General features: G+C 42.0%; 134 protein-coding genes, 28 tRNA genes, 2 rRNA genes and 2 pseudogenes. 90 read left to right on the forward strand and 76 right to left on the reverse strand.

What is annotated here, in order from left to right; all coding sequences use genetic code 11:
- A partial coding sequence (locus HWQ42_RS26155; RefSeq protein WP_292817117.1) for a DUF1802 family protein occupies positions 1-375 on the reverse strand: 375 nt, incomplete at its 3' end.
- Between the two features lie 79 nt (positions 376-454).
- Here HWQ42_RS26155 and HWQ42_RS26160 point away from each other — a divergent pair.
- Positions 455-1411, forward strand: a pseudogene (locus HWQ42_RS26160) (aldo/keto reductase).
- 718 nt (positions 1412-2129) lie between these two features.
- On the forward strand, positions 2130-2849 hold the full coding sequence (locus HWQ42_RS26165) for a hypothetical protein (protein ID WP_292817118.1): 720 nt from the start codon (positions 2130-2132) through the stop codon (positions 2847-2849).
- Positions 2850-3002: 153 nt separating this feature from the next.
- On the opposite strand, the gene HWQ42_RS26170 is transcribed toward HWQ42_RS26165, so the two are convergent.
- Entirely contained in the window at positions 3003-3929 is a 927-nt protein-coding gene (locus HWQ42_RS26170; protein ID WP_292817119.1) for an alpha/beta fold hydrolase, read from the reverse strand.
- A gap of 97 nt (positions 3930-4026) precedes the next feature.
- Between HWQ42_RS26170 and HWQ42_RS26175 the strand changes: the two genes are divergently transcribed.
- Entirely contained in the window at positions 4027-4908 is an 882-nt protein-coding gene (locus tag HWQ42_RS26175) for a shikimate dehydrogenase (protein ID WP_292817120.1), read from the forward strand.
- Positions 4909-5019: 111 nt separating this feature from the next.
- On the opposite strand, the gene HWQ42_RS26180 is transcribed toward HWQ42_RS26175, so the two are convergent.
- Together HWQ42_RS26180 and HWQ42_RS26185 are read right to left on the reverse strand one after the other, a co-directional pair.
- Positions 5020-6402 carry an aminopeptidase P family protein gene (locus HWQ42_RS26180; protein WP_292817121.1) on the reverse strand — a complete coding sequence of 461 codons (1383 nt, stop codon included), beginning with the start codon at positions 6400-6402 and terminating at the stop codon, positions 5020-5022.
- Between the two features lie 47 nt (positions 6403-6449).
- A complete protein-coding gene (locus HWQ42_RS26185) occupies positions 6450-6716 on the reverse strand; it encodes a hypothetical protein (RefSeq protein WP_292817122.1) in 267 nt (88 codons plus the stop codon).
- 145 nt (positions 6717-6861) lie between these two features.
- Between HWQ42_RS26185 and HWQ42_RS26190 the strand changes: the two genes are divergently transcribed.
- Positions 6862-7668: a PhzF family phenazine biosynthesis protein gene (locus HWQ42_RS26190; RefSeq protein ID WP_292817123.1), complete on the forward strand. Its 807-nt coding sequence runs from the start codon at positions 6862-6864 to the stop codon at positions 7666-7668.
- Positions 7669-7670: 2 nt separating this feature from the next.
- On the opposite strand, the gene HWQ42_RS26195 is transcribed toward HWQ42_RS26190, so the two are convergent.
- Positions 7671-8135 (reverse strand): DUF29 domain-containing protein, encoded by a 465-nt coding sequence (locus HWQ42_RS26195; protein WP_292817125.1) that lies wholly within the window; start codon positions 8133-8135, stop codon positions 7671-7673.
- Positions 8136-8227: 92 nt separating this feature from the next.
- On the opposite strand from HWQ42_RS26195, the gene HWQ42_RS26200 reads away from it, so the two are divergent.
- The gene (locus HWQ42_RS26200) at positions 8228-8971 is read left to right on the forward strand and encodes a class I SAM-dependent methyltransferase (RefSeq protein WP_292817127.1); all 744 of its coding nucleotides are present in this window, start codon (positions 8228-8230) and stop codon (positions 8969-8971) included.
- 47 nt (positions 8972-9018) lie between these two features.
- Here HWQ42_RS26200 and HWQ42_RS35630 read toward each other — a convergent pair whose 3' ends face one another.
- The gene (locus HWQ42_RS35630) at positions 9019-9276 is read right to left on the reverse strand and encodes a hypothetical protein (RefSeq protein WP_367119068.1); all 258 of its coding nucleotides are present in this window, start codon (positions 9274-9276) and stop codon (positions 9019-9021) included.
- A 75-nt stretch (positions 9277-9351) separates the two neighbouring features.
- Between HWQ42_RS35630 and HWQ42_RS26205 the strand changes: the two genes are divergently transcribed.
- On the forward strand, positions 9352-9792 hold the full coding sequence (locus tag HWQ42_RS26205; protein WP_292740807.1) for a DUF4332 domain-containing protein: 441 nt from the start codon (positions 9352-9354) through the stop codon (positions 9790-9792).
- A gap of 62 nt (positions 9793-9854) precedes the next feature.
- Here the strand turns inward: HWQ42_RS26205 and HWQ42_RS26210 are convergent, their stop codons facing one another.
- The gene (locus HWQ42_RS26210) at positions 9855-10469 is read right to left on the reverse strand and encodes a TetR/AcrR family transcriptional regulator (protein WP_292817129.1); all 615 of its coding nucleotides are present in this window, start codon (positions 10467-10469) and stop codon (positions 9855-9857) included.
- A 151-nt stretch (positions 10470-10620) separates the two neighbouring features.
- Here HWQ42_RS26210 and HWQ42_RS26215 point away from each other — a divergent pair, with 151 nt between their 5' ends.
- The 4 genes from HWQ42_RS26215 to HWQ42_RS26230 all read left to right on the forward strand — a co-directional run bounded on the left by HWQ42_RS26215 (position 10621) and on the right by HWQ42_RS26230 (position 16476).
- Entirely contained in the window at positions 10621-12264 is a 1644-nt protein-coding gene (locus HWQ42_RS26215) for a pitrilysin family protein (RefSeq protein WP_292817130.1), read from the forward strand.
- Between the two features lie 37 nt (positions 12265-12301).
- Complete coding sequence (locus tag HWQ42_RS26220) at positions 12302-13819, forward strand: pitrilysin family protein (RefSeq protein ID WP_292817131.1); 1518 nt, start codon at positions 12302-12304, stop codon at positions 13817-13819.
- Between the two features lie 562 nt (positions 13820-14381).
- Positions 14382-15029 (forward strand): Uma2 family endonuclease, encoded by a 648-nt coding sequence (locus HWQ42_RS26225; protein ID WP_292817300.1) that lies wholly within the window; start codon positions 14382-14384, stop codon positions 15027-15029.
- A gap of 247 nt (positions 15030-15276) precedes the next feature.
- Positions 15277-16476, forward strand: coding sequence for an alpha/beta hydrolase (locus tag HWQ42_RS26230; RefSeq protein ID WP_292817133.1), 1200 nt, complete (start codon positions 15277-15279; stop codon positions 16474-16476).
- 45 nt (positions 16477-16521) lie between these two features.
- Here HWQ42_RS26230 and HWQ42_RS26235 read toward each other — a convergent pair whose 3' ends face one another.
- Positions 16522-17136 carry a hypothetical protein gene (locus HWQ42_RS26235; protein WP_292740818.1) on the reverse strand — a complete coding sequence of 205 codons (615 nt, stop codon included), beginning with the start codon at positions 17134-17136 and terminating at the stop codon, positions 16522-16524.
- Positions 17137-17359: 223 nt separating this feature from the next.
- Here HWQ42_RS26235 and HWQ42_RS26240 point away from each other — a divergent pair, with 223 nt between their 5' ends.
- Together HWQ42_RS26240 and HWQ42_RS26245 are read left to right on the forward strand one after the other, a co-directional pair.
- On the forward strand, positions 17360-17944 hold the full coding sequence (locus HWQ42_RS26240; protein WP_292817135.1) for a Uma2 family endonuclease: 585 nt from the start codon (positions 17360-17362) through the stop codon (positions 17942-17944).
- An 87-nt stretch (positions 17945-18031) separates the two neighbouring features.
- The gene (locus HWQ42_RS26245) at positions 18032-18463 is read left to right on the forward strand and encodes a biotin carboxylase (RefSeq protein ID WP_292817137.1); all 432 of its coding nucleotides are present in this window, start codon (positions 18032-18034) and stop codon (positions 18461-18463) included.
- A 213-nt stretch (positions 18464-18676) separates the two neighbouring features.
- On the opposite strand, the gene HWQ42_RS26250 is transcribed toward HWQ42_RS26245, so the two are convergent.
- The 3 genes from HWQ42_RS26250 to upp all read right to left on the reverse strand — a co-directional run bounded on the left by HWQ42_RS26250 (position 18677) and on the right by upp (position 20155).
- A complete protein-coding gene (locus HWQ42_RS26250; protein ID WP_292740822.1) occupies positions 18677-18946 on the reverse strand; it encodes a YggT family protein in 270 nt (89 codons plus the stop codon).
- Between the two features lie 129 nt (positions 18947-19075).
- The gene (locus HWQ42_RS26255) at positions 19076-19429 is read right to left on the reverse strand and encodes a hypothetical protein (RefSeq protein WP_292817302.1); all 354 of its coding nucleotides are present in this window, start codon (positions 19427-19429) and stop codon (positions 19076-19078) included.
- A gap of 75 nt (positions 19430-19504) precedes the next feature.
- A complete protein-coding gene (gene upp / locus HWQ42_RS26260; RefSeq protein ID WP_292817139.1) occupies positions 19505-20155 on the reverse strand; it encodes a uracil phosphoribosyltransferase in 651 nt (216 codons plus the stop codon).
- 391 nt (positions 20156-20546) lie between these two features.
- On the opposite strand from upp, the gene crtH reads away from it, so the two are divergent.
- Positions 20547-22058, forward strand: a complete 1512-nt coding sequence (gene crtH, locus HWQ42_RS26265; protein ID WP_292817141.1) for a carotenoid isomerase — start codon at positions 20547-20549, stop codon at positions 22056-22058.
- A 471-nt stretch (positions 22059-22529) separates the two neighbouring features.
- Here crtH and HWQ42_RS26270 read toward each other — a convergent pair whose 3' ends face one another.
- Positions 22530-23162 (reverse strand): DUF1003 domain-containing protein, encoded by a 633-nt coding sequence (locus tag HWQ42_RS26270; RefSeq protein WP_292817143.1) that lies wholly within the window; start codon positions 23160-23162, stop codon positions 22530-22532.
- Positions 23163-23860: 698 nt separating this feature from the next.
- On the opposite strand from HWQ42_RS26270, the gene HWQ42_RS26275 reads away from it, so the two are divergent.
- Positions 23861-25264, forward strand: coding sequence for a serine hydrolase (locus HWQ42_RS26275; RefSeq protein ID WP_334955264.1), 1404 nt, complete (start codon positions 23861-23863; stop codon positions 25262-25264).
- Positions 25265-25508: 244 nt separating this feature from the next.
- Here HWQ42_RS26275 and purT read toward each other — a convergent pair whose 3' ends face one another.
- From purT to HWQ42_RS26320, 9 genes are all read right to left on the reverse strand, one after another.
- Positions 25509-26672: a formate-dependent phosphoribosylglycinamide formyltransferase gene (gene purT, locus HWQ42_RS26280; RefSeq protein ID WP_292817145.1), complete on the reverse strand. Its 1164-nt coding sequence runs from the start codon at positions 26670-26672 to the stop codon at positions 25509-25511.
- A 65-nt stretch (positions 26673-26737) separates the two neighbouring features.
- Positions 26738-27220 carry a pentapeptide repeat-containing protein gene (locus HWQ42_RS26285; RefSeq protein ID WP_292817147.1) on the reverse strand — a complete coding sequence of 161 codons (483 nt, stop codon included), beginning with the start codon at positions 27218-27220 and terminating at the stop codon, positions 26738-26740.
- Positions 27221-27323: 103 nt separating this feature from the next.
- A complete protein-coding gene (locus HWQ42_RS26290) occupies positions 27324-29078 on the reverse strand; it encodes an ABC transporter permease subunit (RefSeq protein ID WP_292817149.1) in 1755 nt (584 codons plus the stop codon).
- Positions 29079-29122: 44 nt separating this feature from the next.
- A complete protein-coding gene (locus tag HWQ42_RS26295) occupies positions 29123-30073 on the reverse strand; it encodes an ABC transporter ATP-binding protein (RefSeq protein WP_292817151.1) in 951 nt (316 codons plus the stop codon).
- A 297-nt stretch (positions 30074-30370) separates the two neighbouring features.
- Entirely contained in the window at positions 30371-31651 is a 1281-nt protein-coding gene (locus HWQ42_RS26300) for a HAMP domain-containing sensor histidine kinase (protein WP_292817153.1), read from the reverse strand.
- A gap of 150 nt (positions 31652-31801) precedes the next feature.
- Positions 31802-32482 (reverse strand): two-component system response regulator RppA, encoded by a 681-nt coding sequence (rppA, locus tag HWQ42_RS26305; protein ID WP_292723872.1) that lies wholly within the window; start codon positions 32480-32482, stop codon positions 31802-31804.
- Between the two features lie 150 nt (positions 32483-32632).
- Positions 32633-33292: a reverse transcriptase domain-containing protein gene (locus HWQ42_RS26310; protein WP_367119069.1), complete on the reverse strand. Its 660-nt coding sequence runs from the start codon at positions 33290-33292 to the stop codon at positions 32633-32635.
- Positions 33282-33746 (reverse strand): SRPBCC domain-containing protein, encoded by a 465-nt coding sequence (locus tag HWQ42_RS26315; RefSeq protein ID WP_292817155.1) that lies wholly within the window; start codon positions 33744-33746, stop codon positions 33282-33284. The genes HWQ42_RS26310 and HWQ42_RS26315 overlap by 11 nt, the downstream gene beginning before the upstream one ends.
- Before the next feature lie 811 nt (positions 33747-34557).
- A complete protein-coding gene (locus tag HWQ42_RS26320; protein ID WP_292817157.1) occupies positions 34558-34983 on the reverse strand; it encodes a universal stress protein in 426 nt (141 codons plus the stop codon).
- Between the two features lie 591 nt (positions 34984-35574).
- Here HWQ42_RS26320 and HWQ42_RS26325 point away from each other — a divergent pair.
- The 5 genes from HWQ42_RS26325 (at position 35575) to accD (ending at position 42405) form a co-directional block, all read left to right on the forward strand.
- Entirely contained in the window at positions 35575-38325 is a 2751-nt protein-coding gene (locus tag HWQ42_RS26325; RefSeq protein ID WP_292817159.1) for an HAD-IC family P-type ATPase, read from the forward strand.
- A gap of 141 nt (positions 38326-38466) precedes the next feature.
- A complete protein-coding gene (leuB, locus tag HWQ42_RS26330) occupies positions 38467-39555 on the forward strand; it encodes a 3-isopropylmalate dehydrogenase (protein WP_292817161.1) in 1089 nt (362 codons plus the stop codon).
- 90 nt (positions 39556-39645) lie between these two features.
- Positions 39646-39906, forward strand: coding sequence for a hypothetical protein (locus HWQ42_RS26335; RefSeq protein WP_104908437.1), 261 nt, complete (start codon positions 39646-39648; stop codon positions 39904-39906).
- 116 nt (positions 39907-40022) lie between these two features.
- Positions 40023-40850 carry an A24 family peptidase gene (locus HWQ42_RS26340; protein ID WP_292817163.1) on the forward strand — a complete coding sequence of 276 codons (828 nt, stop codon included), beginning with the start codon at positions 40023-40025 and terminating at the stop codon, positions 40848-40850.
- Between the two features lie 604 nt (positions 40851-41454).
- On the forward strand, positions 41455-42405 hold the full coding sequence (gene accD / locus HWQ42_RS26345; RefSeq protein ID WP_292817165.1) for an acetyl-CoA carboxylase, carboxyltransferase subunit beta: 951 nt from the start codon (positions 41455-41457) through the stop codon (positions 42403-42405).
- Between the two features lie 85 nt (positions 42406-42490).
- Here the strand turns inward: accD and HWQ42_RS26350 are convergent, their stop codons facing one another.
- Positions 42491-43930 carry an MFS transporter gene (locus HWQ42_RS26350; RefSeq protein WP_292817167.1) on the reverse strand — a complete coding sequence of 480 codons (1440 nt, stop codon included), beginning with the start codon at positions 43928-43930 and terminating at the stop codon, positions 42491-42493.
- Positions 43931-44157: 227 nt separating this feature from the next.
- Between HWQ42_RS26350 and HWQ42_RS26355 the strand changes: the two genes are divergently transcribed.
- Positions 44158-45378 carry an ABC transporter substrate-binding protein gene (locus HWQ42_RS26355; RefSeq protein ID WP_292817308.1) on the forward strand — a complete coding sequence of 407 codons (1221 nt, stop codon included), beginning with the start codon at positions 44158-44160 and terminating at the stop codon, positions 45376-45378.
- Positions 45379-45381: 3 nt separating this feature from the next.
- On the opposite strand, the gene HWQ42_RS26360 is transcribed toward HWQ42_RS26355, so the two are convergent.
- Together HWQ42_RS26360 and HWQ42_RS26365 are read right to left on the reverse strand one after the other, a co-directional pair.
- On the reverse strand, positions 45382-45663 hold the full coding sequence (locus HWQ42_RS26360) for a type II toxin-antitoxin system Phd/YefM family antitoxin (RefSeq protein WP_292817169.1): 282 nt from the start codon (positions 45661-45663) through the stop codon (positions 45382-45384).
- A gap of 56 nt (positions 45664-45719) precedes the next feature.
- Positions 45720-46652, reverse strand: a complete 933-nt coding sequence (locus HWQ42_RS26365) for a hypothetical protein (protein WP_292817171.1) — start codon at positions 46650-46652, stop codon at positions 45720-45722.
- A 162-nt stretch (positions 46653-46814) separates the two neighbouring features.
- Between HWQ42_RS26365 and HWQ42_RS26370 the strand changes: the two genes are divergently transcribed.
- The 6 genes from HWQ42_RS26370 (at position 46815) to petJ (ending at position 50836) form a co-directional block, all read left to right on the forward strand.
- Entirely contained in the window at positions 46815-47723 is a 909-nt protein-coding gene (locus tag HWQ42_RS26370; protein ID WP_292817173.1) for a carbohydrate ABC transporter permease, read from the forward strand.
- The gene (locus tag HWQ42_RS26375; RefSeq protein WP_292817175.1) at positions 47720-48556 is read left to right on the forward strand and encodes a carbohydrate ABC transporter permease; all 837 of its coding nucleotides are present in this window, start codon (positions 47720-47722) and stop codon (positions 48554-48556) included. Before HWQ42_RS26370 ends, HWQ42_RS26375 begins: the two co-directional genes overlap by 4 nt.
- Before the next feature lie 181 nt (positions 48557-48737).
- On the forward strand, positions 48738-48953 hold the full coding sequence (locus HWQ42_RS26380) for a hypothetical protein (RefSeq protein WP_099100724.1): 216 nt from the start codon (positions 48738-48740) through the stop codon (positions 48951-48953).
- Between the two features lie 133 nt (positions 48954-49086).
- Complete coding sequence (gene psbV / locus HWQ42_RS26385) at positions 49087-49578, forward strand: photosystem II cytochrome c-550 (protein WP_094347444.1); 492 nt, start codon at positions 49087-49089, stop codon at positions 49576-49578.
- A gap of 249 nt (positions 49579-49827) precedes the next feature.
- The gene (petE, locus tag HWQ42_RS26390; RefSeq protein ID WP_292817177.1) at positions 49828-50247 is read left to right on the forward strand and encodes a plastocyanin; all 420 of its coding nucleotides are present in this window, start codon (positions 49828-49830) and stop codon (positions 50245-50247) included.
- A gap of 244 nt (positions 50248-50491) precedes the next feature.
- Positions 50492-50836: a cytochrome c6 PetJ gene (petJ, locus tag HWQ42_RS26395; protein WP_099100729.1), complete on the forward strand. Its 345-nt coding sequence runs from the start codon at positions 50492-50494 to the stop codon at positions 50834-50836.
- A 464-nt stretch (positions 50837-51300) separates the two neighbouring features.
- Here petJ and HWQ42_RS26400 read toward each other — a convergent pair whose 3' ends face one another.
- Positions 51301-52776: a hypothetical protein gene (locus HWQ42_RS26400; protein ID WP_292817180.1), complete on the reverse strand. Its 1476-nt coding sequence runs from the start codon at positions 52774-52776 to the stop codon at positions 51301-51303.
- Between the two features lie 614 nt (positions 52777-53390).
- Between HWQ42_RS26400 and HWQ42_RS26405 the strand changes: the two genes are divergently transcribed.
- The gene (locus HWQ42_RS26405) at positions 53391-54086 is read left to right on the forward strand and encodes a lipase (RefSeq protein ID WP_292817182.1); all 696 of its coding nucleotides are present in this window, start codon (positions 53391-53393) and stop codon (positions 54084-54086) included.
- Positions 54087-54186: 100 nt separating this feature from the next.
- The gene (locus HWQ42_RS26410; protein WP_292817184.1) at positions 54187-54819 is read left to right on the forward strand and encodes a cytochrome b N-terminal domain-containing protein; all 633 of its coding nucleotides are present in this window, start codon (positions 54187-54189) and stop codon (positions 54817-54819) included.
- 274 nt (positions 54820-55093) lie between these two features.
- On the opposite strand, the gene HWQ42_RS26415 is transcribed toward HWQ42_RS26410, so the two are convergent.
- Entirely contained in the window at positions 55094-57013 is a 1920-nt protein-coding gene (locus HWQ42_RS26415) for a cation:proton antiporter (protein ID WP_292817186.1), read from the reverse strand.
- A gap of 326 nt (positions 57014-57339) precedes the next feature.
- Between HWQ42_RS26415 and HWQ42_RS26420 the strand changes: the two genes are divergently transcribed.
- Positions 57340-57412 (forward strand) — tRNA-Glu (locus HWQ42_RS26420).
- A 93-nt stretch (positions 57413-57505) separates the two neighbouring features.
- Here HWQ42_RS26420 and HWQ42_RS26425 read toward each other — a convergent pair.
- The 3 genes from HWQ42_RS26425 to HWQ42_RS26435 all read right to left on the reverse strand — a co-directional run bounded on the left by HWQ42_RS26425 (position 57506) and on the right by HWQ42_RS26435 (position 61137).
- Complete coding sequence (locus HWQ42_RS26425; RefSeq protein ID WP_292817188.1) at positions 57506-58093, reverse strand: SRPBCC family protein; 588 nt, start codon at positions 58091-58093, stop codon at positions 57506-57508.
- 8 nt (positions 58094-58101) lie between these two features.
- The gene (locus tag HWQ42_RS26430) at positions 58102-60150 is read right to left on the reverse strand and encodes a GAF domain-containing sensor histidine kinase (protein ID WP_292817310.1); all 2049 of its coding nucleotides are present in this window, start codon (positions 60148-60150) and stop codon (positions 58102-58104) included.
- Between the two features lie 651 nt (positions 60151-60801).
- Positions 60802-61137 (reverse strand): hypothetical protein, encoded by a 336-nt coding sequence (locus HWQ42_RS26435; RefSeq protein WP_094347436.1) that lies wholly within the window; start codon positions 61135-61137, stop codon positions 60802-60804.
- Between the two features lie 437 nt (positions 61138-61574).
- Here HWQ42_RS26435 and HWQ42_RS26445 point away from each other — a divergent pair, with 437 nt between their 5' ends.
- Positions 61575-62081, forward strand: a complete 507-nt coding sequence (locus tag HWQ42_RS26445; protein WP_292817312.1) for an HNH endonuclease — start codon at positions 61575-61577, stop codon at positions 62079-62081.
- A gap of 16 nt (positions 62082-62097) precedes the next feature.
- A complete protein-coding gene (locus HWQ42_RS26450) occupies positions 62098-62487 on the forward strand; it encodes an alr0857 family protein (RefSeq protein ID WP_292817192.1) in 390 nt (129 codons plus the stop codon).
- Between the two features lie 34 nt (positions 62488-62521).
- On the opposite strand, the gene HWQ42_RS26455 is transcribed toward HWQ42_RS26450, so the two are convergent.
- On the reverse strand, positions 62522-63367 hold the full coding sequence (locus HWQ42_RS26455) for a polysaccharide deacetylase family protein (RefSeq protein WP_292817194.1): 846 nt from the start codon (positions 63365-63367) through the stop codon (positions 62522-62524).
- 510 nt (positions 63368-63877) lie between these two features.
- Between HWQ42_RS26455 and HWQ42_RS26460 the strand changes: the two genes are divergently transcribed.
- The 26 genes from HWQ42_RS26460 to HWQ42_RS26585 all read left to right on the forward strand — a co-directional run bounded on the left by HWQ42_RS26460 (position 63878) and on the right by HWQ42_RS26585 (position 66588).
- Positions 63878-63951, forward strand: a tRNA-Asp gene (locus HWQ42_RS26460).
- 4 nt (positions 63952-63955) lie between these two features.
- A tRNA-Glu gene (locus HWQ42_RS26465) sits at positions 63956-64032 on the forward strand.
- A 3-nt stretch (positions 64033-64035) separates the two neighbouring features.
- Positions 64036-64108 (forward strand) — tRNA-Cys (locus HWQ42_RS26470).
- A 7-nt stretch (positions 64109-64115) separates the two neighbouring features.
- Positions 64116-64189 (forward strand) — tRNA-Ile (locus tag HWQ42_RS26475).
- A gap of 3 nt (positions 64190-64192) precedes the next feature.
- Positions 64193-64264: transfer RNA gene (locus tag HWQ42_RS26480), tRNA-Trp, on the forward strand.
- A gap of 63 nt (positions 64265-64327) precedes the next feature.
- Positions 64328-64400, forward strand: a tRNA-Glu gene (locus HWQ42_RS26485).
- A 7-nt stretch (positions 64401-64407) separates the two neighbouring features.
- Positions 64408-64509: transfer RNA gene (locus tag HWQ42_RS26490), tRNA-Tyr, on the forward strand.
- Positions 64510-64513: 4 nt separating this feature from the next.
- Positions 64514-64603: transfer RNA gene (locus HWQ42_RS26495), tRNA-Ser, on the forward strand.
- 4 nt (positions 64604-64607) lie between these two features.
- Positions 64608-64682 (forward strand) — tRNA-Arg (locus tag HWQ42_RS26500).
- 21 nt (positions 64683-64703) lie between these two features.
- A tRNA-Phe gene (locus HWQ42_RS26505) sits at positions 64704-64778 on the forward strand.
- A 6-nt stretch (positions 64779-64784) separates the two neighbouring features.
- A tRNA-Asn gene (locus HWQ42_RS26510) sits at positions 64785-64859 on the forward strand.
- 5 nt (positions 64860-64864) lie between these two features.
- Positions 64865-64937: transfer RNA gene (locus tag HWQ42_RS26515), tRNA-Gln, on the forward strand.
- A gap of 3 nt (positions 64938-64940) precedes the next feature.
- Positions 64941-65016 (forward strand) — tRNA-Gln (locus HWQ42_RS26520).
- 6 nt (positions 65017-65022) lie between these two features.
- A tRNA-Cys gene (locus tag HWQ42_RS26525) sits at positions 65023-65126 on the forward strand.
- A 6-nt stretch (positions 65127-65132) separates the two neighbouring features.
- Positions 65133-65207 (forward strand) — tRNA-Leu (locus HWQ42_RS26530).
- Positions 65208-65211: 4 nt separating this feature from the next.
- Positions 65212-65284: transfer RNA gene (locus HWQ42_RS26535), tRNA-Pro, on the forward strand.
- Positions 65285-65287: 3 nt separating this feature from the next.
- A tRNA-Leu gene (locus tag HWQ42_RS26540) sits at positions 65288-65361 on the forward strand.
- Between the two features lie 4 nt (positions 65362-65365).
- Positions 65366-65442 (forward strand) — tRNA-Leu (locus HWQ42_RS26545).
- A 79-nt stretch (positions 65443-65521) separates the two neighbouring features.
- Positions 65522-65594, forward strand: a tRNA-Leu gene (locus HWQ42_RS26550).
- A gap of 10 nt (positions 65595-65604) precedes the next feature.
- Positions 65605-65681, forward strand: a tRNA-Met gene (locus tag HWQ42_RS26555).
- A 7-nt stretch (positions 65682-65688) separates the two neighbouring features.
- Positions 65689-65761, forward strand: a tRNA-Thr gene (locus HWQ42_RS26560).
- An 81-nt stretch (positions 65762-65842) separates the two neighbouring features.
- A tRNA-Val gene (locus HWQ42_RS26565) sits at positions 65843-65918 on the forward strand.
- Between the two features lie 6 nt (positions 65919-65924).
- Positions 65925-65998 (forward strand) — tRNA-Arg (locus tag HWQ42_RS26570).
- Between the two features lie 98 nt (positions 65999-66096).
- Positions 66097-66170 (forward strand) — tRNA-Ala (locus tag HWQ42_RS26575).
- Positions 66171-66179: 9 nt separating this feature from the next.
- Positions 66180-66253, forward strand: a tRNA-His gene (locus HWQ42_RS26580).
- 264 nt (positions 66254-66517) lie between these two features.
- Positions 66518-66588: transfer RNA gene (locus HWQ42_RS26585), tRNA-Lys, on the forward strand.
- A 94-nt stretch (positions 66589-66682) separates the two neighbouring features.
- Here the strand turns inward: HWQ42_RS26585 and HWQ42_RS26590 are convergent.
- Positions 66683-67771: a glycoside hydrolase family 3 protein gene (locus HWQ42_RS26590; RefSeq protein ID WP_292817196.1), complete on the reverse strand. Its 1089-nt coding sequence runs from the start codon at positions 67769-67771 to the stop codon at positions 66683-66685.
- Positions 67772-68209: 438 nt separating this feature from the next.
- On the opposite strand from HWQ42_RS26590, the gene pds reads away from it, so the two are divergent.
- The 4 genes from pds to HWQ42_RS26610 all read left to right on the forward strand — a co-directional run bounded on the left by pds (position 68210) and on the right by HWQ42_RS26610 (position 72304).
- Positions 68210-69649, forward strand: a complete 1440-nt coding sequence (gene pds / locus HWQ42_RS26595) for a 15-cis-phytoene desaturase (protein ID WP_292740892.1) — start codon at positions 68210-68212, stop codon at positions 69647-69649.
- Positions 69633-70565 carry a 15-cis-phytoene synthase CrtB gene (crtB, locus tag HWQ42_RS26600; RefSeq protein ID WP_292817198.1) on the forward strand — a complete coding sequence of 311 codons (933 nt, stop codon included), beginning with the start codon at positions 69633-69635 and terminating at the stop codon, positions 70563-70565. Before pds ends, crtB begins: the two co-directional genes overlap by 17 nt.
- A gap of 132 nt (positions 70566-70697) precedes the next feature.
- Positions 70698-70789: transfer RNA gene (locus HWQ42_RS26605), tRNA-Ser, on the forward strand.
- 192 nt (positions 70790-70981) lie between these two features.
- A complete protein-coding gene (locus HWQ42_RS26610; RefSeq protein WP_292817200.1) occupies positions 70982-72304 on the forward strand; it encodes an ABC transporter substrate-binding protein in 1323 nt (440 codons plus the stop codon).
- An 82-nt stretch (positions 72305-72386) separates the two neighbouring features.
- On the opposite strand, the gene HWQ42_RS26615 is transcribed toward HWQ42_RS26610, so the two are convergent.
- Positions 72387-73217 carry a hypothetical protein gene (locus tag HWQ42_RS26615; protein WP_292817202.1) on the reverse strand — a complete coding sequence of 277 codons (831 nt, stop codon included), beginning with the start codon at positions 73215-73217 and terminating at the stop codon, positions 72387-72389.
- A 519-nt stretch (positions 73218-73736) separates the two neighbouring features.
- Between HWQ42_RS26615 and HWQ42_RS26620 the strand changes: the two genes are divergently transcribed.
- From HWQ42_RS26620 to HWQ42_RS26630, 3 genes are all read left to right on the forward strand, one after another.
- The gene (locus HWQ42_RS26620) at positions 73737-74054 is read left to right on the forward strand and encodes a hypothetical protein (RefSeq protein ID WP_099102821.1); all 318 of its coding nucleotides are present in this window, start codon (positions 73737-73739) and stop codon (positions 74052-74054) included.
- A 221-nt stretch (positions 74055-74275) separates the two neighbouring features.
- Positions 74276-76003, forward strand: a complete 1728-nt coding sequence (locus HWQ42_RS26625) for a succinate dehydrogenase/fumarate reductase flavoprotein subunit (RefSeq protein WP_292817204.1) — start codon at positions 74276-74278, stop codon at positions 76001-76003.
- A gap of 134 nt (positions 76004-76137) precedes the next feature.
- Complete coding sequence (locus HWQ42_RS26630) at positions 76138-76323, forward strand: DDE transposase family protein (protein ID WP_292817206.1); 186 nt, start codon at positions 76138-76140, stop codon at positions 76321-76323.
- Positions 76324-76401: 78 nt separating this feature from the next.
- On the opposite strand, the gene ctpC is transcribed toward HWQ42_RS26630, so the two are convergent.
- From ctpC to HWQ42_RS26650, 4 genes are all read right to left on the reverse strand, one after another.
- Positions 76402-77685, reverse strand: coding sequence for a carboxyl-terminal processing protease CtpC (gene ctpC, locus HWQ42_RS26635; protein WP_292817208.1), 1284 nt, complete (start codon positions 77683-77685; stop codon positions 76402-76404).
- A gap of 251 nt (positions 77686-77936) precedes the next feature.
- A complete protein-coding gene (ispG, locus tag HWQ42_RS26640) occupies positions 77937-79163 on the reverse strand; it encodes a (E)-4-hydroxy-3-methylbut-2-enyl-diphosphate synthase (RefSeq protein ID WP_292817209.1) in 1227 nt (408 codons plus the stop codon).
- A 247-nt stretch (positions 79164-79410) separates the two neighbouring features.
- On the reverse strand, positions 79411-79875 hold the full coding sequence (locus HWQ42_RS26645) for an SMI1/KNR4 family protein (RefSeq protein ID WP_367119070.1): 465 nt from the start codon (positions 79873-79875) through the stop codon (positions 79411-79413).
- 159 nt (positions 79876-80034) lie between these two features.
- Positions 80035-80235: a hypothetical protein gene (locus tag HWQ42_RS26650; protein WP_292817210.1), complete on the reverse strand. Its 201-nt coding sequence runs from the start codon at positions 80233-80235 to the stop codon at positions 80035-80037.
- 92 nt (positions 80236-80327) lie between these two features.
- Between HWQ42_RS26650 and HWQ42_RS26655 the strand changes: the two genes are divergently transcribed.
- A complete protein-coding gene (locus HWQ42_RS26655; protein WP_292817212.1) occupies positions 80328-81365 on the forward strand; it encodes an isochorismatase in 1038 nt (345 codons plus the stop codon).
- Between the two features lie 74 nt (positions 81366-81439).
- Here the strand turns inward: HWQ42_RS26655 and HWQ42_RS26660 are convergent, their stop codons facing one another.
- Complete coding sequence (locus tag HWQ42_RS26660) at positions 81440-82339, reverse strand: M23 family metallopeptidase (RefSeq protein ID WP_292817214.1); 900 nt, start codon at positions 82337-82339, stop codon at positions 81440-81442.
- 239 nt (positions 82340-82578) lie between these two features.
- Between HWQ42_RS26660 and HWQ42_RS26665 the strand changes: the two genes are divergently transcribed.
- The gene (locus HWQ42_RS26665; RefSeq protein ID WP_292817216.1) at positions 82579-83787 is read left to right on the forward strand and encodes an HhoA/HhoB/HtrA family serine endopeptidase; all 1209 of its coding nucleotides are present in this window, start codon (positions 82579-82581) and stop codon (positions 83785-83787) included.
- 97 nt (positions 83788-83884) lie between these two features.
- On the opposite strand, the gene HWQ42_RS26670 is transcribed toward HWQ42_RS26665, so the two are convergent.
- The 3 genes from HWQ42_RS26670 to ispD form a co-directional block, all read right to left on the reverse strand.
- A complete protein-coding gene (locus tag HWQ42_RS26670) occupies positions 83885-84232 on the reverse strand; it encodes a DUF760 domain-containing protein (RefSeq protein ID WP_094347414.1) in 348 nt (115 codons plus the stop codon).
- Positions 84233-84402: 170 nt separating this feature from the next.
- On the reverse strand, positions 84403-84945 hold the full coding sequence (gene scpB, locus HWQ42_RS26675; RefSeq protein ID WP_094347413.1) for an SMC-Scp complex subunit ScpB: 543 nt from the start codon (positions 84943-84945) through the stop codon (positions 84403-84405).
- A 207-nt stretch (positions 84946-85152) separates the two neighbouring features.
- Complete coding sequence (gene ispD / locus HWQ42_RS26680; protein ID WP_292817218.1) at positions 85153-85836, reverse strand: 2-C-methyl-D-erythritol 4-phosphate cytidylyltransferase; 684 nt, start codon at positions 85834-85836, stop codon at positions 85153-85155.
- 69 nt (positions 85837-85905) lie between these two features.
- Between ispD and HWQ42_RS26685 the strand changes: the two genes are divergently transcribed.
- Positions 85906-86865, forward strand: a complete 960-nt coding sequence (locus HWQ42_RS26685; protein ID WP_292817220.1) for a glycosyltransferase family 9 protein — start codon at positions 85906-85908, stop codon at positions 86863-86865.
- A 313-nt stretch (positions 86866-87178) separates the two neighbouring features.
- Here the strand turns inward: HWQ42_RS26685 and HWQ42_RS26690 are convergent, their stop codons facing one another.
- Positions 87179-87649 carry a CRR6 family NdhI maturation factor gene (locus HWQ42_RS26690; protein WP_292817316.1) on the reverse strand — a complete coding sequence of 157 codons (471 nt, stop codon included), beginning with the start codon at positions 87647-87649 and terminating at the stop codon, positions 87179-87181.
- Between the two features lie 673 nt (positions 87650-88322).
- Here HWQ42_RS26690 and HWQ42_RS26695 point away from each other — a divergent pair.
- On the forward strand, positions 88323-88769 hold the full coding sequence (locus HWQ42_RS26695; RefSeq protein WP_292739515.1) for a Fur family transcriptional regulator: 447 nt from the start codon (positions 88323-88325) through the stop codon (positions 88767-88769).
- 127 nt (positions 88770-88896) lie between these two features.
- Here HWQ42_RS26695 and HWQ42_RS26700 read toward each other — a convergent pair whose 3' ends face one another.
- Complete coding sequence (locus tag HWQ42_RS26700) at positions 88897-91896, reverse strand: pentapeptide repeat-containing protein (RefSeq protein WP_292817222.1); 3000 nt, start codon at positions 91894-91896, stop codon at positions 88897-88899.
- Between the two features lie 142 nt (positions 91897-92038).
- Between HWQ42_RS26700 and HWQ42_RS26705 the strand changes: the two genes are divergently transcribed.
- The 4 genes from HWQ42_RS26705 to HWQ42_RS26720 all read left to right on the forward strand — a co-directional run bounded on the left by HWQ42_RS26705 (position 92039) and on the right by HWQ42_RS26720 (position 96522).
- The gene (locus HWQ42_RS26705; RefSeq protein WP_292817318.1) at positions 92039-93790 is read left to right on the forward strand and encodes a DUF3685 domain-containing protein; all 1752 of its coding nucleotides are present in this window, start codon (positions 92039-92041) and stop codon (positions 93788-93790) included.
- Positions 93791-93853: 63 nt separating this feature from the next.
- Entirely contained in the window at positions 93854-94561 is a 708-nt protein-coding gene (locus tag HWQ42_RS26710) for a phosphatidate cytidylyltransferase (RefSeq protein WP_292817223.1), read from the forward strand.
- A gap of 687 nt (positions 94562-95248) precedes the next feature.
- Positions 95249-95842 (forward strand): DUF4360 domain-containing protein, encoded by a 594-nt coding sequence (locus tag HWQ42_RS26715; RefSeq protein ID WP_292739521.1) that lies wholly within the window; start codon positions 95249-95251, stop codon positions 95840-95842.
- 158 nt (positions 95843-96000) lie between these two features.
- Complete coding sequence (locus tag HWQ42_RS26720) at positions 96001-96522, forward strand: hypothetical protein (RefSeq protein ID WP_292817224.1); 522 nt, start codon at positions 96001-96003, stop codon at positions 96520-96522.
- A gap of 275 nt (positions 96523-96797) precedes the next feature.
- Here the strand turns inward: HWQ42_RS26720 and HWQ42_RS26725 are convergent, their stop codons facing one another.
- From HWQ42_RS26725 to pilM, 10 genes are all read right to left on the reverse strand, one after another.
- Positions 96798-98249, reverse strand: a complete 1452-nt coding sequence (locus HWQ42_RS26725; protein WP_292817226.1) for an NAD(P)/FAD-dependent oxidoreductase — start codon at positions 98247-98249, stop codon at positions 96798-96800.
- 88 nt (positions 98250-98337) lie between these two features.
- The gene (gene cobD, locus HWQ42_RS26730; protein ID WP_292817227.1) at positions 98338-99450 is read right to left on the reverse strand and encodes a threonine-phosphate decarboxylase CobD; all 1113 of its coding nucleotides are present in this window, start codon (positions 99448-99450) and stop codon (positions 98338-98340) included.
- A 26-nt stretch (positions 99451-99476) separates the two neighbouring features.
- Entirely contained in the window at positions 99477-99761 is a 285-nt protein-coding gene (locus HWQ42_RS26735) for an HU family DNA-binding protein (protein ID WP_010998076.1), read from the reverse strand.
- Positions 99762-100666: 905 nt separating this feature from the next.
- Entirely contained in the window at positions 100667-101308 is a 642-nt protein-coding gene (locus HWQ42_RS26740) for a Uma2 family endonuclease (protein WP_292817229.1), read from the reverse strand.
- Between the two features lie 246 nt (positions 101309-101554).
- Positions 101555-101959, reverse strand: coding sequence for a PIN domain-containing protein (locus HWQ42_RS26745; protein ID WP_292817230.1), 405 nt, complete (start codon positions 101957-101959; stop codon positions 101555-101557).
- Complete coding sequence (locus HWQ42_RS26750; protein WP_292739533.1) at positions 101956-102198, reverse strand: hypothetical protein; 243 nt, start codon at positions 102196-102198, stop codon at positions 101956-101958. Before HWQ42_RS26750 ends, HWQ42_RS26745 begins: the two co-directional genes overlap by 4 nt.
- A 163-nt stretch (positions 102199-102361) precedes the next feature.
- Complete coding sequence (locus HWQ42_RS26755; RefSeq protein WP_292817232.1) at positions 102362-104548, reverse strand: AMIN domain-containing protein; 2187 nt, start codon at positions 104546-104548, stop codon at positions 102362-102364.
- Between the two features lie 276 nt (positions 104549-104824).
- Complete coding sequence (locus HWQ42_RS26760) at positions 104825-105592, reverse strand: pilus assembly protein PilO (protein ID WP_292739537.1); 768 nt, start codon at positions 105590-105592, stop codon at positions 104825-104827.
- Positions 105589-106365 carry a PilN domain-containing protein gene (locus HWQ42_RS26765; protein ID WP_292817234.1) on the reverse strand — a complete coding sequence of 259 codons (777 nt, stop codon included), beginning with the start codon at positions 106363-106365 and terminating at the stop codon, positions 105589-105591. The genes HWQ42_RS26760 and HWQ42_RS26765 overlap by 4 nt, the downstream gene beginning before the upstream one ends.
- Before the next feature lie 4 nt (positions 106366-106369).
- On the reverse strand, positions 106370-107476 hold the full coding sequence (gene pilM, locus HWQ42_RS26770) for a type IV pilus assembly protein PilM (RefSeq protein WP_292739541.1): 1107 nt from the start codon (positions 107474-107476) through the stop codon (positions 106370-106372).
- Positions 107477-107628: 152 nt separating this feature from the next.
- Here pilM and HWQ42_RS26775 point away from each other — a divergent pair, with 152 nt between their 5' ends.
- The gene (locus tag HWQ42_RS26775) at positions 107629-108927 is read left to right on the forward strand and encodes a sugar ABC transporter substrate-binding protein (protein ID WP_292817236.1); all 1299 of its coding nucleotides are present in this window, start codon (positions 107629-107631) and stop codon (positions 108925-108927) included.
- Positions 108928-109040: 113 nt separating this feature from the next.
- On the opposite strand, the gene HWQ42_RS26780 is transcribed toward HWQ42_RS26775, so the two are convergent.
- The 3 genes from HWQ42_RS26780 to HWQ42_RS26790 form a co-directional block, all read right to left on the reverse strand.
- Positions 109041-110402 (reverse strand): folylpolyglutamate synthase/dihydrofolate synthase family protein, encoded by a 1362-nt coding sequence (locus tag HWQ42_RS26780; RefSeq protein ID WP_292817320.1) that lies wholly within the window; start codon positions 110400-110402, stop codon positions 109041-109043.
- A 154-nt stretch (positions 110403-110556) separates the two neighbouring features.
- Positions 110557-110682: a photosystem II protein Y gene (locus HWQ42_RS26785; RefSeq protein ID WP_099101230.1), complete on the reverse strand. Its 126-nt coding sequence runs from the start codon at positions 110680-110682 to the stop codon at positions 110557-110559.
- A 233-nt stretch (positions 110683-110915) separates the two neighbouring features.
- On the reverse strand, positions 110916-111443 hold the full coding sequence (locus HWQ42_RS26790) for a gamma carbonic anhydrase family protein (RefSeq protein WP_292817238.1): 528 nt from the start codon (positions 111441-111443) through the stop codon (positions 110916-110918).
- A gap of 239 nt (positions 111444-111682) precedes the next feature.
- Here HWQ42_RS26790 and HWQ42_RS26795 point away from each other — a divergent pair, with 239 nt between their 5' ends.
- The 5 genes from HWQ42_RS26795 to map all read left to right on the forward strand — a co-directional run bounded on the left by HWQ42_RS26795 (position 111683) and on the right by map (position 117395).
- Positions 111683-112195: a TIGR02652 family protein gene (locus tag HWQ42_RS26795; RefSeq protein ID WP_292817240.1), complete on the forward strand. Its 513-nt coding sequence runs from the start codon at positions 111683-111685 to the stop codon at positions 112193-112195.
- 78 nt (positions 112196-112273) lie between these two features.
- Positions 112274-112717 carry a VOC family protein gene (locus tag HWQ42_RS26800; RefSeq protein WP_292817242.1) on the forward strand — a complete coding sequence of 148 codons (444 nt, stop codon included), beginning with the start codon at positions 112274-112276 and terminating at the stop codon, positions 112715-112717.
- Positions 112718-112859: 142 nt separating this feature from the next.
- The gene (locus tag HWQ42_RS26805) at positions 112860-115721 is read left to right on the forward strand and encodes a pitrilysin family protein (RefSeq protein ID WP_292817244.1); all 2862 of its coding nucleotides are present in this window, start codon (positions 112860-112862) and stop codon (positions 115719-115721) included.
- Positions 115722-115825: 104 nt separating this feature from the next.
- Complete coding sequence (locus HWQ42_RS26810) at positions 115826-116350, forward strand: plastocyanin/azurin family copper-binding protein (RefSeq protein WP_292817246.1); 525 nt, start codon at positions 115826-115828, stop codon at positions 116348-116350.
- Between the two features lie 217 nt (positions 116351-116567).
- Entirely contained in the window at positions 116568-117395 is an 828-nt protein-coding gene (map, locus tag HWQ42_RS26815; RefSeq protein ID WP_292817248.1) for a type I methionyl aminopeptidase, read from the forward strand.
- A gap of 114 nt (positions 117396-117509) precedes the next feature.
- Here map and HWQ42_RS26820 read toward each other — a convergent pair whose 3' ends face one another.
- A complete protein-coding gene (locus HWQ42_RS26820; protein WP_292817250.1) occupies positions 117510-118964 on the reverse strand; it encodes a hypothetical protein in 1455 nt (484 codons plus the stop codon).
- A 208-nt stretch (positions 118965-119172) separates the two neighbouring features.
- Here HWQ42_RS26820 and HWQ42_RS26825 point away from each other — a divergent pair, with 208 nt between their 5' ends.
- Positions 119173-120576, forward strand: a complete 1404-nt coding sequence (locus HWQ42_RS26825) for an amidase (RefSeq protein ID WP_292817252.1) — start codon at positions 119173-119175, stop codon at positions 120574-120576.
- Positions 120577-120578: 2 nt separating this feature from the next.
- Positions 120579-121277, forward strand: coding sequence for a Crp/Fnr family transcriptional regulator (locus HWQ42_RS26830; RefSeq protein WP_292817254.1), 699 nt, complete (start codon positions 120579-120581; stop codon positions 121275-121277).
- Between the two features lie 44 nt (positions 121278-121321).
- Here HWQ42_RS26830 and HWQ42_RS26835 read toward each other — a convergent pair whose 3' ends face one another.
- The 7 genes from HWQ42_RS26835 to HWQ42_RS26865 form a co-directional block, all read right to left on the reverse strand.
- On the reverse strand, positions 121322-121813 hold the full coding sequence (locus HWQ42_RS26835) for a hypothetical protein (protein ID WP_292817256.1): 492 nt from the start codon (positions 121811-121813) through the stop codon (positions 121322-121324).
- 20 nt (positions 121814-121833) lie between these two features.
- Positions 121834-122181 carry a cupin domain-containing protein gene (locus HWQ42_RS26840; protein WP_292817258.1) on the reverse strand — a complete coding sequence of 116 codons (348 nt, stop codon included), beginning with the start codon at positions 122179-122181 and terminating at the stop codon, positions 121834-121836.
- Between the two features lie 92 nt (positions 122182-122273).
- Positions 122274-123050, reverse strand: coding sequence for a cyclopropane-fatty-acyl-phospholipid synthase family protein (locus tag HWQ42_RS26845; RefSeq protein ID WP_292817260.1), 777 nt, complete (start codon positions 123048-123050; stop codon positions 122274-122276).
- An 83-nt stretch (positions 123051-123133) separates the two neighbouring features.
- On the reverse strand, positions 123134-123673 hold the full coding sequence (locus HWQ42_RS26850; protein ID WP_292817262.1) for a GNAT family protein: 540 nt from the start codon (positions 123671-123673) through the stop codon (positions 123134-123136).
- A gap of 168 nt (positions 123674-123841) precedes the next feature.
- On the reverse strand, positions 123842-124243 hold the full coding sequence (locus tag HWQ42_RS26855; protein WP_292817264.1) for a hypothetical protein: 402 nt from the start codon (positions 124241-124243) through the stop codon (positions 123842-123844).
- Between the two features lie 297 nt (positions 124244-124540).
- Positions 124541-125407 carry an aldo/keto reductase gene (locus tag HWQ42_RS26860; RefSeq protein ID WP_292817266.1) on the reverse strand — a complete coding sequence of 289 codons (867 nt, stop codon included), beginning with the start codon at positions 125405-125407 and terminating at the stop codon, positions 124541-124543.
- Positions 125408-125681: 274 nt separating this feature from the next.
- Positions 125682-125882 carry a heavy-metal-associated domain-containing protein gene (locus tag HWQ42_RS26865; protein WP_099104264.1) on the reverse strand — a complete coding sequence of 67 codons (201 nt, stop codon included), beginning with the start codon at positions 125880-125882 and terminating at the stop codon, positions 125682-125684.
- An 880-nt stretch (positions 125883-126762) separates the two neighbouring features.
- Between HWQ42_RS26865 and HWQ42_RS26870 the strand changes: the two genes are divergently transcribed.
- Positions 126763-127026 (forward strand): DUF3146 family protein, encoded by a 264-nt coding sequence (locus tag HWQ42_RS26870; protein ID WP_118171445.1) that lies wholly within the window; start codon positions 126763-126765, stop codon positions 127024-127026.
- A 54-nt stretch (positions 127027-127080) separates the two neighbouring features.
- Here HWQ42_RS26870 and HWQ42_RS26875 read toward each other — a convergent pair whose 3' ends face one another.
- The 3 genes from HWQ42_RS26875 to ntcA form a co-directional block, all read right to left on the reverse strand.
- Positions 127081-127536, reverse strand: coding sequence for a Holliday junction resolvase RuvX (locus HWQ42_RS26875; RefSeq protein WP_292730828.1), 456 nt, complete (start codon positions 127534-127536; stop codon positions 127081-127083).
- 150 nt (positions 127537-127686) lie between these two features.
- Positions 127687-129177 (reverse strand): DUF3084 domain-containing protein, encoded by a 1491-nt coding sequence (locus HWQ42_RS26880; protein WP_292817268.1) that lies wholly within the window; start codon positions 129175-129177, stop codon positions 127687-127689.
- A 168-nt stretch (positions 129178-129345) separates the two neighbouring features.
- Positions 129346-130017, reverse strand: a complete 672-nt coding sequence (gene ntcA / locus HWQ42_RS26885) for a global nitrogen regulator NtcA (protein WP_094347373.1) — start codon at positions 130015-130017, stop codon at positions 129346-129348.
- A gap of 379 nt (positions 130018-130396) precedes the next feature.
- Between ntcA and fabI the strand changes: the two genes are divergently transcribed.
- The 6 genes from fabI to HWQ42_RS26915 all read left to right on the forward strand — a co-directional run bounded on the left by fabI (position 130397) and on the right by HWQ42_RS26915 (position 137575).
- Positions 130397-131173 carry an enoyl-ACP reductase FabI gene (gene fabI, locus HWQ42_RS26890; RefSeq protein WP_292817270.1) on the forward strand — a complete coding sequence of 259 codons (777 nt, stop codon included), beginning with the start codon at positions 130397-130399 and terminating at the stop codon, positions 131171-131173.
- Between the two features lie 95 nt (positions 131174-131268).
- A complete protein-coding gene (gene hisB / locus HWQ42_RS26895; RefSeq protein ID WP_292817272.1) occupies positions 131269-131910 on the forward strand; it encodes an imidazoleglycerol-phosphate dehydratase HisB in 642 nt (213 codons plus the stop codon).
- A gap of 259 nt (positions 131911-132169) precedes the next feature.
- Positions 132170-133153, forward strand: a complete 984-nt coding sequence (locus tag HWQ42_RS26900; RefSeq protein WP_292817274.1) for an ABC transporter ATP-binding protein — start codon at positions 132170-132172, stop codon at positions 133151-133153.
- Positions 133154-133652: 499 nt separating this feature from the next.
- Positions 133653-135107 (forward strand): SLBB domain-containing protein, encoded by a 1455-nt coding sequence (locus HWQ42_RS26905; RefSeq protein ID WP_292730818.1) that lies wholly within the window; start codon positions 133653-133655, stop codon positions 135105-135107.
- Between the two features lie 803 nt (positions 135108-135910).
- On the forward strand, positions 135911-137311 hold the full coding sequence (locus tag HWQ42_RS26910) for a right-handed parallel beta-helix repeat-containing protein (protein ID WP_292817276.1): 1401 nt from the start codon (positions 135911-135913) through the stop codon (positions 137309-137311).
- A gap of 60 nt (positions 137312-137371) precedes the next feature.
- A complete protein-coding gene (locus tag HWQ42_RS26915) occupies positions 137372-137575 on the forward strand; it encodes a hypothetical protein (RefSeq protein ID WP_292817278.1) in 204 nt (67 codons plus the stop codon).
- 241 nt (positions 137576-137816) lie between these two features.
- Here the strand turns inward: HWQ42_RS26915 and HWQ42_RS26920 are convergent, their stop codons facing one another.
- From HWQ42_RS26920 to HWQ42_RS26945, 6 genes are all read right to left on the reverse strand, one after another.
- Positions 137817-140045: a polysaccharide biosynthesis tyrosine autokinase gene (locus tag HWQ42_RS26920; RefSeq protein WP_292817280.1), complete on the reverse strand. Its 2229-nt coding sequence runs from the start codon at positions 140043-140045 to the stop codon at positions 137817-137819.
- Between the two features lie 657 nt (positions 140046-140702).
- Positions 140703-141899 carry a glycosyltransferase family 4 protein gene (locus HWQ42_RS26925; protein WP_292817282.1) on the reverse strand — a complete coding sequence of 399 codons (1197 nt, stop codon included), beginning with the start codon at positions 141897-141899 and terminating at the stop codon, positions 140703-140705.
- Between the two features lie 286 nt (positions 141900-142185).
- Positions 142186-143400 (reverse strand): O-antigen ligase, encoded by a 1215-nt coding sequence (locus HWQ42_RS26930; RefSeq protein ID WP_292817284.1) that lies wholly within the window; start codon positions 143398-143400, stop codon positions 142186-142188.
- A 10-nt stretch (positions 143401-143410) separates the two neighbouring features.
- A complete protein-coding gene (locus tag HWQ42_RS26935) occupies positions 143411-144514 on the reverse strand; it encodes a glycosyltransferase family 4 protein (RefSeq protein WP_292817286.1) in 1104 nt (367 codons plus the stop codon).
- Positions 144515-144580: 66 nt separating this feature from the next.
- Entirely contained in the window at positions 144581-146032 is a 1452-nt protein-coding gene (locus tag HWQ42_RS26940; RefSeq protein WP_292817288.1) for an oligosaccharide flippase family protein, read from the reverse strand.
- Positions 146033-146261: 229 nt separating this feature from the next.
- Complete coding sequence (locus HWQ42_RS26945) at positions 146262-147704, reverse strand: sugar transferase (protein WP_292817290.1); 1443 nt, start codon at positions 147702-147704, stop codon at positions 146262-146264.
- Positions 147705-149137: 1433 nt separating this feature from the next.
- Between HWQ42_RS26945 and HWQ42_RS26950 the strand changes: the two genes are divergently transcribed.
- Positions 149138-155089 carry a non-ribosomal peptide synthetase gene (locus tag HWQ42_RS26950; protein WP_292817292.1) on the forward strand — a complete coding sequence of 1984 codons (5952 nt, stop codon included), beginning with the start codon at positions 149138-149140 and terminating at the stop codon, positions 155087-155089.
- 281 nt (positions 155090-155370) lie between these two features.
- Positions 155371-156552, forward strand: a complete 1182-nt coding sequence (locus tag HWQ42_RS26955) for an aldo/keto reductase (protein WP_292817294.1) — start codon at positions 155371-155373, stop codon at positions 156550-156552.
- A 94-nt stretch (positions 156553-156646) separates the two neighbouring features.
- Here HWQ42_RS26955 and HWQ42_RS26960 read toward each other — a convergent pair whose 3' ends face one another.
- Positions 156647-157975 (reverse strand): hemolysin family protein, encoded by a 1329-nt coding sequence (locus tag HWQ42_RS26960; protein ID WP_292817296.1) that lies wholly within the window; start codon positions 157973-157975, stop codon positions 156647-156649.
- Between the two features lie 240 nt (positions 157976-158215).
- Here HWQ42_RS26960 and mfd point away from each other — a divergent pair, with 240 nt between their 5' ends.
- Entirely contained in the window at positions 158216-161797 is a 3582-nt protein-coding gene (gene mfd / locus HWQ42_RS26965; RefSeq protein ID WP_292817298.1) for a transcription-repair coupling factor, read from the forward strand.
- A 162-nt stretch (positions 161798-161959) separates the two neighbouring features.
- On the opposite strand, the pseudogene HWQ42_RS26970 reads toward mfd, so the two are convergent.
- The 3 genes and pseudogenes from HWQ42_RS26970 to HWQ42_RS26980 all read right to left on the reverse strand — a co-directional run.
- Positions 161960-162058, reverse strand: a pseudogene (locus tag HWQ42_RS26970) (ArsR family transcriptional regulator); the annotation flags it as partial.
- A 199-nt stretch (positions 162059-162257) separates the two neighbouring features.
- Positions 162258-162375: ribosomal RNA gene (gene rrf, locus HWQ42_RS26975) — 5S ribosomal RNA — on the reverse strand.
- 78 nt (positions 162376-162453) lie between these two features.
- A 23S ribosomal RNA gene (locus tag HWQ42_RS26980) occupies positions 162454-162893 on the reverse strand; the annotation flags it as partial.

The following is a 162893-nucleotide window of genomic DNA, read 5'->3' on the forward strand; positions in this document are numbered from 1 at the left end:
CACGCCCAGATTTAACTGAGAGGTGCGGGGAATAATATCCCCCATCGACTCAACCAAGCTGTTGACAATCGACTCGTCACTTACTGGCAAAATATCTGTAATTTCAGCCCAACTGCCAATGCGAACAGTTTCAGGATGCCAGCCTGATGTTACTGGATAGACATTATTGGCGTATTCAGCTTTCAGCATGAAAGCTTGTTGATGTTCATAAGTAGGGTAAAGCAAAATTTGCTTGTGGGCAACTTGGAAATGTCCATTTCGTTCGTGGATACCGCCTTTGCGGAGCAACATAATTGTTTTGCCACTTTCCAAGGCATTTATGGCAACTGCCCATTCTTTAAGAGCATGAAAAGTTGTAGTCAATTCCATCGGCATCTACTGTAACTCTGATTTAATTTGAAGCTAAGACTGATAAAGTATGTACCTGTCCAAGGTAATGAATTAGGAAGCAGTTATGGAAAAGCGATCGCTAGGTACAAGTGAAGTCAAAATCACACCCATCCTCATGGGAACTTGGCAAGCTGGTAAAAGAATGTGGGTAGGAATTGAGGATGCTGACTCGATTAAAACTATTCGAGCCGCTTATGAAGCTGGGATCACAACAATTGATACTGCTGAAGTTTATGGTGAAGGACACTCAGAGCGAATTGTCGCTGAAGCTTTATCTGATGTACGCGATCGCGTAGAGTATGCCACGAAAGTTTTTGCTAATCATCTCAAGTATGAACAAGTAATTGAAGCTTGCGATCGTTCCCTAAGCAATCTGAAAACTGATTACATTGACCTTTACCAAATACATTGGCCCTCCGGCGCTTTCAATAGTGAAATAGTACCTATTGAAGAAACTATGAGCGCTCTTAACTCGCTCAAAGAGCAAGGTAAAATTCGAGCAATCGGTGTTTCCAATTTTTCTAGCGTCCAGTTAGCAGAAGCAGCAAGTTATGGACGTATTGATAGTTTACAACCACCCTATTCTTTATTCTGGAGACAGGTAGAACAAGATGCGTTGCCCTATTGTATCGAAAACAATATTTCTATCCTTGCTTATTCGCCTTTAGCGCAGGGGTTGTTAACAGGAAAATTTGCTCTTGGTCATAAATTTGACCCAACAGATAACCGTGCTAAAAATAAACTGTTTCAAGGCGAAAACTTTGAACGTGCCCAACAAGCGCTAGAAAAACTGCGTCCTATAGCCCTTCTTCATAATTGTACCCTTGCTCAGTTAGCTTTAGCCTGGTTAATTGCTCAACCCTAAACAAATGCGATCGCCGGAGGACGTTATCCCGAACAAGCATTAGATAACGCATTAGCCGCCAAAATCAAGCTTTCTACCGCCGAATTGGCAGAAATTGATGCCATTGGACGTATTGTTACTGACCATCTAGATGACAATCAGATTATGTGGAATTGATGACAATGCAGTTGGGTTAGCCATCCCGATCCCTCCAAGATCCCTTCAACTTTCTTAAAAAGAGAGCTAGGGATCAAATTTATAGCTTGATATTGCAAAATCTAACAAAACGTCAACTTTAGTAAACCAATGGCTGCAACTCACAATTTAAGTGATAATTTAAATACTAGGACACCAAACAAAATAAAACCAAACAAAAAGGGTCAATGACTTAGTGTCCCCTTGTCATCAGCCCAAGCAAAGTTCAGCATATCAAATGTGATATAAGTGGCAAAAAGTCTAATGTAGAAGGCAAAGCCAAATCCTAAAGCGGAAAAACGCAAGAATGCTGAGTTTGTTAGTTTTTTAGTCCACCCTAGTCATTAACCTTCAGTTAGTTAATTAGTTTAAAATTTGAAAGCTGTAAACTCGATAAAACCTGGTCAACCTCGACCAGGTTTTTGGTATTTTATTGTAATAGAATTTTCTCTGTACGGCAGGGATTGCCAGAATTAATGCTTGAGGAGCTATTTGTGAGACTAGGATAAGATTAACAAAAGATAGTGAATCTGCCCAATCAACCTAAACCTTTTGCTTAAGGTACTTCAGTTATTTTGCCAAAAAAACAAACCTATACAAGTAGGCTTGTTTTGTACAATATAAACTCAAATTAAGACTGTGGCTAATTTTCCAGCAGTGAATAAAATAAGACAGCAACATATCCTGCTTGGAGAATTTGATGAGAAAATATAGATTTTTAAATAAAATTGCTACAGCTATTATTATAGCTACACTTTCTTTTTCATGTAAGTCTTCTGTTAGCAGAAATGCAGAGCAGGCAAAAGCAACTGATAAACCGAAGCCACAACCAAATCTTGTCTATGGCGATTTAATTATTAAAGAACAATCAGATTATCTGATGATTCCTGTTGCTATTCCAGAGCAGAATACAGATAAAGGAATTGATTTAAGCCTTTCACGTTCTTATGAAAATCAAAGAAATAACCCATTGTATAACATCATCTTTTCTCAAAAACAAGGTGGTGAAGCTCATCTTTTATTAAATAAAAAAGCCATTATTACCTCCTTCGATTTATTGGAGGTGAAAGCGGCAGACAAGCCAACTACAAGAGTTTGGTTGTATAAAATAATTGACCAAGACACAAATACAGATAAAAAACTCAACGGCGAAGATGCTACTATTGGCTATCTTTCTGATTTATCAGGTAAGAATCTCCAGCAAATTACCCCAAATAATACTCGAATCATCAGTTGGGTTGTTGTTCCCAGTCAAAATGCGATTTTTCTAAAAATTATTAAAGATTCAGATAATGATAAAAAGTTTACAGAAGAAGACAAAACAAATTTTGTGAGGGTTAACCTCGATAAAATCGGTATGGGAACTGAAATTATTAGTGACCAAATAGAGCAAGAAATTAAATCTTACGTTTTTAAATAAGTTTGTAGTAAGCGTCTGGAGGCGCTTACTACAAACCTTTAATCCAATACGCTTGGGTTAAGGGTTATTGGTGTAGATAATTGGTTTTTCAAGACGCGATAAATCGCGTCTCTACATGAGGGCTTTGTTGCTCATTCTGAACTGTATTAACCTTTACAAAACCCAATCGCGTAAAAGTTGGTTTACTTTATCGGGTACTTCATCATGGGGACAATGACCTGCTGTTAAGAAATGCTCTGTCAATTCAGGACAATATTGGCGAAACTTTGGAGAACGTTCTCTAATATTCATCCACGGGTCAGCTTCTCCCCACAACATCAATAAAGGACAAGTTAATTGCTTTAGTAGTACATCAACTTTTTCCCCTTGAGGAGTGCTAAAAACTGAAACAAACACATCCAACGCACCCGGATCAAAAGCAGGACGAGAAATTTCTTCTACCAATTGGTCTGTAACTGCACTTTTATCAAGATATACCTTTTCTAAAGTTTGGCGAATTACCCAACGTTGTCGCACGTATTGAAATAACACAAACTGAGCTAAAGGTTGTTGAAACATCCACTTAACCGAGTCACCCAGTAATTTCTCTAAAGAAGAGGGTTGTTTGGGTGGCTGAATTTCGCTTTGCAAAGCTTCAGGTTCAGATGTAGGTTGGCTTTCACTAAAAGGCCCGGCACTATTGAGCAACACTAATCCAGCCGCACTGTCAGGACATTGGGCTGCAACACATAAGCAAGCATAACCACCAAGGGAATTACCTGCTAATACTGCTTTTTGACCAATCACTTCGCTGATAAAATCATGGAGTTGGTCGCGCCACAAGTCGCCACCATACTGCAATTTTGGTTTTGCCGATCGCCCGAATCCCAAAAGGTCGATCGCAAATACTTCAAAATCTTGACATAATCCTGTGATATTCTTGCGCCAGTGGTCTGTGGAAGCACCAAATCCATGTACCAAAAGCAAGGGCGGACGTTGGCTTTGTTTCTCTCCCGCACGCACATAGTAAACGTTGTGCCCGCGCCACTGCCAATATTTACCAGGGATTGGAGTTGTAGAGGAGGCTGTAGTTACCTGCATGATTTAAAGAAATGTTAAGTAGCTTTTAATAATTGTAAACTAGGTGCGGGAAATGGGGGCTGAAGACTAGGGACTGGGAAATGGGGACAAATGACAAATGACTAAAAAAATTACAGGCAAAACTAAACTACTAGGAGTCATTGGACATCCGGTGGAACATTCGCTGTCGCCAGTGATGCATAATGCTGCGATTGCACAATTAGGATTAGATTATATTTATCTGCCTTTTCCGATTGAACCACAGAATTTAGAAGTGGCGATCGCAGGTTTTGCGGCTGTTGGGGTTGTCGGCTTTAATGTGACAATACCTCATAAACAAGCAATCATCCCCCTACTCTCGGAAATTACACCCCTGGCTCAAACTATCGGAGCCGTGAATACTGTTAGCCGCCAAAATAACAAATGGGTAGGCACAAATACAGATATAGAAGGATTTATCGCCCCTTTGCAGACAACATATAAACAAGATTGGAGTCAGAAAGTAGCGGTAATTTTAGGCAATGGTGGTGCAGCAATAGCTGTTGTAGCAGGTTGTATTCAGCTAGGTTTTGCCCAAATTCATGTTGTTGGGCGCAATATGCAGAGATTACAAGAATTCCGCAATAGTTGGAGCAATTCAACCCTAGCTGAAAAATTCCAGGTTCATCAATGGGAAGAATTACCAAAGCTCATTCCTCAAGCAAATCTGCTGGTAAATACAACTCCGATTGGGATGTATCCCAAAGTCGATGAATCGCCTTTGAGTGTAGAAGAAATAGCAAATTTACCAACGGGTGCGATCGCTTACGATTTAATATATATTCCTAAACCAACGCAATTTCTCCAGCAGGCTGAAAAACAAGGCGCAATTGCGATCGATGGATTAGAAATGCTAGTCCAACAAGGGGTAGCAGCATTAAAAATCTGGTTGCATCTGGAAACTTTGCCTGTAGAGGTGATGCGCCAAGCCTTACAAAATCACCTGGGTTTAGAGGAGTGATGAAACTTATTACCCCCCTTAATCCCCCCGATGCATTGGGGGGAAACAAGAAATCCGGTTCCCTCCCCTTTCCAAGGGGAGGGTTAGGGTGGGGTAAAATTTAGCGTAAACTCAACCATTAACTAGATTCTCTACACTATCAGCATCATTTGGCAATGCGGCCGTTAACACTTCGCTGCCTTCTGTAGTAACTAAAACATCATCTTCAATGCGAATTCCCCGGACATCGGCGAATTCAGATAAACGCTGCCAATTCACGACATTCTGATATTTTGAACGGACATTAGCATCATTTAAAATTGCTGGTACTTGATAAAAACCAGGTTCAATTGTGACTAACATTCCTGGACGCAGTGGACGATTTAAACGCAGATAGCTTAAGCCAAAGCGATCGCTCCTTTCACGCCCCTCTTCATACCCAGCTAAATCGCCCAAATCTTCCATATCATGCACATCTAAACCCAGTAGATGACCAATACCATGAGGGAAAAACAGCGCGTGGGCATCGATTTCTACTAAATCTTGGGGATTTCCTTGTAAAATGCCTAACTCTACTAAACCTTCAGCGATCGCTGTAGCCGCTAGCAGGTGAATATCCCCATACTCTACACCAGGCTGGATTTTGGCAATGCAAGCATCATGGGCTGCCAACACCACATTATAAATATCTCTTTGGGTAGATGAAAACTTGCCCGAAACTGGCCAAGTACGAGTCACATCACCTGCCCAACCCATCTCAGTTTCAGCACCAACATCGGCAAGCAGTAAATCACCTGGTTGCAAACTATGGTGATAATGCTCGTTATGCAAAACTTCACCGTGAACAGTGACAATACTGTTGTAAGAGGTGGTCATATTATGGGCAATAATTACCCCTTCCATCGCTGCCCGAACTTCTGCTTCTAATTTGGCTTGGGGTGTTGCTGCCATCCCCGCTTTGTGAGCTTTGACAGTGACAGCCGCAGCTTTTCGCAACTCGGTTAATGCACCATCATCGTGGGTAAGGCGGATTGAAACGATCGCCTTAGCTAACTCCAAGTCAATTCCTTGGGGAGGGCTTTGTGGTAAAATCCATCTATTTAATAGCTGCGATTGCTGCGTCCAAGTAGCTGCATCTTGGACAGCAAGTGTAGCGGCATCTTCCAGCCAAGACTCTAATTCTGCCATTGGTCGAGCCACATCCGCCCCAATCTTCTCAGCTATTTCCTCGCGCGTTGGCATTTCTCCATGCCAAAGAGCGCTACTGGGTGACGGATCGTCGATGAATAGTTCTAGCTTACCCGCTTCTAGACGAATTGCCGCCTTTGGTAATGGCAGTCCGGCAAAATAGAGGAAATGACTGTTAGCACGAAACGGAAAGGAATTTGCCGGAAAGTTGCGCGGATTATTGCTACCTGACCACAGAATTGCGGGAAAATCAATCAGCTTGGCTAGTTGTTGCCGTCGGTGGCGTAAAGTCTCGCCGAGGGAAGTAGAAGTTTGTGGGATAAGCATAAATGTAAACTCAAAGAAAAGGATAAAGGTGATGGTTTTGCCTTTATTTAGTCGTTATCGTCTTTATCGTCATCTTTTTTATCATTTTTGCGATCGCCATTTTTGTCGTCACCATCTTTATCGTCGTCATCTTTGTCGTTCTGCTGAGGCTGTTGGTTAGGTTGTAAGACTGGTTTTTGTTGCTCTGTTGGTGCAGGTGGCTGCGGTACTTCAACAACACAACTAACTAATCCTCCAGAAATTAGCGCTAAGTTGACAGCAGCAAAGATGCTTCTGAAGATTTTTATCCTCACGTTTTCGGTTTGCTTTAACATTGACTCTAGTTTTTGGAGATTGTATTCCTAATTTCTAAGGTACTGTATATAGTGGTTCTCATTAAACAAGTAGGGGCACACCGCGCTCTTACACCTTGCTACTGATAAATATATTGCTGTCTAACTTTCAAGGTGATTCTATCTAATGGGACAAATCATTACTCAGGTTGATGCTTTTACCAATACACCTTTTGCAGGTAATCCTGCTGCTGTCTGTGTTTTGCCTACTCCCCAAGATGAGCGCTGGATGCAAAACGTGGCGCAGGAGATGAATTTATCTGAAACAGCTTTTCTAGTTAGACAGGATGATGGCTTTAATCTGCGTTGGTTTACGCCCACGGTAGAAGTGCCGCTTTGTGGTCACGCAACTTTAGCTAGTGCCCATGTACTTTGGTCAGAGGGACATTTATCACCCGATGAAGTTGCACGTTTTTATACCAAGAGTGGAGTGCTGATTGCTAAATTGCAAGGTGAGTGGATTGAGTTAGATTTTCCCGTGAATCACTCACAAGAAGCGATCGCACCTCCAGAACTGGGCCAAGCTTTGGGTGTACCCTACAAATCTGTCTTGCAGAATTCACTAGGTTATCTAGTGGAATTGGAATCTGAAGAATTGGTGCGTCAAATACAGCCTAATTTTCAACTACTCAAAACGTTGCCTGTTTCTGATGTCATTGTCACCAGCCTCACTGACTCTGATTCTCAATATGATTTCGTCTCTCGCTTCTTTGCACCGGGATTAGGTATTAATGAAGACCCAGTTACAGGCGCGGCTCATTGCTGTCTCGCTTCCTTCTGGCGCGATCGCTTGCACAAAAATGAATTTTTGGCTTATCAAGCATCCAGTCGCGGTGGCGTGGTGAAGGTGTATTATGACGGAGGCGATCGCGTCTTTCTCGGTGGACAAGCGGTAACTGTATTGCGAGGTGAGTTATTTACCGCATCAACTTAATATTACAAATCAATAATATCTGGCAAAAACTCACCATCAAGAACTTGGGCAATGGAATAAGGACATTCCACTGGAAACGTATTTATTGGTAGTTCAGTTTCATTACTAGCAGCTTTCAATCCCCGATGATAGCACTGGGCTAAAACTTCTTCTGGATAAGACTTGAGGCTGGGACTCTCTTGCAGTAAATCTGCAATTTTGTAGCGCTGCTCATCAATCGTATTTCGCCAAGAGCCACTCCGCAAACTAGATTGATATTGCCACTTGAGCAAATGCTGTAATAATACTTCCAAACGGCTTTTCAACTCTCGTCGTTCTGACCGTCCTAAGCTTTCAATCTCCTCAATCACAGCATCCCAGTCTACTTGTCCAAATTGTCCAGCACGAATGAGTTGTACAGTTTTTTCTGTCCATGCTGCAAAGTCTGTTTCATACAACTGGGCTGCACTTTTCGGAATCTCGGTCATGAGCTTTTTGCAATCTACCGTATACTAGCTAAATTGGAGATACTGTACGCCCATTTTAACGTCAAGGAAGCTTTTGCAAGTGAGGTGAAAAAATGGCAACCGTGTTTGATAACATAGCTCTCCAGTTTCAAAAACTTAATAAATTGCCTTATCGCTTGTATGGTGAGGCATATACATACTTAAATTTAATCGGAGATGTTGCCGGGAAATCAATCCTCGATCTAGCTTGTGGAGAAGGATTTTTCACACGATTGCTCAAACAGAATGGCGCTGCACGTTTGGTTGGTGTAGATATTTCCTCAGAAATGATCAAATTGGCAAGACTTGAAGAAGCCTCTGTTCCACTTGAAATTGAATATATCATCGGTGATGTCATGGAAATTGGTTCTATTGGCAGCTTCGATCTTGTGGTAGTCTCCTACTTGCTGAATTGCGCTGCAACTAAAGAGCAACTACTCGAAATGTGTCAGGCTATAGCAATTCATCTGAAACCTGGTGGTCGATTCGTCAGTTTGAACAATAATTTAGAAATGCTTCCAGAGTTTTATCATAAACATGAGAAATATGGCATTGCTAGGAGATGTGCCCAGTCGCTCAAGGAAGGTACGCCCATAACCTTAACATTGAGCATTCCTGATGACGGTGAGTCTATCAGTATTGATAACTACTACCTCAGCAAAGCGACTTATGAATGGGCCTTGATGAGTGCTGGTTTTAAAGAGATCCACTGGCATCATCCAACAGTCTCTCCCAAAGGCATAGAGAAATTTGGCTCCGAGTTCTGGCAGGATTACATTGACTATCCCGATATGATAGGCATTACCTGCCTAAAATAGCTGTCAATGCAGTTGGTTAGAGGCTGTTAGGCAGTTTTGCAAGATATTTAATGTTTGTTAGGCGACACAATCGCATTGTTAGGTGACACAATCGCATTGTTAGGCGAAACAATCGCATTGTTAGGTGGCACAATCGTATTGTTAGGCGAAACAATCGTATTGTCAGGCGAAACAATCGTATTGTCAGGCGAAACAATCGTATTGTCAGGCGAAACAATTGCATTGTCAGGCGAAACAATCGCATTGTCAGGCGAAACAATCGTATTGCAGAAGATTGAGTTAAAATCGCGCGTCAATACAAACACTAAACCGCAAAAGCATAATTTTGCGAAGAAACAACTGTCACAATATTTAAACAAGCCTATATTTTTATTTCAACAATGTCTGCTAAACACAAAGATAGTAGAACTACTATCCAATCTCGTGATTGGCCAATTGAGGAATTACCTGGACTGAGCCACGAGGAACAATCTCAACTCCAAAATTGTGGGATTACTAGCACAGTAACCTTAGTTAAACAAGGGAAAACTCTAGAGTCAAGACTAGCGTTAGCAAATAAACTACAGATTCATCTTCAGTATGTAAATAAATGGATGGCTTTAGCTGACTTGGCGCGTATTCCCAGTGTCGGGACACAATATTGTGGTTTATTGCTTCATGCAGGTATTGGTTCTGTAGTGCAGTTAGCTCAAACTCCCACTCACAGATTGCACCAACAAATTATGCGCTTGCAGGTAGCAACAATGCAGCGCCGAGATTTGTGTCCAGCAATTGAGCTAGTACAACAATGGAGCCAGCAAGCGAAAACAATCATTAGTTAGGAGTTAGGAGTTAGGAGTGAGGAGTTAAAACTCATAATTCATAACTCATAACTCATAACTCCTCACTCTTTAACCAAGACACCATTAAGGAAGATATCAGCGAGTCCTTCCGCCATTTCCTGCATTTGTTGGGGAGAGGCATCAGGTTCGATGATAGTGTTATTGGAAAAACCTGCGATCGCAAACATTCCTAAGAAAACTTTTGCAACTAGCTTCGCGTCTCCTTGACGATAAATACCTTTATCCATCGCTGTTTGAAAGAATGCTTCGCCGACATCAGTCATTTTGGTAATGACTTCTAATTGAATGCGATCGCGCAAATCAGGGTGAAATTGCACCTCCATAAAACAAACACGCATCAAATCGGCATTTTTTTGAAAATTCCACATCCGACGGCGCATCACCTGAGCAACGGCTTTATAGCTGCCCATTTCACTTAATTCTGTGAGCAAATCTGTCAGAATCTCTACCCAGCCACTCGTGGCTACTTCCACTAAAATTGCTTTTTTATTCGGAAAATGACGAAATAGAGTACCTTCAGCTATACCTGCCGCTTGTGCTAAGTCGCGGGTGGTAGTACCGTCAAATCCCTGAGAGGCAAACAACCGTTGCGCTGCCTGTAAAATCCGGGTGCGCGTCTGAACCTCTGAGGGCGGGGAAGAATTAAAAACTCGCATAACAGTTATGGTTAGATATCCGTAACAAGACTTGTAGCATTATTGTCTAATGTCAAGTGCAAAGAGCCACTGAAAGCTTAATACAAGATTAACGCTCTTTTGCTAAGTATCCTGTTATTTAGGTAATGTAACTTTATCTTAATTTTCGCTTATGAACCAGAGCAGTCGATCAATTTTAGATTTTAGATTGGGGATTTTGGATTGGTCAGATCAAGTATCTGTGATATTGCGGCGGTTGTTTATCACTTTGTTGGCTTTTAGTATTCTCTGGTGGGGATTACTACCAGAAGTTGCTCTAGCTCAAACTCAGACGGCATCTCCTCCTCAAGAAGCCAAAACTCAAACTCCACCAGTTCAAAGTTCAATCCAACCTTATCTCGATCGAGTTATTAAGCAATTAACGGAGTTTCGCCTCGACAATGGTTTGAAATTCATTGTTTTGGAACGGCATCAAGCGCCCGTGGTTTCTTTTCTTACTTATGCGAATGTGGGTGGTGTGGATGAGCCAGATGGTAAAACTGGTGTAGCTCACTTTTTGGAACATTTGGCGTTTAAAGGCACAACGCGCATTGGTACACAAGATTACAAAAAAGAAAAACCGCTATTAGATACCTTAGAGCAGTTGAATGCTCAAATTAAAGCAGCGAAAGCCGATGGCAAAAAAGCTGAGGTTGCGCGGTTAGAAACTGAGTTTAAACAAGTGGAATTGCAAGCAGGAAAGCTAGTCAAGCAAAATGAATTGGGGCAAATTGTTGAACAAGCGGGAGGTGTGGGTTTAAATGCCAATACTTCTACTGAAGCCACTCGTTATTTTTACAGCTTTCCTGCCAATAAGCTAGAACTTTGGATGTCGTTGGAGTCGGAACGATTTCTCGATCCGGTAATTCGTCGTGAGTTTTATAAAGAGAAAGATGTAATTTTAGAAGAACGACGGATGCGGGTGGAAAATTCACCCATTGGACAGATGGTGGAAAAATTTGTTGATACTGCTTACAAAGCTCATCCCTACAGGCGTCCGGTGATTGGTTATGACCAAGATATTCGCAATCTGACACCAGAAGATGTCCAAAAGTTTTTTGATACTCACTACGTACCAAGTAATTTAGCGATCGCTATTGTCGGAGATGTCAATCCCACTCAGGTGAAAAAACTGGCGCAAACTTATTTTGGCCGCTTTCAAGCCAAAACCAAAGCTGTTGAAGAAATTCCGGTGGAACCGCCACAACAACAAACGCGGGAAGTTACTTTACAGCTATCTTCTCAACCTTGGTATTTAGAAGGTTATCATCGTCCGGCGATTACTCATCCAGATAATGCCATCTATGAAATCATTGGCAGTTTATTAAGTGATGGGCGCACGTCGCGGCTATATAAATCTTTGGTAGAAAAGCAGCGATTGGCGCTAAATGCTCAAGGTTACAGTGGATTTCCTGGAGATAAGTATCCAAACCTGATCTTTTTCTATGCTCTCACAGCTCCTGGTCATACAGTTGATGAGTTGGCGGTGGCTTTGCGTCAAGAAATTGACAAATTAAAAACTGAGCCTGTAGCGGCGGCTGATTTGCAACGGGTGAAAACTCAAGCACGGGCGGGTTTGTTACGTACTCTCGATTCCAATATGGGCATGGCTCAACAATTGTTGGAATATGAGGTGAAAACTGGCTCTTGGCGGAATTTGTTTAAGCAGTTGGATGATATTTCGGCGGTGACGACGGCTGATATTCAGCGAGTGGCAAAGGAGACTTTTACGCCAGGAAATCGCACGATTGGTAAGTTGTTGTCGAAAGAAGCTTAAGAGAAACGAACCGCAAAGGGCGCAAAGGAAGAGAGATATGCAGAGGTATAAGGTGAAGAGTAAAAGGCGGATGGCGTTGAAAATTCAAAATAGGAAGGGGCTGATTTATGCTTTGGTTGCTGTTTTTGCGTGTTTACTTTTAACTTGTAATTTTTCTTTAGCGGCGACGGCTGAGGCGAAACATTACACAGAATTACAGCTACCACCGCTACCTGAGATTAAGTTACCCAAGTATGAGCGGCTTGTGCTGCAAAATGGCTTGGTTGTGTATTTAATGGAAGATCATGAGTTACCGTTGGTGAATGGTACAGCGTTTGTACGGACAGGGAATCGCTTGGAACCAATGGAGAAAGTTGGGTTGGCTGGTTTTACAGGCGCGGTAATGCGAACTGGAGGAACTAAGAAGCATTCGCCTGATGAACTCAACGAGATATTGGAACAACGGGCAGCATCTGTGGAAGTTGGTATTAGTGAAGCTTCTGGTAGTGCTAGCTTTGACGCCCTCAGTGAAGATTTAGAAACAGTGTTTGGGCTGTTTGCGGAGGTACTGCGATCGCCTGTATTTGCTCAAGAAAAGCTAGACTTGGCTAAGACACAAGCCAAAGGTGGCATTGCCCGTCGTAATGATAATCCAGATGGGATTGCTAGTCGGGAATTTAAAAAATTGATCTACGGGAAAGATAGCCCTTATGCTCGCACGATAGAGTATGCAACGGTGGATAAGGTTGAGCGTGAGGATTTGATCAAGTTTTATCAGCAATATTTCCACCCCAATAATATGATTTTGGGGATTGTGGGTGATTTTGATGCTAAGAAAATGCGATCGCTCATTCAAGCTAAGTTTGGCGATTGGCAGCGTAACCCAGGTATTGCTAAACCCACATTACCAAAGGTTTTGCCAGCTAATACAGGTGGAGTCTTTTTTGTCAATCAGCCACAACTAACCCAAAGTAGTGTGCTTATCGGGCATTTAGGCGGACGTTTCGACAATCCCGATTACGCGGCGCTGGATGTATTGAATGGAGTGTTAAATGGATTTGGTGGACGCTTATTTAATGAAGTGCGATCGCGTCAAGGTTTAGCTTACTCTGTCTACGGCCAGTGGAGTCCCCGCTACGATTATCCTGGCATATTTATTGCAGGTGGACAAACGCGATCGGATGCTACCGTCCAGTTTGTCAAAGCCTTACAAGCTGAAATCAAGCGCACCCAAACTCAAAGAGTCACAGCAAAAGAACTGGCTTTTGCCAAAGAGTCTACACTCAACTCCTTTGTGTTCAACTTTGAAGATCCCAGCCAAACCTTATCACGGTTGATGCGATACGAATATTACGGCTATCCTGCTGATTTTCTCTTTCGCTATCAAAAAGCCGTCGCCGCCACTACAGCAGCCGATGTCCAACGGGTAGCACGAGAATACCTCAAGCCAGAAAAGATTGTGACTTTAGTAGTGGGGAATCAAACCGCCATTCAACCGCCATTGACACAGCTAGCTAAACAGGTGACACCAATAGATGTAACGATTCCTGGTTCGCAGCCACAGGCGAAGAATTAATAGCGTAGATAGGTAGATACTCAGTATCTAAATAAAATCGCAAGGCTCAGATCCCCGACTTCTCTAAGAATTCGGGGATCTTGTTGTTCAAATAATTTTCTTCATTATCGGGAAATGATAGAGAACAAATTGGAGTAACAAGTAGAAACTAAATCAGGAACCAAAACCTCTGGAGTTGCCAGAGGTTTTTTCTTTACTTTATTAATCTTTTTCGGAGCGATCGCTCCAGCATACACTTCTATAAAGCAATACGCTTGGGTTAAGCATTTTTTTCCTCTCTCTGTTCCCTCTGTGCCTCTGCGGTAGCCTGCGGCAAGCCGCTGACGCTCCTTCGTCGCTACCGCTTCGCTAATGCGTCTACGTTAAAAAAATTGATTTTGATAAAGAGTTTTAGCCTTAACTGAACCGTATTGTTCTATAAAGGGCTTCTTTAAGCAAGCTATGTCTAACGACAACCTGCGGTATATCTGAGAATCTAGCGATGAAGCAGCAAAAATTGTCGCAGCGAATTATTTAACTAGAGTAAGCTAAATTTAGGTTTTAGCTACTGGGAGCGAAGATGATGTTGTTGGAATTAAAGCGCATCCATGTTCCACCAGGACAAAGAGTGCTACTACGAGATGTAACCTGGCAGGAATTGGAAGCAATTCTAGAGGATTTAGGGGAACACCGAGCAGCACGAATTGCTTATGACAGGGGAATACTGGAGATTATGGCACCACTGCCAGAACATGAATATGACAAAGAAATTATTGGTGATTTAGTCAAAGCGCTTCTAGAAGAGTTGAGTACTGAATTCATCAGCCTTGGTTCTACCACTTTCAAAAACCAAGCAATGGCTCAAGGTATAGAACCCGATCAGTGTTTTTATATAAAAAATGAATCTAAGATTCGCGGCAAGAAGCGGCTAGATTTAGCAGTAGATCCTCCTCTAGATTTAGCTCTAGAAATTGATATTACTTCTCGGACTCATCCTAATATTTATGAAGCGCTAAAAGTGCCTGAGCTTTGGCGTTTTGATCGAGGGAAGCTCCAAATTAATGTTTTGCAAGACGGACATTATGTAGAATCTCAACAAAGCCTAAATTTTCCTAGATTCCCACTAATTGAAGCAATTCCCCAATATCTAGAGCAAAGTACAACAGCAGGTAGAAATGCAACGCTCAAGGCTTTTCGTCTTTGGGTACAAAAACAGATACAACAGCAATAACTTATGCTGTCACCAGAATTCACAACATACAGCGGATTTCAAGTTAGCGAAGTATATAACCTAGTCTACCGCAAAGCATAAATAAATACATTTGTATAACCCAAAACCCAGATGTAGAGACGCGATTTATCGCGTCTTTAAATCCTCTGAACTCTGACTCCTGAATTCTGCTATAGAACTATTGCCAAACTTAGCATTAGCAGATAAATTGTATTTCTTTGAAGCCATTATTACCGCATTTTAATCGATGTTTCTTAAACCCAAAATAGCTTTATCATGGCTGGTATTAGTACTCAGTTTTGCAACTCTATTTCTTAGTTCTTGGATTATTCTTCCGGCTCCAAATATGTTTTTACTCACGCTAGCAGTAGGAGCGCCAGAAGTCAGCCCTTGGTTATTTTTATTAAATTTGCTCTTTTTATTGCTGTCTTTATTCTATATCCGTCGCCGTAAATTACAGCGTTTAGTTGGCATTTTCAGTTTAATCGGATTGCTAACTTGTGGATGGGTGCTAGTGAATATTCCACCAACTCAAATGCAGATGGCTAAAGCGATGAAAGAAGGGTTGGGAGCAAATTATCTAGAGCAAATTCCAGTCAAAGTAAGGGCTAAAATGCAAACCCATCCCTTTGACTTAGTTAATTTATTCTGGGGTATTCCATTAGGGAAAACGCGTCATCAACAAGATATTCTCTTTGCTTCTCCTGGAGGAGTACCTTTAAAAATGGAAGTTTACCAACCCTCAGAGGTAGGGAAATATCCAGCAGTGGTAGTAATTTATGGTGGAGCTTGGCAATATGGTAATACTCATGCCAATTCCGAGTTTAATCAATATATTGCTAATCAGGGATATACGGTATTTGCGATCGACTATCGACACGCACCTCAATATCAGTTTCCCTCTCAGTTAGATGATGTGCGTACAGCCCTAAATTTTATTCGCAAACATGCAGCTGAATATGAAGCCGATTCAGAACGTATGGTACTTTTAGGACGTTCTGCTGGGGCACATCTAGCAATGCTAGCGGCTTATGAACCTGATGCACCACCCATTCGTGCTGTGGTGAACTATTACGGGCCTGTTAATTTAACTGAAGGATACAAAACACCACCAAATCCCGATCCTATAAATTCTCGCGCTGTTTTAAAAGCATTTCTTGGTGGTTCTTTAGAAGAATTGCCTAATCGGTATGAAATTGCTTCACCGATAAATTACCTAACGCACCTTTTACCGCCAACTTTATTAATTTACGGCAGTCGCGACCATTTGGTGCAAGCGCGATTTGGCAGACAGATGTATGAACGTTTACATGATGGCAACACTGCGGTTTTTATCGAAATTCCTTGGGCAGAACACGCTTTTGATGCTGTTTTCAACGGTGTGAGCAATCAATTAGCGTTGTATTATACTGAGAGGTTTTTGGCTTGGGCGTTGTTCAGGCAATGATTTTATTAACAGACTCATTCACAAGTATTAAAAACTCAGCACTCCTTACTCCTTTTGAGGCCAGCGCCAATTATAGCGATTCCATTCATACATACCTTGAATTTCATATTCAGCGCCGTTGAAGAAGCGGACGACGCAATTAGTAGAGGAATCATCGCTATCGCTAATTTCCTCGACCTTAATCACCATACAGGGAAACCATTCCCGCTTACAAGGCCCATCCTCCTGCACCCATTCCCATAGTGCATTGGAAACTTCAATGCGATCGCCTACTCTTAACTTCAGTGCATCCTCAAAATAAGAATACTTGTCAAAATGATATGACTCAACCCGATTCAGCCACTGCAAACCATAGCGTTGGCGAATAAATTGTACCGTTCCAGAGTCATTTTCCAGCAACCAGTCGTTGAGTAATTGCACTTTCCAAGTACGGTTGCGTTGTTCTTCATCCTTAACAAATTGTAAAAATACTTCTAACTCCTCTGGCGTAAGTTCGTCTAGAGGATTAGCAATATTTGACTTCCCAGAGGTAGAATTTCCCTGAATTTGCTCAATCACTTGCAGTAATATCTGTTTCTGCGTGTCAGTGAGAGGACAGCTTGCTGCATCACAATCATTAAAGGCTGCGAACATAGCTACTTCAATCTCATCTGGAGTCATAAGTTAATAGCAATTGAGGGGTTATTCCCCTAATTATTACAAATGTTAAATTCAAGTCTCCAATCACCCTGTAGTTAAATATAGACATAATTAAATGTAAGATGCCTAATATTCAAGGAAGTCAGGAGAAAAACTTGATTCTTTCTCCTGTCTCCTAAGTTCTTGGTATCGGTTTGGTATTTTCTAGTGTTGACCTATTTATCACCTAGTTAGGAAAACTGCGATGACTCAAACTCAGCATCCCACAAAACTCCTGACTTTTGAGGAATTTATGGCTTATGACGATCGCACTGATACCCGCTATGAATTAGTGGATGGAGAGCTAGTAGAAATGCCAACCGAGAGCCAGGAAAATTGTGATATTGCCAAATTTCTATTATTCGAGTTGGCAAAGCGTTTTCCTATTACCTTACTGGCTTACAAGGACATTGAAGTTGAAGTTAGTGGGCGGCGAGCAACCTGTCGCCTACCCGATCTGGTGTTGCATACGGAATCGAAAGTGGCTTTGATTGGCAGTCCTCGCAATCTGATTACCCGCGATATGCCTCCGCCTGCGCTGGTGGTTGAAGTCGTCAGCCCCGGAACTGAGAACCGCAGCCGCGATTACCGTTACAAGCGCACAGAATACGCAGCTAGAGGTATTACTGAGTACTGGATTGTCGATCCTGAGTTAAAACAAATCACCGTTTGCAAGTGGGTCGAGGGACAATATGAAGATACGGTCTTGAAGGGTACGGCAACCATTGCATCAGATATAGTACCTGATTGGGAATTGATGGTGGAGCAGGTATTTGCAGTAGCGAATTAATCAGGGAACTAGAGAATAGAGAGTAGGTGTATGTTGTAAGCTGAGGTTATCAGTTAATAATTATTGAATTAAATCACGGGGTATTTTATGCGGTTGCGTTCACTCACAGTCGTTTTTATTTCATGTCTCATTACCCTTCTATCGTGGGTGATTACTCCCCCAGCTGTAGCCCTGACACAGATTAAACTATTTGATGTCTCTTATAAAGATTGTCCACCAGAACTAGCACAAGGGGCTGTTATCAGTAGTGGTAGCGCGGCTGCCAATTGTTTTCTTGTCATTGGCAAGGCAGAAAATGGCACTAATAAAACAGTCTACGACGCAGATATTTTTGGACGCATTTATGATGCCAATAATGACTCGGTAATGCAAAACCGCACTCGCTTAGGCTCTATTACCGAGTTACCACCAGGTATTAGCGATTTTGAATTGAGAATTTCTGTACCGGCAAATCAGCCTACTCCGTTGAAGCTGAAGCAATTCAAGGCTGCGGGGTTTAGCGGTCAAGTGCGTAGGTAATTCGTAATTCGTAATTTTTAATGCGTAGTACTCGCCAAAGGCGAGAAACAGGCTAGGTAATTAACGTAAGTTGCTAGTTAGTTTTGCATAATGGTATTTTTTGATAACTAGCAACTTGGGTTAATTAGTAATTCGTAAAAAATCGTAGAGACGCTTGTATGCTTAACGTCTCTACACAATTTTTTACCAAGGTAGTAATCAAAATCTTTCTTTCTATAAGGGCAGGCTAGCTGGAATAGCACTCAGAAGCCCACTAAGTAGATTGAGTGCTAAGAAAGCTAAGATGGGCGAAAAATCCATACCGCCCAATGGGGGAATAATTGAGCGGAATAGATTCAGATAAGGATCGGTTATCTGGGCTAAAGCGGCAAATGGCTGGTTATACCAGTTAATTGTCGGGAACCAAGTTAGCAAAACCCGGATAATTAGCAAATAGCTATAAAAGCTGACAAAGGTAATTAGTGTGGTAATCAGTAAACTCATGGATAGTTTGGTTTCCTACTAGGTGTCAAACGCGGTCTTATCTTTTAATTTTAATTTAGTCCAAAGTCAAAAGTGTTTGCGGATTTCACGTTTACCACACTTGACACTTTTACCACGCCTGAACAAACTTCAGGAGTCTTTAGTGAGGGAGCGGTCATTAGTTGCTTGGGGTGAACTGCTATTAACATTTCCCAGTTGCTTCCGCACTTCATCAATTGTGGCATTTAGCTGGGCAATTTTATCTTCTAGCGATCGCCTGGCCGTTTCTATGCCGATGCTTTCACTTTCTGAGGCTTTCATCTGACGCCGCTTTGCTGCTATTTTCTTAGCTTCGGCTTGGCTATCTGTCAGTTCTGTCTCATCTTCTATTAGCAATTCTGGATCGCGTCGAGAAGCAATCAGCGCCCCGATAACACCGCCAAATACGCCACCAACAAACGCCCCTGCTACAAAACCACTGCCAAAACCATCTCGCTGACTCATATCTTTACCGCCTTCAACAAACCTTGCAACTTTTACAGTAGTTATGCTATTTTCCTGCCCTAGCTGCATACTAGCTTAAGTCCCAAAGATGCGATCGCCTGCATCTCCTAATCCCGGTACAATATATCCCTTGCTGTCCAGTTTTTCGTCAATAGTAGCGGTGTAAATTATTAAACCTGGATAAGCTTCACTCAATTTTTGTAAAGCTGGTGGAGCCGCTACTACACAAACAATCCGCGTCAAAGCTGGGTCAGCACCCCGTTGTGTCAATTCTGCCATTGCCGCCATAATTGACCCTCCAGTTGCCAACATTGGATCGGTAACTAACACTCGTGTTTGGGGGTCAAATTTTTCTGGTAACTTGTTCAGATAACAATGAGGTTGCAGAGTCTCCTCGTCTCGCGCCAAGCCAAGGTGGTAAATCGATGCTAAAGGCAGTAAAGTCTGCGCTCCCTCTAGTAATCCTAGCCCAGCCCGCAGAATCGGCACTACTGCCATAGGTACTTGCGGATCGATCACCGTTGCTGGACAGGTATCTAAGGGACTCTGTACTGCTATTTCTTGAGTCGGCAACCAGTCTCGTGCAGCTTCATAAGTCAGCCATCTTCCCAACTCAGTCATGGCACTGCGGAACAATACTGAAGGCGTGCCTGCATCACGGGCAACTGCTAGCCAGTGCTTGATCAGGGGATGGGGTGGAACATAAACGCGCAATTGTAGCGTCATAGCCAGAAATAGGCGCCTTTTTATTGTATAAGAACTGAAACACCATAATACTCTTTCCTGCATCCGGCTGACAGCTTAAAATTAACAATCCCAATTTTATTGATAAAAGTTTTCATTAGTAGTTGACATATATTCTCAATCAAGACTATATTCTTATAAAGTGTTCTCCTCTCTTTTAAGGATCGGCAGACGGGATTAGCCAGCAGTAGCAGGCTCGTCCCTCTTTTTTTTTAATTGGTCATTGGTCATTGGTCATTTGTCATTAGTTAAATTAAATATTGATTGACTCTGGACAAAGGACAAATACTTACTTCTCTACGTTCGCGCAGCGTGTCGCAGACAGACGCTACGCGTTAGCGGAGCTTTCGCTTTAGCGATACGCTCAGTACAAATGACAAAGGACAAAGGACAAATGACAAATGACGCGATCGTAATTGGGTCTGGGATTGGCGGATTAGTAACAGCGACCCAGTTAGCGGCGAAGGGAGCGAAAGTGCTGGTACTGGAACGTTATTTGATTCCCGGTGGTAGCGCTGGTTATTTTGAACGCCAAGGCTATCGATTTGATGTTGGTGCGTCAATGATTTTTGGGCTGGGACAGAACGGTACAACCAACTTACTCACCCGTGCATTATCAGCTGTAAATGTCAGCCAAGAAGCGATCGCAGATCCGGTGCAGATTCACTATCATCTACCCCAAGGTTTAGACCTGAAGGTTGATCGGGTTTATGAAAAATTTTTGCAAAATCTTATTGCTCATTTTCCTCATGAAGAACAAGGGATTCGTCGCTTTTATGACGAATGCCAAAAAGTCTTCAAGTGCCTTAACAGTATGGATTTGCTGTCGCTAGAAGAACCTCGGTATTTACTGCGGGTATTTTTCCAGCATCCTTTGGCGTGTCTCGGTTTAACCAAGTATTTGCCCCAAAATGCCGGGGATGTGGCGCGGCGTTACATCAAAGACCCGCAATTATTGAAATTTATCGATATGGAATGTTATTGCTGGTCGGTGGTTCCATCAGACATGACACCAATGATTAATGCTGGAATGGTCTTTTCTGACAGGCATTATGGCGGAGTTAACTATCCCAAAGGCGGAGTCGGACAAATTGCTCAAAAACTAGTGGAAGGTTTAGAGAAGGCTGGAGGTCAGATTCAGTACCAAGCTAGAGTCACCAAAATTCTCACAGAACAGGGAAAAGCGGTAGGTGTACAACTGGCTAATGGTAAAGTCTATCGGGGTAAACGCATAGTTTCTAATGCTACACGCTGGGATACATTTACACAATTACTACCAGTAGAAGCAATGCCAGATAATGAGAAAAAGTGGCAACAAAACTATCAAAAATCTCCAAGCTTCTTGAGTTTGCACATTGGGGTAAAGGAGTCAGTTTTACCTGCGGGGACAGAGTGCCACCATATTTTGCTGGAAGACTGGGAAAAGATGACAGCATCAGAAGGCACAGTGTTTGTTTCGATTCCCACATTGCTTGACCCAGATTTAGCACCAAATGGATATCACATCATTCATGCCTTCACGCCTCACTGGATTGATGATTGGCAAGAACTTTCTCCGAGTGAGTACGAAGCGAAGAAAGAAAAGGCAGCTTGGCGAATTATTGACCGCCTAGAGAAGCTTTTTCCCGGTTTAGATGCCGGATTGGATTATTTAGAAGTCGGAACACCGCGCACCCATCGCCGCTTTTTGGGTCGTGAGGATGGCACTTATGGGCCAATTCCTCGGCGTAAGTTGTGGGGATTATTGAATATGCCCTTTAATCGCACAGCTATTTCAGGACTTTATTGTGTAGGGGATAGTACCTTTCCGGGTCAAGGTTTGAATGCAGTCGCTTTTTCTGGGTTTGCTTGCGCCCACCGTATTGCCGTAGATTTAGGATTTTAATTACAGAAACAGCCTACGCAAAAAACCTAGTAAGCGGATAGCTTTACTAGTGAAGCTGATAGCTACCCTAACAATCTGAGTAACTATAGCAGTCCTAAATCATTCGTGAAAATTATATCTCTCTTTCTTCTTTCTTTCCTTTGCGTCCTTCTCTTCGAGACGCTGCGCGTTGGCAGAGCCTCTCGCAGAGAAGGCGTCCTTGGCGGTTCGTTTCCTAATCTATATTTTTCACAACTCAATTAGGATTGCTATATCAATACGGTTTGGTTAAAAAAGTTATCTGTTAAAGCGAGTTCTTTGAGCGAAGTAGAAGAAAGTGCTGGGGAAGCAATAGTATTTAAATTTAATCTCTTCACTTTAAGTGCCTCCAAACTACCTCTCCAAGTTATCTAAAACGTATTGAGATGGGCAGCAAATACAATCAAAAAGTTACTATTCTTAGTGCTTTTGCTAACATAATGATCAGCATTTTTACTCTTGATCTGGTATTTTTTGATTCTGAAAATTAGCTAACTCTGATGCTAAAGTCTCTTCTAATGCATCTAGAATCGCTTGGGGATCAACAGCTTCCTTCATTATTTGGGCCTGCGGATCAGAGCGATTTTTGACATTGGGAATATCTTGGCGTAATTCTTCAACTAAAGCAATAAGTTTTGCGATTTTCTGCTCAGAGAGCAGGTTAAGCTGAAGGCTAAGTTGCGCCCGTTGCTCTGCTAGTTTTTCCTGACGCTCTTGTTTTATCAACACCCCTGTTGTTACTAACAGGGAACCTGCGGTCAGTGAAAATTGTAGCCAAGAAAATGGCGGGGGATCGAATCTTGATATGCCTAAACGTCGTGGTAATACATTGGGTGTTACCCACAGAATAATTCCTAACAGGATGCTATACAGGAATACCGGACGACCAAAAAAGGCTGTTACCGTTTCTACAAACCGTTGATGTTGAGGTACGTCTTTTTCATAACGTCTGTGCAGGGCAATAATAGTCTCGATATTTTGACTAATCGCTTCCGGCAATGGGGCTGTAGGCAAAATGGTTTGGCAAGGCGCTGAAGATGATACTTGCGGTGAATCTTTTGGATTTGGTTTATCTTGGGAAAACATGGACAGTTTTCTTGTAGTACTGATTTCTCTAAATCAATAACTCAAGTTTTAGCTATATATGTATACTTTTAGGTAGAAAAATATATGAAAGTACCTATAGACAGATTCTGGCAGATTGCTATTGCTGTTGAATCAAGCAGAGATATTGAAACAGAATCATAGCATCAAATTTCTTGTTTCAATATTGTATTAAGACTAAACGCCTCAATGATATCTTGAGATTTTTGCTCTTGATACCTGACTTCAGTTGAGGTACAGAACGAAACAGGTTTCGCACATGGTTTATATGGTAATTTTGACAATGCTTTAGCTGCTGAAATATCATTGAAAAATTTTATAGCTTGTAACCAGCGCAGTTACTAAATATAAATTATGTTGATTTGTTAAAACTATAGTTTATTTTATACTTTTTAGATATGTCATTCTGATGTCAATGTTATGTCAGGATAACACTCATGTTTATGTGGTATTCCTATCGAATATCTACTGTAGATTTCGCAATAAAAGCCTTCAGTGACACAATTGTGGCATCGTGGCTCACGCCGGAGAAACAGTCATCAGCTGCGATACGCAAACGCATTCGTGCGTGGATGCAATAGATTACGCCACGCTCAAAATCGGTTCTGTTGCTTCTTACCGTGCCTTTTCACTGCAATTTACAAAACTTTTTATAATTGTGCTTTAATGGTGGGCGGCTTTTGTTGGTTCAAGAGTCTTCCTCACACACAAAGCGATCGCTGATGCTACTCACACACAAAGAAAATATTGTAAAATTTAGCTGGTTTCTACCCAGCCTCTTAAGCTTGCTCCTGTTTGGTTCCACTGTTAAAGCTAATGGTGCGATGCCTGCGGCGGGCGTAGCCATCGCAAATTGGCATTTTGATAGCAATCGCAACCATCTGGACTTCACCACAGATGAGAATGTTCAACCGAAGGTACAATTACTTAACAACCCGACTCGTCTGGTAATTGATTTGTCTGGAGTTACATTAGGATATCCACAGACTAGTCAAAGAGTGGGGCCAGTAATTAGAGACATTCGCATCGAGCAGTTTAATGCAGAGACTACCCGCATGGTAGTTACTTTAGCACCCGACTACACCTTTGATTTAGCACAGGTGCAACTGCAAGAGGAATCCCCCAATCATTGGTCTGTGCAGTTACCCAAGCCAATACGATTGACTGCAACCCAGCCGCAATATTTAGAGATAACTCCGAGTATTTCTCCAAGAGTGAATGATAGTAGCACTCTCTTTGCTGGTGTGGTTCCAATGCATTCACCGATGAAAGCGCTGGAACCTCAAATTAAAGCCTTGATGAGTCGCTACAGCTTTCTGAAAACAGGAATGTTTTTCTTGGATTTGGATACTGGAGATTATTTGGATATTGGAGGCGATCGCGTTTTCCCAGCTGCTAGTACAATCAAACTGCCAATACTCATTGCCTTTTTCCAGGATTTAGATGCTGGTAAAGTCACCCTTCAGGAAAACCTGACTATGCGGCGTGACTTAGTTACCAATGGTTCTGGAAGTATGCAATATGAGCGAGTTGGGAAGAAGTACACAGCTTTAGAAACCATCACTAAGATGATTACCATTAGTGATAATACCGCCACCAACATGATTATCGATCGCTTAGGTGGAGCGGCGAAACTAAATCAGCGCTTCCGTAGTTGGGGACTGAAAGACACAGTAATTCGCCATCTCTTAGCTGACTTGAGAGGAACCAACACCACAAGTTCTCAAGATATGGCGCGGGTGCTGGCTTTAATTGTGAATAACAAGTTAGTTTCGCCACAAAGTCGAGAACAAGCCTTAGATATTCTGCGTCACACCACAATTCACACACTGCTCCCCGCTGGTTTGGGGAAAGGTGCAGTTATCGCCAACAAAACCGGAGATATCGGCTTTCTCATCGGCGATGCAGGGTTTGTAACTATGCCCAATGGTAAGCGTTACCTGGCGGCTATCTTTGTCACTCGTCCTTATAAAGACACCAGAGGGAGAGACTTTATCCGTCAAGTTTCCCGATTAGTTTACGATTATCTGAATCAGACCAACCCGGTTGCTGCGGTTAATTCGCTTAATAGTGCTACAAGATAGGAGTAGGGCGCACAGAGCTAGCTGCGCATAGGTGTCAAGTTAACGTGAAAGCCCTATAATCACCTGATATTAAGTCCACTCGCTTACCATCACTATCCGCGTCACCCCACCCCGGTTTTGTCTAAAGCCAAAACCGCCCCTCCCCTTGGCAAGGGGAGGGGTTGGGGGTGGGGTAAAGTGTATGTGGGGATAAGCATTTGAGCTTAAGTTGACACCACTGCACAGATGTACACCCCTACAGTAATTAGATAATTGTGATTTTACTTGCGGCTTTAGTAGCCTTTTTCCTAGCCTCTTGGACATTAACACCCTTAGCCAAAGCTACTCCCATTCGCCGATATGGATGAGCATTAGGTTTACCGAATAATTTAATATCTACATCTTTTTCTGACAAAGCATCGGCGACACCACTAAAAGTAACAGAATCAGATTTTTCTGAGGCTAAAATTACTGCACTTGCTGAGGCTCCTAGCTGTTCTATATGAGGAATTGGCAAGTCTAAAATAGCTCGTAGATGTAGTTCAAATTCATTGAGATTTTGTGAGATTAATGTCACCATTCCCGTATCATGAGGTCTAGGAGAAAGCTCTGAAAAAATCACTTCATTTTTAGTAATGAAAAATTCAACGCCAAAAATTCCGGCTCCTCCTAAAGCATCAGTGACTTTTATCGCTATTTCTTGAGCTTTTAATATCTTATCTTCAGAAATATCTGCGGGTTGCCACGATTCTTGATAATCGCCTCTTTCTTGGCGATGACCAATAGGAGAGCAGAAAATTGTCGGTGAATTCCACTGTTTAATTGTCAGTAAAGTTATCTCAATTTCAAAGTTAATAAATTCTTCTACGATGACCTTTTGACTGTCTCCTCTAGAATTAGCGATCGCATAATTCCAAGCTTTCTCAACTTCACTCTTATCCTGCACTACAGATTGACCTTTCCCTGATGATGACATCACAGGTTTAAAAACATTGGGAAAGCCAATTTTATCCGAAATTACAATCAATTCTTCTAGAGTTGTTGCATAACCATATTTAGCCGTTCTGATGCCCAATTCTTGATGTGCTAGTTCGCGAATTCTGTCGCGGTTCATTGTATAGTTAGTAGCAGCCGCAGTCGGTATAACTGTAATCCCTCGCTGTTCAAATTCGATGAGTTTTTCTGTTCGGATTGCTTCAATTTCTGGTATAATAATATCTGGCTGATGTTTCGTCACCACAGCTTCTAAATCATCAGCACTGAGCATAGAAATAACTTCATAAGCATCAGCAACTTGCATCGCCGGAGCATTGGCGTAGCGGTCAACCGCAATCACATAATTACCAAGACGTTGAGCTGCGATCGCAAATTCCTTACCTAATTCTCCTGAACCCAACAGCATCAATTTTTGGGGCAACTTAATACTCATTAACTTATCCAGACCAATATCAATTCAATAATCTTATAATTTTTTGTGTTTTCATTACTAACTTCTCAAGAATTAAATATCGCTCCTCGTAGTTGTAAATCTTGACGTTGCAGATGATTTAAACCAGTACCTCTACCAAGCTGAGACTTATCTACTAGGGTCTCAAACCAGATAGTCTCATTCAAAGTTGCACCTCGTAAATCTGCATTTCTCAAATCGGCTTTCGTAAAATTTACAAACAAAAGGTCTGCATTGACTAAACTACTACCTTGTAGATTTGCTTCTAATAAATTTCCTCTAATCAAGTTTACTCCATCTAAAATTAAACCAGATAAATCTGCTCCCATAAGATTAGGAAACTTTAGCTGACTTGGATATTTAAAAAACCGCATCATACAGATGATATTTGGTTCATTTAGGCGTATCTGAGTTAGAAAATCATAACGAGCGATACCCAGTTGTTTAAGAATTTGTAGACGTTGTGGGGGACTTTGTTCTAAAAACTGAATGGCTGTATAGCGTAGGTCTTGAGTCGGCAGATTTAGCATGATTGTCAGATTGTCGTAATACCTGTGCTAATTAAAAGTTTAACCTTAATGCAAAAACCCCGAATTCTCAAAGAAATCGGGGTTCTAATGAATAACTACTTACTTAACGTCCTGCTAATAATGCTTTTGTAGCAGATTCGCCTGCTAATCTTACCTGCTTTGTTAACTGGAAATTCAACAACGCTAAAACACTCACCTGAGCTAGGAATGCCATAAAAATTGTTGTCGCCCCAGAGTATTGTATCGCGGCCCAAGGAAAAGTTGAAAACAGCCATATAGTAGGATGTTTCCACAAGGAGATGCCGAGAAATTCTAGAATTATCGGTGGTACGAATGTTACCACACCTATAGTACCTATTGCCCAGAAAGAACGTTTGGGAGTTTTCAACAAAAGTATCAATTGGGCAATGGTAGCGTAAATCATGATGATGCTAATAGACAAAGCTATAGCTAAAAGTACTTTCAACCTGTCAAAATTCTCACTATGCTCTGTATCAAAAACAGATGTAAGTGCAATCCAGACTAGCCAAGGTATAGCAACAATTGTCAAATTAATAGCGATCGCCAAAATTGCAGGGCTTTTTTCCGACCAAATTAGATCCTGCCAAACATTCTTGCGACTAGAAACTTCCTGATGTCGGTATCTTGCCCAATCTTGTACATCTTGACGATGAGGCGAAAGAACAGCAATCAAACTGAGAATTAATCCCAAATTGTATATCGCCAGGAAAATTAAGTTTTGTGCAACATATTCATTAAATCTTAAATTGTTTCGCCAAGATTGTAAGCTAAATCCCCACATCATCACCTGACAAAAACCTACCAATAAATAACTTTGTCTCTTGCTGATGATTGAGGCTTGAGGATTACGAAAGCAACGTTTTAGAGCTTGCAAAATTCCATAACTGCACAATCCCAAGTTCAATAAATAAAAGCCAACAAGACTAACAATATTTTTTCCTAACGGTAAATAGAAAAACTCCAAGTTGTTCAGGGGAGAATCATTATATACATTTAACCAGTTAGAAAACAGATAATTTATTGTATCCCAAGGGGCGAAAAGCCTTAACCAAGCAGTTGAATTATTTAAACTGTTGTTAGAAGACGATGCTATCAACATCGTTGTGAACAAGAAAAATAAAACTGCACCACTACCTAACCAAGGCTGAAAACCGCTAAACAAACGACTAACTAAACCAAAGAGGAGTGCAGCACTGTAGAAGAAAATACAGCTAGCAACAAGAATTGCATAGTAACTCAAAATGTAACTAAAGGCAATTTCGGCAGAACTTCCGGCAAACAAATGTAAAGGAACTGCAACTAAGATAACGAGATAAATTAAACTCGGAACTCCTAGCAACTTACCAGTCAATATACTTGTTTCTGATTGCGGGCTGAGACGGATGAAATTCAATGTGCCGCGACTTTCTTCTTTGGCTAGATCGTTGATTAGCAAATAAGTTCCTGCAACTAATAGTGTAAATATAAAAATTACACTAAACGTTAGGAATATATATTCAAAGTGATCTCGCCACCACAATTGCCAATCAATTTGGTCTTGTGGGCAAAAATTCTTGGATAGAAAATCATTGAAGTCAGCAAATTCTCTATGATTATTTGGTTGCTGGAAAACCTGGTTTTGTTGTGGTTCATATACTTTACGCAAACGACAATATGTACCCACTAGGGAGTACCTATCATCAGGAAATTCCCGTAACTGATATAAAAAAACTACCAATTGTAGAAGTAGGGATGTTGCGACTGCGATCACTACATTAAAGAATTTCAGCCGTCCTTTAAGTTCGCGGAATAATTGTGGATTCCAATCACCGATTTTGTCTATTAAATTGAGCATCATCGGAAAAAATTCTCCAAAAATGGGGAGTGATATTTATTGACGAATTAAGATGCTTGTTTGTGACCTAATTTTAAGAAAATAGTTTCTAAGTCTTCTTGGGTGCAGTGAAAATCAGTCAGGCGAATATCTGCTTTGATGAGCGATCGCAACAACTCAGCACTATCTTCATCTTTGCCCGAAAAATTCACCCGCACGCTATTTTTTCCTGATATTACCTCCCACTCATCTACTAAATGATGATGTTTCAATTCCTTTAAAAGTGCCTCTAGGTTCCCCAGAGTTGATATCACAATTTGCTGATGGGAAAGACGTTGGTAAAGTTGTTGTAAAGAGGTACTTTCTACCAAGAAACCAAGTTCCATAATTCCTACAGATGTACACAGTTCCGCTAAATCACTGAGAACATGGGAAGAAATAATTACAGTCATCCCAGCTTCTTGCAAAGCCTTAATGATTTCGCGAAAGTGCATCCTGGCAATGGGGTCAAGCCCAGAAACAGGCTCATCTAGTAGTAGTAAAATCGGTTCGTGGATAATGGTTCTCGCTAAACTTAAGCGCTGTTTCATCCCCCGCGACAGAGTAGAAATCTGACTGTGGCGTTTATTACCAAGTTGGATGAGTTCTAAAACTTCATGTAGGCGTTGAGTGCGGCGTGGTTCTCGCAAGCGATAGAGACGTGCAAAATAATCTAGGTAGTCCCAGACTGTCAAATCCTCATACAGTGGATAGTCATCGGGTAAGTAGCCTAGACGACGCTTAAGTTTGGGATTACTCTTGTCACGAAGTAAGCGATCGCCATTAATATAAATCTCACCCGTAGTTGGTTCCTCAGCAGTTGCCAACATTCGGATGAGAGTTGTTTTACCCGCGCCATTCGGCCCAATCAGTCCATATACTTCCCCCGCTTGAATCTCTAAATCAACATCATTGACAGCAACGTGCCGGTCAAATTGCTTAGTTAGTCCACGGGTGCAAATTGCTAATTCTTTTACCATCGCGGCTGGGGTGCGGCTTGTGATTAACAGTTAACCTAACTTTTTTTACAGCTTTTGTCAGGCTGGTTTCAGAAATTGAAACTAGCTTTCAGAAAAATAGCGACATGAAAAAGTAGGTGAAGTATATACCCTGCCTACTTTTACATACATTTATGAAGAGGCGTAAATACTTTTCTAGTTGAGACTTTAGTTCTACTACAAACTTATGAAAACGACCACTAGTGTCAAGTTATTTCTGATAGTAGTGGGATGATGTTATTAGGCAAATACAAATATAAATGTTTTCTTAAAGGTGATTTAGGAATGGCTCATCAGCGGTAACTTTATCTGGAACGTTGAGCCTTTACCCTCATTGCTCATCACATGAATGTTACCGCCGTGAGCCTGGACAATTTGTTGAGCGATCGCTAATCCCAACCCAAATCCGCCGCTTTCTCTGGCACGTTCTGTATCAACTCGGTAAAAGCGATCAAAAATGTAAGGTAAATCTGCCTCTGGAATTCCAATTCCAGTATCAATGACCTGAATTACTGCCCGATCTGGGTGAGATTCTAAGCGTAACCAGACAGTTCCACCAGACGGAGTGTAATTACAGGCGTTATTGAGCAAGTTTTCAACAGCTAGCCGCAGCAAATCGGGGTCAGCCCACAACTCAATGGGTTGTTCTGGTAAATGGCTGATCAACTTGATCGACGCTTTTGCAGCTTGAGTATTGTAATAAATAGCTAAATTATCTAACAAGCTATTAAGATTAACCTTTTTGAGAGATTCGGGAGTTAATTTTCCCTGATGCCGAGCTAACAGCAGTAGGTTATTGACCAAAGTACTCATCGACTTAGCGCTATCGATGATGTTCTCCACTGAGGGATGGATTTGAGGATGGTCTGCTGCCATTAGTAACCCAACTTGGGCATTAGTCAAAATCGCAGAAAGGGGCGATCGCAACTCATGAGAAGCATCTGATGTAAAGCGTTGTAGTTGATTATAGCCTAGCTGAACAGGCTGCATAGCTATGCCACTAAGTACCCAACCTGTAAGTCCAATTAACCCCAGTGCTACAGGCACAGCCAGCGTCAATATTAACTGAAATTCTCTGAGTTCGTTTTGAGTTTCTGTCAGAGGGATAGCAACTTGCAGATAACCGATAACCGAATTTCCTCCTTGAACAGGTAGCGTGACTTGACGCAGCCAAAGCGTCTCACTTGTAAACTGGTCAACGGACTTAATCGTGAGAAACTCAGATGCTATTTCTAACTTTTGTGGAGGTGGAGTACCAAAAAAACGATTGATTTTGCCATTTGGGTCATACCAACGAATATAAACTAGTTCAATATCAGCAGGGTGAGAACCACTACCCAATAGCGGTATATTGCTCAGATCGACTTCTTTTTGTCCTTGATCCAGCCGATATTGCGAACTGGCTGCCATTAGCTCTGCTCTTTTATAAAGCAGTTTGTCTAATGCTTTGAGCTTGTCTTTTACCTCAAGATTGTAAATGACTCCAGCAAAGAGAATCAGAATGCACCCCATTGAAAGGGTAAACCAACGAGCTAAATTACGACGACTGCGGTTAAACACAACTTATGCTAATTCGTAATTCATAATGACGCTCTCTACGAGACGCTGCGCGAACGCGGACTCGCTACCGCTACGCTAACGTAATTACAAGACTTTTCAAATAATTGAACCACACTACTCCCTACTCTCCATCTCAGCCACTATCAAGTTTCAAGATGGTTCTGGAGGGTTGAGGCGATAGCCCATACCGTAAACAGTTTCAATCCAATCGGCTGCTGCTAATGTTTGCAAACGTTGGCGAAGTTTACGAACTAGAACGGTGATTGCATTGCTTTCTGGCTCACTACCCCACTCCCATACAGCTTGCTCAATCTGGTTACGAGTCAGGACTTGCTTAGGATGACGCATGAAGTACTCTAGCAACTGAAATTCTTGGCTGGAAAGCGATACGATCGCCCCTTGTCGCTCCAAAATTAGTCTATCGAGATGAAGTTCGAGGTCTGCCAAGCAGAGGGTGTCTCCTTGCCAAAGGGGCGATCGCCTTCTCAATGCCCGCACCCGTGCCATGAACTCCACGATATCAATCGGTTTGACGAGGTAATCATCTGCTCCGGCATCTAATCCTATGACTTTATCGGGTGTGGTATCTTTTGCCGTAATCATTAATACGGGAGCTGTTTTTCCGGCCGCCCGATACTGTTGACACAAACTCACTCCACTAATCCGAGGTAACATCCAATCCAAAATCAGCAGATCGTATTCTTTTTCAGCCAAAAGCCATTGAGCAGTTTCACCATCCTTGACACCATCGACGCTGTGTCCCGCCTGAGAGAGAACCATTTGCAGCGGCATTAATTGCTTTGGATCATCCTCTACCAGTAAGATTTTCATCACCTTTATACACTTGTGCTTGTTTAGAATAATCTATTGAAGCAATCTCAACGTCTTTCATCAGTAAGATTTCAGAGGATTGTCTACCCCATTAGGATATAGATGAAGTGTGACCTAGCAAAATTAGAAGCAGGTGTAGTGTGTGGCGTATTAGTATAAGTATATTTGGTCGTCTTTACCTCTAACTGTGCCAACAAACTCAATCTTACTTTTAATAATAAATTGAAATGATTTTTGTTTTTTTTGATAGGAAGATTTATTATCAAATTGCTTCCAAAATTCAGCTTGAGCATTATCAAGCCCATATTTTTCCCAAGCATGAAGCATTGCACGAATTTGACGAATGTATTTACGTTTTACATTAAGTTTTTTATTAACTGTTATACCAGTAACTTCTTGATGTCTATATTTACTGTATAATCTCGATTTAGATTCATTAACAATAAAACCATTATCCTCAATTGTTTTTTTGAGGTCATCACTTATAATTAACTTTTCTGCTTCTTCTGAAAACCAAGCTAAATGTCCAGGAAATTTTGGTCTAGAAGTTGAAAATGTGATGTCATCAGCATACCTTGTATAAATACAGTGATACTTTTTTGCAAGACGTTGTAGCTGGGAATCCAACCTAGCTGAAATCATATTTGAGACAATTGGCGATGTCGGAGCACCCTGCGGTAGCTTATTTTCATGACAACATATTTGAGCTAATACTGTCGCAATTTCCTCTGTGCAATTATATGGAGATGCCATCAAAAGACCGCGAACTCTACCAAAATTGATTGAAGAGAAAAAATCTTTAATATCTATATTTAGAACATTCTGCCTTGGTTTTTAATGTTTGGTTCATGGCTTCAAACCCTTGGCGAACGTCAATATTTAATCGACGAGCCAGCAGAGGTACTAGTAAGCCCTGGAAAGATTCTTGCTGAATGAAGCGGACGCGCAGGCGTAGCCCGTCGTAGACATCGCTTGCTAACGGTTCAATGATAAAGCTATGTTCAACGTCAAATAACCCTGGTATCAAAAAGTGCCATAACCAGCGCAATTTGCGATTAGGTTCTACCGTAATCACCGTAGGTCGAAAGGTCACAATATGTCTACCCGGAGGCTGAAAGTGAACGGTTAGCTGTGCCCCTTCACTCAGCAAACCACTAATTTGACGAATAAACAGATTCCAATGTGGAAAACTGGCAAAATCAGTGAGTAGGTTCCAGACTTGCTCATCGGATGCCTGAATTTCAATTTCAGTGTAGATTTTCATGGGTATGAGTTGATAGGAAAACCAAAATTAAAACGGTTATTCCTGCTAAAAACAACCCCATGTATTCTAGTCCTAGTAATCGACTAACCCAAAAATTACGGGTGAAGGTAGGTAGATAAAGCAGGGGAAGCATGGGGAGAAAATAACTTGATTTTCCTACCATAAAATAAACCATATAAAGTTTCTTTGGTGGACTACGAGAAAACTAGATTGTTTCTTGTAAAACATAATGAATACTATTCGTAGAAAACTCACGTTTTAACAGCAAAATTCTGGTGGTTAGTAGACAGTTGTGAAGCATTGGTGTCAACTTAAGCTCAAATGCATGTCCCACAGGCGTTTTACCCCCCTTAATCCCCCCTTGTCAAGGGGGGAAACAGGAAATTTTTTCCCTCCTCTTGACAAGACTACCGTGTACACACAAGTCGAATTTCTTCTTAAATCCCAAACATTACCTACTTAATTGCACTGATGGTTAGGGTGGGGTAAAACTAAAGCTAAAACCTTAGTAAATCAGGTTTCAGGTAAGGTTTTGAGAATTTATGCAATAAATATATTGATTTCGGGTGGTCATTTATTGATTTCAGGTGGTCGTTTATTGATTTCAGGTGGTCGTTTATTGAATTCGGGTGGTTGTTTATTGAATTCGGGTGGTCGTTTATTGAATTCGGGTGGTCATTTATTGAATTGGAGGTATCGTTCATTGAATTCAAGCAGTGGTTTAGGGTGGGGTGATGCGAATGGTGATAGGAAGCCAGAGAATTGAATATCACGTCATTACGTTAAGTTGACAGGTATGGTTCTGAAGGAACTATTGACCTTGAACAACCAGGACGGAACATGGAGCGTGATGAACTACGTGATTGCTCACACTTCCTGCTAAAAGTTCGGCAAATCCTTTAAGTCCTCTACGACCAAGCACAATCAAATCTGCTCCCCAACTCCGGGCTAAATCACAGATGTTAGTCCCAGGATCTCCTGTTTGATAACTGGATTCTGCCATACTGCCTTGTATTTTCGCTTTTTGATAGTAGAACTGGAGTAAACTTTGTGCCTGTTGTGTTTCTATTTCCAGGTCTACTAAATTTACAGTGAGTTGACTAGAAGTTGCTAGCTCAATGCTGTGACAAATCATTAACTGAGCAGCATCTCTTTGGGCTAACTCTAGCGCTTTTGCAAACACTGTTGCAGTAGCAGATGAATCATCGACCGCCACCAAAATCTTCTTAAAGCTCATCTCCAACTCCAATAATCAATTACTTCATTCCAGAAATGTTGTCTCTTAGCTTAAGGGACAAATGTGATTTAAAAGTGAAATTAAGTAGGATAAACGATTTATTCACTTTTCATTCACATTCATCAGTAATCCTGGGAAATAAGCAGAGAAACGAAACTAACCCAATTGAGGTTTAAAACGAATATCCGAACTGATACGGTTCATGCTCATACTATAAAACTAAGGAACAGCAGATGAAATCTGGCAAGCGGAATCGACTTTCTGTAACTGGGGTGTGCGGAAATGGCATATTTATGAACTTAGCAAAAAATTATCGTAATAACACCAATTTGAAAAAAGAAAGATACAGATTCAAACAGAGAAATCCAGATTAAATCTGATGAGTCTTAGAGGTTGTTTGAAAAGTGGTTGGCTGTGATTTAAATCGAATTATTACCCACCTTAATCCCCCCTTATAAAGGGGGGAAACCGGAAAATTTGGTTCCCTCCCCTTTTCAAGGGGAGGGTTAGGGTGGGGTAAAAAATATTTCATACATCAATCATGACTTTTCAAACATCCTCTTAGTTACTAATTATTTTTTGGAGATGGAAATGACAGCAGATACGATCGCTACAAATACTTTTGCCCAGACAACAAAAGATTTACTCAACTATGAATGGCATACTCTAGGCGAACAAAAGGTTGTGCAAACGTTAGCCAGCCATCCCGAAGCAGGTTTGACCTATGAAGAAGCTACGAAACGACACCAGCAGATGGGTGCAAATCAACTGACTGGTAAAAGTGGAAAAAGTTCTTGGCTACGATTTTTAGAGCAATTTAATCAACCACTACTATATATTTTGTTGACGGCGGGAGTGGTGACGCTGCTGCTGCGAGATTGGCTAGATGCGGGAGTAATTTTTGGTGTCACCCTGATTAATGTCATCATTGGCTACATTCAAGAATCGAAAGCAGAAGGCGCGATCGCTGCTTTATCCAAAGCTGTCACTACCGAAGCAACTTTGATTCGCGATGGTCAAAAAACCCGTCTGGCTTCGACTGAACTTGTTCTAGGTGATTTAGTATTGCTGGCATCTGGGGATAAAGTACCCGCCGATCTGCGGTTATTAAGTGTGCGTGGGTTGCAAGTTGATGAGTCTGCCTTAACAGGCGAATCCGTTCCGGTTGAGAAAGCAACGGCATCGCTGGCTGTCGAAACACCGTTAGCCGAACGAAGCAATATGGTGTATACCGGAAGTTTCGTTAGTTTTGGACAGGCAGAAGGGATTGTAGTAGCGATCGCAGATGCCACTGAAACCGGTCGCATCTCGCAGTTAATTGAAAGCAGCACAAATCTGAAAACACCACTGACGCGAAATATTGACAAGTTTAGCAAAAGCTTGTTGTATGTCATTTTAGGTTTAGCTGCCCTGACATTTGCAGTCGGATTAGGACAGGGCGAATCTTGGATTGATGTTTTCAAAGCGAGTGTGGCTCTGATAGTCAGCGCGATTCCCGAAGGATTACCTGCAATTGTTACCGTCACTTTAGCGATCGGAGTTTCGCGGATGGCACGACGTAAGGCGATTATTCGCAAGCTACCGGCTGTGGAAACCTTGGGAAGTACCACTGTTATTTGTTCTGACAAAACTGGGACGTTAACTGAGAATCAGATGACGGTTCAAAAGATTTATGCAGGTGGACAACATTACACCGTTAGCGGTATTGGTTATGCCCCAGACGGTGAAATCCTGGTCAATCAACAGCCTGTTGATTTCAATGCAGATGGACATGTTGCCCTTTGGGAATCCCTGGAAGCAGGATTGCTGTGCAATGATTCTCATATCGAATGGGGAGACGGACAGTGGGACTTAGTAGGAACCGCAACTGAGGGAGCATTGATTGCGGCTGCCAATAAAGCGGGATTGACGCAAGGGAATCTAGAGCAAGAATTACCCAGAATAGACACCATTCCCTTTGAGTCTCAATTCCAGTACATGGCGACTTTGCATGAATTGGATGCAAAGCGATCGCTGAAGATGATTTATCTCAAAGGTTCTGTAGAGGCAATTCTCCAACGATGCGATCGCATGTTCGATTCTCAAGGACAACTCGCTCGTCTCAATCCTGCCGCAGTGGAACAGGAAGTTGCTGGTATGGCAAACCAAGGGTTGCGAGTGCTAGCTTTTGCCAGCAAAGAAGTTGCCACTAAGCGATCCTTTGATCGCAATGATATCGATCGAGGACTGGTGTTTCTGGGACTTCAGGGCATAATCGATCCGCCTCGTGAGGAAGCGAGCGCCGCAGTAAAAGCCTGTCAATCTGCTGGGATTCAGGTAAAAATGATTACAGGCGACCACGCCCTAACAGCAGCTGCGATCGCCCGGCAAATGGGAATTTGCTCGACTGAAGAACAGGTGTTCACCGGACAGCAATTAGCTCAAATGGATGAAAATGAATTTACCCAAGCGGCTGAACAAGGTATGGTATTTGCGCGAGTTGCTCCAGAACAAAAATTGCATCTGGTGAAAGCGTTGCAGTCTCAGGGTGAAATTGTTGCCATGACTGGAGATGGTGTCAACGATGCTCCCGCTCTCAAACAGGCGGATATTGGTGTAGCAATGGGTATAGCCGGGGCAGAGGTTGCCAAAGAATCGGCGGATATGCTTCTAACTGATGATAACTTTGCCTCAATAGAAGCTGCTGTGGAGGAAGGGCGTGGGGTTTATCGCAACTTACGAAAAGCGATCGCCTTCTTGCTGCCGATCAACGTGGGAGAATCCATGACAATTTTGATTGCCATTCTCCTGGCCACCGTGCTTCCCATCTTACCAATCCAAATTCTCTGGCTCAACATAGTCAGTTCAATAGCGTTAATTGCCCCCCTTGCCTTTGAGCCAAAATCTGGACAGGTGATGCAACAACCACCGCGCAACCCCAGAGAAAGACTTTTATCGGGTGGCTTACTCCAGCGCATCATCGCGATTTCCGTCTTCAATTGGCTGGTAATTTTTGGGGTGTTTCAATGGATATTTCAAACTACAGGCAATGAAGCCTTAGCTCGCACGATGGCGATTAATGGATTGGTGGCAGCAGAAGTCTTTTACCTGTTAAGCATTACCCAGTTTTTACCATCTCTAGTCGTGAGAATACAAGGTAAACGCACACCCGTAGCCTATGCACCTGCGATCGGAATTGTGGTTGTGGTGATTTTACAATGTCTGTTCAGTCAGTGGAGCATGATGAATCAAGTGTTTGACACCACACCTTTAACATTTATCCAAGCTCTTATTTGTATGGGTGTAGGTTTGCCAGTGGTGTTCATAGCTCTCATCTTGCAGCGTTTCGATCCGCTCAACTAGGGATATAGGACTTTTTTAGTAGTTTCATCCAATGCCAGATGATTACGTTAGAGCTACACCCAAATAAATTAAAAACTCCATCAGTACATTTTGCTAGGTATGATATTTGATCTGAAAGCATTTACCTAGTAATAACCAGCTATGACCCAGAACTACCGCATTACTCTACTCCCCGGCGATGGCATTGGCCCTGAAATTATGGCAGTGGCGGTAGATGTGCTGAAAGTCGTAGGGAAGCAATTTGATCTGAAGTTTGAATTCCAAGAAGCCCTGATCGGTGGTGCAGCAATTGATGCCACAGGGGAACCCCTACCATCTGCCACTCTAGAGGCTTGCCGTAACAGTGATGCTGTATTACTCGCAGCGATTGGTGGTTATAAGTGGGATTCCCTGCCATCCAATTTACGCCCAGAAGCAGGTTTGTTAGGACTGCGTGCAGGGTTAGGATTATTTGCCAATTTGCGCCCAGCGAAAATTTTGCCCCAGCTAATCGACGCCTCAACTTTGAAACGCGAAATTGTCGAAGGCGTGGATATTATGGTGGTGCGCGAACTCACTGGTGGGATTTACTTCGGTAAACCTAAAGGTATTTTTGCTACAGAAAACGGTGAGAAACGTGGTGTAAATACAATGGTTTACACTGAATCGGAAATTGAACGCATTGGGCGAGTGGCCTTTGAAGCAGCCCGGAAACGTGGTGGAAAACTTTGTTCAGTAGATAAAGCCAACGTATTAGAAGTATCTCAGTTGTGGCGCGATCGCATCATCCAACTTTCTCAAGAATATCCAGATATCGAACTCTCTCATTTATATGTAGATAATGCTGCGATGCAGTTGGTACGCGCTCCCAAGCAGTTCGATACCATCGTCACAGGCAACTTGTTTGGTGATATTCTCTCTGATGCTGCCGCCATGCTCACGGGTAGTATTGGAATGTTACCCTCAGCTAGTTTGGGTGCTTCTGGGCCCGGTGTGTTTGAACCAGTTCATGGTTCTGCCCCAGATATTGCCGGACAGGATAAGGCAAATCCTCTAGCACAGGTTTTGAGTGCGGCGATGATGTTACGCTACGGTTTAGACCAACCAGAAGCAGCAGATCGGATCGAACAAGCCGTATTGCAAGTTTTAGAGCAGGGCGATCGCACAGGAGATATAATTTCTCCAGGAAAAAATCTCCTCGGTTGCCGCGCTATGGGAGACTCACTCATCAAAGCTATCGAACAAAAATAATTTTGTAGAGCAACTTGGGCAATTTGGCAACCTTTGCCATAAGTTTCGGGTAGACTAAAGGGAAATCTAGCAATCAAATAACAGTCGATAGTGTACGCATTACGACAAGGACAAGTAAATTTTACCGCCCCAAAGAACCAATCGCCTTTGATTGATCCTGCTGTAATCAGAGCTGCTGGGCAGATATACTATACTCACTGTGAAGTCCATCCCGAAATAGCTGGGCAACCTTCCGGTGTAGCAATTAATCGTGTGACTCATCGAGGTAAGGTTATTTTTACTAACCAACCAGTTCTTTTACCTCAAGAGTGTTTTGTACCCTTAAGTCAAATTGAATCGCACATGTATTAGTCATTGGTCATTGGTCATTGGTCATTGGTCATTAGTTATTGGTCATTAGTTATTGACAAAGGACAAATGACAAAGCACAAATGACACAGGACAAATGACAAAGGACAAATGACTGTATGGACATTTTGTTCGCCATCCCGGCGAGTGTAATGGTCTTTGCTTTGGGTGCATCTATTGGTAGTTTTCTCAATGTTATTGTTTATCGCCTACCTGCCGGGTTGTCAATTCTTTGGCCGCCTTCTCGTTGTCCTAAATGCTTAAACCAGCTAAAAGCTTACGACAATGTACCAGTGTTCGGCTGGATTTCTTTAAGAGGGCGGTGTCGATATTGCAAAAGCAAAATTTCTGTCCGTTATCCCGTGGTAGAAGGGGTAACGGGCATAATTTTTTTACTAATTTTTTTGGTATTTCAAGTTTCGACTTTAACAATAGGCTATTGGGCTTTTTGTAGTTGGTTATTGGCGCTATCACTCATCGATTTAGATACAATGACCCTACCCAATCCACTTACTCAGTCGGGTTTAGTGGTGGGGATTTTGTTTCAAATGGTAGTTGGTTTTCTACCAGAAGGTAGTTTTGTAGCATTGGTAAATCACCTGATAATGGCTATAGTTGGCGCAGTATTAGGCTTATGGCTGTTTGATGCGATCGCCCTCTTGAGTTCAATTGCCTTTGGTAAAACTGCAATGGGTGCAGGTGACGCCAAGTTAGCAGCCATGATGGGAGCCTGGCTAGGCTGGAAACATTTGCTCTTGGCTAGTTTTATTGCCTGTGCGTTGGGAGCATTAATTGGCATCGGTGTTTTGATTATGCAGCGATCGCGACAAAAATTAGGACAAAAAATACCTTTTGGCCCTTTTCTGGCTTTAGGATCTGTGATTACCCTGTTTAGCGGCGAAGCTATTTTGTCTAGCTACCTGCGGTTATTTTTTCCAGCGTCTTGAATTGAAGTAGGGAGTGGGGGACAAGGGGACAAAGGGACAAGGGGGAATTATTGAACAAGCCTCTCCTCGGCTCCCCCCTCTACCTTGTCCATTCCCAATGCCCAATGCCCAATGCCCCATACCCATAACTAATGCCCTTTCATAAGAAATATTTATAATTCGTGACTGTAACCAACATTACCCCATCTACCTTTCACATTTTGATAATATTCAGCTTGTGACTTGTATTACCCTCTTAACGACGATTAACCGTTGGCAAGCGCAACTAGTACAACAGATGCTGATTGTTCAGAACCTAGCAATACGAATAATTGATTTAGGTGGGAGGGGGAGAGCATCTTATTTGGAGGTTGGTATTCTCATGGCTTTGTCACTACGTCCATATAATTAAGTCTGCTGAAAAAAAGAGCAAGAGACTTGTATTGGTATAAGTATTTTCGTTAAGCTGGCAACCAAAGATGAAAATTAAGGTCTGAATTGCTTAAAAGCGTAGTTTAACGATGTAGCCATTAGTCTTAATAAAGAAAAATGACTAATGACTCAGGACAACCCAATACGGTTTGACATGTTTTCGACCTCATACCCACTTAAAATAAAATAAAAAATGGCTAACAACGAAGAATCACGTGGTTTAAAGTCTTTATTTGATTGGTTTGCAAATCGGAGGAAGTCAGGATCTACCAGCCTCGAACGCCAAGAACGTGAAATTGCTGATGGATTGTGGCATAAATGTTCTAAATGCGGCGTATTAGCATATACAAAAGACCTGAAAGCCAATCAGATGGTTTGTGTCGAATGTGGTCATCACAATCGGGTAGACAGTGATGAGCGCATCCGTCAATTGATAGATAACAATACCTGGAAACCACTGGATGAGCATTTGCGTCCAACTGATCCGCTAGAATTTCGCGATCGCAAACTCTACAGCGATCGCTTGCGGGAAACACAAGATAAAATTGGCTTAATAGATGCAGTTAGAACTGGTTTAGGTCAAATCAATAGTTTGCCTATTGCCCTTGGGGTTATGGACTTCCGCTTCATGGGTGGTAGTATGGGTTCCGTCGTGGGAGAAAGACTCACCCGCATGATTGAGCAAGCCACTCAACGACGCTATCCTGTAGTTATCGTCTGTACCTCCGGTGGCGCGAGAATGCAAGAAGGTATGCTCTCTTTGATGCAGATGGCGAAAATCTCCGCAGCCTTACAGCGTCATAAAGACGCCCGATTATTATATATTCCAGTTTTGACCAATCCGACAACGGGCGGCGTTACCGCTAGTTTTGCAATGTTGGGCGATATAATTTTGGCAGAACCCAAGGCAACCATTGGTTTTGCTGGTCGGCGAGTGATTGAGCAAACCCTGCGGGAAAAACTACCCGAAAATTTCCAGACTGCTGAAGATTTGCTCCAGCATGGTTTTGTTGATGATATCGTACCCCGTACCCAATTAAAGAACACCCTAGCCCAGCTGATTGCTCTACACCAGCCTGTATTAACAACACCTCACATGGTGTTGTGGGAAACAATGTCCTTGACTTCTACCGCAGCAGAATAAAGCAGGGGGAGCAGGGGGAGCAGGGGAAGACAAGGGAGCAGGGGAAGACAAGGGAGAAAATACTACCTTGTCCTCCTCATCCCTCTTATCCTCTACCTGGCTCTTGGAGAAACATGAGCGGAACAAGGGCTACTAGTCGGAATAGAGCAGAGAGGACAAACAAGCTGAGTAAACCTCCAGACTGGGCAAATTGGGCGATGAAACTGCCTATAGTTGTGCCCAAAGCACCACTTACACCAGCAGCGGCAGCTGCGATCGCAAAATAGATAGACTGATTTTTAGTTGGTGCGATCGCTAATTGTATATTATTGCTGCACAAATCAATGGCCGCCCAAGTACCTCCAGCCAAAATGTGTAATAGAGGTAGCCACAACCAGATATCAAGGTGATTAGCACCAATTCCTAGCCAGAGAAGTGGGGTGACTCCAACCAAAATCCCAATACAGATGAGAATGGGACGATTGCCTATCTTGTCTGCTAATCTTCCCCACAGGATAAGCATTAGCAAAGTCGCCGCCGCCTGAAAGCTATTGTAGATAGTCACATAGCTCACATCCAAATCCAGCGTGTCGAGCATATAGAGGTTAAAAAAAGGACTACTGAGGTTAACAGCAAGCGCCCAAAAGCTGAAATACAGCAGAAAAATCAAAAAGTTAGAGTTTTTCCAGATGCTGTTGGTTGACTGTTCTTGTCGTGGATGAATTGATTGAGCGACTTCAGAAGATTCTTCTTTTACAACCTCTGATTGAATCTCACTTGGTTGAGTTAACTTGCCATAATAAGTGTTTTGCGTAGCTTGCAGCCCTAGGCATCGCGGATTCATATCCACCTGGAAATACTGGCACCCTAATCCCATAATCCCAAACACAACGCTTACCAGTAGAACTATCCCATAGCCTTGTAGAGATCCCCCATACCAATGTGATACAACTAGACCGGCCATTGGTACGCAAACCAAAGTCGTAAGGTTAGCAGCACTATTGCGTGTTCCAAAAAACCTGCCTCGTAATTGTCGGGGAACTATCATTGCTACCCAACTGAGCCACGATGCAGTTCCTAGCCCTCCTAAAAGATTACTCAATAAAACAATCAAGAGTGTCAATATGACTAACTGGTGAGCATCAACCACTCCCAAGCTAGCGCTGGCAATACCAATTACTAAAATCAGCCATAGCAGCCGACCAATTCCGTGTGTCCGAAGCGAATATTGAAAGCGGCTGGTGCTGCGTTCCGACAAATAAGCACCCAACGGCTGAATGAGATTGACCAACATGGGAATAGAAGACAGCATCCCAAATACCACTGGACTAGCACCCAATTCCACCAATAAATTGCTGAGTAAAATCCCGCCAGTTCCAAGAGAGTAAACCGATGCTAAGACAGAATCCGCAGTGGAAGCTTTTAAACTAGTGCGAATAGTATCTTTGGGTATTCGAGAGTTTGGAGAGATTGATGTTGGTGGTGAGGCAATCTGGGGAAATTCTAGAGTTAGTGGTGCAGTTGTTTCAATCTGAACAGAATCCATCAACATAAATTATGGGTGAAGTATCCTCGGACAAATCAGGTTGCAAAGGGACTCAGTATGCTTTAATTAGCATTGCTGATAATTTTTCGTTATTTTAGCTTGCAATTTTCAGCCAAAATTTCAAATAAGTAAAATATCATTCCTTAATAACACAAGGTATAAGCGAGGAAAGAGAATATTATTTGTTTGTGAACAATAAAGGATTATTTAATTTTTTGGCTTTGGTGATGGCGATCGCGATCGCTATTATTGCTTGTCAAAGCCTACAATTGCCAAGCAAACCGTTAGCATCTACCGCAGTCACCATCAAACTTAGTGGTTGGGGAGGCTCTCCCGTTGAGCAAAAACTCTTGAGACAAGTACTGCAAGACTTTGAAGCACAACATCCAACTATTAAGGTCAAATATGAGGTAATTTCCGACCAATACATGGATGTAATTAAAACTCGTTTAGTTGGGGAAGCTGCGCCCGATGTCTTTTATCTGGATGCGCTGGAAGCTCCTTTCTTAATGAGTCAGAATGTCCTCGAACCGTTAGAAAGTTACATTACCCCCGAATTTGACCTAACGGATTTTGAGGATGCCTTACTTGACAGTTTTAAATACCAAAATCAGATTTACGGTCTTCCCAAAGACTATTCAACCCTGGCTCTGTTTTATAACAAAAAAGCTTTCGCCGCCGCAGGCTTAAGTAATCCGCCAGCGACTTGGGATGAATTACGTAACTACTCGCAACAATTGACAGGCAAGCTTAACAAATACGGCTTTGGGGAAATTCCAGAATTAGCGCGTCAAGCTTATAAAATTAAAGCCTTTGGTGGACAACTTCTCGATGGAAATGGTTATGCTACTTTTGCCAGTGCAGCAGGTTTGCAGGGTTTAGAGTTGGTAGTAAACCAGTATCAAAAAGACCGCTCCTCTGCCCAAAAATCTGATGTGGGAACAAACTCAGGTAGTGAAATGTTTGGTCAGAGTAAAGTGGCAATGGTGATTGAAGGTAACTGGGCAATTCCCTATTTAACTGAAACCTTTCCGCAAGTAGAGTTTGCTACTGCACCAGTGCCTACTATTAATAACAAAAAAGGCACGATGGTATTTACAGTTGCCTATGTGATGAACAAGCAAGCACAACACAAAGCCGAAGCCTGGGAGTTGATTTCTTATCTCACAGGTAAAGAAGGAATGCAAAAGTGGACAGGAACAGGGTTTGCTTTGCCAACACGTAAATCAGTGGCAAAGAATTTGGGTTATGACCAAGACCCGTTGCGATCGCCATTAGTGGCAGGAGTTAATTATGCTACACCGTGGCAAGTAGGCCAGTATCCAGGTGCGATCGTGAATAATTTTGATAACCAGTTTGTCAGCGCCTTGTTGGGGCAACAGCCATTAAAGCAGGCGATGCTGAAGGCAGAGAATGAAGCAAATCAGCAAATTAAAGCCATGGAGTAATGCTTAGTTTAAGTAAGCAATCTTTCTTGCTTCTACCAAATCACTTCTTGTCCATTCCTCAGTGGTTGGTATAGTTAAATCCTCAAAGTACTTCACTTTACCGCGCATTTCCCCAAATAACTCCTCTGTTGAAAGTGCTTGTGCGTATTTGGAAATTTTCACGACTGGTTTACTGTGATCGGTAACTACAATTTCTTCTCCTTCGGACTCTACAAGTCGTAAGAACTCAAGAAGTTGAGATTTGAGTTTACTTTTGGAAATTGATTTCATAATAACCGTAGTCATGATTATAGTCATATTCTAATAGGACATAGCATGAACTATTGCTCAATACTTATCGGCTATGACCAAGACCTACTGCGATCGCCATTAGTAAAAAGTCTGGGGCTATACAAACTTTCGTCCGCCTGCGCGGACTCTATAAAACCCAAAGCAGGCTGGTTTAGTCTATATAGCCGCGATTTCCAATCGCCCAGTGTTTCTTCCACAAGTGGATGCTCCCGATTCTCTCGTTCTGATGCCGATGGACAATGAAATAAAATAAAAAATTGTTCGGAATTATATTTATTGGCATATAGGGATATCTGTTCAAACTGCCGATCGAATTTTTCGGAATCAAGCAACTCTAAACCAGTATTGCCAAGTATAATGCTAGTCATAGTTGAGCGATAAAATTGAAAAATACTAGCATCAGAGATAGGATTTTCTTGTTCGTCTTCACAATCCTTATCTTCTGAGACAATACTTGTAGGGATTTTCCTAGTAGCAGCTTTGGGTATACTATTGTAGCCTCCATATTGAGATTTTCTAATTAATTCATAATTAAAGATTTTGACAACAATATCGCAGAAGAAATCTTCTACTTGCGGAATCAAAAAAATCCCTACTGGCTGGTGAGAATCTAAACACGCTTGGAATCGTTCATATTCTTGTTCAGAGCCAAAATCAAACAAGTAGTAGAAAAAATCGTGTTTAACTGAAATTGCCTCTTTTAGTTTGGCTGAAATTGATTGAGATTCAGCAACTTCATTTGTTGGTTCTACACCTTTAATAGAAATAGCTATTTTAGTATTTAACGGAATATGCAAATCCAACTGAGGATTTGCACAAAGCCCCAATTCATCAAGAGCAGTATTAAAATCATCTATGAATGATTGACTTCTACGCTGGTAGCCAAACTGTTCTATGATAGTTTTGACTCGTAGGCTTTTTTGAGTTTTACCAGTTCTTTGAAGTTTACTTTTAATCGAGCGTAAGTAGGCTGTATATGACATTTTGTGAGCATCCCAAGGAAACTAAATATATAGTTCCCTAACTTACATATCCAGCTAACTCACACAAGCAATGTCTTTATTTTTGTCCGAGAGTAGGATAAATAATCATGTACGAACCATCGCTACAGTCGGGTGAGTGCGGGATTAAGTGGAGGTTCAGTAGTGTTTGAAATCAACAGGCGGCGCAGAAACCCCAGGTGGAATATCACAGAAGGCTTGGCTGGGTATATGTTTATAATGCCCACAATTCTAGTTTTGGGAACTTTTGTAGTCTTACCCATTCTCTACGCCGTTTTTCTTTCCTTGCAAAAAGTCCAACTTCTCGGCGGTATTGAATACGAGTTCATCGGTTTTCGCAACTTCACGCGATTGGCTGAAGATGAAAGAGTTTGGATTGCTTTGAGAAACACAGCCGAATATGTAGCCATTGTTGTGCCAACTCAAACAGTCTTAGCTTTAATTCTGGCGGTAACTCTGAACTCTGCAATTCGCGGTAAAAACTGGTGGCGCATCCTCTATTTTTTGCCGACAGTCACTTCTTCAGCAGTGCTGACACTCATCTTTATGTGGATTTATAACACTGATGGGCTACTAAACGATTTTCTCGCTTTTGTGGGGCTACCTACTTATAACTGGTTGGGCGATCCAGCAGTTGCGCTCAAAGGCATTATGATCATGAACATTTGGTCAACTGCACCGTTTTTCATGGTGATTTATCTGGCGGCGTTGCAAGATATACCCCAAACACTTTATGAGGCGGCGGAACTCGATGGTGCAAATGGGTGGCAGCAATTTATCTACATTACTCTTCCCCTGCTTAAGCCTGTAACCTTCTTTGTGGTAGCAGTGGGGGTGATTGGGACTTTTCAACTTTTTGACCAGTCTTACATCTTTTCTGGCGGTACTGGCGGGCCGAACAACGCTACCTTAACTGTGGTGCTGTTGATTTATCAGGCTGTGTTTGGGAATTTACAAATGGGATATGCAGCTGCGATCGCATTTTTATTAACAGCAGTGATCATTGCCATCACTTTGATTCAACGGCGACTTTTTGGAGGTGAACGGATTTGACTAACACCTCTGGCTTATCCTGGCTCAAAGCCCTGTTATACGTCTTACTGACACTTTATGCCATCATTACCCTAATCCCCTTTCTCTGGGCACTTTCAGCATCATTTAAGCCACTAACAGAGATTGTCAGTGGTGAACCCAACTTTCTCCCCAAGAATTTTACTCTTGACAACTACAAGCAAATCTTTCTCCAAGAACCGCTTTTTTGGCGCTGGTTGTTTAACAGTGTAGCGATCGCACTCAGCGTTACGCTTTTAAACTTGTTGTTAAATTCAATGGCTGGTTATGCCTTGGCAAGACTGCGCTTTGTGGGCAAACGCTTTTGGTTCTTTCTCATCCTGGCAGTACTAGCAGTACCGACGCAAATCACCCTGATTCCCACATTTTTGATTTTGAAAGCGATCGGCTGGCTGAATTCTTATCAAGGCATGATTGTTCCTAGCATGGTTAATGCCACTTTTATCTTCATGATGCGGCAGTTTTTCGTTAATTTTCCTAAAGAACTAGAAGAAGCAGGTCAACTCGATGGCTTAAATACTTTTGGAATTTTTCGACACATTGTTTTACCTTTGGCAAAACCAGCACTAGCAGCACAGGCAGTTTTTGTGTTTATGGGGAGTTGGAATAATTTTTTACTGCCTATAGTTATCCTATTTGACCCAGAAATGTTTACCCTTCCTTTGGGGCTGAACACCTTCAAAGGTCAATACATCAGCTATTGGAACTACATTATGGCGGCTTCTATGGTCTTTACCTTGCCAGCTTTAGGCATTTATGCCTTTTTTAATCGTTACTTTATTCAAAGTGTCACCTTTACCGGGGGAAAAGGTTAATAGGCATTGGGCATTGGGCATTGGGCATTAATTATTCTCCTTTGCTCTCTCTGTTCCCCATGCCCCATGCCCCATTCTCAATGCCCCATTCCCCAAACAGTATTTTGGGCAACAAATTGCACTCCTAACGTGATATTGGTATTACAGCGACTCAATCTCGATCTATCAGTAAACAAGCATTATGGGTTTTGCAGACCTATCGATCGCAGAGATAGCAGCCGACTACAGCATTCCTGTAGAACAAGTGTTTTCTCTGTGCAACCAACTGGGAATCGCCTACAAACACCAAAAGACCCGTTTGGCGTTAGAAGATGCAAAGGCAATTATTTCCCAAATATCCTCTGAAATACGCCCCAATGGTACTAACGACTTGGTGGGTGATCACGAAGTCACCTGAAGGGTTATCTCAGAACTTTGGCTAATAACTGATAGCTAATGATAAAAAACAATGAGTCATTAGCAATTAGCAGCTTGGAGATTGAGAATCGCGTTCTTAGCTGTGTTGAGCGTCAAAATCTTTAAGGGGAAACATGTTTATAAGACTAATTGGCGTTGTTGTGGCTACTGTTTTACTCTCGTTTCAGTTGATTGTCGGTAGCGCGACAGCAGTGGAACTAGACGAAGCTACCCGAACAGTGCCATTAAATACTCAGGGTGATACCGTTGTACTCAGCCTTAAACAAGTCAAAGAAGGCAAACGCTTATTTAATTACGCTTGCGCCCAATGTCATGCTGGGGGAGTTACCAAGACAAACCAAAACGTCGGACTCACTCCAGAGGACTTGGCGCTGGCAACACCTAACCGTAACAACATTGAAGGTTTAGTAGATTACCTGAAAAATCCCACTACTTACGACGGGGAAGAAGAGATTTCCGAAATACACCCCAGTCTCAAAAGCGCAGATATTTTCACAGCAGTGCGAAATCTGACGGATGATGACTTGGAGGCGATCGCCGGTCATATTCTCTTACAACCCAAAATCGTTGGTACTAAGTGGGGAGGCGGAAAAATCTATTACTAAATCCCGGAGTTGAGTCATTGGGAATAGGGCATTGGGCATTGGGAATAGGGCATAGGGAAGAATTTAGTCCCCATTCCCCATTCCTTATTCCCCATTACCTATTCCCCATTTACTGCTTATTGGATAGCTTTTCGCAATAAATTGCTCTCCATTCTTAAAAAAAATTGGATCTATGACAGATTGTCATACTTTGGTGTTGATTTTATTTAAAATGAGAAAGGGAAAAAAATTGTTTGTTAGGAGAGAGCTATGAAATTAATTTCGGCAGGCTTGCGACGCCTTAGTTTAGCTGTGTTGACAATCCTTTTAGTTGTTAGCAGCTTTGCTGTTTTTACTCCCAGCGCTTCGGCTGAAACCTACCAGGTGAAATTGGGTAGCGATAAAGGAATGCTGGCATTTGAACCTAAAAAGTTGACCATTAAAGCAGGCGACACTATTGAATGGGTGAACAATAAAGTTCCTCCCCATAATGTTGTGTTTGATGCTGCCAAAAACCCCACCAAGAGCGCCGATTTAGCTAAATCTCTGTCTCATAAGAAGTTGCTCATGAGTCCTGGCCAAAAGGAAACAACCACCTTTGCAGCAGACGCTCCTGCTGGTGACTACACCTTCTACTGTGAACCTCACCGTGGTGCTGGCATGGTTGGTACAATTACTGTCCAAGGCTAGAAACACCAGTGTTTGACACGAGATGATTACTCAGTGAAATTAGCTCATCGCCACACGCTACACTCCTAGAGTGACGCATAAAATGCAGAAATGGCGGTAACGAGTTCTATCCTTCCCTAAGACGCTAAACAATCTGTAGCGATCGAGGAGTGAACTTGTTACCGCCAATTTTGATCAAATTTGACTTAATCAGGGATTAATCACGTTTATACTCTTGCTGGAGGCTTGTTGCGAGGAAATACTGTTGAGAATACTTTTATTAATTCTACTGTCGGCGATCGCCCTATTCAAATTTACATTCATTAGTCCAGCACTAGCTGCCGAAACATCCAACGGTGCTAAAATTTTCGAGGCTAACTGCGCTTCTTGCCATATAGGTGGCGGTAACATCCTTATCAGCCAGAAAACCTTGAAAAAGGAAGCATTGTCAAAGTACCTAGAAAATTACAATCAAGACTCAATCCAGGCAATTATCCACCAAGTGCAAAATGGTAAAAATGCTATGCCTGCCTTTAAAGACAAGTTAAGTTCTGAGGAAATTCTGGAGGTGGCTGCTTACGTTTTTCAAAATGCAGAACAAGGTTGGTAAAGTAGCTATACCGTATAGTCTTTGTGGGGTGAGCGTTTGCCTATCTTTTGTTAATAGCCAGTTAGACGCTCACCCCAAAATATTGGAGAATTTATTTGTTGGAAATCCCTCAGTAGATTTCCTTCTTGGAACCTTTTAACGAACTTCTAAATTAAGTATTATGTATGACGAACTAGCGATCGCTAATTTGTCAACTATCAAAAACAATATTTTAAACCCAAAACCCTGATGTAGAGACGCGATTTATCGCGTCTTGAAACTACACCAATAACTCTTAACCCAAACGTATTGTATTTTAAACAGGATTTATGCAAAAAATAGTCGAAAAGAATTATCTTCAGGTAGGGAAAATACCCTGCGGTTACTCCAGTTGAGAACTCGTAGAGTAGCCGCTTCTTTATAAAACGCTGCAAACGCGTCTAGATAAATTATCCCTACCTGAATCTAAAATCATCAACGGGCGATTATTTTTCTGGATTAGACTTTTGTCTGTTTTCCTTAACTTCGCGCAACCGTTCTACTAATTTTTTATCCGATTCAGCAGCAGATGTAGACTGACCCTGATTGATTTTCGGCAACAATAAAGGTTCAGAAGTAGTAGCTGCCGATGAAGGCGTAGGCTGGTTATTTTTAATTTGCAGCTCAGATAATGGCTTGAGAGTAGCTGTTGGTGAGGACGTAGGCGGGTTATTTCGGATTTGTAAATTAGGTAATGGTTTAAAAGTCGCTGCTGGTGAGGGGGTAAGCTGATTGTTATTGATTCCCGGTGCAGATAATGACGAGGGATTTTGCTCTTGAGTAGTCCCAGTAATATTGCTCGTGCTGTTTTGGAAACGTAGGTTGAATGGATAAGAACTAATCTGTTTATCTCCCTTGGGGGATTGCTTGTTGAAGTATTGCCTTGCTTTTAATTGCAATTCTGGGGAAATTAACTTGTCTTGAAATTTGATATCTAAGACCTTACCATCAGGATCTACAATCAATACACCCAAAACAGCACCTTCAAGATTTGACTTATTCGTGGATAATGTTTGGCGAATGACTGGTTTTTGTTCAGCGTTGGGATATTGTTGCTGGACTTCCTTTCTCAGGTTGGCGTAGGAGTCTAGCTGTGCAATTGCCTGTTGAGTCCCCTTTGCCGATAAATCCGCTGTTTGTAGCGTGCTTCCCCTAGTTCCAATTAAAGTATCCCCATTCCTGGGAGCTTGTTTTAGAGAATTTATCAGCGGGTTTTGAGCAATTGTAGACGACGCATTAGGAATTGGTTGCGTCATGGGCTGCGAAGTCGGATTTACCTGTGCTGTTGCAAGCGGTGTAGTCTCAGATAAGATTGGAGGCTGGGCATTCCGCAGCATATCAGCAGGTATCTGCTGCGACTGCAATTCTGGCAACCTATTTACAGCTAGTGGCTTAGGTGACTCGTATTTGGCGACATTCTCATTCACATTTACACGAGGAACTGGTTGAGAGAATCTGGCGCTCGTATTAAATTTAGAACTATCAAATTTAGAAGCATCAAACCGCAAATTCTCACTCGGAATCATCCGCAAAGATTGCCTTGTAGGCAAGGAAGAGACTCGATAGTTATTTGATGATGCGGGTAGGGGAGGTAATACCATCTGGCTGGATGGTGATGGCGCTAATGGGGTTAATCCCGGTTGGAGGCTAAAGTTTGAAGCAGCAAGTGGGGCGACTGGAGGTAATTGTTGTAAACCAATTTGGGGGGTGCTTTGCGGCAAACGGTTTTGGTCAGCTTGGCTCAATTCCAAAAGTCCGACTGTTTTGGATGATGCTGTTTCTTTGGGCTTGTTAGACTCCATCGGCATCAATGGTACGATCATGGCGATCGCACCGTGGATACCAAGCGAGGCTATAGCTGCTATCCCAATTGGCTGGCTTAAGATTTCTGGTATATTTTTCAGCAGGGAGACGTAAGACATAGATGTTATGGTTCACTCACTCAGTTGCAGTTGACTAGCGATTTTCTCTTTTCGACATTGCAATATCTTGCAAGATATGCGTTCTTCATAAGGAAATAATAACTTCCCCAGTTGGCAATCAAAACGCCAAAATTGCCATTTATTCAAGTTTTTAATTAATCTAATGACGCTGTATCATATTTTCAAAATTTGAGTCTGCTAAAGAGATATTTGAAAAATTACTACTTTTGATTTTTATTGTTATGACACACACAATTAAAATTAATATCTGGAAGTTTTATAGAGTTTAAGTAAACGCACAAGTTTGAATACATCAAAACATCTGCCGAAGTTGTCTTGTTTTTTCAACTGTTTTTCAGTCAACAACACTTCTGTAACAGATGACACACGTGTTTTTCCGAGACTGGGCCCTATTTGAAAATATTACCACATCGGCAGCCCCTCAAACTGTTGCAAACTGTACAATTTTATTGACATTCTAGCCTTAAATTCCACCAAAGCTATTGGTTTTTTCTCTAAGGGGTGAGTCAGGCGATCGCAATTCTAGCTCTTGAATATGACTACTTTTTCGTCAAAAAAGTTCAAACCCTCAATCATTGCATCCAAAATTTCAAATGCCGTTACCGACAGTTATTTTACCTGGATATTTAGAAAGCGCGATCGCTTATCGCCAACTAGAACAATCCCTACAAAACTTAGATTTTCCCACAGTGACAGTCCCACTGCGACGGCGTGACTGGCTCCCCACTTTAGGAGTAAGACCAGTAACATTGATTCTGAAACAACTCGATTACACGATCAAGCATATATTACGTCAATGTAATGCTACTCAAATTAACTTAATTGGTCACTCAGCCGGAGGTTGGATATCCCGCATTTACATGGGAGAAAAGCCCTATTTAGCACGCGGTGATGTCAAACCATTTCTCTGCCAAGGGCATCCCTTGGTTGCTACTTTCGTCACCTTGGGTACACCCCATATTAGCCAAGAACGCTGGACACGCTCCAATCTAGATTTTGTCACCAATAACTACCCAGGAGCTTTTTACAAAAACGTTCGTTACGTTTGTGTAGCTGGCAAAACTATCTTTGGGAAAAGGCGGCCTGGTAGTTGGTTAGCTTACAGTAGTTACCAATTAACCTGTGGTAAGGGTAACACTTGGGGAGATGGCATTACGCCCATTGAAGCTGCTCATTTGGAGGGAGCGGAAAATCTGGTGATTGAAGGTGTCAAGCATTCTCCCAGAAGTCCTGGAATTTGGTATGGCTCACCAGAACCCTTAAAAGCTTGGGTGCAATATTTGATTTAAAAAACTTTATTTTTATATAAGAAAAGTAAAATTTATTAAAATTTCTTAGCTAAAATTGTAATAAGAATAAATACTTAGTTAAGAACAGGAGGGGTGAGCCATGCAAAGCACCCAGTTCGATAAGATTTTGCGACGAATAGCGACGATATTATCAGTCGTGATTTTGACTCTGTGTTTAATTTATATCTCTACCGGAATTTTGCTGTCTTTTTACTATGAACCGACAGCAGGCGGAGCTTATAACTCATTGAAGATGATTAATACACAACTGCCATACGGCTGGTTGTTTTGGAGAGCGCATGATCTTGCTGGTAACGGAGTAATTGCGATCGCTCTCATTCAAATTGTGGTGATGTTTTTAGGTCGGCAATTTCGCAAGAGTTGGCTGGCTGCTTGGATTAGTGTGATTTTGTTAACCCTAAGTGCGATCGGGCTGGATTGGACAGCAATGATTTTAGATTGGACTCAGGAAGGGTACTGGCGTTTTAGCATTGAGCTAGGAACCATCGAAGCCATTCCTTTGATTGGTAGGCAACTGCGCGAAATCCTGACTGGTGGTGGAGCCATTAACACAATTACCGTCGAACACCTTTACACAATCCACAGTTATCTGATTTCGGTAGCGACGCTAATTCTCGCCATAGTACATTTGTCTGCTTTACTCTGGCAGGAATGGCAAATGTATCAAGAAGCGCCAAAACTAGAAAGCGAATTTATTCCTTCCGAAGGCTAATCAAGAGTCAAAGAAGAGTAAAAGGGGCAGGGTGCAGGGTGCAGTGGGGAAAACACCATAAATAAATTTAGGCGCTTGATTTTAGATGCATTATTTCTTGTGTGATGCATCTCGAAATAAATAAATTTATTTGTTCTGGAACCCTCTATTGCTGGGAAACTACAGCATCTTGTACCTGCTCCCTCCTCCCTGCTCCCCTGCCCCTCTGCCCCTCTGCCCCTCTGCCCCTCTGCTCCCTGCCCCCTGCCCCTCTGCCCCTCTGCCCCTCTTCCCCTCATCCCCCAGAAGCCTCACTAGTAGAAAGTTGAGATAATTGGGCGAGGGATAAATCTTCAACCTCTGGTAACTTTTCTAGAGAGAGAGGAGTGGATTGGGTGGCACCAGATAAGCGTTTTAAAAGGCTAGGTCTAGGGTCATGCAATAGATAAATAATGCGATCGCCAATTTCCCAATCTTGGTTAGCTGGCATTACCTGTAAGCGTTCTGCTCGTTCTACCAATAGCGGTATCAACACCCCAGTCCGAATCTTTTCTTGGATGCGATCGCATTGAGTCGAAAACTCCAACTCATCTAGCGTGGTTGTTCCCAACTTCACTCGCCCATCATTCAAATACTCATTCCAAGTTTTAATTGCTAAGTCTGGGATAAAAGCTTGATTAACTTTATTATTAGCCGAGATACTCGCTTGCGGATCGCGGGGAAAAACAGCTAAGACGCGCGGGGGTTTAAACTCCTCAGCTGCTCGTTGAGCCAAAACAAAATTCACCTCCCCATTACTTGTCATAGCCAAAAAAGTACCTATAGAGCCAAGTCCTGCCTCTTCTAAAACAGCAGCATCCAGCGCACTGCTGGCAATAACCCGGAGATTTTGCGCCTCGGCTTGCACAAGACATTCAGGGTCAGTATCAATCATCACCACGTTTTCTCCGCGTTCTTGAAAGAAGCGGGCAATCACAAGACTCAAGGGATTACAACCCACAATCACTGCCCCAGTTACGTCCTTAGAGGTGATTTGCAGCCATTTGGCAACCCAGCCAGCTGTTAGCCCTTGGCAGACAACAGTCATGATAATTGTCAGGAAAACTAAAGCTTTGATGGAATCACCGCCGTTAATGCCTCGCTGTGTCAACGAAATCGCAAAAAAAGAAGCTACAGAGGCAGCAACAATTCCTCTCGGAGCAACCCAGCTTAAAAATAGTTTCTGTCGCCAGTTGAGATCACTATTCCAGGTACACAACAAGATATTAATTGGGCGAACGACAAACATTAGTACCAAAACAGTGAATAAACTACCCCAACCCAAAGCAAACACACTGGCAATGGATAGGTCAGCAGCTAATAAGATAAATAGCACCGAGACGCTGAGAATTGTCAGCTGACCTTTAAAGCTGCGTAACAGACGTTCTTCCGGGACTGAGGAGTTAGCAAAGACTGCTCCTGCAACTACTGTTGTCATTACTCCCGATTCACTGCGGATCATCTGCGATAAGGTAAACAAGCTCCAAAGTATCGCCAACACCACTAAGTTTTTTAGCTCAAATGACAGAAAACTGGCGCGTTTGAAAATCAAACTCATCAAATAACCGCCAGCACCACCAATTGCTGCGCCAACACCCAGGCGTATAAGTAAACCGATGATCGCATTGATGGGGTCAGCATCGCCGTTCAAAATCGTATCGAGAACAACGAAGGCGAGGATAGCCCCTACAGGGTCAATTAAAACCCCTTCTCCTTCCAAAAGTGTCGCCACTTGTCGATCTACATTGATTTGTTTGAGCAATGGTCCAACGACGGTTGGACCTGTCACCACGACTATGGAAGCATAGAGAAAAGCTATGTTCCAGGGAAATTCACCCAGCCAGTGAGCAGCCATACTCCCGCCAAGCAGGGTGATTAGCGTTCCTTGAGTGACAAGTAATTGTAGGCTGACTGAAACTCTACCTAACTCTCGCAGATCCAAGTTAAGTCCGCCTTCAAACAAAATGATTGCCGTTGCGAGGGCGACTATAACTTCCAGTCCAGTGCCTAGCACGTGGGGATGCAAAAGCCCTATACCATCAGAGCCAAACAAAATGCCCAACAGCAATAACAAGACGATGCTGGGTACACGAAGGTATGCAGCCAGCACTTGGGCGCTAATGCCTGCAAAGACAGCGATCGCCATCTGTATGGTGATTTCAAAAGATGCTTCCATGTTGTAGATTTTGAGCGATTTATTTCAAAATCTCTTGTAAAAAACCGTAGATATTAACTCTACAGGGTACAACATCATACCCTTTGTTCCTTGCTGTCTTCAGCGTTTGTTAGATATGTGTATACCCCGAAATTCCCCACACCCAACGCTGACGCACCCTGCGGCTGACCGCAGAAGTATCTACGGGCTTTTTTATCTGTCTCCATATCTTTGTATCCTCTTCAAGCTTTTGCTTCCACCCAGTTTAGCTGCCACAAACTTTTTTTGGCAAAACCTGTTGACAAGAGCAAGAAAATTGGTTAACTTATAAAAGGTCTGAGTCCGATGCCCCCATCGTCTAGAGGCCTAGGACACCTCCCTTTCACGGAGGTAACGGGGATTCGAATTCCCCTGGGGGTACTTAAAAACAATAAAAAGCAAAAGCTTTTTTGTCTGAAATCTAGCAATAAAAACCATCATCCAGGAATACCCTGAATGATGGTTTAATCGTTGTTATGCATACGGTTCTTTGCTGGCTAGCTCTTCTACACGTTGGTGAATAGCCAAAAGATTTAACCGCAAATCTTTGCTCAGACGATTTTCAATAATTCCCACTGGCATAGTGAGTTTAGGCCAAACTTGAATTGTGTAGGACAGATTTGTTCCTAGATACTCACCGAAAGAATAAGGCTCTAAGCACCAGCTACCAGAAAAGCCTTTAAAATCTCCCTCTACCATACGGAAATTAATTGCTTTAGGGAAGCATTCTTCCAAATCTAGAACTACCCGCGCACAAAAGTTGAAATTCAGTAAGCGTTGGGAGCCTACTTGCTCCAGTCGAATTCCACCATCGGGATGCTCGATTAGACAACTCTTGACGAGGTTGGGGAGGAAGTCTGGTAAGGCTTCATAATTTGTCAGAACCTTCCAGATTTGCTCCACTGGGTGGGGAATTTGGACTTTAGCGCTGATTTGCCGCTGTCGCTCTGCTATTTTCTCAATTTGAACTTCTACCTGAGCAAGCAAATCCCCTTCTAGTTTGGTGTCATCAGTGGAAGATTGCAAATCAGAGTTCTCTGTTGTGTTCTGTTTTTTAGTCACTTTCAGAATTATGGTTTGCTTTCGTCAGAAAATTGGGGCAGAGTCAAGGTGAAGCAAATTTCGCTCTGTTCAGAATCCGAAATTGGGAGACTTGCAACAGCGATCGCTCCATTCAGATGCTGCACTAAAGACTTGACTAGAGCAAGTCCCAAGCCAGTCCCTGGAGTCCAGCGCCCTTTTCCCCGACGGAACTTATCAAAGATATAGGTCGCTTCTTCTTCAGAGATGGCACGTCCTGTATTCGTCACCTTCATGATAACTTGATCGATTTGTTGATCGACTCGATGAACCGCTTCAAGGCGGACTATTGTATCAGGCTCTGAGTATTTACAGGCATTCGTTAACAATTCTTGCAGGATGCGGTCAAAACTCTCCAGTTCAGTTTGCAGTTTGAGCGATTCCTCCGGCAAATCTACAGAAATTTTTAATCCCTTTTCCGCAAGTTTTTTCTCAAAAGATGCTGCTATATCTTGAATTCTAGTATTTAAATCTATAGATTCTAATTGCGGGGCTTCGTGAGGCGAATCTAGCTTTTGGAGTGTCAACAAGTCATTAATCAAGTTGATTTCCTTTGAACATTCCTGCTCAAGAATATCTAGATATCTACCCTGACGTTCTGGTGCTATTCCTGGCAAACGCAAGTTTTTTATTGACATCAGCATATTTGTCAAGGGGTAGCGTAGGCGATCGCTCATGTTACTCAAAAATTCATCTTTGAGTTCATTGAGTTTCCTTAGCTGCTCAACATACTGCCGTGTTCTTTCATGCAATTTTGCCTGGAGTTCCAGACTACTCTGAAGTTTTGCCGTCCGTTCATCTACCAAGGTTTGCACTTGGCGCAATGTCTGTGACTGAATTATGGCGTTACTCACTTGAGCGCAAACCATTTCCACAAGATTTAATTCTTCTGGTTGCCAATTGCGAATCACAGCTTGCTGTAGCACCAAGAATCCTAAAATTTTACCTTGACTTTCCAATGGCACTAAAAGTACCGCAGGCAATTTCTCTATCGCAAATAATGGAGTAGCTGTCAAGGTATCGTTTTGATCTGTATAGTCATCGAAGATTACTGGTTTTCCAGAATCCATGAAGGCACGCTGGCATAAACCACAGTCTGAAATCAAGAAAGACTCAGCTAAGGTATCTAGTTTACTAGTGCCGGAATTTTGTGTTTCTCTAGCCCATTGGGCGATCACATTAGCTTTCGCTTTGGGGATTTGTTTTTTAGCTTGAGTTTTAAATAGTGGATCTGTATATTTTAGTAATATGAGCAGACCCCGATCTGCCTGTAGAGATTCGGCTGTCGAGGCGATAACTAACTGGAGCATTTGATTCAGCTCCAAGTTGCTACGACTCAATATGGTTAATTGCTTGATCAAGCTTTGATGTTGCTTACTTTTTTGCAGGGACTGGTCTTGATGAGTAATTTGTTGAGCTTGTGCCACTCCAGAAAAAGCGATCGCGCAAGCCGACTCCACTTCTTTGAGCAATTGTTTTTCTGATTCACTCCATTCATAAGGTTGGAATTTAATCAGATTAATCACTCCATTATTATTACCACCAAAGCGAGTGGGAATTGCCAAAACCGCTTTTATCGGTAGTGGTAAATATTGACACCCAATTACCAGACTGTTCTGAATGATCGAAATGTCTTCAATAGTCAATGGTTGGGCAGCGCATTGCAGCACTGGCGAGTGCATAAGCAACTGTTCCATCGAAAACATTTCTTCTGGGTGTGGCAACCCTAGAAACTCATCAGCACACCAATTAGTAGTAGTTGCTTCGTCAGATGTCTCATCCGCCACTGAAACCAAGCAGCAGCAATCTACTTGAAAAGCAACTCCTAGCAATTGGGCAATCTCTTGCAGCATCAAAGCCGTAGCAGAGCTATTAGCAATGATTTGGTTAATTTTTTGTACCAACTCGCGGGCAGGTTCTTCCTGATGCTGCATCAGCTTGACTTGGTAAGGTTGTAGTCGATCTATGTCATCTATGTAATGTGGCGGCGATGATAAAGGTTTTTTCATTTCTGGCCCGCCCTCCGATAATAACCCCATTGTTCTTGCACCCAACCTCTTGGCATATTCTTCACCGTTAGTTGTGTTGCTACACCCTGAATAATTGACAAATTTTGTGTGAATACTTTCTCTCACCTGTTATAGCCCTTTTCTATCTCAGATAGCCAAATTTCCATTGAATCAAGCAAATTGCTACACAAATTGCTACATTGGTACATAAGTAATAAAATTCTTAAGATATCCTATAAATGCTTAAGTTAGCTTATTTTTAACTACTCTATCTTGAAATAATTACTAACTCTATCCTGTCTGTAAGTATACATAAACCGTAATTTCTCTGGAATTACAGCAAAATTCCCCTTTTAAGCGCGTAAAATTACGCAACCTGTTTATAAATTTTTATTACATTTTTTGAAAAACTAGTAGGTTTAACAAGCTACTCCTTGATCTCCGTAACTCTCAGTAAAATATCAATAAAAGTAAAGGAGGCAGGAGGAGGTTGCAATTTTGGCTAAATTTTAAATGCAGCCCAGTAGTAAAAATAACTAGGCTGCATTCGTCTGAATATAAAACTAAACGACATCTATTTTCAGAACTATATTTTTTAAAGTAATAAGAGCATTTTGTACTCCCTGTTGGTGATGGCGGGCTAGATGCCCGCCCTACACCAGGTTTCAAAATGGACGAAGTTTATCCAGCCAAGCTCTCGACACTCAGAGGAACCATATCGCCATTCCTCGTTAGTCCTAACAACATCGGTTCTTGGGGTTGAATTAGTTGACCTGTAAGTACACAGCGTTCTTCTTGCTGAGCTGTGGCAGCTATGCTAGCTCGAATGTCGGATCGCGAAAATCGAGGCTTCCACTCACCTGATTTTTGCTGGACATAATTCCAAAGGATATCTCGGATCAGAGCTTGATATCCCTGATTCCCAGCTATTTCTTTGAGCTTATCTTTGAGTTCCCGTTCTAGGCGAATGCTGGTAACTTCCATATCGGTGGTTGGGGTGCGAGCGATCGTATGCATCAGTTTTTCTCCTTAAAGGTATAGACAGGATAGTAATACAAGTGTAGTATGTTTAAAGGAATGTTCAATAGGTGAAATTTTCTGTGAAATCCATTTACCCCATCTCTACTTCAATTTTGTGCCTTACCAATTGCCGAACCAATTGGGAATCAGCTGCTATGGAAGTGGAGTATTTATTTATGGGCGATGGTAGCCGAAATCATGGGCAAATCACAGAGAGGAATGATGATTATAAGTATGTAGGCTTTAGTGCACTAATTGCAAAACCACAACTAAATCAAAAAAGCGGGGGGTACAGGCGAAGGAATCCTGTACCGATATGAGACCAGAAAATTTTCCGGTCAATTCTAACCCCCGCTTCACCGAAAACTTGAAGCGGGGGTTTTTTTATAAGGAGTTAAGCTGTGACGATATCTTCCATGCGCGGCGCGAACGCAATGCAAGTGTTAGAGCAATCTGTGGTGGTGTTTTCTCAAAATTACTTGCCACTATGTCGGGTCAATATCAAACGGGCGATTGTGCTGTTAGTAACCAACAAGGCGCAACCGCTGGGTTTTACCAGAGAAAGCGGATGGCAAGTTCACTCACCCAGTTTGGTAATTGATGTGCCAAAACATATTCGCTTGACAATCACTTCTAATGAGCGGATGTGGAAAGTTCCGCCAGTGAATCGGCGGGAAGTATTGCGACGAGACCATCACAGTTGCCAATATTGCGGTAGCAGCAAACATCTAACGCTAGATCATGTGATGCCGCGTTCTAAAGGTGGTTCTCACACTTGGGATAACGTAGTCACAGCTTGTGAAAGATGTAACTCCCGTAAAGGCGATCGCACCCTGTTTGAAATTGGTATGCAACTGCGTACCAAACCAAAATCGCCAATCCACCCCGCGATTTCTTTTGCTGAACAGTTTTGGATAGATATGCAAGCAAACCTGGAATAACAGGAGAGCATAAGAAATGCTGAAATTAACTTACACTGAAAGCAGTTTTGATTTGGAATGTGTCACTTTGTCGCTAGAAGAATGGGTAGCGCAACGAGTGATTTTAGCCCTGCGAGTTGGGCAAGGTTTGTGCATTGAACCCACTACCGCTTCCTTTTTGCTTCCTGTTGATTTGCCAGGAGTAGAAGTACTGAGGTCTGAGGTAAAAAGAGATGACAGAGAAATCATTGTCCTCTGTGCGTGCGATGCCGAATATATGGAAGTCACCCTGCGGGGTTCTTGGCTATCAGCTAGTTCTAAGGATTCTGTCGGTGTGTTTGTCACTACTATGGGCGATCGCGCTGAGTTCTTTTTGCACAAACTTTGGCAGGAAGCTCAATCTTGTGCTTCTGTCATGAGTGAATAAACGAAATAGTCGGGTGAGAAATTGTCCTCACCCTCTATTGCGCCATTTTTAGCAGTTCAGGAATTGTCACAAATCGGTAGCCTTGCTGTTTGAGTCCGCTGATAATTTGTGGCAAAGCTTCTACAGTTCTGTGGCGATCGCCACCACCATCATGCATTAAAACAATAAAACCAGGTTTTGCACCTTTCAGGACATTATTTGTAAATGCCTGTGGTTTGGCGTGAGGATCGGTATCAGCTGAAGTTAGCGACCACATAATGACAGCATCTTTCTGGCTTTTGGCGTCAGCGGCTAGTCCGTTATTTAAAAAGCCTCCTGGAGGACGAAACAGAGACGTTTTGACTCCTGTAGTTTTGTATATCAAATCAGCTGTGCGATCGATTTCACTCTTGGCTGTGGCTTCATCCATTCGCCGATACCAATGATGCCAAGTGTGGTTGCCAATGGCGTGTCCCTCGGCTACTTCACGCTTGGCTAGGTCGGGATTTGCTTGTAAAGCTTGTCCTACCCAAAAGAATGTTGCTTTAACATCATTTTGCTTCAAGATATCCAGCATTTCTAGGGTTGTTTTTGGCCAGGGTCCATCATCAATGCTGAGAGCAATAACCTTTTCGTTGTTGCTGGGTTGTACCTTATAAACTGTTTTTCCCTGAAATTTCGTTGGGACTGTAAAGGTAGGGTTTTCTACTTTGGCTGATGGCGGTAGCTGGGCATTAATTTGGCCCTTTGCTGGATCTTGAAGTGCAGTATGAATTTTGCTTAGTGGCTGGTTCAACCCCGATTGTGGGGAGATAGCTGGGGCAATACTACAAGCTGTAATACTAGAGGCGATCGCGACAAAACTAATTATCTGTTGTCGCTTGAGGTAATTGTCTGTCACATCAGGCTTTTAAAGATTCACCCAATCATAAGCTGTAGTTTGACTTTTCAAAGGGTTTAGCAAGCTCAAATATAAGTGCAGAAGCTTTTATAGACAATTAAAAAAAAACTTTCTAAAACCCCTTGACACCTCTTGTAGTATTTTGTACTATATTTGTAGTGAGGCAAAAGACAAAGCTTCTCAAGAGTCAAAGTTATGTTCTACATACAACTAAAGGACAGGCGTTGGAATAAACCAGAGTCCCCAGCCAAGAAAGCTGCTTTTACTTGCAAACCATCGGCAGTAGAGGCAATAAATGAAAAAAGTTCTAATTTTGCACTCATCAAAACCACTGAATACATCCGTAATACAAAACAGTCTTACTACCTAGAATTTCGGTTGTTTTCTTAACAGTTTCTAACAGTAAAAAGTCAATTTTCTGAACCATGAAAACTAAATAAGAAATGGGCAAGTTCACCAACAAAATCTGTGCCTAAAAACCTCAAAGTTTAGGCACAGATTCCAAAAAATCGGGGTGTAGCTCAATTGGCTAGAGCGTTCCGTTGTCTGCGGAAATGTTGCGGGTTCAAGTCCCGTCACCCTGGTTGTAGTCCTGTAGGCGAATAGTTTAAGCCGTCAGTTTCTCAAACTGAAGATTGCGAGTGCGAATCTCGTCGGGACTCCCAAATGGCTGAGTAGCCAAGTGGTCGAAGGCATTGGTCTGCAAAACCGACATCGTGAGTTCAAATCTCACCTCAGCCTCTGGTGCTGCAGTGTAGCTTAACGTAAAGCCCCTGGCTCATAACCGGGTCGATGCGGGTTCAAGTCCCGCCACTGCTACCAAATGCAGGGATGGTGTAACGGCAACACCTCGTGACTCCAAATCCGATGTTCTAGGTTCAAATCCTAGCCCCTGCGTCAGACAATTTTGGATTTTTGAGATTAATAAATTTAATCCAAAATCTAAAATTCGGTCAATTATGCCCTCGTGGACGAATGGTTAAGTCAGTGTTCTTTCAAAGCACAGATGCGAGTTCAATTCTCGTCGGGGGAATGATTATGGGTCGGTGGCCGAGTCTGGTTGAAGGCGACAGTCTGTAAAACTGTTCTTTTTTGCGCGCAGGTACCCTTCGGGAAGCAAGCTACAAATCCTGCTCGACCCACTATGGAGAGGTGGCTGAGTGGCTAAAAGCGTCCTCCTGCTAAGAGGAAGCGGGTAATTAATACCCGTCGCAGGTTCAAATCCTGTTCTCTCCGTTTTGAGAGTGTGGTGTAACTGGATAACATCTCAGTCTACGAAACTGAAGACGTGAGGGTTCAAATCCCTCCACTCTCGTTACATAATCTCTTCTCCTATCCTCCGGTAGCTCAGTTGGTAGTTAGCGCCTGTTTGAAAAACAGGAGGTCGTCGGTTCGATTCCGACCTGGGGGGCTTCGTTGCCTCATAGCTCAATGGCAGAGCAAGCGGCTGTTAACCGCGCGGTTGTAGGTTCGAGTCCTACTGAGGCAGCCATTCATTGCCGGGTAGACGAATTGGTAAGTCGCATCGCTCTGAACGATGAGGTTGCAGGTTCAAACCCTGCCCTGGCAATAAAGCCCTGTGGTGTAATTGGCAACATAGCGCCCTTTGAAGGCGAAGATTCCAGGTTCGAGTCCTGGTGGGGCTGCCAAACTTTGCTCTTGTAGCCCAACTGGAAGAGGCTGCCGTCTACAAAAACGGTAAGTTGTGGGTACCCTGCGGGAAGCCGCTTTGCGTCTACGATTCCCACCAAGAGTACCAAAATTTGCTCCTGTAGCCCAATTGGAAGAGGTGGCAGACTTAAAATCTGTTTGGTTGTGGGTTCGACTCCCACCAGGAGTATCAACGGGATGTAATTCAGTGGCCAGAAGCCATGCTTTGGGAGCATGGAGTCGCAGGTTCAAATCCTGCCATCCCGATATGCCCCTGTGACGGAACTGGCATACGTGCTGGAGTCAGAGTCCAGATTTTACAGGTTCAAATCCTGTCAGGGGCACTAAGCTCTCGTGGCGGAACGGAAGACGCACTAGACCGAGGATCTAGTTTTTTGCAGGTTCAAATCCTGTCGAGAGTACCAAAATATCTGGGTGTGGCGCAGATGGGAGCGCGGGAGTTTCGGGAACTCCAGGTCGCAGGTTCGCTGCCACTAAGACTTTGCCCTTGTAGCCCAATGGAAGAGGCGCTTCGCTTAGAACGAAGAGGTTGCTGGTTCAAATCCAGTCAGGGGTATTGGTGAATATGCGGGGATAGAGCAACGGTGGCTCGTCAGGCTCATAACCTGAACATCGGCAGGTTCAACTCCTGCCCCCGTCACCAAAACAGTGCTGGTGTAGCTCAATTGGCAGAGCAACTGACTTGTAATCAGTAGGTTGCAGGTTCAATTCCTGTTACCAGCTTGATGCGGGTGTGATGTAATCGATAGCATCTGAGTGCGCCATACTCAGCGCGTGGGTTCAAGTCCCTCCACTCGCTTGCATAGTCCTGTAGCTTCAACGGTAGAGCAAGTGCCTTACAAGCAAGAGGTTGCAGGTTCAAATCCTGCCAGGACTACCAAATGTTGGGAGTGTAGCTCAATGGAATAGAGCTTCGAGCTTCTACCTCGAAAGTTGTGGGTTCGAGTCCTACCACTCCCGCATAAACAAGTCAAAAGTTAAAAGTTAAAAGTCAAAAGTCAGAAAGAATGAATTTAATTTCTTTTTGTTTTTACTTTGCTCTTTTTACTTAATTTGATGGGGTCATAGCTCAAATGGCTAGAGCGCCTGCCTTGCAAGCAGGAGGTTATGGGTTCAATTCCCATTGATTCCACTGATGATGGTGTCTGAAGCCAAAGTGGTCGAGGCGCTGGTTTGTGGAACCAGTCATAGCGGGTTCAAGCCCCGTCAGATACCCCTCAATGGAAGATGCTGCTGAATGGTCGGCAACCAAGCTTGAACCTTGGAGTACGGGCAACTGTAGGGGTACCCTACGGGAAGCAAGCTACGATTCCTCCATCTTCCTCTTTTTCCACCTGGAGCCGAAAAGCGAGGCGCTGTGCTGATAACACAGAAATAGGAGGGGCAGTACCTCCCTGGTGGATTTATATCTAGTGTTGGTGTTACAAGATTTGCGATGTAATACGATCGCACTTGCTCATTTCTTATTTAAATTAACTAGGGTGGTTGGCATATCGGCTGTGCAGCGGGCTTTTAACCCGCAGAAATAGGTTCGACCCCTATAGCACTCACTAAACAATTAAAAATTAAAAATTAAAAATTAAGAAATGCAATCTTAGTTAGCCTTTTGGCAATTGCTAATATGCAACTTGAATGCGCGTTGGGTTATGAGTAGCAGCTAGCGATCGCTAGTTGAGCATGTTGCAATAATACATCTTTATCCAAAGCATGTATGGGATATTGCGGTGTTACTGCCAGTAGTTTCTCAATTCTTTCTCTAGCTGCTTCTAGGACTGCTTCATCTAAGCTACCGTTACTGAGCGAATCAGCAAAATCTTCAGCAATCCGATAAGTTCTTTCAATAGATGATGAATTAATATTACGCGACACAATAAACAAATCGCAGCCTGCATTAAATGACCGCGCCACAGTACCAGCTTTCATAAACATATCTGAAATAGCTTTCATATCCAAATCATCAGATACAACTACTCCCTCAAAGCCAAGTTCCTCTCTAAGTATGGTTTTGAGGATAGCCTGAGAAAGCGTTCCTGGCACATCAGGATCTATCTTGGGAAATAAGATATGGACAGTCATAATCAAAGGAATCTGTACTTCGATTAAAGCTCTGAAGGGTATAATTTCTCGAAGTCGCAGGTCTTCTAGAGTTAAATTCAGTATTGGTAGCTCAATGTGAGAGTCCTTGCTCGTGTCTCCATGTCCGGGGAAGTGTTTAGCGCATCCCAAAATTCCTGAATCTCGAAGTCCAAGGTAGTAGTCACGGGCACCTTGAGTAGCAGTTTCGGGAGTGTTACCAAAGGCGCGAGGTCCAATCACGGGATTATCGGGATGGGAAAAAATATCGGCTACGGGTGCCCAAGATAAATTGATTCCCAGTGATTTTAGTTCTACCGCTGTGGCTTTTGCTACTTCATAAGCGTGCGATCGCAGTAAAAAAGCATGAGGAAAGCGGGTAATTGGCGGTGGTGTACGAATTACACGACCTCCTTCATGATCGAGAGTGAGGAACATGGAATCACGTTCACTATATTCTCGTATCTGTTTATTCAAATCCTTGAAGCTTTCCAACCAAACCTGATATGGAGTGCCATCCAAAAAGTTCTTAGCAAAAAATATCGCCCCAATCGGTTTTAATTCATTGAGTGCGCGTTTATCGTCATCGCTTAATGTAGTGCCGGAAATACCTAAAATTAAGTGATGTCCAAAGCGCTTTAGCTCCTGCGATACACCCATAATCTTTTACCTATTAAGTTGTGCGGTAAACAACTTGGTTGTTCAACCTAGAGGACATAAACATTTATCCTACACCCTTATAGGGAGAGGAAAGTTTTCTTTTAAGTAATGCCCCAGATATTTTTTCAGAGCAAGTACACAAATTAGCAAAGAAATCAACTACTTTAAGAAAACTTTTAAAATTAGCTATTTTCAGTCGAAGGAAATACTTTTGTTTCCCTAAATCACTTGCATGTAAATATAGATAAAGTGCATGGCGCAAAGCTATTGCCAACAATGGTATTGGCAATTTGCTTGTGCAAGTGCGCGTAGGTAAAATTCCCTTTGGCAAAAGTTTTTTGGGGAAGCGATCGCACAATCACTGCCAAATGTAACGGATTGCAACGTATAATGAGAACGATAAAACGGTTAAGAAATATTGAAGAGCAGTAGGGTTACATGCGAGTAGCGATCGCGGGAGCGGGACTAGCAGGACTTTCCTGCGCGAAATATCTTACAGACGCAGGTCACACACCCATTGTCTTGGAACGTCGAGACGTTCTAGGCGGTAAAGTGGCCGCATGGAAAGATGCTGATGGAGACTGGTACGAAACAGGTCTGCACATCTTTTTTGGCGCATATCCCAATATGTTGCAGTTATTCAAAGAACTGGATATTGAAGATCGGTTGCAGTGGAAAGAACACACAATGATCTTCAACCAACCAGATGCACCAGGTACTTACAGCCGCTTTGATTTCCCAGATTTGCCGGCACCAATTAATGGTATAGTGGCAATTCTGCGAAACAACGACATGCTGACATGGCCAGAAAAAATCCGCTTTGGCATCGGGTTATTGCCGGTCATGATTCAGGGGCAAAAGTACGTTGAAGAAATGGACAAATATTCCTGGACAGATTGGCTACGTAAACACAACATTCCAGAACGGGTCAATAAAGAAGTTTTTATTGCCATGGCCAAGTCGCTGAATTTCATCGACCCAGATGAAATTTCGGCAACCATTCTTTTAACTGCCCTCAATCGTTTCCTCCAGGAAAAAAATGGCTCGAAAATGGCCTTTCTGGATGGTTCGCCAACAGAACGATTGTGTCAGCCGATAGTGGATTACATCACCGAACGCGGTGGAGAAGTCCGCTTGAATGCCCCCTTAAAAGAGATTTTGCTAAACGCCGATGGTAGCGTCAAAGGATACTTGATTCGGGGGTTGAATGGAGAGGAAGATGAAGTTTTCACGGCGGATTTGTATGTATCTGCCATGCCGGTTGACCCTCTGAAGGTGATTTTGCCAGCACCTTGGAAAGAAATGGAGTTTTTCCAAAAGCTAGACGGGTTGGAAGGAGTGCCTGTGATTAACGTGCATTTGTGGTTTGATCGTAAACTTACGCAAATTGATCACTTGCTATTCTCGCGATCGCCCCTCCTAAGCGTTTATGCTGATATGAGCAATACCTGCCGTGAATACGCCAACCCCGAACGCTCGATGCTGGAATTAGTTCTAGCCCCGGCAAAAGATTGGATTGCCAAATCTGATGAGGAGATTGTGGCTGCAACTATTGCCGAGTTAGAAAAACTCTTCCCCGACCACTTTGGGGGAGACAATCCAGCAACATTGCTGAAATCTCATGTGGTGAAAACGCCCCGTTCAGTTTACAAAGCGACCCCTGGTCGTCAACAGTACCGTCCCTCGCAAACAACCCCCATTAGTAACTTCTATCTCTCAGGGGATTACACCATGCAACGCTACTTAGCCAGTATGGAAGGTGCCGTACTTTCTGGTAAGCTGACAGCGCAGGCGATTTCTGAGGCCCTCCCGGTAGCAAATTCCTCAAACCTGCAAACGCTCACCCGACCGCCCGCAACGAATGCTGCAACTGCCTGATTCCCCGCCGCGCATGAAAACGCTGGTCTCTGTAGACGAGTCATACAAACTTTGTCGGCATCTCACAGCAAAGTATGCCAAGACTTTTTACCTGGGTACTTTGCTTATGAGTCCGGTAAAACGTCAATCTATTTGGTCAATTTACGCTTGGTGTCGCCGTACAGATGAATTGGTGGATGGCCCCGCATCTGCTATTACCACGCCAGAAACCCTAGACCTATGGGAACAGCAGCTGGAATCGATTTTTGCGGGGCGTCCATTAGAAAATTACGATGTAGCTTTAGTTGATACCCTCCAGCGCTTTCCGATGGACATTCAGCCATTTCGGGATATGATTGCCGGTCAGCGCATGGACTTATATCGCAGTCGTTATGAAACCTTTGAGGATTTATACCTCTACTGTTACCGTGTTGCTGGCACTGTTGGCTTAATGTCAACATCAGTTATGGGTGTGGATAACACCATATATGCAGCACCGTGGCAACAGAACAAACAACCTTATGTTCCCATAGAACAAGCGATCGCTCTCGGAATTGCCAATCAACTCACCAACATCCTGCGGGATGTGGGAGAAGACGCCAAACGGGGACGGATTTACATTCCCCTGGAAGACTTGGCAAAATTCAACTATAGCGAGCAAGACTTCTTCAAAGGTGTGGTAGACGATCGTTGGCGAGCATTGATGCGCTTTCAAATTGACCGCGCTCGTCAATTTTACACCACATCCGACCAGGGAATTACTTATTTAGCATCCGATGCCCGTTGGCCTGTGTGGGCAGCATCAATGCTGTACGGTCAAATTTTGGAGGCGATTGAACGCAACGATTACGATGTATTCAGTCAGCGGGCTTACGTTCCCCAGTGGAAAAAGTTACGCACTTTGCCCGTAGCTTGGATGCGATCGCAAGTCCTTTAAAAAATTAGTCATTTGTCCCTAGTCCTTAGTCCTCGGTGTTTTATAAATAACCAATGACCATCACAAATGACCAATGACAAATGACTATTGACTCTTACTGGCAAGTCTGGTAACATTGATATTCGTGAGTCAGGAGAGGTGGCTGAGTGGTCGAAAGCGGCAGATTGCTAATCTGTTGTACGGCAGGCAACTCCGTACCGAGGGTTCGAATCCCTCCCTCTCCGTTTTTCAGCTTTTGATACACGGAGAATATTCTGTGTACAAAAAGAATTACTAAGATCGGCGTAAATATTTCTACTCCCAAAGATGGATGATATGATTTATCCTTTGGAGTCTTGATAAGATCCAGCTAAGTTACAAACCTAGTTTGGATCTTATTTTTAGGCTCCTAAATATCTGAGGAGTGAAAGTAATTTATGAGAAAAATTAGCGCCGCCTTAAGTTTAAGTATAGCTACCCTAGCAACTGGCTTCCTACTTGGGGCTTGTGGTGATAGCAGTACCCCCAACGGCACAGCTAACAACGGAAGTACCGCTACCCCAGCGGCAAACTCAACTACTACAAGCAGTGCTAAAGGGCTAAAAATTGGTTCCTTGCTACCGACAACAGGCGACTTGGCTTCTGTGGGACAGCAGATGTTAGGCTCTGTACCTTTACTAGTCGATACAGTCAACGCTTGCGGTGGAGTGAATGGCGAACCTGTTACCTTGGTGCAAGTAGACGACCAAACCGACCCGAAAGCTGGAGCTGCTGGTATGACTAAACTAGCAACTTTAGATAAAGTAGCAGGTGTAGTTGGTTCCTTTGCCAGTAGCGTTTCTAGTGCAGCAGTCTCCATTGCCACGCCGAATAAAGTCATGCTGGTTTCCCCTGGTAGTACCAGTCCCGTATTTACCGATAAGGCTCAAAAAGGTGACTATAAAGGCTTTTGGGCACGTACCGCTCCCCCCGATACATACCAAGCACTAGCTTTAGCCCAACTTGCCAGAAAAAAAGGTTTCAAGCGAGTTTCTACAGTCGTAATTAATAACGACTATGGCGTAGGGTTTGAAAAAGCATTCGTGCAAACCTTTGAAAAATTGGGTGGAACTATAGTTAATAAAGATAAGCCTGTCCGCTACGACCCAAAAGCTCAAACATTTGATACAGAGGCGGCTGCTGCATTTGCTGGTAAGCCAGATGCAGTTCTGGCTGTACTCTATGCAGAAACTGGTAGCCTCTTCCTGAAAGCCGCCTATCAGCAAGGTGTGGCGAAGGGAGTACAGATTCTGCTGACAGATGGGGTAAAGTCACCGACTTTTCCCGAACAAGTTGGCAAAGGCAGTGATGGTAAATATATTTTAACTGGAGCGATCGGTACAGTACCGGGTTCCGATGGTAAAGCATTAGAAGCATTCAACAAGCTGTGGAAGGATAAAAAGGGTGGTGCGCCAGGAGAATATGCTCCTCAAGCTTGGGATGCAGCAGCTTTATTGACATTGGCAGCGCAAGCTGCTAAAGAAAATACAGGCGTTGGTATAGCCAGCAAAATCCGGGAAGTTGCTGATGGGCCTGGCACAGAAGTTAGTGATGTCTGCGAGGGACTGAAGTTACTTAAAGATGGTAAAAAGATTAACTACCAAGGAGCCAGCGGCAACGTAGATGTTGATGCTAACGGCGATGTCATCGGTGTCTATGATGTTTGGACAGTAGGAGACGATGGCACAATCAAGGTGATTGACAAAGTTACCCCTAAGTAGAAACTTAGGAGTTAGGAGTGATGAGTTATGAATTTAATAATTTAATCTTAATAACTCCTAACTCCTAACTCCTAACTCCTAACTATTTAATCCCACTGAAGTTGTAACCAACTCCTAACAACAAGCCCACATCAGTTTCATCGAAAAATCCGGCATTGATAGCAGCTGTTGCCGTAAATTGAGAAGTTAGAGGCACATCAATGCCACCAGACACCAAAAAGGCAAATTTTGAATCATCACCAGTTTTGTAAGCTGCACCCACTCCGACGTAAGGTGCGATCGCTAATGGTTCGCTAAAAGCATCTGCTGATTTGAAGGTAAAATCGTAGGTGATTGGAAGTAGAACTGTGGTGTTGTCACCAAATACAGCTGAGGGTCGCACTGATATAGAATTTGTCAGTCCGATTTTACTGACTACTGCAAAGTTAGCGTCGCCCAAAGACGTGTCACCACCACTCAAACCAATGTTACCAGCGACGCCAAGATAGCTACTACCACCAGCCGTAGTTCTACCTAAATCAATATCTGATTGCGCCACTCTTGTCGCAGATGGTTGAACAGTAACAGTAGTTTGAGAAGTCGGTTGTACAGGTTCAGAAGTGAGCGTTGCAGATGAGGTCGCCACTGTGCCTGGAATGGGTATGGGTGTTACACTGGCGTTTTCTTGTATCGCATTGTTGGGTAACTGCTCTACCTTAGTTAAATTTGTGACTGTAAAAGTTTCAGTTGTTTCTGTAGAGAGGTTTTGGCTAAACTCTTTGGGAGACGCTACAGTTGCGGAAGGTTCGGTTAATGGCTGATTGCTCAACTTGTCTACTGTTTGGGCGCTTGCAGATAAACCGTTACTTAGGAATGCAAGAGCAGCTATACTTGGCAACCAAAAAACACCTTTACGAAGAAAAATAGTATTCACGTTCACTCCTAAAACAATGTTGCCGCGAAAAATAAAGATTTTTGTTGATTTAAATCAACAAATTCGGGCAATATTCAAAATTTAACATCAAAAAATCGGTTTTTGCATTCTGACTTTATTTGATTCTCTAGTTAATATTTACTAGCAAAAAATTAAATTTTATAGCAATCCTGAATCACTCATGAGAAACAAGATACCCAACAACTTTTACAAGGTCGGGGATTTGTGGGTTGCAATTTTCACAAATTAAATAGAATTGATATATATTTATTTTAAATATCCTGAATTTGATAGATGACAAATAGTCCCTTTTCTTAAAACCAAGATAGTGTTAGTTAAGGAGGCGATCTCAACCTCTCCTAATGCAGAGAAGAAGTTTTTTAGGATAGCTGTCTTACCGCCAAAGGCAGCTAAATTGTGAAGTGATATTACGAAGCTTGCAAAAATATTTAGAAATTGCCTAGAAGGCAAACATAGTTCTAACGTAGAACCTATTAGGAGAGACTGGAGGCAAATGTGATGAGCGAAAATAATATTCAAAAGTATCGGTTTGTCTGTACCCTGACTTTCGGTGATATCTACGGTCAAATAATTGTTTGGTTGATTACGATTACCCTAAGTTTGGCATCAGCTTTGGCGCTGATGGGTGCCAAGCGGCCCGTGTACGCTTTAGCAACAGCGGGTCTCGTCGTTCTGCTATCGCTACCTTTCTTGTTGTTTGCGTTTGTCACTACCTTGTTAAATCATATTGAAGTCAGTCCTGTAGGTCCGGGAACCAAAATGGAACCTATACCAGGTAATGTGTCTCAACAACAACCTGTACAAGCAACTAGCTAAAGAGTTAGGAGTTATGAGTTATGAGTTATGAGTTATGAGTCACTTTATCTGTGCCGTAACTCTTTGTTTTTAACTTTTCACTCCTAATTTCAAAATTTGTTATAACTTCCCTGTCTGTAGGCAGGGAATTTTTTTGTAGAGATGCTACTGTTACAACGCACTAGCTGATTAATCACCTCTCTACAATAGAACAGCAGTGGTTTGCAATCAGGGGGCTAATTATGCTGGAACACGATGTGATTATTGTCGGGGGTGGATTGGCGGGATGTCGCGCTGCTGTAGAAATTGCCCGCACTGACCCTAGTTTAAATATTGCTGTGGTTGCCAAAACCCACCCAATTCGTTCCCACTCGGTTGCGGCTCAAGGTGGTATGGCTGCATCGCTGAAAAATGTTGATTCAGAGGATAGTTGGGAAGCACATGCTTTTGATACTGTCAAGGGTTCTGATTACTTGGCAGACCAAGATGCCGTAGCAATTCTCACCCAAGAAGCGCCAGGTGTGGTGATTGACTTGGAACACATGGGCGTTTTGTTCTCTCGCTTATCCGATGGGCGCATTGCCCAACGCGCTTTTGGCGGACATTCTCACAACCGCACTTGCTACGCCGCTGACAAAACTGGTCACGCGATTTTGCACGAATTGGTTAACAATTTGCGGCGTTATGGGGTGCAAGTTTATGAAGAGTGGTACGTGATGCGTCTCATTTTGGAAGAAAATGAGGCGAAGGGTGTGGTCATGTTCCATCTTTTGGATGGACATATTGAGGTGGTGCGGGCTAAGGCAGTGATGTTTGCCACAGGGGGCTATGGTCGCGTTTATAACACTACCTCCAATGATTACGCTTCTTCAGGTGATGGTTTGGCAATGACTGCGATCGCAGGTTTACCCCTGGAAGATATGGAATTTGTCCAATTTCATCCGACTGGCTTATATCCGGTAGGGGTACTCATTTCAGAAGCGGTACGGGGTGAAGGGGCGTATCTAATTAATAGTGAAGGCGATCGCTTTATGGCGAATTATGCACCCAGTCGCATGGAACTAGCTCCTCGTGATATTACCTCACGAGCGATCGCTTACGAAATTCGCGCTGGACGTGGTATTCATCTCGATGGCAGTGCTGGTGGCCCCTTTGTCTATCTGGATCTGCGCCATCTGGGCAAAGAAAAAATTATGAGTCGCGTTCCTTTCTGTTGGGAAGAAGCCCATCGTCTAGTAGGCGTTGACGCAGTAACTCAACCGATGCCAGTCCGCCCGACAATTCATTATTGTATGGGTGGTATACCAGTTAACACCGATGGTCAAGTTCGCAGTAGTGGTGATGGTTTAGTTGATGCTTTCTTTGCTGCGGGTGAGACTTCTTGTGTTTCTGTACATGGTGCAAATCGTTTGGGGAGTAATTCTCTGCTGGAATGTGTCGTTTATGGCAAAAGAACTGGGGCTGCGATCGCCAAATTTGTGCAAAAACGTAAGTTACCCTCTGTAGATGAGCAACGGTATGTAACAGAAGCCCAGCAACAAATTCAAGCTTTGTTAGAACAACCAGGAAAGTACCGCATTAACCAAGTCCGTGAAGCTTTCCAGGATTGTATGACTGAATACTGCGGTGTTTTTCGCACTGAGTCATTAATGACTGAAGGGTTACACAAACTAGAAGAAATACAACAAAAATACCCTCAAATTTATTTAGATGACAAAGGTAGTTGCTGGAATACGGAACTCGTAGAAGCCTTAGAATTGCGAAGTTTGATGGTAGTAGGGCAGACCATTTTGGCATCAGCCCTAAATCGTCAAGAAAGTCGTGGCGCTCATTTTCGCGAAGATTATTCCCAGCGAGATGATACGAACTTTCTCAAACACACAATGGCTTACTATTCACCAGCGGGAATTGATATTCAATATCGGCCAGTGGCGATTACTATGTTTGAGCCAAAAGAGCGGAAGTATTAGTTAAAGGTAAATGTATGTCAGAAATCGAGGGGACTACAAAAATTTTGTCCACCTCGATTAATAACAGTAAGTGCGAAAATATTTTCTATGTGTCGTAAAATTCTGACTATAAAAACAAAATTTTTATTTAAAATATGAACGATTCACAAACTTGGTATATTGTCAAGCGTTCTGTTGGAAGCTGTGAAATTATCCCCAGGGACCAAGTTGGCAACGATAATCTAGAAATTATAGAACAATGGGGGCCTTTTAGTTCGCAAGAAGAAGCGATCGCTCGACGTGTCGGACTTATTAGGGCTGGAAAGTGCAAACCAGTTTAAGTTAGTAGTTAGAAGTTGACAGTGATGGACTTTATTCCTAACTCCTCACTATTCACTCCTAACTTTATTCCTAACTCTTCATTTTTCTGCTGTAGGTGTACCCTTAGCAGCAATTTTTTTACCTATCACTTCCACTGCTTTAGCGAATTGAGGATCTGCAAGAGTAGCGAGTTTGTCACGTTCATGGAGCCACAAATCTTCCATCTGCTTTTTGCTCAAATCCACCTTCACATCTGGCGAAATGCCTTTGTGATTGATATCTGTACCATTGGGAGTATAGTAATGAGCAATTGTCACCGCTAATCCTGAGCCATCTTCCAGGGGGCGCACCGATTGCACTAGTCCCTTACCAAAGGTTTGAGTACCGACCAAAGTAGCACGCTTATTATCTTGCAAAGCCCCTGAGAGGATTTCACTGGCACTAGCTGAACCTTTATCTACCAGCACCACCAATGGTTTAGTTGTCAAGGCTCGTCCGTTTGCCTCTTCCTTTTCTGCCTCTCCTTGGCGTTCAACAGTGGAGACAATCTTACCTTTATCTATCCACATCCGGGCAATATCGACACTGGAGAAAAGTAAGCCACCAGGATTACCACGCAAATCAAGGATATATCCAGCTACCTTTTTGCTTTCTAAATCTTTGATGGCAATTTGCATTTCTTTACCAGCATTGGCGCTGAACTGGTTCAAGCGGATGTAGCCAAGATTTCCGGCTGGGGTTTTCTTTTGAGAAAACTTAACTGGATGGATTTCAATGCGTGCCCGTTTGATGTCAAACTGTTTTGTCTTACCGTCACGCATAATTGTCAAGCTGACTTGAGATCCTGCTTCACCCCTAATCAAGGACACTGCCTGATTAGTATCCATCCCCTTAGTATCTTTGCCGTCAATTTTGAGAATGATATCTTTTGCTAAAACACCAGCTTTAAAGGCTGGTGTATCTTCGATTGGCGCAATTACAACCAATTGCTTGGTTTTTTCATCCTGACTAATGGTGATCCCAATCCCTGTCAATTCTCCAGAGGTATCAACTTGCATATTTTTGAATTCTTCTGGGTCCATAAACCGGGTGTAGGGGTCTTCTAGCTTTTTCAGCATTTCCCGAATGGACTTATACGCATCTTGCGGATTACTGTAGGACTTGCTCAAGTATTCCTTACGAACAGCCTGCCAATCTACCTGATTAAAAGTACCGTCGACATATTGGCGCTGAACAATTTGCCAAACTTCATCTACTAATTCTTTAGGACTTGCTTTAAATAAAGCCTGACCTCGCGAATGAATGCCAAGGCTAGTAACAGCGATCGTGGAGAGTGTAACTGCCGTAGCACCCAAAACAAGTCTACTTTTTGTAATCACCATAATGACAGCTGCGTCAGAGGGAAAATAATATAGTCAGTATGCTCAATCTAACACAGGCTACCACTGTACAGACCTAGTATGTATTCTTAATTTAAACAAAATACTTGACAATCAGGCGGCCTTGGTGGTTAAAAGATACAAAGTTTTTGGGTATGGGGCAGTGGGTACAAGAGGCAGAGGTACAAAGGGGCAGAGGGGAAAAACTTACTGCAACTTAAATTTTTCCCTGCTCCCCTGCTCCCCTGCCTCTTTTAAGGTTCTACCCAGCGTTCATCTGCCTTAATGAGGTTAATTAATTCCTCTACACCTTTATCTTCTGGGACTTTTTTAATTTCTTCTCGACCACGATACAAAGAAATATAACCAGGTGTTTTGCCAACGTAGCCATAGTCAGCATCTGCCATTTCTCCGGGACCATTGACAATACAACCCATAACTGCAATGTCAAGACCAGTTAAGTGTTTAGTGGCTTCCCGAACTTTGTGCAGCACTTCCTCTAGATTAAACAAAGTGCGTCCACAGGAAGGACAAGCGACGTATTCCACCATCGTTTTTCGCAATCCCAAAGCTTGGAGAATGCTGTAACAGACGGGAATTTCTTTTTCTGGTGCTTCTGTCAGTGAGACGCGGATTGTATCACCAATGCCATCAGCAAGTAATGTGGCAATGCCTGCTGTGGATTTAATTCGCCCGTATTCGCCATCACCGGCTTCCGTAACGCCTAAATGTAATGGGTAATCCATACCCAGTTCATTCATGCGCTTGGCAATGAGGCGATAGGCGGCTACCATCACTGGGACTCGTGAGGCTTTCATGGAAACTACCAAGTTGCGGAAATCCAAAGATTCACAAATGCGAATGAATTCTATGGCAGATTCCACCATTCCTTCGGGGGTGTCACCGTAAGTAAATAGCATTCTCTCAGCCAGAGAACCGTGATTTACCCCAATTCGCATTGATTTTCCTTGATCGCGCAAAGAAACTACCAGAGGTTCTAAGGTTTCGCGGATTTTCTCGCCAATTTCGTCAAATTCGCTTTTAGTATATTCAGTTCGATTGATATTTGGCTTTTCAAACACATACAAGCCCGGATTAATCCGCACTTTCTCTATGTGCTTGGCAACTTCCACAGCGATTTTCAGCCCATTGTGATGGACATCAGCCACAATTGGCACGTCTTGGTAAGTTTTAATTAATTTTTGTTTAATTTCTCCTAAAGCTTTAGCATGAGCCATACTTGGCACTGTGACGCGGACAATTTCGCAGCCAATTTCGTGCAGACGACGAATACCAGCTACGGAACCATCTATATCAAGAGTGTCTTCGTTAATCATTGACTGCACTACAACCGGGTAGCCACCGCCAATGGTGACATTTCCCACCTTTACAGCACGGGTTTTACGCCGCTTGATAGTTGTATCAAAGGTATCTTGAGTTGATGTGATGCTTGAAGTGTTTACTGTGGGCAGAGTTTGCATAACCTGATTAGGTAAATTTGCTGTTGCTCAAATATCAGATTTAATAAATCTCTGTTTCCCAGATTGCCACAGCTAGTGCCTCTTTTGGACGATTAGTATAGAAAAAAATGGAAAATAACACAGACAAAGAAATAAAGAGCAATTGAAGAGTTTTACTCATTTGTAAAGATATATTACTTAAAATATTTTTAAGTGAGTAGCTTGAGTGCGATCGCTTTAACCAGACTAAGTTGCGTTGCTCCTAAATTTACAGACACCAGATACTATCCGCTTTGACTATACCTCCGTATTCATGGGAGAAAACATATTGACCAGATTCTAAACCAGTGGCATATTCCTCTAGCCAGTTCTGAAAACTTGAAGCGACGAGTTCTCGAATATCGTTGTCATGCCACATCTGAATAATTTGTCCAACTTTGCCACCTTTAGCAGGAGCTAAGTCTAGACAATCGTGATTGCCATCACCGTCATAGGTTAGTGGTATCCATAACGCACTCCACCAATCTGTACAAATTCCTATTCCTGGTTCTGGCTGACTTTCACAACCATCGAAATTACCTGCGTCTAGAAGTTCCTTCCAAACTTGCCATTCATCTTGAATACGTTCAAGAGATAGAAATTCTCTTCTATTAATCAGCCCATAATTGTAGCCTGATTGTCCATTATGGATACGGTAAGAACTCTTGACATCATCAGGAAACTGTATCAGCAGAGCGTCTTATACTGCCTTTATCTGACTCTCTGATGCTCCAGGGTTCAATGTATCAAGAACTTGTGGAGTATTAGCTTCGAGCCAGAATTCTATTCTTGTCCAAATTTCCTGCATACTTGTAGCTGCCTCGAATTAGAAATATTTTGCCTTATGGTTGGTTTACAGATGAGTGGTTAGATCGACGGTTGGCGATGTTGCGAAGTTTGGATGAGAGCGATCGCTAAATTTATTTAATAATACAAATATACTATTAAGCAAGGAAAATGAGGAGCGAGCGCCCCTACCACCAGCTAAATTAGACTTATCACCAAATGCTTTAACGCCCATGCTAGAAAAAACATCTACATTCCAGAAAGCCATAGAAGCAGTAGAAGCATCCAGAAGCTCAGGCTATTCTTAAATTTGGGGATTGAAATCATAGATGTTATTACAGAATAAAAGCGGCTGTAATTATGAACACCCAAATAACACCTCAACTACCAATTCCCCCACATTTTAATCCTGAAGAAGTCGGCGAAGTCTGGCGCGTACCTTATCAAGAACGTGCCGCTGAAGCTGAAATGTGGGCAAAACAACACGATATCAAACCTGCATCTTTAGATAAAACTCGTATTTGCCTACTGTTAATTGATGTCCAAAACACCTTCTGCATCCCTGGATTTGAATTATTTGTAAGTGGTAAATCTGGTAATGCGGCAGTGAATGATAACGTCAGATTATCTGAGTTTATCTATCGAAACTTGGGAATAATCACGAAAATTGTACCAACTCTAGATACTCACACAGCAACGCAAATCTTCCATCCGATATTTTGGGTAAATGCTGCGGGAGAACATCCTACCCCAGCCGCGACTAGCATTACACCAGCAGATATTCAACAAGGTATTTGGAAAGTTAACCCAGCAGTTGCTAACAGTGTTACTAATGGGGATTATGAATTATTAGAAAAACACGCTTACCATTACATTAAGCAACTCAGTCAAGACGGTAAATATCCACTCACTGTTTGGCCTTATCATTCTATGTTGGGTGGTATTGGTCATGCTCTAGTTTCATCGGTAGAAGAAGCGATATTTTTCCACGGCATTGCGCGTCAGAGTCAAACGCAATTTGAAATTAAAGGTGAAAATCCTTTAACAGAAAACTATTCCATCTTACGTCCAGAAGTTTTAGAAGATTTTGAGCAACGTCCACTTGCTCAAAAGAACACGCGCCTGATTAAACAACTTTTAGAATATGATGCAGTAATTATTGGTGGTCAAGCTAAAAGTCACTGCGTCGCTTGGACAATTGACGATTTATTAACAGAAATTAAACAGGTAGATGCCACCCTTGCTCAAAAAATCTATTTGCTAGAAGATTCTACTTCGCCTGTCGTTGTTCCCGGTGTTGTGGACTACACAGAACAGGCAGATGCGGCATTTGCAAGATTTGCAGAGGCAGGAATGCACATCGTAAAATCTAGCGAAAATATAGCATCCTTTATTTAACGCAAAGGATCGCAAAGGTTTCGCAGAAGAACACAGAGATTTCCTTTGCGTTCCTCTGCGTTTCAAAACAAAACTCATTTCTTCAAATAACCCTTTGGATCTTCTGCTACCCAACCCAGAGATGAGCTAGAACGCACTTCAAAATGGAGATGGGGTTGAGTGGATGTTGGTTTTCCACTAGTACCTACTGTTCCTAGTAAGTCTCCTTTTTTCACTTGTTGACCGACAGTAACTTTGATGGTGTCAAGCTGGGCGTAACGGCTTTGAAGTCCGCCACTGTGGTTAATAATGACCAACTTGCCATAAGAACCTTGATCACTGGCAAAGGCTACAGTTCCAGGTGCGATCGCTAGTACATTAGTACCAACTGATGCTAATAAGTCAACACCACTGTGGAAGAAAACTTCACTTGTACCGGGATTAATTTGCCAGCCGTAAGCTAATCCTACAGTTGCCACTTCTCCCAAAGGATATCCAGACAAAGATGCACGGTTTGGTGTACCTGCATCAGTAGGTAAAGGCGACTTAGTTACAACACCATTAGGCGACCAATTTACCCCCGGAACAAAGACGATTCTGGGGTTTTGTTGGCAGCCATTCACCTCAAACAGGCTATCAGCACGAACTTTGTATTGTGCCGCCACTTGTCGCCAAGTTTGACCGCGAGGCACTTCGACTACAATCCCATTGTAGGGAGGAATCTGAAGCACACTACCAACAGCGACAGCTGCACCGTTCTGCAAAGCTGGATTCATGCCAATAATAGTTGTCGGAATGAGATTGTAGCGCTGCGCTATGCTCTCCAAAGTTTCGCCACGAACAACTTTATGGCGTTGGAAGCGAGATAAGGCTGGAGTTGAGCAACCACCCACAGCAGCGTTAGCACTGTTTGAGCTTGAGTATGGCAGTATGCTTACTAGGCCCAAGGCGCTAACTAAGCTACAGAGAAACAGTTGACGAAAGGGTAAAGTCATGTACACAGGTCAAGAGCGCATTAACTTTAAATTTTAGATGGGAAGAATGGGGATTGGGGACTAGGGATTGGGGAAGATGAGGGGGACAAGGAGATAAACAAAACTCTTAACTCCTAACTCCTAACTCAGCACTCCTAACGCCCATTCCCTAATTTCTCGTAAATTGATCTGTCCACTTGCCGTTAGCTTGACTACACTTAGAAATTAGCAACTGCATTGCTGTTCTTGAGCAAAAGATTATGAAGTTATCCTTAAAGCAATTGGCGGTTTATGTGTTTTTACTGGTAATTGGCGGTGGTGCAGGTTTGTTTGGCAGTCGCTATTTCGTGCCACAAAATCGCTCGTTCCAACAGTTAAGAAATGTAACAATGGCTTCGCCTCCAGAATCCGTAGTTCCGAATTCTCCTAACGGAGCTATTGGGGCTACTGGTGGCGATAACGTGAATTTTATTGCGACGGCAGTGCAAAAAGTTGGCCCGGCTGTAGTGCGAATTAATGCCACTCGTAAAGTAGCTAATCCCATCTCTGACGCTTTGAAAAATCCCCTCTTGCGGCGATTCTTTGGAGAAGATGACCAACCAATTCCTCAAGAACGCATTGAGCGCGGTACAGGATCGGGATTTATCTTGAGCGAAGATGGGGAATTACTCACCAACGCTCATGTAGTGGCAGATACAGATACAGTACAAGTTACCCTCAAAGATGGTCGGAGTCTAGAGGGTAAGGTGGTAGGAGTTGATTCAGTAACAGATGTGGCGGTAGTGAAAATAAAAGCGAATGATTTGCCGACGGTAAAACTGGGCAATTCGCAAAACCTGATCCCAGGACAATGGGCGATCGCTATTGGCAATCCTCTGGGTTTAGATAATACTGTCACTATCGGTATCATCAGCGCTACCGATCGCACTAGCACTCAAGTTGGTGTCCCAGATAAGCGAGTCAGCTTTATCCAAACTGATGCCGCAATTAATCCTGGTAATTCTGGTGGTCCCTTATTAAACGCCCAAGGCGAAGTGATTGGTATTAACACTGCTATCCGCGCTGATGCTCAAGGACTCGGTTTCGCCATCCCCATTGAAACCGCCGCCCGCATCGCTAATGAACTTTTTACTAAAGGGCGCGTGGAACATCCCTTCTTGGGTGTTGAAATGGCAGACCTTTCTCCCATCAGAAAACAGCAGATTAATCAAGAAAATCAACTAAACATTCAGCAGGATGCTGGAATTGTGATTAAAGGAGTCACAGATGATTCCCCAGCCAAGCGTGGAGGACTGCTTCCTGGAGACGTGATTCAAAAATTTAACGGCAAACCGGTCAAAACTTCAGCCCAAGTTCAGAGGCTGGTAGAGTCTAGCAAAGTTGGAGACATAATAGCTCTCGAAGTCAACCGCAGCGGTAAAGTTCAAACCTTCAAAGTACAATCAGGAGCTTATCCTGAAAAGAAGTAGTCAAAATAATTCGTAATTCCTAGAAAGCGTCATTCCGAATTACGAATTAGTAATTATTTGGTCAATAGTTCCAGAATGTTTGACTACTGACTATTAATTATTGGCCATTAGACAAATGCTCTAACTGCATTCTTTGTTCCATCTGGCGCAGAAAATACCCTGTCATCATGGCTGATGCTAGAAGCCCAGCTAAGTTTTCCCTATCTGTTGTGATTTGCACGTTGAAATTTTCCGCGGGGAGCATTCCCACTAGCCCTTGGACATTTTGCGAGATGATTTGTTTAATTTCGGGGCTAGCGGACTGAGCAACCCTAGCTAAAACATCAGGAGACTGATGCTGTAGATATTTGAGTAACTGATTAGGGTATTCCTCAGAGTGGTCGGAAAGAAGTTGATTAGGGTGTTCCTCAGAGTTGTCATTCAAAAAGTCAGGATTAAACACCATTGGCAGTTTTATTTAGCTTAATTGCTAACTCTACTCTAAACCATAGTACAAGGCTAGCGCATTCACCACAGGTATAAGTCAAGAGGAAGGGAGTGTGATTAGGGGAGAGATGACAGATGACAGGTTATAGGGAATAATCTGCACCTGTAACCTGTACCCTATTCCCTTCTTTACTCCCCACTCGCCACTGCCTTTAGTTCTAGTTCTAGTTCTAATTGTTCTTCCTTCTGACTGGTAGAAAGTATTTGCGGGAGTTGTTCGATTTGGAAATACTGATGGAATTTTGGGGTTACTTGGAGTGAGTAGGAGCGAGAATCGCTGTCTCGGCGCTTGCGGATGAAACCAAGTTCGACGAGTTCTGGAACGTGTTGATATACTCCCGAACCGCGCAGGTTAATCAAGTCGCTCTGAAGTATGGGACTATTAAGAGCGATCGCGGCCAAAGTCCGTAATGCACCTACACCCAATTCCACTGGTATCATCGTTTGCACTAGATCGTGAAAGTCAGACCGGAGTTGCAAACTGTAACCATCTGGGGTTTCTATGACCTCTAGGGCGCTATCTCGGTGGGCATAATTGTCCATAAGTTCAATTATGCCTTCTTTGACAGTGGCGCGATCGCACGCGGCATACTCGGCGATTTCGCCGAGCGACAAGGGTTTACCCTTTAAATAGAGAATTGCTTCTATCTTCGTCGCTGTGGCTGTAATCATTTAGTCATTAGTCGTTAGTCATTGGTCATTAGTCATTGGTCATTAGTACATGACAACTAACAATCAACAAGTGTGTGGCATTATATCCTAAATTGTCAAAGTATTTTTTTAAACTTTCAAATTTGGCATTGGGCATCAGTTATTCTCCTCCTGCTCACCAATTCCCCATGCCCCATGCCCAATGCCCAATGCCCAATGCCCAATAACTTAAAAGCCTCTACTCGTAAGAATAAATTCTGCGATCGCTAAATCTTGTGGAGTGGTCACTTTTAAATTTGTCTCCTCTCCTTCGACAATTCGGACTTCGATGCCGCACTTTTCAAATAAAGCAGCATCGTCTGTTACTTCCCAACCTTGACGGACTCCTTCAGCATGGCACTGTTTCAACAACTTGACATCAAATCCTTGGGGAGTTTGTGCCGCCCATAGTTGTCGTCTGTCGGGTGTTTCTTGAATTATGACTTGTTCATTGACAACTTTGATGGTGTCTTTGACGGGTACACCAGCAATTAAACCAGGACAGTGGCGAATGGCCTCAGCACAAGAGTTAAATAAATCTGGTGTGGCTAGGCATCTAGCACCATCATGAATCAACACTTGTTCTGCGGCTACTGGCAGAGATTGTAAGCCATTGTAAACAGATTCTTGGCGGGTGGAGCCACCTTGAATCAATTCCACTGGTTTAGTCAGCTTCAGATCGGCGATAATTGCTTTGAACTCTGGCCAATCGGTAGACTGAGAAATAATCCCGATCCAACTGATTGTAGTGGCGGCTTCTGCGGCTAATAAAGTCCAAGCAATAATTGGTTGCGATCGCACGACTAGCAGGAGTTTATTGCGGTTACTCCCCATTCTTTTTCCGATTCCCGCAGCTGGAATTAGTAAATACACAGAATTCCTCAATCTTTAAGCTATATATTTTCCCCTAAAATAGGGAGCGAGTAAGCGTCAATAAATATTATGCGAGTAGTAGCCCTTGTACCTGGCGGAATTGGCGACCAAGTTCTCTTCTTTCCGACTCTAGATGACCTGAAGCGCCATTACCCTAACGCTCAGATAGATGTCTTTGTTGAACCCCGGTCAAAGGCTGCCTACCGAGTGAGCAAGTCAGTTCACGAGGTGCTGAACTTTGATTTTAATGACCGTAACAGTCTGGCAGATTGGGGTAATTTAGTGGGAACTATTCGCGATCGCGAATACGATGTTGCCATTGCTGTTAAGCAAAATTGGTTGGTGGGTCTTTTACTCTGGTTGACGGGAATTCCTATACGCATTGGCTATCAAGGCAAAGGATCGGGTTTTCTTACCCATGCTGTGCCTTTCAAACCATCCCAGTATGCGGCAGCAGTTTACCATGACTTGCTGCAACCATTGGAAATAAATAGCCCTGTCCCAGAGTTAGCAGTAAATGTGCCAAAACCAGATATTGAATGGGCACAAAAGGAACAAAAACGTTTAGGGGTTCATGAAACAGGCTATATCTTGATTCATGGCGGTTCTGGCCAGTTATCCCAGGCTAAAGAACTAGATAAAATCTACCCTGTCGAAAATTGGCAGCAAATTATTCAAGCCTTCCAACAAAAACAGCCGGATTTACCTGTGGTTGTTATTAAGGGAGTTGATGATGAGCAGTTTGTGCGATCGCTTCTGGAGTCTTCTCCAGATATCAAGGTGACTGCCCCAGATGATATTGGTAAGTTAACTGCCATAATTGCCGGGGCAAATTTGATGTTATCGACTGATAGTGCGGCACTACAACTAAGTGTTGCAGTTCAAACCTATACCATTGCTATCTTTGGCCCCAGCGTTCCAGCTAAGTTGTTGCCGAAAAACGATAAATTCCTGGCTATTGAATCCCTCACAGGAAAAACGGCGGATATTTCACCAAACGCAGTTTTAGAGAAAATTTGGGGTGGCTAAACCAGTAATTTTTTGAAGAAGTCAGAAGTCAGAATTCAGAATCAGAAAGTGGGAGATTCAGACCCGCTATTAAGAAAGTTGACCATAAAATCATAGATTTTACGGGGGTGCAATAAATGCCGTTGATTTAGCGTTCGACTGAGCGCTCATGCCGAAGTCCGCTTTTTAGTTCAGAATTCATACTGAAACCAATTTGAAAAATGATTGCGATAGATGGAAAACTGAAACACTTATCCAATGGATGTTTCACAATCCAAAATCTAAAATCCAAAATGGTATGAATTCTGGCTCCTGACTCCTGAATTCTTTCTTGTTAAAATATCCCAAAAAAAGCATCATCTAATTCATAACCCAGCATTTGGGCCATGGACTTTAGGCGCGAGAGGCTAGGGATGTCTTGTTGTTTGAGCCAATCGCCTAAGATAAAGATTTTATGCATCAAAAATATCTCTAAGGCTTCAGGATTGTACTGAATACCTTCTTGGGAACTAAACTGGTGTGGTACAAGCATGGCGGCATAACGAGCAAATTCTCCAGCTTTCCAATCTAGTAAAAATGGCAACCAGGGATATTTGGCATCTAGGCGTACAAACCACAGGCGCACCTCTGGAATTTCTGAGAGTTCCCGTGGATCGCCAGGTTCGAGATTGTAATTGATATCAAAGCGTAGCTGCTGTTCATAGGATACAACCCCATCTTGCAGCAGTTTTTCAATCACCGTTGACGCAGGCGACAAATCCAGATTGTTAATGAAGTCATTATTGAGTGCGATCGCAATTGTCATTGATTCAGCAGCCACTTTCTTGATGCTCAACTGTAGGATCGAGAATATACAGTAGCAGCTTTCAGGGATTGACGCTAGATTGACTTTTAATAGCACAAAGTTTTCTTCACAAATCAACTAGTATTTACTGATACTTTTTTGCTAATAATTTCGTCAACCTATACAAGGTTTAGACATAAGTCTGACCCGATCAAATTTATTTGATAATTTTGCTTAATTTTTGCTATTTATAACAAATATACATCCAGTTACTAGCCTTGATATTATGAGCCGCTGGCGATGCCTGCGGCGGCCACTCACTTCACCGATTCTTGCTCAAGTTAAATGCTACTTTTATCATTGCTATAATTACTCGCCTTTAACTAAATAATTACTACACGATTAATATGGTACGCCATTAGAATTAGCCTACTTGGGTAAGGCAATGCTTGCCCCAAGGTGGACATTTACAGCAAATTTAAGTTAAAGTTGTAATGAGTTTGTTTTAGATTAAGGTCTGACAAAGTAGCCCTCAACAGGCAAAAAAATCATTATCGTCACCTGTCACTTCCACAGCATCAAAAGCCAAAACATAAGTGCAGGTAAAACAGCAGGGTGCAATATGATTGCATATATTAAATAACCAATAAACATTTAGATGGGAATATTCCCTCAACAGTTAACAAGCTGTAATATGCAAAAACAAACAATTACTACAAGACCAATTCGTTCTCTAGAAGATGCACTTGAGCGCTGCCAAATCCTGGGTATGCGCGTCAGTCGTCAGCGTCGCTTTATTCTGGAATTACTTTGGCAAGCAAATGAACATCTTGCAGCAAGAGAGATTTACGATCGCTTGAACCACCAAGGCAAAGAGATCGGTCATACTTCTGTTTATCAAAATTTAGAAGCATTATCCAGTCAAGGCATCATTGAGTGTATTGAACGCTGTGATGGGCGTTTGTACGGCAATATCAGTGATTCTCACAGTCATATAAACTGTGTGGATACAAATCAAATTCTTGATGTTCATGTGGAACTACCAGAAGATTTGATCCGCAAAATTGAAGAAGAAACAGGAGTGCGGATTACTGACTACAGTATTAACTTTTTTGGCTACCGCAATCCGGAGGAGGGATAGGGAGCAGGGGAGCAGGGGAGTAAAGAAAAAGAAGTTGCAGTAAGTTTTCCCCTCTGCCCCTCCGCACCTCTGCCTCTTGTGCCCAATGTCCAATGCCCAATGCCCAATTCCCTATTCCTCAATCGAATTAATTACCAAAAACTGTCTCATCATCGACATCATCATCATATAAATCTACTGACAAAATTGCGCCTTCACAGCTTTCAATTAGTCCGATGGCAGGGGTTTTGTTCCAATTAACGTTTGTGTTTGGCGTGATTTTCACGGTGTTTAAGAAGGGTTGGTGCGATCGCAAATGTTTCAGCTTTTGAAACATTTCTTTAGAAAACAAAGCACCATTATCAGCGGCTAATTTTTTGTCAGTCGCAGCAAGGATAGCGTCAAATAAGCAGGCGTTGGTGAGATCGGCAGAATTAAGATTTGTCCCCATTAGGTTTGCCTGTTGTAGGTTTGCGCCTGTGAGATTTGCCTGTTGCAGGTTTGCGCCTGCAAGGTTGGCGTTTTCTAAGTTCGCGCCTGCGAGGTTCGCCTGTTGCAAATTGGCTCCAGCCAAATTCGCCCCCATTAACTCCGCATTAGATAAATTTGTTTGCTCAAGGTTTACCCCAGTTAACACCACTTGCGATAAAGAGGCTCCCGATAAATTGAGTCCAGACAAAGACTTGATTCGGGTTGCAAAGGTGCTTTTATGCAAAACCGTTGTCCTAGCAATTAGCACACTCAGCACTTCTGGGTTGAATTCTGTCAAATTGATTGGATTTCCACAAGGCCAAAAAGGAACTTTTGTTTCTCGGTAGCAAGCACAAAGCAATAAAAATACATTCAATCCCACCGCAGCATTCACCTGTTCAACATTCACAGGGTTTTGCAGTGCGTGAAAATTAGTTAAAGCGTTGTGGGCTATCCCCTCATCTAACCAACGTCCTTGACAGTAAGCACGCCAGAAAGATAAAAGACGTTGAAATAAAACTTCAAACGAAAATTTGTGCTTTTGCTTGCGGCGTAATCCGGCGATCGCCAGTTCTTCAATTTCTTGGCTAAGTATCCCGTAACCTAGTAAATTATAAATATTCTGGGCTACGCTACTGGGATCAAGTACAAAAGTGGGCGTGCCATAAACCTCATCTTGGTACTGAGTCAGAAATTTAAGTTGGGCAGCTATAGCATCTGCACAAAGAGATTCTCCTAATTTGAGATGCGAAAACTCAATTAAACTACTTTTTGCTGTGCTTTCACCTGAGCTTTCTACATCCCAAATTTTAAAATAAAACCCTGGTAAACTATTAAATTCACCAGCTAGATTAATTTGATGACGTTGCGAGTGTAAAATTTTGAGAGCGATCGCTTGCATCTGCTCAAATAAATCTTGGGGATGACGGTTAGCGAGTAAATTAGCGATCGCTTCTGGAGTCCGGTGGATATGAGCCGATCCTGAACGCAATAGCATCGTCTTGATCCCACCAATCAGCGGATAACCCAACAACCATCGACTCAGGCGATGATGAATTTCCCATAACAGAAAAGACTTTTGGGTATTAGCCGCTAACTGCAATAGTTCATCATCTAGCAATCCCTCGCGGTGCAAGATACCCAACAAATGCAGCATTAGGGGTTGACGGACAAGGGCAGATAATTCTTTTAACTTTGATTGGCTGGCAAATAATCCTGCCTGTTTTAACAATGTAAAGAAATTTTGAGCAATGGGTAAAGATTGCACTTTTGCCCACTGCTGAAACCATTGTTTAAGTTCGTCCCCATCCAATGGCTGAATAATAATTCGCCTCAACAATAGCGGTAGTTCCGAGACGATTTCTGGTAACGTTGTTGAGCGACTTGTCAACACAATTTTGTGGCGGTGCTGAGATTGAAAGTTCAGTAATTGCTGAATAAAAATTGCTTGTGCCCTGATACCCACAGCAGAATGGGGCAATTCATCCAAACCATCCAGCAGCAACAGACAAGGGAGATTTTCTTGCTCTAACCAAGTTGAAAGATTAACACCAAAGGCAGAATTTAGAGTTTCGATTAAAGTTTTACCATATTTTACATCTCGCAACCTAATTACTATAGGCATCCAAGTAGGGTACAATTCCTGTGCTACCTGTGCTGCCCAAAGTTGGCAAAAACTAGTTTTTCCATAACCCGGTTCTGACTCAATAACAGCGATCGTTTCTAAATCAGTTAGCTGTTGCTGTGCCCATGTTTTTAAATCAACTGGTTTAACAGCTTTTTTATCCTGCTCAGAAAAATTTTCCTCTATTGGTAAGCCTTTTTGTGGCACATAGATATCCTTAAGAGCAAAGGATTCCATCAGCAAAGGGATACTGAGGTTTTTAATCAAACTTGCACGGTAATGTTCTCGGTACAAATCAATTTTTTCACTGACTGTAGAACCAATTTCTGGGGTGATGAAACCGGGAGATAATGAAATCCCCAAACGGAAAAATTTTTGCAGTTGGGCTAAAGGTGCAGCATTCTCAGTGACGACTACCAGTATGTCACCAGGAAGTGAGTTGACCAAACGCTGTGTTAGAAGTTTCGCTTCTGCTTCCTCTGCACCATTGGCAACTAACCAAGCGATAGCAGCGTTATTTATTTGTTGCACTAGTAATGAATCTGCAACCGAAGACAGCGCTTGTTCAGCTTGCGTATCAGTCAATTTACCTGGGCTGAGAGTTTTCAACAATCCTTGTAGTTGCGAATCTTGGAGGATGAATTTACTCACGTCCTCTTTAAGTATGTGTGCTTGTATGGGTATAATTGCCCGGTCTAACCACGGTTTTTGTAAGCTTGCTTCCTGCTCTAGAATTGCTTGCAAAGCTTGAAGATAGGCAATTTGAAACGCTAGCCATGTGCCTTCGTTACGTTTTAACGGTTTTTTTTGGCTGAGGCTACGCAACAGTTTTTCTGTCAACAGGGAAATGACACTGATTTCTTCCCAAACAATACTTAAGGGCAGTTCTAAAATCTCTACCAAGGTACAGATATCAAAAGGCATCAGGCTTTTGAGTTCCATATCCTGAACAATACGGTAGGCAATACCTGCCAATTGCCCCTCAGAAAACCCTCTGATTTGATTGATTGCGATATGGCGTTCTGCCAACCAGTGCCGAATACTCAGGTTCATTTAATTACACAGTGAGGCTGCACAAGGCAATTATGATCGATTTATCAGTTTGCGAAAACAGGTGACAATGGGGAAGACAAAGTTTTGTATCAAAGTTGTTTTCTGATTGGTAAAAAACACTGCCGATCTAATTGAGTGGACTATGAGCGATCGCCCTTTAAAATTATTGTTAATCGACCAAGACCCGATTTTTCGTCTGGGATTACGGGTAGCTTTAGAAGCGATTCCTAACCTAGAAGCGATCGCAGTTGTAGAAACTGACACCGTTTCCTTGCAGATTTTAGCAGAAATTGCCGAAAAAGACCCTAACCAGGTAAATTTGGTAGTTTTAGAATTCGGTAATAGTCGCTCCACCACCAGTCAACAGCTAGGTTTACAATTCTGTCGGCAACTCAGAGCCTTATATCCCAACCTACCAATCCTACTCCTCAGTTCTATTCAAGAACAAGGACTGCTATTAGCTGCGAAATCTATTGGTGTAAATGGCTACTGCCCCAAAGGTACACCACTTCCTGAGTTAGTCGCCGCCATGCAAGAAGTTGCAGATGGTGGTTCTTACTGGTTCCAGCACAGAGAAGCAATAATAACTGCTAACTCCTCACTCCTAACTCCTAACTCCTCATTCCCCTTCTCTAAACTGCGAAATAATTTACGTTTGTCAGGAATCGCTAACATTGATGCTACCCTAGCCGCAGTCACAACACAATTACAAACTCCTGGACTACCAGTATTAGATCGAGCCATTCTAGCTGGACAGCGGCGAGAACTGCTAGCGGCTCGTTGGTTGCTAAATCGGTTGTTAGTTTTACCACAAGAAAGGCAAAAAGAACAGATTCCGGTTGCTGATGAGCCGTTTTTGACTCCTTTATTCAGTAGTGCCATTCAGCAAAGGCAAACTGTATCACCTTTACTTAGTCCGGGAACCCTACAATCTGCCTTGTTTACATCTTGTGTTACTAAACTTCAATTGCCTTTACGAAATGTCACCGATATTCCTTTAGAAATTGACATCTTTCGTGAAGATAAAAAACGGGAATTACTTTATCTTATCCTACAAAAATTGGCTGAACAGTTGGATGAACTGCGTACTTCTCAAATAGAGATAAATCAATTACATGAACTAAAAAATACTTTAATACGTGATTTATGGCAAGCAGCAATTATAGATTTTTTTGGGAAGTTTTCTCGGATAAAAATAGTTAATCAAAATATAGAAATAGTTAATTTATTGCTGCAAAATATAGAGGTTGTACAAAGAGATATTCTGAATAGAATCCCGCTAGTTGATGAGTTGTATTCTTATCTCTTATTTCAAACAGAATTGAACATTGATAATAACTCCTATCCAGTAGTGAGTGCTGAAGCTAATTCCCAAGCATTGATGATTTTAGAAAACTTATTGATTCAGGTAGCGAATGGAGTAGTGCAACCACTGTTAAATTATTTAGCAGATGTAGAAGAGATTAAGCAAAACTTTTATGGACGTCAATTTATTTCTACAAGAGAAATTGAACGATTTAGAAATGATTTGTCGTGGAAATATAGATTAAAAAATTATATAAATGAGCCAAAAGCAGTTTTTGAAAGTCGCTATGATTTATTTGTAATTGCACCTCGTGGTATTGCCAACACTTCAGTTTACGCTCCTCGAAATCAGGAGTTAGTAAAACTTTCTAATATTCCCTTAGTAGTGACATTGCTCCTAGAATTTAGTGATGCGATCGCACCGCGTTTAAAATCACTATTAGCTGTTTTCGGTAGCGGTATAGTTTTTATCCTTACCCAAATAGTTGGTCGTGGTTTAGGTTTAATCGGTCGTGGTATTCTTCAAGGTATTGGTAGCGTTTCGTCAGTAGAAAAGAACTTTAGACGAAATAGCGATCGACCTAAGTGAACCAACAACGCAGAAAGGCAGCTTTCTGTAGTTCTTTTCCCAACGACAAATGACCAATGACCAATGACAAATGATTTTATCGGGCTAGCAATTTCGTATGTTTACGCTATCAGTCTGCTTGTGATTGGCGAGGGATTGCGTAGGCTATTTGGTGTAAAGCCGGATTTAACCCGCAAGGTAATCCATATTGGTGCAGGGATGTGGGCTTTCGGAGTCCTGCTACTGTTTAAGAATTGGGAAATCGGAATCATACCTTTTGCTACCTTTATCGGACTGAACTACTTGTTTTACCGCTACCGAATCATCGGCGCAATGGATACCCAGGATAGCTCACCTGGTACGGTTTATTTCGCTATCTCAGTGACACTGCTGTTCGGGCTACTGTGGCGACCAGATGGGCCAGTAGATAGCGTTGCGATCGCCGTAGCAGGGATAATGGCGATGACCTGGGGTGACGCACTAGCAGCATTAATCGGTAGACGTTTTGGGCAGCATAAATACCAAGTAGGAAGTTCTGTGCGTTCCTGGGAAGGTTCAGCAGCAATGTTTATAGCAAGTACAGTAGTGATTTTCTTGGTGCTGTTACTGCTACCTGGTTCATCGCTGAGTCCCCTAGCAAGTCCTTTAAGTTTAGGATGGGCATTGTTGACGGCAGTGGTAACTGCTACTTTTGCAACCTTAGCAGAGGCAGTCTCGCCCCACGGCACAGATAACCTCAGCGTACCTCTAACAGCGGCGGGAGTAGTTTGGATTTTCATGCAGGGTTTTTAAGGCACTCCCAATTACCTCGTTCCCAGTCTACGACTAGAATTTCAGCCACTTATAATATAGATTCTCAATAAAAACAGCTATTTCACTGCGATATCTGCGGCGGGCTATGAGGCTCGACGGCTCACTAACGCTGTGCTATCGGTATTGCACTATTCAATCGGTGATTTATACCCCTAATTTTTAGCACCTAACTTTGGAGTACTGCTCCTTCATACTACTTCAATACTACTATTTTGAAATTGGCAGTGTTCAGAAACACAATATGTCTGTGATCAAGAACACATATTTTCTGATTGAGACAACTATATGATCTTCCCCACATGGACTTACAGCAAAAATACATCTTGTAACTTGATGTCCATCTTTTTTCTGTTAACTCCAGCGATACACAGTTATGCTTCATTTTCTGATTGAGCAGAAATTGTCAAAGCATACTTGAAAGGATTTCCCACAATTGAAGAAGTCAGAAGCATGTAAGTATCAATCGAAACTTTAGTTGTGGGTGATTCCCCACAACTAGAACCAAATTGTGTCGAGATATGTAACACCAGACACAAAGCATCCTTGCTTCAATCTCATGCTTTTAAACCTGGGATTAAAGCAAAAATGCTTTCATACCTCGTACCTTCTGGCTTCTAAATGCATTTTTCATCAACAAACAACTCTAGCAACATAGGTACAATCAATATGAACTTTAAACAATTTGGTGTATTACTTTCTATATCTACAATTCTTGGACTCAACGTGATTGCGACCAAGGCTTTGGCTGAAGAGGCTAGTATTACTTTTGGAGATGCAATCGGGTCTGGCGGATGTATTGTTGACGATCAGCTTCCTGGAGAGGATGGTAGAAGCTTATCGATCATCTTGGATAACTTTAGTGCATTCAGTGGTGACCGTAAAAAGTGTATTTTACGTGTTCAAACTTTTATTCCAAGTGGTTTCATCGTCCAAGAGGTACAAGTACTGTACCAAGGAACTACTGATATTGATAGAGGGAGTAAAGGTACCAGCTTAAACAGAACTTATAGCTTTAGTGGTGGTGCTCTTGGTCAAGCCGTAGCTCCCCCTAAAACTACTAATTTTAAATCTAGTAAGGCATTTGCGGAGCAAGATGAGATTACTGTTGTAGCTGCTACAGGTTTATGTAGTGGTGGTGGGCAAGGACTATTAGGTATTAATCTGATTGCACAATCCTCACGAGGAAGTTCTATTTTCGTTGATACAGCCGATATCAATGCTGGCGATGTAATACTTCGTTTTGACCTAAAGCGTTGCTAGTAGTTGCTTTTAGCGATTCTGCGGATAGATGGTGATACACCGCACCAAATTTCAAATTTAGTGGTCTTCAATGAGTGGTGGGTCTAAATCCGGCACTCATTGAATCTACCGAATGTATTCTTCTTTAAAATTAAAAATTTCTGTTGATGGAGAATAAGATGATGTTGAGATTGAGTGATGCACGTAATTTTTTCATATTAATGTGCTTGTTTTTTTTCTATTCTTATGATGCCAATTCATCTAGCGCTGCTGCTCCAATAAACAGCCAGCTAAGATTTTCGGTTAATAGGGGATGTAATATAAGTTTCGATCCGCAAATAAGTCAATTTACACTTCGCTCTCCTATAACTGTAAAGGCACAATCGTCAAGGGCTAGATGTATTATTAGAATTGATACCTCTAATACTCAAAAGCAATTTAGGCTCGTACCTTTAGCTGTAAAAGGTGTAGTCAAGAAAGCACCAGCACGAGTAGCTATCACATCATTTTTACTTGGCGATAAACCAACACCATATCAAATAACATATGGAAGTGCTATAAATTTTGATTTGACCAAGCAAATACTTCCAACTAACTATACAACTAAAGGAAAAAGTGTTTTAGGCATTAATTTAGTATTAACAACAACCGGAGGAGAATTAGAGTTGACAGATTTAAAATTTGCAATTCAACAAAAATAATAAGCTCAATTTTGAGGGATGCTCCCCAATTCTGATGACGTTGCGTTTGCAATCAAGGTGCTGTCAATATTGGCAAAGGCAGCGAGAACTGCAAAGTCAGTATCCTTGTGGAAGTCAGTAATGATATAGGACTCATATCTGATTTTTGAACGAGATTTTAGATAAAACCCTGATAAAACGGGCTTTTCAGTCTCAAGATGTTTTCAGAAATCAAATCGGAGTCCTATATCAATACCTTGTTTAAGTTATTATAGTGACAACTCCGTGCGTAAGTGCTAATTCCAATTGCGGCAAAAATGGAAGAAGCTTTCTAAAAACTCTTGCAAAGGAATATTGGTATTTAACTTTTGCTTACTCCACTCTCTTGCACTTCGTTCCAGAATTTCTGAGAAACTGGGATAGGCAGGAGATAAATTTGCTAGATGTTTAACTTTAATTTTTTGTGATATTGCCAAGGCAATCAAATTAATTAATTCTCCAGCTTCTGCCCCCAATATAGAAGCTCCCAAAATTTCCCCATTGCGTAGCACAATTAATTTACACATACCAGTGGTTTCATCCCGAAGTTGGGCTGCTGCCACTGTTTTAAAATATTGTCGCAATACTAAAATTTTATCTCGGCTAAATAGGCGTTTTGCCTGTGTCTCTGTCAAACCCACTTGCGCCAACATCGGCACAGAAAACATCGCCCAAGGAATGGAACGATAATCTGCTCGTAACCTGGGGAAAAAGAGTGCATTGTTCAGCGCAATTTTTGCTTCATAATTAGCTATATTGGCAAAGTCGTAACCACCAATTACATCACCACAAGCATAAATACGGTGGTTAGTGGTTTGCAATTTATCATTTACTACTAAGCTACGCTGATGCCATTTCACACCTACTGTTGCCAAATTTAGGGATTCAAGATTCGGCTGTTGGCCAGTCGCCACTAAAATTTCATCAGTTTCAATGGCCTTATCTCCTGCTTGAATCCACTTTTTATTTTCAATTAGCCTTACCTGAGTTACTGGTTTTCCGGTGAGGACGCGCACACCTTCTACTTCCAACTGCGCCTGAAGCAATATGGCTATCTCAGGGTCTAGATATGGAAGAACATAAGGATGCTTGACTACCAGCGTCACACTGCAACCAAACCTTACTAAAGTTTGAGCAATTTCAATGCTTTGGGGAATTCCACCGATAATTACCCAATTTTTGGGTAATGTCCCTCCCTGGAAAGATTGCCAAATATTAGAAAGAGTTAGATAGCCAGTGCCTTGTAATCCTTCAATCTCTGGAATTTCTGGAAGCGAACCACTGGCCAGCAAATAAGTACGGGCGCGTAGTAGGCGATTGTTAACGGCAAAAGCCAATTGGGGTGAAGATTGAAATTGACCACTGCCAACGATCACATCGACTCCCTGGGCGGCTAGGATGGCTGGGGAATGATGTTCTTGGAGATTTGAGGCGACGCATTGAGCATATAGCATCGCTTCTTGCCATGCCATAGATATATGGCATTCTTCTGAGGTATCGGTGTGTGTGGCATGAATACCAAAACCAGCGGCATCATTTAACTTCTGCGCTAGTTTACCAATTTCGGTCAGAGCATGGTGACGAGTAAACCCGTAGTCTACTTTGGGTTGTACCAGGGCAACTGTAGCACGTAGTTGGGTTGCAGCAAGGGCAGCATAGTATCCAGCAAGACTGCCGCCAATAATTACAACATCGTAGTCAACGGTCACGTGAATTAAGAGTTAGGAGTTAGGAATTAAGAGTTAAGAGTTAAGAATTAGGAGTTAAGAATTAAAACCCTTCTTTAACTTATAACTCCTAACTCTCTTTTAGCGCTGTTAGTAAGCGTTGGTTATCGGACTCTTCACGTACAGCAACCCGGAAAAAGCGATCGCCTAGTTCTTTAAAACTAAGGCAATCGCGGATTAAAATCTGGTGATACTTGAGTAATTGTTGCTGTAACTGGGAAGTAGATTCTTGGGACTCAACCAGTAAAAAGTTAGCAGCACTTGCTTGGGGTTGCAATCCTGGGATTTCAGCTAAACCCTGAAACAGTTGGTTTCTTGCAGGTGGTAGCCATGCCCAGGTTTGTTGCTGAAACTCCGTATCTTGGAGTGCTGCAATTGCCGCTACTGCCGCTAGCGTGTTTACAGGCCAAGGATCTCGCCATAGCTGCCATTTAGCTAGGCAGTCAGGATGTGCGATCGCATATCCTAATCGCAGTCCTGGGAGACTGTAAAATTTAGTCAGCGATCGCAATACTACTAAATTCGGATATTCCTGCACCACCGGAATCAGGCTTTGTTCCTCATTAGGCGGCACGAAATCCATAAATGCTTCATCCACCACAACCAAAGCAAATTGCTCCAGGTAGGGCAAAATAGAGTCCCGTGTAAATAGTTTTCCGGTTGGGTTGTGGGGATTATTCAGCAATAGTCCTTTGTCCTTTGTCCTCTGTCCTTTGTCAAGGAATAATGACCAATGACCAGTGACCCTTCGGGTTCGCAGTTGCTCATGGGGGAAACCCCCAAGACCGCACTGGCTCACCAATGACAAAGGACACTCCAGCACATTAGCGTTGTACGCTGCCAAGGTTCGGTAGTAGTCGCCAAAGGCTGGAGTGATTAAAATTGTCGCGGCTAATTGAGCTAATTCCCTACCGATTAAAGTGAGTAATTCTGCGGAGCCGTTACCCGGCAGAATCCACTCAGACGGCAATTGATGGAAGTGACTGAGAGCTAGTCTCAGTTCACTATAGTTTGGGTCTGGATAGTGCTTAAGATTACCAATTTGGGACTTAATAGCAGCGATCGCGCTATTTGGAGGCCCCAACGGGCTGATGCTAGCAGAAAAATCCAGAATAGCATCAGGGGGACAACCAGCCAGTGCTGCTGCCCAGGCTAAATTTCCCCCGTGTGCAGGTTGCCGCATTAAAAAAGGGTTCCCGAAGACAGAACCTATGCTTTTGGGGGTGCTACCTTTTCTCTAAACAGTTTTCCTGCGGAGAAAGCAGGAACTCTTGTGGCTGGAATTTCCATTTTTTCATTTGTTTTCGGGTTACGACCTTCACGGGCTTTACGTTCCCGTGATTCAAATGAGCCAAATCCCACCAACGTTACCTTATCACCAGAGGAAACCGCTTCAATAATCGTTTCCAAAGCGGCAGTTAAGACTGCATCCGCTTGTTTCTTGGTAACACTAGCCTTTTCAGCTACGGCATCAACTAATTCACCCTTGTTCATATCAAACTCCTGAAGGTTTACTTGAGATTTCAGTACGGATGCACATTAATACATTCGTACTGAAATCTTTGCTTGCGGAAATACAAAAATCATCCTTTGGGAGTATTTTTTCTCAAAACGGCTGTACATCCCATCGGCTCGACTTTTCAATGAATCATTCTAAGGTGTTGTAGCCTGATGTGGATAGATGAAACCATTAATTTATATAGATTTCAGGATTTTTTGTAATTTTAGGTTACTTGTTTCACTAAAAACCACCACAAAAGTAGGAAAAAATACCTAGTAAATCCCGCAATTGCCAAGAAAACAGGGGAGAGATGGTCAATGTTTGTTGGCATTCATTACCGATGTTGAAGAGTTATTGCTGAGATTAATCAATTTTTATGGAAATTGAAGGCTCAGATTCCCGATTTATCTAAAAATTCGGGGATTTTGCTCACTTTTCATTTCATCTGGAAAATCCAACGTAAAAATTAACCCCCTAGCAAGCTTTTTTAGTGGGGAAAGGGTAAAAATTAAAGCTTCTCCCCTCCAAGGCTATCCATTTGTCACATCTTTCTTAACATTTGTGGTAGCGATGCCTACGGCGGTAAACTAACGTGAGTTCGACAGACCTCTCCCTCCCAGCCTCCCTTTCCTAAAAGGCGAGGGAGGAGTAACGAGAAAATAGGGTTTTTGCTCCCCTCTCCTCGTAGGAGAGGGGCTGGGGGAGAGGTCAAAATAGCACTCGTCGAACTCACGTTAAACTACGCTGCGACAACCTCTCCTTTGCAAGACGTTACGCGTAGCTTGCTTCGACCTAGTATGATGACGAACACAGGCACTCAACAAACCCTTGTAAGAATAAATGCTGAAAGCCCTTGAGTATGTGGCTGTTGAATATCCGCGCCTTCATGCCGAGTGAGTCAATCCCTAGCAGAAATTTTTTGTTGCACCCAAGCCCGAAAAGCACGGGTAGTAGAAATTTCCCCATTCTTTTTAGCTTCTTGAATAAACCGAGGAATCTCCTTCACCGACACAGACGCAAAAGTAGGGCTGGTTTGAACTTCTGAATATTGTCCACCTGCAAGCGTGTAAACTCTCAACACACTGCCGTTATAACGCCAAAATTCGGGAACTCCCATTGCAGCATAAAGCCTCAGCTTGTCTATTGCAGACCTGGAATATTCGACTTCCAGCACCAGATCAGAGGGTGGGTCGGTGGCGAGGTCAATATTTTCTTTATCTCGAACTAGGGCTTCATTTTGAATATAGTAGCTACTATCTGGCTCGGCTCCCTTCTCTAAATCATCTCGCGTTAAAGTTAATGAACCAGCGCGTCTAATTTCCCAGCCCAACTCTTCGCACAATACACCAACAAAAACTTCTATTAAGCGATTTGAGTTTTCGTGTGGCATTTGTGGGGTCATAATTTCTATCGTTCCATTGTCATAAGCAAATCGGGAATTACGCTCTGAACCCATTTCAGCCAGCATGGTTTTAAATGTCTGCCAGCTGATGTTTTGTAGTAAAACCCTATTTTCTGCGGATGTTTTTATTGCCACCATAATTCAATTCTTTGCAACAAACCTTTTCCAGTACTGTATCCCTTAATATTACTGTTAAGAGGATGTTTGAAAAGTATGGGGCAAATAGAATTCGCTACTACACAAAACTTAGTCCACCTCCGTGGACTAATACAAAATCAAGGGTTTTTAACCTGCGGAGGCAGGTTTTGTCTGTATAGCCGCGACTTCTAGTCGCCCGGTGAGTAATAAATTAGACTTTTCAAACAACCTCTAAGAAATAGTAATTCAATCAAAAATAGAAACTACATTAATACTAGTTACTCGATGCATGGGCTTTGTTCTTTTCTCGGTTGTGACTAATTCCTCTGCACCAACTGACAAGGCCGCAGCTACATGAAGCGCATCCCTAGCTGCTAAACCATACTGAGAAGCAATTTGGTAAGCCTCCTCAACAATATGAGTCAAATCACTCGCCCAGTAGGTAACATCACTAAAAAACTCTTCATAGAATTGAGCTTCTTCGGTTTGCTTGTTAAAAACCGCTTTTGGACTTACCTCGAATTTTACAAACTCACTACAAGCAAATTCCCGTTGGGAATCTCCTAATATTTCAAGGGCTTTATCGGCAATTCTACCAACACCATCTGTTGCGCTGATTAATATCCCTGAATCAATATAAGTTATTTTCATTCTTCTCTACCCTGTAGCCCACCTCTGCGACTGGCGAGTTCTTTTTCGATTTCATCTTCATCTAATAAATGTTTACCAGAAGCAACAATCCTAGTGCGAATTTGCTGCAAACGTTCTCCCAATGGGACTTTATTTGCAGAGTTTTTCAAACCAAGAAATTCAACAAAATCTAAAATTTCCTCTTGTTTTTCTTGTGGAAGAGAACGCCACTTTGTTAATAACTCTTGTTCTGAACTCATTAGTATTTACCCACTACTGCTACTTCTATTGTGATTGGGTATTTTTATTGTAGAATGACATTTAAACTTAATCCTACTCGTAAAAAAGAAGATCCCCAACTTCTTTAAGAAGTTGCGGATCTGAGCCTTTAGCAGAGGTGATTCACCTACTGATTATCTTTAATTACCTGCCAGGACTCTTCAACCCCCGACGCTCAAGGATTTGCCGCACTTCAGGGCTAGGGGCATAGTTATAGCCGTAGGAGGAGTTCTCAGAGTCGTCCATAATCTGAGGTGTGAGCAACACAATCACCTCTTGGCGCTGATTAATTTTGTTTGTTCTTCTAAACAGTGAACCGAGTAGAGGAATATCGCCTAAGATAGGAATTTTGGAGACACTTGTTCTGTCTGAGTCTTGAATAATACCGCTAAGAATGAGCGTTTGACCATCTCGTAGACGAATTAAGCCAGAATTAAGGTCACGTTTAGATATTAAAGTAATTCGCCCATTTCCTGTATCCACGTCACTTTGGGGTGAGCTAACACTAGGAGCGACTGATAGAGAGACAAAACCATTGTCGTCAATTCTATCAATTTTAACTTGCATAGTTAAACCCACGTCCTGTTTTGTTGCTTGTGTCAGTTGTCTAGAGCCACCAGGAGTATCAACTATCGTTGTTGTGATTTGTCCAACCACTTCTTGGGTTAAGTTTATAACAGCTGCTTGACCTTCTTGCACAATTAAGGTTGGGTCGGTCAAAATCTTGGCATTGCCATTTGTAACCTGAGCCTGCAAACTAGCAAGAAGACGCTTAGGGAACTGGTATGGCGATGTAAGAGTGCTAGCAAGATTATTGATGATCGGTGTACTAGTCAAGCTGTTTGCCGCTTCAGTCCTAGAAGCCGGTCTAGAACCGCCAAAATTCAGAGATGCAGCACCGCCTTCACTAGTAAAAAAGTTATTACCAACCCCAAAGGAAAAGCTAGTGTTGAAATCATTGGCTGCCAAGAGGTTAACGTCGATAATCCTAACGTTTACTGCTACTTGACGACGGCGGATATCAAGCGAAGAGATTTGAGCTATGGCAATATCAATTAACTTGGGAGGGCCAATCAAGGTAATGGAATTCGTGCGTTCGTCTCCTAACGCCTGTAACCCTCTGAGTAAAGGCGTTGAGTCTTTAAACTCAGCGCGTCGAGTTTGAACACTGCTTTCTGTAGAGGAGCTACTTTCACTTTGTTGTGAGCCTCCTTGGTCAGCCTGTCCCACACTGCTAGTCTTAGTAGTAGTAATCAGGCGTTCCTTAATAGTGGCACTTTCTGCCCCTAAACCAACCAAATAGTCCAGTGCAGTTGACGCTCTTACCTGATTGAGTCGTATACTACGCACAACCATATCACGGGTTGCATTAGGTAGTTTAGCCCCTACAAAAACTGTACGACCACTGCGGTTAGCTTCTAAACCACTCAGGCGCAAAACGTAGTTAAACACATCTTGCACTGGCTCATTTTCTATATCTAGCGAGATTGTTTGAGAAACTGCTGGTGCATTAGCATCGGCACCTGGCTGACCTCCACCACCTTGCTCACCTCCTACGTAAGCCAAGTTCAAACCAGCCGCACGGGCAAGCAATGATAAAACCTCACGCACTGGGGCATCTCGCAGTACTAGACGAGGTACACGTTCCTGAGTTGCTAAGTCAATGGTGCTAGGAGAAGCATCGGTAGCGGAAATGGCAATATCACCTACTGGTGGAGCGACGGCTCTAGGCAAGAAAGGTGGAGCCTGACTCAGAGGTTGACCTGGCCCAGCAGCTTGTGTAGGTTGTCCGTCAATGGTGACTTCCGGGTTAGGAACGAGAACACCTGGATTTTGACCAGGTTGGGCTGGAGTAGTAACGGGTGGTGCTGTGGATATTGGGGCTGTTGGGGCTGTTGGCGTTGGCACTGATGCTGTAGTGCCTGTTGAAGGGCTAAAGCTGAGTGTAATTCCATTTGGCGATCGCATCACAGGTTGACTGCCAGGTGCATCGTTGCTGCCAGTTACCGTTACCCGAATGCTATTAGCATCAAGCTGATTAACCTCAACAGATGCAATTCCTGGTGCTGGGTTATCTTGACGAAAACTATTACCTTGTGGTAATCGTAATTGAGTGTTGATAACATCAGCGACTAAAGCCTTGCCTCTTTTGGTAGTGAAAACTTGGGGGCGTGACCCAGAAGAAGTTTTCAAAGCAACGCTAATTCCACCATTAACCGGATTTAACTGGACATTAGTAACTTGACTAATTTGTGCCCAAACTGGTTGAGCCGCCAAAAATACAAAAGCGGCAGTACCTAAAATAAAACTATTACCGTGAAGCTGTTTCACAGTTCATTCCTCACCTTATAAAACCCTGTTTACATACAATTTTGATTAGGCGGTTAGAAACCGCACGCCAATTGCTTATGGGGAAACCCCATTGGCGCTAGCCTCTTCCTGTGGGAGAAGACCGCGCTTTGACTACACGAGACTTTACCCACCAACCCTGCAAGAACGCCAACGGCGAACGTGAGTTTCAAAACCCTCAATTATTTCCTTAGTCTGCGGGAAGGTTTGTCTACGCTTGTGTAGCCGCCAATTCTATTCGTCCTAGCTCTAATTTGACTACTTTTTCGGGGCAGCTGTAGCTGCTGCTGCGGCTATTTCTTCTGGACTAAGTGGCATCAATACCTGTAACTGGAATGATGTATTAATCGCTGCTGGGCCTACCTGCATCGGCGTTTTATCTAATGGGGATCTTGACTCTGCTGGAGCCAAAGTTGCTTGATAATCTTTAACTATTAACAAAGGCTGTAACCGCTCAATGTTACGAATTATCGATTGTGTTTGTTCATAAGTTGCTGTAATCTCAGCGCTGATAGTACTGCGTTGCAACTTGCCGTTAACCCCTAGTCCTAGACTTCCATCGGTAATCGGTTCTGGTTTTTGGGAAATTGGCACATATCTCTTCAGTTTGGCTCTTACTGCATTAATAGAAGTTGCACTATTGCCAGACTCAATTAAGCGGTTCAAATCCAACAGTAATGTATCTAAGGTTTTTTCGTTAGCAAATAAACTTAAAACCTGAACTTTTTGCTGCTTTGCCTGTGCTAGTTCGTCTTTAACTTTGTCAATCTGTTTGATATTGGCTTTTTTTTGCTCAATTTGCCCTTGCAGTTCAGTGCTTTTGGCTTGCTGCTGCTGATAGCTTTCCCAAGCTGGCATCAGCAGGTTTAACAATATATAACCTGCTCCCGCTAAACCAATTACCCCCACCAAGATCCCAATAATTTTTGGTGTGAAGGCAATACCAAATACTACAGGTGCGGCTGACGTAGCCTGATCGAATTCCCCACCTTGTTCGGCAAAATTTAAATCATCACTCAGCGTCATTTTGAAATGACTCCTGTTTGTTGCATATTACGAATTCGAGTTACTAACCCCACTGTGCCTTTTTTTTCTAACTCTCGAATTAATTCCGACGCTGGAACGTCGTTCATGCTCGATTGAATAGTGTATTTAACTACTTGAGGTGGCTTAATTGTTACATCAGTAGAAGATTGACTCGCACTTGGTGTTAAGGGAGCATCTACTAACGTTGCTGTGAGAATTCTGGTTTCTGTGGGCTTTAAAAACTGAGACTGTTGTAAACTCAATAAGAAATCATTGACATCATTAAAAGAACGAGCCAATCCGTTAATTTCTAATCCCCCTGCGGGATTATTTGGTGGCTGACCTGCCGCTACCGCAATAGGTGGGATTTGCTTGATGTTCTCGATTTGTACTGCGCTTGGAATGCGATCGCGCAAATCTTGCAGCATTGCTGACCAAGGACGAATCTGGTCAAATACAGTTACTAAAGCTTGGGTTTCCCCTTTAATTGCGTTTGTCTCGGCTTTGATTTTGTTAATATTTCCTATTTCTGTATCTAACCTCTTGCTTTCTTGGTCTAGTTGTGCAATCTGACCATCTAATTCAACAATCTTCCCTTGCAGCAACCACCAAGCAGTTCCCAATAAAGCTGGAAGACCTATACCTACTGCAACTCCCACATACAGTAGTGTCAAATCCCCCGTGGGAAATTTTAGGGCTATTCCTCCTTGTCTCTCTGGCTTTTTCTGGTATGCTGGACGGTCTTTAAGAAAGTTAACATCTAGGCTATACATTTTATTACACCTCCCGCATTCCCAGACCGAGTACGATCGCCAAGCCAGAGCGTTGTACCTGTGGATATTTATCAGTGTCCACTTCCAAAGATAAAGACCCGATTGGATCTATTTGGGTAGTTGGCAAGCTCAATCGTTGGGTAAAAAATTCGTCTAGCTGTTGAAGTCCACCTCCTGGCCCAGCTAATAAAATCTGCGCTACCTCCAAATTTTCACTTTGATTCAGGTAAAAATCGATGGAACGGCGCAGTTCATCCGTCAGTTCTCCCAAGACTCTCAAGATGGCAGCCATACCAGGATCGAGTTCGGTAACGCCAGTTTTTCCGCCGTCTATGGGAGTTGCAGGAATAACCATTCCGTGTAACAGTTCCATATCTCGTGAAGTAGGTAAGCTCATTGCCCTAGCTAAGGCAGTTTGCATTTGATAAGTCCCGATTGGGACTGTGCGCGAAAATTGCGGTACTCCGTTAACGATGATGGCGATTTCTGTACTGTCGAACTCGATATCAACTAGTACTGCTGCTTCTTGCGGCCCAAATTGTCGTAGTTGTTCACGAATAGTCCGAATTAGAGCAAAACTGTTAATTTCTAAAACATCAATTTGTAATCCTGCCTGCTCGAATGTACTTATATAGGTATCCGTGATCTCCTTACGGGTGGCAACTAAAAGTACGTGTACTTTTTCAATGCCATCTTCATCTACAAAATACCCAAGTTTCTGATAATCTACATCAGCCTCTTCACGAGGATAAGGTAAATACAAACCTGCTTCATGGTTCAGCACCATTTCTCGCAGTTCTTTATCATCTAACTCTGCTGGCACTGGTATAATCCGAACGATAGAATCTCGTCCTGGTACACCAGTAGCAACATGAGAAGTTTTGATTTTGCTTTCAGCTAGCGCTTGCTGGATTAATTGCGCCATTGCTGGAGGGTCGCTGATTTGACCATCGATAACTATCCCTTGTGGAACTGCTACCGATGTATAGATTTCTAGTTTCAAGCCTTGACCCTGCTTGCGTAGCTGAACAACATTCACCCGTTCGGGAGCAAGTTCAATGCCTACCCCTTTTTTCGATTTGCCAAACAGACTATTGAAGCTTTTTACCACAGTTGTGCCCGCTGGACTGCTAAATTGAAAATTTAAATTTGTTGCGGTAAAGGCGTTATATATTACGTCTTTACGGGTAATTTATTTAGCCTATAATCTCAACAATTCTGTCTAAGCTTTTCACACTGATCAAGCGTAAAAATACTGGGAAAATGATTCAATTGCGAAAATTTAAACAACTTGTTGCTTTGGTACTGCTTGGCTTATTAACCAGTTGGATTGTAAGTTGTAGCACAGGTAATGTTAATACAAGTACAAAACAAGCTACTTCAGGAGTGGGAACTGTTGAGTTTTGGACAATGCAACTCCAACCTCAATTTACCGACTACTTCAAAAGCCTAATTGCGAATTTTGAATCGCAAAATCCAGGTATAAAGATTAACTGGGTTGATGTACCTTGGGCAGCAATGGAGAACAAAATATTAACAGCTGTCTCCGCAAAAACGCCACCTGATGTAGTCAACTTAAATCCGGGTTTTGCTTCCCAACTTGCCGGACGAAATGCCTGGTTAGATTTAGATGCGAAAGTCCCAAATGATGTACGTTCCTCCTATCTGCCAAATATCTGGAAAGCAAGCACGCTTAATGGTAAGAGTTTTGGGATTCCCTGGTATCTCACCACACGGTTAACCATTTATAACACTGATTTATTAAAACAGGCAGGTATCAATAAAGTCCCTGCAACCTACGCAGAATTGGCACAAGCCGCGCAACAAATTAAAGACAAGACGGGTAAATATGCCTTTTTTGTGACTTTCGTACCGCAAGATTCTGGTGAAGTGCTGGAATCTTTCGTGCAAATGGGAGTCACCTTAATAGATGCTGAGGGTAAAGCGGCGTTTAATTCAGCACAAGGAAAAGCCGCGTTTCAATATTGGGTAGACTTGTATAAAAAAGGGTTGCTTCCTAAAGAGGCTTTAACCCAAGGACATCGCCATGCGATCGATTTATACCAATCTGGAGAGACTGCGTTTCTAGCTTCTGGACCAGAGTTTCTGAAAACGATCGCAAATAATGCCCCAAAAATTGCTCAAGCTTCAGAAATAGCACCTCAACTCACTGGTGACACAGGTAAGAAAAATGTCGCGGTAATGAACATAGTTATTCCCCGCTATAGCAAACAACCAGATGGCGCTGTGAAGTTTGCTTTATTTGTCACCAATGACGAAAATCAGTTAGCTTTTGCGAAAGCTGCAAATGTCCTACCTTCTACAATCAAAGCATTGTCTGATACTTACTTTAAAGATGTTCCAGCTAATGCTTCAACAATAGAAAAAGCACGAGTTATGAGTGCTCAAGAACTGCCAAAGGCAGAAATATTGACCCCTACCTTGAAGGATTTTAATAAACTGCAAAAGGCAGTTTATGAGAACTTGCAAGCAGCAATGTTAGGTGAGAAAACTGTAGATAAAGCTGTTGAAGATGCGGCGCAAGAGTGGAATCAAAGGTAAATTTGGGCATTGGGCATTGGGCATTGGGCATTGGGCATTGGGAAAGAGGAGGCAGTTCTTGCAGAAGGCAGAAGTTCTTTAATTTTGAATTGTTAATCCCTATTCCCTATTCCCTATTCCCTATTCCTCATTTGTAAAAAATCACCAACTAAATAAAGGGAACCACACAAAACGATTAAATCTTCTGTGGTAGCGGTTGTAGTGACGGCTTCTAGTGCTGTGGATAAATCTGGATGGATTTGGCGATCGCTTAATTCGGGACAGAGGCTGTAAGCTAGGTTTGATAAGTAATCTAGGTCAGCAGAAGTTCTACCGGCCCAAGGTTCTACTGGTATTGGTACTAAATAAAGGCGATCGCCTGGTCGCATTAAGGCGGTAAAAATATCAGTATGATCCTTATCGGCAAACATTCCCATAACCCAATTGACAGGCTTGTGGTTAACTGCGTCTAAGCTATCAACATACTGGCGGAGAACTTGGGCGGCGGCGGTATTATGAGCGCCATCAAGTAATAATTTATGGTTGTTCCAAGTAGTCCATTGCATTCGCCCCGGCCATTTAGTTTTTGCCATACCGTTAGTTATGGCTTCTTCTGAAATCTGCCAACCCTGTTGTTGGAGAATTTCTAAAGCAGCTAAAGCCAAAGCTGAATTAGTTAACTGAATCTGTCCCACTAAGGGCAAAGGGTATTTAATTAATTTTAAATTTTGAATTTTGAATTTTGTTAGCGCAGCGTTAGCGAGTCCGCGTTCGCGCAGCGTCTCGTAGAGAGCGTCATTTTGAATTGTTTCATACTCTGCCCATCCTGTAGCGATTTCACGGGCAGGTTGAGGTGTAAAAATTGGGCATTGTAATTCTAAGGCACGCGATCGCACCACTTTGTCTGCCTCTGGTGGTAATGGACCAACCACAACGGGACATCCAGTTTTGAGAATACCTGCTTTTTCTCTAGCAATATCAGCAAGGGTAGGGCCAAGTTGCTGCCAGTGTTCGCGGCTAATGGAAGTAATGAGCGTAACTAAAGGTTCCAAGCAGACATTGGTTGCATCTAAGCGCCCTCCTAGTCCGACTTCTACCACAGCTACATCAACTTGCTGCTGGGCAAAATATAACCAAGCAGCCGCCGTAATTACTTCAAACTGAGTTGCCGATTCGTCATCAGGACGAATAACCGCTTGGACTTTTTCTAATAATTGACTCAATTCCTCAGAGGAAATTGGCTGTTCATTCAGACAAATGCGTTCCGTCCAATCAACTAAATGGGGGGAAGTGTAGCGTCCTGTACGATAACCAGCCTCAGTGAGTACCGAGGAAAGATAGGCACAGGCTGAACCTTTGCCATTAGTGCCAGCAACATGAATTACCGGAACTTGGTGATGGGGATTGCCGAGATTTGCCAATAGATTGACAATGCGATCGAGTCCCAAATGGACACCAAAGCGTTGCAGGGGTTGTATTACAGAATCGATATCCAAGGAATGGGAGTAGGGAGAAATCAATTCAAAATTCAAAATTCAAAATAAAAGACTGGGGATGATATACCTTTAGCCTCCCGCTGAGTTGGAGACAAAGGGGACAGGGGGACAAGGAAGACTACTAAGCCCCGTGCCCCATACCCGATTAATGAATTTAAGCTTCTCTATCCAAAAAGCCTTGAATTTGTCTTAAAGCCGCAGCGCCAATATTGAACACTGCCCAGCTAGCGGCAATAACAACTGGTGCTAAAACGATCGCTATACGAAAATCGATATCCATATCTAGAACCCCTCTCTTAAGTAGAAATTAAAGTTTTGTCAACAGCTCTCATTTTTATTTTTAGCTGAAGTGGGCAATTTTTCCAAATACAAATGTAAAGAATGTTTAATTTATGGGGCATTGGGCATTGAAAAGAGGCAGAGGGGCGGGGTGCGGGGGGCAGAGGGGAAAATACTTACTGCAACTTCTCCTCTGCTCCCTGCTCCCCTGCTTCCATGATTCTTCCCCACTCTCTAAGCCTTGCTAAAACCAATATCAGTACTCTTACCAGCATGAACTAAAGCTAACTTTTGGTAACGTTTAGCGTGTTCAATCAGTTCTGCGGCTTCAACATCTGTTACTTGCCGTAATACTTTACCTGGAATACCGACAACTAAGGACAAAGGCGGTACATTTTTAGTTACCACTGCGCCAGCACCAATAATGCTACCAGCGCCCACTCGTACCCCATCTAAAATCACTGCGCCAATGCCAATCAAACTTCCACGCTCAATGTAAGCAGAATGTACGACAGCGCGATGCCCTACGGTAACATGATCTTCTAAGATTGTTGGAAAACCAGCATCACCATGTAAAATTGCACCATCCTGAATATTTGTGCATTCGCCAATTTCAATCCGTTCTACATCTCCTCTCACCACTGCTCCATACCAAATGCTCACTCCTGTTGCTATATTTACTGAACCCATAACAACAGCATTGTCCGCAATGAAGGCAGCTTGAGAAAAATCAGGAGATGTCCAGTAAGACGCGGTAGACACGATAGAATATGAATATGGTACCCAGGAACACTGGAGAAACTCCAACCTTTGAGGCTGGTTGCACAACCAGGATATCACAGCGTCAAGCCTCTACGCTGAGGAAAACACTAGTGAACAATGTTCCTGCCGCAACACCGTGTCTATGCAGCAGTGAGCAAGTAACTCAAAGTGGTTGAGCCGAAGTGTATAATCCAACCCACTAGTGCTGGTGAAGACAAAACTATGTTTGTACGCACTTCATGATGAATCCAGGTTTGCAGTACCCGATGTTTGGGCCGGAAATACAGTGTCCCCATTGTCGCCAGACTATTCCGGCGCTGACACTCACAGATACCTATTTGTGTCCGCGTCATGGCGCGTTTGAAGCTAATCCTAAAAATGGAGAGTTAATCCATTTGCAATCGGGGCGTCATTGGCGGAGGTGGAATAATGAATGGTATAGACAACATACTCATCCTGATGGTATTCGCTTTGAAATTCACGAAGCATTAGATAAGCTCTATACCCAAGGCTTTCGAGCAACACGAGTAATTATTGCTCGACGCTATCAGGAATTGATGAGTGGCTACTTAGAACGCAGCACGCCTTGGCGTTCTGGACAACCAGAAGCTACTGCGGCGCGTTTGTACGGTTTACCCGTGGAGTTTAGCCCCGATACTTCAGATGATGACTGTTGGGAAGTGATTAATTTTGACTTGGAAAAAGAGCCTGGTGTCCCTGTACGCTACCCTTATTTCAGGTTGTTTGAGTAATGGTCATTTGTCATTAGTCATTTGTCATTAGTGAATAACAAAGGACAAATGACTAAGGACTAAAGACTAAGGATTAATATGCACCACGCCTCTATTCGGACTGCGAAGATTCATCGAGCGATCGCTTTCTACGAACTTTTAGGGTTTACAATCTCAGAACGCTTTACTACAGGCTACACCTTAGCTTGCTGGATGGAAGGATTGGGCGGCAGAATTGAACTAATCCAAATTCCCGAACCAAAACCAGCCCCAGATGCGTTTGCTGACGAACATTATGTGGGATATTATCATCTCTCGTTCGATTTAACTGAGATTACACCAGATTTACCTAGCTGGTTGACAAGTTTACAAGAACGTGTTTCAGTAGCTGCCGAGATTCAAACCGAAGGATTAGAACCGTTGAAGGTGCTTTTAGAACCGACACAACAGCAAATAGGCGATCGCATTTACGAAGTAGCTTTCATCGCCGATACTGATGGCTTGCCTCTGGAATTCATTCGGATTTTAGCAAAAATCTCATAATTTAGCTTTTTTATTACCTTTGTTGCTAATATATTGTTTTTCTGTATTGTTACTGAAGTCACAGATTTTTTTGCCAGATTACAGTGTAGTCACTCACAAAAAAAATTATGTAACTTAATTTACAGATAAATTTGCTAAATACATGTACGGATTTTCCAAATTTTATTCCAAATTTTATAAATATCCCCTGCCGTTATTACTTTTAAGTTTATGGCTAGTAGCTGTTTTTTTGTTGAGCGATCGACCTGCTCATAGCCAACATCCTGTTATATCTACTAACAAAGAAAAATATCAGTCAACCTTGCTAGCAAAAAGAATAATGCCCTCAACACTGACAGAAAATGTCCGCAAGACAGTGCTGGAGAATGGTCTAACTATCCTGACAAAGGAAGTACATACTGCGCCAGTGGTGACGGTGCAGGTGTGGTACAAGGTTGGCTCGCGTAACGAAGAACCGGGTGTGAATGGCATTGCCCACCAGTTGGAACACATGATGTTTAAAGGTACAAAAAACCGTCCAATTCAATTTGGACGTTTGTTTAGTGCTTTAGGTAGTGATTCTAATGCTTTCACCAGCTACGATCAAACTGCATATTACGGTACTGTGGAAAGAAATAAGCTGAAGGCGCTGTTGGTGCTGGAAGCAGATAGAATGCGAAATTCCCAGATTGAGCCGGAGCAATTAGCCAGTGAAAAGCGGGTAGTAATTTCGGAGTTGCAAGGTTACGAAAATAGTCCAGAATATCGTCTCAACCGCGCTGTCATGCAAGCGGTGTTTCCCAGTCATGCTTATGGGTTGCCAGTAGGTGGCACTAAAGCTGATGTCGAGAAGTTTGAAGTTGAGCAGGTAGAAAAATATTACCGCAATTTTTACAGTCCCGATAATGCCGTCTTAGTGATTGTTGGAGACTTTCAAACTGCAAATACTCTTGAAACAATTAAAGAAGTGTTTGGCAAATTACCCAGGCAGGAGGCAGGAGTTATTTCTCCCTCATCTCCATCACTCAACACTCAGCACTCAACACGGGCTAAACGCCCCGCTACCGCTAACAGCACTCCCATCGTATTGCGAGAACCGGGAGCAGGAAGGCTATTACAAGTTGTGTATCCGTTACCGGATGCAAATCAACCGGATGTGCCGGCGCTGGATGTGATGGATTACATCTTGACAGAGGGACGGAATTCTAGACTTTATCAGGCATTGGTGGAATCAGGTTTAGCTAGTGAAGTTACAGCATCCGTCACCAGTTTGCGAGAATCTGGCTGGTATGAAGTGTTGGTAACGGCTGGAGCTAAACAAGATTTGAAAAAAATTGACTCAATGTTGAGTAGTGCGATCGCTAATGTAGCAGAAAAAGGTGTGACATCTGAGGAAGTTGAACGAGCCAAAACTCAATTAGCAGCAGATGTAATTTTGAGTAACCGTGATATCACCTCTCAAGCAATGCGATTGGGGACTGATGAGACAACCGTTGGTGATTATCGCTACACAGATCGCTATTTGGCAGCTGTTAGTCTGGTGAAGCCGACGGATGTTGTTGCTGTCATTAACAAATATTTGACAAAAGAAGCGCGGACAGTAGGATTTTTTGAACCAACCCAGAAGCGGATAACAGAAGTTGCTGCCAAACCAGACTCAGCCCAAACTACAGAAAATTTCTCTCCTGGCGCACCTGTGCTTCCTTCTGAGGTGATGAAGTACTTACCGCCTGTGGATTTGGTTACAGATGCGATTCCCCAAGTCTTACCAGATGAATTTAAATTGACTAACGGATTGCGGATATTACTGTTACCCGATCGCAGTACTCCCACCGTTACCTTGAGCGGTTATATTCAAGCTGGGACAGAATTTGATCCAGAGAATAAAGCTGGATTGGCTGCTTTTGTGGCAGATAATTTGCTAAATGGTACTAAGAGCAAAGATGTTTTAGCTATTGCTAAAGTCTTAGGAGAACGAGGGGCAAGTCTAGACTTTCAAACCTACCGTGAAGGCGTGCATATCGAAGGTGATAGTTTAGCAGATGATTTGCCGATACTCCTGGAGATATTGGCAGATGTTGTTAAAAATAGTATTTTTCCTAGCAAAGAGTTGGAACTGCATCGCCAACAAACTTTAACTGATTTGCAACAGGAATTAGATGAGCCATCAGAAGTAGCCAGAAGAGTATTTGTTCAGTCAATTTATCCAAAAAAACATCCCTTACATACCTTCCCCACAGAGGAGAGTTTGCAGCAGATTCAGCGCCAGGATGTGATTGATTTCAAAACTAAACATTATCGTCCAGATACAACAGTGCTAGCGCTGGTAGGAGATTTCGATCTAGACAAAGTGCGATCGCTGATTAAAAATAAGTTTGGAGACTGGGAAGTTAGCGGAAAAGCACCTACATTAAAATATCCCCCGGTGGCAATGCCGGAGAAAATTGTGAGTGTCAACCCAGTTTTACCAGATAAAGCCCAAGCTGTAACTTATATGGGTTACACAGGTATTAACCGTTACGATCCTCGATTTCATGCAGCCTTAGTATTGAACCAGATTTTGGGAGGCGATACCTTATCTAGTAGACTAGGTGCAGAAGTGCGCGATCGCCAAGGTTTGAGCTATGGAATTTATAGCTCCTTCCAAGCCGGGAAGAATGTAGGCACATTTTTGATTGAGATGCAGACTAGTCCTGAAGATAGCAGTAAAGCGATCGCTAGTACCCGCCAGATGCTACAGCAAATCCATCAACAAGGCGTCACTGCATTGGAAGTAGAAACAGCTAAACGCACCCTCATCAGCAACTACAACGTTTCCCTGGCAAACCCAGAGGAATTAACAGATAGAATTCTGATGAATGAGGTGTATGGACTAGATAAAGTAGAATTGCACTCCTTCACTGATAAAATCCAGAAAGTCACCCTTGCCCAAGTTAATCAAGCGGCTCGTGAGTTACTTCACCCAGATCAAATCGTAGTCGTTACTGCTGGGCCATCTGTGTTAGCAGAGAAAAGTATTAGGTAGAGATAAGGCACTGGGCATGGATAATATAAAGAATAGGTAAAGTGGTTTTTCCCGCTACCTATTCATTTTTCCTGCTCATCAGCATTGCCTTTTGAGAATTAGTGATGAAAATTTATAACTGTTTTTACGAAATTGTAATTAAATCCCTTAGTTTCACAATTCCTACTTGGGTACAAATATTACGGCGTAACTACGTGATATTAACGTTACTCCTCGCTCTAAATTTCATCGCTGCTACTCCAGCAATGGCGGCGAATTTGTCTGGCGATTTGCTCAAGCAACCAGCCACAGAAATTCCGGTTAGCTTGGGTAATTCAGCTAACGAACTCAAGTTTGAGCCAAATCATTTGGAATTTGAGGTTGGTAAACGCTATCAACTACGGCTTAATAATCCCAGCCAACTGAAGCACTATTTTACCGCTAAAGATTTTGCCGATGGCATCTGGACACAAAAAGTTGAAGCAGGCAAAGTAGAAATCAAAGGAGCCATTCACGAACTAGAACTCAAGCCCAGTGCTGAAGCCGAATGGGTATTTGTACCCCTGAAATCTGGTACTTATGGCTTACGTTGTACAATACCGGGACATACAGAAGCAGGTATGACTGGAGAGATTGCCATCAAAAATTAAAAATAATTGAGCTAAATACAACATTTAGTTAAGGTGATTAAATTCTCTGCGTAACTTTGCGCCCCTCTGGGTTTAAATTTCAACCCTCAATTCATCACAATTTTAGACCAAACTGTACTAACTCCCATAGTGTTAAATTATAGATATTATTTCTCAATTAATCTAGAGAAAGCATTGATACTTCAGCGTCAGAGCCACCAGTAATTATTAATTTCCCATGAACATTTTCAGTAACTTACTTTCTCAAGCTACTCAACCAGCACCAGCGAAAAAACAGCGCCGAGGAATTGAAATTAAATCGCCGCGTGAAATTGAAATCATGCGGCAATCATCGGCAATTGTTGCAACTGTCCTAAAAGAAATTGCCGAGCTAGTAAAGCCAGGAATGACAACAGCTGATTTGGATGCTTTTGCAGAAAAGCGCATCCGCGAAATGGGTGCAACACCGAGTTTTAAAGGATATCACGGTTTTCCAGCTTCTATTTGCTCCAGCATTAATAATGAAGCAGTACATGGCATTCCTAGCCCCAAGAAAGTGATTCGCGTCGGGGATGTATTAAAAGTAGATACAGGCGCTTATTTCCAAGGCTTTCATGGTGATTCTTGCATTTCAATTGCTGTCGGTGAAGTGACAGAAGAAGCTGCTAAATTAATTCGCGTAGCAGAAGAAGCTTTATATAAAGGCATTGAGCAAGTTAAGGCTGGTGTATACCTACTTGACTTAGCTGGAGCAATTGAAGACCATGTGAAATCTAACGGCTTTAGTATAGTTGAAGAGTTTACTGGACATGGTGTTGGTCGTAACCTGCATGAAGAACCTTCAGTATTCAACTATCGTACTCGTGAGATGCCAAATGTTAAACTTCGGGCAGGGATGACGCTGGCAATTGAGCCAATTTTAAACGCGGGTTCTAGACACACCAGAACATTATCTGACCGTTGGACAGCAGTCACAATGGATAATTCTTTATCGGCTCAGTTTGAGCATACAGTTTTGGTGACAGAGACTGGTTATGAGATTTTGACTGACCGTTCTAAGCTGTAATTGTCAGCTGTAATTATCTGTTGTTGAGAGGTGAAGCGTTGAAAAAGGACGATTTACCTCTTTATTTATTCAATAACTGCTATATAGTAATTTTATCTAATTTTCATCAATGATTTAGGATTGCTGATTAGTCGCCGCATAGTTAGTTTTATAAATAGAAAGCATTTCTTTAGCTTGTACAGAGACAGACGTACTCTCTGGAATAGCTTCTAATAAATTAATTGCTTGTTGCCATTTATCTTGTGCTTGCTGACGACTTAATTGTGAATGAGGTGAATTTTGAACAAATAAATTAGCTTCTGTTGCTAGGTTATGAGCTGATTCTAAATTTGCTACAGCTTTCTTTTCAATTAGTACTCTTTGACTGATAGATTTATAGTTAATTTGATAGTAAGCTAATTTCTTCTTTGCTCGGTCATAAACTGATGTTTTATCAGGAATGCTATCTAACAAAATTATTGCCTGATACCATTTGATTTCTGCTTGTTGCCAGACTTTTAGAGGATGCGGTGGCTTTTGAACCAAAGAAGCAGCCTCCATACCAAGTTTTTGAGCAGATTTAAAGTTGGCGTTCGCACTTCTTTCTTGAGTTAAACTTAGACTTTGTTCTCTAATTTTCAAACTACCAAAAGTTAAGATTAATAAACTTGAAGCGATAATCAAAGTTAAACGTACTATTTTTGGTGTTGAAAACTTTGGTACTATTCCTAATTTCTCGTTACTAATTGCTTCTTTACTATTTTCCTGTTCAATCTTTTTCAGGGCTTGTTCTCCCTGTTGAGTTAAAGTATTACCCTGAATAATTAAAGCAGTAATTTGTTCTTGGAAATAATCACAATCATTGAGAATATCTGTCAATTCTTGAAATTTTCCCTCACTCGATATGATTAATTCGTGGTCATCATCTAACCACTCTAAAGCAAAACCAGATTTACCATAAAAAGCTGAGACACCTAATAAAATATTTAATAAGCTGCGACTATTTTTAATAGTCTCAAAAATATAATTTAGTTTTTGCTGTAACTGTAATAGTTGTTTTTGATAATCTGTAATTCTTTCAATTTGATTTCGTAAAATATTAGCTTTACCCAAGGGTAAATCAATTTTTAAGCTGTCGTTAAATGTTTTAAATTCATTGAATATACTTAAATTAATAATATCATAATTTAGTTGATTTACTAACTGACTATCACTGAGAATATCAGCGGCTATTGCTTGCAAAAAATAGCCCCATTCAATCCAAGCATCAATTTTTGATTGTAAATCAGTTAATGAAATTTTAGTTTCTGAGTTCCCAAATTTTTCTGCGATCGCTGGATCGACTAACTCCAGACTAGGCATAAAGAAAGTAGCTCCTGTGATTAATCGAGGAAGTGTAGCGATCGCAGAATTCTTAGTGCGATCGAATCTCAATTCTTGAGCGATTAATTTTTTAATATTCCGTAGCTGTTCCTGAGCATTATTGATTAGGATAATTTGTTCCATGATTTGATTAGAATCGCCAATAGTCAGTCTTAAATTCTGAATTAGTGTTGGCAATTCACTAACAAGTATTTCTAGGTTAGCCATAAATACCCCTTGGGGATTTGTCGAAAGTTTATGCGGAACAATTAAAATGGCTTGAGTAAGAATACAACCACACCTATTGCATCTGAGCATCCTAAATGAGTCACAAATCTTAGGAGCTATAAAATGTATAGTTCCCAGAAATCCTGCTAAAGTAACAATTTCAGTTTAAAAATCCCAGAGAAAGACAAAATTACCCATTCACTAACCTATGAATGAAGTTGATTTAGCATTTACCCCAGCACTAGAGTTGGCGCAATTAATTCGTCGCCGGGAAATATCACCGCTAGAGTTGGTAGAAATATATTTAGAACGAATTGGGCAATTAAATCCTCAAGTAGGAAGTTATTTTACGGTGACGGCAGAATTAGCGATCGCAGATGCCAAAGCCAAAACAGAATTATTGACAACTACCTCAGAACTACCGCCATTTTTTGGCGTGCCGATTTCTATTAAAGACCTCAATGCTGTAGCAGGTGTTACCTGTACTTATGGAAATCCGGCGTTACTGAACAATATCCCTAACTATGATGATGGGGTTGTAACGAGAATTAAGCAAGCTGGATTTACTATTCTTGGTAAAACAGCCACTTCCGAATTAGGTTCTTTTCCCTACAGTGAACCTATGGGTTTTCCCCCAGCGAGAAATCCGTGGAATTTAGAATATACCCCTGGCGGTTCCAGTGGTGGCGCGGCGGCGGCGGTAGCAGCGGGATTGTGTGCGATCGCTCAAGGTTCTGATGGTGGTGGTTCAATTCGGGGGCCTGCGGCTTGTTGTGGTTTGGTGGGACTTAAACCATCCAGGGGCAGGGTAAGTAAAGCACCCGTAGGCGAACGCCTCGCTGGAATTGCCGTCAACGGGCCAATCGCCCGGACTGTTGCTGATGCTGCTGCCCTTTTGGATGCCATATCTGGTTACATGACAGGCGATCCTTACTGGTTGCCAGATCCCGAACCATCATTTCTCGGTGCTACTCAGACAAAACTCGGTGCTTTGCGAATTGCCTTTGACACTAGTATTTCTCCTTTGGGAGAAGCTGACGCGAACTGTCAGCAAGGTGTCCGCCAAACAGTCCAGTTATTAGAAAAACTCGGCCACCACGTTGAACAAAAATCCCCAGATTTTAGCGCTTTAGTTGAACCATTTCAAATTGTTTGGCAAGCTGGAGTAGCCGCGTCGGGACTTCCTGTTGAAGCCTTGCAACCATTGAATCGCTGGCTATTTGCACGCACAGGTTCCGTTGGAGAATACCTGCAAGCAGTTTCCCAAATGCAGATAGTGGCACGTCAAATTGTGGCGTTTTTCGATACCGTGGACGTGCTGGTATTGCCAGTTTATCTACATTCACCTATTCGCGTTGAGGAATGGGCTTCGCTGAGTCCAGAAGAGACATTCCAAAATATTATTGAGTGGGTTGCCCCTTGTCCGCCTGCGAATGCAACTGGACAACCTGCGATCGCAATTCCTGTCGGCTTTGACAGTAAGGGTTTACCTATCAGTGTGCAGCTAATTGGTAAACCTGCTGCTGAAGCTACAATCATCAGCCTAGCAGCACAATTAGAAGCGGCTAACCCCTGGATTCATCATCGTCCAGCCTTTGCAATATCAGGCTAATCATGCAGGCATCCCTGGAACAACTTTCGCAAATTATTGTGTTTGCGGGTTTAGAAACAGCAGAGAAGATCGGTTTGCAACCTTACACTCAGGTGCAAAGCTATCGCAAAGGAGAGATTATTTTCCATGAAGGCGATCGCTTACCAGCAAAACTCTACGCTGTTGTCAGTGGATCAATTCAAGTTACCAAAACAGCAACAACGGGGAAAGAAACAATTCTCCGTGCCTTAGCTGCTGGGGAAATTTTTGCGGCTCCTGCTTTGTTGGGAAATGGAATTTCTCCGGCAACTGTCACTGCTGAATCTGATTGTGAAATCCTCACTGTAGAGCGAGATGCTTTATTAAAAGCTATTGGCGAAAATCCTGAAATCGCCTTACGAATGCTGATGGTTTTTAACAGTCGGATTCAGCAATTACATGAAACAGTCCACGGGTTAGTTTCTGAAAGAGCTATTGTTCGCCTTGCGAGATTAATTCAATATTTTGCTGCTGAATCTGGAACTGAATCTAGTCCACAAGGCGAGTATTTAAAAGTCAAATTATCTTATTATCGGATGGCTCGAAGTAGCGGCATTACTTACGAAGAATGCGTGCGATTAATTAAAAGTCTCAAGTCAGTAATTGCTTATCGTCGGGGTGGGACGATTACGATCCTTGATGTTGATAAATTAGATGCGATCGCATCTGGAGATATAGATTAGTTGGGGCGCACAGATGTGCGCCCCAACACGCGAGGGAGAGCAATTCAGACTGCTACAGCTACTCTATCTTGTTCGCGTGCAGCAACAACTAAAACTAGACATAGAGCCGCGATCGCTTTTTGCCATTCCTGCCGAACTTGCGCGTCTTCGACACCTTCAAACATTCCTATCAAGCGGGGAATAGAAGCTTCTAAAGCCAGACGAGGTACTGGACGGTGTAACTCAACTAAATGAGTTAAACTTTCTTGATTATGGACGAAACCAATCACCCACGTTGTTGTATGATCGGGACTATCAGGAACCCGCTTTACTCCCAACTCATTTTTTAGCCAGTTATAAAAAGGTGGTAATTCCTTAGCTAAAACTCCTCCTGCTGTGGGCAAGGTTTTCTTAAGCAAATTGGTATCTAAACTGTTTAATTCTTGTTGCAACCCAGGTGAATTGAGAACTTCAGTTAAAGGTTGTGATAGTATTTCTTCCAACTGAGTTTCAGAAAAGTTTAAATTTTGAGCAAAAGTTAAAAGTAGCGATTTCATTTTTTAGACTCCAAAATTAACTAATTTTTATCTGTGACTTTTTCAGAAAGGGTGAGCAGAAATGTCAGGTTTTCTTCAGCTTTTAAGGCATGAGGTGCGTTAGCAAGCATCAACACGAAAACACCAGGTTCAAGTACAATATCTTCTCCAGATAAAGTGAGTAGACCTCTGCCTTCAATTACATTGATGGTGGCATTCCGAATAGAGGTATGCTCAGAAATATCAGTGTTAGCTGCTAGGCAAAATAAAGTGTATTGACAAGCGTTATCTTTCAACAGTACTTTGCTGAAAACTCCCGCACTGGGATATTCAATTTGTTCTCGTAGTTGAGTAATGAAAGATGGAGTAGTTGCGATTGAATTGGTCATAGTATTTTGAGATGATGAATCGTAAGGAAGGCTGATAATCATTCAAGGATGATCAGTATTTATCAGGCGATGGTTTTGGTGAATAAATTATGTTACTGGGCAACAGCACACAAAATGATGTAGCCTAATTCGTGTTGGTATTTATGAAAAACTTGGTGAATTTCTAAAACCCGCTTGCGGATATCTCTCTGCGTTAAGATATTCCACAAAATTCGAGTTGTGTTGAGAAAACCTTCATCTTGAAATATCCGCCCTAAATTCAATAAATTCATTGAGTCAGTTTGGCATTTCTCTACTTGCAATCCTACTGTTGCAAAAGCCGTAATCCAGTTGGATTCTGATAGTGGCGTAGAATTAACTCGAATTACTCGTGCTAAGTCAACCCGAATTTGTTCTTCTTTATCACTGGCTAACAGTTCATGGGAGAGAAATTTACCTCCCGGTTTGAGTCGATTATGAATTTCAGCTAAAATCTTGGCTTTTCCCAATGGGCATTGCATTGTGAGAATGGCTTCTGCCAATACATAATCAAACTTTCCTGAAATTGCCTCTAGGTTGAAAATATTACCTTCAATTATTTCGACTTGATTTTCTAACCCAGCAGCACAGATATTAGTACGCGCACGAGCTACACTATCAGGATTTTTTTCAATACCTACTACTTTGACATGGTAGTTTTTTGCTAAAGCGATCGCACTATATCCAAAGCTAGAACCTAGCTCTAAAACTGTCTCTTCAGGCTGAAAGTTTGCCCACTGAAATAGTTTTTCGGTGGCTATTCGTCCACCAGGACGGAGATATTTTTTACCCGCTGCTGCTAAGACTTCGTGTCCGGTAGCTGTTTGGAAATTGAGGATAGTGTTGGTCATGTCTGTGACCCTCTGAACTTGTCTTACCCTCAATTTCTCAGGAATTTATGATATTGTCTCTGAGGTAGCTCATAGAAGCAGTATTACTTTGCTTTCCATTCGTGGTCAAGGATAGCGTAAAGAAAGTTGTCGTACCATCTGCCTTTGATTAACTCTTTTTCCCGCAGATGACCCTCACGACGCATACCAATTTTTTCTAATACCTTTACAGAAGCAACATTCTCTGTAACGCACCAAGACCAGATCCGATGCATTTCCAGTTCTTCAAAGCCGAACTTTAAAATTTCCTGTGCTGCTTCTGTTGCATAACCTTGTCCCCAATATTGAGTATTTAGTTCATAGCCGATATTTGCTTCTCGCATTTCCGGGTCATTTACACGGATGCCACAATTGCCAATCAGCCGATTTTGTTCTTTGAGGACAACAGCTAACTGAAACTTAGTCCGAGGTTGCTCTTTTTGCTGATCGATAAACATCTGGATAAATTCGCAAACATCTTTCTGTGTGCGTTCTGTCCAGTAGTTGTAACGCAAATACAAAGAATCGCATTGATAGGCAAAAACTGCCTGCCAGTCTGCTTCTACAAAGTCACGCATTAGCAAACGGTGTGTTTCTAAAATCATGTTTTTGTTTATAAGCTTATTGCAGACAATCTATAAATTTTAACTTTTACATTTTTCACCTTGAGGAGTAGCATCAGGGTAATAGATAATGATTGCTTTTGAGGGGTGCTTTTCTATCTATCTTGTTGAGTTGTGTGGTGCGTTAGGCTAACATGTTGCGACTATTGGTCAGACATCCAACTTTACCATTTCATCAATCATATCTAATATTACCTGGTCTATAGTTAGATCAAACTTTCTAGCGAATAACTTTTCTGATTCCCTAATTTTTTCAAAATCTTTTGTCTCTAAAATCCTGGGATGGATTGAGTTAATATTTTCCCAGTCTAGATATCTTAAGTGATCGTTAATTATTTTGTCCTTAAAAGGTGAATTTAAAACAAGTATTTGGTAAAAAAGCTCATCTGCCATCAAAGTATAATTAAAACGATTAATAAACTTAGGGTTTTGTTTCACAAAATTATCTATATGGATAAAAAACGAAACATCTTTTGTATTAAGTTGATGAATAAGACGCGCTAATTGCTCAGGATACTTATGTGCTAAAATGATGTATGCAATTTTCAACATAGAAGCATTAAATATAAATTTGTTATCTCTACTTTCAATATTGCAATCGCCAGATTTTAAACTGCATGAATTGAATTTTAAATTAATTAGTTGGATAGCAATACTATATGCAATTTAATTTCACAGACAGCATACTTTATAAAAACCCGGTTTTTTTAATAAACCGGGTTGATGAAGTTTTTTAAAAGTCTGTTGGCTTGGAGTTTTAAATTGTTGATTACGCTGTCTTAAACTAATTAAATGTAGAGCGTAAATCTTAGGCAACTTCCACTAAATCTACCTAAGCTATTAGAATGATTAAGTTGCCCGATCAATTTTTTGCACTTCTTCATCAGATAGTTTCACATTGATGGCTTGTGTTGAGTCTTCAATACTAGAAACCTTGCTAGCACCAGGAATAGGCAAAATAGCAGCTGACTTAGAACGCAACCACGCTAAGACAATATTATACACCGACACGTCTTTTTCCTTAGCTAATTTAGCGATCGCAGAAATATCTTGCAAGTCCTGATGGCGACGCCTACCACCAAATGGACTCCAAGGTAAAAAAGTCAATCCTTGCTGTTCGCAATACTTTAATACACCGTCATTTTCTGGCTGTCGTTGCCAAGGGCTGTATTGATTCTGCACCGAGACAATATCCACCACATCCCGCGCCCGCTTAATTTGTTCAACGGAAAAGTTAGAAACTCCCACAAACCGAATCAAACCAGCCTCTACTGCTTCTTTAACTGGTGCAAGGGATTCTTCAATAGTGTAATTAGTATCGGGAGAATGATATTGCCATACATCGATGGGTTTCGCACCACCCAATGCCTCAAAACTGATTCGAATTGTTTGGCGCAAATGTTCTGGGTTGCCGTTGCTTGTCCAGTTACCATCGGGACGCATCAACCCGCCCTTAGTTGCTACAATCACTTGGCTAACATCGCCTTTGTAACTACTAAGTGCCTTGTGAATTAGCTGTTCATTGTGGTGCTTATCTGACTCATCTTTGCAGTAAGAATCGGCAGTGTCAATAAATGTAATACCCAAATCCAAGGCACGATGAATAACTTGGATTGATTGTGATTCAGGAGGGCGATTAGAAATTGACATGGGCATACCACCCAAACCAATCGCACTTACAAAGATACCAGTTTTTCCTAGCTGTTTGGTTTCCATGCTTTTAACTATAGCTTTCTGACCCAATTATCTATCAGTTAGTTATTCATCATAAATCCTCCCTAGTACTTAGACTTGAGGAGAAGTGAATTTAATTTTTATTGATGCTTACCAATATTTATATACTTTTGCCATGCTGTCAGAGGAGGAATAGTTACAATCGAGTAGACTAACTTATTAATATTTACGCCCGGAAAACGGACGTAAATATCATTAATTAATTGTGCTGGCTGAATTATTTCCTCTAAATTTTTTAGAAAATTTAGAAATTTAATTAATAGCCCTCTATAGTATAACCAGCAGATTGAACCATCTGTTTAATTGACTCTTCAGAAGCTGCAGCATCTACAGTTACTGTTTTAGTATCAACATTTACATCTACTTTGGCATCAGATTCCATAGTCAGAATAGATTTAGTTATTTTCTTGGCGCACTCATCACCTTTAATATCTGGAACTTTCAATTGAATTGCCATTACTTACCTCATTACGTAAACTGAAAATTACCTTTAATAAATATAATATCGATTTGAAGAGTGAGCGCACATCTTACTTGAGTTAGGGAATTGAACATCACAAAAATAGTAACAACTAATAGTTATATCTAAATCATTATTGACAAATTATTTAGGCAGCAAAACTAAAATAAAATACCAAAATATATAAAGTTATTTATGAAAATGCACTTAGTGCTACTAACTTATAAAAAGCTGCTCGTTTAGTTTCTTATGAAGACTCCACCAGACATTCCCTCTGTTTTCTAGGCGTTGCTGTTCGACATAGTTGTTCTTGTAGCACAGCCCGATCGTACAAGCGTCTATACGTAATTCACGAAACCTTTTTATCTGTAGTTTTTAATTTATTGTATACTTCAGGTACTTTTGCCCAACATTTGAAGTACATATAGATTCAAAAAACAGCTATCTTGCGGCATAAATATACTGTGGGCTTCGCAACAAAGACTTTCAGCGACACAATTATGATAAGAATGTTAGACACAGCTAATTTGGGTATTTAAGCTAGAGAACGATTCCTGAAATGTACCAGTAGTTGAAATGCGATCGCTTAAAGCAACGAAAAATTAGCATTTATCGTTTGATTTATTTGCCAATCTCTATGACGAACTATGACTCTCGAAGTAAGACTCGCTAACGCTTCTCTATAAGACGCTACGCCTAGCTTGCTTAAGCTATAGGTGATGCGCGATTTCAGGATGCTGAAGTCATCTTGCTTATAAACACAACCTAGTCAACTACAAATACCCACTTTGTCAGTTTGTCTAATTAAGATATGTTTGGTAAATAAAATAAATAGCCTACATCATCGGCTGTTATTCCACACTTGACATAAAGCATTGTGAGTGCAAAACGTCTGCCAGAAACCATTGCCCATGTCAGAATTACCCGCCAATCCTGGCAACACGGCTTCTTAGAAGGCGAAGTGAATGCGGGTGAGTTTGAGTGGCATTTCCAGTGGCATTTTCGCCGGGGAGAACTTGCCGTCAAGCCTTCCCAAGGCCGCGCCTTAATCAAAGAACCCCTCGGTCGATTTTTGGAGCAACAAGATTATCAGCTAGAGCCTGGAGGAGACTATGCTTTTACGATTCGGGCGGAACTTTAAAAGTAAAAAGTAAAAAGTAAAAAGTTAGGAGTTAGGAGTTAACGATCTAATTCCTCACTCCTGACTGCTTAGTGTTGATTCCGTGAGGCGATTTAAGTATCTTTCGATTAAGAGGATGGCAACAATGTCATCTATAGGTCTTGGTGGCTGTCGTAGACCCTGTGGCAATAGCTTGATTAGCCCTTTGGGCGGGAACATTTGCCAATAGCGATCGCGTGCTTCTAAGGTTGTGTAGCGCTCATCCACTAAGATAATACTCAGCGGTTCTGTCAATTCTTGATATAATTTCTGTCTCCACTGTTTGGCTGTAGTTTGGTCGCCCATGACCATCAAAGAGATCGGAAACCTTTGACGCAGTGTTTCAATAGTAGCGATCGCCTCTTTTGCTAACACCACCTGATGATAATACAGTTGCCGATCCAGTCCCATCACCGCTAAACCACACTTATCTCGACCTGGATCAAACCCCAAGATGACTGGTTGCGTTGGTGAAAATTCACGGAAATTCATAATAAATTAAAAATTAAAAATTAGAAATGTGCCCTTACAGGAATCTTGCTACGCGTAGTGTCTGCTAAATAAAAAATGCAGCTACAGCAACTATTTTGACTGCTGTTCAATATGTTTAAATCTTACTAATAACAGTGTGCAAATAATTTTTTAAGTACTAAAAATAATTTTTCCGTTAACTATTGCCACCAATTTTACTCTCAATGGCCCGGCTGTATAAGTATCCTCTGCTGCGATCGCTTTGATCTCCAAGGGTTGATTATACTGTCTTAGTTGGCTGACAAAGCGCAGAAAAGTCCCCTCTACTTGCACATTTTCGACAATTCCGGCATTACGGGCACGAAATTGGGAAGCAGAAATTAGTATTTCTAACCGCTGCTGTAACTGATAAGATGTCATAGTTTTGGAATCAGCAGTAGTTGTGGCTAGCACCGCGCCTCCCGAAAAAACCAGTTGATTCTGGGCTGTATCCGCGAAAAATTCTATCTGCTTTTCTCCCCTGACGTAATTACCAGCAGAGAAAATTCGCACGACGTATTCTTTACCATCCTCAATCTGCTTGCTTAATTGATCGACTCTATCCTGGGTTACGCGCAGTAGCTCTACATTTGCCGGATTTGCACCAGGCTCGCTTAATTCGAGGTTGGCGTTGCGATTGGCTTCTTGTAAAAGTTGTATCACTGCCTGACGAGCCGCAGCAGGTTGAGTAACACGAATTACAGCAGCGGACAAAACTTGACCACGAACTAAGGCCAGCTTACCCAAACGCAGGTCGCGGTAGGACTGATAATATTTTTCCAGCCTGGCAACTTCTTGTTCTAGTTCCTCCTGTTGTGCTTCCAATTCTTTGAGGCGCGATTCCCGTTTGGCAATCACTTGCTCTCGTGCTGCAACTTCTACATTACGTTTTTGAATTAGTTGATCCAATTGGGCAATTTTTTGATCGCGCTGTTCTATGGCTTCTTGACGGTTGGCAAGTTCGCGATCGCGTTTTTCAATTGCTGTTTTGGCTTCGTCAATGGCTTTTTTAGCTTCCGCATAAAGCCGTTGACGTTCTGTCTTCAGTAGTTCAACTGCCGCCTGTAGTGCCTTTCTCTGGTCGTAAACGCTTTGCAATTCAGCTATGGCTTTTTGATATTGAGTTACAACTCGATCTAGCTGACCTTGAGTGCGTTGGAGTTGAGTTTGGGTTTGGGCTTGTTGACTAATTGTGCGGTTTAACTGAGCTTGTGTTTGCCTCTGTTTAGCATTTGCCGCCTGCAAGGATTGATTAATTGCCTGCAAGTCTTGTTGTGCCTTTGCTTGGGCAATTCTTGCTTGGTTTAGCTCACCCTCTACCTGACTTTTCTGAGTTTCTGCGGTTTTTAGCTGTTCCCGCTTCTGTCTGAGGTCTGTTTGAATATCTTCTAACTCAAAGACTCCTTTTCGTAAGCCTTCATCGGCAGCGAATAAAATCCCTAAAGTTGATGCTGAAATTAAACCACCAGTAAAAATTGTTACTAGTACGGCAGTGTTTTTTGGACGAAGCTTAAAAAGTGAGAGGCGGGCTTTGCCAACTCGTGTGCCGATGCGATCGCCAACGGTGGCAATTACGCCTCCCAGAATCAAAATTGCTGCGATGAGGATGTATCCGGTGGTCATCTTTAGCTACCGAAATCCTTCCAGATACAGCCTACTACTTTTAAGCATTCTCTGAAAAGAAGTGGAAATTGGCAATAGCTGAAATTATTCAATTTTAGATTTACCTCTAGCTATTAGTGTCATTTTTCAAAATACAACACGCGCCGATTCCCCTTTCTCCAATTGTTTTTATGTGAACTGTCTACTTAAAGTAACAGGTTTATGCACAGTAATCTTCTTTTTGTGGATAGAAATCATCTTTTTCTCACGCAAATCTCCCAATAGCCTAGTAACGGTAACACGAGTTGAACCAATTGCCTCTGCGATCGCTTGATGAGATAATTTCAAATCAATAGTGATCCCATCTGCACAAGGAACGCCAAAATCTCGACAAAGAATTAACAAAAAACTTACCAACCTAGAACCCATATCTCGGTGGGCGAGAGTTTCAATCATCATCTCTGTTTGTAAAATTCGCGAAGACAGACCTCGCAGCATTAACATTGATAATTCTGGATTTTCCTTGAGTGCTAGCTCCACTTGTTCAATTGGTGCCGACAGTAATTCCACAGGAGTAAACGCAACCGCATGGTAAAACCGATCCGACTTATTTCCTGTCAGCAATGACAATACACCAAAAACACTATTTTCCCGCAGCAACGCTACCGTTATTTCCTCTCCTGCCTCGTACACCCTGGAAAGTTTAACAGCACCTTTCAAAAGAAAATAAACTCGTTCGGCAGGATCGCCAGGAAAAAAGATCGTTTTATTGCGTTCAAACGTTTCCACAACTGGCGGAAACGCCCCGGTCGCCATCTGACGAAAAACATTTGCTAGGGCTTTATCTTGTGTCACGATCATCTCCCTTCCCCTACCCAATGCCGGAAAAACAAAAACTGATTACCTAAGAATACACCCGAAAAATGAATAAAGCACCGTCAACCTTTCTGTACTTTCCTATACTCAAACTAATCTCTTCATAACTCTTTGTTTATAATGATACATAATTGTTGATCCTTTCAGCTACAACTTGTTGATAAGTAGTTCCAATAGCTGTATTCAAAAGGTTTTTTGAAGAACAAATAAAGATATCTTGAGAATATCTTTATAAAAAATCAAGATTTTTGTCACAGCAAACACCCTTATCAATATTCATTTTTGTCAATCCTGTATAAAACAAAGACAAAACGTGCCTCAGATTCTAGTATGCTCCTAATGATCGATCGCATTAACAATTTCTATGCTAAATCTGACTGGAAAAAATGCCCTTGTTACAGGTATTGCCAATAACCGCTCGATCGCCTGGGGCATCGCTCAACAGCTGCACAAAGCCGGAGCAAACCTGGGTATTACCTACCTGCCGGATGAACGCGGCAAAATGGAGAAAAAAGTTGCGGAATTGGTAGAACCCCTCAAACCGAGCTTATTTCTTCCCTGTAATGTCCAAGATGAATACCAAATTAAATCTACTTTTGAGACAATCCGCGAACAGTGGGGAAAGCTAGATATCCTCATCCATTGTCTAGCCTTTGCCAGTAAAGACGATTTGAGTGGAGATTTTAGCCAAACTTCTCGTTCTGGCTTCAACACCGCTTTAGAAATCAGTACCTACTCGCTAGTGCAGTTAAGTGGTGCAGCGAAACCTTTGATGACGGAGGGAGGTAGCATCGTCACCCTGACATATTTAGGTGGTGTTAGGGCAATCCCCAACTACAACGTCATGGGAGTTGCTAAGGCGGGGTTAGAAATGAGTGTGCGTTACCTAGCTGCCGAACTAGGGCCACAAAATATCCGCGTCAATGCCATCTCCGCAGGTCCCATCCGTACTTTGGCATCTTCAGCAGTGGGTGGGATTTTGGATATGATTCATCATGTAGAAGAAGTAGCTCCCCTACGACGCACCGTCACTCAGCTAGAAGTAGGCAACGCTGCGGCTTTCTTGTGTAGTAATTTGTCCAGCGGTATTACCGGACAAATTCTCTATGTAGATGCAGGATATGAAATTATGGGAATGTGACGCGATAAAGTTAGGAGTTAGGAGTGAGGAGTTAAGAGTTATAAATTTTTAACTCATAACTCATAACTCCTAACTTTTAACTCTTTCCACTCCCCATGCAAACAACCAATCGCCAAGTTAATTCAAACTACGATCGCTTAACTGAAACCCCTCGGATTGCCACTGTTCACCGCACCACTGGTGAAACTAATGTGCAAGTTACCATCAACCTGGATGGTAGAGGAACTTGCACAGCAGCAACAGGTATTCCGTTTTTGGATCACATGTTGCATCAAATTGCCTCCCACGGACTGATTGATATAGATGTCCAAGCCAAGGGAGACTGGGAAATTGACGATCATCACACCAACGAAGATGTAGGCATTACTTTAGGGCAAGCTTTTAACCAAGCATTAGGCGACAGAAAAGGTATTGTCCGCTTTGGTAATTTTCTTGCACCACTGGACGAATCCTTAGTTCAGGTAGCGCTAGACTTTTCTGGACGGCCTCACCTCAGCTACGGCTTGCAAATTCCTACTCAGCGGGTAGGAACCTATGACACCCAACTGGTGCGAGAATTTTTTGTGGCACTGGTGAACCATAGTCAAATGACACTGCACATTCGACAACTGGATGGCATTAATTCTCATCACATCATTGAAGCGACATTTAAAGCTTTTGCAAGAGCAACACGGCTAGCGGTGGAAATTGACCCTCGACGTGCTGGCTTAATTCCCAGTTCTAAGGGAGTTCTATGAAAGGAGTCAAATTGGGCATTGGGCATTGGGCATTGGGCATTGGGCATTGGGCATTGGGCATTGAAAAGAGGCAGAGGGGAGAAAACTTACTATCAACTTCTCTTCTCCTCTGCTCCCCTGCCTCCCCTGCTCACTGCTCCCTTGCTTCTTCCCCAGTCCCCAATTTCGGATAATTGACACACAGCTTGGTGATGGTTATTATCAGCCTACCGGGTAATTTTTAATTAATACCAAGCTGATAAATAGTGATTTAACCGAGATGAAGTCTGTTGCAGATGACCCTAATTCTCACCTTAATACGATAGACACTCCGCCAGTAGTTCTAACTTCTGAGTTGCGAAAAGTCTATCGCACTGGTTTTTGGCTAAATCAAAAAGTCGTATCTCTCAAAAACTGTTCTTTAACGGTTTACCAAGGCGAGACCTTTGGGTTGCTGGGGCCTAACGGTGCTGGTAAAACCACCCTTTTAAAATTATTGCTGGGAATTATTCGTCCCACCTCTGGAAGAGGATTATTGTTGGGTAAACCCATAGGCGATCGCAATGTTAAGCAACATATCGGCTATCTACCAGAAAATCCCTATCTGTATGACTATCTCACTGGCTGGGAATTTTTGCAGTTAGCCGCTGGGCTATTCCAAATTCCCCAAAGTGTCCAACGCCAGCGTATTCCCCAATTACTGGAATTAGTGGGTTTATCCCAAGCCGATGCCCGTAAAAAGCTGCTGCGTCGCTATTCCAAAGGAATGCTACAGCGTGTTGGTATGGCACAGGCGCTAATTAACGAGCCAGATTTAGTTTTTCTGGATGAACCAATGTCTGGTCTCGATCCGGTGGGACGCTACCAAATGCGAGAAATTATCCTGGCGCTCAAAGCTGCTGGTAAGACGATTTTTTTTAACAGCCACATTCTGAGTGAAGTAGAACAGATTTGCGATCGCATTGCCATCCTCGCTCAAGGTGAACTAATTTGCTCTGGTTCCCTCAATGAACTCTTAGGCGGAAAAAACACATATCACGTCAAAGGTCAAGGTGGTGACTGGGAAATTCTCAAAAAATGGATACCCACTCTCATCTTTGAGCCTGATGGTTCCTGGCACGGTACACTACAAGATGATTATTATGATTTTCTTGCCAGTCTTCGTCTTATGGAAGGTAAAATTATCGCCATGAACTTATCGCGTCACTCTCTAGAAGAATTTTTTATTCAACAAATCCAAAGAAAAAACAACTCCTTGAATTAGTCTTGTTGCCAAATAGTAAATTGTCGACTGGCTTAAAGAACAAAACCCAAAATTCTGCTTTTTTGAGTTCTCTTTGTCCAACGCAACCTACAAAAAATAAAATTCCGACATCTTTGGAAGGTTATTTGTATTTATTTAATGAACTTGTTCCTAATTTTAGTAGTCCCTTACTACTCATTGAAAATTTTAAATGTCATCAAATTAACTCTGACAAGAAAAATTTATTCATGACTACTTGATTGTTGGCTAACAGAGAGTTTCTTGTAGAAACTGGGTTTATTTGCGTAAATCCTATATTTTTTGATATTACTCTATTCAAGCAACATTAACTTTAAGCTAACTTCACTAAAAATTTAAGTTCAATAAACAAATTTCCTCCGGAAAATCACACTTTTCTAGGAAAATAAGAGTGTCGGGTAACTTGAATACTTAGGTATAGTCAAAATAAAAATGTTAAGACAGTACTTTATTGATCGTAGTTTCAGAGTCTCAGGTAAATATGCTTAACAAAAGTTTGTTTAAATTCCTAATTCAGCCAGCTGTAGGTATGGCTTTGTTAACTGCTGTCAATGTTGCTGTGTCATCTGCCAGTCTAGCTCAGGGACAAACATTACCACCAACTACACAAACACAATTAGATACTAATTATTCATTAGGAGGCGGCGATCTCATCCGTGTAAATGTATTTGAAGTCCCTGAATATACAGGTGAATACCAAATTCCCCCAGGTGGAGCAATCAACTTACCTTTAATTGGCAGTGTGTCAGTACTAGGGCTAACAACTGAACAAGCTTCTGACGAAATAGCTAGAAGATATGCTCGCTTCCTCAAACGTCCCTTGATCTCAGTCAATCTATTATCGCCTCGTCCCATCAATATTTTCGTTGCTGGAGAGGTGACACGTCCTGGAGCTTATACTCTAAGCTTGAGCGGAGGCGCCGGGAACAATCCAGGCGTACAATACCCCACTGTATTAGCCGCATTAACAACAGCACAGGGAGTGACTTTAGCTGCGGATGTGACTCAAGTTCAATTACGGCGTAGAATAGGACGTTCTTCAGAGCAAGCTGTCACCCTCAATTTGAAAGAACTCATTCAAACAGGCAAGTTATCGCAGGATATTACCTTGCGGGATGGAGACACTATAGTTGTGCCAACAGCAACCAACTTCAACGTCGCAGAATCTCGCAATATATTTGCATCCAACTTTGCCGCCAGTCAAACCACACCCCGCACAGTAACAATTATTGGTGAAGTTAACCGTCCTGGTTCGTATCTTGTCACCCCAGGTAATACAGATAGCCAAGTGGGCGCAACCCCTAACAGTGGCACTGCCAGTCCCACTGGTTTACCAAATGTGACACGGGTAATTCAATTAGCTGGCGGAATTACAGCACAAGCTGATGTGCGTAATCTCAAGCTACGCCGACCTACAAGAACTGGCTCAGAACAATCTATAGATATTAATCTTTGGCAACTTTTACAGAGCGGTGATGCCAATCAAGACATCATTGTGCAAGACGGAGATACGATTGTTATTCCGACGGCAACTGAAATTAATCCCGCAGAAGCGACTCAATTAGCTACCACTACTTTATCTCCTACACGGATTCAGGTTGGTGTGGTAGGCGAAGTTAAAAAACCAGGTCTAACAGACGTTCAGCCAAATAGCTCTTTAAATCAAGCTATACTCGCTGCTGGCGGATTTAATGATGCCAGAGCTAGTAGTAAGGCTGTTGATTTGATTCGCCTCAACCCTAATGGTTCTGTCACTAAACGTATAGTAAAAGTGGATTTCTCCGCTGGGATTAATGAGCAAACTAATCCCATACTCCGCAATAATGACGTTGTAGTAGTCAACCGATCTGGTTCAGCTAAGACTGGCGATACCGTCAACACTATAACTGGGCCTCTAGGTGTTATCTTTAATCTTTTGAACTTATTCGGACTGTAGTTTAAGAGATAGATGCAAATTGGGGGCGTTGGCCAACCCTCTTCGTCCCTAAAATTGCACTATCCTTTAATCAAAAGCAAGTTACACATAGCAAACGCTCCAAAAGGCATCGCTTTTTGCAAATTGTGTTTTATAGCAGCTTCATAGTGTTAGGACAAGTCTGCTATAAATACTCTGACAGCCGCTCTCTTCTAATTTGCCAATATTCTAAGCTATCTGACTACTTATATATATCCGTCATTATAGTAATTTTAAGTAATATTACTCATAGAGAAATACTGGAAACTTTAAAACTCTTACTCTAACTTCATAATCTGCATTGATAGGCTTTTGAAATCTTTATTGTAGGTACTCGGATTTCTTATGATAATGAGAATAATTTAGAAACCAGATTCCGCAAATACTACTCTATAACTGATTTTTAGTCATCTAGTGATTCTTATTATCATAAGAATTATTTAAGTAAATTAACTAATTGATGACAGATATACTATTTTAACCACAGATACCGCGTATACACAGTAGAATGATGTCGAATTGGAAATGACGCCATTTGTACGGTTGCTTGGTGTTCATGAATAGGGTAACTCTGGATACTGATATTTTTTATTCAGTGATTCTATCAGATGTTTGCGATTTTTTGGAACACAAGCTCAAAAGGTGGTTCAGCCATATTTAGGCGAAAATGCGCAGGTTTAAACCTATAAAACCGTGTATAAACTTACCAGTGGCAGTGATACGACCATATCCAATACTGGGTTATTAACTAAGGCTAGAGTTACTGACCGTTAACGACTGAGTTTTTGCAACATACCCTATTTTTCCCTATGATGATTCATGGTTTCGGTTTTCTCAGTTTGAGCGCATCTCTTGTACTTCCCTGGGCATTAACAGGTCTGGTTCAAGGACAGAGAATAACAGAGTCTTTATTTAAAGATGTTCCTCAGCCATCCACTGTTCAGGAAATACCACTACCTAACCGCAAGCTGATCAGTCGTATTTCAACTGCGACAACATACTATGTTAGTGGTAACGGAAACGACAGAAATAGCGGACTCTCTACCTCATCCGCTTTTAGGACACTTCAAAGGGCAGCAAACCTTACTAATCCTGGCGACACGGTACTTATTATGAACGGGCAATACAAGAATGCGCCCAAAGATGGGGCTGTACTAGGTATTAAACGTTCTGGAACTGCAAATGCATGGATTAAATATAAAGCATATCCTGGGCATTTTCCAAAAATTCAGCATAATACATGGAGTGGTATCTCGATTTCAAATGGAGCTTCATATATCGAGATTAACGGGCTGGAGGTCATAGGGAACAATGCTAATATCACCCTTTCTTATGCGTTAAGTCAGAAATATAATAGATCAAATCCGCTTACTAACGGAAGTTGCATAAGCATTGCAGGAGGAAACAAAGGTCGTTCTCATCACATAAATATTCTCAACAACAAAGTGCATGATTGTGGAGGAGCAGGTATCTCAGCAATCCAAACTGATTATGTGAAAGTGGATAATAACACTGTTTTCAATAACTCTTGGTACACACTTTATGGTTGCAGTGGCATTTCCATGCTTAATAATTGGAGCTCTGACAACAACCAGGGATACAAGATATTTGTGACCAATAACAGGAGCTACAACAATCGAATGTACGTTCCTTGGATTGAAGCCGGAAAGATCACAGATGGTAATGGCATTATTGTTGATGTTTCAAAAGGATATAGAGGACGGGTTTTAATTGCTAACAATCTCACCTACAAGAATGGCGGTTCAGGTATTCATTCCCATGATAGTCAGAATGTCGATATTATCAACAACACGGCATATTTTAATCAGCAAAGTCCAGATGTTAAAAAAAAGGGAAAGGGCGAAATTTATGCGGGTTATTCATCTAATGTCAAAATTTTCAACAACATCATGTATCCTTCCCCTGGTAATGCTGCGAATAGCAATATGAAAAATGTCAACGTCAATTATAACTACAATGTTTATCCCAATAATTCGACGATCAAGATTACAGGATCTAACGATATGATTGCAGATCCACAGTTTGTTAATGCCTCAGCTCGTGACTTTAGATTGAAATCAACAAGTCCGGCAATTAATAGTGGTTTAAAGTGGAAGGATGTGCCAGAAGATATTCAAGGCAAACTTCGTGTGTCTCCCGATAGAGGAGCATACGAAATGCGGTAGTAGTTAAAAGTACGCCATTGGGTTGTATGGTAAAGTTCTTATTTATACATACATATTTGTTTGTCTACAACCCAATTGGAAACGGGCGAGGAAGAGCCACAACGTAAAACAAGATCCTATAGCTCGACCGCAGAAACAAGCAGAATACAGATGCGGGAATTATGTGTGGCTACTGGAGAAATAGACCTGAAGTATTTAGATGAATTAGATTTTGTGCATGGAGTTACTTTCGAGGCAAGGAAAAATCCTAATAAACCCAATTAAATTGGAGTGGCAACACCTGAAGAAATCGGACTACCAATCCTGAAAATTATCTATAGCTCCTAATATAGCTTTTCCTATACTGGTAAAGCATATACCTTATCTTATCTAGGATCACTATATAATTCTAAGTCCGGTTAATTGATTATTATTTAAAACTTCTTGCGTCTTAGCGTCAGTCTTTATTAATAAATATTTATCCGGACTTGATGTAACTCCTAAAATGATTTATTTTTTGGAAGCTTTATTTCTTCGCCAATCCCTTAAGCTCTTTTGTCAACTCTCTTGGTTTAAAATACTCGTGAGAATGATATCGATAACTACTAGATTCATTTTTATCAATGACTCCATTAACTACTAAACCTAGAACGTTGTAATTGGATCTCTCTAATATCTCTTGAGCAGCATTAGCACTGTTGGAATCAATTACTCCAGGTCGCGCTACTAACAAAATACCATCAGTCATTTGGCTTAAAGTCAAAGCATCGGCTGCCAAAAGCAGTGGAGGGGCATCAATAATTACAAAGTCATAGTTGTAATGAGATGAGAAACTCTCAATGAGTGATGCCATCCGTTTTGAGTCAAGCAAAGCAAGTGGGTTGGGAGGTCTAACCCCAGCAGTTAAAACATCAAGGTTGTCCATTACCTTAGATACGGCAATGTCAAATTCAGCCTGACCTACAAGAACCTCACTTAAACCAACTTCATTGGTTAGTTCCCAGAGATGATGCTGAGAAGGAACTCGCATATCTGCATCGATTAGTAAAACTTGACGTCCTAGTTGAGCGATCGCTGCTGCCAAATTAGCTGAAACTGTAGACTTGCCTTCTTTAGGAACTGCACTAGTTATTACAATGGTTTTGAGCACATTATCTGAACTTAAGAATTTCAGATTTGCTTGAATCATCCGGTACATTTCACTCGTTAAAGAGTGGGGAGTATCCCTAACGGCAATTGTTTGAGATATTGATTCTGCATTTGAATAACGGGAACGAAGCTTTTTAACAGATAAAGGAACAATTCCTAGCAAAGTATATCGAAATACATCTCTAATTTCTTTAAGTGTTTTTAGAGATCTATCTCTCATAGCGAGAAAGAGTACAGTTGTGGTGGCAAAAAATAAACCGAACATGACTCCTAGCACCAAAACAATTATTTTTTTGCCTAATGTAGGATCTTTAGGTACTAAAGCCTGAGCAATAATTCGGGAACTAGGGGCATTTGTATTTTCAACTAACTGTAATTCTTGAACCTTTTTCAAGAGAGTTTGATAGGTCGATTCTGCAACTTCAACTTTCCGTTCTAATTCCCGCTGGTTTTGTGCCAGTTGGGGTATGAGTTTCACCCGCTGTTCGTAGCTGACGCGAGAATTATATAGAGAGGAGAGTCTTTGAGTTAACCCAAAACGTTGTATTTCTGATTGCAGAAAGTTTTGTATCAGGCTTTGTCTGAGTTCTCCAATCTGCAATAGGCTCTGGGGAACTTGTGTTTGATTGCCAACAGTCTGACCAACTTGCTGTTGCAAGAGAGATTTTAAATTAGTTTTTTTTGCTTCTAAGTTAATAATTATAGGGTTGTCATCTAGAAAACGGCTGCGCTCAACCGCTAACTGCCGATCGGTCTCTTGGAGTTGTGTAAGAATTCCCTGTACTGCTGGTGACTGACTGAGGGCACTCACAGCGATCGCTTCCTGAGAATTTAGCTCTACTTTCTGACGCAGTTCATTGGTTTGGGCATTTACCTCATCCAGTTGAGCCTTGACAGTATTCATCTCATTGTCTAGATTTCCAATAGTCGCAACAGCTGACCTTGTCTCCTCTGATAAATCTGCAATCTGATGCTTTTGTTTAAATATACGTAGCGCTACTTCTGCATTATTAACAGCAGCTTGAGTCGTAGGAAGTTGCTTGGCCATAAACTGACGAGTTGCTCCTGCCTCAGAGCGATTTGTCAGAATATCATTGTCTAAATAAAACCTCATAACTGTGTTGACTACTGCCGCTGCTTCTTCAGGATCGTGACTGCTATAACTAATACGCAATACATCTGTCCCACCAATAATTTTTAGGTTCAGGGCTTTTTGTAGTGCTTTCACCTCCAGAGGTTCACCTTCATTGTCTTTGAGTTGTAGTTTGTCTATTGTCCGTTGCAACAAAGCTGGGGAAGAAATAACTTCTATCTGACTGCTTATGGGATTTTGAGTTGCTACCAATGGTTTCAAATCTCCTGAGTCTCCTCCTTCAGAGGTACTAGGGGAAAGATTATTGCCTGCTACTTTAAAACTGGGAACTCTGAATAACAGTTTTCCTTCTGCTTCATAGTCTGGCTTCAGAAATTTTGTAGATATAGCACTCAGAATAACTGTCGCCACAAATATACTGAAAGCAGGCACCCACCACCGTTTCAATATCAATAAGTAACGATTAAGGTCTAAATCAATAGATTCTCTAGATTCCATAGATTTTTCTGACATAAATCTTCCAAAGTACAGGTCTTAAGCAAGAAACTAAAAATTGACTTATAACAGCCACAAACCAGTGCAATTGACAATACTGATTATGTATAATTTTACAATATAAAATATAGTATAAACCAATAGGGTTCAGTTAAAGCTTAACTGTTTATCAAAATCATGATCATTTTTTTAACGAACCGCCAAAGATGCAAAGAAAACAAGCAAGCAAGAAGTGCTTAACGGAACTGTATTGCAGTATAGAGTATTTAAGTTAAAATTTAGTTCCTATTTCTTACAAATGTGTAACGGTGGCTAGTATACCTTTATTGCAACTTTGTTAATTTTGGGATTTGAGGTGAGTTAAGTACGTCCTAACTATAACTGCCATCCCATAATCAACCCTTTAGTAACAGGACGTTCAATTAAAAGTTTTTTTCATTAGCTATCAACCATTAATAATTCAAATTTATTTCTGGATTATCAAAGGCTTGATTTTTTCCTCGGATATTATACGGCTATATTCCTTGTCCGATCAACTATCTTAGGCAAAGCCAAAATTTCAAGTTCAAGTACAAAACTTGACCTTTAGTCAATTTGTAATTTTTGACCATAAACATCTACTTATTACTCAACCCACTTACTTAATATAGTAATTCTGAAAGTTTGGCAAAGTAGCTACCTACTTTGCCAAACTTTATCGTAAGCATCTAACAGTTTTGGAGCTTGATATTGCCATTCAAGAATCTCCTCCATTCTGCGTCGCCCCTCGGCTCCGATCTTGTCTCTGTGTTCAGGAGAATCTAGAAGTTCCAAAATTTTCTCGGCAAATTCTACCTCATCGTTAGGCTTTGCATAAAGAGATGCTTCTTGTGCAGAACGTCTTCCCTCTCGCAAATCAAACTGGACAATTGCTTTTCCCATTGCCATGTATTCAAGTATTTTATTCATGGTGCAATTTTCGTTATAAGCAGATGTTGGAGAAGGTTCTACACACACGTCGCAGCTGGAAAGCCGCTCTAAAAGTTCTTCACCTTGCTTAAACCCTGTAAATTCTACAAACTCATTCACTTCTAACTCTTTAGATAAGTCCTTGAGCTTTTCTGCCATAGGTCCACTACCAATTAGCATAAAGTGAATATCAGAGCGATTTTTTTTGTGGACGATGTAATATACCATTCTTAGGAGATAATCAATACCCTCTGGTTCTCCCATGACACCCATGTAACCTATCAAGTAGTTTCTACCTCTACGGTAATTGGGGTTTGGAGGCATTCGGCGAAAGCGCGAAAGATCCGGCGCACTACGAACTACAAATACTTTCTCTGGTTTCTTATGCCCACGCTTAAGAGCCACCTCTCGGTGTGACTCGTTCGTTGAAATTACCATATCTGCTGTGGCATAGGTCAAGCGTTCAGCCCAACGTAATCCATGATAAAAAATATCGCGCCGCCGATACTTAGCTTCATACATTTCCGGACTGAGGTCATGATGATCGAAGATGATAGATGTACCATGAAATAATTTAAACCATGCTGCTACCAAGAAAAGTAAATCGGGCGGATTACAAATATGTATGACATCAAAACCACGCTCTCGCCATACCCTTTGAGCTAGACGGAATTGCCAGTTAATCGCCCAACTGTACTCTCGGAGATAGCCAATGACAGAACTTTCTTCCGGTGGTAGAGGATGACGGTAAATATGAATCTGCTCAATAATTTCGTAATCTTTATCAAACCCATTACCTGTAGGTGAAATTACGCTAACTTCATACCCGGCTTTTTGCAAAGTAGTTGCTTCCATCCATACCCGTCTATCAAAGGGAACTGGAAGATTTTCAACGATAATTAGTACTTTCTTCGGTGATGCCATAATAATTTCAATTTTTAATTAGTTTCGTAAGTAATTATTCACTCACTCAGTAAAATGGTCAAAACCCATAATTTGTGGGTGATAGGCAGGGAAATGTGAAACGTTACTTTAGTAAAACACTCACTTTTCAACTCTAAAATATACCTTATTTATGTAACCTATAGTCATCTTTGGCGAAACTGGGTTGAACAATAAATATGCATATCTACATCATAATAGCTATCACTGTTGCAGTTACTAGCTGGTTACAGTTCTATTGATTAATCATCTGGTTTTTACTTCATCTTTACATTCTGACTGAGAGACATACTGCCACATAAAGTATCCAAGTCAAACTATTTGATTCCATCAAGTTAGACTCAGTGAGACTAGATAAGACTATAAATGTCATGTGTATAAGTGGCCAAATATCGAATGCTGTTTTATTACTACGCACCCAAGTAAATCCTTGCAGATAACTGCGCCAAAATCCTAAAAAGAATACTGCTAACCCTAAAAGACCCAAATCTAGGCAAAGAGCCAGATAGCCATTGTGGGGGTGGTTTGGCGTCCATGCAGCTGCAAGCCAAATATCGGCAGATTCGCCATTCCATCCTTGCCAGAATCCACCATAACCATACCCAAGCCAAGGATGTTTCCAAATCTTATCAATTACTAATGGCCACAACTCTGTTCGACCGGTCAGTGTCGCATCTTTGCCAATTGCACTGAACAGGATATCAGCATTGTTAGACAACCAAAAATATAAACTTTGGCTGATAGTAGCTATGATTATTAAGGTTGGTACCATGAACTGGTATGGCCAGCGCCAAATTTGAAAAGCAAAAAATGCCAATATGAGAATTAATAGATTAATTAGAGATGAACCTGAAGACGCAAGGAGTAAAAGTAGTACTGACAAACAAAACCCACCCCTAAAAAGCCAACTACGTTTTTGATTTTGATAACTAAGGATAAAAAAAGTCATACTGCTCGTTACCATTCTTGCTCCCAGACCGTTTTTGTGCGTGAATACTCCACGCCACTTTGCGCCACCCAAATCGCTCTGTATCCCGTATTTAGGCAAGGCTATAGCAAAAACGCAACTAAGTATTATAATAATTGCAAAGTTCCAAGCCAGTAAATGTAACTGCTGTTTTAAGCTATATCGCGAAGCAAAATATAGTCCAAATAAACTGGAATTAATGAGAGCAAAACTATTTTTTAATGTTGTTGATGGTTCAAAAGACCAAATAATGGAAATAGCTGCCAATAAAATTAAAAAATAAAGCAAAAAGTCTTTACTAAGTAAATAAAGAGTTTTCTTCCAACGCAAAACTAGTAGTGCTACTGTAACTGCGTAGATTAAAGAAAAAATAACCCGGATCACAGAGCTATCATATTCTACTAAATCGCTCTGTCCTGCGCCTCCTGACAGTAAAAGAACAATGACTGCTCCTGAATACATCAGTAAGCTCGCAATTGTGAATCCCTGTTCAGCAAAAATTAGTATTTTCCTCATAATAGTTGAACTAATATTTATTTTGCATATTCAGTTCTTTATAATAAACTTGAGCTGTTTGAGCAGCAATATTTGACCAATTTAAATCTTCCTGACAACGAGCTAATGCCGCAGTTCGCATACTTTGTTGCAAATCGCGATCGCTTAACAAATAAATAATGGCATCAGCTAAAGATTGGACATCACAAGGTGGAACTAACAACCCATCTTTTTTATGCTGAATTATCTCACTTAATCCCCCTACTTCAGAGGCTACAACCAGTGTTCCCATCCCATAAGATAAGGCTGCCACACCACTTTGAGAGGCTTCTATATATGGTAGAACTGTTACCGTACTGCGTTGAAATAGATTACTTACTTCTTCAAGGGGGATAAAGTCATTGATAATTTCGTAGCATTTCTCATCATAACCATTAGGGAAATATTGTTTTATGTTTTCTCCCCGTCCAGCGATAATCAGCTTGACTTCAGGTATCCGTTCAGCAATTAAAGGCATAGCCTGAAGTAAATATTTCAATCCTTTATAGGGCCAGATGCGACCAAAAAATAGTAGTGTATTTGGCTCACGAGTCTGACTATTCTGTTTACCCCGACGTTGATACAAACTACCAAGTTCCCCATGTGGTAAAACATTGACTCGCTCTTGAGGTATACGAAATTGTTCAGTTAGAATCTTTTTTAGTTGATGAGTATGGACAATCAATTGTTGGGAACGATAGAAGGCAATACGCCTGGTATACTCTGAACCGAATACACTCATGCTATCTCCTGGGTGACGGAATATATCGTGGATAGTTGTCACCAATGGCGGCATTTTGTTGACTAACAAAGTCCAATCATACCAAGGATCGTTAGTTTCTTGCACATGTAAGACATCCGGCTGTATGTCTTTGATAATACGCATCATAGTGTACATAGACAATAGGTTGCGTGGGTCGCGAATCCGTGGTTTTTTAAAGCTAATTACGCGGATACTGGAATCAAGAACATTGCTACAGGCATTTGAGAGTTTTTCTGGGTGAATTAGCGTTAAATCAACATGTTTAACCAGGCTGTTTGCTAATTCAATTGTGTAATCTTCAAAGCTAAAATGTAATAAAGCAACTTTAATCATAATTTAAATTATACCCTCACCTTAAATTATTTATTTTCCCATTTTTGATGAGTTAATGATAAAAATTTATCTTAAACGACTTACTGCTATCTTACTTAACAATTTGAACCATAAAAAACGAAACCCTCCAAAGGCACGAATACCTAAATAAATCACAAATAAACCATAGGCACAAGTTGCAATAATTAGAGTTAATATAAAGTCTAAGCTAAGTTTTTGTAATAATATTAATACAGGTAACATTACAATAGTTAATATTAATGGTCGGCGGATAATTCTCCATAAATTTAATGGAAATAGGCGATTATAGGTGAAATAAACATACTGGCTAAAACCAGAAATAGTCATTAATAATGCCATTAAAGCTGCACCTAGTAACTGATAGTGCGAAACTAATACAATACCTCCTAAGCTCCCTAATGTAGTGGTAATAACTACTTCACGTAGGTTCACTATCTCGAAACCATTGGCTACAAGTAAATAACTCAGTGAGCGTGTAAACGGCAAAAAAACGAGTGATGCAGCACTTATAACAAGGGCTATATTTGCTTCAGCAAAGCTAGCATTATAGAGAAAAACTAGTAAATCTTTGCCAAACAATAAGATTCCAAGATATAAGGGTAATGCAATGATTAATAGGATTTCTATAATATTCTCAGCTATCTGCCTCTGCTTCTCCCGTCCTTGCTCTACTGCCTTTGAAAGTCTGGGAAATATTGCTAAACTTATACTGTTAGCAATAATCATAAAGGGTTGTAATAATTGTGTTATTCCGCCAAATAAACCTACTAAAAACTCATTTCCTAACAATGAAAGGATCAATATTTGTATTCTGCCACTAACTACAGCTATTGCTTCAATAGCAAAAAACGTACGCGCACTTTTGATTGTGTTAAAGACAAAATCCCTATCAATTTGCCATTGTATTCTTACTAACCGGGCTATAAAAATCCATTCAATTACCAAAATTAATGTTTCTGAAAAAAGTAGGATCGCCCCCAAATACTCAATTCCATATTTTAGCTGCATCGCCCAAATCATGATTATTAGGCGTAAAATATAGACTGGCACTGTAGCGATCGCAATCAGATGCATCTTTTCTTTAGCTTGAAAAATCGCCTCTGTGATATTAGAAAGCGCAAAGGGAATGATCGTTAAGCCCATTATGTAACAAACAGTCGAGGTTTTGGAACTATAGGGAAGTAAAAATACTACAATCACCAATGCCGCATAACTGAAAAAACTAAATATTAACTGTAGGCAAGTACCACTAATTAAATAGACTGGTGTTTTTTGTGGCTCACGAGCTAGTTCTCTAGTAAACAATGTTTTTAGACCTTGTGAAGCAATGCCCACAAAGATGAAATAGTAGCTATATGCTAGTAGATACTGCCCTAAAGCTTCAGCTCCTAGAGTACGAGCAATCGAAGCGGTTAATACAAAGGCTGTAACACTTTGTGCTAACCGATTGAGTATCATTGAGAACGAATTACTTATGAATTTGTACTTTTCTACCATTCTTAATAATTCTTAATTCAGCTTAATTCTTTCATTTTGAGCCACCATGATTTTTCGGATATATCCGATTTTTATAGAGCACCCTCAAACAGGTAGCTAATTACTCAGTAAGGTAGAAAAATCTAAATTTAATCCGCTATAAATTAAACTGAAGACTTGCAATAAATTTATTGATTGATACGGAAAGTAAATTCTCTAATCCTAGCTATCCTACTATGGATTGTTTCTGTTAGTAAGCACCGTCTTTTTTCAAAACCACCATAACTGTTTTCAGGAGAATTTCAAAGTCTAACCCAAGTGACCAATTTTCGATATAGCTAATATCTAAATGAATCACTTGTTCAAAATCTAAAATATCTGAGCGACCTGATACTTGCCAAAGACCTGTAATTCCAGGTAAAATTTCATGTCGAATAAAATGATGTTCAGAAAACTTTTCAACATCTCTGGTAGGTAAAGGGCGAGGTCCGACTATACTCATTTCTCCAAGGATAACGTTAAACAGTTGAGGTAATTCGTCTAAACTGTAACGACGAAGAAATTTTCCAACACGGGTAATGCGAGGATCATCTTTAATTTTAAAGATAATTCCATCTTTTGTTTCATTTAAAGCTTCTAATTCTTTCTGTAATTTTTCCGCATCAGACCTCATCGTTCTGAATTTCCATACTTTAAACTGTTGACCATGTAAACCTATACGCGTTTGTCTGTAAAATACTGTGCCTGGAGAGTCAAGTTTTATAGCTATAGCTATAGCTATATAAATTGGGAATAACAACATTACAAATAAAGTCGCAAAACAAAAATCACAACTACGCTTTATCCAAAAATCTTTACCTGTAATTATCGGACAGTCCAAACTCAGACAAGGCATTCCCCCTATTTTGTTGAATTGCACGTTTTTATAAATTGGTTTTAATTCCATCGGTAAAATATGTACTTGTATCCCAGATGCTTGAAATAACCAGCACAAAAACATTCTATTTTTTAGCGCATCCCAAGATATAAAAACTTCTGTTACTCCTAGTTGATTAAGCTGAGTCAACGTTTGCTGACGTTTATATCTGTCTAGTGAATTAGCATTCGCCGTTCCAGATACAATGTAATGCTTTTCTTTTTTTATAAAACTCGCAATTTGCTCGTGATCTTGAGGATCGCAAATAATGAAAACAGAAGAACGAACTATTTTTTTCTGCTTGCGTAGATATTCAAGAGTAATATTTACAGCATATCTACCAGTACAAATAAAAAATATACTTAGTAGCCAAGGTAATAATATTAATCTTGGACGTGTGATATCAATAACTGGTTTATACAAAAAACTAACTAAAAGGATTAATCCATGAGCAAAAGTTAGCGATTTGATAATATTGAAATAATCATAGCGTTTTTGACCTTCTCGATAAATACCTTCGACAGCTAGCGATCCTATTTGAATCCCAATAGCTGTTAAAATCGGTAAATAATGACTCGGTATATACCAAGTAAAATTTCCAGAAGTAGATTGATATGCTGCTAAAACCCAAGCTAGAAATAAAAGAGTACAGTCTACTAAGAATAATGTTGTTAATCTCAACCACCACGAACCCTTACGTACCGTGACAAATGTCGATGCACGTAAATCCAAAGGCACTTCACTGAATTTATTTGTTGTAATGCTTTGATTACTCATAAGTTAGGAACACTTGGTATAGGTAAAATTTGATAGGAGCTTAGATATACAAGAAAATTTGGGTATCTCACTATTTTGATTTACAAAGAAACCTTAACTTTTTAGTCTAGTATTAACCATTTTCTTAGGAGTAACTTTAAGTTCTTTATTAAAAGCATCCTCCAGGGTTGGTTTGAGTGCCGTTACTACCGATATACCTCGGTTTGATTGCAGCCTATAATCACATTTTAATCTTGTAAAACTTAATCACAAAAAGGATTTGTTTGTTGGTCAATTTAGATTAGTACTTAAACAAAACTCCTGATATTAATAATCAAGCAAGCAAAATAAAAATATTATAATTTTCGCGGTTACTAATACAAAATCAGATGAATTAATTATAGATATCGCAGATATCTTGGAGGGTTTCGCTTTTTAGAGGTATAGAATAATTTATATCACCTCAGAAATTACTCTAGCATATTTATTTAGACTAATTCAGCTTTGATTATAAAGTTGTCTTATGTATTTAATTTTTTTACGCATAATTACTGATTAACAAAATGTACACATAATTTATAACAAAATGCATCAAAAATTTGATATTTGTAATAAAAATTTACATTTTTGAATATTTATGGGTAAACTTGAGTCAGTTTCATGGACATTTCTAAATGAAGTCTTAAAAAAGGCAGTAACTTTGACGACGAGACTGTAGTTTAGAGTATAAGAGTGATGTTACAAAAATGAAGCCTATTATATAATTGGGTTTCATGAGATTCGCCTAAATTCTTCAAAAAAATAATATTACGACTTTACATTAATTTTATATAATTCAAGAGAAAATGAAGATTTTGTAAAAAATATTTTTCGTTCAGTAGATTTTACTGAGATAGGCTAATGTATTTTTATAATTGCGTGTAAGTATTTGTATTTATTGGCTAAAACAGAAATTTGATCTTTTGGATTCAATTGTTATTAAGAGTTTCATTTCAATCAATAAAAGATAGCGTGAAAGTATGGTGACTAGCAAATCAGATGAAATCAATACATTGGGCAGGTTCTTAAACAATAAAAAGTGGCGTCTGTAGATGGAAAACCTGTGCCAGATACCAAAAAGAATTATTATCAACCTCTTCTCAATGCTGAAATAGAGGTACTGGTAATAGTCAAAAGCCAAATAGCAACTTTTGAGTTTGGGAAGTATTATAGCATTTTACAATTGCTTGGAGTCCAAACAATTAGTAGAGGCACAAATATCTGTGTGCTGCTAGCGTGTGTATAATTCAAAATTGCTATATGTATATTGGCTATGTGAGAATTAATAGTATTCTGCTCATTTTCTATAGATTGGGATCTGTATTTGCTCACATCTTTTTTAGTTATAAACCTTTAATGATTTACGTCCTCATAAAACTTTAATTATTTTATGCCCACTGACTTTAATATAGAAAATGCAAATAAATAGTAAAACATCAGAATATAAGCAAAATATTACCTTAAATACCTTAACTCACATCATCGGCACTCAGGTTTTACAAGAATTGAACGACACCCAAGTAGGTCATCATCAGGATCTATGCATTCATCAAATATTTGAGATGCAAGTAGAGCGATCGCCCCAAGCCATTGCAGTAGTATGTGAAAATACACAACTTACTTATCAACAGTTAAACCAGCGGGCGAATCAACTAGCGCACCAGCTACGTGCTTTAGGCGTTGGGCCGGAAGTACTTGTAGGTATATGCTTAGAGCGCTCCTTAGAGATGATTGTAGGACTACTGGGCATTCTTAAAGCTGGAGGCGCTTATGTGCCTTTAGATCCGGCATATCCCTCAGAACGTTTAGCTTTTATCTTGGAAGACACCCAGACGCCAGTATTGTTAACCCAAAAAAAATTGGTCAAGAACTTACCACCGCATCAGGCGCAAGTGGTTTGTCTGGACTTAGACTGGCAAGGGAATATTCAAAATAGTCAAGAAAATCCTGTAAACCAAACTACGGCTGATAACCTCATCTACGTAATCTACACATCTGGTTCTACAGGACAGCCCAAGGGTGTAATGATCCCTCACCGTGGTATCTGCAATCAACTCCACTGGAAGCAAACAACTTTTGGATTAACTCATACAGACAAAGTTTTACTGACTATTTCTTTTAGCTTTGATCCCTCAGTGTGGCAGATATTCTGGCCATTGTGCTTTGGGGGGCAATTATTTATGGCTCGCCCTGGTGGACATCAAGATACAGCCTATCTTGTGAAGGTGATTACTGAGCAGCAAATTACCGTTCTGGCTTTAGTACCTTCCATACTGCGTGTCTTATTGGAAGAGAGGGGAATTGAGAATTGCCGATTTATCAGACACATTACCTGCGGTGGTGAAGCTTTACCTGGCGAACTTATAGAACGCTTCTTTACCCAACTGAATTTAGACAATGTTTTACATAATTGCTATGGGCCGACAGAAGCTTCCATTGATACCACTTTCTGGAGTTGCCAGCGCGGTACTAATTATCCTATAGCACCCATTGGTCGTCCGATTACCAATGCAGAGATTCACATCCTTGATGAAAATTTGCAGCCAGTGCCTGTTGGTGAATCAGGTGAACTGCACATTGGCGGTATTGGTTTAGCGCGAGGCTATCTTAACCGTCCAGAATTGACCACAGAGAAGTTTATTTTCAACCCTTTTAGCTCTGAACCTGGGGCACGCCTTTACAAAACTGGGGACTTGGCACGTTATTTGAGCGACGGTAATATCGAGTTTATTGGTCGCATTGACGACCAAGTTAAAATACGTGGTTTCCGAATTGAATTAGGAGAAATTGCAGCTATATTAGCTCAACATCCGGCACTGACACAGACGTTAGTCATAGCCAAAGAGGATGTTCCTGGGGACAAGCGACTTGTAGCATATATTGTTGCCCGTCCAGAGCAAATTCCTAGCCAGGCTGAATTGCGTCGCTTTTTGGAAACTCGGTTGCCTGAATACATGGTGCCTAGTTTCTTTGTATTTTTGGACACTCTACCATTAAATCCCAACGGTAAAATAGACCGCCGCGCCTTACCTGCACCAGATACATCTGATATTAGGCTGTCAAGTAACTTTGTTCCACCTCAGAATTCGACAGAAGAAATCTTGGCTGGCATTTGGGCGAAAGTTTTGCGTCTGGAACAAGTAGGAATCCACGACAATTTTTTTGAATTGGGAGGGCATTCACTACTGGCCACTCAAGTGATGTCTAGAGTTCGTCAAGCTTTTCAAATAGAAATACCGTTGCAACTTTTATTTGAGAATCCCACGATCGCTACTTTAGCTCAAGCGATTGCCCAAAACCAAACTCCAGAAAATGATCCCCAAAATCAAACTATTCCCCAAATAGCCAATCGGGAATCAGCACCTCTATCCTTTGCCCAACAGCGAGTCTGGTTTTTGGAGCAGTTGGAACCTAACAGCACAGCATATATCGTCTCCAATGCACAGCGCTTAACGGGTAAATTAAATGTGGGTGTATTGCAACAGTCATTAGATGCGATCGTTGTCCATCATGAGGCATTGCGAACCAACTTTATTACATCACCTGATGGTAGCCCCATACAAGTAATTGGGACGCCTCGGGCAGTAGAACTTAAAATCATTAAGGTAACAAAGGAGCAAGTAGAATTTCTCCTACATCAAGAAGTGCAACGCCCCTTCAACTTAGAATCTGACTTGATGTTGTGTGCTACTTTGCTCCAAGTAGACCAACAGGAGCATATACTCTTGTTAATGATGCACCACATCGCTTCAGATGGTTGGTCAATTGGTATTCTTTGGCAGCAGTTAATAGCGCTTTATGAAGCCTTTTTGAGTAGTAAGCCTTCCCCCTTAGCAAAATTGCCCATTCAGTATGCGGATTTTGCTGTGTGGCAGCACCAATGGCTATCAGGTGAGGTACTTTCCAAGCAAATTAACTATTGGAAAACCCAATTAGCAGGTGCTAATACTGTACTGGAATTGCCCACCGACCGACCACGGCCACCAGTACAAACTTACCAAGGAGCAGCCCAATCTCTGATGCTACCGCAAACTTTGAGTGCATCACTCACAGAACTCTCGCATCAGGAGGGTGTCACTTTATTCATGACATTACTGGCAGCCTTTGGGACAATACTGCACCGCTACACTGGCCAAGAAGACATTCTTATCGGTTCTCCCATTGCCGGACGTAACCATTCTGAGATTGAAGAGTTAATTGGATTTTTTATTAACACCGTTGTTTTACGGACTGATTTTACCGAGAACCCCAGTTTTCGTTCAGTCCTAAATCGAGTTCGCCAGATGGCATTAGATGCTTATGCTCATCAAGATATGCCCTTTGAGAAGCTGGTAGAAGAACTGCAACCAGAGCGAGATACCAGTCGCAACCCACTATTTCAAGTGTGGTTTAATATGCTCAACTTAAGGGACATCCAACTGGAACTACCTGGAGTGGCTATCGAACCAGTCTCCATTCTCGAAACAGCTTCTAAGTTCGACTTAACCCTTTACGTTACAGAACAAAATCAAGGAATCCAACTTGATTTAGTCTACAACACCGATCTGTTTACTTCAGAACGGATGATGGAAATGCTTCATCAATTCCATCACTTGCTAAATCAAATTGTTGCTGCTCCAGAGAGGAAAATTAGTTTATATTCCCTGGTGACACCAAAAGCGCAACTTTTGCTGCCAGAACCAAGGGCAGTTTTGCCAGAACCACAGTATGAATTGATGACAAGAATGTTTACCTCTTGGGTAAATCGTACCCCAGAACATTCATCACTTCGTCAAGGAATTCACACTTGGAATTATGGAGAGTTGGGCAAAATCGCTCAAACCTTAGCACAGGTTTTGTTATCTCACGGAGTAGAGCGGGGAGATGTCGTAGCCGTGTTTGGGGCACGCAGCTTTGGGCTAATTGCCAGTGTGCTGGGCGTACTTTTGAGTGGCGGTGTGCTACTCACACTCGATCCGAAACTTCCCAGCCAACGCCAGCGGCTGATGCTACAGGAAGCTAAAGCTAAATACATATTATATATTGATGGTCAGCGCCCAGAAGACGAAAAGATATGGGAGTCTTTAACTAGCATCTGTGTCAACCCAGACACAGGAGAAGCCATAAATTTCCAAAAGAGTATTGAAGCAGTAAATCTACCTGAAATCGCTGCTGACGATGCAGCTTATATTTTCTTTACTTCCGGCACTACTGGTGTACCGAAAGGGGTGCTGGGGTGTCATAAAGGGTTGGCGCATTTTCTGAACTGGCAGCGACAGACCTTTAAAATTAATCAGCAAGACCGCGTTGCCCAATTAACTGGTCTTTCTTTTGATGTCGTCCTCAGAGATATCTTTTTACCTTTAACTAGTGGTGCAACCCTTTGTTTGCCAGAAGAAGAGGATAACTTAGAACCTACTAGAATTCTGCGTTATTTGGAAAACGAGCAAATTTCTGTACTGCATACAGTTCCTTCGCTGGCGCAATTATGGTTAGCGAATGTGCCGTCAGGAGTCTCTTTACGTAACTTACGCTGGTTATTCTTGGCTGGAGAACCTCTGAAAGAAACCCTTGTAGTTCGTTGGCGGGATGCTTTTCCCGAATCTGGTGAAATAGTTAATCTCTACGGGCCGACAGAGACAACCTTGGCAAAGTGTTATTACCGAGTACCTGTTGAGTGTAGCCCTGGTGTACAGCCAGTTGGATTACCCCTGCCTCAAACTCAAGCACTGGTTTTCACACCAAATCAACAACCATGCGGTATCGGTGAACCAGGCGAGATTGTAATTCGAACTCCATTCCGCAGTTTAGGCTATATCAATGCCCAGCAAGAAAACCGTTCTCGGTTTGTTAAGAACCCTTTTCGGAACGATCGCCAGGATTGGCTTTATTATACAGGCGATCGCGGATGCTATCGTCCAGATGGCTCTCTAGAAATTCTCGGTCGCCAAGATCATCAAGTCAAGATCCGGGGGATACGCATTGAACCAGGGGAAATTGAAACGGTTTTAGCCCAACACCCAGATGTACTCCAAACTGTAGTTATTGCCCGTGAAGATGTTCCTGGCGATCGACGTTTGGTGGCTTACATTATACCAAATCAAGACTCAGCAATTGCGATTACTGATATCCGGGGCTTCCTCTCGACAAAATTGCCACAGTACATGGTACCTTCGGCTTTTGTCTTGCTGGACACCATGCCCTTAAACGCCAACGGCAAGGTAAACCGGCGTGCCCTACCAGCACCAGACTTATCGAGGCAAGAGCCAGAAGCCACCTTTATTGCTCCTCGAAATGAAGTGGAACGCCAATTAACCCAGATTTGGGAACAAACTTTAGGTGTCCAGCCCATTGGTGTTAGGGATAACTTCTTCGAGCTAGGAGGACATTCTATCCTAGCAGTAAAACTGTTTTGGCAAATTGAAAAGACATTTAGTAAAAACCTGCCACTTGCAATTCTTTTCCAGTCCGGGACTGTAGAAGCTCTAGCCAAAATAATCTGCCAAGAAGAAGATTTAACAAGAAACTCGGCTTTAGTAAATACCTTAGACAAATCAAAATCTAGCTGGTCATCTCTGGTAGAAATTCAACCCAACGGCTCCAAGCCACCTTTTTTCTGTATTCACGGGCTGGGTGGAGAAGTCTTATGTTTCCGTGAATTGGCATTGTATTTGGGGACAGAACAACCATTTTACGGATTACAACCACGAGGGCTAGATGAAAAACACCCTCTCCATACCCGCATTGAAGATATGGCAGCGCACTACATTCAAGAAATTCAAACCCTTCAACCTCATGGCCCTTATTTTCTCGGAGGTTATTCCTTTGGGGGTACAGTTGCTTTTGAGATGGCTCGGCAACTCCAAGAGCAAGGCGAACAAATTGGCATTTTAGTTATGCTTGATAGTTGTCGTCTAGGTTATAGCTGGCAGGCGCCATTTCTCAAGCGAGTTTTTTTGCATTTAAATAATATTGTTCAACAAGGGCCTAACTACGTTTGGCAAAAGATTGTGAGATGGAGTTATTGGCGTAAGCAAGAACTGCAAAATACATATAACCGTTACTTGGAAGACGTACTTCATGTACCTGAAACTGACAAGCATTTAAAAATTATAGATACTAACACTCAAGCCCTCAGTGACTATATTTTTTCACCTTACCTTGGTCGAGCTATTCTTTTACGAACAGAGGATAAAAATCGGGACGAAGCTACAGGCATAGAATACGCTCCTCAATTCGGCTGGGACGAGGTAGTAGTTGGAGGATTAGATATCCATTACATTCCCGGATCTCACCTTGACATACTTAAAGAACCTCATGTACAAGTGTTAGCTGAAAAATTGAAAACTTGCTTAACTCAGGCGCAGTCTCAGATTGCAAAAAATTAATTTGAACTTTTCCGTTAGTTCACCTTTGCACAACTCAGCACTGCTGGGTTGTTTTGCCATTTATTGGTCTAAACTTGAGAAAGTGGTAACTACGATGAGATAATTAGTCTGTGGAACTGGAATATTGGTAAAAATCCAATAACCAAAAGACCTGACCGATTTAAGAATGCGATGAATATTGCTAGTGTCACAGATTGAACAGAGGAAATGATTGTGGCACTGAAAGCTGGAATGACTATCGTTTTTAGATTTTAAGTTGGTAAGCAATCCACAATCCACTGATGCTATATAGAAGATTTGGGCGCACAGAATTACAGATGCCAGTGTTTTCCTGCGGTGGCATGAGATATCAGTTCAAATGGGAGGATGTCCCCAATCATGAAATTCCTGCTGATAACCAGGCGAATCTGGAAGCGACTATTAGAAGGGCAATCGAAGTTGGAATTAATCATATTGAAACTGCCCGTGGTTATGGCACTTCTGAAATGCAATTGGGGAGAATATTACCCAAATTTCCCCGCGAAAAGTTGATTGTTCAGACCAAAATAAGTCCAAAGGCAGATGCGAAAGAATTCCGGGAGACATTTGAGCAATCCTTGAAAAATCTTCAACTAGATTATGTTGACCTTTTAGGGTTGCACGGCATTAATCATCCTGAGTCGTTAAATGAAAGCATCCGTTCCGGCGGCTGTTTGGAAGTAGCGCAGCAGTTGCGAGCAGAGGGAAAAGTTAGATTTATTGGCTTTTCCACACACGGCTCGACAGATATGATTGTGCAGACAATTAATACCAGTCAATTTGATTACGTGAACCTGCACTGGTACTACATTAATCAATGGAATTGGGCGGCAATCGAAGCAGCTAAACGCCACGATATGGGGGTGTTTATTATTAGCCCATCTAATAAAGGAGGTTTGTTGTATGAGCCTCCCCAAAAATTAGTAAATCTTTGCGCCCCGTTGAGTCCAATGGTGTTTAATGATTTGTTTTGTTTGAGTCATCAAGAGGTGCATACTCTGAGCTTGGGAGCAGCAAAACCACAAGATTTTGACGAACACTTGAAGACTTTAGAGTTAATAGATCAAGCATCAGAAATTTTGCCGACAATTTTAGCAAGGTTAGAAGAAGAAGCGATCGCTACTTTGGGAGAAGATTGGGTAAAATCCTGGGAAACAAATCTACCAAACTTTGACGAAACCCCTGGCGAAGTAAATATTCGGGTAATTTTGTGGCTGCGGAATTTAGCGATCGCCTACGATTTAGTAGACTACGCTAAAATGCGCTACAACTTGCTTGGCAATGGCGGCCACTGGTTCCCCGGCAACAAAGCCGACCGGCTAGATGAATTAGACTTGCGGCAATGTCTCGCTCGTCATCCCTACGCCGATAAAATCCCCCAACTTTTGGAACAAGCTCATCAGATGTTGGCAGGTGAAGAGGTCAAACGTCTATCTCGCACTTGATAAATTGCATAAATAGGGCATTGGCTATTATGGCGTATGGGAAATAGTAAACAATAATTATCAATGCCCAATGCCCAATGCCCAATGCCCAATCCTAATCAGCTTTTTTCGTATCTGCTGATTTAGAAGCCTTCGGTACGACTAGCACCTTATCAACGCGATTACCATCCATATCCATCACTTCAATTCGCATACTTTGCCATTCAAAATGATCTGCGGCGGCAGGAATACGACCTAGATGGGTGATCACAAAACCGCCTAATGTTTGATAACTGCCGCGTTCCTCAGATTCCCACTCTTCCATACCAAAAAGTTCCAAAAACTCCTCTACAGGCAACATCCCATCCAAAAGCCAGGAACCATCTTCGCGTTGTACAGCTTGTGGTTGATCCTGCCCATCCGTTGAAGGAACATCACCCACGATTTCACTCATGATGTCATTGAGAGTGACTAATCCTTGAATTACGCCGTATTCATCCACTACCAGCGCCATGTGAGTGATAGTTTGCTTAAACAATTCCAAAACTTTCAACCCACGCGTACTTTCTGGCACAAATACAGGCTGTCGCAATCCGATAGTTAAATCTAGTGGTTCCCCTCGGAAACTCCTGGCTAATAAGTCGGTGACAGGGATAACACCCAGCACATTGTCAAGTCCCCCCTGACAAACTGGATACCGAGAATAAGCACTATCAACCATTTTTTGGCGATTTTCTTCGGCAGAGTCGTCTAAGTCTAGCCAAACAATATCAGGACGGGGTGTCATCAAGTAGCTGACAGGGCGATCGCCTAAACGAAAGACCCGCTCTACCATATCCTGTTCAGCTTCCTCAAAGGTTCCCGCCTCAGTGCCTTGCTCAATTAAGATTTTAATTTCTTCTTCGGTGACTTGCGGCTCGGTAGAAGCTGTAATTCCCAGCAATCGCAGGATCAAATCTGTAGAAGCACTTAAGAGATATACCATTGGCGAAGCGATCGCCGATAAAGCACGCATTGGAATAGCTACATTCGATGCAATTTTTTCTGGGTTGTTTAATGCCAGACGCTTTGGTACTAATTCGCCAACAATGAGTGACAAATAAGTAATGATCAAAACCACTATTCCAAAAGATATCGGTTCGCTATAAGGTGCTAAAAAGGGTACAACTTTTACATAGACTGCCAGTCGGTTGGCAATTGTTGCTCCTCCAAAAGCACCAGTTAGGATACCGATCAGGGAAATACCCACTTGAACGGTTGACAGGAAATGATTTGGAGACTCTGCTAATTTCAATGCTGCCATTGCCTTGACATCTCCTTGATTAGCAAGCTGTTGTAACCTTACTTTCCGTGCCGAGACAATCGCCATCTCAGACATAGAAAACACGCCATTGGCAATAATTAGCACCAAAATGATTAAAATTTCAAAAGTGATGGAGGACATGTTTAAAATTGCCGCTTATCAGAGCAAACGTAGCTCAATCCCTAGTATCTAGTATTAAAGGTGCTTCGATAAATACTTTGACTATACACAAAGTAGTAGTTATAGTTCTGAAGTTTATTGGTCACTGTGGATTATTCTTCCACCGAAAGAATAAGAAAGCTGTTAACACTTTTAAAATAGTTGACATAAACTGCCTCAAGATTTGCTGACCCACAAAGACTCCCATCGCTAGTAGTACTTATGTCATTTTCTTCTATTGTGCGTGCCTTAGGCCGATCGCCGCTCACCACTGAATTTATTTCTAAGCTGAATCGACAACAAGAATTGCGGTTAAATGGCATTCCCAGGCTGCCCAAGACTCTAGTGGCTTCGGCATTAGCACAGTCTCAGGGCAAGGATTTGTTCGTGGTTTGCGCCACTCTGGAAGAAGCTGGACGCGTTTACGCACAACTGGAGGCAATGGGATGGCAAACAGTACATTTTTACCCCACCTCCGAGGCTTCTCCCTACGAACCTTTTGACCCGGAAACTGAGATGAGTTGGGGACAAATGCAGGTACTGGCAGATTTACTCAAAAATCAAGAGTCATTAGTCATTAGTCAGTTGTCATTAGAAACAAACGAAAGACAAAGGACAAATGACATAGACGCGCCAGCGGCTTCCCGCAGGGTAGGACAAATGACTAATATGGCGATTGTGGCTACTCAAGGAGCGCTGCAACCTCATTTACCACCACCAGAAACTTTTCAAGAATTCTGTCTTACTCTGAAAAAAGGGATGGAATTAGACCTGAATAGCTTCAGTGAAAAAATAACTATTTTGGGGTACGAAAGAGTTCCTTTGGTGGAAATGGAAGGGCAATGGAGTCGGCGGGGCGATATTGTTGATGTGTTCCCGGTTTCTTCTGAATTTCCAGTCAGGTTGGAATGGTTTGGTGATGAAATCGAGCAAATGCGGGAATTTGACCCAGCAACCCAACGTTCCGCCCTCGACAAAGTTGACCAGATAATTCTTACCCCCACTAGCTTTACTCCTGTGGTGATGGCTGCACTGAAAAATAGTGCCCAGTTCCGAGTGCTAAGTGCTGAGTTAAATTCTGACTCAGCACACAGCACTAATAACTCATCGCAGATTGAAGGTAGCCGTCGCTTTTTGGGGTTAGCATTCGAGCAACCAGCATCTCTGCTAAACTACTTAGCAGAAAATACCTTGATTGCCATTGATGAGCCAGAACAGTGTCATGCTCATAGCGATCGCTGGGTGGAAAATGCAGAAGAACAATGGGGAATGGCGCATGGAGAAGAATCTACTCCCCTAATACTGCCGAAAATTCACCGTTCGTTTGATGACTGTCTGGTTGATGTTGCCAAATTTAAAACATTATATTTATCAGAACTCTCAGAGGAAAATAGTGGGATCAATCTTGCCAGCCGTCCTGTTCCAGCCACGCCACACCAGTTTGCTAGACTAGCTGAAACCATCCGCCAAGAACGCGATCGCAATTTCTCAATCTGGTTGCTTTCTGCTCAACCTTCTCGTTCCGTCTCGCTGTTACAAGAACATGATTGTCCGGCTCAGTTTATCCCCAATCCCCGCGACTACCAAGCGATCGATAAGCTGCAAATTAACCATATTCCTATAGCTCTAAAATATTCTGGTCTTGCGGAACTAGAAGGTTTTATCCTGCCTACATACCGATTGGTAATTGTTACAGATCGGGAATTTTTTGGGCAGCATTCCTTGGCGACTCCCGGCTATATCCGCAAGCGCCACAAAGCCACTTCTAAACAAGTTGATCCCAATAAGCTGCGTCCAGGTGATTATGTGGTTCACAGAAATCATGGTGTTGGTAAATTTGTCAAGCTAGAAAGTTTGGCGATTAACAATGAAACTCGTGATTATTTGGTAGTGCAGTATGCTGATGGGTTACTTAGAGTCGCAGCCGATCAAGTGGGGGCTTTATCTCGGTTCCGCGCCGCAGGTGATAAAGCACCGGAACTGAACAGGATGACTGGTAAAGCTTGGGAAAATACCAAGAATAAAGTCCGCAAAGCGATTAAAAAATTGGCAGTGGACTTGTTGAAACTGTATGCAGCGCGATCGCAACAACAAGGTTTTAGCTTTCCAGGTGATATGCCTTGGCAAGAGGAATTAGAAGATTCTTTCCCCTACCAACCCACAACGGATCAGCTCAAAGCTGTACAAGATGTAAAACGCGACATGGAAAGCGATCGCCCAATGGATCGCTTAGTTTGTGGCGATGTCGGTTTTGGGAAGACGGAAGTGGCGATTCGTGCTGTTTTTAAAGCAGTCACCGCCGGTAAACAAGTGGCACTCCTTGCGCCAACGACTATTTTAACACAGCAGCATTACCATACACTCAAAGAACGTTTTGCACCTTACCCGGTAAATGTCGGTTTACTCAACCGTTTTCGGTCTGCTGAAGAACGCCGCGAGATTCAAAAGCGATTGGCAACGGGTGAATTAGATGTAGTGATTGGTACACACCAACTTTTAGGTAAAGGTGTGACATTTCGGGATTTAGGGCTATTAGTAGTGGATGAAGAACAGCGATTTGGGGTAAACCAGAAAGAAAAAATTAAAAGCCTGAAAACTCAAGTGGACGTGCTTACCCTCTCCGCCACTCCCATTCCCCGTACTTTGTATATGTCTTTGTCGGGAATTCGGGAAATGAGTTTGATTACCACGCCACCCCCAACCAGACGACCGATTAAAACCCATCTATCACCAATAAATTCCGAAAGTATCCGCACGGCAATTCGTCAAGAATTAGACAGAGGTGGACAGGTATTTTATGTAGTTCCACGAGTGGATGGAATTGAAGAGACAACAGCCAATTTACGAGAAGTGATACCGGGAGCTAGGTTTGCGATCGCTCACGGTCAAATGGATGAAAGCGAGTTAGAATCAACTATGCTCACCTTCAGTAATGGCGATGCAGATATCCTCGTTTGTACGACAATTATTGAATCTGGCTTAGATATTCCGCGAGTCAACACCATTTTGATTGAAGATGCTCACCGCTTTGGATTGGCACAGCTGTATCAATTACGCGGTCGTGTGGGACGTGCAGGTATACAAGCTCATGCTTGGTTATTTTATCCGAAGCAACGAGCATTATCTGACGCGGCACGGCAACGATTACGAGCGATTCAGGAATTTACTCAGCTAGGTTCTGGATATCAACTAGCGATGCGCGATATGGAAATCAGAGGCGTGGGTAACTTGCTAGGGGCAGAACAATCCGGGCAAATGGATGCTATCGGTTTTGATTTATACATGGAAATGCTAGAAGAAGCAATTCGGGAAATCCGAGGACAAGAAATTCCGAAAGTGGAGGATACTCAGATCGACCTCAACCTGACGGCATTTATCCCAGCAGATTACATTACCGATTTGGATCAAAAGATGAGTGCTTATCGGGCGGTGGCCACAGCTAAATCTAAATCAGAATTAAAGCAGATTGCAGCCGAGTGGAGCGATCGCTATGGTAGTTTACCTGTCCCTGCAAATCAACTTTTGCGAGTCATGGAACTCAAACAGCTAGCGAAAAAACTCGGATTTAACCGCATTAAGCCAGAACAAAAGCAGCACGTCGTTTTAGAAACACCAATGGAGGAACCTGCTTGGAATTTGTTGGCGGCGAATTTACCAGACAATCTCAAGACGCGTTTTGTGTATTCTCCTGGGAAAGTGACGGTGCGTGGATTAGGAGTTTTTAAAGCAGATCAACAATTGCAGAATTTGATTGACGCTTTCGGGAGAATGCAGGGTGCGATTCCAGAGGTAGCTGTTGTTTGATCAGTTTTACTCAAGTTTCTATCAATTTAGAACCAAACCTACAGAGGGTAATTAGACTTCTTTTATCTCGAACTTGATATTCTTTTAGACCTAACCAACACGAGAGCTTCTCTATAGAAAACTTCTACCCAATTTCTTTGTCGGGTGGCTTTAAACTGTGCTTCGTAGTAATTCCAGCACACTAATCCTGAGTGGATCGGAAAGAGCATGAAAGCCAGCAGCAATTAAATGAGGAATAGTAGCAGTGGAGGAAGTTGGCATCAATGACATTAATATTATAAAGATATGCTATCTACCTCATTGTGAACTAAAAATTATAGCTTAGTTAGAACATCACTAAAAGCCTTATCACAAGAAGGAAGGTCTCAAGGATTTTTGAGCTTATTACATTACCCAACAAGTATAATAAGCAAAAAGCCCCAGGCTGTGGAGCGTGGGGCTTTTTGTTTGTATAAATGAGACCTGGCATCGAGCTATTTTTGCGTAGGGCTACCCCTAAACTATCGTGGCCGCAGCAGCGTTTCACCTCTGAGTTCGGGAAGGGTTCAGTGTGGTTCCACCGCGCAATAGACACCAGGAAAGATTGTTGGGTCAGAGACCCTGAAGACTGCAAGCAACGCGAATAAGCAATTAAATTAATAGAGCAAAAGAGTTGTGAGGTCAAGCCCTCGGTCTGTTAGCACGGCTCGGCTACATACATTACTGCACTTCCACCTACCGCCTATAAACGGGTGTTCTGCCCGTGACCTTACCCACTTAAAGTGGTGAGAGCACTCATCTTGAGGTGGGCTTCCCACTTAGATGCTTTCAGCGGTTATCCGCTCCGCACTTGGCTACCCAGCGTTTACCGTTGGCACGATAACTGGTACACCAGCGGTGCGTTCCTCCCGGTCCTCTCGTACTAAGGAGGACTCCTCTCAATGCTCTTACGCCTGCACCGGATATGGACCGAACTGTCTCACGACGTTCTGAACCCAGCTCACGTACCGCTTTAATGGGCGAACAGCCCAACCCTTGGGACGTACTTCCGCCCCAGGTTGCGATGAGCCGACATCGAGGTGCCAAACCTCCCCGTCGATGTGGACTCTTGGGGGAG

It is taken from the genome of Nostoc sp. JL23 (assembly GCF_017115065.1).
Taxonomy (GTDB): Bacteria; Cyanobacteriota; Cyanobacteriia; order Cyanobacteriales; family Nostocaceae; genus Nostoc; species Nostoc punctiforme_A.

What these genes read in the sequence shown, in the direction of transcription:
- HWQ42_RS26315 (WP_292817155.1), bottom strand. Translation starts at nt 33,746, where the DNA reads ATGAAAATCTACACTGAAATTGAAATTCAGGCATCCGATGAGCAAGTC.
- upp (WP_292817139.1), bottom strand. Translation starts at nt 20,155, where the DNA reads ATGACGCTACAATTGCGCGTTTATGTTCCACCCCATCCCCTGATCAAG.
- HWQ42_RS26630 (WP_292817206.1), top strand. Translation starts at nt 76,138, where the DNA reads ATGAACGATTCACAAACTTGGTATATTGTCAAGCGTTCTGTTGGAAGC.
- HWQ42_RS26625 (WP_292817204.1), top strand. Translation starts at nt 74,276, where the DNA reads ATGCTGGAACACGATGTGATTATTGTCGGGGGTGGATTGGCGGGATGT.
- HWQ42_RS26750 (WP_292739533.1), bottom strand. Translation starts at nt 102,198, where the DNA reads ATGAGTTCAGAACAAGAGTTATTAACAAAGTGGCGTTCTCTTCCACAA.
- HWQ42_RS26720 (WP_292817224.1), top strand. Translation starts at nt 96,001, where the DNA reads ATGATGTTGAGATTGAGTGATGCACGTAATTTTTTCATATTAATGTGC.
- HWQ42_RS26255 (WP_292817302.1), bottom strand. Translation starts at nt 19,429, where the DNA reads ATGAGTCAGCGAGATGGTTTTGGCAGTGGTTTTGTAGCAGGGGCGTTT.
- HWQ42_RS26430 (WP_292817310.1), bottom strand. Translation starts at nt 60,150, where the DNA reads ATGGGGTTATTATCGGAGGGCGGGCCAGAAATGAAAAAACCTTTATCA.
- HWQ42_RS26945 (WP_292817290.1), bottom strand. Translation starts at nt 147,704, where the DNA reads ATGAGTAATCAAAGCATTACAACAAATAAATTCAGTGAAGTGCCTTTG.
- petE (WP_292817177.1), top strand. Translation starts at nt 49,828, where the DNA reads ATGAAATTAATTTCGGCAGGCTTGCGACGCCTTAGTTTAGCTGTGTTG.
- accD (WP_292817165.1), top strand. Translation starts at nt 41,455, where the DNA reads ATGGCTAACAACGAAGAATCACGTGGTTTAAAGTCTTTATTTGATTGG.
- hisB (WP_292817272.1), top strand. Translation starts at nt 131,269, where the DNA reads ATGCAAACAACCAATCGCCAAGTTAATTCAAACTACGATCGCTTAACT.
- HWQ42_RS26235 (WP_292740818.1), bottom strand. Translation starts at nt 17,136, where the DNA reads ATGACTCCAGATGAGATTGAAGTAGCTATGTTCGCAGCCTTTAATGAT.
- HWQ42_RS26900 (WP_292817274.1), top strand. Translation starts at nt 132,170, where the DNA reads ATGAAGTCTGTTGCAGATGACCCTAATTCTCACCTTAATACGATAGAC.
- HWQ42_RS26590 (WP_292817196.1), bottom strand. Translation starts at nt 67,771, where the DNA reads ATGGGTGTATCGCAGGAGCTAAAGCGCTTTGGACATCACTTAATTTTA.
- HWQ42_RS26940 (WP_292817288.1), bottom strand. Translation starts at nt 146,032, where the DNA reads ATGGTAGAAAAGTACAAATTCATAAGTAATTCGTTCTCAATGATACTC.
- HWQ42_RS26355 (WP_292817308.1), top strand. Translation starts at nt 44,158, where the DNA reads ATGGCGATCGCGATCGCTATTATTGCTTGTCAAAGCCTACAATTGCCA.
- HWQ42_RS26270 (WP_292817143.1), bottom strand. Translation starts at nt 23,162, where the DNA reads ATGTTTTCCCAAGATAAACCAAATCCAAAAGATTCACCGCAAGTATCA.
- HWQ42_RS26240 (WP_292817135.1), top strand. Translation starts at nt 17,360, where the DNA reads ATGACTCAAACTCAGCATCCCACAAAACTCCTGACTTTTGAGGAATTT.
- scpB (WP_094347413.1), bottom strand. Translation starts at nt 84,945, where the DNA reads ATGATTACAGCCACAGCGACGAAGATAGAAGCAATTCTCTATTTAAAG.
- HWQ42_RS26845 (WP_292817260.1), bottom strand. Translation starts at nt 123,050, where the DNA reads ATGACCAACACTATCCTCAATTTCCAAACAGCTACCGGACACGAAGTC.
- mfd (WP_292817298.1), top strand. Translation starts at nt 158,216, where the DNA reads ATGTCATTTTCTTCTATTGTGCGTGCCTTAGGCCGATCGCCGCTCACC.
- HWQ42_RS26760 (WP_292739537.1), bottom strand. Translation starts at nt 105,592, where the DNA reads ATGACGCTGAGTGATGATTTAAATTTTGCCGAACAAGGTGGGGAATTC.
- HWQ42_RS26955 (WP_292817294.1), top strand. Translation starts at nt 155,371, where the DNA reads ATGCTATATAGAAGATTTGGGCGCACAGAATTACAGATGCCAGTGTTT.
- HWQ42_RS26745 (WP_292817230.1), bottom strand. Translation starts at nt 101,959, where the DNA reads ATGAAAATAACTTATATTGATTCAGGGATATTAATCAGCGCAACAGAT.
- HWQ42_RS26950 (WP_292817292.1), top strand. Translation starts at nt 149,138, where the DNA reads ATGCAAATAAATAGTAAAACATCAGAATATAAGCAAAATATTACCTTA.
- HWQ42_RS26410 (WP_292817184.1), top strand. Translation starts at nt 54,187, where the DNA reads ATGCAAAGCACCCAGTTCGATAAGATTTTGCGACGAATAGCGACGATA.
- HWQ42_RS26810 (WP_292817246.1), top strand. Translation starts at nt 115,826, where the DNA reads ATGAAAATTTATAACTGTTTTTACGAAATTGTAATTAAATCCCTTAGT.
- crtH (WP_292817141.1), top strand. Translation starts at nt 20,547, where the DNA reads ATGACAAAGGACAAAGGACAAATGACAAATGACGCGATCGTAATTGGG.
- HWQ42_RS26245 (WP_292817137.1), top strand. Translation starts at nt 18,032, where the DNA reads ATGCGGTTGCGTTCACTCACAGTCGTTTTTATTTCATGTCTCATTACC.
- HWQ42_RS26740 (WP_292817229.1), bottom strand. Translation starts at nt 101,308, where the DNA reads ATGGTGGCAATAAAAACATCCGCAGAAAATAGGGTTTTACTACAAAAC.
- HWQ42_RS26705 (WP_292817318.1), top strand. Translation starts at nt 92,039, where the DNA reads ATGAGCGATCGCCCTTTAAAATTATTGTTAATCGACCAAGACCCGATT.
- fabI (WP_292817270.1), top strand. Translation starts at nt 130,397, where the DNA reads ATGCTAAATCTGACTGGAAAAAATGCCCTTGTTACAGGTATTGCCAAT.
- HWQ42_RS26165 (WP_292817118.1), top strand. Translation starts at nt 2,130, where the DNA reads ATGAGAAAATATAGATTTTTAAATAAAATTGCTACAGCTATTATTATA.
- HWQ42_RS26825 (WP_292817252.1), top strand. Translation starts at nt 119,173, where the DNA reads ATGAATGAAGTTGATTTAGCATTTACCCCAGCACTAGAGTTGGCGCAA.
- ctpC (WP_292817208.1), bottom strand. Translation starts at nt 77,685, where the DNA reads ATGGTGATTACAAAAAGTAGACTTGTTTTGGGTGCTACGGCAGTTACA.
- HWQ42_RS26225 (WP_292817300.1), top strand. Translation starts at nt 14,382, where the DNA reads ATGTTGTTGGAATTAAAGCGCATCCATGTTCCACCAGGACAAAGAGTG.
- HWQ42_RS26380 (WP_099100724.1), top strand. Translation starts at nt 48,738, where the DNA reads ATGGGTTTTGCAGACCTATCGATCGCAGAGATAGCAGCCGACTACAGC.
- HWQ42_RS26710 (WP_292817223.1), top strand. Translation starts at nt 93,854, where the DNA reads ATGACAAATGATTTTATCGGGCTAGCAATTTCGTATGTTTACGCTATC.
- HWQ42_RS26665 (WP_292817216.1), top strand. Translation starts at nt 82,579, where the DNA reads ATGAAGTTATCCTTAAAGCAATTGGCGGTTTATGTGTTTTTACTGGTA.
- HWQ42_RS26935 (WP_292817286.1), bottom strand. Translation starts at nt 144,514, where the DNA reads ATGATTAAAGTTGCTTTATTACATTTTAGCTTTGAAGATTACACAATT.
- HWQ42_RS26865 (WP_099104264.1), bottom strand. Translation starts at nt 125,882, where the DNA reads ATGGCAATTCAATTGAAAGTTCCAGATATTAAAGGTGATGAGTGCGCC.
- HWQ42_RS26295 (WP_292817151.1), bottom strand. Translation starts at nt 30,073, where the DNA reads ATGGTAAAAGAATTAGCAATTTGCACCCGTGGACTAACTAAGCAATTT.
- HWQ42_RS26880 (WP_292817268.1), bottom strand. Translation starts at nt 129,177, where the DNA reads ATGACCACCGGATACATCCTCATCGCAGCAATTTTGATTCTGGGAGGC.
- HWQ42_RS26840 (WP_292817258.1), bottom strand. Translation starts at nt 122,181, where the DNA reads ATGACCAATTCAATCGCAACTACTCCATCTTTCATTACTCAACTACGA.
- HWQ42_RS26405 (WP_292817182.1), top strand. Translation starts at nt 53,391, where the DNA reads ATGCCGTTACCGACAGTTATTTTACCTGGATATTTAGAAAGCGCGATC.
- HWQ42_RS26620 (WP_099102821.1), top strand. Translation starts at nt 73,737, where the DNA reads ATGAGCGAAAATAATATTCAAAAGTATCGGTTTGTCTGTACCCTGACT.
- HWQ42_RS26660 (WP_292817214.1), bottom strand. Translation starts at nt 82,339, where the DNA reads ATGACTTTACCCTTTCGTCAACTGTTTCTCTGTAGCTTAGTTAGCGCC.
- HWQ42_RS26445 (WP_292817312.1), top strand. Translation starts at nt 61,575, where the DNA reads ATGCAAGTGTTAGAGCAATCTGTGGTGGTGTTTTCTCAAAATTACTTG.
- HWQ42_RS26650 (WP_292817210.1), bottom strand. Translation starts at nt 80,235, where the DNA reads ATGGCTTTCTGGAATGTAGATGTTTTTTCTAGCATGGGCGTTAAAGCA.
- map (WP_292817248.1), top strand. Translation starts at nt 116,568, where the DNA reads ATGAACATTTTCAGTAACTTACTTTCTCAAGCTACTCAACCAGCACCA.
- HWQ42_RS26785 (WP_099101230.1), bottom strand. Translation starts at nt 110,682, where the DNA reads ATGGATATCGATTTTCGTATAGCGATCGTTTTAGCACCAGTTGTTATT.
- ispG (WP_292817209.1), bottom strand. Translation starts at nt 79,163, where the DNA reads ATGCAAACTCTGCCCACAGTAAACACTTCAAGCATCACATCAACTCAA.
- HWQ42_RS26830 (WP_292817254.1), top strand. Translation starts at nt 120,579, where the DNA reads ATGCAGGCATCCCTGGAACAACTTTCGCAAATTATTGTGTTTGCGGGT.
- rppA (WP_292723872.1), bottom strand. Translation starts at nt 32,482, where the DNA reads ATGAAAATCTTACTGGTAGAGGATGATCCAAAGCAATTAATGCCGCTG.
- HWQ42_RS26920 (WP_292817280.1), bottom strand. Translation starts at nt 140,045, where the DNA reads ATGTCAGAAAAATCTATGGAATCTAGAGAATCTATTGATTTAGACCTT.
- HWQ42_RS26185 (WP_292817122.1), bottom strand. Translation starts at nt 6,716, where the DNA reads ATGTTAAAGCAAACCGAAAACGTGAGGATAAAAATCTTCAGAAGCATC.
- HWQ42_RS26670 (WP_094347414.1), bottom strand. Translation starts at nt 84,232, where the DNA reads ATGGTGTTTAATCCTGACTTTTTGAATGACAACTCTGAGGAACACCCT.
- HWQ42_RS26800 (WP_292817242.1), top strand. Translation starts at nt 112,274, where the DNA reads ATGCACCACGCCTCTATTCGGACTGCGAAGATTCATCGAGCGATCGCT.
- HWQ42_RS26820 (WP_292817250.1), bottom strand. Translation starts at nt 118,964, where the DNA reads ATGGCTAACCTAGAAATACTTGTTAGTGAATTGCCAACACTAATTCAG.
- cobD (WP_292817227.1), bottom strand. Translation starts at nt 99,450, where the DNA reads ATGCGGCAACCTGCACACGGGGGAAATTTAGCCTGGGCAGCAGCACTG.
- HWQ42_RS26415 (WP_292817186.1), bottom strand. Translation starts at nt 57,013, where the DNA reads ATGGAAGCATCTTTTGAAATCACCATACAGATGGCGATCGCTGTCTTT.
- HWQ42_RS26285 (WP_292817147.1), bottom strand. Translation starts at nt 27,220, where the DNA reads ATGCTAAATCTGCCGACTCAAGACCTACGCTATACAGCCATTCAGTTT.
- HWQ42_RS26795 (WP_292817240.1), top strand. Translation starts at nt 111,683, where the DNA reads ATGATGAATCCAGGTTTGCAGTACCCGATGTTTGGGCCGGAAATACAG.
- HWQ42_RS26175 (WP_292817120.1), top strand. Translation starts at nt 4,027, where the DNA reads ATGACTAAAAAAATTACAGGCAAAACTAAACTACTAGGAGTCATTGGA.
- HWQ42_RS26610 (WP_292817200.1), top strand. Translation starts at nt 70,982, where the DNA reads ATGAGAAAAATTAGCGCCGCCTTAAGTTTAAGTATAGCTACCCTAGCA.
- HWQ42_RS26215 (WP_292817130.1), top strand. Translation starts at nt 10,621, where the DNA reads ATGAACCAGAGCAGTCGATCAATTTTAGATTTTAGATTGGGGATTTTG.
- HWQ42_RS26190 (WP_292817123.1), top strand. Translation starts at nt 6,862, where the DNA reads ATGGGACAAATCATTACTCAGGTTGATGCTTTTACCAATACACCTTTT.
- HWQ42_RS26220 (WP_292817131.1), top strand. Translation starts at nt 12,302, where the DNA reads ATGCAGAGGTATAAGGTGAAGAGTAAAAGGCGGATGGCGTTGAAAATT.
- HWQ42_RS26855 (WP_292817264.1), bottom strand. Translation starts at nt 124,243, where the DNA reads ATGTTGAAAATTGCATACATCATTTTAGCACATAAGTATCCTGAGCAA.
- HWQ42_RS26170 (WP_292817119.1), bottom strand. Translation starts at nt 3,929, where the DNA reads ATGCAGGTAACTACAGCCTCCTCTACAACTCCAATCCCTGGTAAATAT.
- HWQ42_RS26325 (WP_292817159.1), top strand. Translation starts at nt 35,575, where the DNA reads ATGACAGCAGATACGATCGCTACAAATACTTTTGCCCAGACAACAAAA.
- HWQ42_RS26925 (WP_292817282.1), bottom strand. Translation starts at nt 141,899, where the DNA reads ATGGCATCACCGAAGAAAGTACTAATTATCGTTGAAAATCTTCCAGTT.
- HWQ42_RS26695 (WP_292739515.1), top strand. Translation starts at nt 88,323, where the DNA reads ATGCAAAAACAAACAATTACTACAAGACCAATTCGTTCTCTAGAAGAT.
- HWQ42_RS26905 (WP_292730818.1), top strand. Translation starts at nt 133,653, where the DNA reads ATGCTTAACAAAAGTTTGTTTAAATTCCTAATTCAGCCAGCTGTAGGT.
- HWQ42_RS26290 (WP_292817149.1), bottom strand. Translation starts at nt 29,078, where the DNA reads ATGATGCTCAATTTAATAGACAAAATCGGTGATTGGAATCCACAATTA.
- HWQ42_RS26835 (WP_292817256.1), bottom strand. Translation starts at nt 121,813, where the DNA reads ATGAAATCGCTACTTTTAACTTTTGCTCAAAATTTAAACTTTTCTGAA.
- HWQ42_RS26180 (WP_292817121.1), bottom strand. Translation starts at nt 6,402, where the DNA reads ATGCTTATCCCACAAACTTCTACTTCCCTCGGCGAGACTTTACGCCAC.
- HWQ42_RS26360 (WP_292817169.1), bottom strand. Translation starts at nt 45,663, where the DNA reads ATGACTACGGTTATTATGAAATCAATTTCCAAAAGTAAACTCAAATCT.
- HWQ42_RS26655 (WP_292817212.1), top strand. Translation starts at nt 80,328, where the DNA reads ATGAACACCCAAATAACACCTCAACTACCAATTCCCCCACATTTTAAT.
- HWQ42_RS26715 (WP_292739521.1), top strand. Translation starts at nt 95,249, where the DNA reads ATGAACTTTAAACAATTTGGTGTATTACTTTCTATATCTACAATTCTT.
- HWQ42_RS26450 (WP_292817192.1), top strand. Translation starts at nt 62,098, where the DNA reads ATGCTGAAATTAACTTACACTGAAAGCAGTTTTGATTTGGAATGTGTC.
- HWQ42_RS26685 (WP_292817220.1), top strand. Translation starts at nt 85,906, where the DNA reads ATGCGAGTAGTAGCCCTTGTACCTGGCGGAATTGGCGACCAAGTTCTC.
- HWQ42_RS26195 (WP_292817125.1), bottom strand. Translation starts at nt 8,135, where the DNA reads ATGACCGAGATTCCGAAAAGTGCAGCCCAGTTGTATGAAACAGACTTT.
- crtB (WP_292817198.1), top strand. Translation starts at nt 69,633, where the DNA reads ATGCTGCAACTGCCTGATTCCCCGCCGCGCATGAAAACGCTGGTCTCT.
- HWQ42_RS26205 (WP_292740807.1), top strand. Translation starts at nt 9,352, where the DNA reads ATGTCTGCTAAACACAAAGATAGTAGAACTACTATCCAATCTCGTGAT.
- ntcA (WP_094347373.1), bottom strand. Translation starts at nt 130,017, where the DNA reads ATGATCGTGACACAAGATAAAGCCCTAGCAAATGTTTTTCGTCAGATG.
- HWQ42_RS26435 (WP_094347436.1), bottom strand. Translation starts at nt 61,137, where the DNA reads ATGCATACGATCGCTCGCACCCCAACCACCGATATGGAAGTTACCAGC.
- HWQ42_RS26365 (WP_292817171.1), bottom strand. Translation starts at nt 46,652, where the DNA reads ATGTCATATACAGCCTACTTACGCTCGATTAAAAGTAAACTTCAAAGA.
- HWQ42_RS26200 (WP_292817127.1), top strand. Translation starts at nt 8,228, where the DNA reads ATGGCAACCGTGTTTGATAACATAGCTCTCCAGTTTCAAAAACTTAAT.
- HWQ42_RS26320 (WP_292817157.1), bottom strand. Translation starts at nt 34,983, where the DNA reads ATGAGCTTTAAGAAGATTTTGGTGGCGGTCGATGATTCATCTGCTACT.
- HWQ42_RS26350 (WP_292817167.1), bottom strand. Translation starts at nt 43,930, where the DNA reads ATGGATTCTGTTCAGATTGAAACAACTGCACCACTAACTCTAGAATTT.
- HWQ42_RS26210 (WP_292817129.1), bottom strand. Translation starts at nt 10,469, where the DNA reads ATGCGAGTTTTTAATTCTTCCCCGCCCTCAGAGGTTCAGACGCGCACC.
- leuB (WP_292817161.1), top strand. Translation starts at nt 38,467, where the DNA reads ATGACCCAGAACTACCGCATTACTCTACTCCCCGGCGATGGCATTGGC.
- HWQ42_RS26735 (WP_010998076.1), bottom strand. Translation starts at nt 99,761, where the DNA reads ATGAACAAGGGTGAATTAGTTGATGCCGTAGCTGAAAAGGCTAGTGTT.
- HWQ42_RS26700 (WP_292817222.1), bottom strand. Translation starts at nt 91,896, where the DNA reads ATGAACCTGAGTATTCGGCACTGGTTGGCAGAACGCCATATCGCAATC.
- HWQ42_RS26765 (WP_292817234.1), bottom strand. Translation starts at nt 106,365, where the DNA reads ATGTATAGCCTAGATGTTAACTTTCTTAAAGACCGTCCAGCATACCAG.
- HWQ42_RS26875 (WP_292730828.1), bottom strand. Translation starts at nt 127,536, where the DNA reads ATGAATTTCCGTGAATTTTCACCAACGCAACCAGTCATCTTGGGGTTT.
- HWQ42_RS26930 (WP_292817284.1), bottom strand. Translation starts at nt 143,400, where the DNA reads ATGAGGAAAATACTAATTTTTGCTGAACAGGGATTCACAATTGCGAGC.
- HWQ42_RS26230 (WP_292817133.1), top strand. Translation starts at nt 15,277, where the DNA reads ATGTTTCTTAAACCCAAAATAGCTTTATCATGGCTGGTATTAGTACTC.
- HWQ42_RS26775 (WP_292817236.1), top strand. Translation starts at nt 107,629, where the DNA reads ATGATTCAATTGCGAAAATTTAAACAACTTGTTGCTTTGGTACTGCTT.
- pds (WP_292740892.1), top strand. Translation starts at nt 68,210, where the DNA reads ATGCGAGTAGCGATCGCGGGAGCGGGACTAGCAGGACTTTCCTGCGCG.
- HWQ42_RS26250 (WP_292740822.1), bottom strand. Translation starts at nt 18,946, where the DNA reads ATGAGTTTACTGATTACCACACTAATTACCTTTGTCAGCTTTTATAGC.
- psbV (WP_094347444.1), top strand. Translation starts at nt 49,087, where the DNA reads ATGTTTATAAGACTAATTGGCGTTGTTGTGGCTACTGTTTTACTCTCG.
- HWQ42_RS26400 (WP_292817180.1), bottom strand. Translation starts at nt 52,776, where the DNA reads ATGTCTTACGTCTCCCTGCTGAAAAATATACCAGAAATCTTAAGCCAG.
- HWQ42_RS26690 (WP_292817316.1), bottom strand. Translation starts at nt 87,649, where the DNA reads ATGACAATTGCGATCGCACTCAATAATGACTTCATTAACAATCTGGAT.
- purT (WP_292817145.1), bottom strand. Translation starts at nt 26,672, where the DNA reads ATGAGTATTAAGTTGCCCCAAAAATTGATGCTGTTGGGTTCAGGAGAA.
- HWQ42_RS26860 (WP_292817266.1), bottom strand. Translation starts at nt 125,407, where the DNA reads ATGGAAACCAAACAGCTAGGAAAAACTGGTATCTTTGTAAGTGCGATT.
- HWQ42_RS26340 (WP_292817163.1), top strand. Translation starts at nt 40,023, where the DNA reads ATGGACATTTTGTTCGCCATCCCGGCGAGTGTAATGGTCTTTGCTTTG.
- HWQ42_RS26960 (WP_292817296.1), bottom strand. Translation starts at nt 157,975, where the DNA reads ATGTCCTCCATCACTTTTGAAATTTTAATCATTTTGGTGCTAATTATT.
- HWQ42_RS26850 (WP_292817262.1), bottom strand. Translation starts at nt 123,673, where the DNA reads ATGATTTTAGAAACACACCGTTTGCTAATGCGTGACTTTGTAGAAGCA.
- HWQ42_RS26805 (WP_292817244.1), top strand. Translation starts at nt 112,860, where the DNA reads ATGTACGGATTTTCCAAATTTTATTCCAAATTTTATAAATATCCCCTG.